The 230,686-nt window shown below is 41.4% G+C and carries 209 protein-coding genes, 7 tRNA genes, 6 rRNA genes, 3 pseudogenes and 1 riboswitch (1 of these 226 cut by a window edge); of the genes and pseudogenes, 122 read left to right on the forward strand and 103 right to left on the reverse strand.

All coding sequences use genetic code 11. The features are described 5' to 3' along the window. Positions 1 to 160 precede the first annotated feature (160 nt). The 7 genes from dnaA to PTET_RS00035 all read left to right on the forward strand — a co-directional run bounded on the left by dnaA (position 161) and on the right by PTET_RS00035 (position 9,862). On the forward strand, positions 161 to 1,549 hold the full coding sequence (gene dnaA / locus PTET_RS00005) for a chromosomal replication initiator protein DnaA (RefSeq protein WP_008467048.1): 1,389 nt from the start codon (positions 161 to 163) through the stop codon (positions 1,547 to 1,549). Between the two features lie 13 nt (positions 1,550 to 1,562). Next, positions 1,563 to 2,666 (forward strand): DNA polymerase III subunit beta, encoded by a 1,104-nt coding sequence (dnaN, locus tag PTET_RS00010; RefSeq protein ID WP_008112965.1) that lies wholly within the window; start codon positions 1,563 to 1,565, stop codon positions 2,664 to 2,666. Positions 2,667 to 2,681: 15 nt separating this feature from the next. Continuing rightward, complete coding sequence (recF, locus tag PTET_RS00015) at positions 2,682 to 3,776, forward strand: DNA replication/repair protein RecF (RefSeq protein WP_028834900.1); 1,095 nt, start codon at positions 2,682 to 2,684, stop codon at positions 3,774 to 3,776. Positions 3,777 to 3,788: 12 nt separating this feature from the next. After that, the gene (gene gyrB / locus PTET_RS00020; protein WP_096038053.1) at positions 3,789 to 6,215 is read left to right on the forward strand and encodes a DNA topoisomerase (ATP-hydrolyzing) subunit B; all 2,427 of its coding nucleotides are present in this window, start codon (positions 3,789 to 3,791) and stop codon (positions 6,213 to 6,215) included. A gap of 140 nt (positions 6,216 to 6,355) precedes the next feature. After that, the gene (gene glyQ, locus PTET_RS00025) at positions 6,356 to 7,258 is read left to right on the forward strand and encodes a glycine--tRNA ligase subunit alpha (RefSeq protein ID WP_004588055.1); all 903 of its coding nucleotides are present in this window, start codon (positions 6,356 to 6,358) and stop codon (positions 7,256 to 7,258) included. Positions 7,259 to 7,260: 2 nt separating this feature from the next. After that, positions 7,261 to 9,330: a glycine--tRNA ligase subunit beta gene (gene glyS / locus PTET_RS00030; protein ID WP_096038054.1), complete on the forward strand. Its 2,070-nt coding sequence runs from the start codon at positions 7,261 to 7,263 to the stop codon at positions 9,328 to 9,330. 82 nt (positions 9,331 to 9,412) lie between these two features. Continuing rightward, positions 9,413 to 9,862 (forward strand): hypothetical protein, encoded by a 450-nt coding sequence (locus PTET_RS00035; RefSeq protein ID WP_096038894.1) that lies wholly within the window; start codon positions 9,413 to 9,415, stop codon positions 9,860 to 9,862. Between the two features lie 141 nt (positions 9,863 to 10,003). Here the strand turns inward: PTET_RS00035 and tusA are convergent, their stop codons facing one another. From tusA to fadB, 3 genes are all read right to left on the reverse strand, one after another. Then, the gene (gene tusA, locus PTET_RS00040; RefSeq protein ID WP_028834902.1) at positions 10,004 to 10,243 is read right to left on the reverse strand and encodes a sulfurtransferase TusA; all 240 of its coding nucleotides are present in this window, start codon (positions 10,241 to 10,243) and stop codon (positions 10,004 to 10,006) included. 249 nt (positions 10,244 to 10,492) lie between these two features. Continuing rightward, entirely contained in the window at positions 10,493 to 11,662 is a 1,170-nt protein-coding gene (fadA, locus tag PTET_RS00045) for an acetyl-CoA C-acyltransferase FadA (protein WP_033102898.1), read from the reverse strand. 4 nt (positions 11,663 to 11,666) lie between these two features. Continuing rightward, the gene (gene fadB / locus PTET_RS00050) at positions 11,667 to 13,826 is read right to left on the reverse strand and encodes a fatty acid oxidation complex subunit alpha FadB (protein WP_096038055.1); all 2,160 of its coding nucleotides are present in this window, start codon (positions 13,824 to 13,826) and stop codon (positions 11,667 to 11,669) included. A 303-nt stretch (positions 13,827 to 14,129) separates the two neighbouring features. Between fadB and PTET_RS00055 the strand changes: the two genes are divergently transcribed. The 9 genes from PTET_RS00055 (at position 14,130) to PTET_RS00095 (ending at position 22,039) form a co-directional block, all read left to right on the forward strand. After that, on the forward strand, positions 14,130 to 16,016 hold the full coding sequence (locus PTET_RS00055; protein WP_013463653.1) for a lytic transglycosylase domain-containing protein: 1,887 nt from the start codon (positions 14,130 to 14,132) through the stop codon (positions 16,014 to 16,016). A gap of 117 nt (positions 16,017 to 16,133) precedes the next feature. Next, a complete protein-coding gene (pepQ, locus tag PTET_RS00060) occupies positions 16,134 to 17,456 on the forward strand; it encodes a Xaa-Pro dipeptidase (RefSeq protein ID WP_013463654.1) in 1,323 nt (440 codons plus the stop codon). A 97-nt stretch (positions 17,457 to 17,553) separates the two neighbouring features. Continuing rightward, positions 17,554 to 18,168 carry a YigZ family protein gene (locus PTET_RS00065; protein ID WP_016900036.1) on the forward strand — a complete coding sequence of 205 codons (615 nt, stop codon included), beginning with the start codon at positions 17,554 to 17,556 and terminating at the stop codon, positions 18,166 to 18,168. 92 nt (positions 18,169 to 18,260) lie between these two features. After that, positions 18,261 to 19,712, forward strand: a complete 1,452-nt coding sequence (locus tag PTET_RS00070; protein WP_013463656.1) for a TrkH family potassium uptake protein — start codon at positions 18,261 to 18,263, stop codon at positions 19,710 to 19,712. A 24-nt stretch (positions 19,713 to 19,736) separates the two neighbouring features. Continuing rightward, a complete protein-coding gene (locus PTET_RS00075; RefSeq protein ID WP_013463657.1) occupies positions 19,737 to 20,399 on the forward strand; it encodes a flagellar brake domain-containing protein in 663 nt (220 codons plus the stop codon). A 513-nt stretch (positions 20,400 to 20,912) separates the two neighbouring features. Next, positions 20,913 to 21,125, forward strand: a complete 213-nt coding sequence (locus PTET_RS00080; protein ID WP_013463658.1) for an EF-hand domain-containing protein — start codon at positions 20,913 to 20,915, stop codon at positions 21,123 to 21,125. 70 nt (positions 21,126 to 21,195) lie between these two features. Further along, positions 21,196 to 21,408, forward strand: coding sequence for an EF-hand domain-containing protein (locus PTET_RS00085; protein ID WP_013463659.1), 213 nt, complete (start codon positions 21,196 to 21,198; stop codon positions 21,406 to 21,408). A gap of 138 nt (positions 21,409 to 21,546) precedes the next feature. Next, positions 21,547 to 21,759: an EF-hand domain-containing protein gene (locus PTET_RS00090; protein ID WP_013463660.1), complete on the forward strand. Its 213-nt coding sequence runs from the start codon at positions 21,547 to 21,549 to the stop codon at positions 21,757 to 21,759. A 64-nt stretch (positions 21,760 to 21,823) separates the two neighbouring features. After that, positions 21,824 to 22,039 carry an EF-hand domain-containing protein gene (locus tag PTET_RS00095; protein ID WP_016900039.1) on the forward strand — a complete coding sequence of 72 codons (216 nt, stop codon included), beginning with the start codon at positions 21,824 to 21,826 and terminating at the stop codon, positions 22,037 to 22,039. A gap of 85 nt (positions 22,040 to 22,124) precedes the next feature. On the opposite strand, the gene trkA is transcribed toward PTET_RS00095, so the two are convergent. The 4 genes from trkA to def form a co-directional block, all read right to left on the reverse strand. After that, entirely contained in the window at positions 22,125 to 23,501 is a 1,377-nt protein-coding gene (gene trkA, locus PTET_RS00100; RefSeq protein WP_008112933.1) for a Trk system potassium transporter TrkA, read from the reverse strand. A gap of 75 nt (positions 23,502 to 23,576) precedes the next feature. After that, entirely contained in the window at positions 23,577 to 24,872 is a 1,296-nt protein-coding gene (gene rsmB, locus PTET_RS00105; RefSeq protein WP_058153954.1) for a 16S rRNA (cytosine(967)-C(5))-methyltransferase RsmB, read from the reverse strand. Beyond that, positions 24,865 to 25,818: a methionyl-tRNA formyltransferase gene (gene fmt / locus PTET_RS00110; RefSeq protein WP_058153955.1), complete on the reverse strand. Its 954-nt coding sequence runs from the start codon at positions 25,816 to 25,818 to the stop codon at positions 24,865 to 24,867. Before fmt ends, rsmB begins: the two co-directional genes overlap by 8 nt. Before the next feature lie 31 nt (positions 25,819 to 25,849). Next, the gene (def, locus tag PTET_RS00115; RefSeq protein ID WP_013463665.1) at positions 25,850 to 26,356 is read right to left on the reverse strand and encodes a peptide deformylase; all 507 of its coding nucleotides are present in this window, start codon (positions 26,354 to 26,356) and stop codon (positions 25,850 to 25,852) included. 119 nt (positions 26,357 to 26,475) lie between these two features. On the opposite strand from def, the gene PTET_RS00120 reads away from it, so the two are divergent. From PTET_RS00120 to hemF, 6 genes are all read left to right on the forward strand, one after another. Beyond that, positions 26,476 to 27,597 carry a LysM peptidoglycan-binding domain-containing protein gene (locus tag PTET_RS00120; protein ID WP_016900042.1) on the forward strand — a complete coding sequence of 374 codons (1,122 nt, stop codon included), beginning with the start codon at positions 26,476 to 26,478 and terminating at the stop codon, positions 27,595 to 27,597. Positions 27,598 to 27,625: 28 nt separating this feature from the next. Beyond that, entirely contained in the window at positions 27,626 to 28,717 is a 1,092-nt protein-coding gene (gene dprA, locus PTET_RS00125; RefSeq protein WP_024601480.1) for a DNA-processing protein DprA, read from the forward strand. Between the two features lies 1 nt (position 28,718). Then, entirely contained in the window at positions 28,719 to 29,192 is a 474-nt protein-coding gene (locus PTET_RS00130; RefSeq protein ID WP_013463668.1) for a DUF494 family protein, read from the forward strand. 138 nt (positions 29,193 to 29,330) lie between these two features. Then, positions 29,331 to 29,906: a DNA topoisomerase family protein gene (locus PTET_RS00135; RefSeq protein WP_033102907.1), complete on the forward strand. Its 576-nt coding sequence runs from the start codon at positions 29,331 to 29,333 to the stop codon at positions 29,904 to 29,906. 23 nt (positions 29,907 to 29,929) lie between these two features. Continuing rightward, a complete protein-coding gene (locus PTET_RS00140) occupies positions 29,930 to 30,493 on the forward strand; it encodes an L-threonylcarbamoyladenylate synthase (RefSeq protein ID WP_028834913.1) in 564 nt (187 codons plus the stop codon). 2 nt (positions 30,494 to 30,495) lie between these two features. After that, positions 30,496 to 31,413 carry an oxygen-dependent coproporphyrinogen oxidase gene (gene hemF, locus PTET_RS00145; RefSeq protein WP_058153956.1) on the forward strand — a complete coding sequence of 306 codons (918 nt, stop codon included), beginning with the start codon at positions 30,496 to 30,498 and terminating at the stop codon, positions 31,411 to 31,413. Positions 31,414 to 31,459: 46 nt separating this feature from the next. Here the strand turns inward: hemF and PTET_RS00150 are convergent, their stop codons facing one another. Together PTET_RS00150 and PTET_RS00155 are read right to left on the reverse strand one after the other, a co-directional pair. After that, on the reverse strand, positions 31,460 to 33,064 hold the full coding sequence (locus PTET_RS00150; RefSeq protein ID WP_058153957.1) for a methyl-accepting chemotaxis protein: 1,605 nt from the start codon (positions 33,062 to 33,064) through the stop codon (positions 31,460 to 31,462). Between the two features lie 102 nt (positions 33,065 to 33,166). After that, positions 33,167 to 33,604, reverse strand: coding sequence for a group II truncated hemoglobin (locus PTET_RS00155; protein ID WP_013463674.1), 438 nt, complete (start codon positions 33,602 to 33,604; stop codon positions 33,167 to 33,169). 52 nt (positions 33,605 to 33,656) lie between these two features. On the opposite strand from PTET_RS00155, the gene aroE reads away from it, so the two are divergent. Further along, a complete protein-coding gene (gene aroE / locus PTET_RS00160; RefSeq protein ID WP_058153958.1) occupies positions 33,657 to 34,481 on the forward strand; it encodes a shikimate dehydrogenase in 825 nt (274 codons plus the stop codon). After that, the gene (locus tag PTET_RS00165; RefSeq protein WP_013463676.1) at positions 34,478 to 34,732 is read left to right on the forward strand and encodes a DUF1488 family protein; all 255 of its coding nucleotides are present in this window, start codon (positions 34,478 to 34,480) and stop codon (positions 34,730 to 34,732) included. The genes aroE and PTET_RS00165 overlap by 4 nt, the downstream gene beginning before the upstream one ends. A gap of 14 nt (positions 34,733 to 34,746) precedes the next feature. Here the strand turns inward: PTET_RS00165 and PTET_RS00170 are convergent, their stop codons facing one another. Beyond that, positions 34,747 to 35,286, reverse strand: a complete 540-nt coding sequence (locus PTET_RS00170; RefSeq protein ID WP_013463677.1) for a gamma carbonic anhydrase family protein — start codon at positions 35,284 to 35,286, stop codon at positions 34,747 to 34,749. Positions 35,287 to 35,879: 593 nt separating this feature from the next. On the opposite strand from PTET_RS00170, the gene PTET_RS00175 reads away from it, so the two are divergent. The 13 genes from PTET_RS00175 to PTET_RS00235 all read left to right on the forward strand — a co-directional run bounded on the left by PTET_RS00175 (position 35,880) and on the right by PTET_RS00235 (position 47,832). Then, positions 35,880 to 37,413 (forward strand): 16S ribosomal RNA (locus tag PTET_RS00175). A gap of 76 nt (positions 37,414 to 37,489) precedes the next feature. After that, a tRNA-Ile gene (locus PTET_RS00180) sits at positions 37,490 to 37,566 on the forward strand. A 111-nt stretch (positions 37,567 to 37,677) separates the two neighbouring features. Next, positions 37,678 to 37,753: transfer RNA gene (locus PTET_RS00185), tRNA-Ala, on the forward strand. Between the two features lie 306 nt (positions 37,754 to 38,059). Beyond that, positions 38,060 to 40,946, forward strand: a 23S ribosomal RNA gene (locus PTET_RS00190). Between the two features lie 134 nt (positions 40,947 to 41,080). Next, a 5S ribosomal RNA gene (rrf, locus tag PTET_RS00195) occupies positions 41,081 to 41,195 on the forward strand. Together the 16S, 23S and 5S rRNA genes with 2 tRNA genes alongside form the textbook arrangement of a ribosomal RNA operon. Before the next feature lie 565 nt (positions 41,196 to 41,760). Further along, the gene (locus PTET_RS00200; RefSeq protein ID WP_010392530.1) at positions 41,761 to 42,693 is read left to right on the forward strand and encodes a hypothetical protein; all 933 of its coding nucleotides are present in this window, start codon (positions 41,761 to 41,763) and stop codon (positions 42,691 to 42,693) included. A 25-nt stretch (positions 42,694 to 42,718) separates the two neighbouring features. Next, on the forward strand, positions 42,719 to 43,618 hold the full coding sequence (locus tag PTET_RS00205) for a DUF350 domain-containing protein (RefSeq protein WP_096038056.1): 900 nt from the start codon (positions 42,719 to 42,721) through the stop codon (positions 43,616 to 43,618). A gap of 4 nt (positions 43,619 to 43,622) precedes the next feature. Then, a complete protein-coding gene (locus tag PTET_RS00210) occupies positions 43,623 to 45,344 on the forward strand; it encodes a polyamine aminopropyltransferase (protein ID WP_016900245.1) in 1,722 nt (573 codons plus the stop codon). Positions 45,345 to 45,424: 80 nt separating this feature from the next. After that, complete coding sequence (locus PTET_RS00215; RefSeq protein WP_004335098.1) at positions 45,425 to 45,838, forward strand: YjfI family protein; 414 nt, start codon at positions 45,425 to 45,427, stop codon at positions 45,836 to 45,838. A 24-nt stretch (positions 45,839 to 45,862) separates the two neighbouring features. After that, positions 45,863 to 46,555 carry a PspA/IM30 family protein gene (locus PTET_RS00220; RefSeq protein WP_008113282.1) on the forward strand — a complete coding sequence of 231 codons (693 nt, stop codon included), beginning with the start codon at positions 45,863 to 45,865 and terminating at the stop codon, positions 46,553 to 46,555. 71 nt (positions 46,556 to 46,626) lie between these two features. Next, on the forward strand, positions 46,627 to 47,265 hold the full coding sequence (locus PTET_RS00225) for a hypothetical protein (protein ID WP_013463680.1): 639 nt from the start codon (positions 46,627 to 46,629) through the stop codon (positions 47,263 to 47,265). Further along, positions 47,262 to 47,582 carry a hypothetical protein gene (locus tag PTET_RS00230; protein WP_008113280.1) on the forward strand — a complete coding sequence of 107 codons (321 nt, stop codon included), beginning with the start codon at positions 47,262 to 47,264 and terminating at the stop codon, positions 47,580 to 47,582. The genes PTET_RS00225 and PTET_RS00230 overlap by 4 nt, the downstream gene beginning before the upstream one ends. A 64-nt stretch (positions 47,583 to 47,646) precedes the next feature. Continuing rightward, a complete protein-coding gene (locus PTET_RS00235; protein ID WP_008113278.1) occupies positions 47,647 to 47,832 on the forward strand; it encodes a hypothetical protein in 186 nt (61 codons plus the stop codon). Positions 47,833 to 47,847: 15 nt separating this feature from the next. Here PTET_RS00235 and PTET_RS00240 read toward each other — a convergent pair whose 3' ends face one another. From PTET_RS00240 to PTET_RS00255, 4 genes are all read right to left on the reverse strand, one after another. Then, positions 47,848 to 48,249, reverse strand: coding sequence for a hypothetical protein (locus PTET_RS00240; RefSeq protein WP_008113277.1), 402 nt, complete (start codon positions 48,247 to 48,249; stop codon positions 47,848 to 47,850). Between the two features lie 10 nt (positions 48,250 to 48,259). Then, positions 48,260 to 48,778: a hypothetical protein gene (locus PTET_RS00245; RefSeq protein ID WP_171046546.1), complete on the reverse strand. Its 519-nt coding sequence runs from the start codon at positions 48,776 to 48,778 to the stop codon at positions 48,260 to 48,262. A gap of 107 nt (positions 48,779 to 48,885) precedes the next feature. After that, positions 48,886 to 50,265 (reverse strand): class II fumarate hydratase, encoded by a 1,380-nt coding sequence (locus PTET_RS00250; RefSeq protein WP_096038057.1) that lies wholly within the window; start codon positions 50,263 to 50,265, stop codon positions 48,886 to 48,888. 216 nt (positions 50,266 to 50,481) lie between these two features. Continuing rightward, positions 50,482 to 50,667 carry a hypothetical protein gene (locus PTET_RS00255; protein ID WP_028834888.1) on the reverse strand — a complete coding sequence of 62 codons (186 nt, stop codon included), beginning with the start codon at positions 50,665 to 50,667 and terminating at the stop codon, positions 50,482 to 50,484. A 193-nt stretch (positions 50,668 to 50,860) separates the two neighbouring features. Here PTET_RS00255 and PTET_RS00260 point away from each other — a divergent pair, with 193 nt between their 5' ends. Continuing rightward, positions 50,861 to 51,451: a DUF938 domain-containing protein gene (locus tag PTET_RS00260; RefSeq protein ID WP_058153963.1), complete on the forward strand. Its 591-nt coding sequence runs from the start codon at positions 50,861 to 50,863 to the stop codon at positions 51,449 to 51,451. Here PTET_RS00260 and PTET_RS00265 read toward each other — a convergent pair. From PTET_RS00265 to PTET_RS00275, 3 genes are all read right to left on the reverse strand, one after another. Then, positions 51,428 to 52,567, reverse strand: coding sequence for a GNAT family N-acetyltransferase (locus PTET_RS00265; RefSeq protein ID WP_096038058.1), 1,140 nt, complete (start codon positions 52,565 to 52,567; stop codon positions 51,428 to 51,430). The genes PTET_RS00260 and PTET_RS00265 overlap by 24 nt on opposite strands. A gap of 91 nt (positions 52,568 to 52,658) precedes the next feature. Then, positions 52,659 to 55,385, reverse strand: coding sequence for a CHASE domain-containing protein (locus tag PTET_RS00270; protein WP_096038059.1), 2,727 nt, complete (start codon positions 55,383 to 55,385; stop codon positions 52,659 to 52,661). A gap of 73 nt (positions 55,386 to 55,458) precedes the next feature. Then, positions 55,459 to 55,914 carry an Lrp/AsnC family transcriptional regulator gene (locus tag PTET_RS00275; RefSeq protein ID WP_013463689.1) on the reverse strand — a complete coding sequence of 152 codons (456 nt, stop codon included), beginning with the start codon at positions 55,912 to 55,914 and terminating at the stop codon, positions 55,459 to 55,461. Between the two features lie 136 nt (positions 55,915 to 56,050). On the opposite strand from PTET_RS00275, the gene PTET_RS00280 reads away from it, so the two are divergent. Together PTET_RS00280 and PTET_RS00285 are read left to right on the forward strand one after the other, a co-directional pair. Further along, positions 56,051 to 57,220: a PrnB family protein gene (locus PTET_RS00280; protein ID WP_028834884.1), complete on the forward strand. Its 1,170-nt coding sequence runs from the start codon at positions 56,051 to 56,053 to the stop codon at positions 57,218 to 57,220. Between the two features lies 1 nt (position 57,221). After that, the gene (locus tag PTET_RS00285) at positions 57,222 to 58,346 is read left to right on the forward strand and encodes an aminotransferase class V-fold PLP-dependent enzyme (RefSeq protein WP_058153966.1); all 1,125 of its coding nucleotides are present in this window, start codon (positions 57,222 to 57,224) and stop codon (positions 58,344 to 58,346) included. Here PTET_RS00285 and PTET_RS00290 read toward each other — a convergent pair. From PTET_RS00290 to PTET_RS00305, 5 genes are all read right to left on the reverse strand, one after another. Beyond that, entirely contained in the window at positions 58,330 to 58,818 is a 489-nt protein-coding gene (locus tag PTET_RS00290) for a DUF4124 domain-containing protein (protein WP_013463692.1), read from the reverse strand. The genes PTET_RS00285 and PTET_RS00290 overlap by 17 nt on opposite strands. A 543-nt stretch (positions 58,819 to 59,361) precedes the next feature. Further along, positions 59,362 to 59,454 (reverse strand) — tRNA-Ser (locus PTET_RS00295). Between the two features lie 53 nt (positions 59,455 to 59,507). Continuing rightward, positions 59,508 to 59,598: transfer RNA gene (locus tag PTET_RS00300), tRNA-Ser, on the reverse strand. A gap of 226 nt (positions 59,599 to 59,824) precedes the next feature. Continuing rightward, entirely contained in the window at positions 59,825 to 59,965 is a 141-nt protein-coding gene (locus PTET_RS19000; RefSeq protein WP_008113257.1) for a hypothetical protein, read from the reverse strand. Between the two features lie 758 nt (positions 59,966 to 60,723). Further along, entirely contained in the window at positions 60,724 to 61,518 is a 795-nt protein-coding gene (locus PTET_RS00305; RefSeq protein WP_029609995.1) for a YggN family protein, read from the reverse strand. Between the two features lie 387 nt (positions 61,519 to 61,905). On the opposite strand from PTET_RS00305, the gene PTET_RS00310 reads away from it, so the two are divergent. After that, entirely contained in the window at positions 61,906 to 62,091 is a 186-nt protein-coding gene (locus PTET_RS00310) for a PA3496 family putative envelope integrity protein (protein WP_008108975.1), read from the forward strand. A 118-nt stretch (positions 62,092 to 62,209) separates the two neighbouring features. Here PTET_RS00310 and PTET_RS00315 read toward each other — a convergent pair whose 3' ends face one another. The 3 genes from PTET_RS00315 to PTET_RS00325 all read right to left on the reverse strand — a co-directional run bounded on the left by PTET_RS00315 (position 62,210) and on the right by PTET_RS00325 (position 63,795). Further along, complete coding sequence (locus tag PTET_RS00315; protein WP_096038060.1) at positions 62,210 to 62,701, reverse strand: glutathione peroxidase; 492 nt, start codon at positions 62,699 to 62,701, stop codon at positions 62,210 to 62,212. Positions 62,702 to 62,794: 93 nt separating this feature from the next. Then, the gene (locus tag PTET_RS00320) at positions 62,795 to 63,094 is read right to left on the reverse strand and encodes an AzlD domain-containing protein (RefSeq protein WP_058153969.1); all 300 of its coding nucleotides are present in this window, start codon (positions 63,092 to 63,094) and stop codon (positions 62,795 to 62,797) included. Further along, complete coding sequence (locus PTET_RS00325; protein WP_058153970.1) at positions 63,091 to 63,795, reverse strand: AzlC family ABC transporter permease; 705 nt, start codon at positions 63,793 to 63,795, stop codon at positions 63,091 to 63,093. Before PTET_RS00325 ends, PTET_RS00320 begins: the two co-directional genes overlap by 4 nt. Before the next feature lie 105 nt (positions 63,796 to 63,900). Between PTET_RS00325 and PTET_RS00330 the strand changes: the two genes are divergently transcribed. Beyond that, positions 63,901 to 64,557 carry a cytochrome b/b6 domain-containing protein gene (locus PTET_RS00330; protein WP_016900232.1) on the forward strand — a complete coding sequence of 219 codons (657 nt, stop codon included), beginning with the start codon at positions 63,901 to 63,903 and terminating at the stop codon, positions 64,555 to 64,557. 51 nt (positions 64,558 to 64,608) lie between these two features. Here the strand turns inward: PTET_RS00330 and PTET_RS00335 are convergent, their stop codons facing one another. After that, positions 64,609 to 65,061, reverse strand: a complete 453-nt coding sequence (locus PTET_RS00335; RefSeq protein WP_013463699.1) for a c-type cytochrome — start codon at positions 65,059 to 65,061, stop codon at positions 64,609 to 64,611. A gap of 221 nt (positions 65,062 to 65,282) precedes the next feature. Here PTET_RS00335 and PTET_RS00340 point away from each other — a divergent pair, with 221 nt between their 5' ends. Beyond that, positions 65,283 to 67,616 (forward strand): S8 family serine peptidase, encoded by a 2,334-nt coding sequence (locus PTET_RS00340; protein WP_013463700.1) that lies wholly within the window; start codon positions 65,283 to 65,285, stop codon positions 67,614 to 67,616. A gap of 11 nt (positions 67,617 to 67,627) precedes the next feature. Further along, complete coding sequence (locus tag PTET_RS00345) at positions 67,628 to 68,161, forward strand: hypothetical protein (RefSeq protein ID WP_013463701.1); 534 nt, start codon at positions 67,628 to 67,630, stop codon at positions 68,159 to 68,161. A 53-nt stretch (positions 68,162 to 68,214) separates the two neighbouring features. Here the strand turns inward: PTET_RS00345 and PTET_RS00350 are convergent, their stop codons facing one another. Beyond that, positions 68,215 to 68,685: a DUF2721 domain-containing protein gene (locus PTET_RS00350; RefSeq protein ID WP_013463702.1), complete on the reverse strand. Its 471-nt coding sequence runs from the start codon at positions 68,683 to 68,685 to the stop codon at positions 68,215 to 68,217. Positions 68,686 to 68,875: 190 nt separating this feature from the next. Here PTET_RS00350 and PTET_RS00355 point away from each other — a divergent pair, with 190 nt between their 5' ends. From PTET_RS00355 to PTET_RS00365, 3 genes are all read left to right on the forward strand, one after another. Beyond that, positions 68,876 to 71,047 (forward strand): S9 family peptidase, encoded by a 2,172-nt coding sequence (locus tag PTET_RS00355; protein WP_096038061.1) that lies wholly within the window; start codon positions 68,876 to 68,878, stop codon positions 71,045 to 71,047. 159 nt (positions 71,048 to 71,206) lie between these two features. Next, the gene (locus tag PTET_RS00360; protein ID WP_010392586.1) at positions 71,207 to 71,572 is read left to right on the forward strand and encodes a DUF4870 domain-containing protein; all 366 of its coding nucleotides are present in this window, start codon (positions 71,207 to 71,209) and stop codon (positions 71,570 to 71,572) included. A gap of 92 nt (positions 71,573 to 71,664) precedes the next feature. Then, positions 71,665 to 72,105 (forward strand): YqaA family protein, encoded by a 441-nt coding sequence (locus tag PTET_RS00365; RefSeq protein ID WP_028834877.1) that lies wholly within the window; start codon positions 71,665 to 71,667, stop codon positions 72,103 to 72,105. Here PTET_RS00365 and folX read toward each other — a convergent pair. The 7 genes from folX to ycaO all read right to left on the reverse strand — a co-directional run bounded on the left by folX (position 72,082) and on the right by ycaO (position 80,688). After that, a complete protein-coding gene (folX, locus tag PTET_RS00370; protein WP_013463705.1) occupies positions 72,082 to 72,438 on the reverse strand; it encodes a dihydroneopterin triphosphate 2'-epimerase in 357 nt (118 codons plus the stop codon). The genes PTET_RS00365 and folX overlap by 24 nt on opposite strands. Before the next feature lie 3 nt (positions 72,439 to 72,441). After that, positions 72,442 to 72,996, reverse strand: coding sequence for a GTP cyclohydrolase I FolE (gene folE, locus PTET_RS00375; RefSeq protein ID WP_008108996.1), 555 nt, complete (start codon positions 72,994 to 72,996; stop codon positions 72,442 to 72,444). Between the two features lie 23 nt (positions 72,997 to 73,019). Continuing rightward, positions 73,020 to 73,739 carry a dihydromonapterin reductase gene (gene folM, locus PTET_RS00380; protein WP_013463706.1) on the reverse strand — a complete coding sequence of 240 codons (720 nt, stop codon included), beginning with the start codon at positions 73,737 to 73,739 and terminating at the stop codon, positions 73,020 to 73,022. Positions 73,740 to 73,866: 127 nt separating this feature from the next. Beyond that, the gene (gene nadE, locus PTET_RS00385) at positions 73,867 to 74,703 is read right to left on the reverse strand and encodes an ammonia-dependent NAD(+) synthetase (protein ID WP_013463707.1); all 837 of its coding nucleotides are present in this window, start codon (positions 74,701 to 74,703) and stop codon (positions 73,867 to 73,869) included. 72 nt (positions 74,704 to 74,775) lie between these two features. Beyond that, on the reverse strand, positions 74,776 to 75,408 hold the full coding sequence (locus PTET_RS00390; RefSeq protein ID WP_174818649.1) for a YceH family protein: 633 nt from the start codon (positions 75,406 to 75,408) through the stop codon (positions 74,776 to 74,778). Positions 75,409 to 75,455: 47 nt separating this feature from the next. Further along, the gene (locus tag PTET_RS00395) at positions 75,456 to 78,809 is read right to left on the reverse strand and encodes an ATP-binding protein (RefSeq protein ID WP_096038063.1); all 3,354 of its coding nucleotides are present in this window, start codon (positions 78,807 to 78,809) and stop codon (positions 75,456 to 75,458) included. A gap of 118 nt (positions 78,810 to 78,927) precedes the next feature. After that, the gene (gene ycaO, locus PTET_RS00400; protein WP_013463710.1) at positions 78,928 to 80,688 is read right to left on the reverse strand and encodes a 30S ribosomal protein S12 methylthiotransferase accessory factor YcaO; all 1,761 of its coding nucleotides are present in this window, start codon (positions 80,686 to 80,688) and stop codon (positions 78,928 to 78,930) included. 156 nt (positions 80,689 to 80,844) lie between these two features. Here ycaO and PTET_RS00405 point away from each other — a divergent pair, with 156 nt between their 5' ends. From PTET_RS00405 to PTET_RS00420, 4 genes are all read left to right on the forward strand, one after another. After that, positions 80,845 to 83,133 carry a penicillin acylase family protein gene (locus tag PTET_RS00405; RefSeq protein ID WP_096038064.1) on the forward strand — a complete coding sequence of 763 codons (2,289 nt, stop codon included), beginning with the start codon at positions 80,845 to 80,847 and terminating at the stop codon, positions 83,131 to 83,133. A gap of 76 nt (positions 83,134 to 83,209) precedes the next feature. Then, positions 83,210 to 84,058 carry an MBL fold metallo-hydrolase gene (locus PTET_RS00410; protein ID WP_013463711.1) on the forward strand — a complete coding sequence of 283 codons (849 nt, stop codon included), beginning with the start codon at positions 83,210 to 83,212 and terminating at the stop codon, positions 84,056 to 84,058. A gap of 88 nt (positions 84,059 to 84,146) precedes the next feature. Further along, positions 84,147 to 85,679: a bifunctional GNAT family N-acetyltransferase/carbon-nitrogen hydrolase family protein gene (locus PTET_RS00415; protein WP_016900226.1), complete on the forward strand. Its 1,533-nt coding sequence runs from the start codon at positions 84,147 to 84,149 to the stop codon at positions 85,677 to 85,679. Beyond that, positions 85,679 to 85,996, forward strand: a complete 318-nt coding sequence (locus PTET_RS00420; RefSeq protein WP_016900225.1) for a DMT family transporter — start codon at positions 85,679 to 85,681, stop codon at positions 85,994 to 85,996. Before PTET_RS00415 ends, PTET_RS00420 begins: the two co-directional genes overlap by 1 nt. A 44-nt stretch (positions 85,997 to 86,040) precedes the next feature. Here PTET_RS00420 and PTET_RS00425 read toward each other — a convergent pair whose 3' ends face one another. Further along, on the reverse strand, positions 86,041 to 86,922 hold the full coding sequence (locus tag PTET_RS00425; protein ID WP_096038895.1) for a DMT family transporter: 882 nt from the start codon (positions 86,920 to 86,922) through the stop codon (positions 86,041 to 86,043). 243 nt (positions 86,923 to 87,165) lie between these two features. Between PTET_RS00425 and PTET_RS00430 the strand changes: the two genes are divergently transcribed. Continuing rightward, a complete protein-coding gene (locus PTET_RS00430) occupies positions 87,166 to 87,549 on the forward strand; it encodes an MAPEG family protein (protein ID WP_096038065.1) in 384 nt (127 codons plus the stop codon). Positions 87,550 to 87,623: 74 nt separating this feature from the next. Here PTET_RS00430 and PTET_RS00435 read toward each other — a convergent pair whose 3' ends face one another. The 3 genes from PTET_RS00435 to PTET_RS00445 all read right to left on the reverse strand — a co-directional run bounded on the left by PTET_RS00435 (position 87,624) and on the right by PTET_RS00445 (position 90,018). After that, positions 87,624 to 88,832 carry a M56 family metallopeptidase gene (locus PTET_RS00435; protein ID WP_096038066.1) on the reverse strand — a complete coding sequence of 403 codons (1,209 nt, stop codon included), beginning with the start codon at positions 88,830 to 88,832 and terminating at the stop codon, positions 87,624 to 87,626. 9 nt (positions 88,833 to 88,841) lie between these two features. Then, on the reverse strand, positions 88,842 to 89,216 hold the full coding sequence (locus PTET_RS00440; RefSeq protein ID WP_013463718.1) for a BlaI/MecI/CopY family transcriptional regulator: 375 nt from the start codon (positions 89,214 to 89,216) through the stop codon (positions 88,842 to 88,844). Between the two features lie 109 nt (positions 89,217 to 89,325). Beyond that, on the reverse strand, positions 89,326 to 90,018 hold the full coding sequence (locus PTET_RS00445) for a pseudouridine synthase (RefSeq protein WP_013463719.1): 693 nt from the start codon (positions 90,016 to 90,018) through the stop codon (positions 89,326 to 89,328). Between the two features lie 91 nt (positions 90,019 to 90,109). Here PTET_RS00445 and PTET_RS00450 point away from each other — a divergent pair, with 91 nt between their 5' ends. Next, complete coding sequence (locus PTET_RS00450) at positions 90,110 to 90,415, forward strand: DUF6482 family protein (RefSeq protein WP_013463720.1); 306 nt, start codon at positions 90,110 to 90,112, stop codon at positions 90,413 to 90,415. Positions 90,416 to 90,456: 41 nt separating this feature from the next. Further along, entirely contained in the window at positions 90,457 to 90,876 is a 420-nt protein-coding gene (locus PTET_RS00455; protein WP_096038067.1) for a GNAT family N-acetyltransferase, read from the forward strand. A 14-nt stretch (positions 90,877 to 90,890) separates the two neighbouring features. Here PTET_RS00455 and PTET_RS00460 read toward each other — a convergent pair whose 3' ends face one another. The 7 genes from PTET_RS00460 to lptM all read right to left on the reverse strand — a co-directional run bounded on the left by PTET_RS00460 (position 90,891) and on the right by lptM (position 95,946). Then, positions 90,891 to 91,250, reverse strand: a complete 360-nt coding sequence (locus PTET_RS00460) for a HopJ type III effector protein (protein WP_016900219.1) — start codon at positions 91,248 to 91,250, stop codon at positions 90,891 to 90,893. A gap of 97 nt (positions 91,251 to 91,347) precedes the next feature. Beyond that, a complete protein-coding gene (locus tag PTET_RS00465) occupies positions 91,348 to 92,058 on the reverse strand; it encodes an HAD-IA family hydrolase (RefSeq protein ID WP_013463723.1) in 711 nt (236 codons plus the stop codon). A 10-nt stretch (positions 92,059 to 92,068) separates the two neighbouring features. After that, positions 92,069 to 93,013 carry a tyrosine recombinase XerC gene (locus PTET_RS00470; protein ID WP_096038068.1) on the reverse strand — a complete coding sequence of 315 codons (945 nt, stop codon included), beginning with the start codon at positions 93,011 to 93,013 and terminating at the stop codon, positions 92,069 to 92,071. Then, positions 93,010 to 93,621 (reverse strand): DUF484 family protein, encoded by a 612-nt coding sequence (locus PTET_RS00475; protein ID WP_096038069.1) that lies wholly within the window; start codon positions 93,619 to 93,621, stop codon positions 93,010 to 93,012. Before PTET_RS00475 ends, PTET_RS00470 begins: the two co-directional genes overlap by 4 nt. Further along, positions 93,618 to 94,448, reverse strand: a complete 831-nt coding sequence (gene dapF, locus PTET_RS00480; protein ID WP_013463726.1) for a diaminopimelate epimerase — start codon at positions 94,446 to 94,448, stop codon at positions 93,618 to 93,620. The genes PTET_RS00475 and dapF overlap by 4 nt, the downstream gene beginning before the upstream one ends. 64 nt (positions 94,449 to 94,512) lie before the next feature. Next, on the reverse strand, positions 94,513 to 95,766 hold the full coding sequence (gene lysA / locus PTET_RS00485; protein WP_016900217.1) for a diaminopimelate decarboxylase: 1,254 nt from the start codon (positions 95,764 to 95,766) through the stop codon (positions 94,513 to 94,515). Continuing rightward, positions 95,767 to 95,946 carry an LPS translocon maturation chaperone LptM gene (lptM, locus tag PTET_RS00490; protein WP_013463728.1) on the reverse strand — a complete coding sequence of 60 codons (180 nt, stop codon included), beginning with the start codon at positions 95,944 to 95,946 and terminating at the stop codon, positions 95,767 to 95,769. Between the two features lie 148 nt (positions 95,947 to 96,094). Between lptM and cyaY the strand changes: the two genes are divergently transcribed. From cyaY to add, 8 genes are all read left to right on the forward strand, one after another. Beyond that, a complete protein-coding gene (gene cyaY, locus PTET_RS00495; RefSeq protein WP_013463729.1) occupies positions 96,095 to 96,418 on the forward strand; it encodes an iron donor protein CyaY in 324 nt (107 codons plus the stop codon). Continuing rightward, positions 96,415 to 97,071, forward strand: coding sequence for an alpha/beta hydrolase (locus PTET_RS00500; protein ID WP_024601983.1), 657 nt, complete (start codon positions 96,415 to 96,417; stop codon positions 97,069 to 97,071). The genes cyaY and PTET_RS00500 overlap by 4 nt, the downstream gene beginning before the upstream one ends. A 23-nt stretch (positions 97,072 to 97,094) precedes the next feature. Next, positions 97,095 to 98,000 (forward strand): DUF2914 domain-containing protein, encoded by a 906-nt coding sequence (locus PTET_RS00505; protein WP_096038070.1) that lies wholly within the window; start codon positions 97,095 to 97,097, stop codon positions 97,998 to 98,000. Positions 98,001 to 98,071: 71 nt separating this feature from the next. Next, positions 98,072 to 99,010 carry a hydroxymethylbilane synthase gene (gene hemC, locus PTET_RS00510; RefSeq protein ID WP_013463732.1) on the forward strand — a complete coding sequence of 313 codons (939 nt, stop codon included), beginning with the start codon at positions 98,072 to 98,074 and terminating at the stop codon, positions 99,008 to 99,010. Beyond that, positions 99,010 to 100,851 carry a uroporphyrinogen-III C-methyltransferase gene (locus tag PTET_RS00515; RefSeq protein ID WP_096038071.1) on the forward strand — a complete coding sequence of 614 codons (1,842 nt, stop codon included), beginning with the start codon at positions 99,010 to 99,012 and terminating at the stop codon, positions 100,849 to 100,851. The genes hemC and PTET_RS00515 overlap by 1 nt, the downstream gene beginning before the upstream one ends. Beyond that, complete coding sequence (locus PTET_RS00520) at positions 100,848 to 101,957, forward strand: heme biosynthesis HemY N-terminal domain-containing protein (protein WP_096038072.1); 1,110 nt, start codon at positions 100,848 to 100,850, stop codon at positions 101,955 to 101,957. Before PTET_RS00515 ends, PTET_RS00520 begins: the two co-directional genes overlap by 4 nt. Positions 101,958 to 102,005: 48 nt before the next feature. Further along, positions 102,006 to 104,696 (forward strand): ATP-binding protein, encoded by a 2,691-nt coding sequence (locus PTET_RS00525; protein WP_096038073.1) that lies wholly within the window; start codon positions 102,006 to 102,008, stop codon positions 104,694 to 104,696. Between the two features lie 122 nt (positions 104,697 to 104,818). Continuing rightward, on the forward strand, positions 104,819 to 105,820 hold the full coding sequence (gene add, locus PTET_RS00530) for an adenosine deaminase (protein WP_096038074.1): 1,002 nt from the start codon (positions 104,819 to 104,821) through the stop codon (positions 105,818 to 105,820). Between the two features lie 47 nt (positions 105,821 to 105,867). On the opposite strand, the gene PTET_RS00535 is transcribed toward add, so the two are convergent. From PTET_RS00535 to PTET_RS00555, 5 genes are all read right to left on the reverse strand, one after another. Next, positions 105,868 to 106,281: a CBS domain-containing protein gene (locus PTET_RS00535; RefSeq protein WP_013463737.1), complete on the reverse strand. Its 414-nt coding sequence runs from the start codon at positions 106,279 to 106,281 to the stop codon at positions 105,868 to 105,870. A 171-nt stretch (positions 106,282 to 106,452) separates the two neighbouring features. Continuing rightward, positions 106,453 to 107,166, reverse strand: a complete 714-nt coding sequence (fre, locus tag PTET_RS00540) for an NAD(P)H-flavin reductase (RefSeq protein ID WP_096038075.1) — start codon at positions 107,164 to 107,166, stop codon at positions 106,453 to 106,455. An 86-nt stretch (positions 107,167 to 107,252) separates the two neighbouring features. Then, on the reverse strand, positions 107,253 to 108,719 hold the full coding sequence (gene ubiD / locus PTET_RS00545) for a 4-hydroxy-3-polyprenylbenzoate decarboxylase (protein WP_013463739.1): 1,467 nt from the start codon (positions 108,717 to 108,719) through the stop codon (positions 107,253 to 107,255). 71 nt (positions 108,720 to 108,790) lie between these two features. Further along, a complete protein-coding gene (locus tag PTET_RS00550; RefSeq protein ID WP_036957146.1) occupies positions 108,791 to 110,821 on the reverse strand; it encodes a methyl-accepting chemotaxis protein in 2,031 nt (676 codons plus the stop codon). A 67-nt stretch (positions 110,822 to 110,888) separates the two neighbouring features. Further along, entirely contained in the window at positions 110,889 to 111,167 is a 279-nt protein-coding gene (locus PTET_RS00555; RefSeq protein ID WP_013463741.1) for an MliC family protein, read from the reverse strand. A gap of 122 nt (positions 111,168 to 111,289) precedes the next feature. On the opposite strand from PTET_RS00555, the gene PTET_RS00560 reads away from it, so the two are divergent. Beyond that, positions 111,290 to 112,210, forward strand: coding sequence for a DUF808 domain-containing protein (locus PTET_RS00560; RefSeq protein WP_036957149.1), 921 nt, complete (start codon positions 111,290 to 111,292; stop codon positions 112,208 to 112,210). Positions 112,211 to 112,225: 15 nt separating this feature from the next. Here the strand turns inward: PTET_RS00560 and PTET_RS00565 are convergent, their stop codons facing one another. The 3 genes from PTET_RS00565 to PTET_RS00575 form a co-directional block, all read right to left on the reverse strand. After that, positions 112,226 to 113,167, reverse strand: a complete 942-nt coding sequence (locus tag PTET_RS00565) for a tetratricopeptide repeat protein (protein WP_036957151.1) — start codon at positions 113,165 to 113,167, stop codon at positions 112,226 to 112,228. Positions 113,168 to 113,253: 86 nt separating this feature from the next. Then, the gene (locus PTET_RS00570) at positions 113,254 to 114,657 is read right to left on the reverse strand and encodes a M20/M25/M40 family metallo-hydrolase (protein WP_096038076.1); all 1,404 of its coding nucleotides are present in this window, start codon (positions 114,655 to 114,657) and stop codon (positions 113,254 to 113,256) included. A gap of 157 nt (positions 114,658 to 114,814) precedes the next feature. Then, positions 114,815 to 116,890, reverse strand: coding sequence for a TonB-dependent siderophore receptor (locus PTET_RS00575; RefSeq protein ID WP_096038077.1), 2,076 nt, complete (start codon positions 116,888 to 116,890; stop codon positions 114,815 to 114,817). Between the two features lie 194 nt (positions 116,891 to 117,084). On the opposite strand from PTET_RS00575, the gene dbpA reads away from it, so the two are divergent. Continuing rightward, positions 117,085 to 118,473, forward strand: coding sequence for an ATP-dependent RNA helicase DbpA (dbpA, locus tag PTET_RS00580; RefSeq protein WP_024601994.1), 1,389 nt, complete (start codon positions 117,085 to 117,087; stop codon positions 118,471 to 118,473). A gap of 9 nt (positions 118,474 to 118,482) precedes the next feature. Here dbpA and PTET_RS00585 read toward each other — a convergent pair whose 3' ends face one another. Next, complete coding sequence (locus tag PTET_RS00585; protein ID WP_096038078.1) at positions 118,483 to 119,064, reverse strand: DNA-J related domain-containing protein; 582 nt, start codon at positions 119,062 to 119,064, stop codon at positions 118,483 to 118,485. Positions 119,065 to 119,234: 170 nt separating this feature from the next. Between PTET_RS00585 and PTET_RS00590 the strand changes: the two genes are divergently transcribed. Continuing rightward, a complete protein-coding gene (locus tag PTET_RS00590; protein WP_096038079.1) occupies positions 119,235 to 122,057 on the forward strand; it encodes a tetratricopeptide repeat protein in 2,823 nt (940 codons plus the stop codon). Positions 122,058 to 122,136: 79 nt separating this feature from the next. Here PTET_RS00590 and rho read toward each other — a convergent pair whose 3' ends face one another. Continuing rightward, positions 122,137 to 123,396: a transcription termination factor Rho gene (gene rho, locus PTET_RS00595; RefSeq protein ID WP_013463749.1), complete on the reverse strand. Its 1,260-nt coding sequence runs from the start codon at positions 123,394 to 123,396 to the stop codon at positions 122,137 to 122,139. A gap of 188 nt (positions 123,397 to 123,584) precedes the next feature. Beyond that, on the reverse strand, positions 123,585 to 123,911 hold the full coding sequence (trxA, locus tag PTET_RS00600) for a thioredoxin TrxA (RefSeq protein ID WP_013463750.1): 327 nt from the start codon (positions 123,909 to 123,911) through the stop codon (positions 123,585 to 123,587). Between the two features lie 91 nt (positions 123,912 to 124,002). On the opposite strand from trxA, the gene rhlB reads away from it, so the two are divergent. The 5 genes from rhlB to rrf (PTET_RS00625) all read left to right on the forward strand — a co-directional run bounded on the left by rhlB (position 124,003) and on the right by rrf (PTET_RS00625) (position 132,309). Beyond that, a complete protein-coding gene (gene rhlB / locus PTET_RS00605) occupies positions 124,003 to 125,280 on the forward strand; it encodes an ATP-dependent RNA helicase RhlB (RefSeq protein ID WP_010392673.1) in 1,278 nt (425 codons plus the stop codon). Positions 125,281 to 125,325: 45 nt separating this feature from the next. After that, positions 125,326 to 126,819, forward strand: coding sequence for a guanosine-5'-triphosphate,3'-diphosphate diphosphatase (gene gppA / locus PTET_RS00610; protein WP_096038080.1), 1,494 nt, complete (start codon positions 125,326 to 125,328; stop codon positions 126,817 to 126,819). A 527-nt stretch (positions 126,820 to 127,346) separates the two neighbouring features. Further along, positions 127,347 to 128,881 (forward strand): 16S ribosomal RNA (locus tag PTET_RS00615). A 293-nt stretch (positions 128,882 to 129,174) separates the two neighbouring features. Next, a 23S ribosomal RNA gene (locus tag PTET_RS00620) occupies positions 129,175 to 132,061 on the forward strand. 133 nt (positions 132,062 to 132,194) lie between these two features. Continuing rightward, a 5S ribosomal RNA gene (gene rrf, locus PTET_RS00625) occupies positions 132,195 to 132,309 on the forward strand. 317 nt (positions 132,310 to 132,626) lie between these two features. Here the strand turns inward: rrf (PTET_RS00625) and PTET_RS00630 are convergent. The 4 genes from PTET_RS00630 to uvrD are packed head-to-tail and all read right to left on the reverse strand — an operon-like array spanning position 132,627 to position 138,867. Beyond that, the gene (locus tag PTET_RS00630; RefSeq protein ID WP_096038081.1) at positions 132,627 to 133,484 is read right to left on the reverse strand and encodes a chemotaxis protein; all 858 of its coding nucleotides are present in this window, start codon (positions 133,482 to 133,484) and stop codon (positions 132,627 to 132,629) included. Positions 133,485 to 133,540: 56 nt separating this feature from the next. Further along, on the reverse strand, positions 133,541 to 134,665 hold the full coding sequence (locus tag PTET_RS00635) for an ABC transporter substrate-binding protein (RefSeq protein WP_096038082.1): 1,125 nt from the start codon (positions 134,663 to 134,665) through the stop codon (positions 133,541 to 133,543). Further along, positions 134,634 to 136,724: a GNAT family N-acetyltransferase gene (locus tag PTET_RS00640; RefSeq protein ID WP_096038083.1), complete on the reverse strand. Its 2,091-nt coding sequence runs from the start codon at positions 136,722 to 136,724 to the stop codon at positions 134,634 to 134,636. The genes PTET_RS00635 and PTET_RS00640 overlap by 32 nt, the downstream gene beginning before the upstream one ends. Then, a complete protein-coding gene (gene uvrD / locus PTET_RS00645) occupies positions 136,702 to 138,867 on the reverse strand; it encodes a DNA helicase II (protein ID WP_008108265.1) in 2,166 nt (721 codons plus the stop codon). The genes PTET_RS00640 and uvrD overlap by 23 nt, the downstream gene beginning before the upstream one ends. Before the next feature lie 315 nt (positions 138,868 to 139,182). Between uvrD and PTET_RS00650 the strand changes: the two genes are divergently transcribed. The 3 genes from PTET_RS00650 (at position 139,183) to PTET_RS00660 (ending at position 140,578) form a co-directional block, all read left to right on the forward strand. Next, the gene (locus tag PTET_RS00650; RefSeq protein ID WP_036955616.1) at positions 139,183 to 139,407 is read left to right on the forward strand and encodes a hypothetical protein; all 225 of its coding nucleotides are present in this window, start codon (positions 139,183 to 139,185) and stop codon (positions 139,405 to 139,407) included. Positions 139,408 to 139,530: 123 nt separating this feature from the next. Next, positions 139,531 to 139,899 (forward strand): YacL family protein, encoded by a 369-nt coding sequence (locus PTET_RS00655; protein ID WP_013463756.1) that lies wholly within the window; start codon positions 139,531 to 139,533, stop codon positions 139,897 to 139,899. A 52-nt stretch (positions 139,900 to 139,951) separates the two neighbouring features. After that, positions 139,952 to 140,578 (forward strand): dUTP diphosphatase, encoded by a 627-nt coding sequence (locus PTET_RS00660; protein WP_024601290.1) that lies wholly within the window; start codon positions 139,952 to 139,954, stop codon positions 140,576 to 140,578. A gap of 267 nt (positions 140,579 to 140,845) precedes the next feature. On the opposite strand, the gene yrfG is transcribed toward PTET_RS00660, so the two are convergent. After that, complete coding sequence (gene yrfG / locus PTET_RS00665) at positions 140,846 to 141,493, reverse strand: GMP/IMP nucleotidase (protein WP_024601289.1); 648 nt, start codon at positions 141,491 to 141,493, stop codon at positions 140,846 to 140,848. Between the two features lie 286 nt (positions 141,494 to 141,779). On the opposite strand from yrfG, the gene nudE reads away from it, so the two are divergent. The 7 genes from nudE to PTET_RS00700 all read left to right on the forward strand — a co-directional run bounded on the left by nudE (position 141,780) and on the right by PTET_RS00700 (position 146,289). Continuing rightward, positions 141,780 to 142,352 carry an ADP compounds hydrolase NudE gene (gene nudE / locus PTET_RS00670; RefSeq protein WP_024601288.1) on the forward strand — a complete coding sequence of 191 codons (573 nt, stop codon included), beginning with the start codon at positions 141,780 to 141,782 and terminating at the stop codon, positions 142,350 to 142,352. Further along, positions 142,345 to 143,142 carry a 3'(2'),5'-bisphosphate nucleotidase CysQ gene (cysQ, locus tag PTET_RS00675; RefSeq protein ID WP_028835908.1) on the forward strand — a complete coding sequence of 266 codons (798 nt, stop codon included), beginning with the start codon at positions 142,345 to 142,347 and terminating at the stop codon, positions 143,140 to 143,142. Before nudE ends, cysQ (PTET_RS00675) begins: the two co-directional genes overlap by 8 nt. A gap of 141 nt (positions 143,143 to 143,283) precedes the next feature. Then, a tRNA-Met gene (locus PTET_RS00680) sits at positions 143,284 to 143,360 on the forward strand. An 82-nt stretch (positions 143,361 to 143,442) separates the two neighbouring features. Continuing rightward, positions 143,443 to 143,519, forward strand: a tRNA-Met gene (locus PTET_RS00685). Between the two features lie 60 nt (positions 143,520 to 143,579). Next, positions 143,580 to 143,656: transfer RNA gene (locus PTET_RS00690), tRNA-Met, on the forward strand. 472 nt (positions 143,657 to 144,128) lie between these two features. Next, entirely contained in the window at positions 144,129 to 144,743 is a 615-nt protein-coding gene (locus PTET_RS00695) for a trimeric intracellular cation channel family protein (RefSeq protein WP_024601286.1), read from the forward strand. Between the two features lie 34 nt (positions 144,744 to 144,777). Further along, positions 144,778 to 146,289 carry a YifB family Mg chelatase-like AAA ATPase gene (locus PTET_RS00700; protein ID WP_013463762.1) on the forward strand — a complete coding sequence of 504 codons (1,512 nt, stop codon included), beginning with the start codon at positions 144,778 to 144,780 and terminating at the stop codon, positions 146,287 to 146,289. Here the strand turns inward: PTET_RS00700 and PTET_RS00705 are convergent. Together PTET_RS00705 and PTET_RS00710 are read right to left on the reverse strand one after the other, a co-directional pair. Further along, positions 146,286 to 146,990: a response regulator transcription factor gene (locus PTET_RS00705; protein ID WP_013463763.1), complete on the reverse strand. Its 705-nt coding sequence runs from the start codon at positions 146,988 to 146,990 to the stop codon at positions 146,286 to 146,288. The two genes, PTET_RS00700 and PTET_RS00705, sit on opposite strands and share 4 nt — an antisense overlap. Positions 146,991 to 147,155: 165 nt before the next feature. Next, a complete protein-coding gene (locus PTET_RS00710; RefSeq protein ID WP_096038084.1) occupies positions 147,156 to 149,648 on the reverse strand; it encodes an alpha/beta hydrolase family protein in 2,493 nt (830 codons plus the stop codon). Positions 149,649 to 149,732: 84 nt separating this feature from the next. On the opposite strand from PTET_RS00710, the gene PTET_RS00715 reads away from it, so the two are divergent. Next, positions 149,733 to 150,800 (forward strand): hemolysin family protein, encoded by a 1,068-nt coding sequence (locus PTET_RS00715; protein WP_028835911.1) that lies wholly within the window; start codon positions 149,733 to 149,735, stop codon positions 150,798 to 150,800. Here the strand turns inward: PTET_RS00715 and PTET_RS00720 are convergent. Beyond that, complete coding sequence (locus PTET_RS00720; protein WP_033102921.1) at positions 150,797 to 152,014, reverse strand: EAL domain-containing response regulator; 1,218 nt, start codon at positions 152,012 to 152,014, stop codon at positions 150,797 to 150,799. The genes PTET_RS00715 and PTET_RS00720 overlap by 4 nt on opposite strands. Before the next feature lie 357 nt (positions 152,015 to 152,371). Between PTET_RS00720 and PTET_RS00725 the strand changes: the two genes are divergently transcribed. After that, on the forward strand, positions 152,372 to 153,388 hold the full coding sequence (locus tag PTET_RS00725; RefSeq protein WP_028835913.1) for a metalloprotease: 1,017 nt from the start codon (positions 152,372 to 152,374) through the stop codon (positions 153,386 to 153,388). A gap of 39 nt (positions 153,389 to 153,427) precedes the next feature. Here PTET_RS00725 and PTET_RS00730 read toward each other — a convergent pair whose 3' ends face one another. Next, positions 153,428 to 154,738 (reverse strand): short-chain fatty acid transporter, encoded by a 1,311-nt coding sequence (locus PTET_RS00730; protein WP_096038085.1) that lies wholly within the window; start codon positions 154,736 to 154,738, stop codon positions 153,428 to 153,430. 170 nt (positions 154,739 to 154,908) lie between these two features. Then, the gene (locus PTET_RS00735; RefSeq protein ID WP_013463773.1) at positions 154,909 to 155,856 is read right to left on the reverse strand and encodes a chemotaxis protein CheV; all 948 of its coding nucleotides are present in this window, start codon (positions 155,854 to 155,856) and stop codon (positions 154,909 to 154,911) included. A 166-nt stretch (positions 155,857 to 156,022) separates the two neighbouring features. Here PTET_RS00735 and PTET_RS00740 point away from each other — a divergent pair, with 166 nt between their 5' ends. Together PTET_RS00740 and PTET_RS00745 are read left to right on the forward strand one after the other, a co-directional pair. Further along, a complete protein-coding gene (locus PTET_RS00740; RefSeq protein WP_013463774.1) occupies positions 156,023 to 157,090 on the forward strand; it encodes a potassium channel family protein in 1,068 nt (355 codons plus the stop codon). Then, entirely contained in the window at positions 157,090 to 157,281 is a 192-nt protein-coding gene (locus PTET_RS00745) for a hypothetical protein (protein ID WP_013463775.1), read from the forward strand. Before PTET_RS00740 ends, PTET_RS00745 begins: the two co-directional genes overlap by 1 nt. A 21-nt stretch (positions 157,282 to 157,302) precedes the next feature. Here the strand turns inward: PTET_RS00745 and PTET_RS00750 are convergent, their stop codons facing one another. Together PTET_RS00750 and PTET_RS00755 are read right to left on the reverse strand one after the other, a co-directional pair. Continuing rightward, positions 157,303 to 158,334, reverse strand: coding sequence for a cytosolic protein (locus PTET_RS00750; protein WP_096038086.1), 1,032 nt, complete (start codon positions 158,332 to 158,334; stop codon positions 157,303 to 157,305). A 126-nt stretch (positions 158,335 to 158,460) separates the two neighbouring features. After that, positions 158,461 to 158,916, reverse strand: a complete 456-nt coding sequence (locus PTET_RS00755) for an EVE domain-containing protein (protein ID WP_013463777.1) — start codon at positions 158,914 to 158,916, stop codon at positions 158,461 to 158,463. 83 nt (positions 158,917 to 158,999) lie between these two features. On the opposite strand from PTET_RS00755, the gene tesB reads away from it, so the two are divergent. After that, positions 159,000 to 159,857 carry an acyl-CoA thioesterase II gene (gene tesB, locus PTET_RS00760; protein WP_013463778.1) on the forward strand — a complete coding sequence of 286 codons (858 nt, stop codon included), beginning with the start codon at positions 159,000 to 159,002 and terminating at the stop codon, positions 159,855 to 159,857. A 52-nt stretch (positions 159,858 to 159,909) separates the two neighbouring features. Here tesB and plsB read toward each other — a convergent pair whose 3' ends face one another. Continuing rightward, positions 159,910 to 162,348: a glycerol-3-phosphate 1-O-acyltransferase PlsB gene (gene plsB, locus PTET_RS00765; protein WP_024601283.1), complete on the reverse strand. Its 2,439-nt coding sequence runs from the start codon at positions 162,346 to 162,348 to the stop codon at positions 159,910 to 159,912. A gap of 427 nt (positions 162,349 to 162,775) precedes the next feature. On the opposite strand from plsB, the gene rpsJ reads away from it, so the two are divergent. From rpsJ to rpsQ, 11 genes are read left to right on the forward strand one after another with little or no spacing between them, the layout of a single operon-like run. Continuing rightward, on the forward strand, positions 162,776 to 163,087 hold the full coding sequence (rpsJ, locus tag PTET_RS00770) for a 30S ribosomal protein S10 (protein ID WP_002957900.1): 312 nt from the start codon (positions 162,776 to 162,778) through the stop codon (positions 163,085 to 163,087). Between the two features lie 27 nt (positions 163,088 to 163,114). Continuing rightward, positions 163,115 to 163,750: a 50S ribosomal protein L3 gene (rplC, locus tag PTET_RS00775; RefSeq protein WP_008108338.1), complete on the forward strand. Its 636-nt coding sequence runs from the start codon at positions 163,115 to 163,117 to the stop codon at positions 163,748 to 163,750. A 17-nt stretch (positions 163,751 to 163,767) separates the two neighbouring features. Beyond that, positions 163,768 to 164,373 carry a 50S ribosomal protein L4 gene (rplD, locus tag PTET_RS00780; protein ID WP_008108340.1) on the forward strand — a complete coding sequence of 202 codons (606 nt, stop codon included), beginning with the start codon at positions 163,768 to 163,770 and terminating at the stop codon, positions 164,371 to 164,373. Continuing rightward, positions 164,370 to 164,672, forward strand: a complete 303-nt coding sequence (gene rplW, locus PTET_RS00785; protein ID WP_008108343.1) for a 50S ribosomal protein L23 — start codon at positions 164,370 to 164,372, stop codon at positions 164,670 to 164,672. Before rplD ends, rplW begins: the two co-directional genes overlap by 4 nt. A gap of 17 nt (positions 164,673 to 164,689) precedes the next feature. Further along, entirely contained in the window at positions 164,690 to 165,514 is an 825-nt protein-coding gene (gene rplB, locus PTET_RS00790; protein WP_007376192.1) for a 50S ribosomal protein L2, read from the forward strand. Positions 165,515 to 165,529: 15 nt separating this feature from the next. Beyond that, positions 165,530 to 165,808 carry a 30S ribosomal protein S19 gene (gene rpsS / locus PTET_RS00795; RefSeq protein WP_004588689.1) on the forward strand — a complete coding sequence of 93 codons (279 nt, stop codon included), beginning with the start codon at positions 165,530 to 165,532 and terminating at the stop codon, positions 165,806 to 165,808. Between the two features lie 13 nt (positions 165,809 to 165,821). After that, positions 165,822 to 166,154: a 50S ribosomal protein L22 gene (gene rplV, locus PTET_RS00800; RefSeq protein WP_004588690.1), complete on the forward strand. Its 333-nt coding sequence runs from the start codon at positions 165,822 to 165,824 to the stop codon at positions 166,152 to 166,154. 12 nt (positions 166,155 to 166,166) lie between these two features. Beyond that, positions 166,167 to 166,868: a 30S ribosomal protein S3 gene (gene rpsC / locus PTET_RS00805; protein ID WP_008108350.1), complete on the forward strand. Its 702-nt coding sequence runs from the start codon at positions 166,167 to 166,169 to the stop codon at positions 166,866 to 166,868. Between the two features lie 12 nt (positions 166,869 to 166,880). Further along, complete coding sequence (gene rplP, locus PTET_RS00810) at positions 166,881 to 167,294, forward strand: 50S ribosomal protein L16 (RefSeq protein WP_008108352.1); 414 nt, start codon at positions 166,881 to 166,883, stop codon at positions 167,292 to 167,294. After that, on the forward strand, positions 167,294 to 167,485 hold the full coding sequence (gene rpmC / locus PTET_RS00815; protein WP_004588692.1) for a 50S ribosomal protein L29: 192 nt from the start codon (positions 167,294 to 167,296) through the stop codon (positions 167,483 to 167,485). Before rplP ends, rpmC begins: the two co-directional genes overlap by 1 nt. Beyond that, positions 167,485 to 167,742, forward strand: a complete 258-nt coding sequence (rpsQ, locus tag PTET_RS00820; RefSeq protein WP_013463780.1) for a 30S ribosomal protein S17 — start codon at positions 167,485 to 167,487, stop codon at positions 167,740 to 167,742. Before rpmC ends, rpsQ begins: the two co-directional genes overlap by 1 nt. Before the next feature lie 255 nt (positions 167,743 to 167,997). On the opposite strand, the gene PTET_RS00825 is transcribed toward rpsQ, so the two are convergent. Next, positions 167,998 to 169,608 (reverse strand): endonuclease, encoded by a 1,611-nt coding sequence (locus tag PTET_RS00825; RefSeq protein ID WP_013463781.1) that lies wholly within the window; start codon positions 169,606 to 169,608, stop codon positions 167,998 to 168,000. A gap of 298 nt (positions 169,609 to 169,906) precedes the next feature. Between PTET_RS00825 and PTET_RS00830 the strand changes: the two genes are divergently transcribed. The 4 genes from PTET_RS00830 (at position 169,907) to PTET_RS00845 (ending at position 174,931) form a co-directional block, all read left to right on the forward strand. Further along, positions 169,907 to 171,721, forward strand: a complete 1,815-nt coding sequence (locus PTET_RS00830) for an assimilatory sulfite reductase (NADPH) flavoprotein subunit (protein WP_013463782.1) — start codon at positions 169,907 to 169,909, stop codon at positions 171,719 to 171,721. Positions 171,722 to 171,783: 62 nt separating this feature from the next. Further along, positions 171,784 to 173,481: an assimilatory sulfite reductase (NADPH) hemoprotein subunit gene (gene cysI, locus PTET_RS00835; RefSeq protein ID WP_013463783.1), complete on the forward strand. Its 1,698-nt coding sequence runs from the start codon at positions 171,784 to 171,786 to the stop codon at positions 173,479 to 173,481. A gap of 42 nt (positions 173,482 to 173,523) precedes the next feature. Then, on the forward strand, positions 173,524 to 174,264 hold the full coding sequence (locus PTET_RS00840) for a phosphoadenylyl-sulfate reductase (protein ID WP_013463784.1): 741 nt from the start codon (positions 173,524 to 173,526) through the stop codon (positions 174,262 to 174,264). A 136-nt stretch (positions 174,265 to 174,400) separates the two neighbouring features. Next, positions 174,401 to 174,931 carry a DUF4124 domain-containing protein gene (locus PTET_RS00845; protein ID WP_013463785.1) on the forward strand — a complete coding sequence of 177 codons (531 nt, stop codon included), beginning with the start codon at positions 174,401 to 174,403 and terminating at the stop codon, positions 174,929 to 174,931. 10 nt (positions 174,932 to 174,941) lie between these two features. Here the strand turns inward: PTET_RS00845 and PTET_RS00850 are convergent, their stop codons facing one another. The 4 genes from PTET_RS00850 to PTET_RS00865 form a co-directional block, all read right to left on the reverse strand. Beyond that, positions 174,942 to 175,178, reverse strand: a complete 237-nt coding sequence (locus PTET_RS00850) for a hypothetical protein (RefSeq protein ID WP_013463786.1) — start codon at positions 175,176 to 175,178, stop codon at positions 174,942 to 174,944. Positions 175,179 to 175,336: 158 nt separating this feature from the next. Further along, positions 175,337 to 178,081: an aconitate hydratase AcnA gene (gene acnA / locus PTET_RS00855; RefSeq protein ID WP_013463787.1), complete on the reverse strand. Its 2,745-nt coding sequence runs from the start codon at positions 178,079 to 178,081 to the stop codon at positions 175,337 to 175,339. Positions 178,082 to 178,281: 200 nt separating this feature from the next. Beyond that, positions 178,282 to 178,710, reverse strand: coding sequence for a hypothetical protein (locus PTET_RS00860; protein ID WP_013463788.1), 429 nt, complete (start codon positions 178,708 to 178,710; stop codon positions 178,282 to 178,284). A 96-nt stretch (positions 178,711 to 178,806) separates the two neighbouring features. Next, positions 178,807 to 179,190 (reverse strand): RNA-binding S4 domain-containing protein, encoded by a 384-nt coding sequence (locus tag PTET_RS00865; RefSeq protein ID WP_096038087.1) that lies wholly within the window; start codon positions 179,188 to 179,190, stop codon positions 178,807 to 178,809. Between the two features lie 244 nt (positions 179,191 to 179,434). On the opposite strand from PTET_RS00865, the gene PTET_RS00870 reads away from it, so the two are divergent. Both PTET_RS00870 and PTET_RS00875 read left to right on the forward strand, forming a co-directional pair. Further along, positions 179,435 to 179,713 (forward strand): hypothetical protein, encoded by a 279-nt coding sequence (locus PTET_RS00870; RefSeq protein WP_013463790.1) that lies wholly within the window; start codon positions 179,435 to 179,437, stop codon positions 179,711 to 179,713. 56 nt (positions 179,714 to 179,769) lie between these two features. Next, positions 179,770 to 180,435 carry a hypothetical protein gene (locus tag PTET_RS00875; protein ID WP_013463791.1) on the forward strand — a complete coding sequence of 222 codons (666 nt, stop codon included), beginning with the start codon at positions 179,770 to 179,772 and terminating at the stop codon, positions 180,433 to 180,435. Between the two features lies 1 nt (position 180,436). Here PTET_RS00875 and PTET_RS00880 read toward each other — a convergent pair whose 3' ends face one another. The 5 genes from PTET_RS00880 to glnA all read right to left on the reverse strand — a co-directional run bounded on the left by PTET_RS00880 (position 180,437) and on the right by glnA (position 185,521). Continuing rightward, the gene (locus PTET_RS00880) at positions 180,437 to 180,895 is read right to left on the reverse strand and encodes a Crp/Fnr family transcriptional regulator (protein WP_013463792.1); all 459 of its coding nucleotides are present in this window, start codon (positions 180,893 to 180,895) and stop codon (positions 180,437 to 180,439) included. 31 nt (positions 180,896 to 180,926) lie between these two features. Beyond that, the gene (gene ntrC / locus PTET_RS00885) at positions 180,927 to 182,312 is read right to left on the reverse strand and encodes a nitrogen regulation protein NR(I) (protein ID WP_010391999.1); all 1,386 of its coding nucleotides are present in this window, start codon (positions 182,310 to 182,312) and stop codon (positions 180,927 to 180,929) included. Positions 182,313 to 182,327: 15 nt separating this feature from the next. Beyond that, the gene (glnL, locus tag PTET_RS00890) at positions 182,328 to 183,398 is read right to left on the reverse strand and encodes a nitrogen regulation protein NR(II) (protein WP_013463793.1); all 1,071 of its coding nucleotides are present in this window, start codon (positions 183,396 to 183,398) and stop codon (positions 182,328 to 182,330) included. 80 nt (positions 183,399 to 183,478) lie between these two features. After that, positions 183,479 to 184,000, reverse strand: a complete 522-nt coding sequence (locus tag PTET_RS00895) for a DUF4124 domain-containing protein (RefSeq protein ID WP_013463794.1) — start codon at positions 183,998 to 184,000, stop codon at positions 183,479 to 183,481. Positions 184,001 to 184,114: 114 nt separating this feature from the next. Beyond that, positions 184,115 to 185,521 (reverse strand): glutamate--ammonia ligase, encoded by a 1,407-nt coding sequence (gene glnA, locus PTET_RS00900; RefSeq protein ID WP_013463795.1) that lies wholly within the window; start codon positions 185,519 to 185,521, stop codon positions 184,115 to 184,117. A 508-nt stretch (positions 185,522 to 186,029) separates the two neighbouring features. Between glnA and typA the strand changes: the two genes are divergently transcribed. Together typA and PTET_RS00910 are read left to right on the forward strand one after the other, a co-directional pair. Continuing rightward, positions 186,030 to 187,853, forward strand: coding sequence for a translational GTPase TypA (gene typA, locus PTET_RS00905; protein ID WP_013463797.1), 1,824 nt, complete (start codon positions 186,030 to 186,032; stop codon positions 187,851 to 187,853). A gap of 210 nt (positions 187,854 to 188,063) precedes the next feature. Continuing rightward, positions 188,064 to 188,339 (forward strand): hypothetical protein, encoded by a 276-nt coding sequence (locus PTET_RS00910; RefSeq protein ID WP_244186366.1) that lies wholly within the window; start codon positions 188,064 to 188,066, stop codon positions 188,337 to 188,339. A gap of 194 nt (positions 188,340 to 188,533) precedes the next feature. Here the strand turns inward: PTET_RS00910 and PTET_RS00915 are convergent, their stop codons facing one another. The 4 genes from PTET_RS00915 to PTET_RS00930 form a co-directional block, all read right to left on the reverse strand. Then, positions 188,534 to 189,271, reverse strand: a complete 738-nt coding sequence (locus PTET_RS00915) for a CBM9 family sugar-binding protein (protein WP_029609984.1) — start codon at positions 189,269 to 189,271, stop codon at positions 188,534 to 188,536. A gap of 79 nt (positions 189,272 to 189,350) precedes the next feature. Then, complete coding sequence (locus tag PTET_RS00920) at positions 189,351 to 189,776, reverse strand: BLUF domain-containing protein (RefSeq protein ID WP_016900061.1); 426 nt, start codon at positions 189,774 to 189,776, stop codon at positions 189,351 to 189,353. An 88-nt stretch (positions 189,777 to 189,864) separates the two neighbouring features. Next, the gene (locus PTET_RS00925) at positions 189,865 to 190,956 is read right to left on the reverse strand and encodes an MBL fold metallo-hydrolase (protein ID WP_013463801.1); all 1,092 of its coding nucleotides are present in this window, start codon (positions 190,954 to 190,956) and stop codon (positions 189,865 to 189,867) included. A 138-nt stretch (positions 190,957 to 191,094) separates the two neighbouring features. Further along, positions 191,095 to 191,748 carry a DUF2959 domain-containing protein gene (locus PTET_RS00930; protein WP_013463802.1) on the reverse strand — a complete coding sequence of 218 codons (654 nt, stop codon included), beginning with the start codon at positions 191,746 to 191,748 and terminating at the stop codon, positions 191,095 to 191,097. An 86-nt stretch (positions 191,749 to 191,834) separates the two neighbouring features. Between PTET_RS00930 and PTET_RS00935 the strand changes: the two genes are divergently transcribed. Together PTET_RS00935 and dtd are read left to right on the forward strand one after the other, a co-directional pair. Beyond that, positions 191,835 to 192,716 (forward strand): virulence factor BrkB family protein, encoded by an 882-nt coding sequence (locus PTET_RS00935; RefSeq protein WP_013463803.1) that lies wholly within the window; start codon positions 191,835 to 191,837, stop codon positions 192,714 to 192,716. Next, positions 192,717 to 193,154, forward strand: coding sequence for a D-aminoacyl-tRNA deacylase (gene dtd / locus PTET_RS00940; RefSeq protein WP_013463804.1), 438 nt, complete (start codon positions 192,717 to 192,719; stop codon positions 193,152 to 193,154). On the opposite strand, the gene PTET_RS00945 is transcribed toward dtd, so the two are convergent. Next, entirely contained in the window at positions 193,151 to 193,897 is a 747-nt protein-coding gene (locus PTET_RS00945; RefSeq protein WP_042849260.1) for a spermidine synthase, read from the reverse strand. The genes dtd and PTET_RS00945 overlap by 4 nt on opposite strands. Before the next feature lie 122 nt (positions 193,898 to 194,019). On the opposite strand from PTET_RS00945, the gene PTET_RS00950 reads away from it, so the two are divergent. Further along, on the forward strand, positions 194,020 to 194,913 hold the full coding sequence (locus PTET_RS00950; RefSeq protein ID WP_028835930.1) for a bifunctional GNAT family N-acetyltransferase/hotdog fold thioesterase: 894 nt from the start codon (positions 194,020 to 194,022) through the stop codon (positions 194,911 to 194,913). A gap of 54 nt (positions 194,914 to 194,967) precedes the next feature. Here PTET_RS00950 and PTET_RS00955 read toward each other — a convergent pair whose 3' ends face one another. The 5 genes from PTET_RS00955 to dapA all read right to left on the reverse strand — a co-directional run bounded on the left by PTET_RS00955 (position 194,968) and on the right by dapA (position 200,149). Continuing rightward, positions 194,968 to 195,999 (reverse strand): phospholipase A, encoded by a 1,032-nt coding sequence (locus tag PTET_RS00955; RefSeq protein ID WP_024601191.1) that lies wholly within the window; start codon positions 195,997 to 195,999, stop codon positions 194,968 to 194,970. A 177-nt stretch (positions 196,000 to 196,176) separates the two neighbouring features. Continuing rightward, the gene (locus tag PTET_RS00960; protein ID WP_024601192.1) at positions 196,177 to 197,298 is read right to left on the reverse strand and encodes a succinylglutamate desuccinylase/aspartoacylase family protein; all 1,122 of its coding nucleotides are present in this window, start codon (positions 197,296 to 197,298) and stop codon (positions 196,177 to 196,179) included. 5 nt (positions 197,299 to 197,303) lie between these two features. Further along, entirely contained in the window at positions 197,304 to 198,509 is a 1,206-nt protein-coding gene (locus PTET_RS00965) for a PLP-dependent decarboxylase (protein ID WP_024601193.1), read from the reverse strand. Next, positions 198,509 to 199,249: a 2,3,4,5-tetrahydropyridine-2,6-dicarboxylate N-succinyltransferase gene (locus PTET_RS00970; protein ID WP_013463810.1), complete on the reverse strand. Its 741-nt coding sequence runs from the start codon at positions 199,247 to 199,249 to the stop codon at positions 198,509 to 198,511. The genes PTET_RS00965 and PTET_RS00970 overlap by 1 nt, the downstream gene beginning before the upstream one ends. Positions 199,250 to 199,264: 15 nt before the next feature. Further along, entirely contained in the window at positions 199,265 to 200,149 is an 885-nt protein-coding gene (gene dapA / locus PTET_RS00975) for a 4-hydroxy-tetrahydrodipicolinate synthase (protein ID WP_013463811.1), read from the reverse strand. 127 nt (positions 200,150 to 200,276) lie between these two features. Next, a riboswitch (Lysine riboswitch) is annotated at positions 200,277 to 200,456 on the reverse strand. Positions 200,457 to 200,643: 187 nt separating this feature from the next. Between dapA and PTET_RS00980 the strand changes: the two genes are divergently transcribed. From PTET_RS00980 to PTET_RS01005, 6 genes are all read left to right on the forward strand, one after another. Then, the gene (locus PTET_RS00980) at positions 200,644 to 201,342 is read left to right on the forward strand and encodes a DNA-3-methyladenine glycosylase I (RefSeq protein ID WP_013463812.1); all 699 of its coding nucleotides are present in this window, start codon (positions 200,644 to 200,646) and stop codon (positions 201,340 to 201,342) included. Positions 201,343 to 201,350: 8 nt separating this feature from the next. After that, on the forward strand, positions 201,351 to 202,760 hold the full coding sequence (locus tag PTET_RS00985) for a protein adenylyltransferase SelO (protein WP_013463813.1): 1,410 nt from the start codon (positions 201,351 to 201,353) through the stop codon (positions 202,758 to 202,760). Positions 202,761 to 203,080: 320 nt separating this feature from the next. Then, complete coding sequence (locus tag PTET_RS00990) at positions 203,081 to 204,145, forward strand: OmpA family protein (RefSeq protein WP_013463815.1); 1,065 nt, start codon at positions 203,081 to 203,083, stop codon at positions 204,143 to 204,145. 255 nt (positions 204,146 to 204,400) lie between these two features. Continuing rightward, positions 204,401 to 206,998 carry a bifunctional aconitate hydratase 2/2-methylisocitrate dehydratase gene (gene acnB, locus PTET_RS00995; protein WP_013463816.1) on the forward strand — a complete coding sequence of 866 codons (2,598 nt, stop codon included), beginning with the start codon at positions 204,401 to 204,403 and terminating at the stop codon, positions 206,996 to 206,998. A gap of 201 nt (positions 206,999 to 207,199) precedes the next feature. Further along, positions 207,200 to 207,832: a 2OG-Fe dioxygenase family protein gene (locus PTET_RS01000; RefSeq protein WP_013463817.1), complete on the forward strand. Its 633-nt coding sequence runs from the start codon at positions 207,200 to 207,202 to the stop codon at positions 207,830 to 207,832. Positions 207,833 to 207,842: 10 nt separating this feature from the next. Beyond that, positions 207,843 to 209,075 carry a cysteine desulfurase-like protein gene (locus tag PTET_RS01005; RefSeq protein ID WP_013463818.1) on the forward strand — a complete coding sequence of 411 codons (1,233 nt, stop codon included), beginning with the start codon at positions 207,843 to 207,845 and terminating at the stop codon, positions 209,073 to 209,075. Between the two features lie 54 nt (positions 209,076 to 209,129). On the opposite strand, the pseudogene PTET_RS19300 reads toward PTET_RS01005, so the two are convergent. From PTET_RS19300 to PTET_RS01020, 4 genes and pseudogenes are all read right to left on the reverse strand, one after another. Beyond that, positions 209,130 to 209,474, reverse strand: a pseudogene (locus PTET_RS19300) (hypothetical protein); the annotation flags it as partial. Beyond that, positions 209,386 to 209,634 (reverse strand): annotated as a pseudogene (locus tag PTET_RS19305) (hypothetical protein); the annotation flags it as partial. The pseudogenes PTET_RS19300 and PTET_RS19305, both read right to left, overlap by 89 nt. Continuing rightward, positions 209,582 to 209,722, reverse strand: a pseudogene (locus PTET_RS19310) (hypothetical protein); the annotation flags it as partial. The pseudogenes PTET_RS19305 and PTET_RS19310, both read right to left, overlap by 53 nt. After that, a complete protein-coding gene (locus PTET_RS01020; protein WP_013463819.1) occupies positions 209,703 to 210,407 on the reverse strand; it encodes a 2OG-Fe(II) oxygenase in 705 nt (234 codons plus the stop codon). The gene PTET_RS01020 and the pseudogene PTET_RS19310, both read right to left, overlap by 20 nt. Before the next feature lie 31 nt (positions 210,408 to 210,438). On the opposite strand from PTET_RS01020, the gene PTET_RS01025 reads away from it, so the two are divergent. Next, a complete protein-coding gene (locus PTET_RS01025; protein WP_013463820.1) occupies positions 210,439 to 210,837 on the forward strand; it encodes an acyl-CoA thioesterase in 399 nt (132 codons plus the stop codon). A gap of 7 nt (positions 210,838 to 210,844) precedes the next feature. Here PTET_RS01025 and glpD read toward each other — a convergent pair whose 3' ends face one another. From glpD to PTET_RS01040, 3 genes are all read right to left on the reverse strand, one after another. Beyond that, entirely contained in the window at positions 210,845 to 212,347 is a 1,503-nt protein-coding gene (glpD, locus tag PTET_RS01030; RefSeq protein WP_096038088.1) for a glycerol-3-phosphate dehydrogenase, read from the reverse strand. Positions 212,348 to 212,352: 5 nt separating this feature from the next. After that, positions 212,353 to 213,858 (reverse strand): glycerol kinase GlpK, encoded by a 1,506-nt coding sequence (glpK, locus tag PTET_RS01035; RefSeq protein WP_013463822.1) that lies wholly within the window; start codon positions 213,856 to 213,858, stop codon positions 212,353 to 212,355. 168 nt (positions 213,859 to 214,026) lie between these two features. Then, a complete protein-coding gene (locus PTET_RS01040; protein WP_013463823.1) occupies positions 214,027 to 214,269 on the reverse strand; it encodes a YdcH family protein in 243 nt (80 codons plus the stop codon). A gap of 231 nt (positions 214,270 to 214,500) precedes the next feature. On the opposite strand from PTET_RS01040, the gene PTET_RS01045 reads away from it, so the two are divergent. From PTET_RS01045 to speD, 8 genes are all read left to right on the forward strand, one after another. Beyond that, positions 214,501 to 215,082 (forward strand): anthranilate synthase component II, encoded by a 582-nt coding sequence (locus PTET_RS01045; RefSeq protein ID WP_013463824.1) that lies wholly within the window; start codon positions 214,501 to 214,503, stop codon positions 215,080 to 215,082. Between the two features lie 45 nt (positions 215,083 to 215,127). Next, positions 215,128 to 216,288 (forward strand): HDOD domain-containing protein, encoded by a 1,161-nt coding sequence (locus tag PTET_RS01050; RefSeq protein WP_016900057.1) that lies wholly within the window; start codon positions 215,128 to 215,130, stop codon positions 216,286 to 216,288. A 370-nt stretch (positions 216,289 to 216,658) separates the two neighbouring features. Beyond that, positions 216,659 to 217,864, forward strand: coding sequence for an aspartate aminotransferase family protein (locus PTET_RS01055; protein WP_096038089.1), 1,206 nt, complete (start codon positions 216,659 to 216,661; stop codon positions 217,862 to 217,864). Positions 217,865 to 217,948: 84 nt separating this feature from the next. After that, a complete protein-coding gene (gene astA / locus PTET_RS01060; protein WP_028835942.1) occupies positions 217,949 to 218,965 on the forward strand; it encodes an arginine N-succinyltransferase in 1,017 nt (338 codons plus the stop codon). A gap of 15 nt (positions 218,966 to 218,980) precedes the next feature. Then, complete coding sequence (astD, locus tag PTET_RS01065) at positions 218,981 to 220,450, forward strand: succinylglutamate-semialdehyde dehydrogenase (RefSeq protein ID WP_024602227.1); 1,470 nt, start codon at positions 218,981 to 218,983, stop codon at positions 220,448 to 220,450. Positions 220,451 to 220,587: 137 nt separating this feature from the next. After that, the gene (locus tag PTET_RS01070; protein ID WP_013463829.1) at positions 220,588 to 220,926 is read left to right on the forward strand and encodes a DUF3802 family protein; all 339 of its coding nucleotides are present in this window, start codon (positions 220,588 to 220,590) and stop codon (positions 220,924 to 220,926) included. A 95-nt stretch (positions 220,927 to 221,021) separates the two neighbouring features. Further along, positions 221,022 to 221,435, forward strand: a complete 414-nt coding sequence (locus PTET_RS01075; RefSeq protein WP_013463830.1) for an OsmC family protein — start codon at positions 221,022 to 221,024, stop codon at positions 221,433 to 221,435. A gap of 87 nt (positions 221,436 to 221,522) precedes the next feature. Beyond that, the gene (gene speD / locus PTET_RS01080) at positions 221,523 to 222,335 is read left to right on the forward strand and encodes an adenosylmethionine decarboxylase (protein ID WP_013463831.1); all 813 of its coding nucleotides are present in this window, start codon (positions 221,523 to 221,525) and stop codon (positions 222,333 to 222,335) included. A gap of 62 nt (positions 222,336 to 222,397) precedes the next feature. Here speD and PTET_RS01085 read toward each other — a convergent pair whose 3' ends face one another. The 7 genes from PTET_RS01085 to cysD form a co-directional block, all read right to left on the reverse strand. Continuing rightward, entirely contained in the window at positions 222,398 to 223,735 is a 1,338-nt protein-coding gene (locus PTET_RS01085; RefSeq protein ID WP_096038090.1) for a M24 family metallopeptidase, read from the reverse strand. Between the two features lie 129 nt (positions 223,736 to 223,864). Further along, positions 223,865 to 225,136 (reverse strand): aromatic amino acid transport family protein, encoded by a 1,272-nt coding sequence (locus PTET_RS01090; protein WP_013463832.1) that lies wholly within the window; start codon positions 225,134 to 225,136, stop codon positions 223,865 to 223,867. Between the two features lie 397 nt (positions 225,137 to 225,533). Further along, entirely contained in the window at positions 225,534 to 226,304 is a 771-nt protein-coding gene (gene cysQ / locus PTET_RS01095) for a 3'(2'),5'-bisphosphate nucleotidase CysQ (RefSeq protein WP_096038091.1), read from the reverse strand. Between the two features lie 9 nt (positions 226,305 to 226,313). Then, on the reverse strand, positions 226,314 to 226,907 hold the full coding sequence (cysC, locus tag PTET_RS01100; RefSeq protein WP_013463834.1) for an adenylyl-sulfate kinase: 594 nt from the start codon (positions 226,905 to 226,907) through the stop codon (positions 226,314 to 226,316). 33 nt (positions 226,908 to 226,940) lie between these two features. Then, positions 226,941 to 228,665 carry an SLC13 family permease gene (locus PTET_RS01105; RefSeq protein ID WP_013463835.1) on the reverse strand — a complete coding sequence of 575 codons (1,725 nt, stop codon included), beginning with the start codon at positions 228,663 to 228,665 and terminating at the stop codon, positions 226,941 to 226,943. A gap of 34 nt (positions 228,666 to 228,699) precedes the next feature. Further along, positions 228,700 to 230,124, reverse strand: a complete 1,425-nt coding sequence (gene cysN / locus PTET_RS01110; protein WP_013463836.1) for a sulfate adenylyltransferase subunit CysN — start codon at positions 230,122 to 230,124, stop codon at positions 228,700 to 228,702. After that, a protein-coding gene (cysD, locus tag PTET_RS01115; RefSeq protein WP_013463837.1) for a sulfate adenylyltransferase subunit CysD crosses the window boundary here: on the reverse strand, positions 230,124 to 230,686 show its 3' portion. It continues 337 nt past the right edge of the window; 563 of the gene's 900 nt are visible here — the last part of the coding sequence; its start codon lies off the right edge, out of view; it ends in the stop codon at positions 230,124 to 230,126. Before cysD ends, cysN begins: the two co-directional genes overlap by 1 nt.

The raw sequence follows: 230,686 nt of genomic DNA on the forward strand, positions 1-230,686 counted from the left end.
TCAACAATTTTATAAAAATCAATCTTTTACTTGTGGATAAAGTGCATTCATAATAGTCGGTCTTGGGCTGCTTATTGAGCCATTTAAACGCAATACAGGTGTGATTTTTGAATCATTATTGATGTGCGGGAATAAAAATTATATCTCTGGGAGTTTTACTGTGTATCTGTCGGTTTGGCAAAGTTGTTTATATGTATTGCAAGATGAATTGCCTTCGCAGCAATTTAGTATGTGGGTCAGACCACTTCAAGCAGAAAGTACCGAAGATACCTTGACGATTTATGCGCCTAATCGTTTTGTACTTGATTGGGTAAGAGAAAAATACCTAAATAGAATAAATGAGTTACTGGTTGAAATTTGTGGTGTAGAAGCCCCTGAATTACGCTTTGATGTAGGCAGCAAGCCGCTATTAAATGCACAAGCTGCGCCGGTAGTTGAAACACAATCAGCACCAAGTACGCAAGCAACGGCAAAACAACAACCTCGAGAACAAAAACCAGTTGTTGAGCCCGCTCCTAAATCGGGTTATAAATCAAACATTAAAGAAAACTATACCTTTGACAGTTTTGTTGAGGGTAAATCTAACCAATTAGCAAAAGCGGCTGCCACTCAGGTAGCAGATAATCCTGGCTCTGCATTTAATCCTGTTTTTATTTACGGTGGTACGGGCTTAGGTAAAACGCATTTATTACATGCGGTAGGCAACGGTATTATGGCCAATAAGCCAGATGCTAAAATTGTCTACATGCATTCAGAACGCTTTGTGCAAGACATGGTTAAAGCACTGCAAAATAATGCGATTGAAGAATTTAAGCGTTATTACCGCAGTGTTGATGCACTCATGATTGATGACATTCAATTTTTTGCTAATAAAGAACGTTCACAAGAAGAGTTCTTTCATACCTTTAATGCATTATTAGAAGGTAACCAGCAAATTATTTTAACCTCTGACCGTTATCCTAAAGAGATAGAAGGGGTTGAAGATCGCCTTAAATCTCGTTTTGGTTGGGGATTAACTATCGCGATTGAGCCGCCAGAGCTTGAAACACGCGTTGCCATTTTGATGAAAAAAGCTCAGCAAAGTAAAATTAATTTACCGCATGAAGTGGCATTTTTTATCGCTAAAAAATTACGTTCAAACGTACGTGAACTTGAAGGGGCTTTAAACCGTGTAATTGCTAATGCAAACTTTACCGGCCGCCCAATTTCTATCGACTTTGTAAAAGAAGCACTGCGTGATTTACTCGCACTGCAAGATAAACTAGTCACCATAGACAATATTCAACGTACGGTAGCAGAATACTATAGAATACGTGTGTCTGATTTACTGTCTAAGCGCCGCAGTCGCTCTATAGCAAGGCCGCGCCAAGTTGCCATGGCATTATCTAAAGAACTCACTAATCACAGCTTACCTGAGATTGGGGATGCCTTTGGTGGGCGTGACCATACAACAGTACTGCACGCGTGTCGCAAAGTTAAATCATTACGTGACGAAAGCCACGAGATTAAAGAAGATTACCAAAATTTAATAAGAACATTGTCATCTTAGGGCTGACTTTATTATGCAAATAACAATATCAAGAGAACAATTTTTAAAACCATTGGTGCAAGTATCGGGTGCCATAGAGCGTAAGCATACGTTACCCATTTTATCTAACGTATTACTCGTGGTAGAAAATGGCCAGCTTTCAATGACAGGGACCGACCTTGAAATTGAATTAGTGGCGAGCGTGTTTGTAGGTGATGATGTTGCCGATACCAAGCTCACATTACCGGCTAAAAAATTACTCGATATTTGTAAAAGTTTACCGGATGGTTCTGATCTTACTTTAAGCTTGCAAGACCATCAGCTACTTTTAACCAGTGGTAAAAGTCGTTTTTCATTGACCACATTAGCGGCTGAAGATTTTCCTAATTTAGAGCAGTGGGATGGTGAAGTTGAATTTCAACTAACGCGTTTAGAGTTACGTAAATTACTTGAAAGCACGCACTTTTCAATGGCAAACCAAGATGTACGTTATTACTTAAACGGCATGTCGTTTGAAGTTGATAACAGCGATATAAAAACAGTCGCCACTGATGGGCACCGTTTAGCGATTGCACAAAAGCAACTAGGTCAGTCATTAAATACACAGCGCCAATTAATTATACCGCGCAAAGGCGTGCAAGAAATTATGCGCCTAATGGTTGCCGACCAAGAGTTAGTGACTATTCAGTTTGGTGCTAACCACATTCGTATTATTGATATTGAATTTACGTTTACGAGTAAATTAGTTGATGGCCGTTTCCCTGATTACCGTCGTGTTTTACCACGCGGTGGCGATAAAGTTATTACAGCAAACAGAGAATGGTTACGTAATGCATTTCAACGCGTATCGATTTTATCGAACGAAAAATTTCGTGGTGTACGTTTAAATTTATCAAACGGTTTATTAAAAATTACGGCTAACAACCCAGAGCAAGAACAAGCGGAAGAAGTAGTTGAAGTAATGTACGAGGGCGATGACCTAGAAATAGGGTTTAATGTGTCTTACGTGCTTGATGTATTAAATACATTAAAAACTGAAGATGTGTTATTTACACTTGCCGATTCAAATAGCAGTGCACTAATAGAAGGTGCAGGCGATGAAGAAGCGATGTACGTCGTTATGCCTATGCGTTTATAAGATTATAAATACATAATGAGCTTAAGTCATTTGAGCCTCAAATATTTTCGTAATATTGAGGCGCTGACGCTAGAACCAGTTAATGGCGTTAATATAATTTATGGTGAAAACGGCAGCGGAAAAACCAGCCTTTTAGAGGCTATATATTACCTTTCTCACGGCAAATCTTTTCGAACTTCTAAACATAAAAGTATTATTGCACACCAGCAAGATCAGTTTGTTATTCATGGCCGCAAAGCGTTATACGATTTATCTATCCCTATTGGTATTAGTAAAACCCAAGCGGGTGAAACCAATTTAAAAATCCAGGGTAAGGCGAGTCGAAAAGTATCTGAACTTGCCCAGTTAATGCCGGTACAAATAATAACACCAGAAAGCTACTCACTATTTTTTGGCGGTCCTAAGGAGCGCAGAAAATTTTTAGACTTAGGTTTGTTCCACGTGGAACATGAGTTTTTTTTCTTATGGCAATCGTTTAATAAAGTGCTTAAACAACGCAATGCCTTATTAAAATCTAAGCCTAAGAATTATTTTGACCAAATCAAGTTTTGGGACAAAGAATTTGTTAGACTGGCTGAACAAATAAATAAATTAAGAATCGCGTATATAACTAGGTTTAAGCAGCAATTTTTTGATAAAATGTGTGCAGAATTAACGCTAATACGCGATTTAGAAATTAGCTTCAATGCGGGCTGGAAAGAGAGTGAATCTCTTTGTGATGCGTTAGAGCAAAGTTTTGAGCGAGATGCTCGCCAAGGCTTTACAAGTAAAGGCCCTCATAAGGCTGATTTTAGTTTTAGTGTCGCTGGCAGCAGTGTTGAGAATGTATTCTCACGCGGGCAATTAAAGTTATTGTTGTATGCGTTAAAAGTAACGCAAAATAGCTTAATTGAGTCAGAGACAGATAAGCAATCAATATTGCTAATAGATGATCTACCTTCAGAACTAAGCGAAGATACAAAAGAGAAAGTGGGCCAGTTATTGACTCACTGTAGTTCTCAAATATTTATTTCTTCAATTTTATCTGAAAGTATTTCTGCTGTGGTGGAACCCATGCAACGAGAACTAAAAATGTTCCACGTGAAACATGGCAACCTAATAACAAGATAAGTGGGATTAACCATGTCTGAGAATTATGATTCGTCGAGTATTAAAGTACTTAAAGGATTAGATGCAGTAAGAAAGCGTCCTGGTATGTATATAGGGGACACCGATGATGGCACAGGCTTACACCACATGGTGTTTGAGGTCGTTGATAACTCTATCGATGAAGCCTTAGCAGGTCATTGTGATGATATTTATGTAACGATTCACTTAGACGGTTCAGTCTCTGTAAGAGATAACGGTCGTGGTATCCCAACTTCTATCCATGAAGAAGAAGGTGTGTCTGCTGCCGAGGTTATCATGACGGTACTTCATGCCGGTGGTAAGTTTGATGATAACTCTTATAAAGTATCAGGTGGCTTACACGGTGTTGGTGTATCGGTAGTAAATGCATTATCAGAAAAACTAACTCTTACTATTCGTCGCGAAGGCAAATTACACGAGCAAACATACAGCATGGGCGTACCTAACGCTCCATTAGCTGTTATTGGCGATGCTGACACTACGGGTACTGAACTGCGTTTTTGGCCAAGTGGCGAAACATTTACAAACCTTGATTTTCATTATGATATTTTAGCTAAGCGTTTACGCGAGCTATCGTTTTTGAACTCTGGTGTAAGCATCATCTTATCTGATGAACGCGAAGAAAATAAAACCGACCACTTTAAATATGATGGCGGTATTCAAGCGTTTGTTGAATACTTAAACCGCAATAAAACACCAGTACATAAAGGTGTATTCCACTTTACTCACGAGCGTGAAGAAGATGGTATTAGCGTTGAAGTTTCAATGCAGTGGAACGATGGCTTCCAAGAAAACATTTACTGTTTTACTAATAACATTCCACAACGTGATGGTGGTACTCACTTAGCCGGCTTTAGATCTGCGCTAACACGTACACTTAATAACTACATGGAAAAAGAAGGCTTTAACAAAAAAGCTAAAACAACCAGTAATGCAACGGGCGATGATGCGCGTGAAGGCTTAACAGCGGTTGTAAGTGTTAAAGTACCTGATCCTAAGTTCTCATCACAAACTAAAGACAAACTAGTATCAAGCGAAGTTAAGTCTGCGGTTGAGCAAGCAATGGCTGAAAAGTTTTCTGATTTCTTATTAGAAAACCCAATGGATGCCAAAATTGTTGTTGGTAAAATTATTGATGCAGCACGAGCACGTGAAGCGGCCCGTAAAGCCCGTGAAATGACTCGTCGTAAAGGCGCTATGGATTTAGCAGGTTTACCTGGTAAATTAGCTGACTGCCAAGAAAAAGACCCATCATTATCTGAACTATACATAGTGGAGGGTGACTCAGCTGGCGGTTCAGCCAAGCAGGGTCGTAATCGTAAAAACCAAGCAATTTTGCCACTTAAAGGTAAAATCTTGAACGTAGAGAAAGCACGCTTTGATAAGATGCTTTCTTCACAAGAAGTAGCAACGCTAATAACAGCCCTAGGTTGTGGTATTGGCCGTGATGAATATGATCCAGAAAAACTACGTTACCACAGCATCATTATCATGACCGATGCGGACGTGGATGGTTCTCACATTCGTACATTGCTACTAACATTCTTCTACCGTCAAATGCCAGAAATTGTTGAGCGTGGTTACATTTACATTGCACAGCCACCACTTTACAAAGTGAAAAAAGGTAAGCAAGAGCGTTATATTAAAGATGATCCTGCACTTGTAGATTACCTAACATCACTTGCACTAAATAATGCAGCGCTTTACACAAGCGAAGATGCAAGTGCAATTGAAGGTGAAGCGCTTGAGCAAATAGTACAAGATTACCAAAACACAGTTAAAGTAATTGAGCGCTTAAAACGTAAATACCCTAATACGGTAATGGAGCGTTTAATTTACCAAAGCGAGTTAAAAGTTGAAGACTTATCTAACGAAGCTAAAGTAATTGAGTGGACTAAAGAGTTAGTTGACGACTTAGTAGCACGTGATGAAGATGCAACAATTTTCCACGCTGGAACAGAGCATGATGCAGAGCGCAACTTGTACTTCCCGGTTGTGAATATTCGTCAGCACGGTGTGGATAAAGCACACGTATTACATTACGACTTTATCGCCTCGCGCGACTACCAACGCATTGCCGTTACTGGTACGAAGATCGCTAACATCTTAAAAGAAGGCGCTTATGTTCAACGTGGTGAGAAAACAAAACCTGTTGATAACTTTGTGGATGCTTTGGAATGGTTGATCGCAGAATCTAAGCGCGGGATCTATATTCAGCGCTATAAAGGATTAGGTGAAATGAACCCTAGCCAACTGTGGGAAACCACAATGGATCCTAGCGCTCGTCGTATGTTACAAGTAACAATTGAAGATGCTGTAGCGGCAGATCAATTGTTTGCAACATTAATGGGCGATCAAGTTGAGCCTCGTCGTGAGTTTATAGAAACCAACGCACTTCGCGTAGTTAACTTAGACGTGTAAAAAATTATACTTACATCTTAAAAGGAGCCTAATGGCTCCTTTTTTATTTTAACAACCGCACAAACTGCTTAAAACCTGCGTGTGCACAAGGTATACTGAGGGTAATTTTCACGCTACTTTCAGATAGTAAAAAGCCAAATATGCAAAAATATGACGTTAAAACCTTTCAAGGTTTGATCCTGGCTTTACAGGATTATTGGGCGCAGCAAGGCTGTGTCATTATTCAACCACTTGATATGGAAGTGGGCGCAGGGACATTTCACCCGCAAACATTCTTAAAATCTATTGGCCCTGAGCCAATGTCGAGCGCATACGTACAACCGTGTCGCCGTCCTACCGATGGCCGCTATGGTGAAAACCCAAACCGCTTACAACATTACTACCAATTTCAGGTAGTTTTAAAGCCATCACCAGATAATATTCAAGAGCTTTACTTAGGCTCACTAGAAGCGATGGGCATTGATACCCTAACTCACGAAGTACGCTTTGTAGAAGATAACTGGGAATCGCCAACACTAGGCGCATGGGGCTTAGGTTGGGAGATTTGGCTAAACGGTATGGAAGTAACGCAGTTTACTTACTTTCAACAAGTAGGGGGCTTAGAGTGCTCTCCTGTAACCGGTGAAATTACTTACGGCCTAGAGCGTTTAGCAATGTACATTCAAGGCGTAGACAGTATTTACGACCTAGTATGGGCAGACGGTCCATTAGGGCGTGTAACTTACGGCGATGTATTCCATCAAAATGAAGTAGAACAATCTACTTACAACTTTGAACACGCAAACGTAGATGACTTATTTGCACAGTTTGATAAGTGTGAAGCTGAGAGCCAAAAGCTAATTGAAGCAAATTTACCACTACCTGCTTACGAGCAAGTAATGAAAGCATCGCACGCGTTTAACTTACTCGATGCGCGCCATGCAATCTCAGTAACCGAACGTCAGCGTTATATTTTGCGCGTTCGAGCGTTATCAAAAGCGTGTGCACAAAGTTATTACGATGCACGTGAAGCGCTTGGTTTCCCGCTGTGTAAGGATAAGTAAGCATGTCAGCACAAAATTTATTAGTAGAAATTGGCACCGAAGAGCTGCCACCAAAAGCACTGCGAAAATTAGCAGAAGCCTTTGCCGCAAACTTAACTGCAGAGCTTGAAACATTAGAACTTGGGCATGAAGGCGTAAGCTGGTATGCATCGCCTCGTCGTTTAGGCTTGCAAGTAAAAGCATTAGAAGCAAAGCAGCAAGATAAAGAAGTAGAAAAGCGTGGCCCTGCAACTAAAGCGGCGTTCGATAGCGAAGGTAACCCAACTAAAGCAGCAATGGGTTGGGCACGTGGTTGTGGTATTGACGTAAGTGAAGCACAAACTCTTGAAACCGACAAAGGTGCTTGGCTTTTACATATTGCTAAAGTAGCAGGGCAAGACACTAAAACGCTGATGAGCGATGCCATTGCAAAGTCGTTAGCAAAGCTGCCAATACCTAAGCCAATGCGTTGGGGCGCGAATAAAACACAATTTATTCGCCCAGTTCATACCGTAACTATTTTATTTGGTGATGAACTTATTGAAGGTGAAATTTTAGGTAAGCAAGTAACTAATCAGTTACAAGGCCACCGTTTTCATCATCCAGAAAAAATTACCATTAACCATGCTGACGACGTTTTTGACGTATTAAAATCAGCCTACGTTATTGCTGATTACGAACAGCGTAAAGCGCAAATCCGTTCACAAATAGAAGACGCTGCAAGCGCAGTGAATGCGGTTGTTGCAATGGATGAAGACTTATTAGAAGAAGTTACTTCACTGGTAGAGTGGCCAGTAACGTTAACGGCAACATTTGAAGAAGCATTTTTAGATGTACCTGCCGAAGCGCTAATTTACACCATGAAGGACGATCAAAAATACTTCCCGCTATTAGATCAAAACGGCAAACTTTTAAATAAGTTTTTGTTTGTATCTAACATCGAAAGTAAAGATCCAAGTGTGGTTATATCTGGTAACGAAAAAGTAGTACGCCCACGTTTAGCCGATGCGCAGTTCTTCTTTGAAACAGATAAAAAGAAAACTCTAGAAAGTCGCTTAGAGTCACTTGATACTGTTTTATTCCAAAAGCAATTAGGTACGCTTAAAGATAAATCTGTACGTATTAGCGAACTTGCCGGCTACATTGCAGAGCAACTAGGCGCCGACAAAGACCTTGCAAAACGTGCTGGCCTATTAAGTAAAACAGACTTAATGACCGAAATGGTAATGGAATTTACAGACGTACAAGGTGTAATGGGAATGCATTACGCACGTCATGACGGTGAAGCTGAAGATGTCGCTGTTGCGCAAAACGAGCAGTACATGCCACGCTTTGCTGGCGATAACTTACCAACGAGTTTGATCAGCTGTGCAGTGGCTATTGCTGATAAGTTTGACACGCTGGTGGGTATTTTTGGTATAGGCCAAGCACCAAAAGGTGATAAAGACCCATTTGCACTTCGTCGTGCGGCCATTGGTGCATTACGTATCATGGTAGAAAAGCAGCTACCGCTTGATATTTTAGACCTGGTTGCTAAATCACAAACCTTGTTTGGTGAAAAGCTGACTAACCTAAATGTATCGACCGATGTATTCGAATTTATGCTAGGGCGTTTCCGTGCTTGGTATCAAGATGAAGGCATTGAGGTAGATGTAATTCAAGCGGTACTTGCGCGCCGTCCAACGAAGCCTGTTGATTTTGATCGCCGAGTTAAAGCCGTAAGCCATTTCCGCACTCTAGACGCCGCAGAATCGCTTGCAGCCGCTAATAAGCGTGTAAGTAATATTCTGGCTAAAAACAACATTACAACGCAAGGTGATGTTGATCAGAGCTTACTAAGTGACGACGCAGAAAAAGTATTGGCTGCGCAAGTTGCAAAATTTGCCACTGATTTAGCACCACTGTACAGCGATGGAAACTACCAAGAGGCATTAAGCCAATTAGCAGGCATTCGTGACAGTGTTGATAACTTTTTTGACAATGTCATGGTAATGGCCGACGATGAAGCGGTTAAGCAAAACCGCCTTGCGCTTTTAAGTCAGTTAAGTGGGTTATTTTTAGAAATTGCAGATATTTCTGTATTACAAAAATAACAGCTAACAGCTATTAAAAAAGCCAGCATAATGCTGGCTTTTTAGTGTTTTATTTATATTAGTTAATAGAGGATTCACCATGATGCTCCCAATGAAACGCATTTTCACGTTAGCCTTAGTGGGCTTATTGAGTGCTTGTACCAGCCAAATTTCAATTAACGACGTGTTGCCGCAGCAAGAATTGGATCGCAGTATTTATTTAAGAGGGGATTTCACATTATGGGATGCAGAACCTCAATATCAATTTCAAAAAGTCGGCCCTGCGCTTTATCAAGCTCAAGTTAGGTTTTCGACCCCAGGTAAAGTGTACGAATTTAAAATAGCTGATGCGGATTTTAGTGAAGGTTTTAACTGTGGCTACAGCGATTCACAGCCATCAGGGCAAAGCCTAACACTTGGCCAATCAACACGCGCCGATTGCAGCACTATTTACAACTACTTTAGTTACACACCAGCGATTAAAGGGTCGTATATAGTCAGCATTGATTTTAGTGACTACGATGAGCCGCAAGTGACGATAACGAAGAAGTAAAAGCTGTAAGTTAAAAGCTGTCAGTCGTTAGTTTAAAGATAAAATAAAAAACCGTGCTTGATTTAACAAACACGGTATTTTTATTTTGAGCTGATAGCTGATAGCTGATAGCTGATAGCTGATAGCTGATAGCTGATAGCTTTACAACCCTTTCTTCACCACATATCTATATGGTGACTCTTCAACTTCTTTAGCCACTAGCGTGTGATCCATGAACGTACAAAAGCTGGGTATATCACGGGTAGTTGAGGGGTCGTCGGCAATAATAAGCAGTGTTTCACCCTCGCTCATTTTGCGAATTGCAGCGCGCACCATCATCACAGGTTCTGGGCAGCGAAGGCCGATAGCATCTAATTGGTGATCGGGGTTATCAAAGCTCATAAAAATTACCTGTAAAAATAGTCGTGGCTTGGTTAGGTCGGGTAGTTTAGCGCAAATAAAGCTGTTGGTTAACTATTTTACGTATAACAAAACAGCTCAACTTATTAATAGATAATCTGAGATAAATTTAATGCACCCGATCACATTATTCATTTTAAACCTGCAAAAGCCGGTGGCATAAAAAAGGCGAACTAACTTGCGCTAGTTCGCCTTTTAATCACCAAGATGGTTTTACATGTTAAAAACTAATTAGTCTTGAACACGTTCAAATACAGTAGCAATACCTTGGCCTAAACCAATACACATAGTCGCTAAACCGTATTTTGCGTTATTGTCTTCCATTAAGTGAATAAGTGAGGTGCTAATACGCGAACCCGAACAACCCAGCGGGTGACCCAGTGCGATAGCGCCGCCATTTAAATTCACTTTTTCGTCAACCACATCCGCTAAACCTAAGTCTTTAAGTACGGGTAGTGATTGTGCTGCGAATGCTTCGTTAAGTTCAGCAACATCGATGTCATCAATAGTAATACCAGCTTGTGCCAATGCTTTTTTACTTGCTGGTACTGGGCCGTAACCCATGATTGATGGATCGCAACCGGCAACGGCCATCGCGCGAATATATGCACGAATTGGTAAGCCAAGTTCTTTTGCTTTTTCTTCGCTCATCACTAACATAGCTGATGCGCCATCAGAAAGTGCTGAAGACGTACCCGCTGTAACAGAACCCGTAGCAGGGTTGAACACTGGGCGAAGTTGCGATAAGCCTTCAACGGTTGTTTCAGGGCGAATTACTTCATCATCTTCAACAAGGATAAGTGAACCGTCAGCATCGTGACCTTCCATTGCTAAAATTTCGCGGCGGAAACGCCCTTCAACTGTTGCAGCATGTGCACGTTGATGCGAGCGGTAAGCAAACTCATCTTGTTGCTCACGGCTAATACCGTGAATAGTAGCAAGGTACTCAGCAGTTAAACCCATAGAGCCAGATGCTTGTGCAATTGATGTTGCTAAGCCAGGGTGAAAGTCGTTACCGTGAGTCATAGGTACGTGGCCCATGTGTTCAACACCACCAATTAGGTAAGTATCGCCAGCGCCAGTCATAATAGCGCGAGCAGCGTCATGCAATGCTTGCATTGATGAGCCACATAAACGGTTAACTGTGGTTGCTGGCACTGAATGTGGAATGCCTGCAAGTAGAGATGCGTTACGAGCAACGTTAAAACCTTGCTCTAAAGTTTGCTGTACACAACCCCAATAAATATCGTCAATTGACGCAGGGTCAACTGCTGGATTACGTTCTAATAAGCCTTTCATTAAATGAGCGCTTAAGTCTTCCGCACGTTTGTTTTTAAATACGCCGCCTTTTGAGCGACCCATTGGTGTGCGGATACAATCTACAATTACTGGATTATTCATGATATTAACCTTCCACCTTATAGAAAACACGGCCTTCTTCAGCCCACTTGCGAGTTTGCTCTGATACTTGGTAAATCGCACCTAGGTGAGCGTATTTGTCTGCTGCTGCAACAAAGTTAGCTAAACCTGTTTGATCTAAGTAACGGAACGCGCCGCCTCTAAATGGAGGGAAACCAACACCGTATACAAGTGCCATATCAGCTTCTTGAGGAGAAGCAACAATGCCTTCTTGTAAACAAAGTAGCACTTCGTTGATCATTGGGATCATACAACGGTCAATGATTTCTTGTTTATCAAATTCTTTTGGTGCGTCTGTAATTGGTGCAAGTAGTTCAATCGCTGTTTGGTCATGCGATTTTTTAAGACGACCGCGACGGTCTGTTTCATACTTGTAAAAACCTGCTTTGTTCTTTTGACCAAAACGTTTTTCGTTAGCAAAAACAGTCACTGGATCTTTCTCTGCACGTGCCATACGTTCAGGGAAGCCGTCTGCCATTACGCCAGTACAATGGAAAGCAGTATCAATACCGACTACATCAAGTAGGTAAGCCGGACCCATAGGCCAGCCAAATACGTTTTCCATGACTTTATCTACTTTTGCAAAGTTAGCGCCTTCAACCACTAATTTGCTAAAGCCTGCAAAGTAAGGGAATAAAACACGGTTTACAAAAAAGCCTGGGCAATCGTTAACAACAATCGGCGATTTACCTAGTTTAAGTGCGTAATCAACCACGGCATTAATGGTTTTATCTGAGGTTTTTGCACCACGGATAATTTCTACTAATGGCATTTTTGGTACTGGGTTGAAAAAGTGCATACCACAGAAGTTTTCTGGTTTTTCAAGTGCTTCTGCAAGTAGGTCAATACAAATAGTCGATGTATTTGACGTGAGCACAGTGCCTTCTGGCATATTCTTTTCAAGATCAGCAAGTACGGCTTGCTTCACTTTAGGGTTCTCTACTACCGCTTCAACAATAATGTTGGCGTTTTGTAGGTCTGCATCATTAAGCGTTGGTTTGATTTTGCTAAGCGTTGCTAGCATTTTTTCCATCGGCATATGGCCGCGCTTAACTTTTGCACCTAATAGCTTAGACGCTTCACCCATACCTAAGTCAAGTGCATCCTGTTGGATGTCTTTCATGATGATTGGTGTACCTTTATAAGCAGATTGGTATGCAATACCGCCGCCCATAATACCTGCGCCTAATACAGCAGCTTGTTTAATTTCTACATCGCTGTGCTTAGCAAATTTACGTGCTTTACCTTTAATGTATTGATCCGCTAAAAAGATACCTGTTTGCGCGGCTGCTTCGTTGGTACGAGCAAGCTTTGCAAAGTTGGCATTTTCAATTGCCATTGCTTCGGCGCGTGAGCAGTTTGCTGCCGCTTTAATAGTGCGAACGGCCATAACTGGAGCAGGATAGTGGCCTTTGGTTTTACCCATTACCATACCTTCTGCCATTGCAAAGCTCATGCCTTGCTCAACACGGTTTAATTTAAGCGGTTGTAATTTTACAGCGCGTTTTGCTTGCCAATCTAGCTTGCCAGCAATCGCTAATTCTAATGTTGCTATACTTGACTCTTGTAGTTTGCTAGCACTAACTACTGCGTCAAACGCACCTACTTTAAGGGCATCAGCTGCGCGATTTTCGTTACCTGTGGTGATCCACATCATCGCGTTATCGGCACCAATAATGCGCGGAAGGCGCACTGTGCCGCCAAATCCAGGCATTATGCCTAATTTAACTTCTGGTAAACCCATTTTTGCTGAGTCACTTGCAACACGATAATCGGTAGCAAGTGCCCACTCACAGCCGCCGCCAAGCGCCAAGCCGTTTATAACACTTAGTGTTGGGAATGGTAAATCTTCAATTGCATCAAAAACGTCAGTTGCATCTTTGATCCACGTTACTAATTCTGCTTCAGGTTTAGTAAAAGTAGGTAAAAATTCGAAGATATCTGCACCAATAATAAAGTGGTCTTTATCACTGGTAAAAATCATGCCTTTAATATCAGCGTTAGCGGCTAATTCTTTTAATGCTGCCGCGCAATCTGAAAGAGTTTGTTGAGATAATGTGTTTACAGAACCTGTAGCACAAAACTTAAACTCGGCGATGTTTTCCTTCACGAAGCTAACTTCAAAGGAATCGCTTTTATATAACATTATTATTCTCCCTAGTTGATGAACTAAGACTGGTACGATGAGTTCATATTCAGACCAGTGTGCTTGCTTTAAATTAAAAATGCAACGAAAAATTTATCTTGGTTACAAACGTCTGGTTAAAATATAGCTGGTTTGGTGCTAAGGTGGGTTTGAAAGTTTTCTTTATTCATTTTATTGCGCTGTCTTAGTGTTCATGGCTTGGGTTTTATTAGAATAAATAGTACAGCTGTGTATGTGCTGTTGTTTACTTACTCTTCGCCACACTTCGTCAGCCTTGAAGGTTACTATGCCCTAAAGGACATTATGAAAAAATACTTATTAAGCGTAGCGGCAGCGACTCTATTTTTCTCTTTCCCCTCTGCCAACGCGAAAACTGATATTGATGCATTTTTAGACGCTGAAAAACAGGCGCGCTATGGCAATTATCAAAATTTTAAAGAAGCGGTGGATTCATTGTCTCATCCGCTTAAACCGTATGTTGAAAAAGCCTATTGGGAACGTTACCCTAGCTTAGCCCACCAAACAGAGATAGAAAATTTTCTCACTATTTATGAACATACGCCATTAGAGTGGCCAGTGCGTAAAGCATGGTTAAACTATTTAAAACGCAGAAATCAAAAAGCAGCGTTTATTAAAAACTACCGTGAAACCTCTGACAGTGAGCTTACTTGTACCCACCTTACTTTTCAGCTTGATCTTGGTGCGCCTAAAAAAGCAATACTCAATCAGGTAACCGACTTATGGACAGTGGGTGAGTCGCAGCCAAGTGAATGCGATGGCCTTTTTAAACGCTGGCGTCAAAATGGTTATTTAACGCCCGATGTTGTTTGGCAACGTGTCACTTTAGCGGCACAAGGCGGGTCTTATCGTTTACTGCCTTATTTAAAAACATTGTTGCCAGCCAATGAGCGCTACTTAGCCGATTTATACTCAAAAGTAAGACGTGACCCAAGTGCAGCGGCGGGGTTATACCGTTATAAGCGCAAAACAGTGAAAGAGGGTGAAATAGCGCTTTATGGTATTAAGCGTTTAATTTGGCGTGATAAAGAGTTGGCATTAAAGGCATGGCAAAAAATTGAGGGGTTATTTGATTACACTGATGATGAAAAAGCGGATGTATATTATACCTTTGCGCTTTCATTGGCGTCGAGCGGCCATAGCCAAGCGAGCTTCTATTTAAATAAAGTACCCAAAGAGCGCCAAGATCGTAAATTAATGCAATGGCAGTTAGCTAATCTACTCAAAACCCAAGATTGGGAGGGAATTGCGGCATTTTTTACAGGTAAAGAAAATCTTAGCTTAGGGCAACAGTATTGGCTTGCTTATAGTTATGACAAACGCGCAGATCATGAAAAAGCCAAGGCAATTTGGACTAAAGTGGCCGCTAACCGTGATTATTATGGTTTTTTAGCCGCTGCGCGTTTGGGCATACCGGTTGATTTAAATGAGTTGCCCGTTAATGTAAATCAAGCTTTAGTAACAAGAGTGAGTAATGCGCCAGGCTTTAAGCGTGCCAAAGCCCTGTATGAATTAGAGCGCTTTACTGCTGCTCGACGCGAGTGGAATTATTTAACTGATACCTCAGCTGATGATGAAAAATTAGCTGCGTCGGTACTTGCAGCCGAGCTGGATTGGTTTGATAGTACTATATTCACCCTAGCAAAAATAAAAGCATGGGATTATGTGGATTTGCGTTTCCCTTTTGCATTTCAAGAAATGTTTGAGCGTTACAGCAAGCGAAGCAAAATTGACCTAACTTGGAGTATTGCTATTGCACGTCGCGAAAGCTCATTTGCACCTGATGCGCGCTCCCATGCAAATGCACGCGGGTTAATGCAGCTATTACCGAGTACGGCAAAGTATATTAATAAAGGCACGGTTTCTAATCGTCGTTTGTATCAACCAAAAACCAACATTCGTCTTGGGACTCGTTATTTACAGTATTTAAAAAAGAAAAACCACGGCAATGAGGTGTTAGCTACAGCATCTTATAACGCTGGGTATCATCGTATTAAGCGTTGGTTACCAGAAGAAGCAATGCCGGCTGAGCTATGGGTTGAACTTATTCCTTACAGAGAAACCCGAGATTATGTAAAAAATGTATTTGCTTATCGGCAGGTTTATCATACTCGCCTTGGTCGGGAGGGAAACCTTCTAGCCCCCATATTAGAAATGACGATGGGCGGATAGTAAAAATAAATCTACAACCACAGAGGGATATTTACACAGTACGTATCCCTCTTTTTTGAGCGCTTTGTGTATAAGTGGTAGACTCAAAGCAAGTTAAATTTAACAGATGGGTTTATTATGGAAAAATTAGCCGTTTTATACGCCGAACATATTGCAACATTGCAGCAGCGTACACGTACTATTTGTGAGCAAGAAGGGTTAGAAGGATTAGTCATTCATTCAGGCCAAGCTAAGCGCCAATTTTTAGATGATATGTATTACCCGTTTAAAGTTAACCCTCATTTTAAAGCGTGGCTACCGGTTATTGATAATCCACATTGCTGGATTGTGGTAAATGGTAGCGATAAGCCAAAACTTATTTTTTATCGTCCAATTGATTTTTGGCATAAAGTACCTGATGAGCCAAGAGATTTTTGGGCAGAATACTTCGATATTGAATTGTTATTACAACCTGATCAGGTTGAAAAGCTACTACCTTACGATAAAGCTAAATTTGCCTACATTGGTGAGTATCTCGAAGTAGCACAAGCACTTGGTTTTAGTATTATGAACCCTGAGCCAGTACTTAACTATATTCATTACCACCGTGCTTATAAAACGCAATATGAACTTGAGTGTTTACGTAATGCGAACCGTATTGCGGTTGATGGCCATAAAGCAGCGCGTGATGCGTTTTTTAATGGTGGTAGCGAGTTTGATATTCAGCAAGCTTACTTAATGGCAACGCGCCAAAGTGAAAACGAAATGCCATATGGCAATATTGTGGCACTTAACGAAAACTGCGCTATTTTGCACTACACCCATTTTGAGCCAAAAGCACCACAAACGCATAATTCATTTTTAATTGATGCGGGCGCTAATTTTAATGGTTACGCTGCGGATATTACCCGTACCTACGACTTTAAAAAGCAGGGTGAGTTTGCTGACTTAGTTAACGCTATGACAGCGCATCAAATTGAGTTAGGAAAAAGCTTAAAGCCAGGTTTACTGTATGGCGATCTGCATATTGATTGTCATAACCGTATTGCTCAGCTATTAAGTGATTTTGATATTGTTAAACTACCTGCAGCCGAAATTGTTGAGCGTCAAATTACCTCAACTTTCTTCCCGCATGGCTTAGGGCATCATTTAGGTGCACAGGTTCACGATGTGGGTGGTTTTATGCGTGATGAAACAGGGGCACATCAAGCGCCACCAGAGGGTCATCCATTCTTGCGCTGTACTCGCTTAATTGAGAAAAACCAAGTATTTACTATTGAGCCAGGTTTGTACTTTATTGACTCTTTATTAGGTGATTTAGCACAAACAGACAATAAGCAGTTTATTAACTGGGAAAAGGTCGAGGCGTTTAAACCTTTTGGCGGTATTCGTATCGAGGACAATATTATTGTTCACGAAGATAGCCTAGAAAATATGACGCGTAATTTATTACTCGACTAAATCCTTATAAAGACGAGTTAGCCAATACGCGCTAAAATAAACGGATACAAAGGGGCCTTTTGGCCCCATTTTTTTAATTAAAGCCTAAGTAAGTGCTATGTCTGAATATAAATACCCAGCCGAAGCTGTATTTCATCAAGAAGAAATTAAAAAAAGTACCTTTATCGTTCATATAGGTCACACGCCCGATCTAAATGCTGCGAAAGCCTTTATTAAAAATATTGAAGAAAAATATAGTGATGCACGTCACAATTGTTGGGCACATGTTGCAGGTAACCCAGGGGGCAGCCATGTTTATGGTTTTTCTGATGACGGGGAGCCCAATGGCACCGCCGGTAAACCCATGCTCAATGTGCTAGTGGGCTCAGGCTTAGGTGAAGTGACCGCTGTGGTAACACGTTACTTTGGAGGTATAAAGCTCGGTACGGGTGGGCTGGTGCGTGCTTATGGTGGTTCACTCAATAATGCCTTAGCAAAACTACAAACCGTGGTGAAAGTGCCGAGCGCTGAGCTGGTGGGCTTTAGTGAATACAGTATGCAAGGGGCGATAGAGCAATACTTAAAAACCAACTTTCAGGTACTTAATATTGAAAAGCAGTTTACTGCAAATATTGAGTGGACTATTACCATTGATAGTCGCCAAGCGCAGCAAGCCATCAAAGATATTTTTGATTTAAGCCACGGCGCAGTTGAGTTAACAATCAAAGAGTAATAGTCTTACATTCATCCCATTTAATGATTAAACATTAAATTTCGAGTCATACAGTAGTTATTTTAATTTACTAATAAAAAGCGATACGCTCAATGCAATTTCGTACCATCATAAAAATTCTTGGCCAATTGGTTGCGCTATTCAGTATTACTATGGTGCCACCAGCGCTAGTGTCTTTAATTTATAAAGATGGTGGAGGGGTGCCGTTTGTTTTAGCCTTTATATTCAGTGTTGTTATTGGCTTAATGGCTTATTACCCAAATAGGCATGAGCATGGCGATTTAAAAGCCCGCGAAGGCTTTTTAATCGTGGTTTTGTTTTGGCTAGTACTAGGCGCGTTTGCCTCCTTACCGCTGGTATTTTTACAAGAACCCAACCTCTCTTTAGCCGATGCCGTGTTTGAAGCTTTTTCTGGCTTAACCACAACAGGGGCTACCGTGCTGACCGGTATAGAGTATCTGCCTAAATCGGTCTTGTTTTATCGCCAACAATTACAGTGGTTTGGTGGTATGGGGATCATTGTATTAGCGGTAGCAATCCTGCCAATGCTTGGCGTAGGTGGTATGCAGTTGTATCGGGCTGAGATTCCAGGCCCCGTTAAAGATTCCAAAATGACCCCGCGTATAGCCGACACCGCTAAACACCTTTGGTATATTTATGTGTCTATTACCCTTGCATGTACTTTGGCGTATTGGAGCGCTGGCATGAATTGGTTTGATGCAATTTGCCATGCTTTTTCTACGGTGGCTATTGGTGGTTTTTCTACTTATGACGCTTCAATGGGGCATTTTGATAGCCCAGTAATTAACTTTATTTGTGTGTTCTTTTTAATTATCGCAGCCATTAACTTTTCTCTGCATTATGCTGCTGTAGCGAGTCGTAATATTAGTGTCTACATTCGTGACCCTGAATTCAAAGTGTTTCTATGTATTCAGCTCGCGCTGGTGGTGATTTGTTTCACGGTACTTTCATCTCACGATGTTTATGCCAATGGCGATGAAACCCTCGATCAGGCATTGTTTCAAGCTGTATCTATAAGCAGCACCGCAGGATTTGCCACAGATAACTTTTCTGCTTGGCCGTTGTTTTTACCTATTTTATTAATATTCTCTAGTTTTATTGGTGGCTGTGCTGGTTCAACTGGCGGCGGTATGAAAGTAGTGCGCGTGTTTTTACTTTATCTACAAGGGGTGCGAGAGCTAAACCGCTTAGTGCATCCTCGAGCTATATACTCTATAAAGTTAGGACGAAAGGCGCTACCAGATAAAGTAGTTGAAGCGGTATGGGGGTTTTTCTCGGCTTATGCACTAGTCTTTATTATTATTATGTTAGCGTTAATGGGCACCGGGTTAGACAATATAACGGCATTCTCAGCAACGGCAGCGTGTTTAAATAACCTTGGGCCTGGTTTAGGAGATGTTGCTTCTCATTATGGCGCTATTACCGATACTGCAAAATGGATATTAACCGTGGCAATGGTATTTGGTCGTTTAGAGATATTTACCTTACTTGTGCTATTTACCCCAACATTTTGGCGTGGATAACGTTATAAATATCAGGAAGGAAATATGCGAAAAACCAATTTGGAAAAGTTAAACCAAATCGTCACGGGTGGCATAGTTGATTTAGAAATCCTCACCCCCACGAGTAGCCGACGCGTAAAAACAGAGTTTATAGGCTTATTAGAAAATAAGTTTATTGTTTTAAATTACCCCAATGCAAAACGGCTCCCCATGGCAAGTGATTATTTACGCGATGGTGTGATGGTGGTGGTAAGAGCGCTTATAGAGGGCAGTGGTGGGCATGTTTTAGCGTTTCGTCAGCAGCTTATGTCTGTAGCATCTCACCCGGCTAAGTTATTGTTTATCGACTATCCTTCACAAGTACAGCTATTTGAACTGCGCTCGCAAGCGCGTATACCGACGCTGTTTCCAGCCAAGTTAAAATTATCGGATGATCGCCCTTCCTTTGAAGGTGTTATAAAAGATATTTCGTTAACGGGTGTTATGTTTGATATTAAAACAACCCAAGAAATCGACGACATTAAAGATATGCGTTGCATCGTAGTGTTTGATGAAGATACAAAGCACGAAGGGCAAATATGCAGTGTGAAAAAACATGCTAAGGGCATATATTGCGGAATTCGATTATTTGCCAGTGAAGAGCAAATGAAAGCCCTGATGGGGGATCACTTCATTGACCCTAATGCACTTGAAGTTGAAATTGTATAAGACCTGTTATCTTTCGACGCTAAACATTTTACAATTCTAAAATATCAACAAGCTCTAACATTTTCGCTCTTTTGCAACAAATAGCCATGTGTTGTTGTTATTTTTAAAAGCCATTTCAAATTTATTTTATAAATTCATTAAAAACAATTAGTTAAATATGTTTTTTATTCTAATTTTTTTGTTTATAACAAAATTAAACTCAACTCACCTTCCTTTTTGTTTATTTAATCCTCTTTTTTAGCGGTTGCTCACCGACTGTGTGGGGTTTTCCCTAAACTCAACTCTTTGATTTTTATTGTTTTAATTTTATTGCCTTATCTACTGTTGCTAAAAAGCAACAAAATAACGAGTTAAATAGCGCCATTTTCAGCTAGTTGCTGGTTAATGTATTGAAAATTATGGTTTTTATATTTTTGGCATCGAAGTTGTAATAGTCAGGCTGTATTGAACGAAACGTGATTTAAAGTAAAACACTTAATCGCATAAAACATAAACTTTGAAGGAAGATAGATTATGAAAAGCATTAATAAAACTTTAGCACTTATCGCATTGGCTTCTTCATCAGCCGCTTTTGCAGCAAGCGACTTTGACACGCTAGACGTTGACGGCAACGGCGCAATCAGTCAAAGCGAAGCATCGGTTGATGCAAAATTAATGAGCATGTTTTCAGAGCTTGATACTGACCAAAACGGTGAGTTATCAAAACAAGAGTTCTCTAAAGCATAACCCTAAGCTATTAAAGTTTTGGGAGTTAAAAGCTCCCCGATTATTTAAACGATTTTAAGGAATACTCATTATGAAAACATTACACAAAACATTTGCACTTATCGCTCTTGCTTCTTCATCAGCTGCCTTTGCAGCGAGCGACTTTGACACACTAGATACCGACGGTAACGGCGCTATTAGCCAAAGCGAAGCATCGGTTGATGCAAAATTAATGAGCATGTTCTCAGAGCTTGATACTGACCAAAACGGTGAGCTATCAAAAGAAGAATTTTCGAAAGCATAAGGCAAGGCTAAGTATATTCTGAGTTGCCAAAGACAACCTAAATAGGCAAGGAAGCCTATGAAAGAGAATAACAAGGACCGTGATAGCCAGACACAATTTTTTGATAAACCATTGCATTACATTTTGAAGGATTAAATTATGAAAACATTACATAAAACATTTGCACTTATCGCGCTAGCTTCTTCATCAGCTGCTTTTGCAGCAAGCGACTTTGACATGCTTGATACTGATGGTAACGGTGCTATTAGTCAAAGCGAAGCCGCTGTAAACGCTGATTTAACAGCCGCATTTACTGAGCTTGATACTGACGGTAATGGTGAGCTTTCTAAAGCTGAGTTTGCAAACTTTTAATTTTTGACTTTTTTCATTGCACAGGGATCTCAGAAAAGGATTTCCCTCTTATAGGAGACTTATTATGAAAGCATTAAACACAACACTTGCGATTTTAGTATTAGCGTCATCATCAGCAGCTTATGCAGCGGTAGATTTTGCCTCTTTTGATAGTAATGGCGATGGTGTAATTAGCCAGCAGGAAGCCGCCGCTAATAAACAACTAATGAACATTTTTGATGATTTAGATACCGACGGAAATGGTGAACTTTCTAAAGAAGAGTTTGCAAGAGTACAATAAGTATTAACCCATCATACTCCACTAAAGCCGCTTAATAGTCAGCGGCTTTTTTGTGTTTGTTGATTACTTAACTCAAGCAGTTTAATTATAGAAAAATAGCGCTAACTTGGAATAACTTTTCAACCACGTTAATGTGCTTTTTATCAATTAAGAACATGATTACATGATCGCCTGACAAAATAATTGTATCGTCATGGGCAATCAGTACATCGTCATTTCGCACAATTGCACCTATTGTGGTACCTGCAGGCAATTTAATATCGGCAATTGCGCGACCTACCACTTTAGAGGTATTTTCATCACCATGGGCAACCGCTTCTATGGCTTCTGCAGCCCCTTTACGCAACGAGTACACGTTTACAATATCACCACGGCGCACGTGAGTCAGCAATGCAGAAATAGTCGCTTGTTGTGGTGAAATCGCAATATCAATTTCGCCGCCCTGTACTAAATCAACGTAAGCGCCTCGTTGAATAAGTACCATGGTTTTTTGTGCCCCCATGCGTTTTGCGAGCATAGCCGACATTATATTTACTTCATCGTCGTTGGTAACGGCAATGAACACATCGACCTGTTCAATGTGTTCTTCAGAGAGCAGCTCTTGATCGGATGCATCACCACAAAATACCACGGTGTTGTCGAGCATTTCAGAAAGCTGTTCGGCACGCTCTTTACTTCGCTCTAGTAACTTAACGCTGTGGTTTCTTTCCAGTGAACGGGCTAGGCCTGCACCAATATTACCGCCACCGGCAATCATGATTTTTTTATACGAGCGTTCCAGCTTTTGTAGCTCGTTCATTACCGCACGAATGTGTTTGGTTGCGGCAATAAAAAATACTTCATCGTCGGCTTCTATTACGGTGGTGCCTAAGGGTTTTATCGCTTTACCTTGGCGGTAAATAGCGGCTACCCGAGTTTCAACATTAGGAATATGCTGCTTAAGTGTAGATAGGGCATAGCCTACCAATAAGCCGCCATAGTAGGCTTTTACAGCCACTAAAGAGAGCATGCCATCGGCAAATTGCAGTACTTGTAATGCGCCAGGGTAGTCTATTAGGCGGCGAATATACTTAGTAACGAGTGCTTCTGGGGCTATATAATGATCGACAGGTAAGTCATCATTATGAAAGAGTTTTTCGCGGTATTTTAAATACTGCTCAGAGCGAATACGGGCTATTTTGGTCGGTGTATTAAAAATACTGTAGGCAACTTGGCATGCCACCATGTTAACTTCATCTGAGCTGGTCACCGCAATAATCATATCGGCATCTTCAGCCCCTGCGCGACTTAACACGTCGGGGTGGGCGCCGTGGCCTGCAACACCTTGTAAATCGTATTTATCTTGCAGTTCGCGCAAGCGGTTACCGTCGATATCAACTACGGTTATTTCGTTTTGTTCACCCACTAGGTTTTCTGCGAGTGTGCCGCCAACTTGCCCAGCACCGAGTATGATTATTTTCATTATGTACCCGTATTATTAATACTAATTACATCAAAGTATTAGCTACCTCTAAACTGAAGTAGCTAAATGTGTTGCCTAGGCTTTTTTAACTAATTTAGCGTAGTAAAAACCGTCACTTTCGCCTGGTAATAACTGCAAGCCTGGTGTGGTTTTAGTGTCTTCGCTGTGCAAAGGAATATGCTCTGCGTCTTCATTATTAGCTAAAAACTTAGCAACTTGTTGTTGGTTTTCTTGTGGAAGCACCGAACAGGTTGCATACACCAATGTACCGCCTGGCTTTAACAATGGCCAAATGCTGTCGAGTATATCGCCTTGGAGGGTCGATAAATCGTTAATGTCGGATGCGCGACGTAACCATTTAATATCTGGGTGACGACGAATTACGCCAGTTGCAGAGCAGGGTACATCTAACAAAATACGATCAAACTGTTCTTCATCCCACCAAGTGTGAGGTTGCGATGCATCACCACATTGTAAGTCGGCGCCCAAACCTATGCGTTCTAGGTTTTGTTTAACACGTTCTAGGCGTGCGGCATCGCTATCAAGCGCAAGCACATCTGCGTCGGCAAGCTCTAAAATATGGCAGGTTTTACCACCAGGCGCTGCGCAGGCATCGAGTATTGAATCACCATTTTGTGGGTCTAGATAGCGTGCAGCAAGCTGCGCTGCCGCATCTTGTACTGAACAGGCACCGGTATCAAACTCAGGAAGTGAAAACACATCGCGTGGTTTGCTTAGTTTAATGCCATCAATAAAATCAGGATTTAGAGTATGTTCAATATCGTTAGCGGTTAGCATTTCGCTATATTCTTGGGTGCTAAACTGCGATTGATTCACTCGAAGCCACATTGGCGCTTGTTGCTGATTAGCTTCTAGAATGTCTTCCCAGCTATCTGGGTAGGCTTCTTTTACTTGCTTTATAAACCAGTTTGGATGGTTGTATAAACACACTGGAATCTGTTTGGCTTTTTCTTCAAGCTCAACTTGTTGGCGCTGAAAGCTTCGTAAAATGGCGTTAATAAGCCCTTTTAAGCCAAGAGCGCGTAATTGCTGTAACGCATTAACTGTTTCGCTAATTGCTGCATGCGGCGGTACACGCATGTGTTGTAGTTGGTAAATACCCACATACAACAAAAACTGGAAAATACGGCGTTTGCCTTTAAGCGGTTGTTCTACTAAATGCTGGCAATAATTTTCTAGGCTAGGTAAGTAACGTAATACTCCATAGCAAATTTGCTGCAGTAAGGCTTTATCTTTAGGAGATAGGCCTTGGCTAGCGAAAGGGAGTTCTTGATTAAGCGATGCGCCTTTATCAACCACGTTATATAAAGTTTCAGCGGCTAGCGCTCTGACATTGCTTATATTACTCATTATTTTCGCCTAATACGGTGCCGGGTGTGACCCAGTCGCTACGACCGTTTAAAAAATCATTAATTGCCATTGGCTTTTTGCCTTGTGGTTGTAATTCGCCAATAGATAAAGCGTGTTTACCACAAGCCACAACGATACCGTTTTTATCACTTGTTAATACAGTGCCAGCTGCGCCTGATTGTTCAACCACGTTTGCTTGGTATATTTTTACCGTATTACCACGCATTTGGGTAAAGCATACTGGCCATGGGTTAAAGGCACGAATATTACGCTCGATTTGCTCGGCATCCATAGACCAATCAATGTTGGCTTCGTCTTTTGAGAGCTTTTTAGCGTAATTGGCATCGGCGTCGTTCTGTGGTTCAGGCGTTATGTCCCCGTTAGCTAAACGATTTATGGTGTCGATTAATGCACCAGGTCCCAGTTCAGCAAGCTTAGTGTATAAGCTTGCACTGGTTTCAGTACTATCAATAGGGCAGCGGCTAATATGCAGCATATCGCCGGTATCTAGCCCTTCATCCATTTGCATTATGGTTACACCGGTTTGCTGATCGCCTGCCCAAATAGCGCGTTGAATAGGTGCGGCGCCACGCCAGCGCGGTAAAATAGAACCATGTACATTTAAACACCCTAAACGTGGGGCATCTAAAATGGCTTTAGGTAAAATTAAACCGTAGGCAACGACAATCATGATATCGGCATTGAGGCTGCTTAGCTCTTCAAGTGCGTCGTCTGTTTTGAGTGATTGCGGTTGAAAAACGGGTAGGTCATGTTCTAATGCAAGCGCTTTTACTTCACTGGCTTTTAGTTTTTTTCCGCGACCCGCTGGACGATCTGGTTGACTGTAAACGCCCACTATTTGGTGTTCACTATTTATGAGTGCTTGCAGATGGCGTGCAGCAAAGTCCGGCGTACCGGCAAATATAATGCGTAATGGTTGTGTCACTGAGTTTCCTAATTATTTACTAAGGTGCTTATTACTGCGCTGCAAACTTCGCTTCTTTTTCAAGCTTTTTACGAATGCGTTGGCGCTTTAATGGAGATAAATAATCAATAAATAATTTACCTTGAAGGTGATCAAGTTCATGCTGAATACAAATCGCTAATAATTCGTCAGCATCAAGAATAAATTCTTTACCTTCTTCGTTCAGTGCAGCTACGGTAACGGTTTCTGCACGGTCAACTTTTGCATACGAATGAGGAACTGATAAACAGCCTTCTTCGCTCACGGTTGAGCCATCTTTTTTGATAATTTGCGGATTGATAAGCACGAGTGGTTCATTGCGCTCTTCTGATACGTCGATCACCACAATACGCTGGTGAATATCAACCTGTGTAGCAGCAAGCCCAATACCATTTTCATCGTACATAGTTTCTAGCATATCTTTGACAATTTCACGCACTTGATCGTCAACAACAGTTACTTCTTTTGCGATTGTACGTAAACGTTCATCTGGAAATCTTAAAACTTCTAACCTAGCCATAGTTACCTTTTACACTTATGCTTAAATTTAGGGTATTGTATGTTCTTATTTTAGCCATTCACGTTCCCCTTTAACAGGTTTTGGTTAATAATAATGAAAAAACACTATGAGGAAGCTCAATGAAATCTCCATTAATTGCAATTATACTTGCATTAGGTGCAACTTTTCCTGTGCTGGCAGATGTACTAACTATAAAAAAAGATGCACCTAAACAGTATGTTGTGAAAAAAGGTGACACGCTTTGGGATATCTCAGCTATATATCTAAACGAACCTTGGTTATGGCCTGAACTATGGCAAATGAATCCACAAATAGACAACCCTCACCTTATTTATCCGGGAGATGCGTTAGCATTAATTTACGATACAGACGGTAATCCGCGTTTAGTGATTAATAAAGCGTATCGAAAGCTATCACCTATGGGACGTATTACGCCAAAAGGGAAAGATGCGATAACAACTTTACCTCTTGCGTTGATTAAACCGTATTTGTCGTTTGAGCAAGCTATTAACAGCGATTCGATAAAAGAAAAGCCCTATATTTTGGGCGCCAACGAAAATACCAAAACCCAAACTATTGACCATATTTTATATGTAAAAGGTAACTTAAAACGTCATCAGGCATATGCTATTTATCATAAAGGTGCGCCTTATACTGACCCTAATACCGGTGAAGAGTTAGCGAGTAGAGCATCTTATGTGGGTATGGCTCGTGCATTTAGAACAGGTGATGCGGCCAATGGCGAACCTGCCTCAGTAAGAGTTGAATCAGTAAAACGTGAGATCAAACAGGGTGACTTTTTATTACCTGCAATGGAAGGGCAGATGCTGCCAGTATATTTTGAGATGCATCGTCCTGAACAGCCAATGCAGGGTCAAGTGATTGCCTCTCCGCGCGAGGTGAGAGAATTTAGCACGATGGATGTAGTGGTGCTAAACTTAGGTTCAGAGCAACAAGTTAAAGTAGGTCATGTACTGGATATTGAACGTCAGTCACCTAAGGTGATTGATAGTGCCAGAGGCCCGCGTTATACCGAAGATTCAAGTCGTTTAGAAAAATTGGTATCGGCTACTAGCGAATTATTTGGCTCAGAAACCGATGAAGATAGCGTTACTTGGAAAATGCCAGCAGAGAAAGTTGGTGAAATGATTATTTTTAAAGTGTATGACAAAGTTAGTTATGCGCTGATCACTAAAAATCAGCACCCAATTCGCATTGGAGATTTGGCAGTAATTCATTAAGTAGCGAGTCGGTGTTCTAGGAGGGAACATGGAGCAATCGTTTGGCAAGCTAAGCCATTGGCTTGCCTTTTACTTATGCAAAGGGCTTGGAATAAAAACGCTATTAGCCCTCTCTAAGCAGCACAGTTTAGAGTCGCTGTTTTCCTTATCGCATTCCCAGCTGGTTATGTTGGGCTTAACAGCGAGCCAAGCAAGCAATTTACGTAATACAAATTGGCAGCAAGTTGCGCATTATGAACAGCTTATTAGCCAGCAACATATTATTGTTATTAGTATTTTTGATACCACCTACCCAGAACACCTAAAACAAATAGCCAGTGCGCCATTATTACTTTTTTGTAAAGGCGATATCAGCTTACTGTCTTCTCCACAAATTGCGATTGTTGGCAGTCGAAATGCAACCACCACAGGACTTGAAATTGCTGCAGAATTTGCACATCAGCTAACGCTTGCTGGCATAACAGTAACCTCTGGTATGGCGCGTGGCATTGATGGTGCTGCCCATAAAGGAGCGCTGGCAGGAAATGGTAAAACCATTGCCGTACTAGGGACTGGTGTTGATGTTTATTACCCTAAACGCCATAAGTTACTTACAGATCAAGTATTAACACAGGGTTTATTGGTAAGTGAGTTTTTACCGGGCACCGCGGCCAACGCGCATAACTTTCCACGGCGTAATCGTATTATTTCAGGACTCTCTTTAGGCGTTTTAATTGTTGAAGCCGAAATTAAAAGTGGCTCACTGATCACCGTACGTTATGCGCTTGAACAAAATAAAGACGTTTTTGCGGTGCCAGGCTCAATTAAAAACCCGCTGGCACAAGCAAGTCATTTTTTAATTAAGCAAGGTGCTAAGCTGGTAGAAAACGTCGCCGATATTCTTGATGAGATGAACTTTTCATACCCTTCTGGTCTAAACTATAAAGAGTTAACTGATGCTGTAACCTCAGATTGCGAGGTGCTTAACAGTATTGGTTTTGAGGTGACCAGTGTGGACGATATTATGCGTCGAGTACAGTGGCCAATTGATAAAGTACAAGCGCGATTGCTTGATTTAGAGTTAGACGATCAAATTGAACGTGTATTAGACGGCTATATTAAATTAAGCGCTGGAGGATAATATGTTTGATATTCTCATGTATTTATTTGAAAACTATGTTCACAGCGAAAGCGATGTATTTGTTGAGCAAAGCACACTTACCGATGAGTTACTTCGCGCTGGGTTTAACAAACCCGAAATTAACAAAGCCATTGACTGGTTAGATCAACTTGCCGCATTACAATACAGCAATGAATCGCCTTATTTATTAGCCACTCCACAACATGCAGTGCGTATTTTTACCGACAGTGAGTGCCAAGTTCTCGACACCGAGTGTCGCGGCTTTTTAATGTTTGTTGAACAAACGGGCGTTATTAATAGCACCACTCGTGAAATGGTGATGGACCGTTTAGCGGCGCTTGATAATTCAGCTATTACTTTGGAAGATTTAAAATGGTTAATTCTTATGGTGTTATTTAACGCCCCTGATTCTCAGCAGGCGTATGAGCAAATGGAAGATCTTATTTTTGATGAGCCCAGTGAAGTGTTACATTAACAGGTTCACGACTAATGATGTGAGTAATCATTATTGCGTGTTTTATTATTTTCAGCGTTAACAAACCGACTACCATAGCTTGTATCTTTAAGGGTTTTGGGTATATTAGGCGAAAATTCACCAACCACTAGGATTTACATGAGTAAAATCGATCATTCACTTTTCTCGGCTAATAAACACGCCTTAGAAAAAGAATATGAGATATGCCCGCAATGTGGTTCAGAACTCGTCATTCGTAATAGTAAATCTGGGCCTTTTTTAGGCTGCGCTAGTTACCCTAAGTGCGATTTTATTCGCCCGCTTGCACATCATGATAGCAATGAAATCAAAATACTTGAGGACAGCGAGTGTCCAGAGTGTAGCAAGCCGCTGGTGGTGAAAAATGGCCGCTACGGTATGTTTATTGGCTGTACCGGTTACCCTGAATGTCATTATATTGCCAGTGAGCATGACAATACGCCAAGTGAAGAGCCTGTGATTAGTTGCCCTAAATGTAAAAAAGGCCACTTGGTTTCACGCAGCAATAAATTTGGGAAAGTGTTTTATTCTTGCGACTGTTACCCAAGCTGTAAATATACGCTTAATCATAAACCTGTAGCTCAAGCGTGTCCTGTATGTGACTGGCCAGTTGTTACTGAGAAAAAAACCGCGAGTGGTGTTGTGTTACAATGCCCACAAAAAAGCTGTATGCATAAGTTTGCTGCCACTGAATAACGTAAATATCTCTGGAGACAATTTTGTCTGACCTTTCTTCTTTATCTGCTGCAATAACTAGCTTAGAACAAGGCGATGTTATTTTATACCCAACCGAAGCTGTTTATGGCCTTGGTTGCGACCCTGACAATCAACAGGCGGTGGAACGTTTACTTGATATTAAACAACGCCCCGTTGAAAAAGGGCTTATTTTAATTGCTGACAATTACGGGCAATTATTAAAATACGTCGATGACGCTAAGCTGCCTATGGATAAACGTGCCGATATTTTTTCAAGTTGGCCAGGCGCACTCACTTGGGTGATGCCTGCAGCTAAGTCTACCCCAAAGTGGTTAACAGGGCAGTTTGATACTATTGCAGTAAGAGTAACTAACCACCCTACAGTTAAACGTTTATGCCAACAGTTTGGTAAACCACTGGTATCAACAAGTGCAAATTTAACCGGCCAAGCAACGGTAACAAGTATTGTTGAAGCTCAGCAGCAGTTTGGCGAGCAGGTTAGTTTTTATGTTGATGAACCATTAGGTGGTAATACGCAACCAAGTACCATTAAAGATGCCATGACAGGCAATGTATTCAGAGGTTAACGATGCAAAGCGAATTATTAAAACAAGTAAAAGCGTACTTTATGGCTTTGCAAGATACCATTTGCCAAGGCTTAGAAGCAGTAGACGGGAAAGCACAGTTTGTTGAAGACAGCTGGCAGCGAGAAGAGGGCGGCGGTGGTCGTACTCGCGTTATCACTAATGGTAATGTGATTGAGCAAGGGGGAGTTAATTATTCTCATGTATTTGGTGCCTCTATGCCGGGCTCTGCCACTGCACATAGACCTGAGCTTGCCGGGCGCAGCTTTCATGCGTGTGGTGTATCATTAGTGATTCATCCTAAAAACCCACATATACCAACAAGCCATGCCAATGTGCGCTTTTTTATTGCCGAGAAAGAAGGTGAAGAACCGATTTGGTGGTTTGGTGGTGGTTTTGATTTAACCCCGTTTTACCCTGTACTTGAAGATGTAGTGCATTGGCACCAAGTTGCGCACGATGTGTGTCAGCCGTTTGGTGATGATGTTTATCCAAAATATAAAAAATGGTGTGACGAATACTTTTATTTAAAACATCGTGATGAAACTCGCGGCGTAGGCGGCTTATTTTTTGACGATTTGAATGAGTTAGGTTTTGAGCAAAGCTTTGCATTTATGCAATCGGTGGGTAATGGCTTTTTAGATGCTTACGTTCCTATTATTGAGCGTCGCAAAAACGATAAGTACACCGAACAACAACGCGACTTTCAATTATATCGCCGTGGTCGTTATGTTGAGTTTAATTTAGTCTGGGACCGCGGCACATTATTTGGCTTACAAAGCGGTGGCCGAACTGAATCTATTTTAATGTCGATGCCACCTTTAGCCCGTTGGGAATATAACTATACCCCAGCCGAAGACAGCGCAGAGGCATTGCTATATAAAGACTTCTTAAAGCCACGTGATTGGTTAGCTCTAGGCTAAGAATGATATGCCAGTCAATAAACTACTTATTGACTGGCTTTTAAGGTTATTGTTTTAGTTTAAAGCTTCGTACCTGCTCATCTAACGAGCGAGCTAAATTGAGTAACTCTTCACTGACTTTTTGATTTTCATCCGCATCCACTAACGATTGCTCTGCATTATCACTGATACCAACAACGCTTCTGTTTATTTCTTCTGCGGCTTGGTTTTGCTGCTCTGTCGCATCGGCTATTTGTATATTTAGCTCATTTATTTCATTCATTTGGCTAGAAATATCTTTTAAAGCCTGTGCAACTTGTTGTACTTGTTGCGCTCTTTCGTCTGCCTCTGCACACGACTCACCCATGGTTTTAACTGTTTGCGCTGCTTCTGATTGTAACTTATCTATTGTGCGACGTATTTCATCGGTAGAGGCATGAGTTCGGGTTGCTAAAGTACGTACTTCATCAGCAACAACGGCAAACCCTCGGCCTGCTTCACCTGCACGGGCAGCTTCAATGGCTGCATTAAGTGCTAATAGGTTTGTTTGTTCAGCAATACTGCTGATCACCTCAAGTACTTTGCCCACTTCAAGCGTTTGCTCTTGCAGTTGTCTCACTTGATCTGCCGCTTGGCGTACATCTTCAGCTAGTTGATTTATACTGAGTTCGGTTTGCTCTGCAACCTGCATGCTTTGCTGTGCTAGCTCATTACTGTTCTCAGATTTTTCTTGAGCAAAATGTGTGGTGTTTCTTACCTCGTTTGAAGAGCTTTCAAGTTCATTAATTGCTGCGGCTACCGAGTCGGTGCTTTTCTTTTGCTCTAAAATAGCGCGCTCAGTAGTATCGGCAGAAGTATAAATTTTCTCTGCTGAATGAATAAGCACTTTTGAAGAGTGAGATACCTGAGCAATGTTATCTTTAAACGTGGCAATCATTTGATTAAAGCTGGTGGCAAGCCAGCCGAGTTCATCTTCGGCGTTATCTTCAATGCGTAAGGTTAAATCTTTATTGGTAGTAGCTAAGTGCATTGCATGGCCTAGCTTTTTAAGGCGCACTATAAATATTTTTCTAAACATTATACCTAGCAGCACAAAGGCAATAATAAAAATAGTAGAAAGTAGGCTGGTGGTTATTAATGTGTTGTAAGTTACCTCACTATCAATATCAGCTAAGGAATAGCTAATTTTTACCACACCTAGTACATCGCCTTCTTGCGCTTGATGGCAGCCTAAGCAGTTTGTACCTTTGTAGTCTGTACTAGCAAACATAGGGCGAAGATAGGTCATACTGCGATTATTATTGCTTTGCTCTATAAATAAACTTTCTTTGCCTCGCAGCGCTTCGCGTTCACTATTATTACTCGCTGTTTGGTTTTTATTGCCTGGTCCATACAGCTTATTGACTATGTCAGAGCGAATAATATGAGCGTCTTCAATATTAGGATGTTTACGAAGCTTTTGGCTCAATAACTCTCGATTAGCCATAGTACCCGTTAGCATCATGGTGTTTATTGAATCAAAATAGTTATCGGCAAGTAGCTTAATATTTTCTGCCACCGTATCTTGTGCGAGCGTGCGCTGTTGACTCGCACTACTAAAAATACTGGCTATGAGTACAATAATGCCGGTTAACGCTAACAAAGCATAAATTTTATGTTGGATTGATTTCACACGCGCCACGCTTTTCTAACTATTTAATAGGGTATTATCTCTATTTTAGAAAAGCGGGTTTTGACTTAGCGCAAATAATCCCCAATTAAAAAGCGGGGTAAATTAATGCTGATTAATCATATGACTGGCAAGCTGTGCCAGTGATTGGCGTAAACCTTCGCGTAAAACGGGGTTATCAATTTCTATGTCTAAGGTTTTATTCATGCAATACATCCACTGATCACGTAAATCTTGATCAATAGGAAATGGCATATGGCGTTTGCGCAGCATTGGATGGCCATGTTTTTCTACAAATAAGTCAGGGCCACCAAGCCAACCCGATAAAAACTCAAAAAATACTTGGCGAATTCTATCTAATGGTTGAGGATGCATATCATATAACGGTTTAGCGTATTCATCGCTGGCCATTATGTCGTAGAATCTATTGGCAATTGCACGCGTGGGCGCTTCTCCGCCGATGATTTCATACGGGGTTTTCTCTGGCGTAGGCGCTTGAGTGGTTGTAGACGGCTTTGATCTTGAAAAGAGTCTTTTAATCATAGTTTTATCATCGTTAATAGGCAGTACTAAAACTGCAAAGAGGTTGTTTAAAATGGACAAATATGCGGTTTTTGGAAATCCAATCAAACATTCAAAATCTCCCAGCATACATCAGCAGTTTGCTAAGTCATTGGGAGAGCAAATCGACTATAGCGCAATCTTAGCACCTATCGATGAGTTTGAAAAAACAGTCGCGACTTTTTTTGAGCAAGGGGGCAAAGGCGCAAATGTCACTGTTCCTTTTAAAGAGCAGGCCTTTGCTTTAGCCGATGAACTAACCACAGTTGCTAAACTTGCAGGCGCAGTAAACACCCTTAAAAAGCGCGATGATGGTACCTTACTCGGTGATAACACCGACGGCATAGGCTTTGTGAACGATTTACTAGCGAATAAAGTAATAATAACAGATAAACGCCTGCTGATCATTGGTGCAGGTGGCGCTGCCCGTGGTGTTATTTTACCTTTACTTGAGCATCAGCCTAAAGAAATCATTATCGTTAATCGCACGGCACACAAAGCCCAAACATTGGCAAAACTCTTTACTGGGCACGGTAATGTTTCGGGGTATGGTTTTGACGACCTTCCTTCTGCCGATTATCATTTAGTTATTAACTCAACCTCAAGTAGCATGAATAACGAGTTACCTGCGTTAAGCGAAAAGCACTTAAGCGCATGTGAAATGGCTTATGATATGTTTTATGCGACGCAAAATACGCTATTTATGAATTGGGTGAGCGAACACAATAAAGCGGCTAAGCTATTAGATGGCAGTGGCATGTTAGTAGGGCAAGCTGCACAAGCTTATTATGTATGGCGAAATAAAATGCCGGACATTGTTCCCGTTGTTATTGCATTAAAGCAGGGAGTACTTAAATGAATCAAGCAATACAGTTTATAGACCGACTCGAATTTAGAGAGCCAACTCATCAATTAGTTTTTTTTGCACAAGTAAGCGGAATGCTAGTTGAGTGTGTGATTGCTGTAAGTAGTTTAAATTTAGCCGATGAGAGTCATGCAACGCGTTATTTTGAACAATATCGATTTGATTATGAAGAGCGTGCCGAGCAGCTAATCGAAGACGAAAGCTATAACTCGGCAGGGCAAATAGAAGTGAGCTTACTTAATTAAGCAAAAAGTTGTGGTTATTTCGCGTCTTCAGCTAAGTATTCATCTTTAAGCTGCACGTAATTATCGGCAGACACTTTTAAAAAGCTCAGCTCTTGATCTGTTAAAGGGCGGGCTTGTTTCGCTGGGCTACCTACATACAAATAGCCAGACTCTAAACGCTTATTAGGAGGTACTAAAGCACCACCACCAATAATCACCTCGTCTTCTACAATTACGTTATCCATAATAATAGCGCCCATGCCCACGAGTATGCGGTTACCTAGAACGCAGCCATGCAGCATTACCTTATGACCCACGGTAACATCATCACCAATAATAAGTGGGTAACCCTCAGGATTGCTTTTAGTCGCTCTTGATAAATGTAAAACACTGCCATCTTGTATATTAGTACGCTTTCCGATACGAATATGATTAACATCACCACGGGCAGCAACTAGTGGCCATACACTACTATCATCACCTAGGGTGATATCACCGACTAATACAGACGACTCGTCTATATAAACAGAATCATTAAACGCAGGAGTTATTCCTTTATAAGAACGTATTGCCATATAAGCACCTTTAAATTAAACAATATGAATAGTATCAGTGTAACAGTAGCGCTTATTTAAGTACCAGCAAAGCCTGATTTGATTATAAAACTAGCTGTTTCATCTGTTTTAGCTCAGATACTGACCGAACAGTGTGTTTTTTTAGTTTTTCTTTAAAAAAGTACTTGCGTAAAAATCTGTTCTCCCTATAATGCGACCCCACTGAGACGGCAGAGCGCAACGCATAGCGAGGCATGAGCTACTCAGAGAGTTAAGTAAAACTTAAGTTTAAATCATCGCAAGAAAGTTTAAAATTAAGTGTTGACTCGAAAAATAAAGGATGTATTATACGCATCCCTAGCGACAACGTCGCAACGTTCTTTAACAATATAAAGCAATCATCTGTGTGGGCACTCGTACAGATTGAGTTCTAACAGCCAAGCTACTTCGTTCTTTATTGAGCAAGTAACGAGGCAGGCAAATTTAGAGTCTCAATTGAACTGAGTGACCAACAGAATAGTTACTTCGGTAATTATTCAGCACAGTCAATTCAATATCGAAAGATATTAAATAAATTCAGAATTCATTGAGCTGTCGAAAGACATAAAACTTTTTAATTGAAGAGTTTGATCATGGCTCAGATTGAACGCTGGCGGCAGGCCTAACACATGCAAGTCGAGCGGTAACATTTCTAGCTTGCTAGAAGATGACGAGCGGCGGACGGGTGAGTAATGCTTGGGAACATGCCTTGAGGTGGGGGACAACAGTTGGAAACGACTGCTAATACCGCATAATGTCTACGGACCAAAGGGGGCTTCGGCTCTCGCCTTTAGATTGGCCCAAGTGGGATTAGCTAGTTGGTGAGGTAATGGCTCACCAAGGCGACGATCCCTAGCTGGTTTGAGAGGATGATCAGCCACACTGGGACTGAGACACGGCCCAGACTCCTACGGGAGGCAGCAGTGGGGAATATTGCACAATGGGCGCAAGCCTGATGCAGCCATGCCGCGTGTGTGAAGAAGGCCTTCGGGTTGTAAAGCACTTTCAGTCAGGAGGAAAGGTTAGTAGTTAATACCTGCTAGCTGTGACGTTACTGACAGAAGAAGCACCGGCTAACTCCGTGCCAGCAGCCGCGGTAATACGGAGGGTGCGAGCGTTAATCGGAATTACTGGGCGTAAAGCGTACGCAGGCGGTTTGTTAAGCGAGATGTGAAAGCCCCGGGCTCAACCTGGGAACTGCATTTCGAACTGGCAAACTAGAGTGTGATAGAGGGTGGTAGAATTTCAGGTGTAGCGGTGAAATGCGTAGAGATCTGAAGGAATACCGATGGCGAAGGCAGCCACCTGGGTCAACACTGACGCTCATGTACGAAAGCGTGGGGAGCAAACAGGATTAGATACCCTGGTAGTCCACGCCGTAAACGATGTCTACTAGAAGCTCGGAACCTCGGTTCTGTTTTTCAAAGCTAACGCATTAAGTAGACCGCCTGGGGAGTACGGCCGCAAGGTTAAAACTCAAATGAATTGACGGGGGCCCGCACAAGCGGTGGAGCATGTGGTTTAATTCGATGCAACGCGAAGAACCTTACCTACACTTGACATACAGAGAACTTACTAGAGATAGTTTGGTGCCTTCGGGAACTCTGATACAGGTGCTGCATGGCTGTCGTCAGCTCGTGTTGTGAGATGTTGGGTTAAGTCCCGCAACGAGCGCAACCCCTATCCTTAGTTGCTAGCAGGTAATGCTGAGAACTCTAAGGAGACTGCCGGTGATAAACCGGAGGAAGGTGGGGACGACGTCAAGTCATCATGGCCCTTACGTGTAGGGCTACACACGTGCTACAATGGCGCATACAGAGTGCTGCGAACTCGCGAGAGTAAGCGAATCACTTAAAGTGCGTCGTAGTCCGGATTGGAGTCTGCAACTCGACTCCATGAAGTCGGAATCGCTAGTAATCGCGTATCAGAATGACGCGGTGAATACGTTCCCGGGCCTTGTACACACCGCCCGTCACACCATGGGAGTGGGTTGCTCCAGAAGTAGATAGTCTAACCCTCGGGAGGACGTTTACCACGGAGTGATTCATGACTGGGGTGAAGTCGTAACAAGGTAGCCCTAGGGGAACCTGGGGCTGGATCACCTCCTTATACGATTTAGAACTTATTTGTTCGTAGTGTCCACACAGATGATTGTTAATTGTAAAGAGAACAACACTTATTGTTTGGGTCTGTAGCTCAGCTGGTTAGAGCGCACCCCTGATAAGGGTGAGGTCGGTAGTTCAAATCTACTCAGACCCACCACTTCTTCTTAATACTTCGTTGTAAGCTTCGTTGTTTAGTGAACTAAACGGCCTCAACTTACACTTTGTCTTAAAAAGAAGTCGGTATACAAACAGTAAGACCAGCATATGTGGGGCTATAGCTCAGCTGGGAGAGCGCCTGCCTTGCACGCAGGAGGTCAGCAGTTCGATCCTGCTTAGCTCCACCACTTTACTTCTTAAAAATAAATATTCTTTTATCGGGTAGCACAATCACCTGAGAATAGAGTGTGTTTAATTTTGAGAAGTTTTTGATTCTCTGCTCTTTAAAAATTTGGAAAAGCTGATAATAAAATTTGTATGAATAACATTGTTATTTGTACAGAGTTTTCAAAAGTAAAAAAGAATGATAGCAGTATCATTCAGTGCCATTTAATAAACGTTTAACGTTTGTTGATTGGTATCTACTTTAGTATTCAATATTAACTTCTGGCGAAGTTAAACTGTCACAAAACAAAGACCCGTTTGGGTTGTATGGTTAAGTGACTAAGCGTACACGGTGGATGCCTTGGCAGTTGGAGGCGATGAAGGACGTATTAACTTGCGATAAGCCTAGTCAAGCTAGTAAAAAGCACTTGAGACTAGGATTTCCGAATGGGGAAACCCACCTGCTTGCAGGTATCGTTAACTGAATACATAGGTTAACGAGGCGAACGCGGAGAACTGAAACATCTAAGTACCCGTAGGAAAAGAAATCAACCGAGATTCCGATAGTAGCGGCGAGCGAAATCGGAACAGCCCTTAAGCTTATTATGTGTTAATGGAAGGCTCTGGAAAGTGCCACGATACAGGGTGATAGTCCCGTACATGAAAATGCATTTTAAGTGAAATCGAGTAGGTCGGAGCACGTGAAACTTTGACTGAATATAGGTGGACCATCATCTAAGGCTAAATACTCCCAACTGACCGATAGTGAACCAGTACCGTGAGGGAAAGGCGAAAAGAACCCCTGTGAGGGGAGTGAAATAGAACCTGAAACCGTGTACGTACAAGCAGTAGGAGCCCACTTGTTGGGTGACTGCGTACCTTTTGTATAATGGGTCAGCGACTTATATTTTGTAGCGAGGTTAACCGATTAGGGTAGCCGTAGGGAAACCGAGTCTTAACTGGGCGAATAGTTGCAAGGTATAGACCCGAAACCCGGTGATCTAGCCATGGGCAGGTTGAAGGTTGAGTAACATCAACTGGAGGACCGAACCCACTAACGTTGAAAAGTTAGGGGATGACCTGTGGTTAGGAGTGAAAGGCTAATCAAACCGGGAGATAGCTGGTTCTCCCCGAAATCTATTTAGGTAGAGCCTCGGACGAATACTTACGGGGGTAGAGCACTGTTAAGGCTAGGGGGTCATCCCGACTTACCAACCCTTTGCAAACTCCGAATACCGTAAAGTAATATCCGGGAGACACACGGCGGGTGCTAACGTCCGTCGTGAAGAGGGAAACAACCCAGACCGCCAGCTAAGGTCCCAAAGTCATAGTTAAGTGGGAAACGATGTGGAAAGGCCCAGACAGCCAGGAGGTTGGCTTAGAAGCAGCCATCCTTTAAAGAAAGCGTAATAGCTCACTGGTCGAGTCGGTCTGCGCGGAAGATGTAACGGGGCTAAACTATGCACCGAAGCTGCGGATTCAAAATTTATTTTGAGTGGTAGGGGAGCGTTCTGTAAGCGGTTGAAGGTGTACCGGGAGGTATGCTGGACGTATCAGAAGTGCGAATGCTGACATGAGTAACGATAATGCGGGTGAAAAACCCGCACGCCGGAAGACCAAGGGTTCCTATCCCATGTTAATCAGGGTAGGGTAAGTCGACCCCTAAGGCGAGGCCGAAAGGCGTAGTCGATGGGAAACGGATTAATATTTCCGTACTTGGTATAATTGCGATGGGGGGACGGAGCAGGCTAAGCAAGCATGGCGATGGTAGTCCATGTGAAAGTGTGTAGGCTAGCGACTTAGGTAAATCCGGGTTGCTGTTAGGCTGAGACACGAGACGAGTCACCAAGGTGATGAAGTTGCTGATGCCATACTTCCAGGAAAAGCCTCTAAGCTTCAGATTATACCGAATCGTACCCCAAACCGACACAGGTGGTCAGGTAGAGAATACTAAGGCGCTTGAGAGAACTCGGGTGAAGGAACTAGGCAAAATCGTACCGTAACTTCGGGAGAAGGTACGCTCCGATTGGTGATGAGACTTGCTCTTTAAGCTGATTGGAGCCGCAGTGACCAGGTGGCTGGGACTGTTTATTAAAAACACAGCACTGTGCAAAATCGCAAGATGACGTATACGGTGTGACACCTGCCCGGTGCCGGAAGGTTAATTGATGGGGTTATCTTCGGAGAAGCTCTTGATCGAAGCCCCGGTAAACGGCGGCCGTAACTATAACGGTCCTAAGGTAGCGAAATTCCTTGTCGGGTAAGTTCCGACCTGCACGAATGGTGTAACCATGGCCACGCTGTCTCCACCCGAGACTCAGTGAAATTGAAATCGCAGTGAAGATGCTGTGTACCCGCGGCTAGACGGAAAGACCCCGTGAACCTTTACTACAGCTTGGCACTGAACATTGAACCTACATGTGTAGGATAGGTGGGAGACTTAGAAGCAGAGACGCTAGTTTTTGTGGAGTCGTCCTTGAAATACCACCCTTGTAGTTTTGATGTTCTAACGTTGGCCCCTGAATCGGGGTTACGGACAGTGCCTGGTGGGTAGTTTGACTGGGGCGGTCTCCTCCCAAAGAGTAACGGAGGAGCACGAAGGTTGGCTAAGTACGGTCGGACATCGTACGGTTAGTGTAATGGTAGAAGCCAGCTTAACTGCGAGACAGACACGTCGAGCAGGTACGAAAGTAGGTCATAGTGATCCGGTGGTTCTGAATGGAAGGGCCATCGCTCAACGGATAAAAGGTACTCCGGGGATAACAGGCTGATACCGCCCAAGAGTTCATATCGACGGCGGTGTTTGGCACCTCGATGTCGGCTCATCACATCCTGGGGCTGAAGTCGGTCCCAAGGGTATGGCTGTTCGCCATTTAAAGTGGTACGCGAGCTGGGTTTAGAACGTCGTGAGACAGTTCGGTCCCTATCTGCCGTGGGCGTTTGAGAATTGAGAGGGGTTGCTCCTAGTACGAGAGGACCGGAGTGAACGAACCGCTGGTGTTCGGGTTGTCATGCCAATGGCATTGCCCGGTAGCTACGTTCGGAACTGATAAGCGCTGAAAGCATCTAAGCGCGAAGCAGGCCTCGAGATGAGTTCTCACTAGACTTTTAAAGTCTCTGAAGGGCCGTTGAAGACTACAACGTTGATAGGCAAGATGTGGAAGTGGTGTGAGCCATTAAGCTAACTTGTACTAATTACCCGTGAGGCTTAACCATACAACGCCAAACGCGTTTTATGTGATAGTTTAAGCGCAGAAGTTAATATAACTAAAGTAGATACTTGAAGACTTTTATTATCAGAAATTCCAAATTTTAGTAAGCTTGATTAAATCGAACTTACACCAAATTTGCTTGGTGACAATAGCGTTTTGGACCCACCTGACCCCATGCCGAACTCAGTAGTGAAACGAAACAGCGCCGATGATAGTGTAGCATTTGCTATGTGAAAGTAGGACATTACCAGGCTCCAAATTAAAGAAAGCCCGACTAGAAATAGCCGGGCTTTTTTACGTCTGCAGGAAAGTGAAAATGCAGGTTCGAGGTGAAAGGCACCAGTTAAAAGGAAGAAACAATACCAATTTGCTTAATTAAGCGGTCTATTTTGAGGTAGGAAAAACGGGTTGATAGCTAGGCAAAAAATTCGCTATTTAGTTGTTCTAAATGAGAGTTTTTTAACACAGATAGCGACACGTTTAGCCCCGCAAAATGATTGAGTATTATTGCGGATTGGTATAATAGCCAAAAGCCACCTTCATGCCTTCATTATGACTCTCCACGCCGTTCTGCCACGACATGCTACTGCGCTGTCGCTAAGAAGTAGGACAGTTACTCTAAAGACAAGTCAGTGTTAAGCCCTCAGTTATAAGTTTTGAAGTATTATCATCAGCATTCTCCCTTTACTGATCTCAGTTATTCTCCTTGCACCTTTAAACTAGTCCCTAAATTATCATCTTGTTGCAATTTCATTGTTGGTTTAATAACTGTCCTGTGTAAAACTATCTAGGATAATTTAGTAAATCAGGTGACATGAATGTCGAATATAAAAGCTTGGAAACTTCTCAGCCTGTTTTGTTTGTTTACAGCACTGATTGGTTGTCAATCTAAAGAAGAACAGCTACAACAAACAATTCAAGAGTCCATTAAAAAGGCCGATGTCGAGCTTACTCAGCTTGGTAAAGCACTTGATAATGGTAGTATACGTAATGCGATTATTCTTAAAGAATACAGTCGTATCCTTAAACAACAGCAACCTGAACTCAGTAAGGTTGTTGATGTAGTTAGCCTTGATGCCACACGCCAGGGAGCCCTTTATAGTGGTTTAACCCAGCGCCTTGATGACATTAAGGGGAATTACTTAATTCCTCCTTACGAAGACACTTTATACAATATTGATTTATTGCGTGAAGCCGCCAAGCCAACGTTATTTTCTGATGCCTTAACCGATCCTATTAATATGCTTGCGGATATGTCGAATGGTTCTTTGGCACGAGTTGGTGCTATAAGCCAAAAAGCTGAAGGCGAAGGGGTCGGTAACCAAATGGTAGGTAATCCTAACTATGGTAATTGGCAAACGAATAGTAGCGGTATTAGCTTTTGGCAATGGTACGGCATGTACCGTATTTTGGGTGATGTATTTGACCGAGTTGAATACGGAAGTTGGAGTAAACGCCGTAAGTATAGTTACTACAATGACTATGGTCGTACTCGTTACTCAAGCCCTAAACAAATAAAAACCCAAAGTGCATTAGAAACACGTACACGACAATCTTACCAACGCCAAGGCAAGCAGTTCACTAGTCCTTATGCGAGTAAAAAAACAGGTGCATCAGGTTTGAGTCGCAGCAGTTATACGCCGCCTAAAAGTCGCAGCAGTTACTCAAGAGCGAGTAGTTATAGCAATAATTCAGGGTCGGTTCGTAATAGCAGTAGCAGAACCTCGCGCGGCGTAAGTCGTGGTAAGTAAAGAATAACGTTGGAGTTAGAATAATATGTATGAATTTAATGGAATAACTATGTGGTCTTTGCAAGCACTGTCTGTGGACTTTGCAATTATCATCTTACTGTTTGTGAGCTTAAAGTATATTAAAGGTTGGGTATCTAATTTACACGCCAATGATGAAATTACCGAGCGCGATAACTTTGCATTTGGAATAAGCTTTGCCGCTGGTTTGGTAGCACTTGCGATTGTGTTAACGGGCGTGAGTAGTGGTGCGTTTGCTGCTACGTTACAAAAAGAAGCTCTGTTAATGCTTGGCTATGGTGCATTAGCAATTCTGCTTATAAAGCTGGGTCACTTTTTTCAAGATAAAGTGGCGCTGCGTAAAGTGAGCTTACATAACGAAATAGTCAAAGGTAACGTTACTGCGTCAATTATTGATTTTGGCCATGTAGTAAGTGTTGCAGTGGTTATCCGCTCAGCCCTATTGTGGGTTGCTACTGAAGGTTGGCATGGCATTCCTATTGTTATTGCTGCGTTTGTAATTGGTAGTGTGGTATTGCTGTTAGTAAGCCAATATCGCGTGCAGTTATTTAAGCGCACCAATAAAAGTGGCGACTGCCTACAACAGGCTATTATTGATGGTAATTTAGCAGTAGGTGTTCGTTATGCAGGCTTTTTAATTGGTAGTGCATTAGCCATTACTGCTGCAACAGGCATTGCTCTTTATGCTGCTGACAATATTAATGCGAGTTTACTTTACTGGGCGCTAAGCGCCGTTGTTTGTTTGGTTGCTTTCATTTTACTGCACTTACTGACGATTAAAATCATTCTTGCTGGCTGTAATATTTCAGATGAAGTGAATCGTCAAAAGAATGTGGGTGTTGCCGCTATTTCTGCAGCTGTGTCATTTGCTGTCGGGATCACTATGGCCACACTACTGGGTGCATAATCACGTGTCATCAACTCAAGCTTCCCCAAGTAAATTTAATTTACTTGGGCATGATATTTTACTGATCACTGTTATGGCCGTACTCGCAGGATGCGGCCTTATTTATGAATACTTACTTTCTCATTATGCTGGCCGAGTACTCGGCTCAGTTGAGAGTGCAATTTACGCCATGATAGGCACTATGATTGTAGCTATGGGGATGGGTGCATTTTTAGCGCGTTGGTTTAAAGATGCCTTCACCGCATTTGCTTGGCTAGAGAGTATTATTGCGCTCATAGGTATGGGCTGTATATTAGCCATTGCCAGCATTATTGCCGTGAGTTATTCACTCCCTCATTTATTCTCAAGTATTTTTAATATTCCACCTGACGTTATTCTTAATGGTTACGTGTTTCAAAAGCTGCAAGAGTGGTCTCGCTTTTTACCTTATGTATTTGGCTTAATATTAGGGCTATTTATTGGTATGGAAATACCGCTTATTGCGCGTATTCGCCAGCATGTTTATGGGCGTTTTTTAGAAAATAACGCCGGCACTATATATGGGGCTGACTATATTGGCGCTGGTATTGGCGCGGCAATTTGGGTGAGCATTATGCTCGCGATGCCAATAATGCAAGCCGCCGCTTGGACAGCGCTATTTAACATTATTGCCGGACTTGCCTTTTTATGGCGTTACCATAGCTATGTACGCTTTGCTAAGTTGCTATTGGTTTGCCATATATTACTGCTGGTGTTATTCGCTTTTATTTTGCAGTTTGGTAGTAGCTGGATGGATAACCTAAGTAACGTACTATACAAAGATAAAGTTATTTACTCTCAGGCGACTAAGTATCAACATGTGGTGCTAACAGAGCGTTTAAGTAAAAATCAGCCTCAGCCAATTACTGATCTATATTTAAATGGTCGTTTGCAGTTCTCTAGTGTAGATGAGCAAATATATCACTCAATGCTTGTTTATCCTGCAATGCTCGCATCTAATCGTCATGACCGTGTTTTGATTATTGGTGGCGGTGACGGATTAGCCATGCGTGATGTATTAAAGTGGCCAGTCAAAGAAGTCACACTAATTGATTTAGATGGCCAGCTACTGAATTTATTTGGCCATGAAGACGATAAATTCACACCGCCAGAAGAGATTAAACAGCGGTTGGTAGCACTCAATAATGAATCGATGCATGACCCGCGAGCAAATATTATTGTGGGCGATGCATTTTTAGAAGTCGAAAAGCTACTGGATCAGTCAAAGCAGTTCGATACTATTTTAATTGATTTGCCAGACCCTAATCACCCTGATCTTAATAAGATGTACAGCGATTACTTTTATAATCATGTACGCCAATTATTAGCGCCTGATGGTGCTATGGCGGTACAGTCAACATCGCCTTATCATGCGAAAAAGGCATTTTTAAGTATTGCTAAAACGGTGAAAGCCGCAGGTTTTGATTATGTAGAGCAATATCAGCAAAACATTCCTTCGTTTGGTCAATGGGGATGGACTATTGCGACTAAAATGGGGCAATCACCTAGTGCCCGTATTAGCAATATAACTGATATGCCAGTGCCATCTCGGTGGATTAGTAAAAAATATTTATTAGCGAGTTTTGCATTTCCTAATAACTATTTTGAACAAGTGAACGATATTGAAGTCAATAGGTTAGGTTCTGGTCGCTTGTATGATTACTACCGAGCAGCTTGGCAAATAGAAAGTGAATTGTATAAAAATTAATAAAACATGGTTGACATAATATGTCTGCCGTGCGAATCTTAACTCAGACATAATATGTCAAACGACGAAAAGGCAGAGACATGGAATTAAATGAACTTTCAATAAAATTAGCGTCTTTTGAAACCGAGGGTGCTAACTTTGAGTCTTTCTTGATTGCCAATCCAGGTGAGCAAGATGTTTTACAAGTCATTGTTGATGGAAATGACGAGCTTCCAATTTTTGTTACTCAAACACAAGAGCAATTACTATGTATTAGCTACTTGTTTGACGAAGATGAAGTAAAAAGTGAATTACGCAACGAGTTAAACGAAACACTACTGCGTTTAAACGTGCCAATTCCACTGAGTGCATTTGCTAAGATCGATAATAAATACGCGATTTTTGGTGCACTGTCGGTAAATTCATCTCTAGATGATGTTACCCACGAACTAGTGACATTAGCTGATAACGCTATAGATGCACTAGAAGCCGTGACCTTATATTTAAACGATTAGTAGCTAGTTAGTGGAGTTAAGATTATGAGTATTTTAAAAAAATTATTTACAGCAGTACGTGGCGGCGCACGTGAAGCAGGCGAAGCAATTGTTGATGCCAATGGTATTCGTATTTTTGAGCAAGAAATTGCTGATGCACAAAATGCGTTACACCGTGCTAAAAAAAGCCTAACAGAAGTGATGGCTAAAGAAATGCAAACTAAGCGTAAAATTAGCGCAGTAGATGCATCAATTGCTGAGCATGAAGCTTATGCAGGTCAAGCCCTTGAAAAAGGGAATGAAGCATTAGCATTAGAAATTGCAGAAAAAATTGGTGACTTTGAAGCTGAGAAAGCTGAGCACGAGCAAGTGTTAGCGGGCTTTAGTAATCACATAGTGACTTTGAAGCAGCAAGTAAAAGATGCTGAAAAATCAATTAAGGAAAATCAGCGTCAGCTTACTATGGTTAAAACCACAGAAAGCGTTCAGCAAGCGACAATGGCTGTAAACAGCACGCTTAATACTAATAATTCATCAATGACATCGGCGCGTCAGTCGCTTGAGCGTATTAAGCAACGCCAACAAGACCGTACTGATCAATTAGGTGCTGCAAAGTCTCTAGAAGCAGATGTTAATGGCGACGATTTAAAAGCTAAAATGGCTGAAGCAGGTATTGGTGATACGAATCCAAAAAGTGCTGATATTTTAGCGCGCATTAAAGCGAAGCAAAATAGCTAACATTTAGAACCATATCAAAAAGGTAACCGAGTTTCGCTCCGTTACCTTTTTTGCTTACAGAGGCACCTTATATGTTTAATTTTTTCAAATCTAAAAAAAAGCCAGAACGTCAGCTTAATCATGCGAGTGACCTTAAAAAAGGCGACATGTTTACTGTCATTGATTCGTTTGCTTATCCTTCATGGCTTAAAGGTCAAACGTTGCGCGTTATTGATGTGCAAACGTATCAGTACCAACACAGCAGTGATACTGAATTTGTACTTGAAACTAACACTGGCCAAGTGGTGTTTTTACAAATAGAGCAAAATGATGGTGAACAGTGGGCAAACTTCTCTATAAAAATTCAGCGTGATGAAGTTGAAGAGATCTTTGGTCTTGATGAATTTGCGCGTATTTTTGATGAAGAGTCATTAACACATATCACGGTACAAAATACCCCTGAGCGTTTTATGCAATTTTTAGCGAAAAGCTATCAACAAAGTGAATCGCCTTATGTATGTTATTTTCATAATAAAGACTTTCGTGGCCAAACGCTGCCTCGCTATGAGCAAGAAGGTGGTGAACCCTGTGAAATGATTTGCTTAGCCTCTCCTGATGAAGGGCATAGCGTTAATATAGAGATTTGGGAGGGAGGTGAAACAGAAGTCTCACTGACGTTAACTCGCCCAATTAGCGATATTGTTGATTTGTTTCCTGGAGATGCCCAGTGAGTGATGCTAAAGACAAGTGGTTGCGCCAAGAGCAAGCTGTGCGCGCCACGCAAATGGCATTTGATTTGAGTAGTGAGGTACAAAAGTCGATAAAAAAACAAGCTATCGATCAAGAGCTCACTCCCTCAGATATGATCCGTAAAATTTTAGGTCTTGATGTAAAGTCTAAAAAAACACGGCAACGACTATCGTTTAATTTAAATGATGACGAAATAGCGCAATTGGCTAGCCGGTTTGAAGTGGCAGTAGATGATAAAAGAGCGGTAAAGCAACAGGTAGCAGAGTTACTCATTGAGCATACAAAAAAGACTAAGTAACCCTTTTGCCTTCTTTATGTAAAATACTTACACTGGGGCTATTATTTTCTAAAAAAGTGCCGCTGTGAATATCTTATTGATTGCCTACTTACTCATGTTTGCTTTATTTGGCACGGCGGCAAGCTACTTCGTGCGTTTTATATATGCTTACTGGGTACAGAAAAAAATGCCACTGGAATACATTTTTAAGGCAGGTGTGTGTATTTTCATGGTGGTGGTTATTTCGGTGTTAATACCACTATTAGATTAACACCGAAACGAACTGCTACTGGTAGTTAACTGTTTTACATTGATTATCAATACATAAAGAGTGGACTTCTAGCACTGGTGAACAGTCTTTGAACTCAAGCATTGCATTATCTAGTTGTTCTTGCTCGGTGATTTTTTGCGCTAATTGCTCTGCTTGTTCTTGAGAGTGATTTAATGTTGAGTACACAACATACTTACTCGGCCCCCCACAGACACGCGAGCCAACACCTAACACCTTACATTGATAGCTGGCTGTGCAGCTTTTATTACTTGTAAGCTCATTAAGTTGAGTATTTAAAACAGATTCACTCGCGTTTTGAGCTTTGCTTGATGTTAGTGCACTACTGCAACCGCTAAGCAGCATAGTCATAACAACACAGGTAGCTGATAGCTTAATTACGGATGACAAACAACTCATAATCTAATCCTTAAAATACACTTACCGCAGAGCCTTCAAGTTTAACACATTTATTTTCAACACACTGAGTGCTTGGCGCAGTTAAATGTTGGCAAATACTCATCATACCTTTTTGCGCATTATAGGTACTTTCCAATTGAGTGATAGTATCGCTTAGGGCTGAAACCTGCTCTTGGGGTGCGCTTTGTGTAGAGTACACAATGTAATCACTTGGTCCACCACAGGCACGGCTACCAACAGCACTGACTTTACACTGTGAACTAGTTGAACATTGTTTATCTGCTATGAGGTTATTTAATTTATTTTTTGCTGTTTTAATATCATCAAGCGACACTTCTTTTGCAGCATCAACCGGTAGTTGCTGTGCTATTTTATTTTGCTTATTTTCTTGTGGTAGTTTTTGTTGTGGTATCGGCGTAGACGTGTTTTCTACCGCATTGGTTTTAGTTTGCTCAGTTTCATTTGAGGTGGTTTCTAAGCAAGCTGTTAAGCAAAGCGGTAGCAGTAGAGCGAGTAATGGAGTACGCATAATCGTTCCTGATAGTGATGAATTATTCATCACTATCATACACGGTGCATCCATTACGGCAATAAAAACTCTACTATCAATATATTAAAGCGCCATTAATGGCGCTTTTACATTAACCCACCTTGGGTTAATTTAGCTGGATTGAGTAATGCCTCTAATTCTGAGCGAGATAGGTCAGTCTCTTGCTCGGCGATATCAATAATTGGCTTTGCTTGCTGGTAAGCTTGTTTGGCAATTTTTGCTGCTTTTTCATAGCCAATAACTGGGTTGAGTGCAGTAACTAAAATAGGATTTTTAGTCAGCGCTTTATCAATCTGTGCTTGATTAACTTTAAAGCTAGCAATGGCTTTATCCGCTAGTGCTTGCGCACTGTTAGCAAGTATCTCTGTACTTTGCAGGATATTATAAGCAATCACGGGTAGCATTACGTTAAGCTCAAAGTTGCCAGCTTGGCCTGCTACGGTAATTGTGGCGTCGTTACCGATTACTTGCGCACTAGCCATTGCAGCGGCTTCTGGGATCACCGGGTTCACTTTGCCAGGCATAATGGATGAACCAGGCTGCAATGCTTCAAGCTCTATTTCACCAAGTCCCGCAAGCGGCCCTGAATTCATCCAACGTAGATCGTTGGCTATTTTCATTTGCGCAACGGCATAGACTTTCAGCTGCCCTGATAAAGCCACAATGGCATCTTGCGAGCCAATATTATAAAAAAAGTTATCACTGGGGATAAAGTTAATCCCTACTTTTTCACTTAGCTGTTTGGCAAATAGCGTAGCAAATTGTGGATCGGCATTAATACCGGTGCCGACCGCTGTTCCCCCCTGAGCCAGCTCACAAACACGTATTAGTGCATGCTCAATACCGCTGGCTGCGTGCTTTACCTGCGATTGCCATGCGCTGAGTGTTTGCTCAAAGGTCACTGGCATTGCATCCATTAAATGAGTGCGCCCAGTTTTAACTATATGACCGATGTCTGCTTTTTTCTGCTCTAAGGCGTCGGCTAAGTTTGCTAGTGCTGGCAGTAATTTTTTATCAACACTGATAGCACTGCTTAAGGCGATTGCAGTGGGAATAACATCATTCGAGCTTTGTCCCATATTCACATCGTCGTTAGGGTGAATAGGTTGATTAGCATGTTTTGAAGCCAAACTTGCAATAACTTCGTTGGCATTCATATTTGAGCTGGTACCTGATCCCGTTTGAAAAATATCAACAGGGAAATGCTCATAATGTTTACCATCAATAATTTCTTGGCAGGCATGCTCGATTGCATTTGCTTTCGTTTTATCTAAATGGCCCAGCTTTAAATTGGTTAATGCTGCGGCTTGTTTTATATACGCTAAAGCAATAATAAATTGCTGTGGCATGGTGAGGTTGCTAATCGTAAAGTTATTAATGGCGCGTTGGGTTTGTGCTTTATAAAGTGCGTTAGCGGGTACGTCGAGTGTGCCCATGCTATCTGATTCTGTTCTAAAGTTACTCATTAGTACTCCTAAAAAAGAGAATATATGACATTAAACTACGCTATATAAAAAGATATGGTGCTGTTATTGCTATTTACAACGGTATAGTTAAAAAGTAGGGGGCGTCAAGGCAAGTTAACAAGTGGGATTAAAACTAAAAAGTCGACTTAAACGGATTTTAAGTCGACTTAAATAATGTATTTATATAAACGGCCAGTTATAAGGCTAAACAGAGTTTTAATTGTAGCCAAGAATAAATATTTGGTCTGTTTCATGTTTTTTTTGTGCCTTTTGAGTGTGTTTTACATGAGAAAGTAAGTCGATAACCGTTGCTCTACAATCTGTTTCATGACTCGTTTTATCTAGGCTTTTATCGGTAATTGCCATTACAGCGTCTACGGCGGTATAGGGTGAAATATACATAATGTTATCCTTTTGTCGTTTAGTACTCATTAAGTGAGTAATTTAATAAAAGCATATAGCGTACCAGCTCGGTAAATATAATTTAACGTATTGAAATTAAAATTATTTTATTATTTTGGTTAATTTACTCACGACAGAATAGCTGAAATTTGTTTTACTATTGTGCATTCATTTGCAATTTAGGTGCATCAGTATGACCAAACCGTTTTCACAAGCCTGCGAAAATAATAAAAATCATATACTTAAGGCTTTGCAGCCTGCATTGCAAAATGCAGGGTCGGTACTTGAGATAGGCTCGGGGACGGGTCAGCATAGCGTTTTCTTTGCCAAAAAATTGCCACATTTACAATGGTATACCAGTGATCGAGAGGTTAATCATCAAGGAATAAAGTTATGGCATGATGAGGTGCAACTGGCAAACTTGCATCCGCCTTTATTACTTGACCTAAACGATCCTTGGCCAGTAAATAAAGTGGATGCGATATATACTGCTAACACTTTTCACATAGTGAGCTGGGAGTTAATTACGCGTTTTTTTGCTGGAGTAAATCAGCACTTAAACCAGCAAGGGGTGGTGTGTGTATATGGCCCTTTCAAATATAAAGGGGAGTTTACCAGCCCCAGTAATAATGAATTTAACAGTTTATTGCAAAGTCGCGATCCACTTAGTGGTATTCGTGATTTCGAAGCGGTTGAGCAACTTGCAGTGCAATCTGGGCTTAAGTTACTTAGCGATACTGCGATGCCTGCAAATAATCAGTTACTCATTTTTAAACGGCAATAAAGAGCTGCATTGTTGTTTGTAAATGTCGATATGTTGGCATTCGCGTTCTAAGTAATCTGCAATAGCATGATTAAAATCGGGGTGAACAATGTGATGGGCAGAGTAAGTGGTTATCGGTTGGAAACCGCGTGCTATTTTATGCTCACCCTGAGCACCGGCATTAAAACAGTGAATATTATGCTTAATCGCATATTCAATGCCTTGGTAGTAACACAGCTCAAAGTGAAGAGAATCAATCTCTTCGCTTGCTCCCCAATAACGCCCATAAAGGGTATTGTCACCAATTAAACTTAATGTGGCGGCAATCACTTTATGGTCTTTTTTGGCTAGCATAATGAGCAATTTTTCAGCCATTAAGGCGTGTAGCAAGCTAAAAAAATCGCTGTTTAAGTAGCCTAAATGGCCTGAACGTTTTAAATAAGTACGTTGATAAAACTCACAAAAAAGCTGCATCACTGTTGTGGTGATTTGCTCACCTTGCAGCCATTCAATGGTGATATTTTGCTGTGTTATTTTAGCGCGTTCTTTTTTTACTGCTTTGCGCTTACGGGCATTAAAGGTTTTTAAAAAATCATCAAAGTCTTTAAATTCATTATTAAACCACTGAAACTGTACCCCGGTTCTCAGCATGGCACCTGTATCATTTAGCTGTGAGGCTTGTGCTTTATCGCAAAAGTTTATATGCCAGCCTGACCAGGCTTGTTTTGCGCAGTGGGTATTAAGTTGCTCTGTTATATACTCATACACTAGCTTTGGATTGCTATGCATAATACCTATTCTTTGTCCCTCAATCGGGCTAAAAGGAATACCGCACAGCCATTTAGGGTAATAATCTAAGCCATTTTTTTCATAAGCTTCAGCCCATGCCCAGTCAAATACATATTCACCGTAGGAGTGCGCTTTTAAGTAGCCAGGGGCAAGCGCAATGAGTTTATCGTCTTCATAAACGGCTAAGTGATGGGGCTGCCAACCTGTTTTTGCGCTTACACATTGGCTTTGTTCAAGTGCGTATAAAAAAGCGTGTTGAGTAAAAGGATCATCGCCAAAAAAATAATGCCATTGTGTTGCGTCAATTTGGTTGATGCTATTAAACCATTGATGTGAAAAGTGGCTCATAATGCTTTGCCTACTATTTTTTAAGTGGGTTGCTGATTAATTTTGGTAATAGTGCGACAGCCATATTTGGTTTTCTGTTTTCGATAAATCTTTATGGTTTATCTGGCGCAATATATTGAGATAGGCACTGTATAAGCTTATCGAGTTCGAGAGGTTTTGCAAGATGTTCGTTAAAACCAATTGCTAAGGCATTGGCTTTATCTTCAGGCATTACATCAGCAGTTAAGGCAATAATTGGTAATTGCTCAGTACTTTTAATTTGACGTATCAAGGCGGTGGCTTGGTAACCGTCCATAATCGGCATTTGGCAATCCATTAATACTAAATTGAAGTCATTTATTTTAACTTGTTCTACTGCTAATTCGCCATTTTCAACCAGTGTTGGTGTAATCCCTAAAGAGCTAAGCATTGCTTTTATGACTAATTGATTGACGCTGTTATCTTCTGCAACCAGTATTTTTAGTTTACTTAAGTCAACATGCTGGTGTATGTGCTTTGCCGTTACTTGTTGCGCTGCACATGTATTTAACTCGACAGACAGAGTAAAAGTAGAGCCCTTACCTGGCTCGCTTTGTACGCTGATATCTCCAGACATTAATAAGCTAAGTTCTTTTGCGATTGCCAAACCAAGCCCTGTGCCACCAAATTTACGTGATGTTGAGCTATCGGCTTGGGTGAACGCATCAAATAACTTACTTTGCTCTGATGGCGCAATACCGATACCCGAATCCTTAATAGTCAAGGTAATTTGACGACGTCTATCGGTGATCTCTTTGCTGTATGCGCTAACACTTACTTCACCTTCATAGGTAAACTTAATGGCGTTACTACATAGGTTTAATAAAATTTGCTCAATTCGCATAACATCACCTTCAAACCAAATATCGGTTGGTAATTGGTTATCAACTTTCCAGTGAATGCCTTTTTGTTCTGCGCTTTGCTCGAACATACTACTGATCCGAGCAAGAAGCGCATTTAAATCAAAAGGAGCGACTTCTAAGGTGAGCTTTTGTGATTCAATTTTAGAGATATCGAGTACATCATTGATTAAACTTAACAATGATTTAGACGCTAAATTAATTTTATTTAGATAACCGGTGAGGGTTTCAGCGCTATCTTCACTTTTAGCTAGAGTTGAAAAGCCAATCACAGCGTTAAGTGGGGTGCGAATTTCATGGCTCATATTTGCTAAAAATCGGCTTTTAGCCTGATTTGCTAAATCAGATTGCTGTTTAGCTTTAACCAGCGAGCGTGTGCGCTCTGCTACCAAGCGTGAGAGTGCAAGGTGCTGGTTATTAAATAACAGTAATATCAGTAAAATGAGTGAGCTGACAATGACCTGTAAAATAAGCAAAAAGAGTGTCATGTTATTAGTTTGATGCGGTAGAAATTCATCTTTAATGGTTAAATCAACCAGCCATGTTTGCCCTGCAAAATTAATCGTGATGGTTGTCAGTTTATTGCTTTTGGTCGGTATATTTTCGGCGTTTGAATAAAATGGATTGGTAGTATTAGCTTCATAAATAGCGATATTAAACATCTTATTTTGTGCTTGGGTAATCGACTGAGCAAGTATGTTTTTTACTAAAAATACACCTGTTGCGTAGCCTTTAATTGAGGCAACTTCGTTATTTTGTTGATACACAGGAGCAAATAATAAATACGCAGGTTCAGGTTGTTTTGCTTGAACTAACTGAATTATTTTAGTGCCCACAGGGCGATTTTTAATGCGTTGGTCGAGTAAAGTCTCACGGCGATCTTTACGAGAATTGAGATTAAAACCTATGGCAGATTGGTTTTCTGCAAAAGGAGCAATATAGGTAATAACCACCAATGGATCGTTGTTTGATAATGGCGCCCCTTTAATGCTCGGATCAAAGCTGTATGCAGTATAAACTTCATTGAGCTGTTTGTTAAAGTCACTGACCTGAGCCTGGTTAATTTTCCGGTTCCATGAAAATGCTTTAATAAATGAATGCTCAGCCAATAGTTGAGCACTGTAGCTATCAAACTCTTGCTTGCTTAAAGTCGGTGTTGATTGTATTTGGCTTGCAAGGCTTTGTACGGTTATTTGGCTGAGGTTTAAATTGCTCAGCAAACTGTTTTCAATAATAGATGTTTCGCGCTTAGCTATTTGTATCGCATTTGAATACGTCTCTTGGTTGTATAGCTTAGTGGTTAAAGCTACAGAGATAAATAACACCGAGCACACTGCAATAGTAGGTAATGGGGTAACATCATGGCGTTTAAATTTTGGTTGTAATAACGCCAATAAAAAGGGAGTTGCGATCAGTACGCCAAGAGAGTCACCAAGCCACCAAAAAGTAACGTTGTTCCAATGATTATCAATGCTGTAAGCAGGGTTAAACTGACTTAAAGCATAGACGCCAATATTGGCCGATATTAGGCTGACGACAATACCGACGACAAAAATAAAATAAATAATAGATTGGCGTTGTTTTAAATACAACGGATGGCCTAGCCAGTACTTTAAAAGAGCAGCGCCAATCATGCCTTGTAGCACGGCGCCTAAACCGATTAGCAGTACTTGTTGTAGTGTATTACCAATTAAAACCTGATCAGTGATTGGGTTATCACCGGTACTTAAATTAAAGGCGACAGAGGCAATAAATAATGCTGGGATAAAACGCCACCACCAGATAAAACAGCCAACTAGGGCAATACCTGCAGGGAGCCAGATAGGGATGACTTGTGATTGAAAGGCAAAATTAGTCAATAACTTACCAGTTGCAAAATACGCAACCGCAAATGATATGTAAAAAACAAAAGAACTGGATGTTGAACGAAAAATATTCACATGCATCCTTGTTAAATATTATTTTTATAGTGATATTTCAGTATAGCGAATCGGCACTAAATAGTATTATTTTTTAAAGTGGTAGCTGCTTTTTACTAAATGATTGTTTGAGTACTACCGTTGACTCTATATTGGCGATGCAGCTTAAGCTCCCCAGCTGGTGCTTTACAAACTGCTCATAGCTTTCTAAATCCTGAGAAATAATTTTCAGTAAATAATCGTGGCTACCTGAGATCACAGAGCACTCAAGTACATGGGCTAGCTTTTCTACATGCTGCTCAAATTGCTGTGCCGCACTCACCGAGTTTTGACTTAGTCGCACAAAGGCATAAACCAGCACATTAAGGTTGAGCGACTTAGGGTTAATGGCAGCGTGATAGCCCGTAATTACATGTTCCTGCTCAAGCTTTTTGATACGCCTAAGAGTTGGGGTGTCTGATAGGTTAATGGTATTGGCTAATTCAGAAACCGACATGCGGGCATGCGATTGTAAGGCAACCAGTAACTGCTGATCTTTTTTATCTAACATGACTATGGGATCTTATTAATTATTTTAATGTTGTTAGTGATTATTGCTAACTAAAGGTGTTTTTACTATTTTTTTTGGCGTTTTACCCTCAGGGGTTTTTGTTAGCATCAAAACATAATAATAACAGGGTGTAGTTATGAGTTCTTTTACTGCTAAGTTTGACCGTTGGATAAGATCAGAGTTTGTAAGCTTAAACTCGCAATTAGAACAGCTTTATTGGCAGCAAACCGATAAGGCTAATGTTGAGGGGATTGGTGATAGCTTAAAGCTGGCACTAAAGGAGCAAGGCAATGCGCTGATCAGCGATTTATTGGCCGAAGGCAATACCGACGAAGGATTTGATAGCGCATTCGACTTGCTTGGTAATGTTGGTTTGTTTATGGCTGCTTGTCGCAGGCATGAGATCACAGAGCCGAGCAGAGAAACAACCTCACCATTAGTTGAAGCATCGGCGCTTGCTATGCATATTGGTGCCTCTATAGGTGTAACGCCTCGTTTTGCTACCGCGCATCTAACCACGCATAATAAAGCCATTAATGGCACCTATAAGCGTTTTACAAATCTTGATGATGAAGCCCTTTTTTTAGATTACAACACCCAAGGTATTTTAGCGTATAAGCGCGCAAGCGATGCTTTACTAAAAACATTACCTTTGGGTATTTCTCACCCCGTTACAGCCGAACTACTTGAGGTGGTTAAAACGGCATTAATGGATGTAATAGCGTCGAATAACGCCTTATACACTCAGCTAGACACCGAACGTTTTTTTAATTGTGTACGTCCATATTACAAGCCTTACAGGGTAGGTAAAGAGGTTTACCGTGGTGCAAATGCGGGAGACTTTGCCGGTATTAATGTTATTGATATGCTGCTAGGGCTTTGCAGTGCCAATGAGCCGAGTTACTCGCAAATGCTGGTGGATAAATTTTTATATATGATGCCAGAGGATCAACAAATACTTCGTGAAGCCATGCGTATGCAAAGCCTAATGGATGATTTTTTAGAGGCCGAACAATATAAAAATACAGACTGGTTTCAAAAGCACGGCAAACTATTTATTCAAGTGTGTAAATTACATGGCGACACCGCTATCGGTCATCATAATCAGCTGGTGGAAAAGTTTATTGCTCAGCCATCACAGCACATGCAACAACAGCATATGAGTAAAGTAACCGCCAGTGGACCTCCTCTACCGGTACTGCTCGATTCATTAGCTAAGTTAAGAGATAGGCGTGCCGCGGCAAAGCGTGACGACATAAATACGCGCTTTGATGATTTAAACACGCTAAAACAGTGGATTAATTAATATGGCTAAAAATGATTTTTGTATGCCACAGGGTTGTTATTTATTAAGCCACTCTGTTGGCCGCCCATTAAAAACGAGCTTAGAAAATGCCACTGAACATTTTTTTACTCCTTGGCATGAAAGTGTAAAAGAGCCATGGCAACAGTGGTTACCCGCTATTGAAAGATTTACTGAGGTATTAGGGCAGCTGTTTAATGCGCCTTGTGAGCAATTTTGTCCTCAGGTTAATTTATCCAGTGGTTTAACTAAATTGGTTATGTCACACCCCGTATTTAATAAACCACAGTGTACGGTATTAATGGCGCAGGCTGACTTTCCCAGTATGGGGTTTGTAATGCAAAAAGCACTGCCTGAATGTGCAAAAATACGCTACATCCCTGAGCATGAAGACTTGAGTGATAGACAGGTATGGCAGCGATATTTAACTTCAGAGATTGATGGGGTCTTTGTTAGCCATGTTTATTCTAATACGGGTGTGCAAGCTCCCATAAACGATATTGTGGCGCTGAGTAAAGTCACGAATACACTCTCAATAATTGATGTGGCGCAATCGGCAGGGGTTATCCCTGTCGATCTAACGGCGTTAAATGCTGACTTTATGATTGGTTCAAGTGTGAAGTGGCTATGCGGAGGGCCTGGTGCGGCCTATTTATGGGTAAATCCAAAGCAAATAACACAATGTGAGCCAAAAGATGTTGGCTGGTTTTCACATCAAAACCCATTCGAGTTTGATATTTCGCATTTTCAATATAACGCTAAAACACTTAGATTTTGGGGCGGTACGCCCTCGGTACTTCCTTTTATCATTGCCGCTCATAGTATTGAATATATTGTTGAATTTGGCGTTGAACAAGTGAGATCGCACAACTTGATGTTACTTGAGTTAATTCAGCAGCAATTGGGCGCTTTTTTAATGTCACCTAGCGCTAAAGAGCAATGTAGTGGCACCGCTATTTTGCAGTTTTCTGAGCATCAGCAAAGTGTATTAACAGCATTAGAGACTGCAAAAATAAGTGTTGATGTGCGTAAACTCGGCATCCGTGTTTCACCTCACATATATAATACAAAGTCAGAGATACAAACATTTATTGATGTTGTGAAGCACATACTTAAGGTTGCTGACTAAGCTGCTGTTTTTTTTGAGTGAGTGCTTCTATTTGTTGTTGTGCTTGCTTGATTTGTGGGTCAAATCGCTGCTTAAGTGCCGCCGTTTCAGTGGTAATGGCATTCGCAATTGAGCTGGCCCCTAAGCGATTTGCTTTATCTTGGGTCATGTAATCGATTTGCTGTTTTTTTTGTGCGTATTCTTGTTGGTATTGTTTAATCTTAAGCTCAAGCTGCACAATATCACGCTCTATTTGTTGCACCGCTAGATAATCGTCAACAGAAGTATCGGCAACAGGCGTGTTTTCAGATTGTGGCGTATTTGTTTGCATGATGTTGACGTTTCTAAGCGTGATCACTTGAGCGTCTTCAGCGCAAGGAGTTTGACTAAAAGTAGGCACTCCTTTAATGGTACATTTATAAACCGTCACTTCATTTGCCATGCTAGCAGCACAGGCACCCAAACAACACAGTAGTAATATTAGCTTTGCCATGGTTAAACCTAAGCTGGTTTAAAGTACCATTTATAATGCACTAAGTTGTGACACCATACAATTTGTTTAATTTATTAGCATACGCTCGCGACTGCGTAATACAAAGTGCAAATTAATAGAGGCTATTAAAATTTAGGCACAAAAAACTACAATTAAGTGGCTTGTAATCAGTAATGGTGGAGAGGGAGGGATAGACTTACTTACATCCCTGTAATTAATCGCTGCGCGACGCTTGCAGCGGCCTAAAATGTTCCAGACATTTTATCGAACCCTGTCGAGAGTGCTCACCCTCCCTATTTCTTAACGGAGTTAAAATTTAGGCATAAAAAAACCACAATTAAGTGGCTTGTAATCAGTAATGGTGGAGAGGGAGGGATAGACTTACTTACATCCCTGTAATTAATCGCTGCGCGACGCTTGCAGCGGCCTAAACTGTTCCCGACACTTTATCGAACCCTGTCGAGGGTTCTCACCCTCCCAATTAGCAGCAAAGCTTATTTTTGGGCACAAAAAAACCACAATTAAGTGGCTTATATTCAGTAATGGTGGAGAGGGAGGGATTCGAACCCTCGATAGAGCTACAAACTCTATACTCCCTTAGCAGGGGAGCTCCTTCGGCCACTCGGACACCTCTCCGACGCATTATTCAGCGTGTTATCAATCGGAAAAAACCAATTAATACAAATAAGTGGTGGAGAGATAGGGATTTGAACCCTAGAGGGGCTATAAACCCCTGCCGGTTTTCAAGACCGGTGCATTCGACCACTCTGCCATCTCTCCACGTCGTGATGCAGGATAATACTTAGGTGAGTTGCCTGTGTAAATAGCAAAAAGATCGTTTGCTTAAAAAGTGAGCGTAAATGCGGTTTTTTTTGTAAATTATGAAAATTAAAGATGATTTTTAGCTATGAGGAGGGAGCTGGCAGCAAACAGATGGAGCTAAAGAAGAAACTTCATTTAGTGGTTGGGTGTTTGCTGCAACAATACAAAAATCATGGTTGGGTGATTATTTGTATTGAATTGCACCGCCAAGTGCTAATTTTTTTCCGTAACGGTTAAGTTTAGCTAACATTCTCGCTTTGCGATTAGTTGGTTTAACTGCAACGTGAGTTGTGGCTGTTTGGTTTAATGTATTAATTGGGTTCATTGTATTCGCTCCAAGGTTGTGTCTGTTGAAAACGTGTGCATTTTGCCCGTAGGTTGGTTAAAAATAAAGCGATAAAAATTGCTGGTGAAGTATTAGTTTTTTTAATCTGAAAGTGTTTTTTTGATTTGCTATTTAATGGCATTTTTTTTGATTTTGTATATTTATTCATTATAGTCGTGTGCTATATCACTTTTATACGGGGTTTTTTCAGTTTTTTTAATTTTAATATGTTTATAAATAGATTGTTTTGAATACTTATTCAGATTAAATTATTTTGTATTAATGGGGTGGGTTTTACTTCGTTAAAAGATTTAACATGCTATTTATAGGTGGTTAATTATTTATCAGAGAAGAGCATTAAAGAAACGATAAAAAAGAGTGTTGCTAGGCTTTTAAATTATAAAAAAAGTGCCTAGGTTACTAGGCACTTTGGAGTTAGTTGCGTTTTAAAACGCGTCTAACTGGGGATCGCACCGCCTCAAGAATTTAAAACTTAAAAAGAGGTGGTTTTAATATGTTGCAATTTGGGCTTACAATCATCAGCTCGGACGGCATTCTAAGTGATCTAGAGCGAAGTGAAGATTATACTTTGGTTTGTATTTTACTATGAAGCCACAAAATGCCTCTGCACGGCAAGAGCAGATCCGCTCAACAGTCTATTATTTGAGTTAAATGGGACTGGTGGGGGTAAAAACGCAAAATGCGGCATAGCTTAAAAGCAAATGCCGCAAAGGGAGATTAATTAAAATGCTGAGTAGTTAGTGCTGTTTTATAGTAAATAACTCATAGCCTTTTAATGCAGGCACTTGCGCAGCAAGTTGAGTTTCTTGTTGTGCGATTTCAACAAAGTCACCACACAGTGTATTTGCACGCTGTTCAAGTTTTTTTGCATGGAGCTCTACTTTTTCTTCTATTTGTGCGCCCATATTTTCCATGCGCTCTTCAAAGGCTTGCATGTCGCCACCTGAACCCATTAGCTCAGAGCCTAATGCTACTAAAATACTGCCCATTGATTGCATTACGGCCGACTCAACGGCAGTTTCTATTTGTTGTTCAAACTGCTGTTCAAAGTTTTCACCAAACTGAGTGAAGCTTTGCTGGCCCATGACAAATGTACCTTGTTGGTAAAAGGTACCCTCTACTTCTTGTTGAATATCGTCCATTAAGGTAGCAATGTTATCGAGGCCATCAATATTAAATGCATTGGCGACTTCTTCTAATGCAACGCCCGCAATTTTAACGCCATCAAGTGCAATGTTGGCTACTTCAGGTAATTGCGCACGTAAATTATCTGTGTAGTTGGTCAGTGCTTGGCGCTGAGCGCTATTTAATGCTACTTGCTCGCCATTGATCGACAACTCACCTTGAGTGGTAAAAGTCATACGTTGATTGTTGGCTTTAAAAATTTCTAATTCACTTGGCTTTATACGTACATCGTTTTTAAACTCAACTTTACATTCGTCGTTACTAAATGAAATTGAAGAGCTGTTATCGTTATGAGCCATGGCGACGGGGGCGCACATAATTGCGCTAACTAATAATAATTCTTTCATGTTTATTCTCTGTTTTTTGCTGATGATAATTAACTTATAACAAGTTTGGTGCCAATAGTTTTTAGTGTTTAAAAACAGTGGTTTGTGATTTTTAAGGTGCTTTGAAGTTGAAAGTAAAGTCATTGAAAAAGCTAAAATTTGGTCAAAATAACCAATAATCAAATGCTAATAAATAAAATTTATCGATACGATAAAAAACTCTCACTTTCCACAATTCAAATTTAGCGCTATTTATTCACAATACTGACACAGAGACTATTTAGGATAGCGATGTGGCTTTATTTTGACGTAAATTTGTACAATGAATTTGCGTTGAACATTTTAATTTCACCAATTATCGCGATACAAGAATCCGTAATTGGTCTCAAACACTTTATGGAGTGGGTTGTGGGTAAGACATTTAGTTACGATGCGCTAGATGATGATTTTGTTGAAGACGAATACGAAATGGTCGGGCGTAATCAACACGACAAGAAAAAGCAAAAGGTGAAAAGAAAGTTAGAGGATTACCTTGAGCAAAAACGCTTGCGTAAAAACCTAGGTGAAGATGACTTAAACGATTATATTGATTAGGTTGTCGCTAGTACAAATCAGTGCCGACATATTAGCTTTTAACTGCTACTTAGGTAGTATTTAAAGCACTGTGTGTTGGTAATAAAGAGGCTTTATGCCTCTTTATAATTTTTAAGCCTCAAACTTTAGCTGCGAGCAATGCTTTTTCAATTACTTTTTCTAGTTTTTCAGGTTTAGTAAAGGGCGCATAGCGCTTAATCGGTGAGCCATCTGCATTAATCAAAAATTTTGTGAAGTTCCACTTAATTTTTCGTGTTAACAACCCCGGTAATACAGATTTTAAATAGCGAAAAACCGGATGTGTATGCTGACCATTAACGTTCACTTTTTCTGCGATTAAAAAACTAACTCCGTAATTGATTAAACAACCTTGCGCTATTTGATTCGCGTCTCCGGGTTCTTGCTGGCCAAATTGGTTACACGGGAAACCTATAATGACTAAACCTTGGCAGGCATACTTTTCGTGTAATGCTTGCAATGACTCATATTGATAGGTGAATCCACACTCACTTGCGGTATTTACTATTAACACAACTTTACCTACAAACTCTTTAAAATCGATAGGTTGGCCTTGCAGGCTAGTAGCACTTAGTTGATGAAATGGGTGCATATTATTAAGCTATTATTTGTTTATTTGGCATAGTCTAACCTTTGCTTGGTGATTAACAAAGTCGAAATAGTGAACACTGCTATGGCGTTACTGTTAATTTAAAATCAAAAATAACCCCATACTAGCAAGTGTGGTTAGGTAAATATTATGTGTTTTGTAAGCAACTATAATGGCTACAATCGCTGCGCTTAAATAAGGATTTTGCCAATTTAGATTAATGCCACCATCATTTATAAATACAATCGGCACCCAAATAGCGGTGAGTACAGCGGGTGCACTGAAGCTCAAAAACTGCTGCATTTTAGGCCCTACTTTAAATGGTAGCGCGCGGTGTAAGAATAAATAACGGGTAAAAAAGGTAATACATGCCATAAGTAAAATAGTCGTCATCATGATTTAGCGTCCTTATTTTTTACTATTCTAGTTACAGCGTAACCTGCACTCATTGCTAATAGTGCTGAGCATACCAACCACAGCTCAAAGCCTGTGCTTTTTAATAAAGTGGCACAGATCCCTGCAACAATGACCGTGACAAGAGTAGCTAAATTTTTAACTCCTGGGATAACCAAAGCAATAAAGGTTGCAGCAATCGCAAAGTCGAGTCCTAAGTTGGTGAGATCAGGGAGCATAGTGCCGGCTACAATACCGATAAGTGTCCAAATATTCCAAGCAATGTAAAAGCTAAAGCCTGCGCTGAGCGCGTAAATTAGGCGCGTTTGAGTCTGGTAGGCGCGAGGGTGATGCGAAAAAGCAAATAGTTCATCAGTTAAGACAAAGCTGACTGGAAGGCGCCAACGCATGGGTTGCTCAATCACTTTGTGACGAACCGCCAAGCCATATAAAAAATGGCGAGAGCTAATAATAAACGTGGTAAATAAAATGGTTAATAGAGGGGTATTACCAGCAATGAGCTCAATTGCAACCAGCTGCGCCGAGCCTGCAAATACCAGTAGCGACATGGCTTGAGTTTCAAAAGGGGTAAAGCCATTTTGTATTGCCAACGAGCCACATAAAATCCCCCAAGGAATAACGGCTAAACATAATGGCAGCATATCTAAAAAGCCTTTTAGTATCGGTTTTTTAATGGACTTCATGTGTTTTACTCTGCGCACTGGTAGAAAGACTCATTAGGATACCTTAATATTAAGATGCTAAAATAGTTAGCGTTTTAGATGATACTGTTTTTTAGGGAAGGTGCAATGTTCAAGGTAAAAGTGTGGGATGGCTTTTTAAGAAGCTTTCATTGGTTATTAGTATTGAGTATTGCTGCGCTTTATTTTAGTGCTGAAGAGGGCATGATAGAGCTACATTTTGTGATTGGCTTTTTTACTTTAGCGCTTATCTCAACGCGGATTATATGGGGTCTTATAGGCAGTAAAACGGCAAGAATATCGGCATTACTGCATTCTCCTAAGTCGGTGCTTGCTTCTTTTAGAGGCAAAAAAATAAATGATGTGGGCCATTCTGCACCAGGCAGTTATATGGTGTTATTATTTTTTATCCTGATTATTACGCAGCTGGTTAGTGGTTTAATGAGCAGTGATGGTATTTTAACTGATGGTCCGTTAGCGCAGTATGTATCGAGTGATACGATTGATTTTGCCAACTGGCTGCATCATATCAATTTTGATATTTTATTTTATGCGATTATTTTGCATGTTGTGGCTATTATTGCTTACAAAATTAAAGGCAAGCCTTTAGTAAAAGCAATGATCACCGGCAATAAAGCACTGCCAACACAAAGCTCAGAGCCTGAGACAAAGTCACCATGGATTGCATGGTTTTTATTGTTACTATTACTGATTTTATTAATGAGTACTTGGGGAAGTGAGCCTTTAAGTTATCTGCTTAGTTAAAAAAATGGCGCTAATACAGCGCCATTTTTATTGTTTAATACACAGAATTTATTAGTCTTTGAATTGCTTATGGCAATCTTTACAGCCTTTAGCCCATGCACCAAATGCTTTACCAATGACCGCTTTGTCACCTGTTTGAGCTGCTACAGCAAGTTCATCAGCATATTGCTGAAACGCTGTCGCTTTTTTCATAAAAGTATCGTTTTCAGACCATACCGCAGGAAGTGCTGATGTATCGCCTTTTTCAGTGCCTGCGTAAAAGGCCTCCCAAGGCATTTTAGATAATGCCGCTGCGTTATTTGCACGCTGCTTAAATTGCTCTGCATCAAAAGGAATTTTACCCTTCAGCATGGCACCCATATCGCCTATTTGAACTGAAATCATAGAAAATGCAGCTTGGCGATACTCAATGGCATCACTCGGCTCTTTAAATGCAGAATTTGCAGATACACTAAGTGCGCATGTAGATAGTAATGCCCCGATAAATACTTGCTTCAATTTCACTTTACTCTACTCCTTTGAGGGTTCTTTAATTATCTTTGTATATTAGCTTAGGCTTTAGTTCAAGGGAAAGCATAGATTATTACTTTGATATTATTAACGGGATTTTAATCGGGCTGATATTATTTTACGGTTTATTGTGAATGTTTGTAAATGCAGTGTTGCTGCTTGTTGTTTGATTGTGTACATTCAGATGTCATAAAAATAACCAATGAAGAGCATTTATGAAAAATAATATTTTTAAGCTGTCAGCGTTGTCTGCAGCGATAGTAATTTCGCTATCAGGGTGTGGTGGAAGCGATAATGATAATAACAATACAGTTCCAGTTGTTACTGATGTAGCACCAAAAGCGAGTGATGTTGTCGTTACTGATTTAAAACAATGGGTTCCAGTTACTGCAGACTTTAAAGCAAGTGATAATGATGGTGACGCACTTACTTTTAGTTTTACTGAAAATGGCGAGGCAATTACCGCGCAAGATGGTGTCTTTAAGTTTAGCCATGGTATGTTAACAGTAGAGGGTACTTCGTTTACATATGTGCCTGTTTCTGGTGAAGATGCGGTTATTGATTACACAGTAACTGCAAACGGTAAAACGGCCTCTGCGAAAATTAATATCTCAGGAATTATTGGAGATCCTCTTGCAAATCAGCAGTGGCACCTAAACAATACAGGTCAGAAAGCTTACTCGCTTAGTGATGAGATGAAACAAGGCTTAATTGATTTGTACGTTAGTTTATTTGGCGATACAGAAGAAGAAGCACAAGCCGATGTCAACGCTAGCTTTGCTCAATCAGAAGCGACAGAGCTTGTAGCTGGTGAAGATATGAATGTTGTTGATGCTTATGCTCAAGGTGTTACTGGGGCAGGTGCAACGGCAGTTGTGATCGATTCGGGTATGGAAATCCGCCATGAAGATTTAATCGATAATGTATTACCAAACCGCTCTTTAAACCTAAATGCTGATGCGACTGACCGTACAGATCCTACTAGTATGTCAAACAGTGGTGATCATGGTACAAGTGTTGCTGGTTTGATTGCTGCAAAAGGTTGGAATGGTAAAGGTGGCCGTGGCGTTGCTCCTGATGCTGGTTTAATTGGTATGAATTATCTTGGTGGTGCTAAAATCCCACAAACTGAGTTAATGGTGCATGGTTTCCCTGGAAGCGGCATTAGCACAACAGAAAATATTTCTGCGTTTAACCGTAGTTATGGCATAACTTTCCCAACATTTATTGCATATTCAGAATTAGATGAAGCTATTGAGTCATACCCAAACCTAAACCTGCGAGATGGTAAGGGTGCACTTAATATGAAATCGAGTGGTAACTCTTTTGTTGATGGCGGTGATGAAGGCTCACTATGTGAAGATAATGGAGCTAATGACTTAGGTTTAACGTGTTATAACGGTGCGTTTGAGCCAAGCCAAGGCCATCCTTACTATCTAAGTGTTGCTGCTGTAAATGCAAATGGTAAGCACACTAGCTACTCAACAGCAGGTGCTAACTTAATGGTTTCAGCGCCAGCTGGTGAATATGGTCGTTGGGCACCTGCAATGGTAACAACGGATCAGATGACATGTATCAACGGTTACTCAGGCTTTAATAGTGGTGCTGTTGCAAGCTTTACTCAGAGATATGGAGAAGAGTTTGCCATAAGCCAGTTCCCATTTAACTATCCTGGTAATGAAGATAACGCAAGTTGTAACTATACATCTACATTTAACGGTACATCGTCTGCTGCGCCAAATGCATCAGGTGTAGTATCACTTATTCTTTCGGCTAATCCTGAACTAACTTGGCGTGATGTGCGTCATATATTAGCGTCAACAAGTACATTAATTGACGCTGAAAATGCCCCTGTAAAATTAACTACCGCAGATGGTGAGTTTGTTGCACATGATGGTTGGGTTGAAAATGCCGCTGGTTATAGCTTTAATAACTTATATGGCTTTGGGCGTGTAGATGCAGGTGCAGCGGTTGCAATGGCTAAGTCTTATGACGCTTCATTAGGTGAGCAAGTAATCACGGATTGGAATGGTGTTGGTTCAGCCGTTTCTGAGAGTGCACTAGCATTAGAAATTCCTGATAACAGTGCTACAGGTTTAACGCAAGAAATTGTAGTTACAGAAGAATTAAACATTGAGGCAATGCAATTTAAATTTGATGTAAGCAACCCTGAAATGGGCTTCGGCCTAGCTGATGGTACTCAAACATCTGCTGGTAATGATTTAGCTATTGAGGTTACTTCGCCAGCGGGTACTCGAAGTGTATTACTTTCATCTAAACAAGCTTTGTTTTACCCTGCATATAGCTTCACGAATAGCTGGAGTGTAGGTTATGTACTTAAAGACGCTGTGATGCTTTCAAATGCTTTCTACGGAGAGTCTACGAAAGGTACTTGGACTGTTCGTTTGTTAGATACAAGCGCAGACAGCTTTGCATTTAGTCGAGGCTCAAATAATTCTCTAGGTGTTACTGGTATTAGTAATAATAACTCAGCAAGTGTACTTGAAGGTGTATCTCTTCGTGCATTTGGTCACGCAGGTCAAGAGTAAGGATTATAAAGATGAAAATTAAACAATTAATCGTATTGGGTGCTGCTGCGTGTATTTCGTTTGGGGCAACAGCAAACACTAGCTCAGATAAAGAGCTTCAGCTTCCTAAGAAACAAGTAGCTAAATTAAAGTTTGATAAAGCGGATTTTGGTTCTTACAAAATTGAAAAGAACTTACGTTTAGTGCCTTCGAGTGTTGCTTCAGAAGAGCATGTCGTTATGCAAAAAGGTGAGATGACAGTAGTAAGCGTAGATAAATCGTCTGATGTGGTCACAAAAGGAACATTAGTTCGTAATATTTTTACTAATAACCTAACGTCACTATCAGGTAATATTACTATTCTTTTAAAAGATGGTATGAGTGCAAGCGATGTTGCTTCGGCTGCAGGTTTGAAGGTCGTATCTTTATTCCCAGGCACTAAAATTGCTGTTTTAGCTGTAAATGATGGTCAAGATATTTTAGTTGCATCAAAGCAGCTAAAAGAATCTGGTTTGATTAAAGAAGCTAAAATAGAAGTGTTAGAAACTATTTACACTGCACAGTAATCTGTTTTAAATAAGTAAAACCCCGAGTAGCACGATTGACTCGGGGTTTTTTATTATTCGTTTATATCTATATCTGCGAAAATCATCCCTCGACGCATACTGCGCGTTGCCAAGAACACCTCACCGAGTAATGACATAAATGCACATATCAGTAATGCCATTGCACCAACAAAACAGCTGCCAATAGTGACACCTAAATTAATCGACTGTATGTGAGATAAAAATAACAGCATAACCACGGCGCAAACTAATAGTGCACTTAATACACTTAAACTAAATGCAATGTGTATGCAGCGAGAGCGCTTAAGGAGTGCTCTAAGCTCTGTAGTCAGAGACAAGTTAAATTCTTCATCGGTGCTAACTTTTAATTTTCGCTCTAACTGTCTGGCTCTGTCTGTAATTCGCGCCAAGCGATTAGATAAAACCCCGAGCGTTGCTGCAATACCAGTAATTAAAAAAACGGGTGCAACCGCTGTTTGAATGACCTTAGCCATTGTTAAAATGTTAATTACATCGTTATTCATTATTGTCCTTATTGATTAGCAGCAGGAAGAGACTATTTAATGCTACTTCGTTACTGTTAGGATAACTGAAGTCTTAACTATATAAAAAGAATTTCTCGGCTCCCTTTTTACATAGCTTCACAAACTAAATTTCTGTCGTGTTTAATATTAGGTATATTTAATATAATAAAAACAACAGGGATTTAAATTAATGAAGCACACTTCGTTTACGCTTGCCGTAATATCGTTAGCTATTTTAGGTGGTTGTAATAAAGCACCTGAAGTTAAACAAAACACGCCTACTGAACAGTCTGTATCTCAAATCGCAGTAATGCCGCCGGTTGCTAAAAAAGTACCATATGAAATGTCTATTCATGGCGACACTCGTATCGATGATTATTACTGGATGCGTGATGATGAGCGAAAAGATCCTGAGGTACTTAGTTACCTTGAGGCTGAAAATGCTTATACAGATGCAATGCTTGCGCATACAAAAACGTTACAAACTAGGTTATTTGAAGAGCTAAAAGGGCGAATTCAAAAAGACGATGATTCAGTGCCAGTTAAAAACGGTGACTATTATTATTCATCACAAACTCGCGGTGATAACGAATACGCAACTTATGTACGTAGTAGTGATTTTGCAGGCACTGACCAGCAGGTTATTTTAGATGTAAACGAGCTAGCTAAGGAACATGATTATTATGCCGTAAGTGGTTTAGATGTAAGTCCAAACGGCAATTTAATGGCATATGGTGAAGATACCGTAAGTCGTCGTATTTATAATATAAAAATAAAAGACTTAAGCACTGGTAAATTACTCGAAGATACGCTTAAAGGTACGAATGGCAGTGTTGTTTGGGCAAACGACAACAAAACGCTTTATTACATAAAAAAAGATTTACAAACTTTACTAGGTTACCAAGTTTATCGTCATACGCTCGGTACCCCACAGGCTGAAGATGAACTCGTTTATGAAGAAACAGATACCAGTTATTACATGGGTATTAGCAAAAGCAAAGACGATTCAGAAATTTATATCTGGCACAGCAGTACAACTGCGTCAGGTGTATCGGTTTTAAGTGCTGATGATGATAAGGCTATGCCAAAACGCTTGATTGAACGTGAAGCGGATCTGGAGTATGGAATTTCTAAGCTGGGTAATACTTACTATATTGTCACTAATTTAAACGCAGTCAACTTTCAGTTAATGAAAGTAGATATTGATAAAGCTGGCGATAAAGCTAATTGGCAAACGGTGATCCCCGCTCGCGATAATATAAAATTAGAAGGCATCGACTTATTTAACGATTACTTAGTGTATCAGCAGCGTGAAATGGGTCAGTCGACTATTATTGCTCGTAACTTAACCACGGGTAAAGAGATACCGCTTAGCTTTAACGACAGTGCTTATACAATTAGCACCTACGGTAACAATGATTTAAATAGCGATACATTACGTGTGTATTATACCAGTATGACAACACCCGCTTCATCGTATGATGTTAATTTAGCTACTGGCAATAAAACATTACTTAAACAACAAAAAGTACTCGGTGATTTTAGTGCAGATAATTACGCATCAGAGCGAATTTTTGTCACTGCACGAGATGGTATTAAAGTACCGGTAAGCCTAGTCTATCGCAAAGACATGTTTAAAAAAGAGGGGACTAATCCGCTGCTACAATATGGTTATGGCTCGTATGGCGCGACCATGGACCCTACCTTTTCTAGCGCTCGCTTAAGTTTGCTCGATCGGGGGTTTGTATTTGCCATTGCGCATATTCGCGGTTCACAAATGCTAGGTCGCCCTTGGTATGAGGACGGTAAACTACTGACTAAAAAGAACACCTTTAACGACTTTGTAGATGTTACCAAGGCATTGGTTGAGCAAAAGTATGGTGCAAAAGATAAAATATTTGCTCAAGGTGGCAGTGCGGGTGGCTTGTTAATGGGGGCAGTGGCAAACCAAGCTCCTGAGTTGTATAAAGGTATGGTGGCTGCGGTTCCATTTGTTGATGTAGTGACTACGATGCTTGATGCAAGTATTCCACTTACAACCAACGAATACGGTGAGTGGGGTAACCCTAACGAGAAAGAATACTATGAGTATATGTTATCGTATTCACCTTATGATCAGGTCAGTAAGCAAGATTACCCAAATATGTTAGTTACTACTGGCTTACATGATTCACAGGTACAATATTTTGAGCCTGCAAAGTGGGTGGCTAAGCTGCGAGATTACAAAACAGATGATAACAAGCTACTGTTTAAAATCGATATGGAAGCAGGGCACGGAGGTGCATCAGGTCGCTTCAAACGCTTAGAAGATACTGCATTAAATTATGCTTTTATGCTTGATTTAGCGGGTGTGAATAAGTAACTGGTCTGGCAATATCAATAAGCGCAGCTATTTGCTGCGCTTTTTTATTTTTAAATATACACAAATGCTTTGCATTGGATAAATAAGCATTTACATTAAGGTGGCTAATGAGTGTGAATATTATTTTAGCGTAAAATAAAAACGAGAAGGGAGAGTGTAATGGAACAAAATCAAGAGATTAAAGTCGTCAATAAAGATGACCGCACATGGGCAATGCTATGTCATTTAAGTGCATTAGCGGGGTTTATTGTGCCATTTGGGTCGGTACTCGGCCCTCTTATTATCTGGTTAATTAAAAAAGATGAAATGCCAATTGTTGATATACATGGCAAAAAAGCCCTTAATTTTCAAATTACTATGGCTATAGCTTATTTTGTTTGTTTTTTACTAATTTTTGCAGCGGTTGGTTTACTACTGTTACCTATGGTGGCTATTTTTTCATTTGTGATGGTGGTTATCGCAAGCGTGAAAGCCAACGATGGCAAAGAGTTTAATTATCCCCTTAGCTTAAATTTGATAAAATAACTGTTTTTATTATTCGGTGAATTGGTTTTAAGTTAAAAAGTCGTTCAAACCCAGCTTAATTGCTGGGTTTAGTTTTTAGCCATAAGGGAAAAATGCTCTATATAACATTATTTTTTACAGCATTTATATCTGCCACGTTATTACCTAGCTCGTCTGAAGTATTGATGGGTGGCATGATCATGCAAGGCAATACTAACTTATGGCTGATTTGGTTTGCAGCAACCTTGGGTAATGTACTGGGCAGTTGTGTTAACTATTGGTTAGGGACGCAGGCATTGCGTTTTAAAGATAAAAAATGGTTTCCAGTATCTGAAAAAGGGCTTAAAAAAGCACAAAAGCAGTTTAATAAATATGGTGTTTATAGCTTGTTGTTTGCCTGGCTGCCCATCGTTGGCGACCCACTAACCGTTATTGGCGGCGTGTTTAAAGTTCGCTTTACTACGTTTTTAGTGCTGGTAACGCTCGGCAAGGGGTTGCGTTATTTAGCGGTAATAGCCCTTGCCGTTGGATTATTTGTGCCAGTCGAGGGTTAAAGAAACCGAATCGGCAAAGCGCAACGCATGAGGTTTATCTACTCGAGCCTTAGCATAATTAACGCTTGGGTGTGAGTGGCAAACAGCAAGGATTTCAGCAACTAGTTTTTCTAACAATAAAAAGTGTCCTTGCTCCACTAAGCTAATTACCTCTTTAGTAATCACTTTGTAGTTAAGTGCTTGGTCTACTTCATCTGTTTCACAAGCTTGATCAGCAGGGTAGTGAATTTCAAGGTTAATGACCACATCTTGTTTTTTTTCACGCTCATCAGGATTAAAACCAATAAATGTGCGTAGTCGTAAGTTAGTTACATTAATAATTGCGTTTGCCATACATTATCCTTTGATCAGCTGTAAAAACTCATTACGTGTTTTCGGATCGGCTCTAAAGTTTCCTAGCATTACCGAGGTACGCATGCTTGAGTTCTGCTTTTCTACACCACGCATCATCATACACATGTGTTTTGCTTCAACAATTACACCCACACCTTTTGCACCGGTTACTTCCTCAACCGCTTTTGCAATTTGATGGGTAAGCTGTTCTTGAATTTGAAAACGACGCGAAAACATATCAACAATACGCGCAAACTTAGATAAGCCTAATACTTTACCATCAGGAATATAAGCAATATGACAGCGGCCAATAAAAGGGAGTAAATGATGTTCACACATAGAGTAAAGCTCGATGTCTTGTATCAATACCATGTCGTCAGCGTCAGAGGTGAATACCGCATTGTTAGTGATTTCGTTAAGCGTTTGACGATATCCTTGAGTAAGGTACTCCATCGCTTTTGCAGCGCGTTTTGGGGTATCAAGTAACCCTTCACGCTCAGCGTCTTCACCTACAGCAGTTATAATTTTTTGATAGCTTTCTTTTAATTCGTTATGCATAAGTTTCTCAGTTTTATTAGGACTTACTTAAGATGGCGACCACCATCAACAGGTAAAGCACGCCCTGTGATGTAATGGCTGTTCAGTAGTAGGTCTATACTATTGATAATTTCTTGGCATCCAGGTTCGATACCCATTAATGATTTTTTTAAAGTTTTAGCGCGATACTGCTCATCATCATGTTGGTTAAAAATAATTAATGATGGTGCGACTGAATTTACTTTTATGTTAGGTGCATATTTAGCACTAAATGATTTAGTTAAGTTATCCAGTGCGGCTTTACTGGCCGCATAAGCAAGATGTTTTGGGCTGCCTGTTTCCACTACATAATCAGTCAAATGAATAATGTCAGCGGGTTTAGCATGCGACGCCTGATAATTTAATAGTAAATCTGCGCAATGTAAGTTTACCAAGTACGGTGTTTTTGCATGAATGCGCATCATATTGTCAAACAGCTGCTCAAAGTGGGGGTTGTTAGCTTCACAGTCCCAGCTTGATGCATTATGAATAACCGCCCTGAGTGAGTCAGTGTGTGATTTAAGCAACGTAATAAAAGTATTAATGCCCTCATCAGTACTAAAGTCAGCATAAAGACAGGTAACCCCTTGTTGTTCCAACGAATCAACAGCCTCATGACGGGTCCGATAAGTAATAATGACCGCTTGCCCTTGGGCTATAAAGTGCTTTGCCAGCGCAAGCCCTATACGTTGTGCTGCACCAGTAATCAAAATAGGGGGTGTCATAAAATATAAAACTCTCTGTTGGCAAGCGTTAAGGTTAACTTTTAAAAATTTAAGCCACTTATTTTCACGTCATGTTTACGTAAAATACAAGCGGCTCGATCAGTTAAATCACGCTTATAATATTGATTTAAAAAGCATCGTATATTGTTGGAATAGGCTGGCGCTTATGTTGCGTGCGCTGGTAAATTGCAATTAGCGTTTCTTCTACATGACTTGAAACTGCTTTACCTTCTAAAAAGTCATCAATTTCTTCATAACTTAAGCCAAGTGCTTCTTCGTCTGTTAGTCCTGGTCTATCACTTTCTAAATCCGCTGTTGGTGCTTTCTCAACTAAAAGCGCAGGCGCACCCAATGTGGTTGCTAATGCACGAACTTGGCGTTTTGATAGGCCAAATAAAGGAGCCAAATCGCATGCACCATCACCAAATTTAGTGTAAAAACCAGTAATATTTTCAGCACTATGATCGGTACCGACCACTAAGCCTTGGCAAAAGCCGGCTATTTCATATTGCGCGATCATGCGTTGGCGAGCTTTGACATTACCTTTAATAAAATCGATTTTATCTTGCGAAGGGAGTGTTTGTTCGGTACCCGCGAGAGTTGCCATTGTCTGCTCATGCAGTGCATCGGTTGCGGGTTTAATGTTTACCGTCATGCGGGTGCTCGGCTTAATGAAATCAACCGCCATTTGCGCTTCACTTTCATCAGCTTGAACGCCATAAGGTAGGCGTACAGCAATAAATTGATAATGAGTGTCAGGGTGTTCTTGGTTTAGCTCATCAATAGCAAGTTGACACAAACGGCCACAGGTCGATGAATCTACACCACCACTGATCCCTAGTACAAGTGAGGTTGAATATGCCGCTTTTAAACGTGCTTTAATAAAATCCACTCGGCGTTTAATTTCAGCGTTTACATCAATCGAAGGCTGAACTTTCATTTCAGCCATAATCTCGGCGCGCATGGCCCGCTCCTTTAGTTAAATAATTTTTACGCTCTACATAGAGCAACTATTATGTGATTTCATATTTATGAATTAAAGCCCTAAGTGAGCTTTTATTTGTTTAAGCTGGACTTTTAGCTCATCAATTTCTGCAAGTAAGTCATTTAGCTCAGTGTTTTTTATATCATCAGTGTGTGTTTGTGCCTCAAGTGAAGCCTCGTTCACAGATGATTGATCTGCAAATAAATGAATATATCGACAATCCCGTTTACCTGATTCGCGCGGCATCTTTTTAACATGATTGCTTTGAATTAGTTGTTCAAGTGACTTTTCAACATCATCAATACGAGCAAAGTCGGCAAGGCGGCTACTGCGTGTTTTTAATTCGCCAGGTGTTTGTGCGCCTCGCAATAATAATAAACAAATAATCGCCCTTTGCTGTTGATCAAATTGCAGGTGACTAAACTCAGTATTACAAAAACGATGATCGTATTTATTAACTCGCCCAGACAGCCCTTCATTTACAGTGACTAATCGCAGACTGATTAATTCATCAACGGTTGTTTGAACTTGCTCTTCTGTATAATTAACAACTGGCGCGCGATTCGATTTTTGATTACAGGCATTTGTTAATGCATTTAACGATAAAGGGTAGTGCTCAGGTGTTGTGCTTTGTTTTTCTAATAAACAACCAATAACGCGTTGTTGCTCCATTGATAATTGCAATTGCATACCTTATCTCACCTAATAAATTCTATTTTTAGCTTACACTGTTATTTGCTTGTAAGCCATTGCTGGAGCTTAGAGTGAAGAGTTGTGGCATTGAGGGGTTTAGTTAAATAGTCATCCATACCAGTGGCCAAACATTTGTCTTTATCACCCTGCATTGCGTTTGCGGTAAGCGCTATTATTGTTATGTTTTTATTTACCTCGCCTGCTTTGCCTTCTCTGATGGCAATAGTTGCTTGATAGCCATCCATCGTAGGCATTTGGCAATCCATTAATATTAATTGATAAGTGTTAGCTGGGTTTTGATTCAACTTTTCAACTGCCTCAGCACCATTTTCAGCAATCTCAAATGTCACGTTCAACTGTTTTAAAAAAGCAGCGGTAACAACTTGGTTAATTTTATTATCTTCTACTAATAAAACATGCGCCGCCAGTGTATCTGTCATAACCTCAGTGGCAGCAAGCGACTTTAGTTGTGTATCAACGTGTGTTTGCTCGATAGTGCTTTTTGCAGTCAGCGCATTTTGTAAATCAAAAGGGGTGAGTGGTTTAAATACGAGGGTTTCTTCGGTTAATGGTAAGGTCGCGTTTTTATTTGTATAACTCATGGGAGCCATAATAATTAAATGGCTGTTACTTTTTATTAAAAACTGCTTAAGTGCGAGTGCTTGAGCTTCGTATAATGGTTCAAATAAAGCACTGTCAACGAGCACAATGTTTGGTGGGGTATCTTCATGGCTATTAATGTAGTCACTTATAGACAGGTAATCGCAAATCGTGCTGACCTTGCCCCCCCAGCGAGTTAATTGTTTTTTGGCAATAGTGGTATTGAGTAAGCAATCATCAATAACCCAAATACGCTTATTTTTAATTGCTTGATATGCTTCGTGCTGTTGAACTAATTGAGGGATTATCTTTATAAAAAAGGAAAATGTACTGCCTTTATTTGGTGTACTGCTCACATTCACTTCGCCACCCATGAGCTCACAAAGCTGCTTTACAATAGCAAGACCCAGGCCTGTGCCACCATATTGGCGTGTGGTTGATGTGTCTGCTTGAGTAAATGAGTCAAATAAATGGGGCTGTTTCTCTGCGCTGATTCCTATACCTGAGTCAGCGATTGCACATTCTAAAACTGTGGCGTCAAGTGTGTGGGCTATTTTAGCGGTTACCAATATTTCACCGTTTTGGGTGAATTTAACGGCATTACCAATTAAGTTACTTAAAATTTGACGTAATCTATTCGGATCGCTAATAAATTCGCTGCTAGTGATATGTGTTGCATCCAAAATTAACGTGGTGTTATTTTGTTCTGCTTTTAATGCAAATGACTCAACCACTTCACCCAGTAAGCGAGGTAAATTAAATTGAATATTTTCAATGTCTAACTTGCCAGCCTCTATTTTAGAAAAGTCTAAAATATCATTAATAATTCCTAATAATGACTCTGCAGATGATTGCGCAAGTTTAATATGATGCTTTTGTTGTTGATCTAATTGGGTTGCTTTAACAATATTAAGCATTCCCAACACCCCATTCATGGGTGTGCGAATTTCATGGCTCATACTGGCTAAAAACTCACTTTTTGCAATCACAGCTTGTTCTGCGGCTTCTTTTGCCTTGACTAGTTGTGCCTCTGTTTCTATACGTTGTTGGCTAGAGTAAAGGCTGCCAATTAAAGCCCCTACAGCAATTAAAAAGCTTTCTTCATTATGGCTCCATGTTCTAACTATATCTTGCTCAGCACAAACTATTCCAATAGAGCCACTGCTTGCAGGAATAAGAACACACAGCATCGCCTTGACTGAAAACGGTTGAAGGTAGCTTTCTTTGATAGGGGCTAAGTAGGGATGTTGTTGAGCATCATCAACACAAAATATCGCTTTTCGTTCTATTGCGGTAAAAAAGTCAGGAATAGTTTCTTGCAGCCACGGAATATTATTTTCGCTACCTGAACGATTAAAACTCGCAAATTGAATTAGCTGGGTTCTTTGTTGGTTAAACAATTTTATACTGGCGCTGTTTACCTCAAGGGCTTGGCAAATAGACTGCGTGATTAATTCTTTAGATTGGCTCAGTTTGCCATTTAATATTTCATCACTCACCGTTAAGGAGGCCAAGGTTTCGTTAAAACGAGCAATTTTGCGATTTTCTAATTCTACTTTTTTACGGGCATCAATATTTTGTAATGAACCAAATATTCTTACACAACGGCCATTTTTATGTTCAGCTTCACCGTGAACAAGTGCCCATACAGGCTGACCATTTGCATTGATCACTTCAAGCTCAGTTTCGTAGCTTTCACCATGCTTAATTGCTCTTTCAACCAGTTTAGCGATTTTTTCTCTACTTTCACCTTCTTTAAAATAGTTTAAATTTTCTGACCATTTTGGTTGCTCATCTAATGGGTATTCAAATATTTTTTTAGTCATATCTGACCAAAACACGTGTTTTTTTTCTAAGTTAAACGACCATGCACCGACTTGTGCTAAATTACTCATCACCTCAAGCATTCTTTCGCTTTCTTGTTCACGGTTGAGTATTTTTAGATAAAACAAAAAGGCAGAAATGAGCAAGCCTAACACGGTTAAAATAATGAACCGTAAAGGCCAGATCGAAGAACTCACTGGTTGCCAGCCTTGCTTGGGTATAACATAAAGCTGCCAAACACCTCCTTGAAAGTTTAAAGTAAATTCTAGAGGGTCTTGAACAGTAATAGAGGGGTCACCGAAAAAAAACTCACCTTGCTTACCTAATCCATTACGTCCTTGTATTGCTATATTATAATTTTGCTGTAGTTCAATAATCCCCGAGTTTTCATAAACTTTTTCTATATCGAGTACCACTGAGAGCAATCCCCAAAAGGCGTTATTTTCTGGCAAGTATACTGGTACGCGCGCAATCAAGGCTTCGCTGCCTTGGACAAGCTGAAGTGGACCTGCCATCACGATCGTATTCGTGTCTCTTGCTTTAATGGCATCTTCGCGCTGTGCTTTATTTTCCAAAAAATTAAGACCTATCGCTTTTTCGTTACCTTTAAGCGGATGGGTCATTTTTATTACCATGTCTGGCGCCGCGCCAATGTTACGTAGCTCATTTGAGGTTTCAAAAAGTGGGGCTGCAATTTGTTCAAAGCGAGTTTGATCTAAGTTTGGCTCAGCGGCAACAGCAATAGCTAAGCCACGAATGAGTTGAATATTAGACACTAATACAGCTTCAAGTTGTGCTCTATAGGTACTTACCTGCGACAGAGTGCGTAATCGATAAGCATCTTTCTCACGGTGATAATTGACGTGATCAAGCACCAAGCTGATAGTGATTATCAACACCAGCGATAATAAAAAAGTCAGCTTAGCGTTATTAATTCGGGTGTGTTTGTTTTTGCGCTGCGGGGACATAGAATGTAATTAAGTTGTTAATCAAGACAGGCTAACTATAGTCAATTTATCGAAGAAATAAAAATGGCGCAGTTAAAAATGCGCCATTTTATTTTTATAATTAGTAGTTTAGGTGTGGTTATGAGTCGCTAACTTCGCGCGCCCAATGCTGTTGCTTTGCAACGTGTAATTTGCGGTAACCATCAAGAAGTGCTGCATGCTTTTTAAAGCCCTCAAGCGATAAGCCTGGGAAAGTTAAGCCGTTAAATAATTTACGACCTTCAGCAATTTCAATAGCAAGCGTGACATTGTCGCTACCAAACATTAAACCTAATGCATCTTGATAACTTGCATATTCGCGCTCGTCATCATATTTAATTTCAAGGATTGCTTTTAAGCAACGAAAGTGACGCATCGCTTCGTCGTTTACTTGGCCGGTATGCAAAATCCAATCAACCCAGTCAATAGCTTCTTCATTACCCGCCGCTAAGCATAAATGTGCTTTAAGCTCACCAATGCGTAGTGTGTGCCAAGGTGTATCGGCGTCGGTTGCTAAGCCAATGAATTCAGCTGCGCGAATAATATCGCTGTGGCCTGCTTCTTCGAGGTTGTCGTAAATCTCCATCCATTGTTCGCTATCGTACTGATCAAGCGATAAGAAGTCTTCGCGGAATTTAGCGCCTTCATTATTGTTGCGCCAAATTAGCTCATCTACAGGATAAATGTCTGACATACCAGGAACTAAAATACGACATGCATACACGTTTAAGTGGGTGTAATCCATAATATATATATCGTGACCCATGCTATGAATTAAATCAGTACAGAAGTTGTATTCTTGCTCAGTTGAACCACTAAAGTCCCAATGTACAAATTCAAAATCTGCTTCAGAGCGGAAAAAGTCATGTGAAATTAAACCGCTTGAATCAATAAAGTGCAGTTCAATGTTCTCAGGAGTAGCGACTTCGTCGTTATCAAATGTAGCAGGTTGGAATACGTCTAGTTGATCTAGGCGACGACCTTGCAGTAATTCAGTAACGGTACGCTCTAGCGCTACTTCAAATGAAGGGTGGGCACCAAAAGAAGCAAATACTGACCCATCAACAGGGTTTATAAGCGTGACACTCATTACTGGGTATTTACCGCCTAGTGATGCATCCGCAATGCGTAAATGGAAGCCATGGCTACGCAGCTCTTCACAAGCTTCATGAATTTTAGGGTATTGTTTTACCACCTCTTCAGGCACGATTGGCAAGCTGATACCTTCGGCAATAATGCGGTTTTTAATAGCGCGCTCAAATACTTCAGATAATCCCTGAACACGGGCTTCAAATTTAGTATTACCGGCACTCATACCATTAGAAACAAAAATATTACCAATCACATTCACCGGAATGTAAATGTCTTGGTTGTCGCGCTGACGAGTGTACGGTACAGAACAAATACCACGTTCGAAATTGCCAGAGTTAAAGTCATAAAGGTGTGATGCGGTTAATTCACGCTCTGGGTCAAAATAATCCCATAAGCTCTCATCCATAATACCCTGTGGTATTTCATCGTTTTCAACTTTAAACCATTTCTCGTTTGGATAATGAGTAAAGTCATCATTGGCAAATTCTTCGCCTAAGTAAAAATCAGCAAAAAAGTAGTTACAGCTTAAACGCTCAAAATATTCACCTAGCGCAGAGGCAATAGAGGCTTTATCAGTGGCACCTTTACCATTAGTAAACATCACACCGCAGTCGCTATCTTTTATATGAACTGAATAACAGTTTGCTACAGGGTTAAGCCACAGCGCTTCTTCAATATTAATATTTAGCGCTTTTAGCTTGTTTTGCATGGTAGAGATAGACGATTCTAAATCGCGGTCTTTACCTTTAATAAATGTTTTTTCAGTCATTTTTATCTCAACTAGGTCTGCACAATACATGAACTGTGTATTATCGTGGATTTTGATGTTTATTTCACCCTTTACCCGCTTTTCGTAGCGTTTTTAATAGAACGAATATGAATATATGCTAATAATAGTTTATTGAAATAGTTAGAGGGTATGTTTATGTTTAAAGTAATCAAACGGTTGCTATTGGTTGTTGTGATTTTAGCGCTCGCCAGTACTGCAATTGTTTACGGCGTTTTGACCTTAAGTTTGCCAGCCCTTGATGGTAAAGGCCGAAGTGATGCGTTAACACAGCCCGTTAAAGTCGCTCGTGATACGCTTGGTCAAGCCGTTATTACTGCAACTACTCGTCATGACGCTGCCTATGGCTTAGGGTATGCTCATGGGCAAGACCGCTTTTTTCAAATGGATTTATTACGTCGTAATGCGGCCGGTGAGCTAAGCGAACTATTTGGTGAAGCCGCGCTTGGGCTTGATAAAAAAATGCGTTTTCACCAATTACGTAAACGCAGCCAAGCTATTTTAAAAACCCTCCCGAAGGCCGACAAACAGCTGCTACGCAGTTATGCCCAAGGTGTAAATGAAGGCCTTGCACAAGTAGGGTACCCCAGTTTTGAATATTTACTCACGGGGGCTGAGCAAAAGCCTTGGCAAAGTGAAGACAGTTTATTAGTTATTTTTAGCATGTACCTTGATTTACAGTCATCTACATTTGAGCGCGACCAAGCTTTAATTCAAATAGAGCAGCAATACGGTGCCGAAATGGTAAGTTTTTTAACTCAGCCTAGCCAATATCAAGCCGCATTGGATGGCAGTCAGCTCGCTCTTTTGAATAACCCAATCCCCGAACTTTTATCGCAACCAATCACCGCGATTAAACCCATTACCGCTAACTTAGAAGTGGGTAGTAATAATTGGGCGGTCACCTCAAATTTAACCAACACTCAGGCTGCGATGCTCTCTGATGATATGCATTTATCAATGGCTGTGCCGGTTATTTGGTATCGAGCCCAATTAAACTATTCATTAAATAATAAACCCATGCAGGTAACGGGTGTCTCGCTTCCGGGAGCGCCGGCGATTGTAGTAGGCACAAATAACAACGTTGCATGGGGGTTTACCAACGGGTATTTAGATACCGCCGATTGGATTGCGCTTAATAGCGATAGCAAAATGTGGCAAGTAGATGAGTCTATTGCATTATCCAGTGGCAAAGTAGAAAGTTACTCCCTTACGCTCAGTGAATACGGTCCGGTAAAATACATTAATGAAAAGCCTTACGCACTGAGCTGGGCTGCACATCAACCATACGCCGTTAATATGCAGCTATTACAGCTTGAGCAAGCACAGACTGTTGATGATGCGCTTGATATTGCAAGTGACGTAGGCATTCCTGTGCAAAACCTGCTGGTGGTCGATGACCAAGGAAATGCAGCATGGAAAAATATGGGCGGCATACCTGCGCGAACAACACCCAGTGAATTAGCCGTAAAAGAAGAAGATTACTCCGCGCTTTGGCAGCAAAACGAAATCGATCGACCTTTTATTAAAAATCCTGAAAACGGGCGATTATGGACAGGTAATTCTCGAGTGGTATCTGCTGATGATAACGTCCGTTTTGGTAATGGCGGCTATGCGCTTGGGGCACGTGCAACGCAAATTCGCGATAGGTTATTTGAAAAACAACGCTTTAATAAAAGTGATTTTTATCAGTTGCAGTTAGACAACCAAGCACGATTTTTAATGCCTTGGCATGCCTTATTACTTGAGCAGTTAAAAAAGCAGCCCGCGCGCTATAAAGATCATATAAATGCCCTCGAAAACTGGCAGCAATGCGCTTGCCCGCAATCAATAGGCTATACCTTAGTAAAGACGTATCGTGATGTACTGATTAATATTTTATTTAGCAGTATTGAGACAACACTTAACCAGCAAGATGGCACATTAAAATATGTGAAACGTGATTTAGAGCCCGCTGTTTGGCAGTTAATAAAGGCTCAGCCAACAAGTTGGGTTAATCCGCACTTTACTAATTGGGAGCAGCAATTACAGGGTGCCTTTGAGCAAACACTCACGCAGTTAACATCAAGGTTTGGTAATAAAATAAAAAACTGGCAGTGGGGAAAAGTAAACGAATTAGCGATTGAGCACCCGTTTGCTAAACAAATGCCCATACTAAGTAAGTTACTTAACATGCCAACAGCCCCCGGATTTGGTGACAGTTATATGCCAGCGGTGCAAAAACGTAGTTTTGGCGCATCACAGCGTTTTATTGTTCAGCCTGGGCACTTAAAGAATGCTATTTTAACGATTCCGGGTGGGCAATCAGGGCACCCACTTTCTGAGTTTTACCGAGCTGGTTTTGATGAATATGTAAAAGGCAAGCACACGCCATTATTACCGCAAGCATTAATGCATCAAATTGAAATTGCACCAATGAACGACTAGCCTTGGATGCAAAGTGAGCTAAATAAGTAGTAATAACGTTTTATAACCCAGATAAAGCAATTATAGGAAAACAAAAATGAAAAAATTACTACCGGCATTAATCACCAGTTTACTGTTAAGCAATTATGCATTTGCGGATGAAAACCCTGTTACGGCTACACAATTAAGTGAACATGTTTACGTGTTATTTGGTCAAGGCGGTAACATTGCCGCAAGCGTGGGGGATGATGGCATTTATATTATTGACGATCAGTTTGCCAAGCTTTCCGACGATATAAAAAAAACCATTAGCGACTTAAAGCCAGGCAGTGCCGAGTTTGTAATTAATACCCATCATCATGGCGACCATACTGGGGGTAACGAGAACTTTGCCAAAGCGGGCGCACATGTGATTGCTCACGACAATGTACACAAACGCTTAAAAGAAAAACATGGTGAGGGTTCTGATTACTTACCGCGTATTAGTTTTGGCCATGATTTAAAACTGCACTTTAACAATGAGCATGCGCATGTTGTGCACTACTCAAATGCACACACAGATGGCGACTCGGTTATCTTTTTTAGTAACGACAACATAGTGCACATGGGCGATATATATTTTAACTTTGGAAGCTTACCTTTTGTTGATGTAGATAGTGGCGGTAGTGTTGATGGTGTTTTAGCGGCGGTTGATGATGTGATCAAACAAATTGATGAAAAAACAACCGTTATTCCAGGGCATGGCCCGATAAGCGACCGTTCAGGGCTAATGACGTATCGTAAGCTGGTACAAAAAGCGAAAGATGTTATGCTTAATGCTATGCAAAACGATGCCAGTTTAGAGCAAGTCCTCAAAGCCGATCCATTATCAGAACTTGGCCTTGAATATGCAAACTGGTTACCAAAAGAGCGTGTAACCACCCTTTTTTATCGCAGTTTAAAGTAGCGCCTAGCGCGAACCATAACGCATAAACCTAATTAAGCTGAGCATTTGTTCAGCTTTTTTGATTTTTACGTGCCTAAAGGAGTTGTATATGTCGGCAGAAAAAACCCATCTTGAAATTTGTAACTTAAGCAGAGAACAATACCCACAAATTAAAACCTTGATGGACGAAGCGTACCCTGATTTAGGCGGCGCATGGCCAAGCCATACAATTTTTAGACTTATAGATCAGTTCCCCGAAGGGCAAATTGGTATTGTTGATGATGGCGTGCTGGTGGGTTTAGCGCTGAGTGTCCAAGTAGATTATGCACGTTTTTCGAACCCGCACACCTATGAAGATATTGCTGATGGCCATGATCGTGTATTTAGTGATACCACCGGTGACGCGCTATATGGTTTAGATGTTGCTATTAGTGAGCAGTACCGAGGCATGCGATTAGGGCGTCGTCTTTATGATGCCCGTAAAGAATTATGTCGCCAATATAACTTACGCGCTATTTTAGCGGGTGGCCGCATTCCGCGTTATTACAATCACAGCGACGATATGACGCCAATGGAATACATTGCCAAGGTGGATCAAAAAGAGATATACGATCCAATATTGAGCTTTCAATTAGCTAACGATTTTCAGGTAAAGCGTTTACTTAAAAAGTACCTTCCAGAGGATCAAGAATCAGTAGGTTATGCCACGTTACTTGAGTGGAATAACATTATGTTTGAGCCAACCGATACCGTTATTGAGTCGACTAAATCAATTGTACGTGTAGGGGCTGTGCAGTGGCAAATGCGCTGTGTTGAGTCGGTTGAAGAAATGCTTAAGCAAGTTGAATATTTTGTTGATACGGTGTCTGATTATAAAAGCGACTTTATTTTATTTCCGGAGTTCTTTAACGCGCCACTGATGGGGTTAACTGAGCAAAGTAATCAAACCGAAGCCATTCGTTATTTAGCTGAATACACTGAGACTTTTAAAAACGCGATGTCGCGGATGGCAATTGAGTACAACGCAAATATTATCACCGGCTCTATGCCGCTTGCCGAGGGTGATAAAATTTATAACGTAAGTTACCTGTGCCACCGCAGTGGCAAAATAGATGAGCAACGTAAAATTCATATCACCCCGCATGAACATAATGATTGGGTGATTCAAGGCGGTGATAAAATAGCGGTATTTGAAACCGATGCCGGTCGCGTAGGGATTCAAATTTGTTACGATGTTGAGTTTCCAGAGTTGTCGCGTATTTTAGCAACCCAAGGGCTTGATATTTTATTTGTGCCATTTTGGACCGACACCAAAAATAGTTATTTACGTGTTCGCCACTGTGCACAAGCGCGCGCTATTGAAAACGAATGTTATGTGGTTATCGCAGGTTCGGTGGGTAATTTACCCGAAGTAGAAAGTTTAGATGTGCAGTATTCGCAATCTGCTGTTCTTACACCGTCTGACTTTTCATTTCCACACGATGCCACACTAAATGAGGCCACCACCAATACCGAAATGCTATTATTTAGCGACTTAGATATGGACAAGTTAAAAATACTTCACAGTGAAGGTACCGTGCGTAACTTAAAAGACCGCCGCAGTGATTTATATGAAGTGATATTGAAAAAGAGAGATGTTTAATGGCGTGGATGTACTTAATAATTGCAGGGTTACTTGAAATTGGTTGGCCAATAGGCCTAAAAATTTCACAAAACCCAGATACCCGTTGGCAAGGCATTGCAATTGCAATCGCGTTTATGGTCGCAAGTGGCTTTATGCTTTGGTTAGCGCAAAAGCAAATCTCTATGGGGACTTCTTATGCGGTATGGACGGGGATTGGCGCAGCAGGTACGTTTTTAGTTGGCATATTATTTTACGGTGATGCAGCCACTTTTGGCCGTATTGCTGGTGTATTAATGATTATTTGTGGTGTCATCACCTTAAAAATTAGTCATTAATTATTAGATTAAAAAACAAGCGCAGATTTATACCTGCGCTTTTTTTAACTACTTGGCAGCATAACCAATATGGCAGCCACTGCAATCAGCACTAGCCCCGCACTGTCTTGGCGCTTTAGCGGCTGCTTTAGCCATAAAATCGAGATTAACATGGTAAAAAATACTTCTATTTGACCGAGTGTTTTTACATAGGCGACATGTTGTAAGCTCATGGCACTAAACCAGCCGACGGAACCTAAGCAGCTAAATACACTCACTGCACTTGTCATTTTCTTATATTGATACATCATTTTAAAGGTATGGCGCTCTTTTAAAGCAATGTATATACATAACATCAGTGTTTGCAAGCTAATAATCAGTAACAAAACCCACGCTGGTGCATAAGGAAAAGCTATACCCGAGCTTAAACTTGCTTCGCGGATCCATGACGATGACAACGCAAACGAAGTACCGCAAGCAAGCCCTGTTAAGGCGGTTTTTAAGCTAAAATGTTTCACATTCGCAATGCCGCTTAATAGCAATACAGCGAGTGCGCCAATAAATACACCAATCCAACCTAAAAATGAAAGCGCCGAACCAAAAAATAGTAACCCTAATATCGCCGCCATTAGCGCTTCGCTTTTAGCAAGGCCGGCGCCTACTGCAAAATTGTTCATTTTAAACAACTTCACCATGAGCCCTGTGGCAATAATTTGCACTATGCTGGCTCCAATAATATAGCTAATAAATAAAGGATTAAATGAAGGGAGAGGCGCACCTTGGTAATAATAAAGCGCATATAAATACAGCCCTGCAATAGGGCTTGCGACAATAAAGCGGGCTAGAGTAACGCCAGCAACGCTGACATGAGCGCTTAATTTGCTTTGCAGCGCATTACGCCATGACTGCATAAATGCGGCAAAAATAGTGAGTAAAATCCAAATCATCTTAAATAACATACAAAAAAGTGGAGAGCTAATTTAGCAGTACTCTGGCATTAAAGCGACCATCAAAAAGGCATAATGAATATTCATCACCTGCGACAATTTGCCACAGTGACGCACTGCTTAAATCGGCTATAGTGTGAGGGATGTTACTGCTAGCCGCCAGAGCTCAGGTTATTTATATTTGGCGGCTTTTTTCTATTTGCTGTGTTATTTTGGGTCATAAATAATAACTTGAGAATTATAATGACGACTTTATTGGTTTGCGCCTTAATTGCAGTGATCATGCCTTATGTTGCGAGAATCCCAGCTATTATAGAAATGAATAAGCTCGGTGGTTACGATAATAAACATCCGCGGCAACAACAAACACAACTTACAGGACTCGGAGCACGTGCGCTGGCTGCTCATCAAAACTGTTTTGAATCGTTAGCGGTTTTTGCCGTTGCTTTGGCTGCTGTATTAGGCACAAACAATGTTAATGCCGTAACCGAAACTTTAGCGATGATGCATATTGTAGCGCGTATTTTATTTTGTACTTTTTATTATTTAAACCTCGATATTATTCGCTCGATCACTTGGCTGGTGGGAATAGGCACCGCTATTGGCATGATCGCCGTCAGTTTATAACGAGAATAAGCAAAAACCACAAAGCAAGCAGCCTAAAAGGGTGCTTGCTTTATAGTCTTAAACACCTATTCCCATTAATGCGATATGTTAACTCGCTCTATTAAATCACTTTTTGTAACTGTACTGTTGAGTGCAAAATCAAGTTGTATTAGTACGTTTTGTTGTCCCATTGATGAAGGTGTATATTGCCATTGCATCAGTGCTCTTTTAGCTTCTTTGTTAAAGACTGCTTCTGGTTCAGCTTTTACAACAGTAATGTTAGCTGTTTTGCCTGCTGGGGTTATGTCGTATTTTAATACCACTGAACCGCTAATGCCTTGTTCCGCCGCTTGTTTTGGGTAAAGCGGTTCGATTCGCATTACGGGAGCGATAGATGTTTCTTTTTTAGCTGATGCTTCAGGTTGCTTTGCTACAGCTAAGCCACTGAGCAAGCTCGCAGCGATAAGTAACACGCTTCCTTTTGCTAGGCGCGAATGTGCGCCGTTATGTTTGATATTAGTAAGTCGTTGTAACATGGTTTTTTTATCTCCGTAGTGTGAATAAGCCATCAGACCCGCTGGCGCATTGGCAGCGCAGTTTATTAAGGCTTTGCTGTATAAAATTTGTTGCTGTGTGGTTTTATTGCTTAGTACCCGTTCATCACAAGTCAGCTCCTGCAAACGTCTACAGCTTGCGTAAGCCATCCAAGCCAGAGGGTTAAACCACAATAAAATTGTAGCCAGTAATAGCAGCACATTTATAAGGTTGTCTTTGCGCTTTATATGCACGTTTTCGTGCTCTAGAATAAGCGCCAGAGTAGTATTATCAAACTGAGTATTATAATTGTGCGGCAATACCAGTTTGCTATTAAAAACACCAATGACCATGGGCGTAGCCACCTGAGCGCTGGTATAAGTTTGTACTCCTATTGTTAATTGCTTAAAATGCGCTAACTCAGTGAGCTGTAGGCCTTTAACAAATCGGGTATGGGTAACAACAGCGGCAATTAATAAGACCGTGGTAATAATGACATACAGTAGCGCTAAACTAACACTCAAGCTGTTTGTAAGTACCTGATTAGGTGTAATTAAATAGTAACTAATGCCGCTATTTTGCAGTGGTTTAATTGCACTAGGTAAATTAGCCAACAGAACTGATACAGGTATTAACCAAGCTAATTTATACACAAAGCGTGAACCAAGGGTTTTTAAGCCAAAGCGCTCAAGTAAAACAAACCCTGCAAACAACAGACTTAATAATAGCTGCTGTTCAATGAGCCAATTAAATCCTATTTGAATCGCCATGCTAACTCCTTACTTTTGATTCTTTTCCCAGTCATCAATGACTTTTTTAAGCTCGTTGATATCTTGCTGAGAGAGTTGCTCCGATTTAGCGAAGCCACTTACCAAAGGGGCAATACGACCACTAAAAAAGCGCTCTATGAAGTTCTTACTCTCTTTTAAAGTGTAATCAGCACGCTTTATACAGGGGGTGTAAATATATTGGCGGCCGTCTTTTTCGAAGCTAAGCGCGCCTTTTTTTACTAAACGACCCAATAAGGTTTTAATGGTTTTTTCGTGCCATTGTTTATCGTCACTTAAACGCTCAATAATTTGGCTGGCTGTGGCGGGGTAGTTAATCCAGAGTGCATCCAGCACTTCAAATTCTGCTTTTGATAATTCGATCATTTTATTGCCTACAAGTGTAATCTTTTATTTAAGACTACACCTGTAATCTATTTTTGCAAGTTTATTTTTTGTTTTTTAATCACGCTAAAGGAAGGGGATTAGTGTGAGCTTATTGGCTTAAAATATCGTTTTTGTTAATTTTTATAAAGTGGTTTTCTGGGAGGTTTAAATTATCTAATAGTAATTCACTGATCTGTACGCGGTATAAATCAATGACTGTGTAGCCACAGTAATGCGCCATTTTACGTATTTGCCTGTTGAGCCCTTGTTTTAAAACAATACTAAATTGATTACTCGCTATTTTAACTACTTCACAAGGTCGTGTTATTTGCTTATCAACGGGGACGCCTGCCGCCATTTTTTCACAAAAATGCGCGTCTAATGGTTTATTCACAGTGACTAAGTAGCGTTTAGGTTGATGAAAGTCTGGATGAATCAGTTGATTACAAAAGTCTCCGTCGTTGGTCAAGATAATTAAACCACGAGAATCTTTATCAAGGCGGCCAATAGGGTAAACACGGGTAAGTTGAGGCAGGTGATGAATAAGGCTGCTGGGGTCGTGATGATTGAGTTTACAGTCAATCCCTACCGGTTTGTGATAGGCAAAGTACACTAAATCGGCTGGGCCTTTAATGGCGTGACCATTAACGATAACACGGTCGTTTTCGTCCACATGATCAATATGATTCGCGGGGCGATTATTAACGATGACAACGCCTTCATCAATCAAGCGCGACGCTTGTTTTCGTGAGCAAATACCGGCATGAGCAATGTATTTAGCAAGTCGAATTTTTGTATCCATAATGCAGTGTAATTAAAAAATATTGATCGCGATTATAGCAAAGCTGCGTATTGATTACTTGGACAGTTAATTTAACAGTAGGTAGGTTACTATGGGTATTCAATTTTCAGAACTAAAAAAGCATCAGCCATTACAAAAAGTGGTTGTTCATTCACTGGAAATGGCCTTGTACCAAGTGTCTGTTGTCATTAATAATGTTGAATACTATGTACAAGAAAGTAATGGTGAATTTGTGAAGGCACTAAGCCCATTACATATTCAAAAACGCTTTGAAGATATCGCCTATGCACAAATGATGCTAAGGCACACCAGTGCTTATGATGAAATGTGTGGTCAACCGGAAAAAATTTCCAGTAATATGCTCGAAGTGCCCTTTGGGCAAAACAACCTGTTTTAATATCAGGTATTTGCTAATATAGGTTTATTTGGAATCATCCAATGTACCTATTACATACCGATAATTCTGAGCAATTAAATCAAGCACTGCGCGAGCACATGCTTGAGTTTAATGCTCAGCACTTCGACGCACAGCGTCAACCTCTTGGCTTTAAATATCTCGATAAACAAGGTGAGTTAGTTGCAGGCATAAGCGGTCACGTGTTTGGTAACTGGTTGCTAATAAGCTGGTTATGGTGCGATGAATCGGTACGAGGCAATGGCTTGGCTGATTCGTTATTAACATCACTTGAAAATGCAGCAATTGAAATGGGTGCCGTTCAGGCTCAGCTTGACACCTTAGACTTTCAAGCCAAACCTTTTTATGAAAAACGGGGTTACCAAGTTAAATATCAACTTGATAATTACCCACTTAATGGCACTCGTTACTTTATGGAAAAACCGCTAATAGTGGCTGAATAACGCTGATTGGAGCGTTATTTTTTTGCTGTTAATGGCGTACCATCAAAGGTAACACCTAAAAATGGGGTGGCTTCAGGCGCTAACATAAAGGTGCGAATATTCATATGGTCGTCTGCATCTGGGTTGTTTAGCACATCTTCGCGATAAAATGCCCCAAAACAATCTAATGTATTTTGCTTACTAAGACCATTGAGCTTTGCAAATGCAAAAATCTTGCATGAACCGTTATTCTCACTCGCAGAGCTCAATAACCCATGGTTACTAAAGCTGCACGCTGTAAAAGTATAATGCTCATCAATAACGGCCATAGTATCAGCAAAACCAATGCTTTTAGGCTCATTCGCGAGCGTTGTTAAGTAGTTTGTGAGTGTCATACGCTGTCCTTGTTATTATAAGATATTGTTAAGTAATTACCCCTAACCTATCTTATGATTGATTTATATTCAATTGAGCCAATAAAACAAGCATAGTTTATTTACCAATTAAGTGGGTTAACGCATGAATGTTGGTTATTTCAATATCAGCAAGTCCTTTGTAGGCATAGGCTTGTGCTTGATTATTTAACCACACAGACTGGCAGCCAGCGTTATTAGCACCTTGCACATCGCTATCAAGGCTGTCACCTATGTGTAAAATTTCACTGTTGTTAATACGCAAATGTGTTGCAGCTTGATCAAATAAGGTCGTATGTGGTTTAGCTTTACCGTGCAAGCCAGCTTGCAGCACCAGTTCAAACTTATCTTTTAAATTAAAACGCTCAACCTCTACATTACCGTTAGTAATGGCAATTAATTTGTAGTGCTGGCTTAGTTTATCGAGCAATGTTAGTACGTCTTCGCTCACTTCAATATTACTGCGCGCATCAGCAAATGCTTGATAAGCACTGTGTGCATGATGCTCTACTTCATCGTCTTTAAAACCAAGCTCAGACAAAACTAAGCGTAGGGTATGTTTACGCCACTGAGTGACGTTATCAATGAGTTCAGGTTGGTGTTGAACAACTCGCTCACGGCATTGTTGCCAAAACTGTGGCCCCTGTTTTTTATAGCCTGGCAGCGCATTTAAATAATCAATTTGCGCCTGAACGGCTGCGGTTATGATTGGGCGGTTGTCGTATAAGGTGTCGTCTAAGTCAAAGCTTAGTACAGAAAAAGGAGAAATTGCGCGATTAAATCGGATCATGGTTATTACCCTAATCGGTTCGTTTTTTAGCACGTGGATGGGTGTTGTCGTACACCTTAGCCAAGTGCTGAAAATCTAAATGAGTATAAACTTGGGTTGCAGATAAACTACTGTGGCCTAATAGCTCCTGTACTGCTCGTAAATCGCCAGACGATTCTAAAATATGCGACGCAAATGAGTGGCGTAATTTATGCGGATGCACTTGTGAGCTTATACCTTGTTTAATGCCCCATTCTTGCATTCGCAAACGGACTTGGCGCACAGAGATACGGTTTTTTTTACTACTTAAAAATACCGCGTGTTCGTCTGCGCCCATAAATAGCGGCCGAACCGCGAGCCATTTCTTTAATGCATCAAGGGCCTTAGAGCCAACCGGTATTAGCCGTTCTTTTGCACCTTTACCACGTACCAGTATTTCACCATTACGGGCGTTTATATCCTGCATGTTAGCACCAACTAACTCACTAATGCGCAGACCTGATGAATACATGAGTTCCATCATGGCTTTATCTCGAATGGCAAGTGGATCGTCATCGGGTATTTCGAGTAAACGTGCCATTTGGTCAACATCAAGATTTTTAGGTAAAGGCTTGGAAAATTTAGGGCCTTTTATCCCTTGCGCGGGGTTATGGTAATGCGGTTGCTCAGTAATATTTTTTGCTTTTAAAAACTTATATAAACTTCGAATGCAGCTTAGCTTTAAGCTGATTGTTCTGCCGCTCAGTTGCTTAGCACGCAGCGCCATGCTGTAACGGCGAATGTGCTCACTTTGTACGGCAAACCAATTGTCGCATAGCTTATTAAAATACAAGGCGGCAAAACCTAATTGGCTAACATATTGATTGACGGTGTGCGCTGAATACTGGCGTTCAAATTTTAAGTAATCACTAAATAACGTGATGGGTGTACGCCAGTTATCGCTTAAGTCGCTAATATTTGGCGTGTCGTCGCTCATGCCAGTTCCAGTAACCGTATTTGTAATGAGCGTACAAAATCTAACACAAATAAGTTATCTTGTGAGGGCTCAAAGTGGTTCTCATCGTGGCTGCCAAAAGCCAAAATTGCGTAGGGGTTAGTGGGTTCGCCAATTAAATACAGGGCGGTCGATTGGGTATCCTCGTTAAAGAGTAAGTCGCGCTCTTGCTGATTTACCCGCCCTAAATAATGATTACTATCTGACAATCTATGCTTTACTAAGCCCTCAAACGCGCTGTCGTATCTTACGAGTTTGCACTCATTAATAGTCGGGCTCATGCAAATAATGTTGCGTAAGTTACTTGCCAAAGTATTAAAGTCGTAATTGCTCCAAAGCTGACGATGGCATTGACTGAACAAGCGGTACACGAGTTCATTTTGCGTGGCATGCTTGGTCATCGTCTCGATTTGATGTTTTAACTGAGTATTATGTTCACGTAGTTGACGTTGCTGAATATGTACTAACGAAGTCGCACCCTGAACTTGCTGTTGTAACTCAAGTTGAGCTAATAGCGCAGGTTGATTTATTAAAAAATTAGGGTGCTGTTGTAAGTAATCTATTACTTGCTGTTTAGTTAATTCACTCATAGTGCAACTTGTCCATCAAATACATGTTCAGCGGGGCCTGTCATACGCACTGGGTGGCCTTCGCCACTCCAGCGAACTTGTAAGCTACCGCCTGGTAAATCAACTTGCACTGTGCTGGTGAGCTTGTTTTGAATAAAGCCAATCACCATAGCGGCACACGCACCGGTACCACAAGCAAGTGTTTCGCTTACACCACGTTCCCACACTCTGAGTTTAATGTGTTCTTGAGAAATAACCTGCATAAAGCCAATATTTGCGCGCTGTGGAAAACGTTCATGATTTTCAAGCAACGGGCCAAGGGTACTCACTTGTGCCGTTTCAATGTCGTCTACTTCCATGACGCAATGCGGGTTACCCATAGAAACAGCACCACTAAAAACGGTATGTTCTTCTGCACGAATAATATAAGTCAGCTCACGTTTGGTTGCTTTAAGCGGGATTTTACTCGGCTCAAAATTAGGGTGTCCCATGTTAACCGTTACTTGGCCGTCTTTTTCAATATACAGGGTGAGGTTACCCGATTTAGTTGAAACGCTAATTTTATGTTTATTGGTTAAGCCTTTCATGCGCACAAAGCGGGCAAAGCAACGGGCGCCGTTACCACATTGTTCTACTTCGTGGCCGTCGGCATTAAAAATCCGATAGTGAAAATCGAGATCGGGTGAGTAAGGGGCTTCAACCATCAGTAATTGGTCAAACCCAATGCCGAAATGGCGATCGGCCAGCTTTTTGATTTGATCACGGGATAAAAAAACGTTTTGTGTAATATTATCAATCACAACAAAGTCGTTACCTAAGCCGTGCATTTTGGAAAAATTAACTAACATAGCGCTCTAATTCGGTTTTGCTCTGCGCTAATCATGCCACAGAGCAGCTAGGTAACAAAAACGTTTATGGTAAAATTTTCTCACCTTGGTACAGGCTCTCGATGGTTTCGCGTTCGCGAATAAGATGATATTGCTCACCATCTACCATTATTTCGGCAACCCGTGGGCGTGAGTTATAATTTGAACTCATTGTAAAGCCGTATGCTCCAGCGCTACGCTGCACTAACAAGTCACCTTGTTTGAGTGCTAGAGGGCGGTCTTTACCTAAAAAGTCACCGGTTTCACACACCGGCCCAACCACATCATAGTTGTGGGTAGGTGTTTCGTCATCACGCACCGAGACAGGAATAATTTTTTGCCACGCTTGATAAAGTGATGGGCGCAACATGTCATTCATACCCGCATCAACAATCGCAAAGTACTTGTCTTGATTTTGCTTAATAAACTCAACCTGAGTCACTAAAATCCCAGCGTTAGCGGCAATAGCTCGCCCTGGTTCAAAAATCAGTTCAAGGTGGCGATAATTAGTAAGGCGCTGTGTTACTTGTGCTGCATACTCACTCGGGTGGGGAGGCTGTTCGTCGTTGTAGGTTACGCCAAGGCCTCCACCAATATCTAAATGGCTTAACTCAATACCTGCATTTTTTAACTCATCAATTAATGCCAGTAGTTTATCAAGCGCCTCTAAAAACGGTTTGGTTTGTGTCAGCTGTGAGCCAATGTGACAATCAACCCCAACTATATTTAAGCCAGGTAACGACGCAGCATGTTGGTACACACTTAACGCGGTTTCGATACCAATGCCAAATTTGTTTTCTTTTAGGCCAGTAGAAATATACGGGTGTGTTTTAGCATCAATATCAGGATTAACACGAATAGAAATTGGCGCGTCTAGATTAAGCTCACACGCTACTTCTGAAATGCGCTCAAGCTCTGAGATTGATTCAACGTTAAAACATTTAATACCTAATTCTAACGCATAAGCAATTTCGTCAGCGGTTTTAGCAACCCCAGAAAACACCACTTTATTGGCTGCGCCTCCCGCTTTGATGACCCGCGCGAGCTCGCCTTTTGAAACAATGTCAAAACCCGCACCAAGTCGCGCCAGTATATTTAATACTGCAATATTTGAATTTGCTTTAACGGCGTAGCACACTAGGCTTTTATGATCTTGAGCTGCATTGGCAAACGCTAAATAATGGCGTTCAAACGTCGCTCTTGAATACACATAACACGGTGTACCATAGTGCTGTGCAATCGTTGCTACGCTGACATCTTCAGCAAATAGTTGGTTGTTTTTATAATTAAAAAAATCCATTTACTGCTCCTGTTTTTGCTCAATAGGTGTTTGCTTGTTGGGGGTGTCTGTTGGCTGATTTTGTTCAGTAGGCTGCTCTGGTAAGTACAGCGGGCCGCTTTGACCACAGCCAGCTAACGCACACAACAAAACGGTGCTGATTAATAGTTGTTTTAATTGTAAGGTATATGTCGCTTTCATTAGATTAATACGGTTGCTGGCTTTATAATCGCAGAGTAACAGAATATCTAAAAAATGCAGCTATTCGCGGATGATTTTATTCCTGTTACACTAGCTGTACAAACATGCACCCATTATTTAGGCGTCTTGCCTGCAAAGGAAATTAACGATGACTGATCACGAATATCACCAGTTAGCAGAAGCTCTTATGTTCACAATTGAAGAACAAGTTGATGATTGTGAAGCAGATTTAGATTATGAATCGGCTCAAGGTATTTTAGAAATTATTTTTCCAGATCGCAGTAAAATTGTGATTAATAAGCAAGCACCGTTGCATCAAGTGTGGGTGGCAACAAAATTTAACGGTCACCATTTTGAAATGCGTGATGGTCAATGGATTGATAACCGCTCAGGCGCAGAGTTTTGGAGTTTCATCAATGAAGCGTCAACACGTCAAGCGGGTCAAGAAATTAAGTGGCAATCATCGCTATGAGTTTAGAGTTTGTTCAATACCCAGCTCAGGGAACGCATAAAGCCACGGTTATTTGGCTACATGGTTTGGGTGATTCTGGTGACGGTTTTGCCCCAGTAGCGCCACAGCTCGATTTACCCAGTGAACTAGGTGTGCGTTTTGTATTTCCGCATGCGCCTATGCAGGCCGTTACTATTAACGGCGGTATGCAGATGCGCTCATGGTATGACATTAAATCGATGGATTTAGACAAACGTGCAGATGAACAAGGGGTTAGGGAGTCTGCAGCAAAAGTTGAGCAATTAATAACGCAAGAAATGGCTAACGGCATACCGGCGAACAAAATTATTTTAGCGGGATTTTCACAAGGTGGCGTCATATCGCTACATTTAGCCCCGCGTTTAGAGCAAAAGCTTGCTGGCGTTATGGCACTATCAACCTATATGTGTGTGCCACATAAATTGGCTGATGAAGCAAAGCAAACACAGCTAAATATATTTATGGCTCATGGGAGCCAAGATGACGTTGTACCGCATAGCGCGGGTAGAAGTGCGTTTGAAGTATTATCAACGCATAACATGGATGTGAGTTGGCAAGAATACCCTATGGGGCATCAGGTTTGTACACAAGAGTTACAAGCTGTGCGCCAATGGTTAATTTCTCGCTTAAGTTAGTTTAGGAGCCGCTGAGGGTCAAAATGAGTCAAAAAATAGTAATAACAGCAAATGTAAAACGTGAACCACAGGTTAGCGAACCCAGCGTGAGCTATGAGTGGCATTGGCGTCGGATTGTGAGTATTTCTATGTTGGTGATTATGACCTCTGCAGCGGTTATTTACGGCCTGTCTAGCGCTGTGAATGCTGATCAAGGGGCGCCGCATCCTAATGAGCAGCTCGATTTTACTGAGCAACAAACAGCAATTGTGTCGCTAAGCGATGATACTGCAGCATCAGCAGAGAGTGAAAACGCAACAGATGCTGATGAGGAGCCGCTGAGCAGTGTCGCAATTGCAGCACCTAAAATCCTTTCCCCAGATGAGCAAAAACCAGCTCCTATTACCGAACAAGTAACAACAGAGCCTGAAGTTCAACAAAGTATTATTGAGCAAGAAGTAGAGCCAACGCTCACTGCTGAGCCTGAAGAAGCAGCCATGGCTGCAACAGATAACCAAACGCCTGAAACCGAAACGGCCAGTGAAAAACAGGCTGAGCAAAAAGTATTTGCTGAATCAGCACAAGTTGCGAGTGTGGCCATTGGTGCCAAAATAGATACAGCTACTATTAGCCGAGCCGTATTGACGCGCAGTGTGAGTAATCGTGAACCAACCAATGTATTTGCCGCCGATGTGCGTTTAAGCCAATTTGAAGAATCATTGTCATTTTTTAGTGAGCTTAAAAACTTACAAGGTCAGCAGGTAAAGCATATTTGGTTATTTGAAGGCGAAGTGATGGCGGAAGTGTCGCTCAAAGTTACTTCTCCGCGCTACCGAACTTACTCAACTAAAAATATTATGGATTCCCAGTTAGGGAATTGGCGCGTTGATGTGGTTGATGAGCGAGGTTTACTCATTGCGCAAAAAGAATTTAGAATTTTAGCTGATTAAATCGCCCTCAGATAGAACAGGTTTTAATCCTGGAAGGTCAACAGACCCCAGTAATTATTAATGGATATTTTATGACTGAAAAAACAAAGTTAGTTCGCATTGCTACTCGTAAAAGTGCATTGGCACTGTGGCAGGCTGAATTTGTAAAAGCGCAGCTAGAGCATTTTCACGATGACGTGCGTGTAGAGCTGGTGCCTATGTCGACTCAAGGTGACATTATTTTAGATACACCACTGGCTAAAATTGGTGGTAAAGGCTTATTTGTAAAAGAACTAGAACAAGCCATGCTTGATGGGCGAGCAGACATTGCAGTGCATTCAATGAAAGACGTGCCAGTCGAATTTCCAGATGATTTAGAGTTACACGTTATTTGTGAGCGTGAAGACCCGCGTGACGCGTTTGTCTCAAATAATTTTGCCAATATTGATGCGTTACCGCAAGGCGCCATTGTTGGCACCTCAAGTTTACGTCGCCAATGCCAAATCAGAGCGTTGCGTCCAGATTTAGAAATTCGTGACTTACGTGGCAATGTAAATACACGTTTAGCAAAGCTTGATAGTGGTCAATACGATGCGATTATACTCGCAGCGGCTGGGCTAATTCGTTTAGAAATGGGTGAACGTATTCGTGACTTTATTGAGCCAGAAGTGTCGTTACCTGCTAATGGTCAAGGTGCTGTCGGTATTGAATGCCGTATAAATGATGAAGTTACTAAAGCCTTATTAGCTCCGCTGGAGCACAGTGAAACTCGTATTCGTGTTAATGCCGAGCGCGCAATGAACCGCCACTTAGAAGGGGGCTGCCAAGTTCCGATTGGTGCTTATGCATTGGTTGATGGTGAGCAAGTGCATTTACGTGGTTTAGTTGGGGCGATTGATGGCAGCGAAATTTTACGCGATGAAATTAGTGGGCATGTTGATGATGCGGAAAAATTAGGAGTTGAGCTGGCTAAAAAACTCTTAGCACAAGGCGCAGATAAAATCCTTGCTGACGTATATCGAGACGCATAATGAAACACATCTTGATAACTCGGCCCGAAGGAAAAGGCGCAGCCCTTGCACAGCAACTTGAGCAAGCGGGTTATCAAGCGTCTTTGTGTCCTGTTCTAAAAATAACGTATTTAACCCCAACCAGCGTTGAGCTAAGCCCGTTGGTTAATGCCGACAAAATTATTTTTGTTTCGCAAGATGCAGTACATGCACTGAGTGCGCTTAAGCCTGCAATTAACACCAAAGCGCAGTTTTATGGTGTTGGCCAACAAACAGCCGACACCATTTATGAAGTATTTGGTGTACGTGCTGCTTTACCAAAACAACATGATTCTGAGGGGTTGCTGGCGCTTAAGTCATTGGCTGAGGTTGATGGCAGTAATATCGTGTTGGTTAAAGGTATTGGTGGGCGGCCTGAGATAGCAAAAACCTTAAAACAACGCGGTGCTTTTTTAAATAATTGTGTGGTGTATCAGCGTGAGCCGGTAGCGCAACAACCCGCTGACTGGATAGACCACTGGCAAAGCCAGAATGTACACGGTATAGTCATTACTAGTAATGCCGCCGTTGATGCCATTTTTAATACCCTTACCGCGGCGCAACTAACATGGTTACAACAGTGCGAATTTTATGTTGCCAGTGAGCGTATTGGCGATTATTTACAACAGCAAAAAATAAATTCGACACATATACATACTGCGGCAGGGGCTAGCGACCACGCTATGTTTGCCTGCATTAATCAGCAAGGTAGCAAAATGAGTGAACAGTCAGCGACGTCAAAAGTAGAAAAAGCAGCAGCGCAACCAATAGCCAATAACACGTCTAATACCGCTAAAAACGACACTGCAAAAGCCAATAATCAAACGCAAAATAATACCCATAAAGTGAGTAAGGTGGGCAGTTTAGCGTTGGTGATTTCGTTACTTGTTGCTAGTGGCGTGGGTTATGAGTTTTATCAAAAGCTCAATGCCGGTAAAGTGCAAAATTTAGCGGTTAATGCATTAACAGAGCAAAATAAGATATTGCAGCAAGAGCTGCAAGCGCTTAAGTCTGAGCAACTCAGTCTACAGCAAGCGTTACAAAAGAGCGAAGAGCAAATTGCTATGGCGCTCAATGAAAACTCTGTAAAAAATCAGCAAGCATTAAAAGCAGCACTGCAAAAAGTGCAGCAAAGTGGTAACACATTAAACCCACAAGAAGTGACTAGCTTACAACGCATGGCTGAATTTAAATTGTGGGCTGAACAAGATTACCAAGGCACAAGTGCAGTGCTTAAACGTTTAGATTCACTTTTAAGCGACCACCCAGGCACGCTTGAGTTGCGCCAAGCAATTATACAAGACATACAAACGCTCGATAGCATTAAACCCGTTGCAACAGAGGCGATTTACTTACAGTTAAATAGTGTAAGAGATCGTATCGATAACTTGGTATTTAATGCGGTTAATTTGCCAGAAGAAGCGTCAGTAACTGACGAAAACGCGCTCTCTGAAAATATGAGTGATTGGCAGCAAAACATCCGAAATAGCTGGAATAAAATAGTTGATAGCTTTATTACAATTCGCCATCACGAAGGGGTATTAATAGAGCCGCTATTAACTGATAGAGAGCGCCACCTGATTAATCAGCGCATAAAGCTCAATATTACTCAGGCGCAAGATGCGCTAATGAGCAAGCAAGCCAGCATCTATTTTAGCGCCTTAAACGACACAAAACGTTTAGTTACTGAATACTTTAAGCAAGATGATAATGCCACAAAAGTGGTACTACAAACTTTAGTAAACCTTGAAAAAGAGCCGCTTAACTTTAACCCTGAGGTGACATTGCAAAGTACTCAGCAAGTTAAGGAGTGGGCACAATGATAGGGTTGATCATTTTTATTGTCGCTATCGTATTGGTATTAGCGATCACTCCTTTCGTGTTAGATGAAAAAGGCTATGTGCTGATTTCATTTAATAACACCACCATAGAAGGTACGATTGTTTCGTTTTGTATTATGGCGGCACTGAGCGCAGCGGCTTTGTATTTAACTTATAAACTCGTACGCTACTGTTTATCTATTTACAGAAATACCAAACATGGATTTTTTGCTCGCAGCCAAGAGCGCAAGCATGCAGCTATAGAGCAAGCACTGTGGAGCTTGATTAATGACGATTACGCGCAAGTGGAAAGCGCGTTATCAAGTAACAGTGTGCCAGCTAAATTTTTAGACATACGTTTGGCGTTACTAGCAAAAGCTGCACTGGCAAATAATCAACCCGATAAAGCGCTGGAATACTTGTTTGAAATAAGCCCTAAGCAGCAACTAAAAGTGGCTAAACTATGGTTAGCCAGTGGCGACAGCAGTGTTATTGAACCGCAAATACGGATGGCGGCTGAATCTAAAAAAGCCACGGTACTTGAGCTTAAACTGTACACTGAAGTGTTGGTGCAACAGCAGCACTTTAAAATATTAGAAGACTTTTTACCGCGCTTATTACGTAAAGATGCATTGAGCGATAAGCAGTGGCAGCAGGTGTTTTTAGCTTATTTTGCTGCTCAAGCGAGTGATGAGCTAACCAGTAAGTACCAGCAATTAGGTAAGAAATTGCAAGTACATGCGCACACTGCGTACTTAACTCAAATGGCAAAAACAGGGCAGTTGGCGAGTATTGAAAACGAGTTAATTAAAATGCTCAAACACGCTAAGCACCACTCTGAACTTGCCGACATTTTACGTGAAGCTGCGCCAAGTAATGCTTACAAGCTGCAATCAAGCATTCAAGAACGGTTGAAAAAAGATGAGCACAATAACGCGTTATTATTAGCATTGGCGTGTTTAGCGAATGCCCAAGGTGATTATGATTTAGCTGCACGAGTATTCGACAAAGCGCTTAATAGTGATAACAAATCACAGTATCGACAACAAGCTATACTAAGCTATAAACACAGCGCACAATTAGATAAGGCGCTTGTGCTCTATCAATAATGGATTATATTTTATAAATCAATAATTAAAAGCGCAGGAGCGAAGGCTATGAAAAATGTGTTTACACTCTCTTTTAGTCTTGCATGCGCTTATTTTTTTACTGGTTATCTTAGTAATTTATTACTCGCAGTTGACGGTTATGCCGTGGCTTCTTGGCCACCTGCAGGCATTGCACTAGCCAGTTTTTTATTATGGCGCCATCGCGCTTACTTAGGCATTATTGCTGGTTCTTTACTGATTAATTTAATTCATTTAGACCATGTTACTGATATTTTAAACTGGCAAATTTTGTTACATGCAGTGGGCCTCAGCTTCGCTGCTTTTTTGCAAGCATGGCTTGGCGCGCAAATAATTACAAAAGTAATAAAAGCCCCTCTAGACCTTTCATCGTTAAAATTAAGTATTCAAAGCTTAGTAATTGCAGGTCCTGTCTGCTGTGTTATAGGCGCTATTGCTGGCACGAGTTTATTAGTATTTAACCAGATCATCCCTGCTGCGAATGCGCTGGATAATTTTATTACTTGGTGGATAGGTGACAGCATTGGCGTATTAATTTTTACCCCATTGCTATTAGCTGTATTTCACTATTCTGAAATGCGCCATCGACTACAAGTTATTGTTCCTGCATTACTTATTTATGCGATTATTAGTATTAGTTTTTATGGTGCAGCGAGTGTAAAAAAACAAAAAGACACTCAAAAGCAAGAAACGAAAGTGCTTGCGACTCAAAGCGCTATAAATCAAAAGTTAGATGAGATCATTGCGCATCTATCTTTATTAAGTGGTTTTTTAGCAAATAGTGAAGACGTTAGTTTTAGTGAGTTTACGCAGTTTACAGCTAAACAATTAAGCTACAGTGAAGAAATACTTGCTTTTAAATGGGTTCCTGCGATTACTGATGATTCTCGTGCCGAGTATCAATCATGGATTGAGCAAGTTGATAGCGAAAACCCGTTTATCAAACAAAAATCAGCGAATGGGCAATGGCAAAAAGCCCCCTATCGAGAGCTCTATTACCCCGTAAAATATATAAACCCACTTAGGGGAATGAAAGATATTGTTGGGTTTGATTTAGGTTCAAACGAGCAAGTACGCACAGCACTCACTAAATCTAAAGTACTTAATGAATTGGTGATCAGTGAACCGACAGCACTGATACCGAATAACGAAGAATTAAGTGTATTTTTTATGTATCCCGTTTTTGGAAATGTGGTAACAGAAGGCGATTTTAAAGGATTTGTTGTTGCCGTAGTTAGCTTAGCTAAACTTTCTAAGTCGCTGTCGTTTGACTCTAATGAGCGTATTGCGATTAGTTTTTTTGATATTAATAATGCTGAAAAACAGCAGGCACTTTATATTGCAGAGCATCATTCTATGGTGTTACTAAAAAAATATCAGTTGCTAATTGGTCAGCGAATGTGGCGCGTTGAGCTGCATCAACCCGTTTTAAAATCATCGTGGTTCATATACTGGCTAGCGCAAATAGTGGGTATGTTATTTGTGTGGTTGTTGATTATATTTTTGATCTCTGTGACGGCTACCAATATTCGGATTCGCGAACAAGTGGCAAAGCAAACACTCACGCTACGCCAAGAAAAACAAAAGGCCGATGAAGCCAGCGCTATAAAAAGTCAGTTTTTAGCCAACATGAGTCATGAAATACGCACGCCAATAAATGGCATAAAGGGTATGCACTATTTAGCGCTACAACAACAGGATTGGCAGCAAGCAAAAGGCTATATAGAGCAAGCTGATGGTGCTCTAAGTGTATTATTAAGAGTGTTAAACGATGTACTCGATTTTTCTAAAATGGAAGCCGGTAAACTTGAGTTAATGCAAGAGCCTGTGAACCTCAAGCAATTAGCCGAAGACATCGTCGGTTTAATGCAATTTGAGGTGGAGAGTAAATCGCTTTCTTTAAAATTAGAGTATGACAGCGATGCGCATTTAATTCTCAATACCGATCCTATTCGTTTAAAGCAAATTCTGCTTAATTTATTAAATAATGCAGTAAAATTTACCGCAAAGGGCTGTATTACGTTAAAGATTTGGCAATCATCAAAAATGACATATTTTAGTGTTAACGATACCGGGATTGGCATTAGCTCTGCAGCTCAAAAACAGCTTTTTAAACCCTTTTCTCAAGCAGATAGCTCAACGTCACGTCAGTACGGTGGTACTGGTTTAGGTTTGAGTATTTGTAAAAAATTGGTCGAATTGATGGGAGGGGCTATTGATTTAAAAAGCAGTGAGGGGCATGGATCTACGTTTACTTTTAGCTTACCAGTTCATTCATCGCTGCCAAAAGCCAAATACAGTGCTGATGCTTTATCAAAAATTGATGTCAGTAATATTTCTTTAGAAAAATATCAATTACTTATAGTGGAAGACAACCCATTAAACCAACATGTTGTAAGTGCTATTTTAGAAACTAAACACGGTATTGCTGATATCGCAAATGATGGCTTAGAAGCGATTGCGATGCTTAGCGAAAAAAACTACGACCTAGTATTAATGGATATTCAAATGCCTAATATGGATGGTTTACAAGCAACAAAAGTGATTCGTAATGAGTTAGGTTTTTTTGATTTACCTATTATTGGTTTATCCGCCAACGCTCACGAACAAGACGCTCAAAAAGCGATTGCCTCTGGAATGGATAGCTACATGACCAAGCCTATTGAAGCTGATGAGCTATTTAAAACGCTTTGGTATTGTTTATCTCGCTTAGATAAGTAACAGTTATTTTTGTACAAAAGGCAGACATAAGACCTCCAAGCGCCATTTTAAATATTCTACACTTGAAATATTACTGTACCTGCGTATCATTCGCGCAATTTTAATCCAACCGAGTAGCTACTATGATTAATAGAAAAATACCTTTGCTAGATATTCACCGTCACTTAGATGGGAATGTACGCGCGCAAACCATACTAGAACTTGGTCGTCAGTTTAATATAGCTTTACCAGCAGATAATGTTGAAGCACTTATTCCTCATGTTCAAGTTATTGATCCTGAGCCAAACCTAATGGCATTTTTACAAAAGCTTGATTGGGGGGTCACGGTACTGGGTGATTATGATGCTTGTAGACGAATTGCGATAGAAAACATTGAAGATGCACAAGCGCAAGGCCTTGATTACGTAGAACTACGTTTTAGCCCTTACTATATGGCACAAAGCCAAGGTTTACATCCTCAGGGCGTTGTTGAAGCCGTGGTTGATGGTATTAAAAGTGCAACAAAAGATGCTGATATTAAAGCAAACTTAATTGGTATTTTATCTCGTACTTACGGTGTTAAAACCTGTCAACACGAGCTGGATGCTTTACTTGCTTTTAAAAATGATTTGGTCGCGGTTGATTTAGCGGGTGACGAAATTGGTTACCCTGGTGAACTGTTTGTTGATCACTTTAAACAAGTTCGCGATGCATATTTAGCGGTTACTGTGCATGCTGGCGAAGCATTGGGTGCTGCCAGTATTTGGCAGGCATTAAACGGGCTTGGCGCAAGCAGAATAGGGCATGGCGTTAAAGCGATTGAAGACTCAACGCTAATGGATTATTTACGTGATAACCGTATTGGTATTGAATCGTGCTTAACCAGTAATATTCAAACCAGCACAGTGAATGATTTAACTAAGCATCCGCTTAAACAGTTTTTAGATCATGGCATTTTGGCCAGCATTAATACCGATGATCCGGCTGTTGAAGGGATTGAAATTGAGTACGAATACGCAACTGCAGCGCCACAAGCTGGTTTATCGCAAGCTGATATGGAAAAAGCGCAAGCCAATGCACTTGAGATTGCGTATTTAAGTGATGCAGATAAACAGGCACTCAAAACCAAAGTCGCACAGCGTTAATCACCTGTACTATAAAAAAATGCCACTGTTTACAGTGGCATTTTTGTTTATATGTGAGTTTGACAGCTAACGTAATTATCATAAAGTGCTTTTAAAATATCGGCACGGCTGATCATGCCAACTACAACGTCACCATCAACCACGGGATAATTCTTTGGCTTACCAGGTTGCATTTGTTCTGCTAATTCCATGATATTGGTATCACCGCTGACCGTCACAACTTCTGTTTGCATCAACTGCGACACTTTTACCATACCGTCACAAAAATAACTGCTTTGCATTAGGGGTTTGAGTAGCTCTTGCTCAGAGATAAAACCTACTAGCAACTTGTTATCGTCAAATACTGGGGCGCCAAGCAATTTAAATTTTTGTAGTTCTGCAATGGCGGTCGTCATTTCTGTATTAGGGGTGATATGAGGCAACTTGTGTTGCATAAAATCTTTTACTTTTGTATTTAGCATTTAGGTTTCTCCCGCTGAATGTTCTATACAAAGTATGGTTTATAGATTGGGTTTTAGGAAATTGTTTATGTTGATGAGTTTAATAGGTAATAACAATCATCGCAGCGGTAATGGCGGGTAATAAAAACAACGAAGGCACCTTAAGGTGCCTTAAAAATAATCTGCTATCTTTTACTTTATAAAAGCAAATGCATCTGCGTACATGTTTTCGCGAATGGCTCCGTGGCTAATAAAGTCATCGCGCACTATGCCTATCATGTCAAAACGACCTGCCATGTAAATATCATAAGGTTCAAGCGAGATGATATCCTGCATAACCGCTTTATGTACAAAGCCAGTATGGCCAGTCCAGCTGTCAGTAGGATTTTCTACCACAGGAATAAATTCGAAGTGCTTATGACTATCTGCCCAAGCTTTCATTTCGGTGTGTGCATACAGCGCAGACTCTTCTTTAACACCCCAATAAAATAGCACTGGGCGCTGACAATTTATTTCAGCAAGGTGATCGGCCATTGATTTTGCGTAAGAGAAGCCTGTGCCGCCAGCAAGTAAAATAATAGGGCGCTCGCACTGCAAACGTAGTTGAGAAACACCTAAGCCCGCTTCAATAGTCACGGTTTGATTATTATTGTGGGCACTACGAAGGTGCTCTAGCGATTGCATAGCATATGAGTCAGCAACTGAAGCACCAATATGTAATTCTAAAGCATCCGTTTGTGAAGGACGGCTTGCAATTGAAAACGCACGTTTATCTTTTTCACCTAAAACCAATTGTAAATATTGGCCAGCTTCAAATGTGACGGGTTGCTGCGGCTTTAAAATAACTTTATGAACAAATTCTGTTAGTGGACTGATAGAAACAACGTCAGCGTGTAATGTTTGCATGTTTTACCTTAAATTAGCGGATACGCACTTTATTTGAGCAATAGTAGCATATCCGCAGGGTGAGTTTATAGCCTAGACCAAAGTCGTTAAAGAATACCTAGGCTATCCCAAAGTTCATCAACGCGATCTTTAGTGGCTTGATCCATAACAATAGGTTCGCCCCACTCACGGGTTGTTTCGCCAGGCCATTTGTTGGTTGCATCCATGCCCATTTTTGAACCAAGGCCAGAGACAGGCGATGCAAAGTCTAAATAGTCTATTGGCGTGTTTTCAATTAACGTGGTGTCGCGTGCAGGATCCATACGGGTAGTAATAGCCCATATTACATCGTTCCAATCTCGGGCGTTAATGTCATCGTCGCAGACAATAACAAATTTAGTGTACATAAACTGTCGTAGGAATGACCAAACCCCCATCATTACGCGCTTGGCGTGCCCGGGGTATTGTTTTTTCATCGTAACCACGGCCATACGGTACGAGCAGCCCTCTGGCGGTAAATAAAAATCAACGATTTCTGGAAACTGTTTTTGTAAAATTGGCACAAATACTTCGTTTAAAGCCACCCCTAAAATAGCTGGCTCATCAGGCGGACGACCCGTAAAGGTACTGTGATAAATAGGGTCTTTACGATGAGTAATATGAGTGACTGTCATAACGGGAAAGTCATCGACTTCATTATAGTAACCCGTATGGTCGCCATAAGGGCCTTCAGGTGCCATTTCACCTGGCATAATATGCCCTTCAAGCACGATTTCTGCGCTGGCCGGTACTTGTAAATCATTCGAAATAGACTTAACCACTTCCGTTTTACTGCCACGCAATAAACCGGCAAAAGCATATTCGCTTAATGTATCGGGGACCGGAGTAACCGCCCCTAAAATTGTGGCAGGATCAGCCCCTAATGCCACTGATACCGGATACGGCTCACCAGGGTGTTCTTTGCACCACTCTTGAAAATCAAGCGCGCCACCACGATGAGATAACCAACGCATAATAATTTTATTTTTGCCAAGTAACTGCTGGCGATAAATCCCTAAATTTTGACGCTTTTTATAAGGCCCTTTGGTAACGGTTAAACCCCAAGTAATTAAAGGCGCAGCATCACCAGGCCAGCAATGCTGAATAGGAAGCTTGGTTAAATCAACATCGTCACCTTGTAAAATAACTTGTTGGCAAGGCGCTTTTTTTACTTCTTTGGCTGGCATATTAAGGACTTGCTTAAATACCGGAATTTGTCCAAGGGCTTCTTTAATGCCTTTTGGTGGCTCTGGCTCTTTTAAAAATGCCAATAACTTACCAACTTCACGTAATTCACTGACATCTTCTTGGCCCATGCCCATTGCTACACGCTTAGGTGTACCAAATAAGTTAGCTAGAACAGGCATGTCATACCCTTTCGGGTTTTCAAATAATAAAGCGGGGCCTTTAGCACGCAGTGTGCGATCGGCAATTTCGGTCATCTCAAGATACGGGTCGATTTCTTGGCTGATGCGTTTTAATTCGCCTCGTTTTTCAAGTAAATCGATAAAATCGCGTAGATCTTTGTATTTCATTGTGGGCCGTTACTTAGCAAAAAGTTAAAAGTATTATACCCAGTTCATGCAAGCCAAGTCATTACTTGCACTTAAAACTTAAAGCGCTCTACCGCACCTTTTAAAGAGTGTGCAAGTTGGTTAACATCTTCACTTTCGCTTGCTAGGGTCGTCGCATTGTCGGCATTTAAGGTGGCATGATCGGTTACCTTAGCCATTATTTGTTGGATATCAGTGCTGTTTGCAAGTTGTTCATGCGATGCATGGGCAATGTCTTTGCTCATTGCATTGACCGATACTAACGTGCTTTTGATACGCTCAACGGCTGCATTTAGTTCAGTACTGTTTTCAACACAATGTTTGGCTTGTTGTTGACCATCATTTATTTCAGCTTGGGTAGACTGAGTATGTTGTTGTAGTGTGTTGATCATGGTGGTTATTTCGCTAGTGGAGCTTTGTGTTCGTGCTGCGAGCGAACGCACTTCATCGGCCACTACGGCAAATCCTCGACCATGTTCACCGGCTCTTGCTGCTTCAATGGCCGCATTAAGCGCTAGCAAATTGGTTTGCTCTGCAATACTGCTAATCGTATCAACAATAGCGCCAATCAGTTTGGTGTATTGTGCAAGCTCTTCGGTGCTGCTAACTGCTTTATCTAGGCGGCTTAAAAGAGATTCAATACTTTGGCTATTGTTGTTTGCAATGTCATTGACATCATTTGCAAACTGCGAGGCATTCGTTATTTCATTTGAGGTACTCTGCGCTTGTTCGTAAACGGCTTGTGAGCTTTGTAGCATACGTTGCGCTAATGAGGTTGCTTGTGCGCTGCGTTCCAGCTGTTGCTTAGCAACGATGGTCATTTGTTGCCCTTTTTCACTGGTTTGAATGGCTGAATTATCGAGTTCGTAGGCGTCGTTACTGATCCCTTTTATTAGGTGAGTTAAATCATCACAAAGCTTATTGGTATTATGCAGTAGGGTACCAAATTCGTCTTTACTTAGAGGATTACTACGCTGTGAAAAGTCACCTGAGGCTATACGTGCGAGTTCTTTATTCACCTTTTTAAGTGGTTTTAGCATGGCGTTAGTAGTAAACACTGAAATAATAACCAGCAAAACAATTAAAACAAAAGCAATAATAATAGCTAAGCTAGAGCCGGTATTGATTGCTGACTTAGCGCTCTCTTGCAGGGAGTCAAAGCGCGTGTCTGCAAGTTTATTAAGCTCAATTAGCTGATTTTCTATAATGATAAAGGCATGTTGAAAACTTTCAAACCGCTGATCAACCTTGTCTTTGCTATTGAGTACAGTGTTCTGCAATGCATACAGCCCATCAGGATTATTTAATAGGCTGCTTAAATCGTTAAACGCCGCTATTAACTCATTGGCGTTGAGCTTATTTGCAATAGGAGAGGCTTGTTGCTCTAAATAACTAAGATTAGATTGAATATTATCGAGTAAAAAAGAAGTGTCCTGTTGGTGGGCATTGATATCTTCAGAGGTGGTTACTTGCCCAATGCCTTTGACATTATTGTTTAGAGTAAATAATAAATCATCAATTCGAGTCGCTGTGCCAAAAACTGCATTTAAAAGCGATTGCTGGTTGCCCGCTACGTTTATAAGCTCTATATCAAGTAATTGGTTACTCAGATCGCGAAGCTGTTCATTAAAGGTAACTGTCAGTGCTGCGGCGGTACTTTGCGCCTTAAAGCGTTGCTCTTTTGCTGCAAGCATGTCGTTGCTTATAGTGTTTAGTTTAGTGAAGTCATTATGAATAGTAACAAGTAATGTTTGCATACTTTGTTGCTTGGCAACTTGTGCTTTTAGCGTCTCTAATTTATTAAAAAACTGTGTTTGCTCTGCGTGTGCTTGCTTTTTATTTTGCAGTAGTAAATCAAGTTTAGTTTGGCTGTAAGCAATGGCGTTAAATTTAGTAATTGAAAGTAGCGATAAACGCAGGTCTTTACTCGCTTGCTGTACCGGAACCGCTAACGTTTCTATGCGCGAGTTAGTGGTACTGATTTGATGGAGTGACCAGTAAAAAAATATGCAGCTGGTGAGCATTAACAGGCCAATAGCTGAAAAGGCTAAAATTATTTTATGTTTTATAGCGATAGAATGCATAACTTTATCAACAGTATTAAGACTTTTGTTAGTGTAGCAAGTTTTTTAATATGTTGTTAGTTAGTGGTTAATTGCTTGTGCATTGATATTTTTTACCGTTAATTATTAGCATAGCTTGCTCGCCCTTACTCCAAAACAGTACCTTGGTATTAATATATTTGCTACCAGAGGCACTCACCTCATGAGTTAATAAATAATCATGCTTATTAAAGCGGAGCGTCGCCTGTTTGTTGCTAATAATATCTAGCTGTGCAGCGGTGTTATCGCACATGTAGTTTGTTGTAATGGGTTGCTCATTGCATGCAACCAGGGCTATTAAAGCAATAGTAATGGCGTAGTGTTTCATTAGGCTGTGTTTTACTTATTTAGTCGCTTGGTTAATTAAGAGCTTAGCAAAGCTAAATTAACCGTTGGTGAAAATAAGGCTTTACGTTATGTTTAAGCTCTTATTTTTAGCTAGGGAATATCATGGCTGGCACTAACCTCTTAACATTACTTGATGATATAACGACCTTACTTGATGATATTGCGACCATGAGTAAAGTTGCGACTAAAAAAACGGCAGGCGTACTAGGAGATGACTTGGCGCTCAATGCGCAGCAAGTTACAGGGGTCACTGCCGATAGAGAGCTGCCGGTAGTATGGGCGGTGGCAAAAGGGTCGTTTTTAAATAAAGCGATATTAGTCCCTGCTGCGTTATTAATTAGTGTGTGGTTGCCTTGGCTAATTACGCCACTTTTGATGATGGGTGGTTTATTTTTATGTTTTGAAGGCGCTGAAAAAGTATTTGCTCGCTTTTTACCTCACCATGAGGAAACGATAGATGATGATGAAAAGTTAGATTTAGTTGAATATGAAAGGCAAAAAGTAAAAGGTGCTATTCGTACTGACTTTATTCTGTCTGCTGAAATTATTGTAATTACCTTAGGGACTGTGGCTGGGGCTACGTTAATGAATCAAGCACTGGTGCTAAGTGTTATTGCCATCATCATGACAATTGGTGTTTATGGGCTGGTAGCTGGAATTGTAAAACTTGATGATGCAGGATTGTATTTACTTAACCAATCAAAACTCTCTGCGAATAAATTTAAAGAATTACTGGGTAAAGGCCTACTTGCAGCAGCTCCCCGACTTATGCAGTTTTTAGCCTTTGCAGGTACAATCGCCATGTTTTTAGTGGGGGGTGGAATTTTAGTGCATGGTGTTGAGTTACTGCATCATACGCAGATTGATATCACACATTACGCCCAGTCAACTTTAGGTGGGGTAGGTGAGATGCTAGCCCCTTTAGTATTTGATGGCTTACTTGGTGTGGTTGCGGGTTTGGTTATTGTTATTATGCATGTAACCTATACTAAGCTCTTTAAAACCCATAATAGCGCGGCGTAATCGCGCTACTTTACATTATTCACATTGTGCACTTTTACATAATTGCTCAAGCTCGTGTTTAGCTTTGCTATTACCTTGAGCAATGGCTTTTTTGTACCAATAAATAGCTTGTGGGGCGTTTTTCTCTGTGCCTTGCCCGTCGCGATACATTTGCGCCAGATTTAGTTGCCCCCATTGAGAACCTGTTTGCGCTGCAAGAGCAAAGCTTTCTAGCGCCTCATCGTATTGCTCATCTTTGTGGTACATAATTCCTTGTTGATTATTTTTATCGAGCTTTACTCCTTTATATAAAGGTTTTGGCTGTGGCGGAAACATCACAAACCCCCCATATAAACTATTTGCATAGGGGCGCAGCACGTCGAATATAATGTCATCCTTGTATAAGCGTTTTATTTCATTACGAGGTAGGGTGATGGTTTTAGACGAAAAGTAATCTCTTTGCACTAATAAACTTGCACGCATTGCTGTGGTTATAGCACTGCTGCGCTTATAGCTGTAATTACTCACCTGAAACGTTATAAATTGCTGATCAAAGCTCAGCACTTGCGCTACTTTTAAATTAGTCAGTGTCCACGGTTCATGAGTGAATTTATCGGCCTTTACTAAATAGGTATCGTAGGCTTTGGGGTTGGTTAAATAACTTTGTTTTAGCGCCTCAGCATTAAGGTGTTTTTGGTAAAAAAATAACAATACCCACAGCAATAAAACTAACCCAATACAGTATTTGGGTAGGCTTAGCTTTTCGAACAGGGGTAACTTTTTAATGCTTGTAGGCTCACAATGTCCACATTGATAGCACTCGCGTTTATAGCTCAACTTTATCGGAAATATAGGAAGAATAGTAAAGCGCAAAAAGCGGCTTTGGTTAACTAAGTGATAGCTGTTACTTTTGCAATTAGGGCAACACTGTACTTGTGTAAAATGAGGAAAAGACTGACTGGTATTGAAAAGCAGCATGAAAATACGCTCCCTGTTTTAATTCTCTTTAAGTTAAAACAATGAGCGTATTAGTTAAAGCAGCAAACTGTAAGTAATTATGTCAGTTACTCTTTAGTGCGTGCTTTTGGCTTAATGGTCGTTTTAGCGTCGGCGGCCATTAACGCAAATACAGCATAAGCAGCGGTGTTTTGACGAAGTTTAGCGGGGGTTACTTTATCAAGGGTGTCATCCGCTGTATGGTGGTAATCAAAGTAGTCAGTACCATCTTGTGCCAGTTCAAAAATAGGCGCAGAAACTGCATTTTTAAATGGGATGAGATCGGGGCCGCCTTTAGCTTCATTTTGGCCAATGTATTCAATATTTAATGGCGCAAGCTCTTTGGCAATCGCGCGCACTACTGGCAGTGAAGCTGCGTTTACATTTGATTCAAAGCCATAAACTACATCAGCACCAAAGTCAGACTCTGCAGCAGCCACAATGTTATTAAGCTCATTTTTATGCTTTGCAAAATACGCTTTTGCGCCCCAAAGGCCGAGTTCTTCAGCTGCAAAAAGCACAACGCGAATACTGCGCTTAGGACGTTTTACATCACTAATATGCTTTGCTGCTGCCATGGTTAAGGCAACGCCAGCGCCATCATCCAGAGCGCCAGTACCTAAATCCCACGAATCTAAGTGTCCACCAATAAGTACATATTGCTCAGGGTTTTCAGTACCATTAAATTGGCCAATGACGTTATAACCAGTGCCCTCGCCTAGGTTTTCGGTTTGTACATTAATATTAACCGACACGTCTTTGTTTAATGCGACTAATCGTGCTATTTGGTCAGCATCAGGATTGGCAATAGTCACGTTAGGTATTTTAATTACCCCTTCTTTATAATAGCTACCGCCGGTATGTGCAAAGCGATGGTGGCCAGTGCTAACTGAGCGCATCATATAGGCAACGGCGCCTTTTTTAGCTGCTTCAATTGCTCCGGTAGCACGGGCTTTTACCGCGGGGCCATAACCATTGCCGTCAATATCACGGTTCATACGGTAATTAATATAAGCAATTTTACCTTTTAAGCTATTCGCCGGTGCAGCTTTTAATTCGTCAAGGGTTTCGAATAAGACGACAGGTGCACTGATCCCCTCTTTGGGTGTACTAATGCTGTTACCCAGTGCTGTTAAATGCAGAGGTTGCTCGCTTGGAGTGAGTATTTTTCCGCTTTCGCTATAGCGACGCCATTCAGGGAAGGTTGCTTCTTCTAACCAGACTTTATCAAAGCCCAATTCATCAAACTTTGCTTTTGCCCAAGCAACGGCTTTCTTATCGTTTTCGGTGCCTGGTAGGCGCGGGCCTATTTCAGTGGTGAGTGATTCTAGTAATTGATAGCTTAAATCACTTTTAAGGGCGGTGGTGCGCACCTCATCTACTTGTTGTAGCTGTTTTGTAGTGAATTCACTGTTGTTGGCGCTTACCGTCATGCTGGTGGTAAATAGGAGTGCTGTGAGCAATTGTTTCATATTCAGAGAGCCTTTGTAATGATTAACACCATTAAAGCATGTAACAAACAGGATAAAAAATAGATGAGATGAGTAGGCTATTCAGTGGGTTCAAAAGTCAGTTCAAAAAAAAGCCCACCTCAAATTGAGGTGGGCTATGGGTTTTTAAAGTTTGTATTTAAAAGCTAAATTGCGCTGCTAAACGCACGTTTGTGCCTTCACCTACCGTCACGTTATTTAATCCACCACCGGCTAGGTAGTTTTTATCGAATAAGTTTTCAATGTTTAAACGCAGGTTAATATCTGTATTACTTACCTTAAGTGCGTATGTTGCGCCAACATCAACACGGGTATATCCCTGTTTTGTTACTGTATTGGCATTATCGGCAAAACGTTCACCTTCATAAAAAGCGCCGGCATTAAAAGCAATGGCGTCGTTGAGTTCATAACGGGTCCAAAGTGAGGCTGACCACTTTGGCGCATCGGTTGGGCGCTTACCTTCTAATTCTTCATCTCGTTCATAGTTAGCATCTAAATACATGGTTGATGCCATAACAAATAAACGATCGGTAGCAGCACCTTGTGCAGAAAGTTCAAAGCCTTTATGGCGTTGTTCACCTGCTTGCGTGGTTATACTGGTTATATCACCAATAGGGTTAATCAGATTTTCGCTCACTAAGGTGCCTGTTTTACTAATATCAAATAGGGCGCCGCTAAGCATTAATCGATCATCAAACAGTTGCCATTTAACCCCAACTTCTCGTTGCTCAGAGGTAATGGCATCGAGTTTCATGCCATTATTAACATCATTTTCATTTTCTAATGTTTCGTTTTGCGGCTCAAATCCTTCCGAGTAACTTGCGTATACGGTTGCTGATGCATTTGGATGGTAAAGTACGCCGACCTTAGGTACGAACGATTCGTTATTGCTGTTTTCTTTACTTTGTTTATCGTAACGACCACCCAGTGATAGTTGCCATTTAGGCGAGAACGAAATCAAATCTTGAATATAAATCCCGTAGTAATCGTAGGCAGATGAGCTAATAGTATCATCTGATTTGTAACTTATATTAGGGCGATTAGGCTCATTTTGACCGGCAGAAAAATTAATTGCATCAGCAGATGTGCGTAATTGGCCGTAGTAATAATCCAGTGAATTAGCGCCTATTAATAATTGATGATGCACACCCACGGTTTCAAATTCGCCAATAAAGTCGATAAAAGCAGTTTTAAATTGCCAATCATCAAAGCGATCGTAAGGGCGTGACTGATAACTATCGCCTTCGATAAAGTCACTTGGCTTACGTGGTGCTGACTCAAAACGCTGGCGCTCAAATGTTTGTTCATTGTAGCCAAGTTTTACTTGCCAGTTATCGGCTAAAAATACATTAAAATCAATGCCCATGTTTTCAACGGTGATGTCGGTAAAGGCCCAAGACATGTCACGAATTGTTTTATCGTTACCAATGATATTAGCATCATTATCGATCCAAGCCCCCGTATCCAGACCTGCTTCGTCATCGGTACGGTCATAGTGAACACGTACTAAGGCATTATCGCTAATATCGTAATCAACCACTAATGCACCTAAAAAACGATCGCGTTCGCGGTTATCACCGTTTTGATACTCACGCCAATATTCAACATCTTGTTTTACTAATACGCCACGGGCACGTAAATCTTCAGCTTCAGTCAATGCGCCGCCAGCATCAAGCATAAAGCGAGTTGAGCCATGTTGATCGACATCGGCACTGGCATTAAATAACGTTTGTGCGGTTGGCTTTTTGGTCACCATATTTACTAAGCCGCCAGGGCCCGATTGGCCGTACAAAATACTCGATGGTCCTTTAATTACTTCAACTTGCTCTAAAATTTCAATGGGTTGTTGATAGTGCGACCAATGCTGGTGGCCATCACGCAGGTAGCCGGTTGATGAACTTAACTCAAAACCACGTAAGTTAAATACTTCACGATTACGTTGCTTAGATCCTGGCGTTAAACTCGCATCGTTACTTAGTACTTCACCTAAGGTGGTTGCTAGTTGCTCATTTACAATTGTATCTGTAATAACAGTGACTGATTGTGCGGTATCGAGTAATGAGGTTGAGGTTCTCATTGCCCCACTGGCATTATCTACTTTGTAGTCGTTGAAGTAACTGCCTTTTACTTCAATGCGCTCTATATTTGCGGTGTTAGCGAATACATTTGCAGAGGTACTGGCTAAAAGTGCGATAAAAAGTGGGTTAAGTTTCATTAGTAGCTTCCGGCTTAGAGTTATTAGAATAGTAAAACGTCGCAGATCTTAATGAAAATAACTATCATTTGCAATATCTTTATTTGCACTTTTTATCGTGCGTTGTTAATGGTTGCTAATTGTTAAATCTGCTATTATTAGCCGCATATTTATTGAGACTTTTCTCAAGTTATTTTTTTGCTATGGAATTTACTGTGACTGCAACTGCTTTTTCATCGTTGGCCTTACCTTCTGGGTTAGTTGATAATTTATCAACACTCGGCTACACCCAAATGACTCCTGTACAGGCACAAAGCCTGCCTCCTGTTTTAAGTGGTAAAGATATTATTGCCCAAGCTAAAACAGGCTCAGGTAAAACAGCGGCATTTAGTCTAGGCGTTTTAGCCAAGCTGAATGTTAAACGCTTTCGTATTCAGTCGTTAGTGCTGTGCCCAACCCGTGAGCTTGCAGAGCAGGTAGCGGTTGAAATGCGCAAATTAGCACGCGGTATTCATAATATTAAAATTTTAACTTTGTGTGGCGGGGTATCAATTGGTCCTCAAATTGGCTCACTTGAACATGGTGCGCATATTATTGTAGGTACACCAGGGCGAGTTGACGACCATATTCGTAAAGGTACATTGCGCTTAGATGATGTTGAAACGCTGGTACTTGATGAAGCTGACCAAATGCTTGATATGGGTTTTCAAGACACCCTCGATGCCATAATTGAGTGTATTCCAACAAATCGTCAAACATTGTTATTTAGCGCGACTTTTCCAAAATCAATAGAAGCCATTGCAAAGCGTGTTCTGAGCAACCCTGAAATGATTAAAGTAGAAGAGCAGCAAGAAAAAAGCACTATCAAGCAATACTTCTATAAAATGGATAATAATAAGCAACGTTATCCAACCCTTAAATTACTATTACTTAAATTTACCCCACAAAGTTGTGTGGTGTTTTGTAATACCAAGGTAGAAACACAGCAAGTATGTGATGATTTAGCCGATGAAGGCTTCAGCGCCGTTGCATTGCATGGCGATTTAGAGCAGCGTGACCGTGAGCGTACACTGATTCATTTTGCCAATAAGAGTGCGTCTATTTTAGTGGCAACCGATGTAGCAGCACGCGGCTTAGATATTGATGATATGGACATGGTAATTAACTATCACTTAGCGCATGATCCACAAACGCATGTTCACCGTGTAGGGCGTACCGGGCGAGCGGGCAAAAAAGGCATTGCGTGTTCTATTTACGGTGATGCTGAGCAATTTAAAGTAGCGCAAATTGGTGACCACTATGAGCGTGATTTTACCCCTGAGCCAATGCCATCTTATAACCTATTAGATAAGCCTCCATACAAACCTGAAATGGTGACATTGATGATAGATGCAGGCAAAAAGCAAAAAGTGCGCGCGGGTGATATCTTAGGGGCATTAACAGGTAAAGATGGTATAGCAGGGCGCCAAGTGGGTAAAATTAATGTACTTGATAACGTGGCTTTTGTCGCGGTAGAGCGTAACTCATCTAAACCCGCGTTACGTAAATTAACCGAAGGCAATATTAAAGGGCGTAAAATCCGTGCTCGTCGCCTGACGCGCTAGTTTTACGTTTTAAGATGAGCAGCTCGCCTTGAGTTGCTCATATTCCATTTTTAATTGTTTAAACACTTCATTATCACCCCCTTGTTTGTCTGGATGATGCTGAACGGCTAGTTGTCGCCAACGCTTTTGTAATGTTTTTAAGGTAATTGGTTGTACTAATTGCCAGCGAGCGATTAATTGCTGATGTTGCTGAGCACTTAAAGGCGCTTCATGTTGTTTAGGCTTACTGAAACGTTGCCAAAAGCTATCTAATAATGCGTTAATTTCTGCTGTTGATGTTTCAAAGTTTTGCCAGTTTAAGTAGTAGTCACGCAGCGGATCGTTTGGGTGAAGTTGGTTTTGGCGAGGGTCGCTTACCAGCTCAATATGTAAACTTTTAATCAGTAGCTGCTGTTTTGGCATAACTTGCTGCTGTAACTGAAAAAGTGCATTCATAATTAAAAAATTACGTTTAAATAAATCACGCCCAGGATCAGCTGCTAAGGTATCAAGTAACCCACGTTCTTTTAGTTCCGATGCTAAAGTATGAACCATCCACACTTTATTATTGATTAATAGTTCAAAAATCTCATCTATCAGTGGGTTAAGCATTGTTTACAATCTATTAATTGGTGTATCTTGAACAAATTATCATACACCTAAGTAACATTAAACCCCAAGGAGTGGGCGTGAATGCCTGTTTTATATTGGTCTAAATTAGATGTTTACATATTGTTTGGGTGTCATTTTATTATGGCTAGCAAGGATTAAAGGATATTTTTATGCTGACTCGGTTAAAGCGCATCTGCTTTATTGGTCTTTTGGTTGTACTGAGTGGTGCATCAAACGACGCTTTATCCAATGAGCAGACAAGTTTGCTTGAGCAGTTCGATCTTGAGCAAACATGGACTAAAAAGCACCGCCTTGCAACAGACATATTAGCTAACCCTGATCTTCCAAATTTACAACGCGTGACCATTTACAGTGACTTAGCGGAGCTGGCGTTTACACAGAGTGATTTAGCTAATGCACTAAAGTATTTTAAATTACTAGAGGCGAATAGCACCCTCAAAGAACAGCCAAAACTTTATTTTCGTGCAATTAAAATGCAAGGCGTGGTGCTTTATTATCAAGGGTTAGTGCAACAAGCGGTCGTTGATTATAATCGCGCGTTAAACATTGCCATTACCCTTAAAAGCCCGATTAAACAGGCTAACTTACTCAGTAATATTGGGCTCGCTTACTTTGATATGTATAACATGGAGCTAGCCCTCGACTATTATCAGCAAGCCAAAGTCATTTATGAAAAAGAGGGGAGCGCACAAGATAAAGCCGATATATTACATAATATTGCCGGTATTTATATTCGTCTCTCTCGGTATGAGTCCGCGCTTGAGATGTATCGTGAGGTTTTAAAAGTTTTTCAAGAGCTTGGTGATGACGATGGGGTTGCACAGGTATACGGTAACATGGGTGTGGCGTACACTGAATCGAGGCAGTACCAGTTAGCGTTGCATTACAACCAATTAGCTTTGCGCTACTATCAAAGTGTTAATAACGCCTTTCAGCTTTCGACTAAGCACACCAATTTAGCCACAATTAATCTTAAATTAAATAAATTTGATGTCGCGTTATATCATGCTAATGCAGGGCAACAGTTTGCACTTGAGGCTGATAATAAGTCGTTACTAGCGGCTGCCTTACACGTGTTATCGACTGTTCAATTTGTGCAAGGCGATACAGAAAATGCCAAAGAAACCTCAGAGCGTTCAATTACGCTTGCCAAAGAGTATAATAATGGCATGCGCATAAAAGACGGTTTGGGGGTTGAAGCGCTTATCCATGCTAGCTTAGGGGATTATGAAAAAGCGTTAAGTTTGCATCAACAGTATGTTGATTATCAGCGCAGTGTTAATACCGAAGAAGCCTCAAAAGCGGTCAGTCAATTTCAAATTCAGTTTGAATCAAATCAGCTAAACCAAGAAATTAAACAATTAAAACAGCAACAATACTTACAAGAATTACAAATAGCTAAACGTTCACAGCTGACGTTCTTATTGGTGATTGTTGCCATATTGATTTTAATTACAGTAATTGCTGTTTATAAACGCCGAACAGAAAAACAAGCGAAGTTAAAGCTGAGTGAGCAAGTTGAACAGCGCACCAAAGAGCTGCAAAGTGTGGCGCAAGAACTGCGTGAAGCTAACGAGGTTAAAGGCCAGTTTTTAGCGAATATAAGCCATGAAATTAGAACGCCATTAACCGCTATTTTGGCGCAAACAGATGATCTTATTAGTGGTCAGTATAAGGCTGAGCAATTACAAGATGAGCTTAGGGTAATACAACGACAAAGTGAGCATTTAAGAAGCCTGATTAATGATGTGCTTGATTTAAGTAAAATCGAAGCAAACAGGCTAGAACTTAACATTAGCTGTTTTGATATGGTGCGATTGATCAACGATGTTCATGCTATGTTTTCTCCACAAACTAAAGCGAAAGGCTTGTCACTGATATTAGAGAGTCAGTTAGGTGATACCTATTTTACGCGGCTAGATTTAACTCGAGTAAAACAAATACTTATTAATTTATGCGCCAATGCCATTAAGTTTACTCATAAGGGGCACGTAACAATTGCTGTTAGCAAAACGGATCAAGGGCTGCTCTTTTGTATTCAAGATACCGGAATTGGTATGAGCTCCTCACAGCTTAAGCTTATTTTTGAATGCTTTAGTCAAGCAGATAACAGCATTAGCCGACGTTTTGGCGGTACCGGTTTGGGCTTGAGTTTGTCGCAGCAGTTAGCAGCGATGATGGGTGGCTATATTAGCGTGCAGAGTGAGTTTAAAAAGGGCAGTGAGTTTTCGTTCTATTTGCCTTGTATACAAGTTGAAGAGCAAGTTTGCCACGATGATATGCAGGCTAAATCGGCTGCAGGGCATAGGTTGTTATCAGGTAAGGTGGTGCTTGCTGAGGATCACAGTGATAACCGCAAACTGATCAGTCGTTATTTACACTCCCTAGGACTTGAAGTGATTGCCGTTGAAAATGGTGAGCAAGCCGTAGAGCAAAGTTTAAAGTTGTATCCGGATTTGGTGCTGTTAGATATTCAAATGCCCGTTATGGATGGTATTTCTGCGTTTGAACTACTCAAACAATGTGGCTATGAGCAGCCTATTTTAGCGTTAACGGCCAATGCCATGAGCCACGAGATTGATCACTACTTATCACTTGGTTTTAGCGATTATTTAGCAAAACCAATAGACAAAGAATCTTTTTACACTGTTTTAGCTAAATACTTAAGCTCAGCAAATGAGGATTCATCGACAGAAAGTAGTCATGTAGATATGAGTGATTTAGTAGCGAGTTTTAAACAAAGCCTGATTACAGAAAGTGAGCTAATTGAACAGCATTTTAAAGTTGGAGATTATAAATCGCTGCAAAAAGATAGCCACCGAGTTTTAGGTGCGGCACAAATGTTTGAGTTTAAAGAAATAGCATTAGTGGCAAAAGCACTAGATGATGAATTACTTCAGTCACAAATTAACACTCAAAAGTTAACAACATTAGTAAATGACTTGCTGGTACTGCTTAAGCAATACGGATAAGCTGATTTACTCTAAAAATAAAAAAGACACCATCTGGTGTCTTTTTTATTTAAAAACGTTTATTTAACCAGCGTTCAGATTACTGACGTTTCATCGAATCAAAAAACTCATCGTTGGTTTTACTCATTGATAGTTTATCGATTAAAAATTCCATGGCATCAATTTCTGACATGTCATGGACTATCTTACGTAAAATCCACAGCTTTTGGAGCTCATCAGGCTTAGTAAGTAATTCTTCACGACGCGTACCAGAACGGTTAAAGTCGATAGCTGGGAATACACGTTTTTCCGCAATTTTACGGTTAAGGTGTAGTTCCATGTTGCCCGTACCCTTAAACTCTTCGTAGATAACTTCATCCATTTTAGAGCCGGTATCAATAAGCGCAGTCGCAATAATTGTTAAGCTACCGCCTTCTTCAACGTTACGTGCAGCACCAAAGAAACGTTTAGGCTTATGTAATGCATTAGCATCTACACCACCGGTCAATACTTTACCTGATGATGGAATAACGGTGTTGTAAGCACGTGCTAAACGTGTGATTGAATCAAGTAAAATCACCACGTCTTTTTTGTGCTCAACTAAGCGCTTTGCTTTTTCAATAACCATTTCAGCAACCTGTACATGGCGAGATGCTGGTTCATCGAATGTTGATGCAATAACTTCACCTTTTACTAGGCGTTGCATCTCAGTCACTTCTTCCGGACGTTCATCAATAAGTAAAACCATTAATGTAACATCAGGGTGGTTATGTGTGATTGATTGCGCAATATTTTGTAGCAACATGGTTTTACCCGCTTTTGGCGGTGCTACTAATAAACCACGTTGGCCGCGGCCAATGGGTGACGCTAAGTCAAGAACTCGTGCGGTAATATCTTCTTTACTGCCGTTACCACGTTCCATACGAAAACGTTCGTTTGCATGTAGTGGTGTCAGGTTTTCAAAAAGGATTTTAGTGCGAGAGTTTTCAGGTTTATCAAAATTAACTTCGTTTACTTTAAGTAAAGCAAAGTAACGCTCACCATCTTTCGGCGGACGAATAAGACCTGAAATAGAGTCGCCAGTACGCATACTAAAACGGCGAATTTGGCTTGGAGATACATAAATATCATCTGGGCCAGCTAAGTAAGAAGCTTCTGATGATCTTAAAAAGCCAAAACCATCTTGCAAAATTTCTAATACACCACCGCCGAAGATATTCTCTCCGCCTTTGGCATGGGATTTAAGAATAGCAAAAATAATGTCTTGCTTTCTTAAGCGGGCTACGTTTTCGAGCCCCATGGACTCAGCTAAGTTTACAAGCTCTTTTATAGACTTGTCTTTTAATTCGCGTAAATGCATATTGGTGGGTTCTTTATTACAGTTGTCATACTCAAAATCGCTTTATTAGATCGTTGAGTGAGGTTTGTTGAATATAACTAAGGATTAGTTGGCTTTATAAACTAGCAGGTCATTACTGCAGCGTCCAGTACTTCTGTAAAATAAATAATAAAAAAAGGGCTGAGCGCCCTTTTTTTATAAATTTACACTTAGATGTTGTTTTCTAAAAACTCAACTAATTGTGTTTTTGATAGTGCGCCTACTTTAGTTGCAGCCACTTGACCATCTTTGAAAAGTAGTAGTGTAGGAATACCACGAATACCAAATTTAGGTGGAGTACCTGCGTTTTGGTCAATGTTTAATTTAGTAATCGTTACACGGCCATCAAATTCCTCAGCAACTTCGCTTAGGATTGGGGCGATCATTTTACACGGTCCGCACCATTCAGCCCAAAAGTCTACTAGTACAGGTTTGTCTGATTGTAATACGTCAGCTTCAAAGCTATCGTCGGTAATTTGGATTATTTTCTCGCTCATTGCGCTCTCCGGTTTAGTTAGGCGAAATATTTAGTGCGTATTTAAACACTCTTGTTTCTTATTGCAAGTTTAAACGTTATGCTTAAACGCTATGACTAAGACACATTTGACCGATAAAAAGTTTTCAGACTTTGCTATTGCACCGGAAGTGGTTGCCGGGTTAACCGAAAGTGGGTTTGAATATTGCACACCCATTCAAGCTAAATGCCTACCGTTTATTTGTGAAGGGCGCGATATTGCGGGCCAAGCACAAACAGGTACAGGCAAAACGTTGGCGTTTTTAACCGCCACATGCCATCGGTTATTACAATCTAGCAAAGCACCTAGTAAACATCCAAGAGCCCTGATCATGGCCCCAACTCGGGAGCTTGCGATTCAGATACACAAAGATGCAAAAATTTTAGCGCCGCACTGTAATCTTAACTTAGGTTTAGTATATGGTGGCGAAGATTACGAAAAACAACGTGCACAACTAGAAAAAGGCGTTGATATTTTAATTGGTACTACAGGTCGCCTAATAGATCTGTACAAGCAAGGCTGTTACACCCTTAATGAAATTGAGGTAGTCGTGCTAGATGAAGCCGATCGTATGTTCGATTTAGGCTTTATTAAAGATATCCGTTATATGTTCCGTCGTATGCCCGATACATCAGAGCGTTTAAACTTATTATTCTCTGCCACACTGTCGTATCGTGTACAAGAGCTTGCATTTGAACACATGACAAACCCAGAGCATGTGCAAATAGAACCCGATGTAAAAACGGGTAAACGTATTCAAGAAGAGCTATTTCATCCTTCACAAGAAGATAAAATTAAGCTGTTGTTAACCTTGATTGAAGAAGAATGGCCTGAGAAAGCCATTGTTTTTGCAAATACCAAACACAGCTGTGAAACTGTGTATGCATGGTTAAAAGCAGATGGACATCGAGTGGGTATGCTCACCGGTGATGTAAACCAAAAGAAACGTCAATCAATACTCGCGCAATTTAGTAAAGGCGAGCTAGACTTTTTAGTGGCTACCGATGTTGCTGCGCGTGGTTTACATATTCCAGAAGTAAGTCATGTATTTAACTTTGACTTACCTGATGATTGCGAAGATTACGTTCACCGTATTGGTCGTACAGCTCGTGCAGGCGCTTCGGGTCATGCAATTAGCTTTGCGTGTGAGCAGTATGCTTATAACCTTCATGAAATTGAAGAGTACATCGAGCACAGCATCCCTTTATCGCATTACGATAAAAGTGCATTGCTAGATGATTTGACCAAGCCGACTATTCACAGAAAACGTAATTTTTCTACCGGTCCACGTAATCGTAGTAATAACAACGGACGTCGCCCAAATAATGGTTACCAAAAAGGACGGTCTTAACCGACAGTTAGTTTGATAGTATTCGTAACTAGAGGTTTTTGAACGGTGGGGCAACTTAAACCGCAAAAAAATGTATATGCAGTCATTGATTTGGGCTCAAATAGCTTTCATATGCTTATTGCCAAATCAGTGGCGGGTGGCTTGCAAACAATAGGTCGCGTCAAACGCAAAGTAAGACTCGCCGCTGGGCTTGATGATAATAATCTATTGAGCTTAGAGGCTATGCAACGAGGCTGGGAGTGTTTGGCCTTATTTGCGGAACGTTTGCAAGATATTCCCAAGAAAAACATCACCATTGTTGCCACTGCAACACTTCGTTTAGCAACCAACGCCGACGACTTTAAATTACGTGCTGAAAAAATATTAGGCCATAAAGTTAATGTTATTAGTGGTGAGCTAGAAGCGCGAACTATTTACAAAGGAGTTGCGCACACTTCTTCATGTGCGGGCAAACAGCTAGTTATTGATATTGGTGGTGCGAGTACTGAAGTGGTGATTGGCCAAGGCTTTGAAGCACGTCACTATAAAAGTCTTAATATAGGGTGTGTTACTTACCTTGAACGCTACTTTAAAGATTGCCAGTTAAATGAAGCAAACTTTAATACTGCCATTGAAGCCGCGCGTACTGTTATTGATGAAATAGCACCTGAGTATAAAACGGCTGGTTGGCAACTTGCCTCTGGTGCGTCAGGGACCGTACAAGCTATTCAAGAAATAATGGTGGCACAAAATTTAAATGAAATGCTCACCCTTGAAAAGCTATACACCATTAAACAACAATCTATTGCTTATGAGACTATAGCTGAACTCGACTTGCCAGGGTTAAGTGAAGAGCGACGTTTAGTGTTTGTATCTGGGCTGGCTATCTTAATTGCACTGTTTGAGTCACTAGAAATAGAACAAATGGGATTGGCGGGTGGCGCACTTCGTGAAGGTGTTTTATATAGCATGCTACCGGAACTGCATAATAACGACATTCGTAAACGTACTATTGATGGTTTTATGAATCGTTATCATGTGGATCAAAAGCAAGCATCGCGAGTATCCGGCTTAGCTTTACAATTAGCTAGCGAGGTTAATCACTATTGGCCGATAGAAGCATTAAGTGGATTACCGCTTTTAAATGCGGTGGCGCAACTTCATGAGATTGGTTTATTAATAGAGTACAAGCAATACCACAAACATACCGCTTACATTTTAGAAAATACCGATATGCCAGGTTTTTCGCAATCAGAACACAAAGTGATCGTTGCGATTGCCAACAGCCATCGTTCAGACCTTCAAAAAGGATGTTTAGATCATTTAGGTGCGCACAGTAACGTTGCAACGTATATCGTTCGACTATTACGTGTTGCCGTTATTTTATCTATGCGCCGCCAAGATGATGTCTTGCCTAACTTTAAGATAACAGCTGAAAATGAAGAGTTAGCTATTCAATTTGAAAACGATTGGTTAAAAAAACACCCATTAATGGCAAGTGAGCTAAATCAAGAGATTAAGTATCAGAAAAAATGTGGTTGGAAACTTAAAGTAAACTAGTTAAACCGCTCTTTACCACAGTTTTTAGTGGTTAAAATGAGCGTTTAGTTGTAATTTTGTTCGAACAGTCATTTATTTCAAGTTTTCTTCAAAAAAGGGTTGATCTGTTTTCGGATCTCCCTATAATGCGACCCCACTGAGACGGCAGAGCGCAACGCATAGCGAGGCACGAGCTACTCAGTGAGTCGAGTAAAACTTAGTTTCGAAAACTTTCAAGTTTAACAAAATTAAGTGTTGACAAAAAAATAGGAAAGCGTAATATGCGCAGCCCTAGCGAGATAAAGTTAAGCGCTTTAATCGCAACGTTCTTTAACAATATAAAGCAATCATCTGTGTGGGCACTCGTACAGATTGAGTTCTAACAGCCAAGCTACTTAGGTAGTGAGGCAAGCAAATTTAGAGTCTCAATTGAACTGAGTGACCAACAGAATAGTTACTTAGGTAATTATTCAGCACAGTCAATTCAATATCGAAAGATATTAAATAAATTCAGAATTCATTGAGCTGTCGAAAGACAAAAAACTTTTTAATTGAAGAGTTTGATCATGGCTCAGATTGAACGCTGGCGGCAGGCCTAACACATGCAAGTCGAGCGGTAACATTTCTAGCTTGCTAGAAGATGACGAGCGGCGGACGGGTGAGTAATGCTTGGGAACATGCCTTGAGGTGGGGGACAACAGTTGGAAACGACTGCTAATACCGCATAATGTCTACGGACCAAAGGGGGCTTCGGCTCTCGCCTTTAGATTGGCCCAAGTGGGATTAGCTAGTTGGTGAGGTAATGGCTCACCAAGGCGACGATCCCTAGAGTGGTTTGAGAGGATGATCAGCCACACTGGGACTGAGACACGGCCCAGACTCCTACGGGAGGCAGCAGTGGGGAATATTGCACAATGGGCGCAAGCCTGATGCAGCCATGCCGCGTGTGTGAAGAAGGCCTTCGGGTTGTAAAGCACTTTCAGTCAGGAGGAAAGGTTAGTAGTTAATACCTGCTAGCTGTGACGTTACTGACAGAAGAAGCACCGGCTAACTCCGTGCCAGCAGCCGCGGTAATACGGAGGGTGCGAGCGTTAATCGGAATTACTGGGCGTAAAGCGTACGCAGGCGGTTTGTTAAGCGAGATGTGAAAGCCCCGGGCTCAACCTGGGAACTGCATTTCGAACTGGCAAACTAGAGTGTGATAGAGGGTGGTAGAATTTCAGGTGTAGCGGTGAAATGCGTAGAGATCTGAAGGAATACCGATGGCGAAGGCAGCCACCTGGGTCAACACTGACGCTCATGTACGAAAGCGTGGGGAGCAAACAGGATTAGATACCCTGGTAGTCCACGCCGTAAACGATGTCTACTAGAAGCTCGGAACCTCGGTTCTGTTTTTCAAAGCTAACGCATTAAGTAGACCGCCTGGGGAGTACGGCCGCAAGGTTAAAACTCAAATGAATTGACGGGGGCCCGCACAAGCGGTGGAGCATGTGGTTTAATTCGATGCAACGCGAAGAACCTTACCTACACTTGACATACAGAGAACTTACCAGAGATGGTTTGGTGCCTTCGGGAACTCTGATACAGGTGCTGCATGGCTGTCGTCAGCTCGTGTTGTGAGATGTTGGGTTAAGTCCCGCAACGAGCGCAACCCCTATCCTTAGTTGCTAGCAGGTAATGCTGAGAACTCTAAGGAGACTGCCGGTGATAAACCGGAGGAAGGTGGGGACGACGTCAAGTCATCATGGCCCTTACGTGTAGGGCTACACACGTGCTACAATGGCGCATACAGAGTGCTGCGAACTCGCGAGAGTAAGCGAATCACTTAAAGTGCGTCGTAGTCCGGATTGGAGTCTGCAACTCGACTCCATGAAGTCGGAATCGCTAGTAATCGCGTATCAGAATGACGCGGTGAATACGTTCCCGGGCCTTGTACACACCGCCCGTCACACCATGGGAGTGGGTTGCTCCAGAAGTAGATAGTCTAACCCTCGGGAGGACGTTTACCACGGAGTGATTCATGACTGGGGTGAAGTCGTAACAAGGTAGCCCTAGGGGAACCTGGGGCTGGATCACCTCCTTATACGATTTAGAACTTATTTGTTCGTAGTGTCCACACAGATGATTGTTAGTTAGCTAAGCCACTGGCTTAACTAATTAATATGCTCTTTAAAAATTTGGAAAAGCTGATAATAAAATTCGTATGAATACAGTGTATTTGTACAGAGTTTTCAAAAGTAAAAAAGAATGATAGCAGTATCATTCAGTGCCATTTAATGAACGTTTACGTTTATTGATTGGTATCTACTTTAGTATTCAATATTAACTTCTGGCGAAGTTAAACTGTCACACAACAAAGACCCGTTTGGGTTGTATGGTTAAGTGACTAAGCGTACACGGTGGATGCCTTGGCAGTTGGAGGCGATGAAGGACGTATTAACTTGCGATAAGCCTAGTCAAGCTAGTAAAAAGCACTTGAGACTAGGATTTCCGAATGGGGAAACCCACCTGCTTGCAGGTATCGTTAACTGAATACATAGGTTAACGAGGCGAACGCGGAGAACTGAAACATCTAAGTACCCGTAGGAAAAGAAATCAACCGAGATTCCGATAGTAGCGGCGAGCGAAATCGGAACAGCCCTTAAGCTTATTATGTGTTAATGGAAGGCTCTGGAAAGTGCCACGATACAGGGTGATAGTCCCGTACATGAAAACGCATTTTAAGTGAAATCGAGTAGGTCGGAGCACGTGAAACTTTGACTGAATATAGGTGGACCATCATCTAAGGCTAAATACTCCCAACTGACCGATAGTGAACCAGTACCGTGAGGGAAAGGCGAAAAGAACCCCTGTGAGGGGAGTGAAATAGAACCTGAAACCGTGTACGTACAAGCAGTAGGAGCCCACTTGTTGGGTGACTGCGTACCTTTTGTATAATGGGTCAGCGACTTATATTTTGTAGCGAGGTTAACCGATTAGGGTAGCCGTAGGGAAACCGAGTCTTAACTGGGCGAATAGTTGCAAGGTATAGACCCGAAACCCGGTGATCTAGCCATGGGCAGGTTGAAGGTTGAGTAACATCAACTGGAGGACCGAACCCACTAACGTTGAAAAGTTAGGGGATGACCTGTGGTTAGGAGTGAAAGGCTAATCAAACCGGGAGATAGCTGGTTCTCCCCGAAATCTATTTAGGTAGAGCCTCGGACGAATACTTACGGGGGTAGAGCACTGTTAAGGCTAGGGGGTCATCCCGACTTACCAACCCTTTGCAAACTCCGAATACCGTAAAGTAATATCCGGGAGACACACGGCGGGTGCTAACGTCCGTCGTGAAGAGGGAAACAACCCAGACCGCCAGCTAAGGTCCCAAAGTCATAGTTAAGTGGGAAACGATGTGGAAAGGCCCAGACAGCCAGGAGGTTGGCTTAGAAGCAGCCATCCTTTAAAGAAAGCGTAATAGCTCACTGGTCGAGTCGGTCTGCGCGGAAGATGTAACGGGGCTAAACTATGCACCGAAGCTGCGGATTCAAAATTTATTTTGAGTGGTAGGGGAGCGTTCTGTAAGCGGTTGAAGGTGTACCGGGAGGTATGCTGGACGTATCAGAAGTGCGAATGCTGACATGAGTAACGATAATGCGGGTGAAAAACCCGCACGCCGGAAGACCAAGGGTTCCTATCCCATGTTAATCAGGGTAGGGTAAGTCGACCCCTAAGGCGAGGCCGAAAGGCGTAGTCGATGGGAAACGGATTAATATTTCCGTACTTGGTATAATTGCGATGGGGGGACGGAGCAGGCTAAGCAAGCATGGCGATGGTAGTCCATGTGAAAGTGTGTAGGCTAGTGACTTAGGTAAATCCGGGTTGCTGTTAGGCTGAGACACGAGACGAGTCACCAAGGTGATGAAGTTGCTGATGCCATACTTCCAGGAAAAGCCTCTAAGCTTCAGATTATACCGAATCGTACCCCAAACCGACACAGGTGGTCAGGTAGAGAATACTAAGGCGCTTGAGAGAACTCGGGTGAAGGAACTAGGCAAAATCGTACCGTAACTTCGGGAGAAGGTACGCTCCGATTGGTGATGGGACTTGCTCCCTAAGCTGATTGGAGCCGCAGTGACCAGGTGGCTGGGACTGTTTATTAAAAACACAGCACTGTGCAAAATCGCAAGATGACGTATACGGTGTGACACCTGCCCGGTGCCGGAAGGTTAATTGATGGGGTTATCTTCGGAGAAGCTCTTGATCGAAGCCCCGGTAAACGGCGGCCGTAACTATAACGGTCCTAAGGTAGCGAAATTCCTTGTCGGGTAAGTTCCGACCTGCACGAATGGTGTAACCATGGCCACGCTGTCTCCACCCGAGACTCAGTGAAATTGAAATCGCAGTGAAGATGCTGTGTACCCGCGGCTAGACGGAAAGACCCCGTGAACCTTTACTACAGCTTGGCACTGAACATTGAACCTACATGTGTAGGATAGGTGGGAGACTTAGAAGCAGAGACGCTAGTTTTTGTGGAGTCGTCCTTGAAATACCACCCTTGTAGTTTTGATGTTCTAACGTTGGCCCCTGAATCGGGGTTACGGACAGTGCCTGGTGGGTAGTTTGACTGGGGCGGTCTCCTCCCAAAGAGTAACGGAGGAGCACGAAGGTTGGCTAAGTACGGTCGGACATCGTACGGTTAGTGTAATGGTAGAAGCCAGCTTAACTGCGAGACAGACACGTCGAGCAGGTACGAAAGTAGGTCATAGTGATCCGGTGGTTCTGAATGGAAGGGCCATCGCTCAACGGATAAAAGGTACTCCGGGGATAACAGGCTGATACCGCCCAAGAGTTCATATCGACGGCGGTGTTTGGCACCTCGATGTCGGCTCATCACATCCTGGGGCTGAAGTCGGTCCCAAGGGTATGGCTGTTCGCCATTTAAAGTGGTACGCGAGCTGGGTTTAGAACGTCGTGAGACAGTTCGGTCCCTATCTGCCGTGGGCGTTTGAGAATTGAGAGGGGTTGCTCCTAGTACGAGAGGACCGGAGTGAACGAACCGCTGGTGTTCGGGTTGTCATGCCAATGGCATTGCCCGGTAGCTACGTTCGGAACTGATAAGCGCTGAAAGCATCTAAGCGCGAAGCAGGCCTCGAGATGAGTTCTCACTAGACTTTTAAAGTCTCTGAAGGGCCGTTGAAGACTACAACGTTGATAGGCAAGATGTGGAAGTGGTGTGAGCCATTAAGCTAACTTGTACTAATTACCCGTGAGGCTTAACCATACAACGCCAAACGCGTTTTATGTGATAGTTTAAGCGCAGAAGTTAATATGACTAAAGTAGATTTACGATACTCTTTATTATCAGAATTCCAAATTTTAGTAAGCTCGATTAAATCGACCTTACACCAAATTTGCTTGGTGACAATAGCGTTTTGGACCCACCTGACCCCATGCCGAACTCAGTAGTGAAACGAAACAGCGCCGATGATAGTGTAGCATTTGCTATGTGAAAGTAGGACATTACCAGGCTCCAAATAAGAGAAAGCCCGACTAGAAATAGTCGGGTTTTTTTACGTCTGCAGAAAAGTGAAAATGCAGGTTCGAGGTGAAAGGTATTAGGTTAAAGGAAGAGAGTTGATCAGAGCTGACACCACGATATTCTACTGCGTTGTTGCTACGAAGTAGCGCACCATGGCTCCAAATTTAGAAAGCCCGACTCACTGAGTCGGGCTTTTTTAAACGTTCCAAAATTAGATGAAAGGCCTGAGGTTAAAGAAAAATATTCATAGCCAAAAACACACTAACTGCACTGTTGTTCGTTAGTATTGTTTATACAAATAATTAGCTTAGAACAGTCCATAGGCTTCAGTCTCTTGCTCTTGTGCGTTGCTAGAGGTTTGAAGCTCTTTGGGTTTAAATATAGCGCTTGGATCAATAAGTACGCTGTGTTTATCGGCTAGCTTAATTAATCCATGCATCATATTTCTTGTTTGTGGATCAATATCAAAGCCTATTTCAGTCAACTTATCGAGAGGTTTTATATCTTCTTGTTTATATTCAATATTATCTTCTACTTTATCAACTAATAAGCCAACATGCGGGGTCATTCCATCTTTTGTTGTAAAAACAATAATCGGTTTATAGTCTAAGGTTATTTGCTCTTTGGCTGATTCAAATAAGCGCTCTAATTGGATCAGCTCATGGCGCTTTACAATTTCAAGCTGTATGAGGACTTGTTTACTATTTTTTTGTTTATGTACTTTAATAGTGTCTTCTACTTTTTGTAAAAGTGATTTAAACGGCTCATTAAAGCGTGACATCGTACTTTTTAATTCGTCGTTATCGGTTTTAAATTCCATATAAAATTGTTCAAAGTCAGCAAGCTCACATTGACTCGTATTTAACGAATTTTGCGAACTTAGTAACGCTTGTTCTAATTGATTAAACCACGTATTGAGTTGTTTTTGCCAAGATTTAAGTTGCTTTAACGCATCTCGGTTACTGTGCTCTGTAGACACGCCATTTAAAATTATTCCTAAGTCAAATACTGGGGTTGGGATCCCCATATAATCTTTAACGCCTAGGAAGCTCTTGTTATCGTTAGGCAGCACCGTGAGGTTATTATGAAATTGTTCCGTTAATAAGATATCAAGAATCTTAAGTGAAATGGTTTTATAACCCACTTTAAAATTAATTAAGTCCATGGCTTCCTCACATACTAAGTTTGTATACTAAGGATAGAACAATATTTGCAAGGTATTTATTTATTCACATAATAAGAGCGATAAACATTACGTTTATTGTTGTTTTCAGTATTTATGAATAACTTTTGGATAAGTGTATCGGTTACTAATAAAGAATTAAGCTCATTCATCAGGCAGGATTGCTGAAGGGGGAATTGACAGTTTTTCGCTGCTTTGCTAAATGCCATAGCGTTAATATAACCCTCAAAATGAAGACGACTCGGTTTTTTGATGTTGCTCGCTTGCATATCGGCTAAAAACTCAGTACAAAAATTATCGTTACAATTTAGTGGGTTTGGAACAATCTCCGTTACCATAATATTTGATGGTGAGTTTACTTCATCAAATAAGTCAAAGCTGGGTACAAACGAAACGCTAGTATATTCAGGATTAAACCCTTGCTTTTGGGCGCTATTAATAAACTCAGAGAGTGGTTCATAAGTGCCGACTAAACAGATTGCCGTAACTCCGCTTAATTTTAAGGTATTAAGTGCTGACTCCACATCTTGGCTATTGCGTTTGTAGCGAGCAACTATTACCGGTGTAAGACTATATTTTGCTAGTGCTTCTCTTAGTCCTGATTCTACATATAAGCCAAATTCGTCAGCCTGTATAAACAGCCCTATTTTAGTATGCTTATGCTCTTCAACGAGGTATTTGATTTGTTCTTGTGCTTCGTCGTTATAGCTTGCTCTTAAGTTAAATGCTTTAACTGACGGTTTTTCACGTAGAAAGCTCGCCCCGCTAAAAGGCATTAAGAACGGAATTTTTGATTGCTCTAGTAAAGGTATAATTGCATGGCTGGTTGGGGTACCCATTGCACCAAACAGGGCATCAACTTTATTTGTGTAAATAAACTCACGAGTATTATTAACGGTTTGTTTGGGTTCATAGTGATCATCAGCAACTAAAAGTAGCACCTTAGCGCCATTAATACCGCCAGCGTTATTAACTTTGTCAAAATAAACGCTGCTACCTTTATGTAACTGTTGGCCAATATTTTTAGCAGGGCCAGTCAGTGCAGTAGACATGCCCAGCTTAATTACTTTGTCGTTGGTTTGCTCGGCATGCGCGAAAGTTTGCCCAAGCACTAATGCTATAAGGACAATGTTAAGGTTTACTATTATGCGAAATGCGCTCATACCAATTATTTACAGCCTTTTTAAATAATGTATTAAATGACTTTGTGCCATTCAAACCTAACTGACTTTGGATATTTTTCGGTGTCCAATTTTGTAATACTAGCCTAATAAAAACATATTGGAAATTATCGTCATCGGTTGGCAAGCTATACGGCAATGCCCAAAAACGTCGCCAGAGTAATGGTTTTATATTAAAAAGCTGGTAGTCACTTGTTAACATAGACTTTAATCTTGATTGCTCAGTGATACTGCCGGTATGAGTATTAAAATGAGAGATAATTTTCGCGACCAGTTGATAATCAAGCTGACTATAGTGATCGAGTAGTTGCAAAGGGAAATCGGCTTCAAACTGTGCTACTAATTGCTCTACTAGTTGGTCACTTTTAGTTAAGCTTTTAACAACTAATGCACTGTGCTCGCCCGTTGCCTTATCTTTTTGAAAACCGAGTTTAACTAAATCAAAGCCATTACTTTGCCAAAAACTGAGTAATTGCGCATTGCCACCAAAGCTGGCACCAAACCAATGACACTCGCTCTGCAATTGCTGTTCACAGTATTTAAGTAACTGTGTGCCTATTTTTTTGTTGTGATGCTGTGGATCAATGGCAATACGCACCACGCGGGCGCAGTGTTGTTTTAAAACATCAGCATTAAAACTCAATTGTGCTAACGTTTGTGCCATTAAGTGACCTTGAGGCCTGCGCTTTCCTTGTGCTATTTCATTGCTCATGGCGGCATTAAACCCACCTTCAATCGCAATTAAACAGACACCGAGAATATTATCACCTTGTTGGCAAACAAATACATGTTGTTTAGTGGCGTCTAGTAAGTGGCGTAAATCATTCACACTGGTTTGATAATGTGCCAGCGTTAGCAACCCAATCACTTGATAAAGTAGTGACTCGTTACTAGCAAGTTGATGTGCCTGTAACTGCTTAAATTGCAGAGGGGTAGAGTGTAAGGTGAGGCTGTGATGTTCAGCATCTAAGGCTAATAACGTGCGAATGTGCTGCTCTAATGGGTCCTGCTTTGCAAAGCGAATAGGCTGCTCAAGAGTCATACTGCGCATATTTTTAAAATGCGTTTTAATGTAGCGAGTAAACTTTAGAATATAGCCGCGACCATTGCCTTCATAGCCAACCATGGTGCTTGAAAATACCACGCGAGGATAAAGGTGGAGTAGTTTTATGAGCATTGGAACAGGGATTGCTGCCGCTTCATCAATTAATAGCAAGTCACACTCAGGCTGTTCGTTAAGTAGCTGATCAGGTGCAATATATTGCATGTTTGCAATACATTTATTGCCTGCTTGATACTCCAAATTAAGTGCGTTTGCTAAATGTTTAAAGCTGCTGTGCAATGCGCGAAATTGCATAGAGCTGATGAGGATTTTTTTATCGCTGAGCTCGCTTGCGGCAATCCCTAATGCCGCTGATTTACCCCGTCCCCGATCAGCATTAATCAATAATGGTCTATTTGCCCGTCCGTGCGCGGTTTTTTTTATTAATTCAACACATTGTTGTTGCTCGGTAAAATCTATTGTACCTGCTGATGAATCAATGTCGGCAAGAGTAACCCAGCCATCTTGTTGATTAAAATGTAATAAGGAGGCGTTGCTCAGTAAGTGCTTTAAGCGTTGATTAAAAAAGCTGTATTGATGCGCTTGTCCAAATGATTGAAATAATGGCAGCGCAGGATCGCACCAATGTTCAAGTGATTCGAGCGGTGGAAGTAATACAATTAAAAAGCCACCCGCTTGAACTACGCCCGCTAAGGCTGCTAGTTTATCTGGCACCAGTCCACTGTAGCCATCATAAACAGCATGGGCGCATTCTTGCCCTAAAATTTGATGGGTATGCTCTGGCCAATGTGCATTAACTAAATTTGTGTTTTTAGAAAGAACAAAAGAGGGTTGCTGTAATTGAGCAAGCAGCTGAGTGCATTGCTCATAACACCAATTTTTATCGCCTGTAAGCAACAGTAACTGACGATGTTTAGCATTCGTTAGCTGCTGTTGCAGATGCTCTATAACGCGGTTAAACGGCTTGTAGTCTTGCATAAGCTGTTACTAACCACTTACTACCTAAGTCGTCAAAGTTAACTTGTACTCGCGATTGTGCGCCACTGCCTTCGTAATTAAGCACCGTACCAATGCCAAATTTTGCATGTAGCACCCGTTGACCTAAATTAAACCCGCTTTCTTCAAAGGCGGCATGGCTAACCGATGCACTAAAGCGACCAGCTGCTGGCGGGCGAGAAACCTGGGTTTTAATGCGAATTTCTTCTACGCAGTCTTCGGGTATTTCACGTAAAAAACGCGATGGGCTGTGGTATTTTTCTTGACCATATAAACGGCGGCTTTCTGCGTGGCTTATATACAGTTTATCCATAGCACGGGTCATACCTACATAACAAAGGCGGCGTTCTTCTTCTAAACGGCCCGTTTCTTCATTACTTTGTTGTGATGGGAACATGCCCTCTTCAACACCGACCATAAATACCAGCGGAAACTCTAAGCCTTTAGCTGAGTGAAGCGTCATCATTTGTACCGCATCTTCATGTTCATCAGCTTGCCCTTCACCTGATTCAAGCGAGGTGTAGGCTAAAAAGCCTTGTAGTGGTGAACTGAATTCTTCCTCTTCAGGGAGTTCATATTGATCGCAGGCGCTAATTAATTCTTCTAAGTTTTCAACCCGAGCACGGCCTTTTTCACCTTTTTCAGCCTGATACATTGCCATTAACCCTGAGGTTTGAATGGCATATTTAGCCTGCTCGTGCAGCGTTAAGTCACTAATCTTATCTTCAATATGTTCAATTAACTCAACAAACTTGGCAACAGCTCCAGAAGCGCGACCCGATAAATGCTGTTGCTCTACAATGGCTTTAGCAGCATACCAAAGCGGCAAAGATTCAGCGCGAGCGCAGTCACGTATATGGCTTAATGTTTTATCGCCAATGCCGCGGGCGGGCGTATTAATAACTCGCTCAAATGCCGCATCATCTTGGCGGTTACCCACTAAGCGTAAGTATGAAAGAGCATCTTTAATTTCTTGCCGTTCGAAGAATCGCATACCGCCATAAATTCGGTATTTTAAACCTTCTTGTAGCATTGCTTCTTCAAGTACCCGCGATTGCGCATTACTACGATATAAAATAGCCGCATCTTGAAGTGCATTACCCGCATTAAGCCAGCTACGTAATTTGCTACTCACAAAGCGCGCTTCATCTAGCTCATTAAAAGCAGCATAAATAGAAATAGGTTCACCGTCGTTACCGTCGGTCCATAAACTTTTACCCATTCGCTCGGAGTTATTTTGAATTAACGCGTTTGAGGCTTTAAGAATAGTGGCAGTCGAGCGGTAATTTTGCTCAAGGCGAATCGTCTCTGCGTCGAAATCGGTTAAAAAGCGTTTAATGTTTTCTATTTTTGCGCCGCGCCAACCATAAATACTTTGGTCATCATCGCCTACAATCATGATGCTGCTGGTATCGCCCGCAAGTAGTTTTAACCACGCATACTGAATTGTATTGGTATCTTGAAACTCGTCTACAAGCATGTGCGCAAAGCGCTGCTGATAATGACGCAGCAAGGTTGGGTTATTTTTAAGAACCTCATAGCTACGTAGTAATATTTCTGCAAAATCAACTAGGCCCGCTCTATCACAAGCTTCTTGATAGGCCGCGTAAACACGCAGCATCATTTGCTCGTTAATATCGTATGCCTGAATATCTTTAGGGCGCAGAGCTTCATCTTTTTTAGCGCTTATGTACCAACCAAACTGCTTTGCCGGCCATTTTTTATCATCAATATTCATCGATTTTAATAAGCGCTTGATCATACGAAGCTGATCGTCAGAGTCTAAAATTTGAAAGGCTTCTGGTAAGTTTGCTTCACGATGATGTGCACGCAAAATTCGGTGCGATAAACCATGGAAAGTACCAATCCACATGCCGCCTACAGGTGCTTTTAATGTCTCTTCAACTCGTGAGCGCATTTCTTTAGCGGCTTTATTAGTAAAGGTTACCGCAAAAATACTATAGGCAGAGGCTTGTTCTACTTGCATTAACCAGGCAATACGATGAACCAATACTCGAGTTTTACCTGAACCTGCTCCTGCTAATACCAGCATGTTTTGTAATGGCGCTGCAACGGCATCGCGTTGTTTATCATTTAAGCCATCGAGTAATTCTGAAACGTCCATCGTTACGCCTTTTTAATCAATAATGAGAGCAGTATAACAGGTGTTTTTGTTAGGCTAAATAAAATACTGTTTTTATAAACAGCTATTTATAAAATACGTATTTAAGTTGTTGAATAGTTAACAGTATAAACTGAGCAAGTAACTAAAATAGCTATTTAAAATTGCTAATTTGACTTATTTTTGGCAAAAAATACTAAACTGATAAATTCGTAATAATTTAACTGTATGATTTGTAAGCCTTAATAAATTGGCATAAAGTGTGTAAGTATAAATAATAAGTACAAATACAAAATTAATTAAACTACAGAGGTTAGTATGTCTCAACAAGGTTCTGGCGGAAATGTAATCGCCGCTCTATGTAATATTTTTTTCCCAGGTTTAGGGCAGTTGGTTCAGGGTCGTATTTTAGCGGCGCTGGTGTTTGCCATTTTGGTTTTTGGCGGCTACGCGTTATGGTTTTTAGTTGTTCCAGCCATTGTTGGAGCCGTATTCCATTTATGGGCAATTATTGATGCTGCCCGCTATCGCTCAGGCGGTTAGCTATAGTTAGCTATAGTGAGCATACTTTAATAGCGCCTTATGGCGCTATTTTTGTATCTGGCTTTCATTATTCATAGCTGATTAGGTTATAATCTGTTGTATTAGCAGTACTGGAATAAAGTTATGGAATACCAATTCATTCGCGATCCTATTAGTGGGTTAAGAATTAAAATTAGCAGCGAGCACGCGATTATAGGCCGCTGGTTAAATGAAGAAATAGGCAAAGATAAAGTGGCGATGGTGCAGGCACTTATTAGCTCGGTGAGTTCAAGCTTTGAGCCGGTAACACTTAAAGGCCAAGAAATTGATCTGATCCTTTCTAAAGATGAAGCATTATTCGAAGCACATGCGCTGCATCAAGATAACGAAGATATATTAGCCTACCAAGATGACGAACTCATGCTGGAAGAGAATGATTTAAGCAGTGGTTGTGGTTTTGAAGACTTTGTTGATCTGATCAACTCGTGGCATGAGTTTTCGGCTGGTCGTTAAGTTATATTATCTGTATTATTACTCTAATTATAAATCCAACAGTGGAACCAATATGTCTGCGAATTTAAACAAACTAGTTGTTATGCTAGAAATGCAAAATGCCATGAATACCAAAGTACATGAGCAATGGTTTAGTCAAGGCTTTGAATGGTATAGAGCTATTTGGGTTGAATGTGCAGAAATGCTGGATCATTACGGTTGGAAATGGTGGAAAAAACAAACGCCAGATACTGAACAAGTAATTTTAGAGCTGGTTGATATTTTTCATTTTGGTTTATCGCTACGTATCGACGGTGAGACCAGCTACGAGCAAATAGCAACACAGCTACAAACTCAAATGAGCGCCCCACAGCAAGGTGATGATTTTAAACAAACGCTTGAATTATTAGCAGCCAGTGCGGTTGCCAATAAAACCTTTAACGCGGCTGCTTTTGCCGGTTGTATGGCACAAATCGGTATGGATATTGATGATTTATATCGTGGCTATGTGGGTAAAAATACGCTGAACTTCTTCCGTCAGGATCATGGTTACAAAGAGGGTAGCTACATTAAAGTGTGGCATGGCAAAGAAGATAACGAACACTTAGTTGAAGTAGTTAAAAGCCTTGATACTGAGCATGTAGATTTTGCAAAACAGGTATATCAAGGCTTAGTAGCGCGTTACCCTCAGGGCGAATAAGCCAGGGTCTGTTGACCTTTGCGGATTACAATTTGTTCAAATTAGGGGCGGTTTAATCGCGACGCGAGGTTTGTAACCTAGTGGGCTAAGTAAAAACCGAGCAACAAAGAGTAAATCGCCCCTAGGCAGAACCCTTCGGGCAGCGCCTGTTTGGCATTGATGCTGCGTTATCGCCTATTTATGGGGAATAACCACACCACATAGGCTCTGCCTTGCCTAAATACCAAACAGACTGCTGCAAATTTAACCTTGAAAGATCAACAGACCCTAAATAAGCTTACGGTAATCGGTGACACTTAAGTAATCGGTTATATCGTTATGTGGTTGCTGGCTATTCGGGTTAGCAACCGCAAGTAAATGCTCAATGCCGTATTCTCGTGCGGCATTTAATACCGGTAAGCTGTCATCTACAAATAATGTGCGGCGTTTATCAAACCCTAAATCCCCTTGAACCTTGTGCCATAAACTTTGTTGCTCTTTACTTACCCCATATTCATGCGTTGATACCACCCCGTCTAAGTAGTTATCAATGGCGGTATGTTCAAATTTAAGCATTACGCATTCTGGATGAGCATTGGTAAGTAAAATGAGTTCTTTACCTGCACGTCGAAGTTCAGTTAAAAAATGCGGAACGTCTTCACGAATTTTGATTAAGTGAGCAGACTGGCGCTTTAGTTCGAGAATAGGTAAGTTTAGCTGTGCTTCCCAATAGTCAGAGCAGTACCACTGAATTTTGCCACTCACAGCCTGATAGCGTTTTAAGATATCTGCGCGGGCTGCCTCAAAACTGATATTTTGAGCCAGAGCATGTTGTTGTGGAACAACATTGAGCCAAAAGTCAGTGTCGTAATGTAAATCAAGTAAAGTCCCGTCCATGTCGAGTAATACAGTATCGATTTTTGACCAATTGAGCATGATATATCCTTGTGGAAATTGAGGCGTTAAATGACTACGTTGCGATGAAATGCTTGCAAGCGAAATATAATGGGCTCTGTTAATTGAACTTTAAAAACATATACCCAATGATGAAATATTAAGGGCGAATTCAATAACGCCAGATAAATATTTAACCTTAACTACGGGTAAGATATTTTATGATTAATTCTGCATTTAAATTGCTTTTAATTCAAACTGAAACTCGCATCTTATACTCATTTGGGTATATGATTAGTATAACTGCAATGATAGCAAATTGATGCCCATGACACAGAAAAAGCACCCAACACCACCACAAATTCTCAGTAATAATGTTGTCGCTAAAAGTCGCTTATTTACTGTGGAGTCTTTAGAACTAAAATTTTCAAATGACGAAGAGCGTCAGTATGAACGAATTCGCGGCGGTGGCCGTGGAGCCGTTATGATTGTACCCATCACAGCTGAAAACGAACTACTACTCGTTCGAGAGTATTGCGCCGGCACCAATGATTATCAGTTAGGTTTCCCTAAAGGATTAATTGACCCCGGTGAAACACCTGAGCAAGCGGCAAACCGAGAGCTCAAAGAAGAAATTGGCTTTGGTGCTGAATACTTTGAAGCACTTAAAACGGTCACTATGGCGCCTAGTTATTTCAATGCCACTATGCATATTCTCTTTGCTAAAGATTTATACCCTGAAACCCTATTAGGTGATGAGCCAGAGCCATTAGTGCTTGTTAAATGGCCACTTGCGCAGTGGCAGTCGCTATTAGAACAACCTGACTTTACTGAAGCACGTAGTGTTGCCGCTCTGCTATTATTAGATAAGTACTTAGCCTCAGGAGCGACTAATGGATAAATTACTTGAACCATGCATAACACTTGCCCAAAGTGCAGGTGATGCAATTATGGCTATTTATAAAAAAGATGATATTGGTCAACAAGAAAAATCAGACAATACGCCAGTTACTAAAGCAGATTTAGCCGCAAACGATGTACTTGTTGCTGGCTTAAAAGCGCTAGCTCCCGATATTCCTATTATGTCCGAAGAGACGCCGATCCCAGCATTGGAAGACAGGCAGCACTGGCAACGCTATTGGCTGCTTGATCCGATGGATGGCACCGGTGAATTTATATTAGAAAGCGGCGACTTTGCCGTTAATATTGCGCTGATAGAAAATAATCATCCTGTATTGGGAGTGATTCATTGGCCAGCAAAAGGCGTGACCTATTTTGCTACCGCTAATAATGGGGCGTTTAAGCGTAAAGGCGAGCATGATAAACAAATATTTGTAGCGCCTCCCGAAAGTTTAACTTTGGCTGTAAGTCGCCGCCAAAAAATAGAAGCCGTGAGTCAGTATTTAAATGCGCAATTTGCAACGGTGGCTTTAGGCTCATGTTCGCTTAAAGCTTGTATTGTTGCTGAAGGTAAAGCTGACTGCTTTTTAAGAATTGGTCCCACTGGTGAATGGGACACTGGCGCATCACAAGTAATAGTTGAAGAGGCGGGGGGGTGTATTACCGATGCTGAGTTTAACCCTCTGACCTATAACCAAAGGGAAAGCACAGAAAACCCAGACTTTATTGTTATGGGTCATCCCGATTGGGAGTGGCAAAAAATGATAAACCCACATCAGCGATTAGTGTAATAATAGCCGTTTGATGGGTTTTTGTTCACTTAAACGTTTTTAATTAGTAAAACCTTGCATTATAGGTTTATTCCTATATTATAGCGCTCTCTTCGAAACAGGCTTGTGAATAACACGATACTGTTACAAAGAAATTACAGGCGCGGGATGGAGCAGCCTGGTAGCTCGTCGGGCTCATAACCCGAAGGTCGTCGGTTCAAATCCGGCTCCCGCAACCAATTTCCTTTAGAGGTTTTAGGTTACTGTAAACTCTAACTTAAGAGATTAAATTAAGTAGTCGATAGACTTAAAATATACAGGCGCGGGATGGAGCAGCCTGGTAGCTCGTCGGGCTCATAACCCGAAGGTCGTCGGTTCAAATCCGGCTCCCGCAACCAATTTTTCATTGGAAGCCAAGTTGTAATGTAAGCAACTATAAATAAATCTGCAATTTCAGGCGCGGGATGGAGCAGTCTGGTAGCTCGTCGGGCTCATAACCCGAAGGTCGTCGGTTCAAATCCGGCTCCCGCAACCACTGAAATAAACAGTTATAGTAAAGCAACACGCCTAAAGCGTGTTTTTTTATGCCTAAAATTCAGTGAAATGGGTAGCTCGTCGGTCTCAGCTCTCCATTAGCCAGCAAAGGTTGTCGGTTCAAATCCGGCTCCCGCAACCACTGAAATAACATGTTTTATTAAATCGACACGCTAAAGCGTGTTTTTTTATGCCTGAAATTCAGTGCGCCTAAAAGCGCGTCGGACCCAGCTCTCCATTAGCCAGCAAAGGTCGTTGGTTCAAATCCGGCTCCCGCAACCACTGAAATAACATGTTTTATTAAATCGACACGCCTAAAGCGTGTTTTTTTATGCCTAAAATTCATATTCCCTCACGCTATTTTTAACACGTATTTCTGCTGTTCTTTTCTAATTCTACTTTTTGAAAGTGTTATTGCTGAATATTTAGTATGCTATGCGTTAAACTCTTTAAAACTTTTTGTAATCAAAATTATGACTGAACTCTATCACTGGTTTGATTTAATTGGCGTAGCGGTATTTGCTATATCGGGCACCTTGGTTGCCTATGAAAAGAAAATGGATGGCTTTGGTGTGGTTGTGCTTGCAACCGTTACGGCTATTGGTGGCGGTACTGTTCGCGATGTGATACTCGATCAACCCGTATTTTGGTTACACGACCAAAGCTACTTCTATGCTATTTTAGCCGCAGTGCTTGTTACAACACGACTGATCAATAAACAAAAATCGATTCCTTATTATGTTTTACAAACAGCCGATGCATTTGGTTTAGCCTTTTTTGCGGTAATGGGAGCACAAAAAGCGCAATTGGCCGGTATGCCTGATATGACGGTTATTATTATGGCGGTGATCACCCCCTGTTTTGGTGGATTGATTCGCGATGTGCTTGCCCGCGATATTCCTATGCTCCTCAAAGGTGAGCTCTATGCTATTACCTGTATTGCTGGTGGTATTGTATATACCTTAGCTATAAACCTATCTTTAACGGTGGAAGTGGCGATGATCTTGAGTATGTTAATGACCTTATTGCTGCGCTTTTCGGCCATTAAATGGAAGATTATATTACATGTTTTTAAATATCCTGACTAAACTGGTTTAATACAGCAGTTAACTAGGATAAGGAATGTCGTTAGCCCGTATATTTTCTCGCGCACAAGTAGGAATTAATGCCCCCGAGGTTATGGTTGAAGTGCATTTAGGGAATGGTTTACCTGCATTTCATATTGTCGGCTTACCCGAAGCATCGGTTAAAGAGGCCAAGGATAGAGTACGCAGCGCTCTTGAAAACTCTCAATTTGGATTTCCCGATCAACGTATTACCGTTAATTTAGCACCTGCCGATTTACCAAAAGACGGCGGGCGGTTTGACCTTGCGATTGCGGTAGGCATTTTGGTCGCATCGGGGCAAATAGTCTGCCCTGATATTCATAAGTATGAGTTTTATGGTGAGCTTGCACTTAATGGTGAAATACGTGCAGTGAATGCTATTTTACCCTCAGTGCTCGGTGCTAAAGAGCAAAACCGTTGTTGCTTTCTTCCTCTTGAAAACGATAGTTTGGCCAGCCTTGTCAGCGGTGTAAAACGAAAAGCGGTAAGCTCTATACAAGAGGTGTGGGGAGACTTACTCAACCAACAACCTTTACCATTGAATATTGCCTACCCTGACTGTACCCAAGCGCCAGACTTTTTACTCGATTTAAGTGATGTAAAAGGCCAACCCGGTGCTAAACGAGTACTAGAAATTGCTGCCGCAGGTGGACATAACCTACTATTTTTAGGGCCACCAGGAACCGGCAAATCAATGCTTGCGCAACGAATGTCTACAATAATGCCAACCATGTCAGATGATGAAGCCATTGATACCGCTGCTTTGTATTCCATTATTGGCCACTCAATCGATTTAACCAACTGGCGTCAGCGACCATTTCGAAATCCTCATCACACTTGCTCTGCAGTTGCGCTGGTAGGCGGTTCGTCTAACCCTAAACCCGGTGAAATATCGTTAGCGCACAATGGCGTATTATTTTTAGATGAGCTGCCTGAATTTGAGCGCAAAGTACTGGACTCGTTACGAGAACCAATGGAAACCGGAACCGTGACGATTTCGCGCGCGGCAAGACAAATGGAATTTCCGGCACAGTTTCAGCTTATTGCAGCACTTAATCCCAGCCCGACAGGGTGCCATCATGATAAACGGGCGACCCCTGATCAAGTGATGCGTTATTTATCGCGGGTATCAGGACCGTTTATCGATAGAATTGATTTGCAAATTGAGCTCCCTAGACTAAGCAGCGTGGAGCTACAAAGTACGACTGCAGAAGAAACCAGTGCTGAAGTGAGAGCGCGAGTAGAAGCGGCTTATGCAATACAATTAAAACGCCAAGGTAAAGTGAATGCGCGGCTAAATAACAAAGAAATGAGCTTATACTGTGAGTTACCCGCTGCGGAGCTACAGTTTTTAGCTAGAGCCAGTGAAAAGCTGGCGTTATCGCCGCGCTCTTATCATAGAGTGATAAAAGTAGCGCGTACCATTAGTGATTTAAAAGGCGCGCCACAAATTAGTTTAAATGAACTTAAAGAAGCGCTTAATTATCGGGCATTTGAGCGTTTATTATCGCAGTTAACCCAATACTAAATAGATAGCATATAGCCTTTACCACGCACGGTGACGATGCGTTTTTGATCTTTCTCATCGTTCAGCTTTTTACGTAAACGACCCACTAACACGTCTACGGTACGATCGTTGGGGCTCCAATCAGGCTGGCCAATTTCTTCTGATATTTTTTCACGTGAAGTGGCTTTACCGGCATTGCCGATTAAACAAATAAGCACTTTATGCTCTGCTTCGGTGAGCCGTGATTCAATCCCACTGGCTGTAATGAGTGTGCGGTTATCTGGATGGAGTTTAAAATCAGCGTATTCGATAAACTCTTCACTGTCATCGTCGTGTTGATTGTTTGCAATACGTTTGTATAAAGCGCGCATTCTCAACTCAAGCTCGAGTAAATCGACAGGCTTGCAAATATAGTCATCGGCACCTTGAGCAAGACCAGCAATACGATCAGCTTGTGAGTCACGGCTCGATAACAAAATAACACCAATATCGGTGAGCGTATTTAACTCTTTGGCAAGTTGTAAACCATTGCGCTTTGGCAGCACAATATCAATAATTGCCAAGGAAATAGCACTGCGCTGATTTACACGGCTTTTGACCATGCTTAAAGCATCGGCACCCGTTGCGTCAACGTCAATAGAGAACTCGGTATTTATAAAATGATTTTGGATGCGCTTTACTAGCAGCTCGTCATCTTCAACCAATAAAACATTAATTGCCATAGTCTGTTATTTTTTTAATAGTAGCCTTGCATGTTAGCATTATTCGTTACATGCATAACACAGAGTTTAATTTTTTTCGGTAACTTTATATTACAAAAAAGAATAATGAAATTACCTTTGTATTGCGCACTTTTTATAAATTATTTTAAGTGCGCATTTAAATGACTACTGGCCGTACATTGAATCCCACCATTGTGGTTCATTTTTTAACTTTTTATCAAAGTAAGCCAACATAGTGTTCCACCAATTAAAGCGCTTATCGCGAGCAAATATTTGATGATCGGCTCCTTTGTACTCAATCATTTCAACATCTTTATTTAGCAGTTTTAGCGCGGTGTACATAGTTAAGCTTTCACCTACTGGCACATTCGTATCGCTGTCACCATGAATAAGCAGTAATGGCGTGGTCACTTTATCGGCATGAAACACTGGGCTATGTTGGCTATAAAGTTCAGAGTTATTCCACGGGAAACTATTTTTAGAGGCTTCGCCTGAGTATAAATATCCCCACCATCCTTCACCCCAGTAAGAAGTTAAGTTTGAAATTCCCGCATGAGCAATAGACGCGCTGAACATATCGGTTTTAGTAGCAAGCAGCATCGTCATAAACCCACCGTAAGATGCCCCTAAATTACCGACTTTACTTCTGTCTACAAAATCATATTTAGCTAAAAATGCCTCTGTGCCTTGCATAATGTCATCGGCGGTATAATCGCCCCACGCATTGACATGTTGCGCTGAAAAAGTTTGTCCAAAGCCCGTTGCACCAGTTGGCTGTACCACATAAACCACATAGCCGTTTGCTGCCCATAAATTAAAAGGGTAACGCCCTGTAAATCCACGAGTCACAGGTGAGGTGCCACCATAGTAATAGACCAGAGCAGGGTGCTTTTTAGTTTTATCAATATTACTTGGCAGATAAACACGACCAGATATTTCTACGCCACGCTTATTGGTAAAGCTAAATTCTTCAAGCTTAGGAATCGTGGTATTGGCATATGCAATCGGGTTTGAATCCCAGATTAACTCCACCTTATTTTTGCTTACGTCAAAGCGCTTGAGTTGTTGGGCGCTTGAAGCATTACTGCCAGAGAGCAGTAGCTGGGTATTGCGAGTATTTGAAAAACTAAACTGTTCTACAATATCAAACCCTGTATCTAACTTTTTAAAGCGTTGTTTACTCAGATCATATAAATACAGTGGTTGGGTGTCTTTTTCTGTCACTTTGATTAACGCATCGCCATTGCTTAGTACTTCCAATGTGCCAATCGCAGGGTCAAACTGTTTACTTAACGCCGTTACTTTTTTAGCGTTATCGGTTAGTAAATACAGCTGGCCATCATAATTATTCGCCAGCATGGTTTGCGGTAGTACTCTGCCTGCGCCATTTTTAAAATCAGGGCCTGCAACAACATAAATATTGTTTGCGGTATATTTCGCTTGATTAAAGGTTTTAAACTTACCTAACGATTTTATGCTGTTGGATTTTAATGTAAGTTCAACCAGCTCAGTCTCTGGATGGGTTGAGGCTTGCATGGCCATTACTGGACGACTTATTAATAGTTTTCCACGGTTGCTATTAGCATCTTCAAGTTGATGGCTTAATACGCCTTCGGTCAGGGCTTTGGTTAAACCACTGTGGGTATCGAGTAAATATAATTGGCTAACCGTACGGGCGTAAGACCAACGGTCTTGCAAGCCTTTATGATGTTTAGTGAGGCTATTGGTTTCTTCAGGTGATTTGGACCAGCTAAAAAGAATACTATTATCGTTGTAATAGCTAAAGTTGCTTGCCCCCTCAAGGCCTGAGGCTAAGGTTTTTATAGCGAAAGTTTTACGGTTTAACTGCTTTAATTCGCCGTTGAGTAAATAGACTAAAAATTGATTATCAGGACTCCAAGTGAATTGGCTAGGCTGCGCTTCTTCAAATCGGTATACCGTTTGGTTATTAGTATTTTTAAGCTCGGTTGTGGTAATGGCGTCGTTGCCTGTTTTATCGCTGTAACGCTTTGTTGTACTTAAGTAATGCTTAGCATCAGGTGACAAAGACAAGCCGCTAATAGTTGGGGCGTCAAACAATTGCTTAGCCGATAAGCGCTTGGTCTTATTTGTCGTTAGGGTCACGGCGTCAGTTTCTGCTTTTGGCACAAACTCTAAGGTGACATCATTCCAATTAGCAACCTGTTGAGCAATGACAATAACGGTGTGTGAGCCGTTATTTAAAGCAAGCTGATAGCGTTGGTTTTCACCACTTTGTTTCTCACCGTTAATAAAAACCTGGCCTTGCTCTATTCCTTTAATGTTTAAGGAGCCTTGAGTAAATCGGTTAGTTTCAATATTAAATTTAAGTGCTTGTAAACCGCCTAAAGTAAGCGCGTTAATTTTATCAAGTGGTTGCCACTTATGCTTTTTACCAAACACAACAAAGCTTTCTTTATTTGATTCAAGTTGTGCAAGCAGATTATTGATAATCACGTCGCCATGCGGTGTTTGAAATGGCTTTGCTTGCATGTCTTCTGCAAGAGGCCCGATAAACTGAATTTTTGATTGATCGAGTGGGGCAGCTAATGCCGTTAAACTCAAACTACTTAATGTGAGTAGGGCTGCCAAGTGAGTAAAACGTTTTGCGTAACGATGCCAAGGTGCGCTTAAATTCATTACTATGCCTATTATTATTGGAGATTTGGCCAAATATAGCATGTATTGTTATGATGCTCATATATCCAATTTAGAGGAAAAAAAGTGACACTATTAATCGTTTACATGGTTACAGCGATTGTGATTTCGTTTCTATGTTCTGTCATGGAAGCGGTGCTATTGAGCATTTCACCTAGTTATGTTGCGCTGCTTCGTAAAGAGCGGCCAGTACTGGCTAAGCAACTAGAGAAGCTAAAAAGTAATATCGATCAGCCATTAGCGGCTATTTTAACACTTAATACTGTTGCACATACTGCTGGTGCTGCGGGCGTGGGCGCACAGGCTGCCGTGGTGTTTTCAGATGCGGCTGTGGGGATTGCGTCTGCGATTATGACTTTATTGGTACTGGTGTTATCTGAAATTATTCCTAAAACGCTGGGGGCTAATTATTGGCGTGCTTTAACGCCTAGTGTGACTTATGGTTTACGTATTTTGGTACTAGTCCTTAAGCCTTTTGTTTGGGCAGCACAAAAGCTAACTAATTTGATGGGTCAAAAGCATAATGAGGCCTATTATATTCGCCAAGAAATAGAAGCAATGGCCGACATTGGTAGTGAGTCTGGGGCGCTTCATGCTGATGAATCAGAAATCATTCGTAACTTGCTGCACTTTAGGCATGCAAAACTAACCGATTTAATGACACCGCGTACGGTCATTTTTAAAATCCATAAAGATCTTACCGTTAATCAATACTTGAGTGAACACGGTTCGTCGTCATTCTCTCGAGTGCTAATTTATGACAAAGACGCTGACGATATCATAGGCTTTGTACATAAAAACGATATTATGTTGGCATATCATCGGTTAGGCACAGATTACAAAATTAGTAAGTTAGTTAAACCTATCTATACGGTACCGAGTACCCAAAATGTATCGTCGCTATTACAAACATTGCTCACCCAACGTACCCACATTTGCTTAGTGATTGACGAATACGGTGATGTGCAAGGAATTGTAACGCTCGAGGATATGATAGAAGCGTTAATGGGCTTAGAAATTGTTGATGAGCGAGATCAATCAACCAATATGCGCGCCGTAGCAAAGCAGCGTTGGCACCAGCGTTTAGCTGATAGTGAGCATATCGTCAGCGCCGACGATAATGAATCTCGTTAGCTGTTTTTTGTTTTAGCAGCTGTTTTTATCCAGTGTTGGGCCCACGAGATAAATTCAGCTTTTGCTTTTGGGCAACTAAATAAAAAGCCCTGTATAGCTAAATTTGTTTGATAATGCTTGAGGTAGGCCAGCTCTTCGGGGCGCTCAACCCCTTCGGCCACTAATTCAAGCTGCTCTTGGGTTGTCATATTAATTAGTGAACTGACTACCACTTGAGAAAACTTATCGGTTTCTATGTGGCTAATAAAAGAGCGATCTATTTTTACTTCTGTAAATGGCAGCTGTTTCAGTTGGTTAATATTAGTAAAACCAGTGCCAAAGTCATCGAGTGAAATACCAAAGCCGAATATTCTTAATCTATTTAAGGTTTCGAGTTGAGTGTAGCTTGAAAGGGCATGCTGCTCGGTTATTTCAAGCACCACATCACTGGGTAAAACATCATGTTTTTGTAGAAGCTGTAATAACTTATTGGGGCTGTTTAAATCATCTAACTGACACGGCGATAAGTTAAATGACAATTTCAAATTTGTACCCAGCTGCTCTTTTAGTTGCTTGATGTCACCACAGGCTTTTTCAAATAGCGTAAACGTAATGTCATTGATTAAATCGCATTGCTCAGCCAGGCTGATAAAACGGCTTGGTAAAATAACTCGTTCGTCTTTACTTGATACAATGCGAGCCAGCACTTCAACACTTTGTATTTGATTGGTGTTTATATTTATTTTAGGTTGATAGTAAGGTGTTATTTCATTATTTTTTAATGCGTTAATTAGTTTTTCTTTAGTGATTGGGCGCTCTTTTACAAGTGTGTGGCTGTTTAACTGCGCTATTTTGGTAAGTAACGTATTTACCTGATTGAGTTGCACAGGCTTAGATAGGTTGCCAATTAAATGCACATTGTGCTGTTTAGCGAGGTCAGCGGCTAGGCTGATTATTTTAGGGTCCATTTCAGAAATAATAACAATTGCACCGCAATAGCCTATTTCACCTAAGTTACGGATCAGCTCCATGCCATCCATTTCTGGCATATTAAGATCGGTAAATATGGCATCAAAATAGTTTATATCAGCTTTTACTTTTTCAAGTGCTTTAACAGGGTTTAAACAGGTGGTTGTGGATTGCGACATTTCGAGTTCATTAAAAATAGCTTTCATGACAATCAAAATGGCTTTTGAGTCATCGACAACGAGTATGTTTGGTAATTTTGTGTGCATTGTTGTCCTTAACTTAACGGTCGTAATTTATATCCCTCTGTTTTAAAAATAGTCGCTTGAATTGTTTTTGTCAGTATTTATTGCTGTTTTAAATTTTAAATATCAGCAAAATCCAATCGACAAATTATTCTATCTTGCTCGTGTTTTTTAGGTGAGTAGGTATACTAGCATCATAATTTATAATGGTTATAATACCAATCCGCAATAATACTTAATCATTTTGAGGGGGCAAGTCAGACGCGAGCTGCGTTAAAAAATTCTCCTTTAGAGCAACTAAATAACGAAGTTTTTGCCTTGCTATCGGCAGGATTTTTCTGCCTCAAAATAGCGCCCCTAATTAAGCGAACTGATATAACAATGATAAAAATCGATCTGAATCTAGCCGAACAACCGTTTACGCTTATGCTAGATAAGCAACAAATTGTAAAAATATTTCATGATCAGCAAGCGATTGCATTTGAAAATCCACGTGAAAACTATGTTGAGTTTATGCTTGATGAGCAGCTAATTGGTATTGATAGCAGTGACGTTAACCAACAGAGTATTGCGCTATTTGTAGATAATCAGTTTGCCACTCAGCTGGCTTTACCTGTGGCGGCGCAAGGCGAATCTAAAAAAGGCTTTTTGGGACTTGCGGCGCTAGGCTTTAAGTTATTTAAAAGTGCTAAGGTTGTTAAAGTGGCGCTAGCGAGCGCATCGGTGGCCGGTTATGCTTGGCTGTTTACCATTGAATTTGCGTTAATGCTGATTGCTTGCCTGGTGGTACATGAATATGGCCACGTACGAGCTATGAAGTATTTTGGGATAAAAACCAAAGGCATTTATTTAATTCCTTTTGTAGGCGGGTTAGCCGTTAGCGACGATAAAATAACTACGCGCTGGCAAGATGTGGTGATCTCACTAATGGGCCCTGCCTTTGGTTTGTTTACCTCAGTGTTAGGCGTGGTGCTTTATTACGCCACAGAAATGGAAATATTTGCAGGCGTTGCGGTACTTAGTGCACTGCTTAACTTATTTAACTTACTGCCTATTTTACCGCTTGATGGCGGACATGTTTTAAAAAGTATTAGCTTTTCAATGCGTTCATGGGTGGGGCTGAGTGTATGTTTATTGGGTGTGTTATTTGGCTTATGGCTTAGCTATACGTTTGGCTTAATGTTGCTGGTGTTCTTTTTGTTTGTTGGCGCACTGGAAATTGTATTTGAATGGCGCGGCCGTCATTACTCGCATTTATTGCCGCTTGATAAATATGGCCAAGGCTTTTCAGCGGTCATGTATGCGCTGGTGGTTGCTGGCCATGTAGCAGTGATGATGCACTTTGCTGACTCTGAAAACGCGATATTAAGCTTGCCAATGAAGATTTTATCGAGCTAAATAAGTGCGGGCTGTAATATGAGTTACAGCCCGATTATATTAGTAAAAGCTTAATACCAACGAAATAAACACCCCAGTAATAATCAGCTGTACCACGCAAAAGCCCATAATGTCTTTAGCTTTTAATCCTGCAATGGCTAATACCGGTAATGCCCAAAAGGGTTGAATTAAATTAGTCCACGCATCTCCCCACGCCACAGCCATAGCAACCCGCGCCATATCTGCACCAAGCTCTTGTGCTGCCGGGATAACAATTGGCGCTTGTACCGCCCATTGTCCGCCACCTGAGGGTACAAACATATTAACGAGTCCTGCACTAATAAAGCTGTAAAATGGCAAGCTATCGGCATCCGCTATGGCAATAAAGCCCTGTGATATTTGTTGCGCCAGTCCAGTATCTACCATGACCGCCATAATGCCAGCATAAAAAGGGAACTGAATTACAATTCCTGCGCCACTTGGAATCGCTTGTTGTAGGCTATTTAGTAAATTGTGGGGGGTCTGATGTAGTGTGATAGCTAAAAATAAGAAAAGCGCTATCACACTGTTGAGATTTAAGCCGCCACCTGCGATAAAAAAGTAATAGCCTAAGTAGGCAAGTCCGAGTAAGCCAATGCCCATACCTAGCAGTTTGCTTTGCTCTAAATGTTGAGCAGGGCGTGTTATTGCGACTTTATCAGTTAGGGTATTTTCAAGCAGTGAAGGATCAATATAAACACTGTCTTTTTCATTCGGTAGCATATAGCGGTTAACCAGTGGCATAATGATAAATAAGCCAATCAGAATCGCAATATTAAAGCCTGCGAATAAGGTTTGCTGTGTGCCAATAATACCCATAGTCGCCTGTGAAAAATGCCCTTCGGTGGCAATGGTGAGTGGTACGGATCCCGCTAAACCGCCGTGCCATACTACAAAACCTGAGTAAGCACTTGCCACTAATAGCCGATAATCCACTCGAGTCTGTTTAGCAATGGCTTTAGCAAATAAAGCCCCAATCACTAAGCCAAACCCCCAATTTAGCCAGCTTGCTAAAAGCGAAATAAATGTCACTAAAATAATGGCTTTTGGGGCCGTATTAGCAAGCGTTGCTAATTTTGTTAGTAACATACTTATTAACGAGGTACTGGCAAGCATGTAGCCTGTTACTAATACCAATAGCATTTGCATGGCAAAGCTCAGTAAGTTCCAAAACCCGCTACCCCATGATGTTATTACCTCAAGTGTGGTTGCAGGGGTCGCTAAATTCGCAATGACTAAAGTAATAATGGTGAGCAAAATAACAAATATAAATGGGTCGGGTAAGTAGCGCTCGACGAGCTTGGTAAATGGACTGGCAACTTTATTAAGCATAATTAATAACGAGTTAGTGAAAACTTATTTGTTAATTAATCATGAAATCTTAGGATTAGCAAACACCGCTTTGAATAAACGCTCAGTAAAGCAGACTTTTTAAAGGTTGTTGATGAGGGAATGTCGCTAGCAAATACTTACCTTGGTCGGTATTTGCTAGTTATGCTCAATTAAGAATCACCAAGCACTTGCTTTAAGCGATTTTGTACTTCTTGAACGAGTAAGTCGGGCTGAAATTTTGATAAAAATGCATTACAGCCTACTTTTTCCACCATGGCTTGGTTGAAGCTACCACTCAGGGACGTGTTAAGCACCACATGTAAGTTTTTTAAGCGATTGTCGTTACGTATTTCATAGGTTAAGCGATAGCCATCCATCGAAGGCATTTCGGCATCGGTAATCACCATTAGCAGCTCTTTTTCAACATCGCGTCCTTCATCAGCCCAGCTTTTGAGCATTTGTAGGGCTTCTAGACCGTTACTGGCAGGAATAATTTCGATACCAAGCTGCGATAACGTATCGCTAACTTGTTTACGTGCTGTTGGCGAATCATCGGCGTGCAATATTTTGCGTCCTGCAAATTCGTTTACGATGGTTTCATCCAACACCCCATCAGTAATATTGACCTCGTACTCAACTATTTCAGCGAGTACTTTTTCTACATCAATAATTTCAACTAATTGCTCTTGGCCATCACGCTGTACTTTAGTTAGTGCCGTAATATAATGATTTTTACCCACAGAGCTGGGGGGCGGCATAATGTCAGACCAGGTCATATTCATGATTTGATCAACCTTGCCAATTAAAAAACCTTGTGTGGTGCGGTTATATTCAGTTATGACCAGATTACAATCTTCACCATATTCTTTTTTAGCCATAGAAATGGCTTGGCGAAGGTCAATCACTGGGATAGATTCACCGCGTATATTGGCTACACCGGTTACCTTAGGGTGAGAGTGCGGTATTTTGCTTAAACGGGGAAGCTTTACCACTTCTTTTATTTTAAATACATTGAGTGCAAATAAATGGCGGCTATGCAAATAAAAAAGTAGCAACTCTAAACGATTTTCGCCTACAAGCTGAGTACGCTGATCAACTGACGCTAAAACACCTGACATAATAGACCCATATTTTTCCTCATAACTTTATAACTATAGTTTACTCTTATTTTTCTTCATAACGAACCGTGAATATTTCGATTACAGTAAAACGTTGCTTAAGTGTTATCATGTGCAGTATCGTGTTACTAAATGATTTAAATAATCAATCGATTAACAAAAAATTATGCATCATATTTTTAAACGTATTGTTGTGCTGTTGCGCAGCCATATTGATCAGGTAAGTTGGCAGTCTGTTGTAATAGCAACATCCTTACATATGCTGCTTACTTGGTGCTTATTGTTAGTGGCAAATGAGCAGGCACTGCTTTCACCGGGTACTTTTTTTTACTACTACACGGTAACCACTTCAACGGTAGGGTATGGGGATTTAAGTCCATCAACTGACTTAGGTCGTTGGATTGTCGCATTAATACAAATACCTTTTGGTTTGGCTTTATTTGGTGTCTTGTTGGGTAAAACAGGACAAACAGTAACTTACTTAATTAGGCGCGCTATGACTGGTGATAAAAACTTTGCTCACAGTAGCAATCATATTATTATTTTTGGTTGGCATAATGCTCGTACCAAAAAAATGATCGACTACATTTTGGCTGATACTAAGCGGACAGATCGCCGTATTTTATTAGCGGTTACTGAACAAATAGAGCATCCGTTTTTAAGTAATGAGAATGTTGATTTTGCTCGCCTAACCAGTTTCACCGATTTGGATGAATTAGAACGCGTTGCCATTCGCCACGCCGATAAAGTGATTATTGATGGCCAAGATGACGACCAAACATTTACCACCGCACTGCGTATTAGTCGTTTAGTCAAAGAAGATTGTCACATAAGTGCACACTTCTTTGATGAAACGAAAGTGGAAATGTTATTAGAGCATTGCCACAACGTAGAGTGTAGCAGTACTAAATCGGCAGAGATTTTAGTGCGCTCAATGCAAGATCCAGGCTCAAGTCGTGTACAAGAGGAACTATTATCAACCTTGCATGGTGATACGCAGTTTAGTTTACAAATCCCTAGTAATGTAAAAACCATGGAGTTTGGCAAATTATTTCATCACTTTAAGTACGATCATGATGCAATATTGTTAGGTGTGGCTCATAATTTAAGTGCAAAAAATATGGATTTAAATCCGCCTTTAGATTATGCAGTAAACGCCGGAGATATTTTGCATTACATTGCGCAAGAGCGAGTATTGAGTAATGAAGTTGACTGGCCTAGCTTGGAAAAATAATGACTGAAATTGCGTTTTTAATTATCGTTTTATGTGCTTACATTTTCCCTATTATGATAATTCTTAACAGTAAGCGTAGCCAAGGCCATGAAAAAAATGGCTGGCTAGTAGGCGCTATCTTCTTTTCGTGGATAGCGCTGATTCTTTACTTTTCGATTGTGCCCAAGCAAGGGCACGCCAAGAAAAAGTAAAGAATGAGTACCTTTTGTTACTTATTCTAATTGTCTCAGCTTATGCTCAACCAGCGGGTCGTCTGGCGCTAGCTGTTGAGCCACTTCTAATAGTTTAATGGCATCATTTGGATTTTCATCTTGATGCTTAATGGCTACGTCTATTAAAGGTTGAATATCAATTTTTTCTTGGTGCTCTTGCACGTGCGCTGCTTTTTCGTCGATTAAAATAGTGTGAGCGGTACTTAATAACGCTTGACGATGCGGCGAATTAGCATTGGCTTTATTAAGTTTTTTATAATAATCCTCTTTTAAACGCAGTGTTTTTGTTTGTAGCCTAAATTGTGCAATGTCGATTTGTTGATTAGCAATAAAATCAACAGCCACTTGTTTATAAAACCCAAACTTATTTAAATAAGTGGCATGGGTGCCGTGCCCCATCCCAAACACGCGTAAGTGAGTGAGCTGCTGGTAGCGTTTAGCGTGTTGGCGGTCAATGCGGTTGGTTGGGTCGTAAATAATGTAGCCCTGTGCATCCCCTAAGTCCAAATCATGGTAGTCACCTTGCCAGTCATATTGCTGGGCAATGTCGGTACTTGAGCGGTCATCCCAAGGGGCGATAAGTTTGTTTTTAGTGCTAACAGGATGGAAAAGCAGTACTTTGTCGAGTTTGAGTAATTTAGCAAATGCACCCACAGCAAAGCCGCCACGACTAAGTCCATAGCCTAGCTTGGTTTCAAAAGGAGAGAGTAGGGTTGATAGTTGCTCAATAAAAAAGATTAAATTGCGGTTACGAAACCAATTACTTTTACCCAAATGCTGAAACGCAATAATATTAACGTTTTGCTTTTGTGCTAAATGATAGCCCCAAGGTGCAAAGTCTTCGTTCAAATCACGCTCTTGTACATCAGTACCGGCAGGTGAAAAAGTAAAAAGCAGGGGTTTTTTGAGATCAACAAAGTGATATTTTACATACACATCACCGAGTAAATCCCCACCAGAGGTAGGTAGTTTTGCTTGCTTCTCATTATCGCTGAGAGTTAACCATTCATCTAACCAGTATAGTAATTTCATTTTTCCTCCAGTGCGCACAAGCCGCAGATCATAGCAAATCTGAGGGCATAAGAGAAATTGAGCCAAGCTATGCTGCGCTGGTGGAGTGCCTTTTTAATGGCAAAATGTATGTTACCTTTGCGACTATTAAGCCATGTTCAAAATTTCATTCCAGTCATTTTCGGTCACTGGCATGACCGATAAACGTCCCCCTTTTTTAAGTGCAATGTCTGTCACTGACTCATTTGCCTTAATTGCTTGCAAGCTCACTATGCTACTGAGATGAGAATGGTAGGTTACTTCCACCACAAACCAACGGGGGGTCTCAACGGTTGCTTTGGCATCATAATAATCGCTACTTAAATCAAACTGAGTCGGATCAGGGTAAGCGGCTTTAGTGACAATTCCTATTCCCGCAACGCCAACCTGTTTACAGCTAGAATGATAAATCATCACTAAATCACCTTGTTTAACATCATCGCGGATAAAGTTACGCGCTTGGTAGTTTCGTACGCCTTCCCATAACGTGGTTTGTTCAGGTGCATACTTTAAGTCATCAATTGAAAAGGCGTCGGGTTCGGTTTTAAATAGCCAAAAAGCCATATTAGTTTTCCTCACTCAGTGTGTTGGTATTTTTCCAGTATTGTATAGTATCATTTAGAAATTAGGGGATTGAGGAAGAAATAATGAGCCAAGTATTAGATGATTTATTGTCGTTGTTATCACTTGAAGAAATTGAACAAGGTTTATACCGAGGACAAAGCCAAGACTTAGGTTTTAGAGCGGTGTTTGGCGGTCAAGTTATGGGGCAAGCGCTTTCAGCAGCCAAAGAAACACTGCCAGCGGGGCGAATTGTTCACTCATTACATTCTTACTTTTTACGCCCAGGCGATGCTGCAAAGCCGATAGTGTATGACGTTGAAACGATTCGCGATGGTAAAAGTTTTAGTACGCGTCGTGTTAGCGCGATTCAGTACGGTAAGCCTATTTTTTACATGACGGCGTCGTTTCAAGGTGATGAACAAGGGTTATCGCATCAAGCGACCATGCCAGATGTTCCTGCCCCTGAAGAGCTACGTTCTTCATTAGAGTTTTATCAAGAAAATGCACAGCATATTCCAGAAGCTATCCGTAATAAATTTATTCGTGAAATGCCGATTGAAATGCGCCCAGTGAATTTTCATAACCCCTTTAAACCAGAAGCCATTGAACCAGTAAAACATATTTGGTTTAAAGCCAATGGCGATATGCCTGACGATCAACGTATTCATAACTATTTATTGGCGTATGCGTCCGACTTTGAATTTTTACCAACCGCATTACAACCACATGGCGTATCGTTTATGCAGCCGAATATGCAAGTGGCGACGATTGACCATGCTATGTGGTTTCATCGTCCGTTTAGAATGGATGATTGGATTTTATATACTATTGATAGTCCAAGCGCGAGCTCAGGAAGAGGGCTGGTACGTGGGCAGTTTTTTGACCGCCAAGGAAACTTGGTAGCCTCTACTATTCAAGAAGGGGTAATGCGCCAGCGCTAATCCTAATACCTACTATATTGAATAACTTCAATATAGTGGGTATGGTTTTATTTTACTTGCATTGAGCGTGCACAATATCTGTGATTGACTGCCAAATACGTGCCGGTAATAGCGTTTGTAGTTGTTTGTAAGTCTCGCACAACGCTGGACTGCCTTGTAAGCCATTATCTGACTCACTAATTAGCTTTTGTTCGCGTAGGTTTGAAATAAAGCTACTGAGTACCTTTTTGTCAAAAAACTCCGGCGTTTTAATGCCATGTAACGTACCCAAGCGCTGCGCCAGCACATAGCTTTCACGTTCAAGCTCTGCTTTTTCAATCCCTTGGCTGGTTTGAATAAAGCCAATCACAATCGCATAACGTTGCAAAGTAAAGCTCAATGCACGACCGAGCATTTCGAGTTTGGCAAAGCTATCGTTATTTTGAGTCACTTTAATGTTATCACCATCAAGCGCAATTAAGCCTTGATCACTAAAGTTAGTTAAAATACGAGTAACGTAGCTCTCATCTAACTCTTGCAAGTACCACTCTTTAGCAAACAATGGATAAAAAGATTTCACCAGCTGATGGCACTGAGTTACGGTGCTTTGATGTTGCTTAAATAAATGCAGCGCCACTAAACTAGGCACCGCAAAAATATGTAAAATGTTATTACGGTAGTAGTTGAATAAGGTTTTTTCTTTATCGCTTATCGCAATTATTTCGCCAAACTCATCACTGATCACATCAAACTTATTAAGCTTTAAGGCATGTTCAAGTAGCTGCTCTGGTGTTTCATCGGGTGCGGTTATTTTACTGCTATAGCTGGCTTCACGTTGCAATCGTAAGTAAAACTCAAGCTGAGCTAACAGCTTTGGCTTACTCAATGCCTGCTTATCGTTTACCAGCAGTATCATCGCCAGTAAGTTAACTGAGTTAAGTGCGGCGGCATTGTTAATTTTAACCATAACCTGATCAGCAAGGTTAGCCACCTGCGGCCCTAACCATTGTGGTTTTTGCACATCGGTTGCATGAATTGATTCACGCCAGTCAGGCTGGTTATCATTTAAATACTGATTGATAGAAATAGGGTCGCCAAAGTTTAAATAACCACGACCATAGTTTTTTAAATTCTTAATCGCTTTAAAAATACCTAATATCGACTCGCCTTTTTTATCATTACCCGCAAGTTCTTTTAAGTAGGTATTGATTTCCATGACGTGCTCGTAACCAATATATACCGGCACAATAGATATAGGTCTGTCTATACCGCGCAACATGGCTTGCATTGTCATTGCGAGCATGCCGGTTTTAGGGGGTAGTAAACGTCCCGTTCTGCTGCGCCCACCCTCGGTATAAAACTTTACCGAGTAACCTTTGATAAATAACTGGCTTAAGTATTCTTTAAATACCGCTGAGTAAAGTTTGTTACCAGCAAACGAGCGGCGAATAAAAAACGCGCCACTGCGGCGGAATATGCCACCGGCTGGGAAAAAGTTTAAGTTAATACCCGCTGCAATATGCGGTGGAACAAGCCCTTGATGGTAAATAGAGTAGGTCAGTAGCAAGTAATCCATATGGCTACGATGACACGGCATGTAGATTATTTCATGGCCCTTGTTGGTTAGGTCATGGATTTGCTCGGTGTACTTTATATCAATCCCATTATACAGCTTGTTCCAAAGCCAGGTTAATATGCGATCGGCAACGCGAATGGTGGCGTCGCTGTAATTAGCAGCAATTTCATCAAGAAGCTTTAATGCGTTTTGTCGCGCTTGGGCTTGGCTAATATTTTTTTCAGACGCTTCAGTTTGAATCGCTTTTTTTATCGTTGGGGATGCCAGTAGTGAGCTAAATAACTGATCACGAGATGGGATTTTAGGCCCTGTGGCAGCCAGCTTCTGGCGCTTAAAGTGTACTCTAGCTACGCGAAGTAGTTTATGAGGAAGTTCATTTACATCGGCTTTTTCGTTCACCAGTAGTGATAAATCAAGTGGTTGGCTAAAACGAATAAAGTTGTCTCTACCTGAAAAAAGTACAACAAATATTTTTCTAAACCAGCTGGGCGTAAGTGAGTGCGAAAGTAAAGTACTCAGTCCTGGCTTCTCTTTACCCGGCGCTCTGCCCCATAAAATAGTCACAGGCACAACCTGCACATTTTTTTGGCCACTATTTAATAAGTGTTCAATGATTTGCTTGCCCTGATCTAATGCGTTGGTAGGCTTTTCTTTATTACCAAATAACGGTGGTGGGTTTTTAATGCCAATAAAACGATCTAACGCTTGGTCACCTAACACTTGCTGCTCGGTAGGGTCGGGCAAGCCATTTCGTTTACATACGCGCGCGAGTGCCGCTAAATCAAAGCGTGAATTTAAACGCACTATATAAAAGGTCGGGTTTTTAGGGTTTAACTCAAATTGCTCTAACGGCTTCTCAGGCAGTACTTTGCTTTTAACAAACAAGCGGCTAATACCACCAGAGATAAGATTTAAACCATAATTTAAAATACGCATTGACTCACCATAAGAGAGTAGTTACCCAAATCAATATGGGTATATAACAGCAAAATTAGCGCATAGGATAACATATTATCTAAAAAATCCTCTGCAGATTAATCGACAAGCTATGACATTATAGTGACATCATCACTTCCATTACGTTCACTATTAATAAACTTAGCTATTTTTTAAACGACAATTGCAAAGCAATTATGTCTAAATAGTTGTTGCATTTATCACCAGCATCATTATAATACGCAGGCTTTCAAAATTCCCTCGGGAACAAGAAAGAATAAATTAAGCTTGGATTTCAAGCTAATAAACAGGAGTTCCGATTTGGAACTCAACGTAGATATAATCTAACAACCGGCATCTTAATTATTAAGATTGTTTCGGTCGTTTTTTTATGCTCTTTAAATGCTCTTTATATTGAGGTTTAAGAATGTCAAATCAACGCATTCGTATTCGCCTAAAAGCTTTTGACCACCGTTTGATTGACCAATCAACGGCGGAAATCGTGGAAACTGCGAAACGCACTGGCGCACAAGTACGTGGTCCAATTCCACTACCTACACGCTTTGAACGTTTTACTGTACTTACATCACCGCACGTTAATAAAGACGCGCGTGATCAGTACGAGATCCGCACCCATAAACGTCTGATCGACATCGTAGAACCAACTGACAAGACTGTAGACGCACTTATGCGTTTAGACCTTGCTGCTGGTGTTGATGTTCAAATCAGCCTGGGTTAATCGGAAGATTAGAGAGGTTTTAGGAAAATGGCATTAGGTCTAGTCGGTCGTAAAGTGGGTATGACACGTATCTTCACTGAAGATGGTGTATCTATCCCTGTGACAGTTATTGAAGCGACTCCTAACCGCATTGCTCAGATCAAATCTGACGCAACAGACGGTTATAACGCGCTTCAAGTAACCGCAGGCACTAAAAAAGCAAGCCGTGTAAACAAAGCAACAGCGGGTCACTTCGCTAAAGCTGGTGTTGAAGCGGGTCGCGGTCTGTGGGAATTCCGCCTAAATGGTGGTGAAGGCGATTTTGAAGTAGGCGCAGAGCTTACGGTTGAATTATTCAACGAAATCAACAAAGTTGACGTAACCGGTACTTCTAAAGGTAAAGGTTTCCAAGGTGGTGTTAAGCGCTGGAATTTCAGCATGCAAGACGCTACACATGGTAACTCTCTATCTCACCGTGCTCCTGGTTCAATCGGTCAAAACCAATCACCTGGTAAGGTGTTTAAAGGTAAGAAAATGGCCGGTCAAATGGGTAATGAGCAAGTAACAACTCAGAACCTTGAACTAGTTCGCGTTGACGCTGAGCGTAACCTGCTTTTAGTTAAAGGTGCAGTACCTGGCGCTATCGGCGGTGACGTTATCGTTAAACCAGCTGTTAAAGCATAAGTCCTGGAGATTTAGTGATGGAATTAGCAATTAAAGACGCTTCTGGCGCTCTTGAAGTTTCTGAAGCTACTTTTGGACGTGAGTTTAACGAAGCATTAGTACACCAAGTAGTTGTTGCATACGCAGCAGGTGCTCGTCAAGGTACTCGTGCTCAGAAGACACGTTCTGAAGTAAGCGGTGGTGGTAAAAAACCATGGGCTCAAAAAGGTACTGGCCGTGCACGTGCTGGTACAATCCGTAGTCCAATTTGGCGTTCAGGTGGCGTTAGCTTCGCAGCTAAACCACAAGACCACAGCCAAAAAGTAAACCGTAAAATGTACCGCGGTGCGATCAAAAGCATCTTATCTGAATTAGTTCGTCAAGAGCGTTTAATCGTTGTTGAGAGTTTTGGTCTTGAAGCACCAAAAACTAAAGAACTAGTTGCTAAGCTTAAAGAACTTGAGCTTAAAGATGTTCTTATCGTGACTGAAGAAGTAGATGAAAATCTTTTCTTATCGGCACGTAACCTGTACAAGGTTGACACACGTGATGTAGCTGGTATCGATCCTGTAAGCTTAATTGCTTTCGACAAGGTACTAATTACAGCTGCTGCTGTTAAGCAACTTGAGGAGGCGCTAGCATGATCCGTGAAGAACGTCTTTTAAAAGTGATCCTTGCTCCACACATCTCTGAAAAAAGCACAATCGCTGCTGAAGAAAACAACACGATTGTTTTCAAAGTAGCAAATGACGCAACTAAAGCTGAAGTTAAAGCGGCAGTTGAGAAGCTTTTTGAAGTAGAAGTAACTGGTGTTCGCACACTTAACGTTAAGGGTAAAACAAAACGTACTGGCATGCGTTTCGGTCGTCGTAGCGACTGGAAGAAAGCTTACGTTACTCTTAAAGAAGGTAGCGAGCTGGACTTTGTCGGCGGCGCCGAGTAATAAGGGGAGTTAGAATTATGGCACTTCAAAAGTGTAAGCCAACTTCTGCGGGTCGTCGTCACCTAGTTAAAGTGGTTAACCCAGATTTACATAAGGGTAAACCTTACGCACCACTATTAGAGAAAAACTCTAAATCAGGTGGTCGTAATAACAATGGTCGTATTACGGTTCGTCATATCGGTGGTGGTCATAAGCAGCATTACCGTTTAATCGATTTTAAACGTACTAAAGATGGCATTCCAGCCACTGTTGAGCGTTTAGAATATGATCCAAATCGTAGCGCAAACATCGCTCTTGTATTATATGCAGACGGTGAGCGTCGTTACATTATCGCACCAAAAGGCTTAAAAGCTGGCGATGCAATCCAGTCTGGTGTTGATGCACCAATCAAACCTGGTAATGCATTACCAATGCGTAATATGCCTGTAGGTTCGACTGTTCACAACGTAGAACTTAAACCAGGTAAAGGTGCTCAAATTGCACGTTCTGCTGGTGCATACGTTCAAATCCTTGCACGTGATGGTCAATATGTAACATTACGTCTTCGTTCAGGCGAAGTTCGTAAAGTTGAATCTGATTGTCGTGCGACACTAGGTGAAGTAGGCAATGCTGAGCATATGCTTCGTTCACTTGGTAAAGCAGGTGCAAATCGCTGGCGTGGTATTCGTCCGACAGTTCGTGGTGTTGCCATGAACCCGGTTGATCACCCACACGGTGGTGGTGAAGGTCGTACATCTGGTGGTCGTCATCCTGTGTCTCCATGGGGTAAGCCGACTAAAGGTGCTAAGACGCGTAAGAACAAGCGTACGGATAAATTTATAGTACGTCGTCGTACTAAGTAATATTGAGGAATAGCCATGCCACGCTCTCTCAAGAAGGGTCCTTTTATAGACCTACACTTGCTGAAGAAGGTAGAGAAAGCTTTGGAAAGCGGTGAAAAGAAGCCAATTAAAACTTGGAGCCGTCGTTCAATGATCATACCTAACATGATCGGATTGACCATTGCTGTCCATAATGGTCGCCAGCATGTACCAGTTTTCGTTTCTGACGAAATGATCGGTCACAAACTAGGTGAATTTGCACCAACTCGCACTTACCGTGGCCATGCTGCGGATAAGAAAGCGAAGAAACGTTAAGAGGGGAAGATAAATGCAAGCATTAGCTAAACATAAATTCGCCTCTGGTTCGGCGCAAAAAGCACGTCTAGTTGCAGATCAGATCCGCGGGTTACCTGTCGATCGCGCACTAGAAATCCTGGCGTACAGCCCGAAAAAAGCGGCTGTATTAGTTAAGAAAGTACTTGAGTCTGCTATTGCTAACGCAGAGCATAACGAAGGTGCTGACATTGATGAGCTACGTGTAACAACGATTTTTGTGGACGATGGTCCAACAATGAAACGTATTATGCCACGTGCTAAAGGACGCGCAGACCGCATCCTTAAGCGTACAAGCCACATCACTGTTGTGGTTTCAGATAGCTAGGAGATATAAGTAATGGGACAAAAAGTTCATCCTACTGGTATTCGCCTAGGTATATCTAAACCTTGGGTTTCTACCTGGTACGCGAATTCAAAAGATTTCTCTGCACAGCTTTTTGGCGATCACAAAGTACGTACATTCCTTACTAAGGAATTAAAAGCGGCTTCTGTGTCTAAAATCGTTATTGAGCGTCCAGCAAAATCTATCCGAGTAACTATTCACACGGCTCGTCCGGGTGTTGTTATCGGTAAAAAAGGCGAAGACGTAGAAAAATTACGTCAAGCGGTAACTAAAATCGCTGGTGTACCTGCTCAGATTAATATTTCTGAAGTACGTAAACCAGAACTAGATGCACAACTAGTAGCAGACGGCATTGCCTCTCAGCTAGAGCGTCGTGTTATGTTCCGTCGCGCTATGAAGCGTTCGGTACAAAATGCAATGCGCATCGGTTCTAAAGGGATTAAAGTTGAAGTTAGCGGTCGTCTTGGCGGCGCAGAAATCGCACGTTCAGAATGGTATCGTGAAGGTCGTGTACCTCTACATACTCTTCGTGCTGATATCGACTACGCAACTTCTGAAGCCTTAACCACTTACGGTATCATTGGTGTTAAAGTTTGGATCTTCAAAGGCGAAGTTATTGGTGGTTTACCACTAGTACAAGAGCAAGAGAAGCCAGCTAAACGCGCACCAAAGAAAGCCAAAAAAAGTGCTAAGTAGAGGTAGCGAGTAATGTTACAGCCAAAACGTACAAAATTCCGTAAAATGCATAAAGGCCGCAACCGTGGTCTAGCGCAAAACGGTAACAAAGTAAGCTTCGGTACTTTCGGTTTGAAAGCTACTGGTCGTGGCCGCATGACTGCTCGTCAAATCGAAGCAGCTCGTCGTGCTATGACGCGTCACGTGAAACGTCAAGGTAAAATCTGGATCCGTGTCTTCCCTGACAAGCCGATCACAGAAAAACCTCTTGAAGTTCGTATGGGTAAAGGTAAAGGTTCTGTTGAATATTGGGTTGCTGAAATTCAGCCTGGTAAAGTACTTTACGAAATGGAAGGTGTTTCAGAAGAGCTTGCTCGTGAAGCGTTTAACCTTGCTGCTCGTAAACTGCCATTCAAAACAACTTTCGTAACTCGGACGGTAATGTGATGAAAGCAAGCGAACTAAAAGATAAAAGCGTAGAAGAGCTAAATGCTGAACTTCTAGGTCTTCTTCGTGAGCAGTTTAACCTGCGCATGCAAGCAAGCACTGGTCAGTTAGCTCAGACACACACGCTAAGAACAGTACGTCGCGATATCGCGCGTGTAAAAACAATTATTAACCAGAAGGCAGGTCAATAATGAGCGATAAAATTCGTACTCTTCAAGGCCGTGTAATCAGCGACAAGATGGAAAAATCTTTCACTGTTGCTATCGCACGTTACGTGAAGCACCCAATCTATGGGAAATTCATCAAACGTACGACTAAGTTACACGTACATGACGAAAATAACACTGCAAAAGCGGGTGACGTAGTTACTATCCGTGAATGCGCTCCAATCTCTAAGAACAAATCTTGGACTTTGGTAGATGTTGTTGAACGTCCAAAACAAGCTTAATTTTTAATTAAGTCTGTTTTATGAAAAGCCCCGGCATTAGCTGGGGCTTTTTACGTTTAGAGCAGTTTTTAGCGGTAAGCTTTCAGCCTTTAGCTGGCAGAAGTAAATTATAGCGCCGTAGTTTGGGTTGAGTGTTACGAACCTAAGTGCAATAAAATATTATTATAAAATAGGCGTAAGAAAAGCCTTTGCAAGTGCAAAGGCATATGCTTTTCTGCGAAGCCCGAAGCCCGAAGCCCGAAGCCCGGAGCCCTTTTACCAAATCATTTCTACAAATTCAGGGTGGTCGATATACGGGTTACGATTTCCCTGAAATTCAAACGCTGCTTGATTGCGGTCTAATTCCATTTGGCTAACGGGGTCGTTGTTATGCCATTTTAATAACATAGCCACGACCCAATTTTCAAATACTTGGTTACTAGAGCCGTTAAGTACGGCATTACTAGCCGTGGTGTTATTTTGCCAAGAGCCGATTACGTTTTGGTAGCGTGTAGCCATGTAAAAATAAGCACGAGCAAAGTCACCTTTAAATTCATCAATAGGCTCAAATACAGTACCAGTGTAATTAATCGCACTACTTGCAGAACCTAATTGACTGCCATTGGTTGAAGTAAACGTAGCGCTGGCCACTTCACCGAACGGGAAGTTGCTACGCTTTGAATTTACATAGCCGTCAGTGGCGTAAATATGATGAACATCAGAGTTCATTGGTTCTATGGTGCCGCCAAACCAGCTTTTAGGAAATGAATGTTCACGGTTATAACAATCGGCTTCGCTATTGTAGGTACCGCACTGATCGCTTACAGCAGTATAAGTGTAGCTATCAACTCCATTTGGCTTTTCACTGTACATATCTAAAATACTATTATCATTTTCAAAGTATTTATCGCGTGCTGATGCGTCGTAAAAACTCCAAATAGCAGAATACCCTTGAGCGTTATGGTTATTAATAATGTTATAAAGCTCAGTTTTTAGCGTGTAGCCAGTTAAGCCTTGAGTTGTAACATAGTAGCCGGTTGGCGTCGGTGTTGGCTGGGTAGCACCTAATGAGAATGCGGTAGACTCACTTGCTTGAAAGCTTGATCCACTGGCAAGCAAATTGGCTTCATTATTCAAGGCGTAGCTGCCACTGCCAAATGAGCAACAAATACCATCGCCGTAGCTGTCGTTAATAGTAAATGTATAGTCGCCATTGGTTAAACATAATTGTTCGGTGTATTGAGTATTTGCGGCATAACCACTGCCGCTTGCAACCATACCAGCTTGGTTGTGTGTTATTTGCCAACTGGTTTCTTCGCCGTAGTTATCTGTAGTTAGGTTAAAAGTAAGGCTGTTATCTGCGCAGCTTGGAGAATCACTGCTGTCATTATTAGGTAAGAAGTTATCAACATAAACTAACTCACTACCATCAAAGCCGCTTGTATCGTAAAAGCGTAAACCGACATCAATCGTTTTACTACTATCAGCGGTATAGCTGTAAGTTATGGTTTGCCATTGATTGGTTTGTGCTGGATTTGAATAGCCTTTATAACCATCTATGAACAAACGGGCCTTAAGATGACCTTCGGTATGATACACATCCACTGAAAATTCATAAGTTTCACCCATTTCCACCGCGACTTGCTGTAAAAAGTCAGTGTTACTTTGTGTGCCAGTATTTACGCTAATCGCTGCTGCTTGTAAGCCTGTACTCACGACTGCGCTGTTGGCAGATACGTTAATACCGCTATCAATCACCGTCCATGCTTGTGGGGTGTTGCCTGTCCATTGTTCAAAGTTGCCATTAACCACATTAGCCATCGCAGGCAAAGAGCTCAATAACAACGCGCTCAAAAGTAATTTGTTTTTATATATGCCGTGTAACATAGGTGTTCCTATTTTATAGTTTTAAGCAATATACATTAGATCATAAAGGTTACAAAATTGTTAAATTAGAATTTCATAAAAGGCAATAAAAACCCTTTAGGTTAATTTCACTGGTTTTTAACTAGATTAATAACTAAATGGAATATCAAAGCAGATTCTATTCTTTTTTTATCTATGCTTAGACGGCTATCCTGCATACTCAATTAACCTCAACAGAACCTTCTGAATGAGGTGGCACTCATTTTAAACAATGTGAACAAGCATTGTGTTTAACGTTCAGGGTTATGAGGAAAAATTCATGTTGTTAGGTCAACTCAATGCGCTAGCAAGTCCGCTTTCGCAAGAGCAAGTACAAAAGCTACAAGGTTTAGTGGCTGAGCTTAATCCAATTCAGCAAGCGTGGGTTAGCGGCTATTTGGCTGCTAATGCTAATTCAGCAGCGCTAGGTGCGCCAATTGCAGGTACACCAGCAACCTCTGAGGCAGCAGTACTTACTATTTTGTATGGTTCACAAACAGGTAACGCTAAAGCGGTGGCGACTAAGCTTAAAGAGCAAGCTGAATCTCGTGGGTTAGCTGCAAAGCTGGTTAGCATGTCAGATTACAAGCCAACCGCATTGAAAAAAGAAAAGTTTTTAACCGTTGTTGTATCAACTTATGGTGAAGGTGAGCCACCTGAAGATGCCGAAACACTGTACGAATTTTTAATTACCAAAAAAGCGCCAAAGCTTGATGGCGTTAAAGTCGCGGTATTAGGTTTAGGTGATTCTAGCTATGAATTTTTCTGTCAAACCGCTAAAGACTTTGAAGAGCGTTTAACTAAACTCGGTGCAGAGGTTATTTATCAACGTGCCGACCTAGACGTTGATTACGATGATGAAGCCGCCACTTGGATTGAGGGCGCGTTAAATGCGTTTGAACCAGATTTAAAAGCTCAGCAAGATGCCACAGGCGGCCAAGTTGTATCAATGCCATTTGGCACGCCCACGACAGCGGCTAGCCAATACACTAAGCAAAACCCGTTTGCGGCAGAGCTAAGCTTAGTGCAAAAAATTACCGGTCATGACTCAACCAAAGATGTACGCCATGTTGAAATTTCACTTGAAGGCTCTGACATTACCTATACGCCGGGTGACTCGTTAGGCATTTACTTTTTAAATGATGAAGCCCGTGTAGATGAGCTACTAGCGCAAACGCAAATTGATCCAACTAGCCGCGTTAAACTTGGCGATGAAGAACTTAGCGTGCGTGATGCCTTAATTGAAAAACTAGAGCTGACACAATCGTACCCTGGTTTTGTCGAAAAATATGCCACGGCTACAGGCACGCCTGAACTTCTTAAGCTTGTGGAAGATAAAGCCGCAATGCGCGAATATATTGAGCCTCGCCAAATTTTTGATGTGGTTGCACAAAACCCAGCTAAATTAGAGGCGCAAACACTGGTTGATTGCCTACGTAAACTGCAAGCGCGCTTATATTCAATTGCTTCTAGCCAAAGCGAGGTTGAGGACGAAGTGCATTTAACTATTGCATTGGTTGAGTTTGAAGCGTTTGGCACAGAGCATTTAGGTGGCTGTTCAGGCTATTTAGCACGCCGTGCGCAAGAAGGCTGTAAAGTAAAAGTATTTAGTGAACATAACGACAACTTCCGCTTACCAGTAAATGATGACACACCGATTATCATGGTAGGGCCAGGTACAGGTATTGCACCGTTCCGTGCTTTTTTACAAGAACGTGATGCGCGAGAGGCTACGGGTAAAAACTGGCTGTTTTTTGGTAACCCACACTTTACCCAAGACTTTTTATACCAAGTAGAAATTCAAGGTTACTTAAAATCAGGCTTATTGAGTAAAGTAGATGTGGCGTTTAGCCGTGAGCAAGCAGAAAAAGTTTACGTGCAAGACAAGTTACGTAAAAACTCAAAAGAAGTATTTGACTGGTTAGAAGCGGGTGCTCATTTTTATGTGTGTGGCGATGCAAACCGTATGGCTAAAGATGTACACAATGCCTTAATTGATATCATCACAGAAAATACCGGCAAAAGTAATGAAGAAGCCGATCAATACTTAAAAGATTTGCGTAGCGCAAATCGCTATCAGAAAGACGTGTATTAAGTGCACGTTGTTTATTTTATTAAAAGCTAACAGCCGTCACTGTAACAAATTTAGGATTTAAAATGAGCGAACAAGATAAAACCGTAAAGCTTTCTGATAACGAACGTTTAAAAAGAGAAAGTAACTTTTTACGCGGCACTATAGCGCAAGATTTAAAAGATGAAATTACCGGTGGTTTTACTGCCGATAATTTCCAGTTAATTCGTTTTCATGGCATGTACCAGCAAGATGACCGCGATATTCGTCCTGAGCGTGCTAAGCAAAAGCTAGAACCACTACATAATGTCATGCTGCGTGCGCGTATGCCTGGCGGCATTATTAAGCCCGAGCAATGGTTAGCAATTGATAAGTTTGCTGGGGAGAAAACCAGCTATGGCAGTATTCGTTTAACTACGCGCCAAACATTTCAGTTTCATGGTGTATTAAAACCTGAAATTAAAGGTATGCACCAATTACTTAATAGCGTGGGTATTGATTCTATTGCAACTGCCGGTGACGTGAACCGAAATGTACTTTGTACCACTAACCCTGTTGAGTCTGAGTTACACCAGGAGGCGTATGAGTGGGCGGCAAAGATTTCTGAACACTTATTACCTAAAACCAAAGCGTATGCAGAGATTTGGCTCAATGGCGAAAAAAGCGAAACCACAGAAGAGCCAATTTTAGGCTCAACTTATTTACCGCGTAAGTTTAAAACCACTGTAACAATTCCACCAAATAATGAAGTGGATGTTCATGCAAACGACTTAAACTTTGTGGCGATTGCTGATAACGGTAAATTAGTTGGTTTTAACGTGCTAGTAGGGGGTGGCCTTGCCATGACCCATGGTGATACTGCAACGTATCCACGAAAAGCCGATGATTTTGGTTTTATTGCCCTTGAAGATACCCTAAAAATTGCTGAGCACGTGGTATCTGTTCAGCGTGATTGGGGTAATCGTTCTAACCGTAAAAACGCAAAAACTAAATACACACTTGACCGTGTTGGGTCTGGTGTATTTAAAGCAGAAGTTGAAAAACGTGCAGGCGTGAGTTTTGCACCAAGCCGCCCTTATGAGTTTACTCATCGAGGGGATCGTATTGGCTGGGTTGAAGGCATTGACGGTAAACATCACTTAACGCTCTTTATTCAAAGTGGTCGTATTTTAGATTACCCCAATAAGCCACTGAAAACAGGGTGTCGTAAGATTGCAGAAATCCATCAAGGTGACTTTCGCATGACCGCCAATCAAAACTTAATTATTGCCGGTGTGCCTGCGGATCAAAAAGCAATCATTGAAAAAATAGCGCGTGAACACGGTTTGATTGATGACAAAGACACTGAGCAACGTAAAAACTCAATGGCGTGTGTGTCACTGCCCACTTGTCCTTTAGCGATGGCTGAAGCCGAGCGTTACTTACCGAGTTTAATTGAAAAAATAGAAGGCTTATTGGCTAAGCATGGAGTACCAAATGACAGCATTATTATGCGTGTGGTTGGTTGCCCTAACGGCTGTGGTCGTGCCATGCTAGCTGAAGCTGGATTAGTAGGTAAAGGCCCAGGTAAGTACAATGTTTACCTTGGCGGGAATACGGAGGGTACGCGTATCCCTAAGCTTTATCTTGAAAATGTGGGCGAAGAAGTTTACCTAGAGGCATTTGATAAGCTGATTGGGCAATGGGTTAGTGAGCGCAATGAAGGCGAATGCTTTGGTGATTTTGTTATTCGCAAGGGTATTGTTGCAGAAGTAAAAGTATCTGTTACCGATTTTTACGCATAATTTAAAAGCAGCGCACCGCGCTGGTGAGGTTTAAAATTGACCATGAGTGAATTTAAAAACATATTACAGCTAGATAAGCAAAGCCAACAGGCTATGTTAGCTGATGCGAACGGTTTGCTGGCTAACATGAGTGCTGAGCAGCGCGTTGCATGGGCGTTAGAGCACTTGCCTGACACCGCGTTTTTATCATCGAGTTTTGGTATTCAAGCAGCGGTAATGTTGCATTTAATGACATCACAGCGCCCCGATATACCTGTTGTATTAACAGACACGGGTTATCTATTTCCAGAAACCTATCAGTTTATCGATCAGATGAGCGAGCGTTTATCACTTAATTTAAAAGTGTATAAAGCGCAGTTGAGCCCTGCATGGCAAGAGGCTAAATTTGGAAAACTATGGGAGCTAGGTGAAGAAGGTATTAAGCAATACAACCAGCTCAATAAAGTAGAGCCAATGACGCGTGCTTTAAAAGAGCTTAACGCGAGCACCTGGTTTAGTGGCTTGCGTCGAGATCAATCGTCGAGCCGTGCTGAAAAACAAGTTTTAGAAATCAGCCGAGGTACAGTAAAAGTGTACCCTATTATTGAGTGGAATAATCGTGATGTGTACCAATACCTCACTAAACATGATCTGCCATACCACCCATTATGGGAGCAAGGTTATGTGTCTATGGGTGATGTACACACTACGCGTAAATTAGAGCCAGGAATGAGCGAAGAAGAAACCCGCTTTTTTGGGCTGAACCGTGAGTGTGGCTTGCATATTGATGGTGATGGAATTTAATTACCTTATTATTCAAAGCTATAAATTTAAAAACGCAGCTAAAGCTGCGTTTTTATTTTGTGGAAAATAATTGCCTGACTGCTGTTTTTTTATTATATTAATGATAATAAAGGATTAAATTTACAGCAGGAACGCTATGAAATACTTTACCTACTTAGCAATATCAGTAATGGTCATTGCTCTTATCTCTTTGTTTTATCTTAAAAAGCCAAATGGGCAACCTTGGCTCACCAGCTCATTGATTAAAAATGAATCTTTTTCTATTAAAGATAAAGTGGTAGCGCTTTCATCTAATACATTCGAACAGCTCACACTTGAGCTTAAAAAAGTAGGAGATAAAATCACATCGTCACCGTTAGCATCTGACTCTCAAAGTAAAATTTATAAGTGGCAAGATGAGCAAGGGCAGTGGCATTTCTCCGATGTGCCAAATAAAAATGGCAAGAGTATTGAAGTGCATCTTGATCCCGCAGATATTAATGTTGTGGTAGCCGAAGATACAGCTATATTAAGTGGCAGTGCTAAATCTGCGGCAAAACCTTTTCCTCAGCGAGCGCCTGAAATATACAACAGTGAGTCAATCAATAAGTTGTTTGAAGATGCTGAAAAAGCCAAAAAGAGAATTGAGCAACGCAGTAAAGAAGTCGAAAGTTTCAGCGGCTTTTAGCTCTAGACGGTTACTGCGATTTCAAGTAGCGCTTTTCTGCTTCCATTAATAATATGGTTAAATAAATTTTAGTTGGCAGTGATAAAAACACACCAATTGCAATGCACGCTGCTGCAGTAATAATGCCTTTAATACCGTACTGGCTGGTAAAGTAGCTCGATACAATTAATATATGGCCTGTCACAATCAGGCATAACCCAAGCAAAATAGATGTTTTAAGTAGTCTTATCATTACTATTGAAGACATGGCGACCTCTGCGCAGCGTGTCTTCTTAGTGTATGGTATCTTGATAGAGCAACATTGATTTAGCGCAAGGGTGTATCAATATTTACTCTATAGCGAATGTAAAAAAGCCCAGCTCATTGCTGAGCTGGGCTTTTAAGCTACTACTGTTTAATGGCTAGTTAGTCGAGCATATTGCGTAATACGTACTGTAAAATCCCGCCATGTTTGTAGTAATCCCACTCTTTAGGGGTATCAATACGCACATCGGCACTAAAACTAACTTGTTTACCTTCACTGTTAGTGGCAATGACACTGACTTCGTCGGTTTTGTCGTATAAACCTTGAATATCAAATTGTTCTTGCCCCGTTAAGCCCAATGATTCATGGCTTTCACCCTCTTTAAATTGTAAAGGTAATACGCCCATACCAATCAGGTTCGAGCGGTGAATACGCTCATAGCTTTGTGCTATCACAGCTTTAATACCGAGTAGTAATGAGCCTTTTGCAGCCCAATCTCGTGAGGAGCCGGTACCATATTCTTTACCTGCTAGAACCACTAATGGTGTTCCACTCTCTTGATATGCCATTGCCGCATCATAAATACTCTCTAGCTTATCGTCAGGTTGAGTGCGAGTGACACCGCCCTCAGTACCGGGGGCGAGTAAGTTTTTAAGGCGCACATTAGCAAATGTACCACGCATCATCACTTCGTGATTACCACGGCGAGAACCATAAGAATTAAACTGTGCTTTTTCTACCCCATTTTCTTGTAGATAAAGTCCTGCGGGTGCCTCCGCTTTAATCGCACCTGCTGGTGAAATATGATCGGTAGTCACTGAATCGCCTAGTTTAGCTAGACAGCGCGCACCTTCTATTTTTGGGATCCCCGGCGGTTCAACACTCATACCATCAAAGAATGGCGCTTTTTTGATATAAGTCGAGGCAGCATCCCAATCGTAAAGCTTACCATCAGGTATTTGAATTTTTTGCCAGCGACTGTCGCCATCGTAAACATTGGCGTAGCTTTTTTCGAACATTTCTTTAGTTACCGTATTTTTTACAAGCTCACTCACTTCTTTAACGCTTGGCCAAATATTTTTAAGGTATATATCGTTACCATGCTTATCTTGCGCAAGTGGTTCGTTGTATACATCAATATCGGTTCTACCTGCTATAGCATAAGCTACTACAAGTGGTGGCGACGCGAGGAAGTTCATTTTAACGTCTTGGTGAATACGCCCTTCAAAGTTACGGTTACCCGACAAAATAGAGCTTACAATTAGTTTATGTTTTTGAATAGCTTCTGAAATTTCATCCGCTAATGGGCCTGAGTTACCGATACAGGTGGTACAGCCATAACCAACTAAGTTAAAACCAAGCGCATCAAGATCATCCATTAACCCTGCTTTTTCAAGGTAATCGGTAACCACCTGCGAACCTGGTGCTAAAGACGTTTTAACCCAAGGTTTTACATTAATACCTAATTGACATGCTTTTTGAGCCACTAATCCTGCCGCTAAAATTACGCTTGGATTAGAGGTATTAGTACAGCTTGTTATTGCAGCAATGACGCAGGCGCCATCGTTTAATTCAAACTCTTGGCCATTAAAGTTAACTTTTGCTGCGCCCATAAACTGCGCTTCATCAGTGGGTTCGTCAGGATTGGTAGTAGGGCCTTCACTTTCAATACGCGCTTGCTCTTCATCGCTTTTATCTCGACGTGCCATACGTTCGTCTTGGAAGTCTTTTAAGTGTTGACCAATAACATCACCGGCTTTATCCAGTGTGATTCTGTCTTGTGGACGTTTCGGGCCAGCAAGACTTGGTACTACATCATCTAAAGTTAGTTCTAGCTTATCAGTATAATGTGCTTCATCGCCATCATTACGCCATAAACCTTGATGTTTTGCGTAATCTTCAATCAGTTTAAGCTGCTTTTCATCGCGATTAGTTAAGCGTAAGTAATTAATCGTTTCATCATCAATAGGGAAAATACCACAGGTTGCGCCATATTCCGGTGCCATGTTGGCAATAGTCGCTCTGTCGGCCAGTGGTAAGTCGGCAAGCCCGTCACCATAAAACTCAACAAACTTACCTACCACACCGTGGTTACGCAGCATTTCAGTAACAGTAAGTACTAAATCGGTTGCTGTAGTGCCCTCAGGTAAGCGACCATTTAATTTAACACCCACAACCTGTGGAATAAGCAAGCTAATAGGTTGGCCAAGCATTGCGGCTTCGGCTTCAATACCGCCTACACCCCAACCGAGTACGCCTAAGCCGTTGATCATGGTTGTGTGAGAATCAGTACCAACCAGTGTATCTGGATAAGCTAACGATTTACCGTTTTTTGTATCATTAAATACTACGCGGGCTAAATACTCTAAATTTACTTGATGGACAATACCTGTGGCTGGTGGCACCACTTTTAAATTATCAAATGCAGTTTGACCCCAACGTAAAAATTCGTATCGCTCTTTATTACGTTCATATTCTAGTTTTGAATTTAAGTCGAATGAGCCATCTTTACCGTAACCATCCACTTGTACTGAGTGATCTATCACCAGTTCAGCCGGAGAAAGCGGATTTATTTTTGCAGGATCGCCACCAAGTTTTTCCATCGCATCACGCATGGCGGCTAAGTCAACAATAGCAGGGACACCGGTAAAATCTTGCATTACTACGCGGGCAGGGGTGAAGGCTACTTCGGCCGAGGGCTTAGCCTTTGGATCCCAATCTAGTAGTGCCTGAATATCTTGCTCTTTAATATTCACACCATCTTCATTACGCAATAAATTTTCTAGTAATATTTTTAACGAAAAAGGCAGGCGTTTGGCTTTATCGCCAAGTCCCATGAGCGAGTTAATATGATATTGCTCGCCATTGATAGTAAGCTGTTGTTGGGTGTCGAAACTATTTTTCATTATTTGTCCCTTCAATAAATTAGATTGATATTCTTGAAAAAGTGACCTCTGTAGTAGTTTGCAAACTGTGTACCATGATAAAAAAATACTATGCAGTGTAATTTTTTTGACTGTTATATAAATAGAGATGAAGGCCAAAAGTTAAAATTCAAGGGATGCTCTGAGTAATAATTGGCCACAAAACTAAACTCAAAAAAGTGTTATTTAAAGTAGTCCTGTTGTTTTAAGTGGAAACTTAAATACACCAATGCAATCGCAATTAAGGTCACTGCAATAGGCATAAAAATAGCGCTAACGCCAAACAAGCTGATGCTATTAATAATCATAAAATTATAGTATTGCTGAGCTAAAACCGCTGCCAAAGAGATTATTAATGTTAATGTGGCTAGTGACTTTTTGAATAATAAAAGTACGCACCCTAATGCGCCGCCAAATACTGCAATAGCAAACGCTAAAGTAGCCCATAGGGGTTGGCTGTTATAAGCAAGTTGTTGTTCTTGTGGGAGTTTACTTACCATTTCGGGTGTTAATAATAGCTGCATGATAAATGCAAAAACACCTAATATATTCCATAACAGGGCGGTGATGAGTACGGGTTTTATCCAGCGGTTTGCAGTGTTTTCTGACATGTAAGCATCGATTTTTTATTATTGATATTCTATTAAAGAATAAAAAAGCCAGTGATGCAAACTGGCTTTTAATAACACATATGACGTAAGCGAATGTTAGCCAAACGAAATAGGACGACGACCCGTTTTTTCATCCACTTTAGGTTTTTTAGTACGTTTGCGCTTATTTTTAGCCGGCTCTGTTGTTGCTACGGGCGCGGCTTTTTCTGCTGTAACTGTTTCATCAATAACAGGACGCTCTGCAGGAGTTGCATCTTCACTTAGCGTCAGTTGGAACAACTCGCCATCAAATGTAAGAACATCGCCACTGTATAATTTTTTCCGTTTAATTGTACAAATTTCATGGTTAACACCTACATAGCCACCGCTAATTAGATTTTTTGCTTGGCCACCACCTTCAACTAGATCTAATACTTTTAATAATTTACAAAGCTCTATAGGCTCTTCTTCTAATTCAATTTCTATATATTCTTTGTTCATCATGTTTCTCTGTGGGGGTGGCATTAGCTGTAGTATAAAGGCTAGCTGGTTATTTTGCACCAAAGTGCGTTTGTTAGATGCGATGATTGTGCATTTTTTATGAAACTTTTTACCTCTTTCATTTGTCTTTAAAAAAACTGAAGTAATTCAAGACTACACTTCGCGTGAAAAAAATTACACATTGGCGCGCTTATTGCCAATATCTGTCGTAAAAAGAGATTGAATATAAACAGTGGAGTAAAACATGGGCATAAGATTAGCGATGAAAAAAGAGCTAATGGGCTTAGACAATTCAGATATGTTAACTGCTGATGATGTTAGAAAGCATTTGGCTCAGCAGGTACAAGAAGACACTGAACGTGGTTTTTCAGTTATCTCCAAGTTTAATGACACCCATAGTCAGTTAGTCAGCGGGCTTAAAACCAAACAAAGCGAGCTGGTATTTGAACGACATCGTTTATTTAATGAAGTACTTTATAATCGCCAGAGTGTTGATGCATGGTTAAATAACCAAATAAATTAAATTGCCATTTTAAATCACCCCTTATAGACTACACTTGTAATCGATTGGGGGTGATAATGAAAAATGGAATTTTAATATGTGTATTGGTGTTTTTATTAGCTGCGTGCCAGCGACCTACTGTTTATGTTTTTATTGAAAACTTGCAAGGTGAACAGCGCAACCAGCTAGATGCTGCACTAAATGCACAAACTCTTCCCTATGAATATGTAGAACTAGCAATCCCATCAGATTTTGGTGAGGCCACATTACTACTCTCAAGCGATAAAATTTACCCCAAAGAGACGGAGCAACTTGCAGCTATAATGCAAGAGCTAGGGTACGCGCCACAAGTTAATTATACAAGTCGTTCAAATCATTTTTATGGTGATGGCAATATAGGCTTTTATTTAAAAAATGCTGATGCCAATAGAAATTTTGTTATGCCTAAACAGCTGAGAACAACTCATTGCAGCGAAGATAAATACAATGATTTAGCAGTCAAATTTGCAAATGAAGCTGTTGAGTTTACATTACCAAGTGGCGCAATCGTGAGGCTAAACTGGGAATATTTATATGGTTATGTTGTTGTTTATTTTAAAGACTATTCGCAAACATACAGTCATTCGCAGCCGCTTGTAAATACCCCCTTTGGCGCCAAGCCGTCAGATACCTACACATATACCGCAAGCGTTAACACCCCTGGTTGGCTTGATTGCTCACTACAAATTGTTTATATGGACTGATTTAACCGTGGGTTTCTATATGTTCGCTTAGTTTAGCTATGCGCAGGCTCATTCCTTCAATAATACGGTCTTTAATTTTTTCGCGTATAACATTAGGTAGGCGGGTAAGGGCATCGGCAGTAATAGCCAGTACGATGGCATTTTCTTTGGCGCGTGCATTAATGCTGCGCTCTCGGTTATTAATAAACGCGCCCTCACCAATAAATTCACCAGGCTCTATACTACCCAGTTCCAGTAGGTGACTATGCTTAAACACCATCAAAGAGCCACTGAGGACAATAAAAAGTCGCTTGTCATTATCAAACTCTTTAAATAAAAACTGATTTTTACTTACTAAGTATAATAATCCAAACGACTCTAAAAGAATTTGACGTTCATTAAGCGTGAACTCTTTAAAGAATTCTAAGCGATTTATAATTTCCATTTGCTTAAACAAAGGGATGTTTTCAATTAACTTCATCAATAACCTAGGGCGCTAGCCTTATAAAATATCAGCTAATATTGCGCTCTTTTAATTTACGGGTCAACGTATTGCGACCCCAACCAATTTTTACCGCGGCTTCTTGCTTATGGCCTGAACAATTAGCGAGTGCTGTTTTTATTAAGCGGGTTTCCAGCTGGGCTTGAATATCCGGCCAAATATTTTCTTTACCTTGTTTAAACTCTTGATTAAGCCATTGCTGAAATGAATCTAGCCAATCGCCTTCTTGAGTTGCGGCGGCATTATCAATAATTTCAGGGGGTAAATCTTGCTCACCAATCAGCTCCCCAGGTGCCATTACGGTTAACCATCGACAGGTGTTTTCAAGCTGGCGAACATTTCCTGGCCAATTAAATAAACACAGTTGTTTAATCGCTTTAGGGCTAAGTACTTTACTATCTACTTGCAGGTCTTTTGCACTTTTATGTAAAAAGTGTAGCGCTAAGCGTTCTATGTCTTCGGGGCGCTCGCGTAGAGCCGGCAAGCGTAAGCGAACCACGTTTAAACGATGAAATAAGTCATCTCTAAACTTACCTTGTTTTACCAGCTCTTCTAAATTTTGGTGAGTGGCAGCAATGATGCGCACATCCACTTTTATACTTTGATGGCCGCCAACGCGGTAAAACTCGCCATCGGCTAATACGCGTAACAAGCGGGTTTGTACATCAAGTGGCATATCACCTATTTCATCCAAAAATAAGGTACCGCCATTGGCTTGTTCAAAGCGCCCTTTACGCACGCTATCGGCCCCCGTAAAAGCGCCTTTTTCATGGCCAAATAATTCAGACTCAACTAACTCTTTAGGAATAGCGGCCATATTAAGAGCAATAAATTGGTTTTCTTTACGCGGGCTGTGATTGTGCAAGGCGCTGGCAACCAACTCTTTACCGGTACCTGATTCACCATTGATGAGTACGCTCATACTGGATGCTGAGAGTTTGCCTATAGCACGAAACACTTCCTGCATAGCAGGGGCTTCGCCAATAATATGAGCGCTTTTGGGTGGCGCGCTTTTTCGTTTGGTTTTTTTGGTCGAATTAGCACGATAGGCGCTTTCCACTAGCGCAACGGCTTCATTTAAATCAAACGGTTTAGCTAAGTACTCAAACGCACCTTTTTGAAAAGCATTAACCGCTGAGTCTAAATCAGAGTGTGCGGTCATAATAATAACGGGTAGGCCAGGGGTTTGCTCAGCTATCAGCTCAAGTAACGCCATCCCGTCCATCCCCGGCATTCTTACATCTGAAATTAACACACTGGGTTGACTAAATTTTAGTGCATTAAGAACGTTTTGCGCATCTGCAAAGCTTTCTACTTCAAACCCTGCGCGAGTCAGTGCTTTTTCTAGTACAAAGCGAATTGAGGCATCATCATCTACAAGCCAAGCTGTTTTCATGCAAACTCCAAAGTATTAATCTGTAAATGGCAGATAAATATTAAATTCAGTATGTCCTGGCCAACTATCGCATTCGATATAGCCATCATGTTGATCAATCAAGGTTTGCGCTATAGATAATCCAAGTCCCGAGCCACCTTCTTTATTAGTGGTCATAGGGTAAAATAAGGTGTCGCGTAAATTAGCATCAATACCTGGGCCGTTATCCATTACTTGAATAAGCAATGCCTTTTTAGGGGCTTTTCCCGGGCGACGATGCTGATAATTAATCCGTGTTTTTATTTTTATTTCGCCACCATCCACCAATGCCTGTTGCGCATTACGCACAATATTAAGCACCACTTGTTGAACCTTGCTCTGATCAATATAGACATCAGGAATACTCGGGTCGTAGTCTTTAACTAACCGAATATCGCGGTTGTTATCTAACGTACTGAGTTTAACAACCGACTCTAATGTTTGATGTATATTGCCATACGATTTTTGCGGTAGTTGGTTAGGCCCAAGGAGTCTATCAACTAATTCACGCAACCGATCGGCTTGTTCAATTATCAGTTCTGCACATTGATCTCTTTCTTGTTGATCACCCTCATACTGCAATAATTGCGCCGCCCCGCGAATTCCACCCAGCGGGTTTTTAATTTCATGGGCTAAACCGCGAATTAAGTTACGTGCAGCTTGGTATTGATGCATTTGATTTGAGACTTGGTCATGTTTTATTTCGTCATCGGTTTGTCGACATTCAAATAAAATATAATAGGTGTCGTTATGTTTTATTCGCCGAGTACTCACCGCTAATTTTGCATGGCGAGAATCGATAAACACCACGTCAGCCCTGTGCTGGTGGCAGTCTACACCATCAACTAACGAGTACTGTGCAATGCGTTTTAAGTCGATAGAATGGTAGTTAAATAAATCGTCGAATGCTTGTCCTAGCAAACGTTTTTCGCCTAAGCCAAGTAATTCACTGGCACTGGTGTTAGCGTAAATAAGCTGAAAGCTTTCATCAAGTAACATCAGGGCGGTTGTTTGGTTTTGCCAAATTATATTCAGTAGCTCTGGGCTAAAATGTGTTTTATTAATCATCATTGCACCATTTTAGTGCGCCTGGGAAGGTAGGCAAGGTTTTTAGAAAATATACGCTAAACACGCGTACTTAATTGTAATTATCGACCTATGTTAAGGCCTTTACGGTGCATAAAAAATACACTGTCAGGACTGGTTGCAATTACCTGATTTTGTTTATTATAAAGTTTAACTTGCAGTGTGTGTTGGCCTCGCTCCACATCTCTTAACGCCAGTGTAGTGGTGTCACTAGGTTCACCAATGGCAACGCCATTTAAAAATAAACCAATGGTAAATCCAGCTTCAAATCGAGGGGCAATACGGGTAGAGACATACACAGAGCCGGTGTTTTCCCTGATAGTTTGGTTTGGTTCAGGCGATGAAATACTAATACTAAACTTTACTGCTGTTTTAGTAGGAGCAGTATCAAGAATATCGGTGTTTGTAGCGGGCATGCTGAGATGTTGGCTCGTGAGTTTAACCTCTTTAGCGCCAGGCTGAGGAGTATCTGAAAAAACCAACACCCCATTTTTGTCTTTCCATGCGTAAATTTTTTTATCGCTCGCATGGCTATTAAGGCTTAACATTAAAGCTATTAATAGCAACAAAATCTTACCTACCATCCAGCTATCCTGCATTGTTTAAACTAACTTCACTTTAGTGTAGAACCGTTAAATTTACCATAAAAAAAGCCCGCAAAGCGGGCTTAAAACACACATTATTTATCGGTTAATAAATTAACAGCTGTAGTACATTTCGAACTCAACAGGGTGAGTTGTCATGTTAAGTTTTTCAACTTCTTTTGACTTAAGTGCGATGTAAGCATCGATTAGGTCATTGGTGAATACACCACCTTGGTTTAAGAATTCACGGTCTGAATCAAGTGCAGCTAGTGCTTCATCTAATGATGAGGCTACTGTTGGAATTTCTGCCGCTTCTTCAGCTGGTAAGTCGTATAAATCCTTGTCCATAGCATCGCCAGGGTGGATCTTGTTTTTAATTCCGTCAAGGCCAGCCATAAGCATTGCTGAGAAAGCAAGGTATGGGTTAGCTGTTGGATCTGGGAAGCGTACTTCGATACGACGACCTTTTGCAGATGGCACAACTGGAATACGGATTGACGCCGAACGGTTACGAGCCGAGTATGCAAGCATTACCGGAGCTTCAAAACCAGGTACTAAACGTTTGTACGAGTTAGTTGACGCGTTAGCAAAAGCGTTGATCGCTTTAGCATGTTTGATGATACCGCCAATGTAGTAAAGTGCATCTTCAGAAAGTCCGCCGTATTTATCACCTGCGAATAAGTTTACGCCATCTTTTGCTAAAGACTGGTGACAGTGCATACCAGAACCGTTATCACCAACAACCGGCTTAGGCATAAATGTTGCCGTTTTACCGTAAAGGTGAGCCATGTTGTGGATAACATATTTCATTTCTTGGATTTCATCGGCCTTTAACACCATAGTATTAAAACGCGTTGCGATCTCGTTTTGACCGGCAGTCGCCACTTCGTGGTGATGCGCTTCAACAACTTGACCCATTTCTTCTAAAACTAGGCACGTTGCAGAACGCCAATCTTGGAAATCATCAACAGGTGCAACTGGGAAGTAACCGCCTTTAACACCTGGGCGATGGCCTGTATTGCCATCTGCATATTCTTTATCTGAGTTCCAAGCTGCTTGCTTAGAATCAATTTTATACATTGAACCTGACATGTCAGATTTGTATTTAACATCGTCAAATACGAAAAACTCTGGTTCTGGGCCAAATAAAACAGTGTCAGCAATACCCGTAGAGCGCATGTACTCTTCAGCGCGCTTAGCAACTGAGCGAGGGTCGCGTTCGTAACCTTGTAATGTAGAAGGTTCAACCACGTCACAACGAACGATTAGTGTTGTTTCTTCTGTGAAAGGGTCAAGTTTAATTGAATCTGCATCTGGTAGTAACACCATGTCTGATTCGTTGATGCCTTTCCAGCCAGCAATTGAAGAACCGTCAAACATCTTTCCATCTTCGAAAAAGTCTTCATCAACTTGATGATGAGGAATAGAAACATGTTGCTCTTTACCTTTTGTGTCAGTAAAGCGTAAATCAATGAACTTAACGTCATTTTCTTTAATAAAATCTAAAACCGATTGTGACATGTGTCCTCCAACTATTGGGTTTTATTATTGCTGCTTAGATACGTTGAATACTTATAAGCTGATTTTGTGCCACTATTATAATTATTTGTTTTTTATGTAAAAAAATATAAATAAAATAAAGGTGATATAGATTAAGCACCATCTTAGTGCGTAATTTTTCCAAAATGGTGCAATATTTACAAAGCAATAATTGCTTGTAAATTAATCACCTTAGACTAGCACAAAGAAAATGCAAAATACGCAGTAAAGTTGCTTTAAATTAACCCAAAACCATCTTTTTATATAAATATCTAAAAATTAATTATCATAATTAATTATTTTAAAACAATGGGTTAATTATTTTATTGAGAAAGTTTGAAATTTTATTTTGGATAAACTTTCATCCATTCCATTTATAGGGGATAATATGCGCCCTTTTAAATCCTATGCTGGGACATCTCGTGAAAGCGCAGGTGAGAACGTATAGCCCCTGCAGGATCAATGAGATTCAATTTCTCTGAGTGAATATATGAGCATCGAAAAGTTAAGAAATATAGCAATTATCGCCCACGTTGACCACGGTAAAACAACACTGGTTGATAAACTACTTGAGCAATCAGGTACATTAGAAACACGCGGCGGTAATGAAGAGCGCGTGATGGATTCAAACGACATTGAAAAAGAACGTGGTATTACCATTTTAGCGAAAAACACCGCTATCTCTTGGAATGATTACCATATCAATATCGTAGATACTCCTGGACACGCCGACTTCGGTGGTGAAGTTGAACGCGTACTTTCGATGGCTGACTCAGTATTACTACTTGTTGATGCTCAGGAAGGTCCAATGCCACAAACGCGTTTCGTAACGCAAAAGGCATTCGCGCAAGGCTTAAAGCCAATCGTTGTTATCAATAAAATTGATAAGCCAGGTGCTCGCCCTGATTGGGTTATGGATCAAATCTTTGATTTATTCGACAACCTAGGCGCAACTGATGAACAGTTAGACTTTAAAGTAATCTACGCATCAGCAATCAATGGTTGGGCTACATTAGATTTAGACGAAGCATCTGATAACATGGAACCTATGTTCAAGATGATCGTTGACGAAGTATCACCACCGGATGCAGATCCTGAAGGTGACTTCCAAATGCAGATTTCACAGCTTGATTACAACTCTTATAAAGGTGTAATTGGCATTGGTCGTATCAAACGCGGTTCAGTTGTACCTAACCAACAAGTTACGGTTATTAGCGCTGACGGGTCTAAACGTAACGGTAAAATTGGTTCAGTACAAAGCTACTTAGGTCTTGAGCGTATTGACACTGACAAAGCTTACGCTGGTAACATCGTAACGGTAACGGGTCTTGGCGAGCTTAAGATTTCAGATACGCTTTGTTGTCCTAACAACGTTGAAGCATTACCTCCACTAAGTGTTGATGAGCCAACAGTAACGATGACGTTCTCTGTAAATAACTCACCTTTCTGTGGTAAAGAAGGTAAGTTTGTAACATCACGTAATATCCGTGAGCGTTTAGACAAAGAATTAGTACACAACGTTGCACTTCGCGTTGCAGACACTGATAACCCAGATAGCTTCCGTGTATCGGGTCGTGGTGAATTACACTTAGGTATCTTAATCGAGAACATGCGTCGTGAAGGTTACGAGTTAGCGGTATCTCGTCCAGAAGTTATCTTACGTACTGTTGATGGTGTGTTAGAAGAACCGTATGAAACACTAACAATTGACTGTCAAGAAGAGCACCAGGGTTCTATCATGGAACAAATTGGTCTTCGTAAGGGTGAGCTTACTGATATGGCCCCAGATGGTAAAGGCCGTATGCGTTTGGACTTTATGATCCCAAGCCGTGGTTTAATCGGTTTCCAAACTGAGTTCATGACGTTAACATCGGGTTCTGGTTTACTTTACCATACGTTCGATCACTACGGTCCGCACAAAGGTGGCGAGCTAGGTGTTCGTAAGAACGGTGTAATGATTGCAAATGCAACAGGTAAAGCACTAACTAACGCATTATTTAACTTACAAGAGCGCGGCCGTTTATTCATCGGTCACGGTGTTGAAGTATACGAAGGTATGGTTATCGGTATTCATAGCCGTGATAACGACCTTACAGTTAATGCGCTTAAAGGTAAGCAACTTACTAACGTTCGTGCATCTGGTACCGATGAAGCACAAACACTAACACCAGCTCTTAACTATTCACTTGAGCAAGCGCTTGAGTTTATTGCTGATGATGAGTTAGTAGAAGTTACACCTGAGAACATTCGTATTCGTAAACGTCATTTAACTGAAAATGAGCGTAAACGTGCGGGTCGTGCGCCAAAGTCATAATCTATTAATTTAGAATCATGATTTTAAAAGCCGCTGTATTGCAAAATACAGCGGCTTTTTTGTGGATAATAGTTAGCCAGAGAAGAGCGTAAGTCCACAGGTTAAAGCATCGCAGTTGGTTCGATACTGTTAAACAGTTTTTAATATTGAACCTAAAAGAGGTATTAAGTTATTATCAAAGCTATATTTACTATGTGCGTGTGAGCTAGTGTGAATACCGAAAATGAAATTATGGCAAAACTAGAGATAGAACATATTGCTGAACTGCAAAAATATAAAGATGAATTTGAAACGTTAGGAAAAAATGATTGGGGCTTGAAAGATCTCATATCAATCTTTTTACCCTTTATTTTGTTATCAATTGCTAATAGCTTCTATGATATTGAAACTGAAATATTTCAAATAATATGTTTTATTTTCCTTGCTTCAGCTGTGGTGCAGGGAATGATTAGGGAGCAGACCAAAAAAAACAAATCGCAGAATTGATTTGCTTCTTAAAATTATTAATCATGAGCAAAAGGGTGGCTGAAATTAGCTTTATTAGGGCGCAGCGCTCTTTATATAAGGAAAAACGTGCTTGAGAATTAAATAATCTATATTGCAAAGTCTCTGTTTTTGTTAATAGGGTATTTTTGTTGGGTTTCGCTTAGCTCAACCCAACCTTCGTTATCAATTATTAGTTAGTGATTACTTACTTTCGGTAGCAAGGTGATTTTCCCAAATACATCTGCATCTATAAATCCACGGTTTCTGTCACCGTTCACTGGCTTTACTTCGTGTGAGCCCATAAAGTGCTCACGAACTTTACTGCCGTCGTTATCGCAATATGCGAGCATAAAGCCAATAACGTGTTTTTCAGTTAATTTAAGCGGAGTGTTTTGTGCGCCTTGTTGATAATCATTCGGGTAGAGTTTTATCGCCACTTCCCACGTGATGTTATAGGGCGCAGTGGTATTACGCTTCCAGCTACTAACTAAGTGGTCGGTATATAAATGCGCTTTTTTATCAGGGCCATAATCGGCTGCTTGGTTATCAAGACCAATGTGATAAGCAAACGCGGTATGATTAAACTGATGATTCCCGCCCGATGCGTCACTATCTATAAACACTTCTAAGGCATCATCATCCCAGTATTTATCAGTTGGATTTGGGTGAGTATCAATCAGCACATCGTCACTAATATCTGCTTGTAAATACAAGTAGTTTTCATCCCATAGAAGACGGTAGCGGCCTTTAAAATCGGCATCTGATGAGGGAAGTGCGCCATCCATTAGGTGCGGCATAGGATGCCATGTGGCGCTATCCCATGTACTTTCAGAGACACCATCAATAATAATAGCTGTTGATGTATAACTAACTTCAATAGCCATAAGTGGTTGGGTGAAAAGTAAACTAAAAGCGAGTAGTGTTTTTTTCATTAATAAGCTCATCAATTAAAGATGATTTAGCTTGGCTTAAATAGCAATTAAAAACAATCTCATAGTTGTATTTATTATATTAACTTATTGCCCCAGTTATGCTTGTTTTTAATGCCAACATTAATAAATGCGCGCTTTCACCCGACATTTTAAAAGGGTTAAAGTCAATGTTACCCGAGTATTTTAGATTAAGTAATTCGGTTAGCTGTGATTGCGGCACATAGCCCATTGACCATGTTTCAAACTCTCTTTCGGGAATTTGGGTATAGTTGAGCATAATTACATTGTGGTGGCGTTTGTCATTTAATATTTGTTGATAGGTATTATTAACAGCGGTTCTGGAGCCTTCAAGGCATTGTAAAAAGTACTCATTACTAAAACATAACATGCCGGTGACATTTGTTTTTACATTGTAGGTTCGCGCACTTTGTAAAATATTTTCTATATCTTCAGGCCCAAAACCACTACTTATTTTACTGGCGTAAATGAGTCGCACAAGAAACATAAAACCCCCTGACTGTTTAGTTAATTAAAGATAGTTCAGTGAGGGGGTTATTACTAATTATGTAAACGTATTTTGCGTAAATGACTAATTAAAGCTGGATGCTTTCACCTTCATTTAAAATATACAGAGGTATCTTCGAGTTCATTTTTTTATGCATATGCAATAAGCGCAGTAGTGCAGAGTGGCTGCTGTGATCGCCCATCTTCCAACTTGAGTTACCATAGCCCCACGGTATCATTACTTTACAGTTAAGCGCTTGTGCTGCGGTTAATGCATCCTCAGGAGTGGTATGTACATAACGGTACCAGTTGCCGTTCTCTTTATGGTAATAAGAGGCAATAGGCATTAAGCACACATCGATATCGCCATATTTTTGCTGTATATCGTTAAAGTGTTTTGAATAACCAGTGTCGCCTGCAAAAAATAAAGTGCTGCCACTTTGCTCAAGTAACCAGCCATTCCATAGGTCTTTATTGTTATCTTCATAAATAAAAGGCACTAAAACACGACTACTAAAATGATGCGCAGGTAGCGCATGAATGGTTAAATCATCAATTTTAGTTTTTGCATACCATGCCATTTCACTAATGTTAAAGCCACCTGTTGGAAAGTTATCAGCCATACCAAGGGGGGTTAGGTAGCGAGGCTGATTACCAATTTCTTCAATATCGGCTTTATTGAAATGATCGTAGTGAATGTGAGAATACATAACGGCGACTAAGTTTTTCAATTCATTGTCTGTGAGCCAGTCGCCAGGCTTGCGATAAAATCCTGAAGTAAGGCGAAAAGCTAAATCAATAGGCGAGTCAAATTGCTCTTTTACGGGATCAAACACAACTTGTTGGCCATTCGGGGTTTTGATCACAAAGCCTGCGTGTCCGAGCCAACGAATAGTAAAGCCCGCATTAACCTGCGGATTTTTTTGCTGACCTTGATATTGGCAGTTTTCAGCCTCTGTTTCACAAACTAAGTTATTGTTTTTTGGGTAGCAATCAGTTTCACAGCTAACAGGATAACTTTTTTTGCCTGGGTAGAGGTTGTGGTAGCGCCCAGCTTGCTCACCTTGTTGATGAAGTGGAATAACGGTATTAGGGCCAGCAATAACCTCAATATTATTCGCAGTGCTGCATGCAACGAGCACACTGGAGGCGATGATTAAGCTAAGTGTATGTATTTTCATAATTCATTTTTAGTTGTTATTTTTATCTTACTGAAAGTGTAACAAAAGCAGTTTGCTAAAAAAGGACAAAAAAGTAACAAAAAGTGTGTATAAAAAAGCCCGCTATTTTTAGCGGGCTCAGTTTAATAGGTTAAATATTTAGGATTTATTCATTTGCTCAATAAATTTATTTGAGTCTTCAATCGATTTGTTCATATCATTCATTAATAACTGAATATCGCGCTTTAAGTTAGTAAATTCACCTTTGATAGCCGCTACCGCTTGCGCATTTAAGTTATGCTTTAAGTACAATACGTTGTCTTTTAAAGATGATAATACCGGCTCCATTTTACTCTCGGCGCTGCGCATTGAGCGAAGTAACTGGTCGAATTGACGTTGTGTTGCTGCTAACTTTTTGCTGCTTTCACGCTTAAGTGAGGCACTTTTGTATTGCTCTAACTCATCATTCCACTCATCAAATAAAGCTTCTGCTACGTCTTCAACTTTATTAATATTACTTGATACTTCGTTTGCCGCTTGAAGGCTTGACTCGTAATCGTCATTAAGTTGATTGTAAGCATCTTGCAACTCACCGCCATCAAAATTAATGAGTGTAGTTAAACGCTCAAGTGCTGATTGAAATTCTTGTTGAGACTCTTGTTGTGAGTCTTTTGTTTCTTCAACGCGGTCAATCAAAATATCACGCTTATGAACACCTACTTTTTCCATTGCCGAATAATAAGCAGACTGACAACCAGAGAGCATCAGCATTAACGCAAGTATGGTTGTCCCTAAAAATGTTTGTTTTTTCATCTGAATTCTTATTTACGAGTGTTAATGCTGTAAATTATGGCCTTGATTGTTATTATAATCAAAAGCTCACCAACAAAGTTAATTGTATGAATGATAAGCTCTCCCATTATAAACAGCAAGTTAAGGCGTTTTTAAAACTGCAACCAGGCTGGTGGATGCAATATTTTAATCGCTGTATTGACGATCAAATAACCATTAATGCAGGGTATTTAGCGTACGTTACTTTACTTTCGTTAGTCCCACTTATTGCTGTAGGTGTGGCAATATTTTCTGCTTTTCCAGGGTTTGAGTCGACCCGTTTAGCCATTGAGAGCTTTTTGTTTACTAACTTTGTGCCGACCTCTTCTGGTGTTATTAAAGAGCATATTAGCTCGTTTGCTAGTAATGCCAATCAAATGACGGCAGTAGGTATTGGCTTTTTAGCAGCCATTGCCTTGCTACTTATTCGTAATGTAGATGCCACGCTAAACCGTATTTGGCGAGTAAAGAAAAAACGCCCGATGATGATATCGTTTGCCGTATATTGGATGGTACTCAGCTTAGGGCCCGTATTACTGGGCGCCAGTATCGGTGTCACCTCATATATTGTGTCGTTGGTATCGTTTGCCGATCAGGGGATCCCAGGGTTTAGTGGCTTCTTGTTAAAGCTACTCCCTTATGCGATTTCTATGGCTGGTTTTATTATGCTTTACACCTTAGTGCCCAATACTCGCGTTTCGTTTAAGGCGGCCGTTCCCGGTGCGCTATTTGCTGCCATGTTATTTGAGCTAACCAAAAAAGGCTTTGCTTTGTACATTAGCCATTTTCCATCATACGAAGTGATTTATGGTGCGGTAGCAACCATTCCCATTTTGTTTGTATGGGTTTACTTGTCGTGGGTCGTGGTGCTACTAGGCGCTGAATTCACTGTGTGTATTAACATGCAGCATTACAATAAAAAAGATCAACAAGCAGAGGATACAGAGTAAATGCAGGGATTAATTCAACGAGTAACACATGCTAATGTGGTGATAGACCAACAGCTTGTCGGTGAAATTAAACAAGGCATTTTATTATTGCTGGGGGTGGAAAAAGAAGATGATGAAAGCAGCGCTGATAAACTATTACACAAAGTCACCAATTACCGTATTTTTAATGACGAAAACGATAAAATGAATCTCAGCCTTAAAGACATACAAGGCGAACTGTTAGTCGTATCGCAATTTACGCTCGCAGCCAATACAAAAAAAGGCATGCGGCCTAGCTTTTCATCGGCAGCTACACCAGACCAAGCGCAAGCGCTATATAATTACTTTGTAGAGCAGGCTAAATTACTCGGTATTAAGGTCGCGACCGGTGAATTTGCAGCCGATATGCAGGTGAGTTTATGTAACGATGGGCCGGTTACCTTTAATTTAACCGCTTAACGTGCTTTTTCTACAATCACAATATGATTAACAAAGCCGGTAATTTTTTGAATACTAATAGCCTTCCCAAATACAGTCAGTAGTACATGTTGTAACTGAGTGAGTTGTGATGAGTGCTGCGATAAAAAGTTAATAAATAAGATGCCCTGTTGATCAAGTGCATCATAAATTGTTTGATAAAAGCATGAATCAAATAAAAATCGCGGGGCGTCTAATTCACTAAATAAATCTAAAATGACCCAGTCCATATGCTCTGCTGATTTTAAAATTGTTTGCGCATCCTCGCAATGAATCTGTTGTTGTTCACTGGGGGCAAAAAATTGTTGATAACAGTCAATAATATGGGGGCTTTTCTCTACTGAAGTAACCTGCACTTGAGGATACTGTTCTAATAAGTAATTACGAATGGCACCGCCACCTAACCCCAGTTCGAGTACTTTTTTAGGCGCAGGTAGCTGTTGCCAAGCCGTTGCTAAATAAGCAAGGTGTGGAAACAGTAATGCATGTGGATGCGCTGTTAAAATAACAGACTGCAACGTGTTATTAATGAGTAGCCAGCGAAGTTGTTGATACTCTCTTACTTGTATGTGCTCACCATGCTGATTATGCCAATAAAGTAACTGGCCTAGCGATGAACTATGCTCAATAAAATGTTGGCTGATCAGGCCACTACTGCAATGGATATATTTATTCATGCTATTGAGCATAAACCAGCAGAGGTAAATCGCAACGGCTTTTGTCATTAATTTTTTACAGCTGTTTTCTCAGCACCAAAGTCTTATTTGCAGTTTTATCCAGATCGAGTATGGTGTTTTTCACAAAATGCACAGCGTAATATTTTACATTTTTAATTTATGGAGTATGTATGTTTCAAGTGAGCACCCCACAAAGTAGTGAAGACTGGCAAGCCTATTACCAATTACGCTGGCAGGTTTTACGTGCCCCATGGGGCGAACCTCGGGGCTCTGAGCAAGACGATTTAGAGCAAGAGGCTGAGCATCGCTTCATTAAAAATAAAGCGGGTGAAGTATTGGGTGTGGCTCGTTTGCACTTTAATAATCAGCAACAAGCTCAAGTACGTTATATGGCGGTTGCAGAGGGTAATCGTAATCAACATATTGGTAGCCGCTTGTTACATGAACTCGAAAAAATAGCGTGGAATCAAGATGCTGATGAGTTAGTGTTGTTTGCTCGCGAACGTGCACTGGAATTTTATCAGCGCCATGGCTATGAAAATAAAGAAAAAGCACATTTGGCTTATGGTGATGTACAGCATTATAAAATGGTTAAGCTCAAACCGAGTGAACCAGGTTGGTTTCGCCACCCAAATTGGACTCAAGTACTGCAAAACACATGGCGTGAATCAATCCCCATTAGTGATGCAATGGGAATAAAAGTTGAAAGTTACACAGATTGGCAATTTACTACTCGTGCAGATTTAAATGCTAACTTAAATTTACACAACACTATGTTTGCAGGCTCTATTTATAGCCTAGCTACATTAACGGGTTGGGGTGCAACGTATTTAGCATTAAAAGAAGCCGGGCTTGAAGGGAATATCGTGTTAGCAGATGCCAACATTAAGTATTTAAAGCCACTGAATACTGACCCTAAGGGCTGTGTGAATATTCAAACCTGTAAAGGGAACTTAAATGAGTTACAAGATGCGGGTAAAGCAAGTTACCTAGTGCCGGTAACCATTTTTGATGGTGACGAGGTGGTTGCTCAATTTGAAGGGCAGTTTGTGGTTAAAAAATAATAAGAATAAACGAAAAAGCCAAGCGAGTTGCTTGGCTTTTTTTTATAAGCATTTTTACAGTAAATCTGTCAGTAATATACCCACACCAAAGCGTTCAATATCGGTGTTATAGTCTATCAAGCTCTCGCCATAGCCATTAAAATATTGTGCGTAGCCGCGAACTCTTCCCCATAATGGGAATGACCAATCAAGCTGAATTGCCCCGCGGTTATCTGAATTTAAATTATTGCGAGTCATAAAACTAAATTCATGATCGTGAAAGCGATACGCGCCACCAAATTCAAAGTAACCCATGTATTTATAGATATCAGGGTTATCGTCACCTCGTGCATCTAACGGCGCAGGCTTTTTGTTTTCAGGAATGCGATACCAAGGTTTAAAGCTAAATACAAAGCCGTCTTTTTCCCAAATGAAATCGGCATAAATGCGATTCCAAGAACGCGAGTTTGGCTGACTACGACCATTAGATTGGTGCGAAATACCAATGGCTATTGCCATTTCATCGCCCCATAAAACGTTTTCAGGATCTAAGTAATTAATCCAAAATACTTCTGGCTCGTAGTTGGTTTCACGAAAAGGGGAAGAAATATCGTCGTTATATACTTGCCAGTATGACTGCAAAGTAAAGCCAAAAAATATCGCCTGGTCTGAGTCAGCAAACTCATCATACAAAGGCACTTTAATTGATAGCTGATATTTAGCTTCTAGGTTATCAAGTGGGTCGCCATCTTTTTTATCGGTTAACTCTGCAAATCCATCAAACGGGCGAGTGTTTGGGTTCGACATATAAGAAACAGGTAAAATATAATTACGTTTATGCGGGGTAATTACATTACGATTTTTTTTACCAACCGCCTCACGGGCTTGGCGTTTGTCGATAGCCGTTAGCTGCTTGCTTTCTTCAACGGCAGAACACTTTTTACGTAATTGATCGAGGGTTTGCTTACCGTCTCCACCGATCACTTCATTTAAAATACATTGCTTTACCAGCTCAAGTTCATTGTTTTGCTCGTTATTCGCTGTTTCTTCAGCGACAACGGTTGTGCTGAGTAATGTAGAAAGTAGTATCCAATGGCGCCAACTCATTATAATTCCTTTGTAAGTGAGGGAAGTCAGTATTTTGCTAATTATAGCGCCTTTTTAACACATAAACGGTGAATTTTTCCTGAATTTTAATACTTTAAAAAGAAAAGCGACCTAAGTCGCTTTTACTGTGTAACTAGTTGTTTACTAGCTAACTCTCACGCAATGAGAAGGGGTGAGCTAAAGCTCAAAGACGTTAGTAAAAAATTTATACAGCTCGGTACCTTGATTCACACTCGCTGAGGCAAAATGCAATATCGCAATTGCATCGAGATCAAAGCTTAGAGTTTGCAGCGGTTGTTCGCTTAAATAGCGCTCCATGCGCAGTATTTTAGCAATGGGTTCTCCAGCTTTAACATGCCCGCCAAGAGGTGCTAGGTATTCGACCATGCCACCCATGGGGGCGTAATAAGCAATATAATCATTTAGTTGGCAGCCATATCTTGTCATCAATTTTGGCTTGTAGGGGGCATCAACAAATACTTGCTTATGATTTAAATAACTTAAAATACTATTGGCATCGTCTAGTGCCGCGCTTAAATCGATTTTTTCTTGGCTGCCAAGCTCTACCGTAAAGGCTTCAACTTGCACGTTAAATTCACGCCCTTGCTGAGCAAGTTGCTCACTAAGCTGCCACCATGGACAAAAGCTTGCTTCATCCATTGCGCCATCAAAGGCATTAGGAATAACCAGCACATGGGGAATATTAAAGTAACGCGCGCTATCGGTCGCATACTCAGGGCAATATAAGTGCTGACTAGAAATAGGGCCGGTGTGTAAATCTAAAACTATATCTGCTTGATGCGCCAATTTTTGTAAGTTTAGCGCAATCCGTTTCCCCGTTGTTAAACGATAATCAGGGCCGTTGAGTTGTTGCTCAACGTCATTAATTAACGCGGCTTTAAAGGCTGTTTTCAGAATCTTATCATCGGCATCGCTGAACTGCTGTGCAAACTGGGTCGCCAGTTTATTATTGCAGTGATACATGCGATTCCAATTAGTCCCCGTAATGGGATCGAATCGGCCAAGGGTAAATTCCCCCGACTTTTGATTACAGCCAATGGGGTTAGCGTAAGGAACTAAGGTAATATCACCTTTTAAATTAAGTGTTTTTAGTTGCTCAAGTAATTGGTAAATTACCGCGTTGCCTTGCACTTCTGCGCCATGCATATTTGCTTGTACATACACACTTGGGCCGGTGCCATCGCCTTTTAAACGATACACAGGAATAGTCAGTGGTAGTCCGTTTGCGACTTCGCCAACTACAATGTTTTCTTGGCTTATAGCTATGGTGTTATTCATCTTTTTTATCTCAAGTAGTGGCTTGCATCTTCTGCTTGTCGCACGCAACTCAATACGCCATTGTGGATAACATATTCACCGGCCAGCTCATGGCATAAAAAGTACGGCATACTTTCGGTAAAACCGTAGGCACCGCATTGACTAAATACTAGCCAGTCTTGCTCATTTAAATCACTGGGTAATTGGTGCTCTCCTAAGCAATCAAGTGCAGTACATAAGGGGCCGTATAGGCTCATTGCTTGATTTGCTGCGTTTGAATCTCGTAATAAACGCGCAGGGAAATCTTGACTGGTGACCGCAGGGCGCAATAAATGATTAATGCCGCCGCTCATAATCACCTGTTGTTGGCCGTAATTTAGTTTACGCTCAACAACAGGTGTGGCGTAGTGGCCGCATTCGCCTACAGCGTAGCGACCTAGTTCCATCCATAGCTCAGTAACCCCCGCATCGCATTTAATTTTTGCAAGCGCCTCTATGAGTGCATCCCAACTTAGAGTGGGCGTATCAAGCGTATAGGGAATACCTAAACCACCACCTAAATCCAGCACCTTGAGGTTAATATTTAAATCCTCAGCAAGTTGCCTTAACGGCGTAATCATTTGTGTCCACAGCTCAGCGAGTTTGTCGCTGCTAAGCATGTTGCCCCACTGAAAAATATGCAGACCGTCAAAATTAAGTGCACAGTAGTCACTGGTATTTAGCGCCTGCCACTCGTCGCACCCTAAGCCAAATGGAGTAAGACTATCGCCCCCTAGCGGGTTTTTATCACCCTCGGGCCAGCGTAATTGTACCCTTAATAAAACCTGCAACTGGCACTGCTGAGCAATCGCTTGTTCGTTGAGCCAACGTACCTGATTGAGACTTTCGGCCACAAAGGTACGCACGCCACGCGCAATAAAGTGCTTAATTTGTTTAGGGCTTTTTGCAGGCCCCGTGTTGAGCACGCGTTCACTGTTAATTCCTTGAGCAAGGACTTGCTCAAGCTCGCCTTTACTGGCGACATCAAAGTTAAAACCAGCGTTATTTAAGCGTTGGATCACGCTAGATAACGGGTTCGCTTTAACTGCATACCAGAGTTTTACCTCGGTTTGTGCCACTAAACGCGTTAAATGTGTGTTTAGTGAATCAAGATCATAAACAAAAAAGGGCGTATCAAGCTCAGTTGCTAGCTTATCAATAGCGGTTTTAACGGGCGTGCTCAAAAAGGTCATTAACGTAAAACCTCTTCAAGCAATAATGACGCATCACTTTGCTCGTCACGGTATTTAACAATTAACGCACACGACATGCTTAAGCCTTGCTCGCGCGCCCAATCGTTTGACGCAGGGCGAGATCCAGGGATCACAATCGCGTATTCAGGGATTGCTTCGCCTTTATCAAGCTGGCGCTCATTTACGCAGTCATAAACAGGGATGGTTGCAGATAAGCGAACACCTGGGGCAAGTACCGCGCCTTTTTTAACTACCACGCCTTCAACAATCACACAGCCTGCACCAATGAATGCATCGTCTTCTATGACCACAGGGCTGGCACCAATGGGCTCAAGTACTCCGCCTAATTGTACCGCTGCGCTTAAATGCACATTTTTACCTACTTGAGCACACGACCCTACGAGCGCGTGGCTATCTACCATAGTGCCCTCGTCAATAAATGCACCAATATTTACGTACGCAGGTGGCATAATAATAGTGCCTTTGGCAACATGTGCACCACGGCGCACACTTGAACCACCGGGTACCATGCGAACGCCTGCTGTGGCTTCAAAGCTTTGCGGCGCTAAGTTATGTTTATCAACAAAACCGCCAGCAAACTCGGTGTTTTGACCGTTTTTAAAGGCTTCTAAAATGCCTTGCTTTACTTCTACGTTAGCGTGCCATTGGCCGTTTTCGTCTTGTGTTGCTGCGCGAACCGCGCCCGTTTCTAAATTATTTAATAGTTCTAACCAGTTCATTATAAAAACCTGTATTTAATGCCAAGATAAAATGGTGTTGTTTGCCGATGAAATGTCATCTGTGTGTGTCAGCTCAAGGTGTGTTAAAGGTGGGCGTAAATACGGACTGCCAATACGCCCTTGTAAATGCATTAACACTTTGACTGGGATAGGGTTGGCTACTGAAAATAAGCTATTGATAGCACTAGACCACTGGACAAAAAGATTAGGGTGTTGGCCGCTTAAACTGCGCTTTACAAACTCATGGGTTTGCACTGGCCATGCATTGGCTGCAACCGACACTAAACCTTTTGCACCTGCTTGGGCAAAATAAGGCATGAGGGCATCGTCACCACTAAAAATGGCTAGTTCAGGCGCTGCTTGTCGATAGGCTTCAAATTGAGAGATAGAGCCACTGGCTTCTTTCAGTGCCCATAAATTTTTATGTTGTTTGAGGTTTTCAATGGTTGCAATGGGAATGCTAACCGCACTACGTCCTGGTACGTTATAAAGCATACAAGGATGAGAACTGGCATTGAGTAAGCTTTCAAACCAATGCGTTTGCCCCACTGCACCGGGTTTGGCATACAAAGGCGAGCCGAGTAAAAAACCATGGATAGGCAGCTGGTTGCAGTAATTAACCCATTCAAGCTGTTGCTTTAAGTTACTACCGCCTACCGCAACCATAAGGGGGACGCTCGGCTGTAATTGGCAGACATGCTCTACGATGGCTTGCTGTTCTTTGAGGGTAAGGGCTAACCCTTCGCCGGTGCTACCTAGCAGTAAAATGCCATTGTTAGCGGCTTCTTGTTCGGCCACCAAGGTGTCTAAGGTTGCGTAATCAACTAGGCCATTTTGATCAAATGGGGTGATCAGCGCAGTCCATAAATGGAAATTGTTAATATTGAAGTTGTTGATCATCTCTCACGAACTTATAGGGCATTCGTCGAGTTTTTGGCGGGTATTTAGGATGCCTGACTCTTTGAATGTGTTTATAATTCGAAGAGCGAATGGGCTTAAATAATAGGGCGCACGGCCTTATTATACTAAGACCAGAAGCTCTCCACCAAATATGTTATTGGTGACAGTCGCTAGGATTCAGCCTAGTCGCCCGAAGCAACCTTTCACAAAAAAGTGTTACCTCTCGGCGTTAATTCCCCTCACGTATGCTCAATGGAGTTTGCGCTCCTAACATACGCTACCTGAATAACGCACCTCTTCCAGCCCTTTGCACTTGCTATTGAAAAATCAATCAGCAAATACAATGTAATAGGGTAAGTGTGGCGATTAAACCACTTTAGCCGTCTAGGTGTCAAGTGACTAAATATAGATAGATTCATCCTGATTGACAGTTATTACGTATTAGCTGCTTTTCTCGTACACTAGTACTATTGTCGAAGTAAGGTATTAAGCAGATGGAAAAATTTAGTGATATTTATAAGCGAGCGGTAGAGCGAAAGGGCTCTGAAAAAATGCTTAAGTTGTTACTCGCAAAACCTTTATCAACAAAGCAACTCGTCACATTAAGTGATGATGATTGGCTAGAAGAATTTACTCGGAAAGTTTTTCAAAGTGGTTTTTATTGGTCGGTGATCAACAGTAAGTGGGCCGGATTTAGAGAGGTTTTCTGGGATTTCAATGTTGAAAAACTATTGATGATGCCACCGGATATGCTTGAGCAAAAAGCCAGTGATGAGCGGATTGTACGCAACTATAAAAAAGTAAAAACTATTACTGAAAATGCGTATATGATCCACGAAGTTGCAGAGCAATACGGCAGCTTTAGTGAGTTTATTGCTAACTGGCCAAGTGAAGATATTATTGGCTTGTGGGCGTATTTAAAAAAGCATGGTGCAAGGCTTGGTGGTAATACCGGCCCTTATGCGCTGCGCGCCTTAGGAAAAGATACTTTTTTACTTTCAAGAGACGTAGAAAGCTATTTGCGTGCCCATAAAATTATAGATGGCGGATTACAAACTAAAAAGTCACTAAGTGCGGCGCAGGCATTCTTTAATGAACTGCAGCAGCAAAGCGGCTTAAGCATGCAAGAGCTAAGCTTAATTGTCGCTTATGGTGTAGGTGACAATCGCGTAGGTATCAGCCAAAAACAATAGGATTAAACATGAAATTAGTGCCAAGGTATACCGACATTGGTGAGGGGTTTGCAATTAGCGATCATCCAGCCAAGGTGACAGCGCCACAGTTATTGTTATGGAATGAGCCCCTAGCTAAGCAATTTAATATACAGGTGAGTGCCGATTCTCGAGCAAATATATTTAGCGGTAATGAACCCCAAGCGATTTCTGCGGTGGCACTGGGATATTCTGGTCATCAGTTTGGTCACTTTTCACCGCGACTAGGGGATGGTAGGGCACATTTGCTCGGTGCGATTAGCGATGATAAAAATCAGCTTTGGGATCTGCAATTAAAAGGCGCTGGTGCTACGCCATTTTCGCGCGGAGGCGATGGCCGCTGTGCATTAGGTCCAGCTATTCGTGAGTACGTAATGAGCGAAGCTATGCACGCGCTTGGCATTCCAACAACGCGTTGTTTAGCCGTGGTTGGCAGTGGCGAAACCGTTTATCGCAACCCACCTCAACCAGGTGCTATTGTAACCCGACTCGCCAGCAGTCATATTCGGGTGGGCTCGTTTCAATATTTAGCCACTCAAGGTGACGTTACTAGCCTAAAAAACTTAGCCGACTTAGCCATTCAAAGACACTATCCCGAGATTAACAGCACTGGCGCTCAGCGTTATTTAGATTTTTTAGCCGCAGTGATAACCAATCAAGTTAACTTAGTCGTAAGTTGGATGAGGGTGGGGTTTATTCATGGGGTAATGAATACCGACAACACCTTAATTAGTGGTGAAACCATAGATTACGGTCCATGTGCCATGATGAACCAGTTTGATTTTGATACCGTGTTTAGCTCTATTGATAAACAAGGGCGTTATGCGTTTGGTAATCAGCCAAACATGGCAAGTTGGAACTGTGCCCGCTTAGCAGAGAGTCTAATAGCGCTGATCAGTGACGATGACGAGCAAGCGGTGGCAATGATGACGCCTTTAATTGAGGGCTTTTCAACGCAATTTAATCAGCAATTTAGCGCTATGTGGGCACAAAAGTTAGGGCTAACAATAGCTGATGATAAAGATAATGAGCTGGTGGGGGAGTTACTAGGGTTATTAAAACAACACCAGCTTGATTATACCAATACTTTTAATGCACTCACTGAGTCGTTAAATGGGCAAGCTGAAATACCATTAGCACTTACCTCTTGGGCACAGCAATGGCAAACACGAACTAATGAGCACAGCTATCAAGTGATGCGACAAGCCAATCCGAGCGTGATCCCACGTAACCATATTATTGAAGATATTATTACGCAGTACACTACGCATGGGGATAGTGAGCTACTCAGTCGTTTTAGCAAAGTGATGTCGAGCCCTTACACAAGCCATGCGCAGGCCACTGAGTTTCAAACGCCGCCCGAAGATGATAAGAATTATCGTACTTTTTGCGGTACTTAAGTATGGTTTATTGCATTTTAAAATGAATATAAAAGGTCATTTTTTACCCCAGCGACGTTCATTCATAGAGCAAACTATGAACGGGTGATACCATAACTCCATAAAAGCCAGTGATCGTGTGGGGTTTAAAGCGATTGTTTGCTTTTTGAGCTAGCCTGTGTTCATCGACATTTTTTATGAGCTAGTTTTATTATCCTAGATATTGAAAAAATATATTTGCGTTAAGTATTGATTAACAAAGACTCAGTTACTGTATAGGTAAGTTAGAAGAGCTAGCAATGCTTAGCTACATTTTTAGTTGTTAAAATGGGAAGAAAACAATGAAATTAAAATCACTTACAATGGCTATTGCGTTAGCTGCAACTAGCGCATCTACTTTCGCAGCCGAGCAAGAAGGCTTTTACATCGGTGCATTCGGCGATTATTACGATGCTTCGTGGAAAAACATGCGTGAGCAAGCTGGCCTTGACGTTAATGAGTCAACAGGCTGGGGTGCTGAATTAGGCTACCGCTTTAATGATTACTGGAGTGCGCGTTTAGAGTACGCAGACCTAGACTTTAATGCTCACGACAAAGTATTGAATAACCGCAACGATATTGACGGCGAACGTTACGGTATCGATGCACTTTACCACTTTGGTGGCGGTCCTTTCTACGGTTTATTTGGTCTGAAAGATATTGATGTTGTTGATGACAACACGTTTGTAAACGCAGGTGTAGGTTACCGACACTTTGTTACAGACAACTTTTTTGTTAATGCTGAAACCAGTGTTTACCAAGGTTTAGACAAAGGCTACACAGATGTTGGCGCTAAATTAGGTATAAACTACTTCTTTGGTCAAAAATCGGCGCCAGTAGCACCGGTTGAGCCTGCACCACAGCCAGAGCCAGAAATTGTTCCTGTGCCGGTAGCACTTGCTGATACAGATAAAGACAGCATTCCTGATGTAGATGATAAATGTGCCAATACACCTATGACAGATGCTGTTGGTAGCGATGGTTGTACACTTTATGAAGATACTGAAGTAACAGTAAGCTTGTTAGTAACATTCCCTAACAATGACTCGTCAGTTTCACAGCAGTACTTAAATGATATTGATGAAGTAGCGACTTTCTTAAAAGAGTACCCAGATACAACAGTGCTTCTTGAAGGTCATACGTCTGCAGTAGGTAAAGCGTCTTACAATAAATGGTTATCTAAAAAACGTGCTGATGCAGTAGCTAAAAAGCTAATTGCTGATGGTATTGCAGAAGATCGCATTACAACGGCAGGTTTAGGTGAAGAACGCCTTAAAAATGAAGCGAATACGGCAAAAGCGCATGCTGAAAACCGCCGCGTTGAAGCACACGTAAAATCTATTAAACGTGTAAAAGTATTACGTTAATAGCCTCATTATTGAGTAAAAACCCAGCTTAGGCTGGGTTTTTTTATGGCTGCTTAATAGGTATTCATGGGATTTGGTTTTACTTTTTTCACTATTCATATTATTAATAATCGGTATAACTAGTTGCCTAACTGGATGGATTTTAATCTATGCACAAAAGCTTTATAATCGGCAGATAGAATACTATAAGTATTGGGTTATGGTGTGTTTAGTAAACACCACCGAATACTTTAACGTCACCAAGAGGGCAATACTGTGCTACAAGAATATCGTAAACACGTAGAAGAACGTGCCGCGTTAGGTATCGTACCAGCGCCATTAGATGCTCAGCAGACGGCTGATCTTATTGAGCTAATTAAAACGCCACCGGCAGGTGAAGAAGAGTTCATCCTAGAACTACTGATCAACCGCGTACCACCAGGTGTTGATGATGCAGCCTACATTAAAGCAGGATTTTTAGCGGCTGTTGCTAAAGGTGAAGCTGTTTCTCCGTTGATTTCTAAAGAAAAAGCAGCTGAGTTACTAGGTACTATGCTCGGTGGCTACAATATTGCGCCAATGGTTGAACTACTTGATGACGAAGCGTTAGCGCCAATTGTAGTAAAAGGCCTTTCGAACACATTATTAATGTTTGATGCGTTCTACGATGTAGAAGAAAAAGCAAAAGCAGGTAATGCATACGCCAAGCAAATTATAGAGTCTTGGGCTGCTGCAGAATGGTTTATCAATAAGCCAGCCGTTGCTGAAAAAATCTCTGTTACGGTATTTAAAGTCACTGGCGAGACAAACACAGATGATTTATCACCAGCACCAGATGCATGGTCACGTCCTGATATTCCACTTCATGCATTAGCTATGCTTAAAAATGAGCGTGATGGTATTAACCCTGACAAAGACGGTGAAGTAGGTCCAATCACTCAGCTTGAAGAATTAAAAACTAAAGGCTTACCACTTGCTTACGTAGGTGACGTTGTTGGTACAGGCTCTTCGCGTAAGTCTGCAACAAACTCTGTGCTTTGGTTTATGGGGGATGATATCCCATTCGTACCAAACAAGCGCGTGGGTGGTGTATGTTTAGGTAACAAGATTGCGCCTATTTTTTTCAATACAATGGAAGACTCGGGTGCGTTACCAATCGAATTAAATGTTGATGAATTCAACATGGGTGACCAAATCGACATCTACCCTTATGAAGGTGTTGTGAAACGTCATGGTACTGATGATGTGATCTCTACATTTGAACTTAAATCAGAGGTAATTTTAGACGAAGTTCGTGCTGGTGGTCGTATTCCATTGATCATTGGTCGTGGTCTTACAGACAAAGCACGTACATCATTAGGTTTAGGCGCAACTGACGTATTTAAAGTACCAGCAATGACTGAAGTATCAGACAAAGGCTTTACGCTTGCGCAAAAAATGGTTGGTAAAGCATGTAACGTTGCCGGTATTCGCCCAGGCCAATACTGTGAACCTAAAATGACCACGGTTGGCTCGCAAGATACAACAGGTCCTATGACGCGTGATGAGCTTAAAGACTTAGCCTGTTTAGGTTTCTCTGCAGATTTAACAATGCAGTCTTTTTGTCATACATCCGCTTACCCTAAGCCAATCGATGTAAACACGCACCATACGCTTCCTGATTTTATTATGAATCGTGGCGGTGTATCGCTTCGCCCTGGTGACGGTGTAATTCACTCATGGTTAAACCGTATGTTATTACCAGATACCGTAGGTACGGGTGGTGATTCACATACACGTTTCCCATTAGGTATTTCATTCCCAGCAGGTTCGGGGGCGGTAGCGTTCGCAGCTGCAACGGGTGTAATGCCACTAGATATGCCTGAATCAATTTTGGTTCGTTTTAAAGGTGAAATGCAACCGGGTATCACTTTACGTGACCTTGTACATGCTATCCCTTATTTTGGTATCAAAGAAGGCCTATTAACGGTTGAGAAGAAAGGTAAAATCAACGAATTCTCTGGTCGCATACTAGAAATTGAAGGGGTTGAGCACTTAACGGTTGAGCAAGCGTTTGAGCTATCCGATGCATCTGCAGAGCGTTCAGCTGCTGGCTGTACTGTTAAGCTTTCTAAAGAGTCTATCAGCGAATACCTTGAGTCTAATATTGTTATGCTTAAGTGGATGATTTCTGAAGGTTACGGCGATGTACGTACGATTGAACGTCGTGTTACTGCAATGCAAGACTGGTTAGCAAACCCAGAGCTAATGGAAGCTGATAAAGACGCAGAGTACAAACACGTACTTGAAATCGACCTTGCTGAGATTAAAGAGCCAGTACTGTGTGCGCCAAATGATCCTGATGATGCACGCCTACTTTCTGATGTGACAGGCGAGAAAATCGATGAAGTATTTATCGGTTCTTGTATGACTAATATTGGTCACTTCCGTGCTGCAGGTAAATTACTCGATGGCTTTAAAGGGCGTATTCCAACACAGCTTTGGGTTGCTCCACCAACGAAAATGGATAAAGACCAACTTACAGACGAAGGTTACTACGGTATTTTTGGTCGTGTTGGTGCACGTATTGAAACGCCAGGGTGTTCACTGTGTATGGGTAACCAAGCACGTGTTGCGGACAAAGCAACGGTTGTGTCTACTTCTACACGTAACTTCCCTAACCGTTTAGGTACAGGGGCAAACGTATTCTTAGCATCAGCAGAGCTGGCAGCAGTAGCAGCAATTTTAGGCAAATTACCTACACCTACTGAGTACCAAGAATACGCAGCGAAGATCAATGCAACGGCAGCAGATACCTACCGTTACTTGAACTTTCACCGTATGCCTCAGTACACTAAAAAGGCAGACAACGTAATTATTCAGCAAGCTGTATAATTTATAGAGTGTGTTTAAAAAACTCGCTTCGGCGGGTTTTTTATTGTCCAAATAAAATATTAGATAGATAATGCTTAATTCGCTGCATGATTGTATTAACTTTCGTTAAATATCGTCATTGATATGGTTAATAAAGCAAAAAATCCTCTCTACATGCATTAAAATCCTCGACAATATTATCATTATTATAAGCAGGATTTTATGACCGCATTAAACAACCAGAATTTACTGCAACTTCGTTTTATTAACCAAGCCAATATTGATTTGGTTAAGCCTTCTTTTGATAACTTACCTGCAAATCCTTATGCAGATGGTGCGTTTCGTAAACGCCGTTATTCAGTGGTTAAATTACAAAATGGTGAGCTTAATCTTCAAGCGACCAAAGCGTTTGTGCAAGACGATTCAATTAATACCTTTCAAGGTAATGTTGAGCGTACTTACGAAAACTTAGAGCAAAGCTTGCTTGAGTCTGAGGGTATGAAAAGCATTGTTAGCGAATTTGCAGCGATCACCGGCATTGACGCAGAGCGTGATATTGAAATTCACCAATTTAGAATGCTTGCCATTGATAGCGATACGCCAGCAGCTCCAGAAGGTGTGCATCAAGATGGGTTTGACCATGTGTGTGTATGTGGTGTTTCTCATGAAAATTTAGAAGGTGGTGAGCTATTGGTTTATGAAAACCAACAAGCTGAACCGTGTTTTAAAATGGAAATAAAAGACGGCATGTTTGCACTAATTAATGACCGTCAGGTATGGCATAACGCCACGCCAATGAACAAAATTGATGCTAACAAACCAGGTTACCTGGATTGCTTTGTACTAACTGCTTAAGAGAAATAAAATGAATTTAATGCAATTGCGCGCGCAATTTCCTGCTTTAATGCAAACTGTTGATGGCAAGTCACCGGTGTTTTTAGATGGGCCAGGTGGCTCACAAGTACCTCAGTCGGTACTCAATGCCATGACCGCTTATTTAGGGCATTACAATTCAAACTTGGGCGGTGCGTTTTTCTCAAGTGACAAAACGGTTGAGCTGATGGCGAATGCGCGTCAAGCGGCGGCTGATTTGTTAAATGCGCCCAGTGCACAAAATATTGTGTTTGGCCCTAATATGACTAGCCTAACATTTAGCTTTAGCCGAGCAATTTCACGCAATTGGCAAGCAGGTGATGAAATTATAGTGACCAATGCTGATCATTTTTCAAATGTATCGTCTTGGCAGCAAGCCGCTGAAGATAAAGGCGCAGTGGTTAACACAGCGCTAATTAACGAAGCCGATTGTAGTTTAGATATGGCGCATTTTGAAAGCTTATTAAACGCTAACACTAAATTGGTTGCGGTTACGTATGCATCAAATACCACTGGCTCTATTAACGATATTAAACGTATTATAGAGCTTGCTCATAATGTGGGTGCGTTGGTGTATGTTGATGCGGTGCATTATGCGCCACATGAACTGATTGATGTACAAGCGTTAGATTGCGACTTTTTAGCTTGTTCTGCATATAAGTTTTTTGGCCCGCACTTAGGCATGGTTTATGGTAAAACTGAGCACTTAGAAGGGTTTACACCTTATAAAGTAGAGCCAGCAAAAGATGTTGCACCAGGTCGCTGGGAAACCGGCACACAAAGTTTTGAGGCACTTGCAGGCTTTATTGCGGCGGTTGATTACATAGCGGCGATTAGCGAACTTGATGACAGTCACTCACGCCGAGAAAAATTACGTGTTGCGTTTGCTAAAACAAAACAACATGAAATGGCATTGAGTGAATACTTTTTAACGCGTCTAGTTAACTACCCAAAAATTAAGTTGTTTGGTATAGACGATTTAGAGCGTTTGAGTGAGCGTACCCCTACGTTCGCACTGACCTTTGAAGGGTTAGAGCCTCGCCAAGTGTCTGAATTTTTGGGTAAACAACATGTATGTGTATGGGATGGTAATTTTTACGCCCAAGGTTTATGCAAACAACTGGGTGTGCTTGATAAGGGCGGCGTAGTACGCATTGGTTGTATGCACTACAACACCATTGAAGAGATGGACACTTTGTTTGACTTGTTTGATGAGCTGATTTGAAGCTGTCAGCTATAAGCCGTCAGCTTTCAGTTTAATGCAAATACTTGACAGTAGTCAGCAGTTAGTTAATTTCTGACCGCTGACCGCTGACCGCTGACCGCTGACCGCTGACCGCTGACCGCTGACCGCTGACCGCTGACCGCTGACCGCTGACCGCTGACCGCTGACCGCTGACCGCTGACCGCTGACCGCTGACCGCTGACCGCTGACCGCTGACCGCTGACCGCTGACCGCTGACCGCTGACCGCTGACCGCTGACCGCTGACCGCTGACCGCTGACCGCTGACCGCTGACCGCTGACCGCTGACCGCTGACCGCTGACCGCTGACCGCTGACCGCTGACCGCTGACCGCTGACCGCTGACCGCTGACCGCTGACCGCTGACCGCTGACCGCTGACCGCTGACCGCTGACCGCTGACCGCTGACCGCTGACCGCTGACCGCTGACCGCTGACCGCTGACCGCTGACCGCTGACCGCTGACCGCTGACCGCTGACCGCTGACCGCTGACCGCTGACCGCTGACCGCTGACCGCTGACCGCTGACCGCTGACCGCTGACCGCTGACCGCTGACCGCTGACCGCTGACCGCTGACCGCTGACCGCTGACCGCTGACCGCTGACCGCTTTAGCTTTGTGGCGTTCCATAAATTTGCTCTGCTCGATTAAACAAAACCCATGAGGTTAAAATATACTTATCGTTTGATACTGGCTTATTGCCTCTATGTGTATGCGTAAAGTAGCCTGGGGCAATTACCATGCTGCCTTTTTTAGGGGCTATTTTACGATTTTGATAATAAAACTCGGTTTCTCCGCCTTCTTCAACATCATTTAAATAAAACATAAATAACAACACCCGATGCAGTGCTTCATTATGCTGTAGCTGCGGATACACCTCACTGTGCCAATACGGATAACCGCCTTTATTTACTTCGTATTTTTGCGCTTGAATATTACCGAGTCTAAAAATTTGCTGTACCAATAAGGGGAGTTGTGGTTTACCTACCTCGTCATAGTTGGCGTGAGTTAAATCAACCGGTTGTCCTGTTTTTGGGTGATATACCTTTAAACCAAATGCCCCAATCATCATAAAAATATGTTCTTCAATGTAGTTGAAAACATACTGTGCAGTGGTTTGTTGAATATGTTTTAATTGTTCTGCGTATTCAGGATGATTGTTTAAGTATAAGTCGTGGCTATCTTTTTTATTAAGGTCAACACCGCCCGATGTCATCCCTTGTTTAATATGCGGGCTTTGAGAAAAGGTAGTGATAAAGTTATCGCAAAATTCATTACTGAGCGCGTTGTCATACACGCGGATAAAGTCCGTCATGAGTTACCTGTTTAATTATTATTGGATTATTATGTTTACTGAAAAAGTGATGCCGCGTTTTAGCGAAACGGATGCACTCGGACACATCAACAATACCGTACTCCCCGTATGGTTTGAAGCGGCCCGAGTACCTATTTTTAAATTTTTTACGCCTGATCTAAATCCACACAACTGGAAGTTAATCATTGCTAAAGTAGAAGTGTCGTTTGTTGGCGAACTATTTTATGCCCATGAGGTGACAATTAACACCAGCATAGAGCAGATTGGCAATAGTTCATTTGTGATCCGCCAAGAAGCATGGCAGCAAGATAAGTGCTGCGCCATTGGTAAAACGGTGATGGTACGTTATGACTTTGCTAGTAAAACAAAGCAACTACTTTCGACTGATGAAAAAGCCGCATTAACACAGCACCTTGTAGCAGTTAGTTAATCGCAGCTTAACTATGACAAGCAGGATGTTTAGTTAAATATTGCCCCAAGGCAATGACTTGTTTTTCAGTAAAGCGCAGCCCAAGCTTTGTTCGTCGCCAAAGTATATCTGCGCTGGTTCTTGCCCATTCATGGTTTACTAAGTAATCAACTTCTTGCGCATAAAGACCATGACCAAAGTGATAACCTAAATCGCCGATTGCTTGGCTGTTCCCCAGTAATTGATAACTAAGCGTGCCATAGCTGCGAACCATACGTTTTAAGGTGTCGATTGCCAGCCAAGGGTAGCTGCTTTCTAACTGTGCGCTAAGGTATGCTTGGTTACTAAAGTCACCGCCTGGTAAAGGGGCATCTTTCGTCCATGAGCCACTCATTTGTGGGTAAAAAGGCGCTAACTTATTGACGGCATTTTCTGCAAGCTTTCTATAAGTGGTAATTTTGCCACCAAACACACTTAATAATGGAGCATAATCAGCTTCATTATTTAATATCAGTTTGTAATCGCGGGTCACCGCTTGGGCATCTGTTGATTTGTCATCTAACAGCGGGCGCACGCCACTAAACGTGTGCACAATATCCGCTTCGCTTATTGGCTTTTTAAAGTAATGATTAGTAATACTGATGAGATACTCGATTTCTTGCTCACTAATTTTTACATCAGCAATATCGCCGGTGTACTCTTCATCTGTGGTGCCAATCAGTGAGTAATCTTGCTCATAAGGAATGACAAATACAATGCGGTTATCTTCATTTTGTAAAATATAGGCAACTGGCTCATCGTGGAGTCGGGGCACTACAATATGACTGCCTTTCACAAGGCGAATAGTGTGCGGTGTGGGCTGGGTAAATACATCTTCAAATAATGACGCGACCCATGGGCCTGTGGCATTTACAACACTTTTTGCCTTTATATTTAGGTGCTGCTTGCTGGCTTGTTGCTCTAAAATCACATCCCAATAATCTGCGTTACGCGTTGCTTTAATGCAGCGGGTGCGTGTTGCAATGGTGGCGCCTAAATTATGAGCCGCTTGGGCGTTTAAAATCACTAAACGCGCGTCATCAACCCAGCCGTCTGCGTATTCAAAGCCTTGGGTAATGCTGCTGTTAAGAACGCTATCGCTGTTAAACTCAATCGCCTTTGAAGCGGGTAAAGTATTACGCTTGGCTAGGTGGTCGTAAATAAATAACCCCACACGAATCATCCAAGAAGGACGTAAGTGTGCTTGGTGCGGCAGTCGAAAAGACAGTGGCCACATAATATGCGGCGCTTTTTTTAATAGCACTTCACGTTCACGTAATGCCTCTCTTACCAATCTAAATTGATAATTCTCTAAATAGCGTAGCCCGCCATGAATAAGCTTGCTGCTATTAGAGGAGGTGGCTGAGGCTAAATCGTTTTGCTCACACAATAATACTTTTAAACCGCGACCACTGGCATCGGCAGCAATGCCAGCGCCGTTAATACCGCCGCCAATAATGAGTAAGTCATATTCGTTGTCGTGTGCGCTCATAGATTTTACTCACTCTCGCCGTCAGTGCTATTAGAAAGTCTAACTTGTGCAATGCAATGTAGCCACTTTGCATATAAATCGTTGCGCTCTTCACTGCTCATGGTCGGTTCAAAACGATGATCGCTTTTCCACATGCTGGCAAGCTGCGCAGTTGATTTATACACCCCAGTTTGCAAACCGGCTAAGTAAGCAACCCCTAACGAAGTGGTTTCGGTTAGAGTAGGGCGCTCAACGCTTGCGCCTAAAATATTGGCTAAAAACGCCATTGCCCAATTATTGTTTGCCATGCCGCCATCAACTCTTAGAATACTAGGGCGGAGTCCGTCGCCTTCCATGGCTTTTTGTAGATCTTTGGTTTGATAACCCACCGACTGCAAGGCAGCTGCAACAATAGTGCTAATGCCTGAGTCTCGGGTTAAGCCCAAAATTGCGCCTCGGGCATTTGCATCCCAATAGGGCGCACCTAAGCCTGTAAACGAGGGAACCAAGAATACCCCATGATCCAAGGGAACATCTTTGACGAGAGCTTCACTTTCTCCCGCGTTTTCTAATAACTTTAAGCCTTCTACTATCCACTGCATGGTGGCACCAGCCATAAAAATACTGCCTTCAATCGCATAGGTGGGTTTGCCGTTGAGCCGATACGCAAGAGTGGTTAATAAACGATTATTTGATTTTAGTGCTTTATCACCAGTGTTAAGCATTAAAAAGCAGCCCGTTCCGTAAGTACTTTTTGCCATTCCTTCTTCAAAACAAGCTTGACCAATTAAGGCGGCTTGTTGATCGCCTGCTATACCGCAAATTGGAATTTCACCACCAAATAGCTCGCTTGCAGTCACCCCAAAGTCAGCCGCTGAGTCCATTACCTCAGGTAGTATCGACGCTGGAATATCAAATAAGGCGAGTAAGTCTTCATCCCAGCATTGCTGATGAATGTTAAACAGTAATGTACGAGAGGCATTGGTAGCATCGGTTTTGTGAGCTTTACCGTTAGTGAGTTGCCATAGCAAGTAGGTATCTATCGTACCAAATGCTAGTTCACCTGCGTGTGCTTGCTCTTTAGCGCCTTTGACGTTATCTAAAATCCAACGAATTTTGGTTGCAGAAAAGTAAGGATCGAGCACTAAACCGGTTTTATCATTCACCATTTGTGTATGCCCTGCATGACGTAAACTATCGCAATATTCACTGGTGCGTCGGTCTTGCCACACAATCGCATTGTAGATAGGTTGCCCGGTTTTTTTATTCCACACTAAGGTGGTTTCTCGTTGGTTAGCAATGCCAATGGCAATAATGTCGGCGGCAGTGACTTGTTGCTGCGATAATACACTTTTAACGCTGCTTAATACGGTTTGCCAAATATCTACAGGGTCATGTTCAACCCAACCATTTTTCACAAAGTGTTGAGGGAAGGTTTGTTGAGCCGTGTCAAAAACCTCGGCATCTTTAGTGTATAAAATAGCTCGAGAGCTTGTCGTTCCTTGGTCAATCGAGAGTATGTATTTAGACATAAAAAATAGTGTTGTTTAATTTAGATAAAGACAGCTTGTCTTTAAGCTAAACGAATAGCAATGCTTTTGCACCATAATGGTTAAAATTATAGATGAGCGAAAGGTAGGAGAGGGAGGTGAACACTCAATTCTGGCGCCTACAATTTTATAGGCGCCAAATAACAACAATTAATTAGCATCCGTTAATTGTTGATGTAGCCAATCTTTTAATACCATTCGGTCGTGTTTTAACTGCTGCATGGCTTCGTCATCGATAGGTGAGTCTTGTAGCTCAAGTACTCGAATTTCTTTATCGATTTCATTGTATTGTTTTGCTTTGGTTGCAAAGTTTTCATCGTTTGCATTAAGTTTTGCAATAGTTTGCGTGTAATCAGGAAAATCTTTAGTTAATGAATGGTCTTCGCCTAACATAGGTTACTCCTTAAATGGCTGTTGCATAATGCACGTCACGTTATATAAAAATGATCAGTGACTTGGGGTGTCCCCATACAACAGAGCTTGGGCTGATCTAAAATAAATCAACCGTTATTGGTTGTTAGTGTGTCTATTTATGTTTGCTGGGCTGCAAAACACTGACACCTGCAAAGGCTTCAGTTAGAATATGCCTGCGACAGGCCCTAATTACTTTGAGTACTTTATTACATGCTTTTAATGATCGATAACTACGACTCGTTCACCTATAACTTGGTACAGTATTTTCAGCGCTTAGATCAAGACGTGTTGGTAAAACGTAACGACCAAATAACGCTGAGTGAGATCAAACAGTTAAACCCAGATCATATTGTGATTTCTCCAGGGCCTAAAAACCCGACTGAAGCGGGAGTGTCGTTATCTGTGGTAGAGCAGTTTAAAGGAGTTTATCCTATATTAGGTATTTGTTTGGGGCACCAAACCATTGCTCAAGTGCTAGGTGGTAAAGTAGTGCGAGCTAAACAGGTTATGCATGGAAAAACATCGCCTATTTATCATCAGCACCAAGGCATGTTTAAAGGCCTACCTAATCCACTTACGGTGTGCCGCTACCATTCATTAATTGTTGAAGCGCACTCATTGCCAAAGGAGTTAGAAGTAACAGCATGGACTCAAAGCATCGCTGGGCAGCGTGATGAAATTATGGGATTATTACATAACGAGCTCGCACTTGAAGGTGTGCAATTTCACCCTGAAGCGATTTTGACCGAGCAGGGCTTAGCTTTACTTGATAACTTTTTAACGCGCTTCTAGGCTTATACCTGCAAGCTATTTACTTTTTGCCCTAAGATAGAGCTTATGACCGACATATTGCAGCAACAGCGTATTGTTAATGTGCTAAACCAACGAGCGCATGATTTGCTACTGGGTCATAGTTTTGCCAATCAGCAAATTGGTTTTATTCATACCTTAGATCTTAATGACGGCAAACCCGTTAAAAAACGCACCTTATTAGAAGTAGAAGTAGCTGCGCAGCAAAAGCGCCAACAAAAAAGCTCTTCACATCAAAAGTTACAGGCTAAAACCAGTCAAAAACTCCATACCGTTATTGAAAGCGTGATTGCTAAACGTCTTGAAGACATCGATTTTGTGATTAAAGACACCATTGGCATAGAAGATAACGTGTGCGCCATACTCGATATACTGGCTACTCGCGCCGCCTCGGTTGGCCGTCTAGAGCCGCTAATTAACGATTTAAGTTGGTTGGGGCGAGAGCTGGTTACCTTAGTTAATTTACCTTTTTATCGTAAGCAACGCAGTAAAGGCACCTCAGTCAAAGTAGATACCCCAGCGTTGGCATTACGTTATTTGGGCTTAGACAACCTGCAACTGGTAGTGCCTACTTTTGCAGTGCGTCATTGGATGCCACATAGCACAGAACCATTCACGTTATTAAAACGCAGGTTAAAAGACAACACCATGTCGTGTGCCATTGCAGCGCAAACGCTTGCCCAGCTTAACGGGGTAAACCCAATGCATGCGTTTACATTGGGCATGTTACTGAATGTAGGGCAAATTGCTTTAGTGCGCTTATACCTAAAAGTGTTTGATCAGGTATGGCAGCGCAAAGTACTGCGTGCTCGTGAAGAAGGTGATAAAAACCTACACACCGCGTTATTAGAGCTAAAACCAGATCCGTTATTTTTAACAACACTGCTACACGAAAAATCACTGCTTGTCAGCGCCAAGGTCATTGAAACCATGTCGTTCAAATATTTGCCCTTTAACAGTGTTATGCAGCAGTTAGTGAATGGGGTTGAAAAGGGCGATAGTTTATTGCCATTATCGCAAGTGATTTTAAAGGCTCGCTGTTATTCTCAATATTTAAATTTAAAAGAGCACCAGCTGATTGAAGACGATGAATTACAAAGCTGGTTTAGCTATTATCAGTTCACTAAAAAAGAGTTAGATACCCTAAAAACAGGTAATTTTACTAATTTGGCACTTCAAATTGATTAAATCTGTTAATTTTTTTGCGACTATTCATTCACTTTAATTCTACTTATTCATGTGCAGTTGATTTATAAGCGCCATGCTTTTTTCGTTGTAGAGGCGCTCACTAAGGTAAATGCACATCATAATTAGCTCTCAAATAGTTATTCACTATCTATGAAATAATATCTTAAGCCCTTTATTTTAAAGGGGTACATGAAAGTTTTTGAAGAGACATCCCCCTAAATTTCTGAAATAATGAGCGCCTGAAAATTGAACCACAACGTAGTTTCAGGCAAATATACAGCTATTAATTTTTGCCGGCACATTTGGTTATTAACAATAATCACACCCCTATTCTACTGCTTTGTGATGCACACAATTAAGAGGAAATAAAATGACAGTCAATCGCGAATTATTTGATCACGTAATGGTTCCTAACTACGCACCTTCAAGCGTAATTCCTGTTCGAGGCGAAGGCTCTCGTGTATGGGATCAACAAGGACGAGAGTTTATCGACTTTGCTGGTGGTATTGCCGTTAACTGTCTTGGCCATTGCCATCCTGCATTAGTGGGCGCATTAAAAGAGCAAGGCGAAAAAATTTGGCATTTATCAAATGTAATGACCAACGAGCCGGCACTTCGCCTAGCTAAAAAAATGGTTGATGCGACATTTGCTGAAAAAGTTTACTTTGCAAACTCAGGCGCAGAAGCAAACGAAGCGGCACTTAAGTTAGCGCGTCGTTTTGCGCTTGATAAATTTGGCGCAGAAAAATCGCAAATCATCGCCTTTAATAAAGGTTTCCATGGCCGTACATTCTTCACCGTTACTGTAGGCGGTCAAGCAGCCTATTCAGATGGGTTTGGTCCTAAGCCAGGCGACATTGTTCATTGTGATTACAATGACCTTGCCGCATTTGAAGCACTGATCAGCGATAACACCTGTGCGGTAATGATGGAGCCAATTCAAGGTGAAGGCGGTATCATTTCGCCAACTGACGAATTTGCACAGGGCGTTCGCGATTTATGTATTAAACACAACGCACTGCTTATTTTTGATGAAGTACAATCAGGTGTTGGCCGTACAGGTGAGCTATACGCATACCAAGGTTTAAACGTAGTGCCTGATATTTTAACCTCAGCAAAAGCTCTCGGTGGCGGTTTCCCAATTGGCGCTATGCTAACAACCACTGAAATTGCACAGCACCTCAAAGTAGGTACTCATGGTTCTACTTACGGTGGTAATCCACTAGCGTGTGCGGTTGCAGAAGCTGCATTTGATACTGTAAATAACCCAGAAGTTTTAGCAGGCGTTAAAGCAAAGTCGGCGTTATTTACTGAGCTATTAAATGCCATTAACGACAAGTACAACGTATTTAGTGAAATTCGTGGCCAAGGTTTATTAATTGGTGCTGTGGTAAACGAGCAATACAAAGGCCGTGCAAAAGAGTTTTTAGTTGCCGGTACTGAGCATGGCTTAATGTCATTGGTTGCTGGTGCTGATGTGGTTCGTTTCACACCTTCTTTAGTAATACCAGAAGCGGATATTCGCGAAGGTATGGCACGCTTTGAAAAAGCAGTAGCCCACGTTGTAAATGCGTAATTGCTAATTCAACTTCTTTAGGGGCAAACGTAGTTTGCCTTGCAGTTCCTATTTACCGTTATATATAAGGGAGTAAGCGGATTCATGATGATCCTTCGCCCAATCCAAAAAAGTGATTATGCAGCTTTAGTAACCATCGCCGACGAGTCGGGACATGGCTTTACTTCTTTGCCTAATAATGAAGAGTTATTACAAAAGAAGATAGCGCATTCAGTTAACTCATTTACAAAAACGACATCACAACCAGGTGATGAGGGTTACTTATTTGTTCTTGAAGATACTGAAACTGGTGAAGTAGTCGGTACTTCAGGTATTGAAGCCGCAGTTGGCTTAGATGACGCATTTTATCATTATCATTTGAGTAAAGTGATTCACTCTTCGCGCACGCTAGATGTGTATAAAGCGGTAGATATTCTCACCCTTTGTAATGACTACACTGGGGCGACAGAGCTGTGCACACTGTTTTTAAAAAACGGCTATCGTAAAAATTGTAACGGTAAGCTGCTTTCAAAAGCACGTTTTATGTTTATAAAACAGCATCAACAACGCTTTGCACAAACCGTTATTGCAGAAATGCGCGGTGTATCTGACGAAAACGGTAGTAGCCCATTTTGGCAGTGGCTTGAAGAGCACTTTTTCTCTATGGACTTCCCAACGGCAGATTATCTGACGGGAATAGGGCAAAAAGTATTTATTGCTGAGCTTATGCCTAAATACCCAATTTACGTCAACTTATTGAGTAAAGACGCGCAAGCGGTTATAGGTCAAGTGCATGACAATACGCGCCCTGCAATTCAACTATTAAAAAGTGAAGGTTTTACTTTTAATGGTTACGTTGACATTTTTGATGCGGGCCCAACCGTTGAAGCAAAAGTAGATAACATTGCGACAATTCGCAATGCACAAAACTTTAGCGTTGAAATTGGCGAAATGACAGGCGATACCATGGTGTTGTTAGCCAATGACAAACTTGAAGACTTTAGAGCAACAGTAGCGCCAATGGCATTTGACGAGCGATCAAACAGCCTAGTGCTTACGCAAGAACTTGCTGATGCATTACATTTGAAATCGGGCGATTTTGTTACTGCTACCCCAGTTTAATTTAGGAGAAAGTATATGACTCATCCTGCACAATTTATTAATGGTCAATGGTCACCAGGCCAAGGCACCGAATTTAACTCAGTTAACCCTGCAAATAACGATGTTATATGGCAGGCATCAGCTGCAAGCGCTGAGCAAGTAGATAGCGCCGTAGCCTCTGCGCGTGAAGCATTTTATAGCTGGGCTGATAAAAGCTTTGCGCAGCGCTTAGAAATTGTAAAAACCTTTGCTGCAACGTTAAAAGAGCATAGCGAAGAGTTGGCTGTGGCAATAGCTCAAGAAACAGGTAAGCCACTTTGGGAAACGCGTACTGAAGCGGGTGCCATGGTCGGAAAAATTGCCATTGCTGAAAAAGCATTTTTAGAGCGTACCGGCGACGTTGAAAACGCGATGCCACAAGGCCGTGCGATGATCCGCCATAAGCCACACGGTGTTGTTGCTGTATTTGGTCCTTATAACTTCCCTGGGCATTTACCAAATGGCCACATTGTACCTGCACTTTTAGCTGGTAATACCGTGGTATTTAAACCCTCTGAACTAACACCTATGGTGGCTGAGCTAACCCTTAAACTATGGGAAAAAGCCGGTTTACCAGCAGGGGTTATTAACCTTGTACAAGGTGAAGTTGAAACAGGTAAAGCACTGGCGTCACACAAAGGCATTGATGGTTTATTCTTTACAGGTTCTTCTCGTACGGGTCATATTTTACATGAGCAGTTCGCAGGTCAACCAGGTAAGATTTTAGCGCTTGAAATGGGTGGTAATAATCCGCTAATCGTTAAAGATGCAGAAGATACGCTTGCTGTTGTGCACGATATTGTGCAATCTGCGTTTATCTCAAGCGGCCAACGCTGTACGTGTGCGCGTAAATTGTTTTTACCAACAGGTGCTAAAGGCGATGAAATTTTAGCACGCCTAATTACAGCCACTAAAGCAATCAAAGTTGGTAATTATGACGATGCTGACCAACCATTTATGGGCTCTATGATTTCAACGGCCGCTGCCGCTGGAATGGTTAAAGCACAAGATGAGTTAAAGGCCATGGGTGGCGAAGTGCTGGTTGAACTTGAGCACACAGCAAACACTGGTTTTGTTACACCGGGTATTATTGAGTGTACAAATATCAATGACTTCCCAGATGAAGAGCATTTTGGTCCGCTTCTAAAAGTATTCCGTTTTGATGACTTTGACCAAGCAATTGATAAAGCAAACGACACGAGCTTTGGTTTGTCAGCAGGCTTACTCAGTGATAACCAAGCTGACTACGATCATTTCTTACGTCGTATTCGTGCGGGTATTGTTAACTGGAACCGTCCTATTACCGGTGCATCAAGTGCAGCGCCGTTTGGCGGTATTGGTGCCTCAGGTAACCACAGAGCAAGCGCTTATTATGCCGCTGACTACTGTGCATACCCTGTTGCGTCTGTGGAACTTGAAAAAGTAACCATGCCAGCAACACTAAGCCCAGGTTTAAAAATCGATTAATCGATTTTTTAAACTAGTAATAAATCACTAAAAAAGCAGCTTCGGCTGCTTTTTTTGTACTGCAATCTCACAAAGCTAGCAATTATCAGTGCTTTCTGCTTAAATTAAGCAACCAGTATTTTTGAGGTAAGTAGACAATGGTTTTAAACAGGCAAGGGTACGATGACTTAATAATGTACCTAACTCAGAACTTAGCGTTGTTTGAAAAACCAGGTGAAATAAAGCCAGGTGCACCAACGGTTATTGAGTTAATTGAAGATGTAATTGCCGAAAATGTCATACGCATTTGTCAACAACACCCCGATCTATCTACAGAGCAGCGTAGTCAAATTGTACGCGAAGTTGATGGCATTGTTTACGACTTACAAGAAGTACTCAGCAGTGTGACTTCTCACACCGTCACAGTCGAACAGCATGCTTTTATTGATGAGTTTGCAGGGCTAGTCAAAAACTTATTTGATAACGCTATTAGTTAATATTTCCCCCTTTAAAACCACGCTTTATTCGCTATTTAATTTTAAATGCGCGCGAGTGTCTGCGTGTAATGAATATAAATTATTGAGATAAAACAATGCAAGCAAATGTAAAATGGGTTGAAGGTAATACTTACATCGGTCGCTCTAACAGCAATCATAATGTCGTGTTTGATGCGGGCAGTGACGGAGCAGCACCTAGCCCAATGGAAATGGTATTGATGTCGGTTGGTGGTTGTTCATCGGTTGATGTGGTGAGTATTTTAAAAAAAACTAAGCAAGAGTTCTCATCAGTAGATGTGCAGTTAACCGCTGAACGAGCAGAAACAGCCCCGCGCGTGTTCACCAAAATTAATTTACACTTTGTTGTAACCGGTAATAATGTGTCTGAAAAGCACCTAGAAAGAGCGGTTTCGCTTTCGGCAGAAAAGTATTGTTCAGTTGCATTAATGCTTGATAAAACAGTAGAAATTACCCACAGCCATGAAGTTGTTCAAGATCAGGGAAAATAACGCTTTTTCCGTGAGTAAAATTCGTATAAAATCCGCGAACTTTTCATTCTGCAGGTGCAGATTTCACTAATTTATAGGTTGGTTTATATGAACAAACCCTTCGATAAACTTAAACTTCATGGCTTTAATAATTTAACTAAAAGCCTAAGCTTTAGTATTTACGATATTTGCTATGCAAAAACAGAGCAACAACGTAAAGAATATATAGAATATATCGATGAGCAGTATAGTGCAGATAGACTAACCGACATTTTAGGTGATGTGGTTGATATTATTGGTGCCAATATTTTAAATATTGCACGTCAAGATTACGAGCCACAAGGTGCCAGCGTAACTATTTTGGTTTCAGAAGAGCCGGTAGAAGAGCAGCAAAATTATGATGCTGACGAAGCACCAGGGCCGTTACCTGACTCAGTGGTTGCACACCTTGATAAAAGCCACATTTGTGTTCACACGTACCCTGAAGCACACCCTGATGATGGTATTTGTACTTTCCGTGCTGATATTGAAGTATCAACCTGTGGCATTATTTCGCCACTTAAAGCGTTAAACTTCTTAATCCATAGCCTTGAGTCTGATGTGGTTACAATTGACTACCGTGTACGTGGTTTTACCCGCGATATTAACGGCGTTAAACATTACATTGACCATGCAATTAACTCGATTCAAAACTTCATGACAGAAGATACTAAAGAAGCGTACCAAATGATGGACGTGAACGTGTATCAAGAAAACCTGTTCCATACCAAAATGATGTTAAAAGAAACCGACTTAAATACGTATTTATTTGGTTTATCTACTGATGATTTGTCAGATGACGAAGAAGAAGAGATTCGCTCAAAACTAACACGTGAAATGCAAGAAATATTCTATGGTCGTAATCTGCCAGATACAGAATAATAGCAACGCATTAAATAAAAATGGCGCTCACTGAGCGCCATTTTTGTATGTGTTGTTTAATGCTACTTAACCAGTAATAACTCGGTTTGTCGGCCATTTAGATACCACACACCGGTTTTATCAAATAGGGCGTCTTCTTCTAGCATTATTCTTATTTCTTTATTCCAGGGCTTTATAAACACCGCATTGTTAAGCTCAATAGAATAAGCGGTATTTAAATGCAGTGGGTAATCGCCATCACCCGGCACACCTTGCTGTGAATCCCACATACCTAATGTCGTGCCAGCTGCATGGCCATGATAGCCAAGCGGGTGCGTATAAATAGTGGGTTTTAAACCTTGTGCAATGGCTTTTTCGCGGGCGGCTTTTAATACCTGATTACCCGTTTTACCAGCTGTAAATTCAGCCGTAAAAATGTCCTGTAGCTTATTACCCTTTTTTAACGCATCAACAAGGTAATCTGGGGCTTTTGTCTCGCCTGGTTTTAAAACATACGCATGTTGTTGAGTGTCGGTATTTAGGCGTAAATACGTAATACCAAAATCAACATGCAGTAAATCGCCAGCTTGAATAACATTGTCGGCATAGCCATTGGTAAAACTGTCTTCGTGGTCGAACGATTTACTGTCGGCGCGTTGTATTGCAATACTTGGGTGAAACCACGTTTGCAGTTTAAGCTCCCTTACGCGCTCTCTAAACCACCATACTAAGTCGTCGCTGGTTGTTTTGCCCACCGTAATTACTTTATTTGAAAAGCCCTCAGCAATAATAGAATGAGCAATAGCAACAATGTGTTTGTACATGTCCACTTCTTCTGGAATGCGTTGCTCTAACCATGCAACAGCCAGCGGCTCGGCTGAGGTTATTTTATTTTTATATGTCGCAGGTAAGTTGGCCATTAAAGTGGTGTAATCGCCATGCACTAAGCCATCAGCGTGTGCCCAATCTGTAGATGTATTGAGAGCAATATTTCGCGGTTGGTATTGCTCAATAAGCTCATTAAGGGCAAGCCACTGATTGGGCTGGGCTTGCTTGTCCCATGCCTTTTTAAACACATTCCCTATTTTATAAGGCGCAATAGCAAAAGCATCTACAGCCCCTGAGGCATTGCGTGCTAGCACTAAAATGGTGGTGCGTCTTGCCGACAACCACGTTGCTGGCAGCATGGTTTTTAATATCGGGTCTTCATTATATTCGCGGCTTATCATTAGCCACATATCTATATTGTGTTGCTGCATTAATGTGGGTAATAAAGTCTTAATACGTTTTTCGGTAATGCTATCGATAAACGCAGCCCTGTTTTTCATTGATAAAATAGCCGGAGGCTCAGCGGCTTTAATTTCAGGACTAAATAGTATGAGTATAAAAGTGAGTAAAAAAACGTATTTATTATTTTGCATGGCTGGCTTATTTTTTAGACGAATATATAAGCTAACATTGCACAAACAATACGATAAACAAATCATTTGCGATAAACCGTAGACACAAAAAAGCCCAGCAAAATACTGGGCTTTTGTAATAAATACTGCTTAGCTAAGCATGCTGTACAGTAACGCACAAACTGCTAATGAACCGACAGCCAGTACAAATAAGGTACTTAAACGATTACGGTACTTTTGTAAGCTAGGCACTTTGTAAACTGCAATCATTGGCATAATGAATAAAATCATCGCAATGATTGGCCCCGATAACTGATCCATCATATCTAGTATGCTTGGGTTTTTAACCGCGCAGAACCAAATAGCGAAAAACATCAGTACCGCACCCACTTTGTCAGCGACTTTAGGGCTCATGCTTGAGTGTTTAGTCACTAACCCAGTAAAGCTTTCGCGTGCCCCTAAAAAGTGACCTAAAAACGACGACATAATCGCAATAAAGGCAACCAAAGGCCCCAGCGTTGCAATAAATGAGTTTTCTGTAATATTAGCTAAATAAGATAAAACAGAGACGTTTGCCGCTTTTGCTTCAGCCATTTGGTCACCGGTAAGCGATAACACGCATGAGAACACAAATAACAAAACAAAGGTGATCAGTAATAAACTAGTACGCTTTAAAATCGCCTCTGACTTAGACGTTGCTAGGTCATCGTAGTGGCTGCGTTGCTTATTAACAAAGCTTGAAATAGCCGCTGCATGGCTAAACGAAAATACAATAATAGGAATCGATAACCAAAGTGTTTTACTAAAGCTACCTAGCTCAGGCAAGGCTGTATCGGGCATTTGCCAGCTTGGGATTAAATACAAAGACAAAAAGAATAAAATACCCACTAGCGGGTACACTAAAATAGCAAATGCGCGCAGCATTAAGCGTTCACCGCCCATCATTAAGCCAATCATTAGTGCAACTAAAATACCCGATAAAGCAACGCGTGACGGCGACTCCATCCCTAGCTGATTGACCATAAAGCTGTCTACCGTATTGGTTAAACCCACACCGTAAATAAGCAAAATAGGAAAAATTGATAAAAAGTATAACAAGGAGATCAGTCGACCCGCATTTACGCCAAAGTGCTCTTCTACCACATCGGTAAAATCAGCCTCTTTATTTTTTGACGATAATACAAAACGCGCCAAGCCACGGTGGGCTAAAAAGGTCATCGGAAAGGCTAAACACGCCATAATAATCAGCGGCCAAAAACCACCAATACCAATGTTAATCGGTAAAAATAAAATACCTGCACCTACTGCGGTGCCAAAAAGACTAAGTGTCCACTGCGTATCATGCAGGTTCCATTTTGATTTAGACGTGTGTGCGTTTTGTGCTGGTGCACTTGAAGGCGTTGCACCTTGAGATGTTGTCATGTGTGTATCCATTATTTATCATAATAATTGCGCCGAAGAATATAGTTTTTAGGCACTCATTTCATGTGTTTTTATGTCTTGGATATAAATTTGTTGTAGCGTATTAGTTACTGACTGTCACGAATATGAAACAGCGTTTAAAAGCTGCGCAATTAGTGCAGGAATATGCCGCGAAATGCGTGAATAATCATCACTTTTGGAGTTAAGAGTGTGAGGAAAATATTTATATGTATTTGTTAAAGTGGTAAATACTTGTTGGGTTTCGGCTCGCTCAACCCAACCTACGGTGTATAAATTGTTATTGAGCTGTCCGCTACTCTAAGCCCGTAGCCCGTAATTTAAGATGCTTGTTGGGTTTTGCTTCGCTTCGCTCAACCCAACTTACGCTCAACTACCTTTATTCTTCGAGTGCCGAAACCACAAAATACGGATTCAAATACTCATCTTTGGTGTTGTACAAAAGCGGGCTACCATCAAGTTGAGTGACTTTAGCGCCGGCTATTTCAGCGATGGCGTGGCCTGCGCCGGTATCCCATTCACAAGTTGGGCCTAAGCGCGGATATATGTCGGCGCTGCCTTCGGCGACTAAACACAGTTTCAGTGAGCTGCCTTTTGACACCATTTCAACCTCATCAAAGCGTTGTACAAATTCAGCTAAATCAGGGGAAGGATGCGAGCGGCTACCTACAACACGAATAATGCCTTTGTTAGGCTTGGTGGTCACTTTAAGCTCGATGCGCTCATCGCCTTTATCTTTAAAAGCACCAATGGCTTCGGCGGCTAAATAAGATACACCCAGTGCAGGGGCATCAACCACGGCTAAAACCGGTTTGCCATTTTCGATTAGGGCAATATTAACGGTAAACTCGCCGTTCTTTTTTATAAATTCTTTGGTGCCATCGATTGGGTCAACCAGCCAGTAGCTTTTCCATGTTTGGCGTACATCCCAACCAATATCGGCACTTTCTTCACTAAGCACAGGAATATCGGGGGTGAGCTCTTTTAGTCCTGCGCTAATGATTTTATGAGCTGCTAAGTCGGCGTCGGTTACAGGGCTTTCATCGGCTTTGTACTCAACGTTAAAGTCTTTATTGTAAATACCCATAATCGCGCTTCCCGCTTTGCGGGCGAGAATAAGGGTTTCTTCTAGCAGTTCAGTCTGATTCATTACATGGGCCTATAGTATATGCTGATGTTTTAGATACGTTATCAGCTGAGCTACCGATTGGTCTAGGGTGTTTTTACTGGTATCTAAAATTATTTCAGGATTAACCGGCGGCTGGTAAGTTGAATCAATCCCAGTAAAGTGTTTAATTTCACCGGCGCGCGCCTTTTTATATAAGCCTTTTGGATCGCGGCTTTCGCACACCTCAAGAGGGGTGTCGATAAAGACTTCGATAAATTCACCCTCATCTACTAATTCACGAACCATGTCGCGCTCAGCTTTAAAAGGAGATATAAACGCAGTAAGGACTAACAAACCAGCGTCAACCATTAGCTTGGCGGTTTCGCCTACGCGGCGGATATTTTCAACGCGATCGGCATCGCTAAAGCCTAAATCTTTACATAAACCATGGCGTACATTGTCGCCATCAAGTAGGTACGTGTGCGCGCCTTGCTGATTGAGTGCCGCTTCTAAAGCATTCGCAACGGTGCTTTTACCTGAGCCAGAAAAACCAGTAAACCATATAATAGCGCTCTTATGCTTTTTTTGTTCGCTGCGCTGTACTTTAGTGGTGGCGTAATTATGCCAAACAATATTGTTATCCATTTGCTGTGTCTCTTTATGCTATAAGCGCGGGCATTAAAACGGAAATACCAGCGGGATCATAGTTAGTACGGTAATTGAATAAATAATAGAAAGGGGTAGCCCCATCATTACATAGTCTTTTAGTCGGTAGTTACCCGCGCTATAAACCATTAAGTTAGTTTGATAACCAAAAGGTGAAATAAAGCTGGCTGAGGCACCAAATGCAACCGCCATAATAAACGGCAAAGGTTCTACGTTAAAGCCAATAGCCAATGAGTAGGCAACCGGAAACGACAGTGCCGCTGCGGCGTTATTAGTGATCAATTCGGTAAATAACACCGTCATTAAAAAGATTGCGATAAACGCGCCATAAGGGCCAAAGTCGCCAAGCACTACAAACATGGCGTCTGATATTTGCCCAGCAAGGCCGGTGCCTATCATCAGCTTAGCTAAACCTATGGCACTGCCTACTACGGCAAGTAACTCAATAGGAAAGCGGCGTTTTATTTCGCTCAGCTTAATCGTGCCACACAGCATCAGCCCAATAAGTAACACTAATAAGCCTTTAACCAGCGGTACTGCACCTAAAATACTTAACCCCAGCACACCTGCAAAACTTAACAATACAATGTTTGATTGTTTTGCACCGAGGTGGGTTTGTAAATCAAGCCCTGAAATATACACAAATTCGCGCTTTAAGTTAGTTAAGTCATAAAAGCTTTTACCAGGGGCGAGGATTAATGAGTCACCCGCTTGTAAGCGCACTTGCCCAAGCCCGCCTTGTAAGCGATCATGACCACGGCGAATAGCAATAACGGCCGCATGAAATTGCTCTCTAAAGCGGGCTTCTTTTACCGTTTTGCCAATTAATTTAGACGACTGACTAACGACAACTTCAACGAGGTGTTCTATGTCTTTTTCGTGTTTGTCGTGCACCACTTTTAAGCCGTCAAAGCGAGTGAGCAAAGGTACCGACTTTATATCGCCTACAAACAGCAGTATGTCGTCTTGTTGAATAATATGTTGGGGGGTCACGGCGCAAATGCGATTGCCATCGCGAATAATTTCAGCCAAAAACAAGTCTTTTAAATCGCGTAAACCGTTTTCTTCTACGGTGCGGTTTATTAGTTTAGAGCCGGTTTGTACTTTCCCTTCTAAATAAAAAGGCACCACCTCTTGGCTATTTTTACCGTTGTCGGGCAGGCATTTTAGCATCACTAAAATAGTGATTAAGCCCACACTGAGTGCGCCTAAACCCACTAAGGTAAAATCAAAAAAGCCTAATGGCGCCATCCCCGCATCTACTGCAAAGCCATTTACGATTAAGTTAGTAGAGGTACCGATGAGTGTAATAGTGCCGCCTAAAATTGCGGTGTACGACAAGGGTAGCAACAGCTTTGAAGGGGAGTGGTTTGGGTTATCTTTTATGGCGGTAATTAAGGAGGCAACCACCGCGGTATTGTTAGTAAAGGAAGACAAAAACGCTGTAGAAAGCCCAAGCTTGGTCACTGATTTAACTAAACTGCCACTGGATAACGATTTAGCTAAGCGTTGAATAAGCGTGGTTTTTTCTATCGCTATCGACACTAAAATTAATAACACTAAGGTAATTAATGATGGGTTAGTATAATTAACCAGCATGTTTTCTAAGTCAATGAGCCCAGTTAGGTAGCTGGTGCCTATGGCACTGACAAATAACCACGCAGGGTTAATACGTGTGCCAAATAGGCACCCGACTAAAAGCAACATAATGCCTGTTAAAATGAGCTGTTCTACCATGCTTTAAATATTCCTAACAGGCGGTTATTAAACGTTATAGCTTTGAAATATCAAGCGCTTGCCAATGTGGAAAGTGCTTGCGTACGAGGGCATTAAACTCAACTTCAAAGTCGCTAAATTTACCCGCATTTTCTTCACGTTGTAGTACCTGTTCTATCATTCCTGCTGCAACCGTTAAGTTTGATAAACGGTCAATAAGAATAAACGAACCTGTTTCATGATTGTGATGGTACTGATCCGCTAAAATAGTCTCGGTGAGCTCGAGTGTCACAATCGCAATTTCGTTTAATTGTAATGAATCTGCGCTGCCATGCTCTAGGGTGTTTACATCAATAGTGTGGTCTATTTTTGTGACCATGGCCGAGGTGTTTTTGCTGCCTAGTTTTAGGTTATAGCTTTTACCTAGTACTAATGGCGATTCGTGCATCCACACAATTTTAGCCTGTAATTGGTTGGTTACTTGAGCTTGCGAATTCGCAGGCACAATAACGTCCCCTCGGCTAATATCTATTTCAGTATTAAGAGTAACCGTGATTGCTTGGCCTGCTTCGGCGGTGTCGAGGTTGCCATCAAAAGTCACAATCTCTTTAATGTTAGATGTTTTACCTGAAGGCAGTACTTTTATCTCATCGCCAACGCGTAATTTACCTGAGGTCAGCGTGCCTTGAAAACCACGGAAGTTTAAATTAGGGCGAACCACATACTGCACCGGAAGGCGCGCTTCAAAACCAGTGTCGATTTCAGCTGCCGGAGAGTCTTCTAACAGCTCAAGCAATGGTTTGTCGGTGTAATAAGGAGTGTGTGCAGAGCGAGTTACTACATTATCGCCTTTGAGCGCCGACATAGGCACAAACTTAATGTTTGATACGTTAAGTTGCTCGGCAAATTTTAAATAATCGGCTTTAATTTTTTCATAAACGGTTTCGTCAAAATCAACAATATCCATTTTGTTAACCGCAACCACAAACTGTTTAATGCCTAATGAGTCACAAATAAAGCTATGGCGCTTAGTTTGTACCTGCACACCATAACGTGCATCCACTAAAATAATGGCAACATCACTGGTTGATGCACCCGTTACCATGTTACGGGTGTACTGCTCATGCCCAGGGGTGTCGGCAATAATAAACTTACGCTTAGCGGTTGAGAAATAACGGTACGCTACGTCAATTGTTATGCCTTGCTCACGCTCAGCTTGTAGGCCATCAACTAACAATGCTAAATCAAGTTCTTCACCGGCATTACCTACTTTTTCGTTATCTTTATGAAGTGCAGCTAGCTGATCTTCATAAATTTGGTGACTATCGTGCAGTAGGCGTCCAATTAGGGTTGATTTACCGTCATCCACACTGCCACACGTTAGCATACGTAATAAGCTTTTATCTTGTTGACGTGCTAGGTAAGCGTCTATACCAATTTCTTTTACTTCGTTAAATGTATCGTTATTTAGGTTAGACATTAGAAATACCCCTCACGTTTTTTCTTCTCCATAGAGCCTGCTGAATCATGATCAATCACCCGACCTTCACGTTCAGATGACGACGATAGCAACATTTCTTCAATAATTTCTGTTAGGCTGCTTGCCGTTGATTCAACCGCGCCAGTGAGTGGATAACAGCCTAAGGTTCTAAAGCGAACCGACTTCATTTGCGGTACTTCACCTTCATTAAGCGGCATGCGATCGTCATCTACCATGATTAAGGTACCGTCGCGTTCTACTACAGGGCGCTCTTTAGCAAGGTACAGTGGCACCATTTCGATATTTTCTTGATAAATGTATTGCCAAATATCTAGTTCAGTCCAGTTAGATAGTGGGAATACTCGAATACTCTCACCTGGATTCACTTGGCTGTTATAGGTATTCCAAAGCTCAGGACGTTGGTTTTTAGGATCCCAGCGATGGTGTTTATCACGAAATGAATACACGCGCTCTTTAGCCCGTGATTTTTCTTCATCACGGCGTGCGCCACCAAATGCTGCATCAAAACCGTACTTATTCAGCGCTTGCTTTAAGCCTTGAG

This window comes from Pseudoalteromonas tetraodonis (assembly GCF_002310835.1).
GTDB classification, from domain to species: Bacteria; Pseudomonadota; Gammaproteobacteria; order Enterobacterales; family Alteromonadaceae; genus Pseudoalteromonas; species Pseudoalteromonas tetraodonis.

Excerpts from the sequence above, each read along its gene's own strand:
- dnaN (WP_008112965.1), top strand. The coding sequence starts at position 1,563 with ATGCAAATAACAATATCAAGAGAACAATTTTTAAAACCATTGGTGCAA.
- recF (WP_028834900.1), top strand. The coding sequence starts at position 2,682 with ATGAGCTTAAGTCATTTGAGCCTCAAATATTTTCGTAATATTGAGGCG.
- gyrB (WP_096038053.1), top strand. The coding sequence starts at position 3,789 with ATGTCTGAGAATTATGATTCGTCGAGTATTAAAGTACTTAAAGGATTA.
- glyQ (WP_004588055.1), top strand. The coding sequence starts at position 6,356 with ATGCAAAAATATGACGTTAAAACCTTTCAAGGTTTGATCCTGGCTTTA.
- glyS (WP_096038054.1), top strand. The coding sequence starts at position 7,261 with ATGTCAGCACAAAATTTATTAGTAGAAATTGGCACCGAAGAGCTGCCA.
- PTET_RS00035 (WP_096038894.1), top strand. The coding sequence starts at position 9,413 with ATGCTCCCAATGAAACGCATTTTCACGTTAGCCTTAGTGGGCTTATTG.
- tusA (WP_028834902.1), bottom strand. The coding sequence starts at position 10,243 with ATGAGCTTTGATAACCCCGATCACCAATTAGATGCTATCGGCCTTCGC.
- fadA (WP_033102898.1), bottom strand. The coding sequence starts at position 11,662 with ATGAATAATCCAGTAATTGTAGATTGTATCCGCACACCAATGGGTCGC.
- fadB (WP_096038055.1), bottom strand. The coding sequence starts at position 13,826 with ATGTTATATAAAAGCGATTCCTTTGAAGTTAGCTTCGTGAAGGAAAAC.
- PTET_RS00055 (WP_013463653.1), top strand. The coding sequence starts at position 14,130 with ATGAAAAAATACTTATTAAGCGTAGCGGCAGCGACTCTATTTTTCTCT.
- pepQ (WP_013463654.1), top strand. The coding sequence starts at position 16,134 with ATGGAAAAATTAGCCGTTTTATACGCCGAACATATTGCAACATTGCAG.
- PTET_RS00065 (WP_016900036.1), top strand. The coding sequence starts at position 17,554 with ATGTCTGAATATAAATACCCAGCCGAAGCTGTATTTCATCAAGAAGAA.
- PTET_RS00070 (WP_013463656.1), top strand. The coding sequence starts at position 18,261 with ATGCAATTTCGTACCATCATAAAAATTCTTGGCCAATTGGTTGCGCTA.
- PTET_RS00075 (WP_013463657.1), top strand. The coding sequence starts at position 19,737 with ATGCGAAAAACCAATTTGGAAAAGTTAAACCAAATCGTCACGGGTGGC.
- PTET_RS00080 (WP_013463658.1), top strand. The coding sequence starts at position 20,913 with ATGAAAAGCATTAATAAAACTTTAGCACTTATCGCATTGGCTTCTTCA.
- PTET_RS00085 (WP_013463659.1), top strand. The coding sequence starts at position 21,196 with ATGAAAACATTACACAAAACATTTGCACTTATCGCTCTTGCTTCTTCA.
- PTET_RS00090 (WP_013463660.1), top strand. The coding sequence starts at position 21,547 with ATGAAAACATTACATAAAACATTTGCACTTATCGCGCTAGCTTCTTCA.
- PTET_RS00095 (WP_016900039.1), top strand. The coding sequence starts at position 21,824 with ATGAAAGCATTAAACACAACACTTGCGATTTTAGTATTAGCGTCATCA.
- trkA (WP_008112933.1), bottom strand. The coding sequence starts at position 23,501 with ATGAAAATAATCATACTCGGTGCTGGGCAAGTTGGCGGCACACTCGCA.
- rsmB (WP_058153954.1), bottom strand. The coding sequence starts at position 24,872 with ATGAGTAATATAAGCAATGTCAGAGCGCTAGCCGCTGAAACTTTATAT.
- def (WP_013463665.1), bottom strand. The coding sequence starts at position 26,356 with ATGGCTAGGTTAGAAGTTTTAAGATTTCCAGATGAACGTTTACGTACA.
- PTET_RS00120 (WP_016900042.1), top strand. The coding sequence starts at position 26,476 with ATGAAATCTCCATTAATTGCAATTATACTTGCATTAGGTGCAACTTTT.
- dprA (WP_024601480.1), top strand. The coding sequence starts at position 27,626 with ATGGAGCAATCGTTTGGCAAGCTAAGCCATTGGCTTGCCTTTTACTTA.
- PTET_RS00130 (WP_013463668.1), top strand. The coding sequence starts at position 28,719 with ATGTTTGATATTCTCATGTATTTATTTGAAAACTATGTTCACAGCGAA.
- PTET_RS00135 (WP_033102907.1), top strand. The coding sequence starts at position 29,331 with ATGAGTAAAATCGATCATTCACTTTTCTCGGCTAATAAACACGCCTTA.
- hemF (WP_058153956.1), top strand. The coding sequence starts at position 30,496 with ATGCAAAGCGAATTATTAAAACAAGTAAAAGCGTACTTTATGGCTTTG.
- PTET_RS00155 (WP_013463674.1), bottom strand. The coding sequence starts at position 33,604 with ATGATTAAAAGACTCTTTTCAAGATCAAAGCCGTCTACAACCACTCAA.
- aroE (WP_058153958.1), top strand. The coding sequence starts at position 33,657 with ATGGACAAATATGCGGTTTTTGGAAATCCAATCAAACATTCAAAATCT.
- PTET_RS00165 (WP_013463676.1), top strand. The coding sequence starts at position 34,478 with ATGAATCAAGCAATACAGTTTATAGACCGACTCGAATTTAGAGAGCCA.
- PTET_RS00170 (WP_013463677.1), bottom strand. The coding sequence starts at position 35,286 with ATGGCAATACGTTCTTATAAAGGAATAACTCCTGCGTTTAATGATTCT.
- PTET_RS00200 (WP_010392530.1), top strand. The coding sequence starts at position 41,761 with ATGTCGAATATAAAAGCTTGGAAACTTCTCAGCCTGTTTTGTTTGTTT.
- PTET_RS00205 (WP_096038056.1), top strand. The coding sequence starts at position 42,719 with ATGTATGAATTTAATGGAATAACTATGTGGTCTTTGCAAGCACTGTCT.
- PTET_RS00215 (WP_004335098.1), top strand. The coding sequence starts at position 45,425 with ATGGAATTAAATGAACTTTCAATAAAATTAGCGTCTTTTGAAACCGAG.
- PTET_RS00220 (WP_008113282.1), top strand. The coding sequence starts at position 45,863 with ATGAGTATTTTAAAAAAATTATTTACAGCAGTACGTGGCGGCGCACGT.
- PTET_RS00225 (WP_013463680.1), top strand. The coding sequence starts at position 46,627 with ATGTTTAATTTTTTCAAATCTAAAAAAAAGCCAGAACGTCAGCTTAAT.
- PTET_RS00240 (WP_008113277.1), bottom strand. The coding sequence starts at position 48,249 with ATGAGTTGTTTGTCATCCGTAATTAAGCTATCAGCTACCTGTGTTGTT.
- PTET_RS00245 (WP_171046546.1), bottom strand. The coding sequence starts at position 48,778 with ATGCGTACTCCATTACTCGCTCTACTGCTACCGCTTTGCTTAACAGCT.
- PTET_RS00250 (WP_096038057.1), bottom strand. The coding sequence starts at position 50,265 with ATGAGTAACTTTAGAACAGAATCAGATAGCATGGGCACACTCGACGTA.
- PTET_RS00255 (WP_028834888.1), bottom strand. The coding sequence starts at position 50,667 with ATGTATATTTCACCCTATACCGCCGTAGACGCTGTAATGGCAATTACC.
- PTET_RS00260 (WP_058153963.1), top strand. The coding sequence starts at position 50,861 with ATGACCAAACCGTTTTCACAAGCCTGCGAAAATAATAAAAATCATATA.
- PTET_RS00265 (WP_096038058.1), bottom strand. The coding sequence starts at position 52,567 with ATGAGCCACTTTTCACATCAATGGTTTAATAGCATCAACCAAATTGAC.
- PTET_RS00275 (WP_013463689.1), bottom strand. The coding sequence starts at position 55,914 with ATGTTAGATAAAAAAGATCAGCAGTTACTGGTTGCCTTACAATCGCAT.
- PTET_RS00280 (WP_028834884.1), top strand. The coding sequence starts at position 56,051 with ATGAGTTCTTTTACTGCTAAGTTTGACCGTTGGATAAGATCAGAGTTT.
- PTET_RS00285 (WP_058153966.1), top strand. The coding sequence starts at position 57,222 with ATGGCTAAAAATGATTTTTGTATGCCACAGGGTTGTTATTTATTAAGC.
- PTET_RS00290 (WP_013463692.1), bottom strand. The coding sequence starts at position 58,818 with ATGGCAAAGCTAATATTACTACTGTGTTGTTTGGGTGCCTGTGCTGCT.
- PTET_RS19000 (WP_008113257.1), bottom strand. The coding sequence starts at position 59,965 with ATGAACCCAATTAATACATTAAACCAAACAGCCACAACTCACGTTGCA.
- PTET_RS00305 (WP_029609995.1), bottom strand. The coding sequence starts at position 61,518 with ATGAAAGAATTATTATTAGTTAGCGCAATTATGTGCGCCCCCGTCGCC.
- PTET_RS00315 (WP_096038060.1), bottom strand. The coding sequence starts at position 62,701 with ATGCACCCATTTCATCAACTAAGTGCTACTAGCCTGCAAGGCCAACCT.
- PTET_RS00320 (WP_058153969.1), bottom strand. The coding sequence starts at position 63,094 with ATGATGACGACTATTTTACTTATGGCATGTATTACCTTTTTTACCCGT.
- PTET_RS00325 (WP_058153970.1), bottom strand. The coding sequence starts at position 63,795 with ATGAAGTCCATTAAAAAACCGATACTAAAAGGCTTTTTAGATATGCTG.
- PTET_RS00330 (WP_016900232.1), top strand. The coding sequence starts at position 63,901 with ATGTTCAAGGTAAAAGTGTGGGATGGCTTTTTAAGAAGCTTTCATTGG.
- PTET_RS00340 (WP_013463700.1), top strand. The coding sequence starts at position 65,283 with ATGAAAAATAATATTTTTAAGCTGTCAGCGTTGTCTGCAGCGATAGTA.
- PTET_RS00345 (WP_013463701.1), top strand. The coding sequence starts at position 67,628 with ATGAAAATTAAACAATTAATCGTATTGGGTGCTGCTGCGTGTATTTCG.
- PTET_RS00350 (WP_013463702.1), bottom strand. The coding sequence starts at position 68,685 with ATGAATAACGATGTAATTAACATTTTAACAATGGCTAAGGTCATTCAA.
- PTET_RS00355 (WP_096038061.1), top strand. The coding sequence starts at position 68,876 with ATGAAGCACACTTCGTTTACGCTTGCCGTAATATCGTTAGCTATTTTA.
- PTET_RS00360 (WP_010392586.1), top strand. The coding sequence starts at position 71,207 with ATGGAACAAAATCAAGAGATTAAAGTCGTCAATAAAGATGACCGCACA.
- PTET_RS00365 (WP_028834877.1), top strand. The coding sequence starts at position 71,665 with ATGCTCTATATAACATTATTTTTTACAGCATTTATATCTGCCACGTTA.
- folX (WP_013463705.1), bottom strand. The coding sequence starts at position 72,438 with ATGGCAAACGCAATTATTAATGTAACTAACTTACGACTACGCACATTT.
- folE (WP_008108996.1), bottom strand. The coding sequence starts at position 72,996 with ATGCATAACGAATTAAAAGAAAGCTATCAAAAAATTATAACTGCTGTA.
- folM (WP_013463706.1), bottom strand. The coding sequence starts at position 73,739 with ATGACACCCCCTATTTTGATTACTGGTGCAGCACAACGTATAGGGCTT.
- nadE (WP_013463707.1), bottom strand. The coding sequence starts at position 74,703 with ATGCGCGCCGAGATTATGGCTGAAATGAAAGTTCAGCCTTCGATTGAT.
- PTET_RS00395 (WP_096038063.1), bottom strand. The coding sequence starts at position 78,809 with ATGTCCCCGCAGCGCAAAAACAAACACACCCGAATTAATAACGCTAAG.
- ycaO (WP_013463710.1), bottom strand. The coding sequence starts at position 80,688 with ATGACTGAAAAAACATTTATTAAAGGTAAAGACCGCGATTTAGAATCG.
- PTET_RS00405 (WP_096038064.1), top strand. The coding sequence starts at position 80,845 with ATGTTTAAAGTAATCAAACGGTTGCTATTGGTTGTTGTGATTTTAGCG.
- PTET_RS00410 (WP_013463711.1), top strand. The coding sequence starts at position 83,210 with ATGAAAAAATTACTACCGGCATTAATCACCAGTTTACTGTTAAGCAAT.
- PTET_RS00415 (WP_016900226.1), top strand. The coding sequence starts at position 84,147 with ATGTCGGCAGAAAAAACCCATCTTGAAATTTGTAACTTAAGCAGAGAA.
- PTET_RS00420 (WP_016900225.1), top strand. The coding sequence starts at position 85,679 with ATGGCGTGGATGTACTTAATAATTGCAGGGTTACTTGAAATTGGTTGG.
- PTET_RS00425 (WP_096038895.1), bottom strand. The coding sequence starts at position 86,922 with ATGATTTGGATTTTACTCACTATTTTTGCCGCATTTATGCAGTCATGG.
- PTET_RS00430 (WP_096038065.1), top strand. The coding sequence starts at position 87,166 with ATGACGACTTTATTGGTTTGCGCCTTAATTGCAGTGATCATGCCTTAT.
- PTET_RS00435 (WP_096038066.1), bottom strand. The coding sequence starts at position 88,832 with ATGGCGATTCAAATAGGATTTAATTGGCTCATTGAACAGCAGCTATTA.
- PTET_RS00440 (WP_013463718.1), bottom strand. The coding sequence starts at position 89,216 with ATGATCGAATTATCAAAAGCAGAATTTGAAGTGCTGGATGCACTCTGG.
- PTET_RS00445 (WP_013463719.1), bottom strand. The coding sequence starts at position 90,018 with ATGGATACAAAAATTCGACTTGCTAAATACATTGCTCATGCCGGTATT.
- PTET_RS00450 (WP_013463720.1), top strand. The coding sequence starts at position 90,110 with ATGGGTATTCAATTTTCAGAACTAAAAAAGCATCAGCCATTACAAAAA.
- PTET_RS00455 (WP_096038067.1), top strand. The coding sequence starts at position 90,457 with ATGTACCTATTACATACCGATAATTCTGAGCAATTAAATCAAGCACTG.
- PTET_RS00460 (WP_016900219.1), bottom strand. The coding sequence starts at position 91,250 with ATGACACTCACAAACTACTTAACAACGCTCGCGAATGAGCCTAAAAGC.
- PTET_RS00465 (WP_013463723.1), bottom strand. The coding sequence starts at position 92,058 with ATGATCCGATTTAATCGCGCAATTTCTCCTTTTTCTGTACTAAGCTTT.
- PTET_RS00470 (WP_096038068.1), bottom strand. The coding sequence starts at position 93,013 with ATGAGCGACGACACGCCAAATATTAGCGACTTAAGCGATAACTGGCGT.
- PTET_RS00475 (WP_096038069.1), bottom strand. The coding sequence starts at position 93,621 with ATGAGTGAATTAACTAAACAGCAAGTAATAGATTACTTACAACAGCAC.
- dapF (WP_013463726.1), bottom strand. The coding sequence starts at position 94,448 with ATGTTAGTTAATTTTTCCAAAATGCACGGCTTAGGTAACGACTTTGTT.
- lysA (WP_016900217.1), bottom strand. The coding sequence starts at position 95,766 with ATGGATTTTTTTAATTATAAAAACAACCAACTATTTGCTGAAGATGTC.
- lptM (WP_013463728.1), bottom strand. The coding sequence starts at position 95,946 with ATGAAAGCGACATATACCTTACAATTAAAACAACTATTAATCAGCACC.
- cyaY (WP_013463729.1), top strand. The coding sequence starts at position 96,095 with ATGACTGATCACGAATATCACCAGTTAGCAGAAGCTCTTATGTTCACA.
- PTET_RS00500 (WP_024601983.1), top strand. The coding sequence starts at position 96,415 with ATGAGTTTAGAGTTTGTTCAATACCCAGCTCAGGGAACGCATAAAGCC.
- PTET_RS00505 (WP_096038070.1), top strand. The coding sequence starts at position 97,095 with ATGAGTCAAAAAATAGTAATAACAGCAAATGTAAAACGTGAACCACAG.
- hemC (WP_013463732.1), top strand. The coding sequence starts at position 98,072 with ATGACTGAAAAAACAAAGTTAGTTCGCATTGCTACTCGTAAAAGTGCA.
- PTET_RS00515 (WP_096038071.1), top strand. The coding sequence starts at position 99,010 with ATGAAACACATCTTGATAACTCGGCCCGAAGGAAAAGGCGCAGCCCTT.
- PTET_RS00520 (WP_096038072.1), top strand. The coding sequence starts at position 100,848 with ATGATAGGGTTGATCATTTTTATTGTCGCTATCGTATTGGTATTAGCG.
- PTET_RS00525 (WP_096038073.1), top strand. The coding sequence starts at position 102,006 with ATGAAAAATGTGTTTACACTCTCTTTTAGTCTTGCATGCGCTTATTTT.
- add (WP_096038074.1), top strand. The coding sequence starts at position 104,819 with ATGATTAATAGAAAAATACCTTTGCTAGATATTCACCGTCACTTAGAT.
- PTET_RS00535 (WP_013463737.1), bottom strand. The coding sequence starts at position 106,281 with ATGCTAAATACAAAAGTAAAAGATTTTATGCAACACAAGTTGCCTCAT.
- fre (WP_096038075.1), bottom strand. The coding sequence starts at position 107,166 with ATGCAAACATTACACGCTGACGTTGTTTCTATCAGTCCACTAACAGAA.
- ubiD (WP_013463739.1), bottom strand. The coding sequence starts at position 108,719 with ATGAAATACAAAGATCTACGCGATTTTATCGATTTACTTGAAAAACGA.
- PTET_RS00550 (WP_036957146.1), bottom strand. The coding sequence starts at position 110,821 with ATGCATTCTATCGCTATAAAACATAAAATAATTTTAGCCTTTTCAGCT.
- PTET_RS00555 (WP_013463741.1), bottom strand. The coding sequence starts at position 111,167 with ATGAAACACTACGCCATTACTATTGCTTTAATAGCCCTGGTTGCATGC.
- PTET_RS00560 (WP_036957149.1), top strand. The coding sequence starts at position 111,290 with ATGGCTGGCACTAACCTCTTAACATTACTTGATGATATAACGACCTTA.
- PTET_RS00565 (WP_036957151.1), bottom strand. The coding sequence starts at position 113,167 with ATGCTGCTTTTCAATACCAGTCAGTCTTTTCCTCATTTTACACAAGTA.
- PTET_RS00570 (WP_096038076.1), bottom strand. The coding sequence starts at position 114,657 with ATGAAACAATTGCTCACAGCACTCCTATTTACCACCAGCATGACGGTA.
- PTET_RS00575 (WP_096038077.1), bottom strand. The coding sequence starts at position 116,890 with ATGAAACTTAACCCACTTTTTATCGCACTTTTAGCCAGTACCTCTGCA.
- PTET_RS00585 (WP_096038078.1), bottom strand. The coding sequence starts at position 119,064 with ATGCTTAACCCACTGATAGATGAGATTTTTGAACTATTAATCAATAAT.
- PTET_RS00590 (WP_096038079.1), top strand. The coding sequence starts at position 119,235 with ATGCTGACTCGGTTAAAGCGCATCTGCTTTATTGGTCTTTTGGTTGTA.
- rho (WP_013463749.1), bottom strand. The coding sequence starts at position 123,396 with ATGCATTTACGCGAATTAAAAGACAAGTCTATAAAAGAGCTTGTAAAC.
- trxA (WP_013463750.1), bottom strand. The coding sequence starts at position 123,911 with ATGAGCGAGAAAATAATCCAAATTACCGACGATAGCTTTGAAGCTGAC.
- rhlB (WP_010392673.1), top strand. The coding sequence starts at position 124,003 with ATGACTAAGACACATTTGACCGATAAAAAGTTTTCAGACTTTGCTATT.
- PTET_RS00630 (WP_096038081.1), bottom strand. The coding sequence starts at position 133,484 with ATGGACTTAATTAATTTTAAAGTGGGTTATAAAACCATTTCACTTAAG.
- PTET_RS00635 (WP_096038082.1), bottom strand. The coding sequence starts at position 134,665 with ATGAGCGCATTTCGCATAATAGTAAACCTTAACATTGTCCTTATAGCA.
- PTET_RS00640 (WP_096038083.1), bottom strand. The coding sequence starts at position 136,724 with ATGCAAGACTACAAGCCGTTTAACCGCGTTATAGAGCATCTGCAACAG.
- uvrD (WP_008108265.1), bottom strand. The coding sequence starts at position 138,867 with ATGGACGTTTCAGAATTACTCGATGGCTTAAATGATAAACAACGCGAT.
- PTET_RS00650 (WP_036955616.1), top strand. The coding sequence starts at position 139,183 with ATGTCTCAACAAGGTTCTGGCGGAAATGTAATCGCCGCTCTATGTAAT.
- PTET_RS00655 (WP_013463756.1), top strand. The coding sequence starts at position 139,531 with ATGGAATACCAATTCATTCGCGATCCTATTAGTGGGTTAAGAATTAAA.
- PTET_RS00660 (WP_024601290.1), top strand. The coding sequence starts at position 139,952 with ATGTCTGCGAATTTAAACAAACTAGTTGTTATGCTAGAAATGCAAAAT.
- yrfG (WP_024601289.1), bottom strand. The coding sequence starts at position 141,493 with ATGCTCAATTGGTCAAAAATCGATACTGTATTACTCGACATGGACGGG.
- nudE (WP_024601288.1), top strand. The coding sequence starts at position 141,780 with ATGACACAGAAAAAGCACCCAACACCACCACAAATTCTCAGTAATAAT.
- cysQ (WP_028835908.1), top strand. The coding sequence starts at position 142,345 with ATGGATAAATTACTTGAACCATGCATAACACTTGCCCAAAGTGCAGGT.
- PTET_RS00695 (WP_024601286.1), top strand. The coding sequence starts at position 144,129 with ATGACTGAACTCTATCACTGGTTTGATTTAATTGGCGTAGCGGTATTT.
- PTET_RS00700 (WP_013463762.1), top strand. The coding sequence starts at position 144,778 with ATGTCGTTAGCCCGTATATTTTCTCGCGCACAAGTAGGAATTAATGCC.
- PTET_RS00705 (WP_013463763.1), bottom strand. The coding sequence starts at position 146,990 with ATGGCAATTAATGTTTTATTGGTTGAAGATGACGAGCTGCTAGTAAAG.
- PTET_RS00710 (WP_096038084.1), bottom strand. The coding sequence starts at position 149,648 with ATGAATTTAAGCGCACCTTGGCATCGTTACGCAAAACGTTTTACTCAC.
- PTET_RS00720 (WP_033102921.1), bottom strand. The coding sequence starts at position 152,014 with ATGCACACAAAATTACCAAACATACTCGTTGTCGATGACTCAAAAGCC.
- PTET_RS00725 (WP_028835913.1), top strand. The coding sequence starts at position 152,372 with ATGATAAAAATCGATCTGAATCTAGCCGAACAACCGTTTACGCTTATG.
- PTET_RS00730 (WP_096038085.1), bottom strand. The coding sequence starts at position 154,738 with ATGCTTAATAAAGTTGCCAGTCCATTTACCAAGCTCGTCGAGCGCTAC.
- PTET_RS00735 (WP_013463773.1), bottom strand. The coding sequence starts at position 155,856 with ATGTCAGGTGTTTTAGCGTCAGTTGATCAGCGTACTCAGCTTGTAGGC.
- PTET_RS00740 (WP_013463774.1), top strand. The coding sequence starts at position 156,023 with ATGCATCATATTTTTAAACGTATTGTTGTGCTGTTGCGCAGCCATATT.
- PTET_RS00745 (WP_013463775.1), top strand. The coding sequence starts at position 157,090 with ATGACTGAAATTGCGTTTTTAATTATCGTTTTATGTGCTTACATTTTC.
- PTET_RS00750 (WP_096038086.1), bottom strand. The coding sequence starts at position 158,334 with ATGAAATTACTATACTGGTTAGATGAATGGTTAACTCTCAGCGATAAT.
- PTET_RS00755 (WP_013463777.1), bottom strand. The coding sequence starts at position 158,916 with ATGGCTTTTTGGCTATTTAAAACCGAACCCGACGCCTTTTCAATTGAT.
- tesB (WP_013463778.1), top strand. The coding sequence starts at position 159,000 with ATGAGCCAAGTATTAGATGATTTATTGTCGTTGTTATCACTTGAAGAA.
- plsB (WP_024601283.1), bottom strand. The coding sequence starts at position 162,348 with ATGCGTATTTTAAATTATGGTTTAAATCTTATCTCTGGTGGTATTAGC.
- rpsJ (WP_002957900.1), top strand. The coding sequence starts at position 162,776 with ATGTCAAATCAACGCATTCGTATTCGCCTAAAAGCTTTTGACCACCGT.
- rplC (WP_008108338.1), top strand. The coding sequence starts at position 163,115 with ATGGCATTAGGTCTAGTCGGTCGTAAAGTGGGTATGACACGTATCTTC.
- rplD (WP_008108340.1), top strand. The coding sequence starts at position 163,768 with ATGGAATTAGCAATTAAAGACGCTTCTGGCGCTCTTGAAGTTTCTGAA.
- rplW (WP_008108343.1), top strand. The coding sequence starts at position 164,370 with ATGATCCGTGAAGAACGTCTTTTAAAAGTGATCCTTGCTCCACACATC.
- rplB (WP_007376192.1), top strand. The coding sequence starts at position 164,690 with ATGGCACTTCAAAAGTGTAAGCCAACTTCTGCGGGTCGTCGTCACCTA.
- rpsS (WP_004588689.1), top strand. The coding sequence starts at position 165,530 with ATGCCACGCTCTCTCAAGAAGGGTCCTTTTATAGACCTACACTTGCTG.
- rplV (WP_004588690.1), top strand. The coding sequence starts at position 165,822 with ATGCAAGCATTAGCTAAACATAAATTCGCCTCTGGTTCGGCGCAAAAA.
- rpsC (WP_008108350.1), top strand. The coding sequence starts at position 166,167 with ATGGGACAAAAAGTTCATCCTACTGGTATTCGCCTAGGTATATCTAAA.
- rplP (WP_008108352.1), top strand. The coding sequence starts at position 166,881 with ATGTTACAGCCAAAACGTACAAAATTCCGTAAAATGCATAAAGGCCGC.
- rpmC (WP_004588692.1), top strand. The coding sequence starts at position 167,294 with ATGAAAGCAAGCGAACTAAAAGATAAAAGCGTAGAAGAGCTAAATGCT.
- rpsQ (WP_013463780.1), top strand. The coding sequence starts at position 167,485 with ATGAGCGATAAAATTCGTACTCTTCAAGGCCGTGTAATCAGCGACAAG.
- PTET_RS00825 (WP_013463781.1), bottom strand. The coding sequence starts at position 169,608 with ATGTTACACGGCATATATAAAAACAAATTACTTTTGAGCGCGTTGTTA.
- PTET_RS00830 (WP_013463782.1), top strand. The coding sequence starts at position 169,907 with ATGTTGTTAGGTCAACTCAATGCGCTAGCAAGTCCGCTTTCGCAAGAG.
- cysI (WP_013463783.1), top strand. The coding sequence starts at position 171,784 with ATGAGCGAACAAGATAAAACCGTAAAGCTTTCTGATAACGAACGTTTA.
- PTET_RS00840 (WP_013463784.1), top strand. The coding sequence starts at position 173,524 with ATGAGTGAATTTAAAAACATATTACAGCTAGATAAGCAAAGCCAACAG.
- PTET_RS00845 (WP_013463785.1), top strand. The coding sequence starts at position 174,401 with ATGAAATACTTTACCTACTTAGCAATATCAGTAATGGTCATTGCTCTT.
- PTET_RS00850 (WP_013463786.1), bottom strand. The coding sequence starts at position 175,178 with ATGTCTTCAATAGTAATGATAAGACTACTTAAAACATCTATTTTGCTT.
- acnA (WP_013463787.1), bottom strand. The coding sequence starts at position 178,081 with ATGAAAAATAGTTTCGACACCCAACAACAGCTTACTATCAATGGCGAG.
- PTET_RS00860 (WP_013463788.1), bottom strand. The coding sequence starts at position 178,710 with ATGTCAGAAAACACTGCAAACCGCTGGATAAAACCCGTACTCATCACC.
- PTET_RS00865 (WP_096038087.1), bottom strand. The coding sequence starts at position 179,190 with ATGAACAAAGAATATATAGAAATTGAATTAGAAGAAGAGCCTATAGAG.
- PTET_RS00870 (WP_013463790.1), top strand. The coding sequence starts at position 179,435 with ATGGGCATAAGATTAGCGATGAAAAAAGAGCTAATGGGCTTAGACAAT.
- PTET_RS00875 (WP_013463791.1), top strand. The coding sequence starts at position 179,770 with ATGAAAAATGGAATTTTAATATGTGTATTGGTGTTTTTATTAGCTGCG.
- PTET_RS00880 (WP_013463792.1), bottom strand. The coding sequence starts at position 180,895 with ATGAAGTTAATTGAAAACATCCCTTTGTTTAAGCAAATGGAAATTATA.
- ntrC (WP_010391999.1), bottom strand. The coding sequence starts at position 182,312 with ATGAAAACAGCTTGGCTTGTAGATGATGATGCCTCAATTCGCTTTGTA.
- glnL (WP_013463793.1), bottom strand. The coding sequence starts at position 183,398 with ATGATTAATAAAACACATTTTAGCCCAGAGCTACTGAATATAATTTGG.
- PTET_RS00895 (WP_013463794.1), bottom strand. The coding sequence starts at position 184,000 with ATGGTAGGTAAGATTTTGTTGCTATTAATAGCTTTAATGTTAAGCCTT.
- glnA (WP_013463795.1), bottom strand. The coding sequence starts at position 185,521 with ATGTCACAATCGGTTTTAGATTTTATTAAAGAAAATGACGTTAAGTTC.
- typA (WP_013463797.1), top strand. The coding sequence starts at position 186,030 with ATGAGCATCGAAAAGTTAAGAAATATAGCAATTATCGCCCACGTTGAC.
- PTET_RS00915 (WP_029609984.1), bottom strand. The coding sequence starts at position 189,271 with ATGAAAAAAACACTACTCGCTTTTAGTTTACTTTTCACCCAACCACTT.
- PTET_RS00920 (WP_016900061.1), bottom strand. The coding sequence starts at position 189,776 with ATGTTTCTTGTGCGACTCATTTACGCCAGTAAAATAAGTAGTGGTTTT.
- PTET_RS00925 (WP_013463801.1), bottom strand. The coding sequence starts at position 190,956 with ATGAAAATACATACACTTAGCTTAATCATCGCCTCCAGTGTGCTCGTT.
- PTET_RS00930 (WP_013463802.1), bottom strand. The coding sequence starts at position 191,748 with ATGAAAAAACAAACATTTTTAGGGACAACCATACTTGCGTTAATGCTG.
- PTET_RS00935 (WP_013463803.1), top strand. The coding sequence starts at position 191,835 with ATGAATGATAAGCTCTCCCATTATAAACAGCAAGTTAAGGCGTTTTTA.
- dtd (WP_013463804.1), top strand. The coding sequence starts at position 192,717 with ATGCAGGGATTAATTCAACGAGTAACACATGCTAATGTGGTGATAGAC.
- PTET_RS00945 (WP_042849260.1), bottom strand. The coding sequence starts at position 193,897 with ATGACAAAAGCCGTTGCGATTTACCTCTGCTGGTTTATGCTCAATAGC.
- PTET_RS00950 (WP_028835930.1), top strand. The coding sequence starts at position 194,020 with ATGTTTCAAGTGAGCACCCCACAAAGTAGTGAAGACTGGCAAGCCTAT.
- PTET_RS00955 (WP_024601191.1), bottom strand. The coding sequence starts at position 195,999 with ATGAGTTGGCGCCATTGGATACTACTTTCTACATTACTCAGCACAACC.
- PTET_RS00960 (WP_024601192.1), bottom strand. The coding sequence starts at position 197,298 with ATGAATAACACCATAGCTATAAGCCAAGAAAACATTGTAGTTGGCGAA.
- PTET_RS00965 (WP_024601193.1), bottom strand. The coding sequence starts at position 198,509 with ATGACCTTTTTGAGCACGCCCGTTAAAACCGCTATTGATAAGCTAGCA.
- PTET_RS00970 (WP_013463810.1), bottom strand. The coding sequence starts at position 199,249 with ATGAACTGGTTAGAACTATTAAATAATTTAGAAACGGGCGCGGTTCGC.
- dapA (WP_013463811.1), bottom strand. The coding sequence starts at position 200,149 with ATGATCAACAACTTCAATATTAACAATTTCCATTTATGGACTGCGCTG.
- PTET_RS00980 (WP_013463812.1), top strand. The coding sequence starts at position 200,644 with ATGGAAAAATTTAGTGATATTTATAAGCGAGCGGTAGAGCGAAAGGGC.
- PTET_RS00985 (WP_013463813.1), top strand. The coding sequence starts at position 201,351 with ATGAAATTAGTGCCAAGGTATACCGACATTGGTGAGGGGTTTGCAATT.
- PTET_RS00990 (WP_013463815.1), top strand. The coding sequence starts at position 203,081 with ATGAAATTAAAATCACTTACAATGGCTATTGCGTTAGCTGCAACTAGC.
- PTET_RS01000 (WP_013463817.1), top strand. The coding sequence starts at position 207,200 with ATGACCGCATTAAACAACCAGAATTTACTGCAACTTCGTTTTATTAAC.
- PTET_RS01005 (WP_013463818.1), top strand. The coding sequence starts at position 207,843 with ATGAATTTAATGCAATTGCGCGCGCAATTTCCTGCTTTAATGCAAACT.
- PTET_RS01020 (WP_013463819.1), bottom strand. The coding sequence starts at position 210,407 with ATGACGGACTTTATCCGCGTGTATGACAACGCGCTCAGTAATGAATTT.
- PTET_RS01025 (WP_013463820.1), top strand. The coding sequence starts at position 210,439 with ATGTTTACTGAAAAAGTGATGCCGCGTTTTAGCGAAACGGATGCACTC.
- glpD (WP_096038088.1), bottom strand. The coding sequence starts at position 212,347 with ATGAGCGCACACGACAACGAATATGACTTACTCATTATTGGCGGCGGT.
- glpK (WP_013463822.1), bottom strand. The coding sequence starts at position 213,858 with ATGTCTAAATACATACTCTCGATTGACCAAGGAACGACAAGCTCTCGA.
- PTET_RS01040 (WP_013463823.1), bottom strand. The coding sequence starts at position 214,269 with ATGTTAGGCGAAGACCATTCATTAACTAAAGATTTTCCTGATTACACG.
- PTET_RS01045 (WP_013463824.1), top strand. The coding sequence starts at position 214,501 with ATGCTTTTAATGATCGATAACTACGACTCGTTCACCTATAACTTGGTA.
- PTET_RS01050 (WP_016900057.1), top strand. The coding sequence starts at position 215,128 with ATGACCGACATATTGCAGCAACAGCGTATTGTTAATGTGCTAAACCAA.
- PTET_RS01055 (WP_096038089.1), top strand. The coding sequence starts at position 216,659 with ATGACAGTCAATCGCGAATTATTTGATCACGTAATGGTTCCTAACTAC.
- astA (WP_028835942.1), top strand. The coding sequence starts at position 217,949 with ATGATGATCCTTCGCCCAATCCAAAAAAGTGATTATGCAGCTTTAGTA.
- astD (WP_024602227.1), top strand. The coding sequence starts at position 218,981 with ATGACTCATCCTGCACAATTTATTAATGGTCAATGGTCACCAGGCCAA.
- PTET_RS01070 (WP_013463829.1), top strand. The coding sequence starts at position 220,588 with ATGGTTTTAAACAGGCAAGGGTACGATGACTTAATAATGTACCTAACT.
- PTET_RS01075 (WP_013463830.1), top strand. The coding sequence starts at position 221,022 with ATGCAAGCAAATGTAAAATGGGTTGAAGGTAATACTTACATCGGTCGC.
- speD (WP_013463831.1), top strand. The coding sequence starts at position 221,523 with ATGAACAAACCCTTCGATAAACTTAAACTTCATGGCTTTAATAATTTA.
- PTET_RS01085 (WP_096038090.1), bottom strand. The coding sequence starts at position 223,735 with ATGCAAAATAATAAATACGTTTTTTTACTCACTTTTATACTCATACTA.
- PTET_RS01090 (WP_013463832.1), bottom strand. The coding sequence starts at position 225,136 with ATGACAACATCTCAAGGTGCAACGCCTTCAAGTGCACCAGCACAAAAC.
- cysQ (WP_096038091.1), bottom strand. The coding sequence starts at position 226,304 with ATGAATCAGACTGAACTGCTAGAAGAAACCCTTATTCTCGCCCGCAAA.
- cysC (WP_013463834.1), bottom strand. The coding sequence starts at position 226,907 with ATGGATAACAATATTGTTTGGCATAATTACGCCACCACTAAAGTACAG.
- PTET_RS01105 (WP_013463835.1), bottom strand. The coding sequence starts at position 228,665 with ATGGTAGAACAGCTCATTTTAACAGGCATTATGTTGCTTTTAGTCGGG.
- cysN (WP_013463836.1), bottom strand. The coding sequence starts at position 230,124 with ATGTCTAACCTAAATAACGATACATTTAACGAAGTAAAAGAAATTGGT.